Origin of the sequence: Paraburkholderia aromaticivorans (genome assembly GCF_012689525.1) — a bacterium.
GTDB lineage: Bacteria > Pseudomonadota > Gammaproteobacteria > Burkholderiales > Burkholderiaceae > Paraburkholderia > Paraburkholderia aromaticivorans_A.
The window spans coordinates 512,585-743,270 of record NZ_CP051515.1; the positions used below are offsets into that span (position 1 = coordinate 512,585).

Below are 230,686 nucleotides of genomic sequence, written 5' to 3' on the forward strand. Positions count from 1 at the left end.
GCGCTGGGGCATTCCGTATGTAGAGGGGTATGGCCTCACCGAAACGATGGCGGCAACCCACATCAATCCGCCGCAGCACAGCAAGCAACAGTGCATGGGCGTGCCGATCTTCAGCACATATTCACTCGTTGTCGATCCAGAGACACTGAAACCTCTTGGCGAAGGAGAAACGGGTGAAATTCTCGTGAGCGGGCCTCAGGTGTTCAACGGGTATTGGAATTCTCCGGAAGCCACACGAGATGCCTTCGCTTCGATTGATGGAAAGCAGTATCTGCGGACAGGCGACCTCGGCTATATGGACCACGACGGCTACTTCTTCGTCGTCGACCGGCTGAAACGCATGATCAACGCATCCGGCTACAAAGTATGGCCGGCCGAAGTCGAGTCGATGCTATTCGAGCATCCCGCCGTCCAGGAGGCGTGTGTTATCGCGACTCACGATCCGCGTCGAGGCGAGTCGGTAAAAGCCGTCATCGTGCTTCGGAACGGTGTTCATGCGACGGAAGAAGACATTGTGTCGTGGGCGCGTGAGCACATGGCGTCGTATAAGGTGCCGCGCGTCGTTCAGTTTGCCGACAGTTTGCCCCGTACAGCGAGCGGGAAAATCCAGTGGAGACTGTTGCAAGAAGCTGAAAAGCCGCATCGGAACGATTGATCCGAAGACGGCGGGTCGACGGATCTGCCGTTTGTCGTTACGACAGGTAAGTAGGATCTAAATAGTTCGTAGTACAACATAAACATAAAACTGGAGATTCCCTATGAGAAAGGTTGGGAGATTGTTCGGCAGGTTGGTTCGGAGCAGCAGCTCGCGCACATTGAAAGTGCTCTGTGCGGCCAAAACAGGACTGTTCGTCAGCGCTCTATGCACTGCGACGCTGTACTCCGTCTCAGTGACCGCGCAGTCGTCGGTGACCCTCTATGGACTTGTGGACGCCGGGATTCGCTACACGACGCATGCGAATCCGGCCGGCGATTCCCAGGTTCAACTCGCAGGCGGCGAGAGCGAGAGCCACTTCGGACTTAAGGGCGCGGAGGACATTGGAGGCGGCACGAAGATCCTGTTCCAGATCGAGGATCGTTTTTTTCTGAACTCGGGGGCCACTGACCCAGCCTATCCGTTCTTCAATACCGCTCTTGTCGGCCTGCAATCGGCCAGCTTCGGAAAGTTGACGATGGGGCGTCAGCTCAATCCCCTTTCTGACGCAGTTCTGAGTGCCTTCGTGACTAATCCATGGCTGCCGACCTTCTACCAGTTTCGGCCGGAAGTCATGATGGCTCAGGGCGTATGGACAAGCAACATGGTCAAATACACGGCGCGATGGCAATACCTGACGGCGGAGGTGTCGTATGCGTTTGGTGGCAATGCCGGCGCGTTCGGCGCGGGTAGCCAGATTGGGGCATCGGTCCTTTATTTGCCCGGTGCGCCGCTGCGCCTGGGCGCCGCGTACCTGGACTCACGCGATGCGGTGAACGGCGCCGCACACTTGAAATCCTGGACCGCCGGCGGGTCATATACGTTCGACAGTACGACGTTCATTGCCGGCTGGGCCGTGAACCGGCAGGACGCCGGCTTTGTCGGCAACTTTCCTAACGGCCCATTCAGCTCGCCCGAGTTGACCGCGATTAAATTCAATACATTCAGTTCGCGGCAAATGTTTTTCGGCGGGGTGACGCAGGCAGTAGGCGATGCGACCCATCTTTCCGCCAATGTGTGGCGGACGATCCAGACCGGGAAAAAACAGTCAGCCGATGGAAACGCAACGCAATTCCAGCTGCTTGCGGACCACAACTGGTCCAAACGCACGGATACGTATCTGGAGGTGGACTACTCGCTGTACCGGGGCGGACTGGTTGGAGCCCAGTTCCAGGGAGTCAACGCCCTGAGTTCTGCGTTCGGTACGACCCAACTGGGCGTCATGGCTGGCGTGCGGCATCTATTCTAGGCTGCCGCCCGCACCACACGCGGCTTGAAAGAGCGCTGCCGGGAGCGATCGCTCCCTTTTCAACCTTCGCTTTACGCTGCCGCTTCTTCCGCGACGCTGAGTCACCCCGCGCAGCCGCCCACCAGCGCGCGAGCGCCGCCAGTCTTCGAGTTCCGCCGGCACCCCATCGATCTCCCCCGTTCAGGGGATGGTCCCGCCTATCCGATCGCCCCGATCATGGCATCACTCGGGGACGCCACCGTATGCGCGACGCAACGACGCGCCGGAGCCGGCCCGCTATCCATTCATAGATGCGAGGAGACACAGATGCAGGACACCGTACACAGCGCGGCGCCATCCGCCTATGCTTATCCGTTGCTGATCAAGAACCTGCTGCACACGCCGTTCGCTCAGGCGCCGAATCAGGAAATCGTCTACCGCGATCAGCTGCGGATGACCTACAGCCAGTTGCAGGAACGGATCGCGCGGCTCGCCAACGGTCTCGACGGACTGGGCGTGCGCTACGGCAGCACGGTCGCGGTGATGGACTGGGACAGTCATCGCTATCTGGAGAGCTACTTCGCCGTGCCGATGATGGGCGCCGTGTTGCAGACCGTCAACGTGCGGCTGTCGCCGGCGGAGATCGTCTACACGATCAATCACGCGCGCGCCGAAGTGCTGTTCGTTCACGCCGATTTCCTGCCCGTCGTCGAAGCGATCAAAGATCAACTCGAAACGGTACGCACCTTCGTGCGGATCGAAGAGCCGGACAGCGAGGCGTGCGAGCACACCATTCCGTTCGCGACGGAATACGAAGCGATGCTGGCGGCGAGCGCCACGCACTACGACTTTCCCGACTTCGACGAAAACACCCGTGCCACCACGTTCTATACGACGGGCACGACCGGTCTGCCCAAGGGCGTGTACTTCTCGCATCGTCAACTGGTCCTGCACACCATCACGCTGATGGCGGCGCTCGCAAGCCCGGTGTCGGGGCAGCGCTTTCATCGCGGCGATGTCTATATGCCGCTGACGCCGATGTTCCATGTGCACGCATGGGGCATGCCGTACATCGCGACGGTGCTGGGCGTGAAGCAGGTCTATCCGGGCCGCTATGTGCCCGAGCGACTGGTAAAGCTGATGCGCGACGAGGGCGTCACGTTCTCGCATTGCGTCAGCACGATTCTGCACATGGTGCTGAACTGCCCGGAGTCGAAGTCCTCGGATTTCAGCAAATGGAAAGTCGTGATCGGCGGAAGCGCGCTGCCGCACGGCATCGCCCATGCCGCATTGGAACGCGGCATTGACGTGTTCACCGGCTATGGCATGTCCGAGACCGGCCCTGTCCTGAGTCTCGCGCAGCTTCCGCCGGGGTATGAACAACTCGACACCGAAGAGCAGGTGCGCCTGCGCTGCAAAACTGGCCTGGCGGTTCCGCTCGTCGATCTGCGGATCGTCGACGAATCGATGAAGGACGTCGTTCACGACGGCAGGGCCTATGGCGAGATTGTCGCGCGCGCCCCGTGGCTGACTCAGGGTTACTTCGGCAACCCTGAAGCGTCGGAACAACTTTGGGCGGGCGGCTACCTGCATACGCAGGACATCGCGAACATCGACACGACCGGCAATCTGCAGATCACCGACCGCATCAAGGACGTCATCAAGTCCGGCGGCGAGTGGGTCTCGTCGCTGGAGATCGAAAGCCTGATCTCGCTGCACCCCGGCGTCTCGGAAGTCGCCGTGATCGGCATCAAGGACGAGAAGTGGGGCGAAAGGCCCGTGGCGCTGGTGGTGCTCAAGGCAGACGCCGTCGTCACCGAGGACGACATCAAACAGCACGTTCTCAAATTCAGCCACACCGGGCAGATCTCGAAGTACGCGGTGCCTCAGGTCGTCAAATTCATCGACGCGCTGGAGAAGACGAGCGTCGGCAAGATGAACAAGAAGTGGCTGCGCGAGCAGTTCGCCTAACCGGTCACGAGGAGCAAGCACGATGAGCATCAAGGACTATCGCATCGCGACGATCGACGACTTCGTCGGCCGCGATCTGGGCGTGTCGGACTGGGTCACGGTCGATCAGGCGCGCATCGACGCTTTCGCGCAATGCACGGGCGACAAGCAGTGGATCCACGTGGACGTGGAACGCGCGAAGCGCGAAAGCCCGTTCGGCGGCACGATCGCCCACGGTTATCTGACGCTCTCGCTGCTGGCCGCGCTGGCCATCGAGATCGGTCTGATTCCCGAGGACGCGTCGGCCGGCCTCAACTACGGCCTGGACAAAGTGCGCTTCATGACACCGGTGAAGGCCGGCGCGCGGGTGCGCAACCGCGTGACCCTCGCGGCCGTGGAAGCGAAGGGCGGCGGCCGGATCATCGTGAAGACGATGAACGAACTGCAGATCGAGGGCGAGGACAAGCCGGCCTTGATCGCCGAGTCACTGGCGATGCTCGTCGCATGATCCCTGCCACTGTTGAAAAAACCAAGCGTCGTTCGAGGAGCAGCAAGATGGCGGAGACAACTGACAACGCGTCGCGAAACGATCAGACGGATGATCTCGCGGCATCGGCCGCCGAAGGCATGCTGGGCCCCAACCCGTTTGTCGGGCTGCGCCCGTGCGACATTCTGGCGACCGCGCAGCAGATCGGCACGCAGGCGCTGCGGCAACCCGCGCTGGTCCTCGAGCAGGAAGCGGCACTCGTGCGCGAACTGATCGCCGCGTTGTACGGCGGCGCCCGCGAGGGCGCGGAAGCGTCGCCGAAGGTCGACAGGCGTTTTGCCGACCCTGCCTGGCGCGACAACTCGCTCTACCGCATCACGCTGCAGAGCTACCTGGCATGGCGCGACGCGCTTGGCGGATTTGTCGAGCGCTCCGCGCTGGATCCGAAATCGAAGGAACGCGCGCAGTTCGTGATGTCGCTGTTCACGGAGGCGCTGTCGCCGACGAACACGCTGTTGGGCAATCCTGAAGCGTTGAAGAAGATCGTCGATTCGGGCGGCGCGAGCCTCATGGGCGGCATGAAGAACCTCATGACGGACCTGCTGCAGAACCAGGGCATGCCCGCGCAGGTCGACAAGGCAGCGTTCGAGGTGGGCAAGAATCTCGGCACGACGCCGGGCGCGGTGGTGTTTCGCAACGAGGTGCTCGAACTGATCCAGTATGCGCCGGCGACCGCGCAGGTCTACAGCCGCCCGCAATTGATCGTGCCGCCGCAGATCAACAAGTTTTATGTGTTCGACCTGTCCGAAGGCAAGAGCATCGTGGACTACCTCGTCAAGAGCGAGTTCCAGGTGTTCATGGTGAGCTGGCGTAATCCGACCGCGGCGCAGAGCCACTGGGATCTCGACACGTACGTCGGCGCGCTCCTCGAAGCGATCGCGGCGGTGCGCGACATCACCGGCAGCGACGATGTCAATCTGCACGGCGCGTGCTCCGGTGCAATGACGATCTCCGCGCTGCTCGGCCATCTCGCGGCTCGCGGCGAAACGGCTGTCAACGCCGCGACGCTGATGGTCGCCGTGCTGGACAACAAGGCCGACTCGCAGCTCGGTCTGTTCGCCACGCCCGAAGCCATCGCGGCGGCGAAACAGAACAGCCTGTCGAAGGGTGTGCTCGCCGGCGAGGAGATGGGGCGCGTGTTCGCGTGGATGCGGCCCAACGATCTGGTATGGAACTACTGGGTGAACAACTATCTGCTGGGCAAGACGCCGCCCGCGTTCGACATCCTCTACTGGAACAACGACGCGACCCGGCTGCCGGCGCGGATGCATGGGCAACTGCTCGACATCTTCGTGGGCAATCTGTTCAGCAAGCCGCGCGCGCTGTCGGTGCTGGGCACGCCGATCGACCTGTCCGGCGTCACGTGCGACAAGTACGTGGTGGCGGGCATGACGGATCACATCACGCCGTGGAAAGGCGTGTACAACACCGCGCGGACGTTCGGCGGCGACACGCGGTTCGTGCTGAGTTCGAGCGGGCATATCCAGAGTCTGATCAACCCGCCCGGCAATCCGAAGGCGAAGTACTTCGTCAACGCCGGCTTGCCGGCGAATGCCGACGCATGGCTGGCCGGCGCGCAGGCGGAGAAAGAGTCGTGGTGGGGCAATTGGGCAGGCTGGCTGCGCGAACGCTCCGGCGACCTGCGCGCGGCGCCGGCCGCGCCCGGCAACGAGCGGCACCCGGCGGCCGTCAAGGCGCCGGGCACCTACGTGATGGAAGCGTGAAGCACACCTTTTTGGCCGGCTAACGACTAACGGCCATCCCTTTTCTGATGCAATTTTTTTGGAGAGTTGATCATGGATTCAACCAACGCTAACAGCATTTTCACCGAGTACACGAAGCTCATCAGTCAGTTCAAGCTGCCGGGTATCGACACCGGCGCGCTTCTCGAATCGCGCCGCAAGGACATCGAGGCGCTCGCCGAGGCCAACACCACCGCACTCGCGGGCGTCCAGTCGCTGGCCAACAAGCAGGTGGACATCCTGAAAACGACGCTCACCGAACTGCAATCGCTGGTCGGTCGCTTGAGCGCGTCCGGCGGCCAGCCCACAAAAGCCGGCGAAGTGGTTCAACAGGCACTGCACAAGGCGCTGATCGACATGCAGGAACTCGCCGACACCGCGTACCGCGCGCAGTCGGACAGCGTTGCGGTGGTCACGAAGCGCGTCGCCGAGCACGTCGAAGAGTTGAAGACGCTGCTGCAACCCAAGAAGTAAGGCGGCCTCGCGATGCGGCACGCCGAACTCCCGATGTCGAACTTTATAAGAGGGCCGTTCGGATGATCGATATGCAATCCACTCCCGCGTCTGTCGCCGGCATGCAAATCCAGATGGTCGAAGTCAACGGCCAGGTGTTGCGTGTCGCGACGCGGCAGGGCAGCGACGCGTCGCCGCCGCTGCTCATTTTCAATGGCATCGGCGCCAACCTCGAATTGGTGGAGCCGTTCGTCGCTGCGCTCGAGGACGTGAGCGTCATCATTTTCGACGTTCCCGGCGTGGGCGGCTCGCCCGCGCCCGTCGTGCCGTATCGCTTCTCGACACTGTCCGTGCTGAGCGAGCGGCTGCTATCGCGGCTCGGCTACGACGGGCCCGTCGACGTGCTCGGCGTTTCGTGGGGCGGCGCGCTTGCGCAGCAGTTCGCGCGTCTCTATCCGGCGCGTTGCCGTCGGCTGATTCTCGCGGCGACCTCGCCGGGCGTCATCATGGTGCCGGCGAAACTGTCGGTGCTGTCGAAGCTGATCGGACCGCGCCGCTATACCGATCCGGCCTATCTTCAGGAAGTGGGCGCGGAAATCTACGGCGGTGCGTACCGGCGGGATCCGTCGTTGCTGCGGAACCACGCGCGGCACATTCAGGCGCCCCGCGGCCGCGGCTACCTCTACCAGTTGCTGGCCGCAGCGGGCTGGACCAGCTTGCCCTGGCTCGGCGCATTGCGCCAGACGACGCTCGTGATGCACGGCAACGACGATCCCATCGTCCCGCTGACCAACGCGAAGATTCTCGCCGCCCGCATCCCGCACGCGACGCTCTATGTGATCGACGACGGCCACCTGTTCCTCATCACGCGCGCCAAGGACGTCGCTCCCGTGATACGCCGGTTTCTGCGGCAGGAGGCGGGTTGAGTGCCGTCGCGAATGACGACGAAGGTGCGCGGCCTGCCACGGCCGTTGCGCCCGAGTACCTGAAAGCGCTGCGCCTGAAGCGGATGCGGCGAACCGCGACGGGTTTGCTCGCGGTGCTGATCGCGCTGCTGCTCCTGTCCGTCGTGTGGCAGGGCGAGTATCCGTGGCTGGCATGGCTGCGCGCGTTTGCGGAAGCGGGCACGGTCGGCGCGATCGCGGACTGGTATGCCGTCGTCGCGTTGTTCCGGCGTCCGTTCGGTCTGCCGGTTCCGCATACGGCCATCATTCCGCAGAACCAGCAGCGGATCGCCGAGAGTCTCGGCAACTTCGTCGAAGAGAATTTCCTGACGCCCGAGCTCATCATCGGCAGGCTGAGCGGCCACAACGCCGCGCGGGCGCTGGCGCAGTGGCTCGCCGTGCCGGACAACAGCCGGGCGATCGCCGATGTCGTCGCGGATTCGCTGCCGGGATTGCTGAACGGGATAGACGAAGCGGACGTCGAGCGCTTTTTCGAACGTCTGGTGATACCGCAATTGCGTGCGCTCGATGTGTCCCGTGCGGCCGGCAGCGTGCTGAAAGTGCTGACGGAAGGCGGCCGGCATCAGCCGCTGCTGGACCACGGGTTAGAGGCGCTGGAGAAGTGGCTGACGGCCAACGTGGACATGATCAAGGCCAGATTCAGCGCGGCCTCGCGATACACGCCCGTGCCGCTCGACGCGTATATCGTCAGAAAATTCGTCGAAGGCATCATCGCGCTGCTTCATGACGTGGCGGCAGATCCCGATCACGAGCTTCGTCATCAGTTCGACGACGCGGTGCAGGACCTGATCGTTCAGTTGCAGACCTCGGTGGTGCATCGCCGCGTCGGCAAATCATTGCTGCGCGACTGCATTCGCTACTTCAGGAATGGGGACTCGTATCGCGTGCTGCTCGACTACGTGTGCACCCGCGTGAGCGCCGATCTCGCGCACGAGCATTCGGCGCTGCGCGGCGCGCTGGCGGGCATGCTGGTGTCGCTCGCGAGAGGCGTGGGCAGCGAGCCCGCGATTCAGCACAAGCTGAACGCCTGGTGGCTCGCGCTGGCTCACGAACTGGTCGTGCGTTATCGGCGCGAACTGTCGGCGCTGATCACCGAGGTCGTGAAAAGCTGGAACGCGGATGAAGTGAGCGGGAAGATCGAAGCGGAAATCGGCCGCGATCTGCAATACATCCGGATCAACGGCACGTTCGTGGGCGGCACGGTCGGCGTGCTGCTCCATGCGGTCGCACTCGTGGTCGCGCGGTGAAACGCAAGGGCCACGAGTTCGTCAGATGCGTGAACAGCCTGCTAGCCCTGCTTCACGAGTCCCAGCGCCTGCGCGCGCGCGACGGCTTGTGCGCGCTTGTCGACCGAGAGCTTCATGAAGATGCTCTTCACATGAGACTTGACGGTTTCCGGTGCGATGCCGAGGGTGCGCGCGATTTCCTTGTTCGACTGCCCGTCGGCGATCAGGTCGACGATGTTGCGCTCGCGTGCGCTGAGCGATTCCCGTTCGGAGTCCCGCGTGGGTTTGCTGCCGGGCTGGTACAGCGCCCGCCAGCCGTCGAGCAGGCGATCCACGTAGCACAGCAGCGCCTTCGTCTGCACGGTCGCGCGCGTGTCGTCGCGCACGGCCTGCAGCAGCGCGCCGATTTCCGGAAACAGGTCGATGATCGACTGGTAGATGCCCGCGGCCGCGGCCTCCTTCAGCACGTCGCGAAAGATCTCGACGGCGCGGTCGCGTTCGTCGGCACCCAGACAGATCAGAGCGAGCACGCTTCGTAGACGTAGCGCGAGATAGTTCTCGTGCCGTGCGTCGACGACCGCCAACGCGGTGGTCACGATTTCAATGCCGTCTTGCGCCCGCTTCTGGGCCATCGCGAGATAGGCCGCCGCGAGCGAGCGGTAGGTGCCGATCTCCGGCGAGACGGCATGCGATCCAGCGGAGCCGGGCGCGGCGAGATGTTCCAGTTGTGCGACACATCCCGCGGCTTCCGTCATTCGGCCTTCCAGCAGGTAGAGCCGCGTGCGCTCGACGAGGCCGCCCGCGATCAGCCGGTGCCAGTGGCGCGCATGGCCGAGCGCCTCGCCCTGGTTGAGCAGCGCGTAGGCCTGCACGGTATTGGAACGCGCGGCCGCGATCCGGATGAGCATCCGGTAGGCGATCAGTGCGCTGTCGAGCAGGACCGCCAGATCGATCACCGGCATGAGATCGACGAGCAATGCTTCGGCTTCGTCGAGCCGGCCCTGCTCGTAGCGGATTTGCGCGATCATCGGTGCGCACAGCGCGGCGGCGACGGATTGCGGACCGGAGTGACGCTCGGCCAACTGCATCGCCTCGGTGAAATACCGCTCGGCCAAGCCGAAGTGCATCTGCTGCATCTCCGCATGGCCGAGCAGGCACAGCCGGTAGGTCGAAGCGAAGACGTTGCGCTGGTCCTCTTCGATCGAATAGGGGATCCACGGCGTCGCATAGAGCGCTTCGAGATTGCCCGCCTTCCAGTGCGCGAAACGCACGACGTTGGAGGCGACATTGGTGCTCCAGATATCGGTGGACGGCCGGTCGAGGCACGGCTGCGCGATCGCGAGCGCCGCCTGCGGATCGTCCTGAAGCGCGACCACGACCGAGCGGATCACCCGGCATTCCCAACGGATGCTGTCGGGGTCGGCACTCGCGTGCGCCTCGCGCTCGATCGCATCCAGCATGGCGAGCGCATCGTTCGATCGAATCGCGAGCGCCATGCCCCAGGCGATCGCCAGCGTGACCTCGACCTGGCTTCGCATCAGGTGCGCCGGAAAACGCCGTTGCCAGCCGAGCAGTGTCAGCAGGTCGCCTTTCTTGACGAGCGCCATCGCACAGTTGCCGATCAGGTTGATCGCATCGTCCGTGTCGCCTGCGGCGATCGCGTGCCTGACCGCGTCTGTCCAGAGTTCCTGCGACGCGTACCACCGGCACGCGCGGCGATGCAGATCCGCCAGTTCGTCGCCCGACTGCGCGCCCAGCCGTTGGCGCAGATACTCGCCCAGCAGGGGGTGATAGCGGAACCAGTGCCCTTCGAGATCCATCGGCTCCAGCAGCAACTGGCGCGCGGCGATTGCTTCCAGCATGCTCTGGCTGGCCTTGACGCCGGTTACCGCCTGGCAGAGCGGGGCAGTCAACCGGTCGAGTATCGCCGTGCGCAGCATGAAGGCGACCATGTCGTCGGGCAAGCGCGTGAGCATATCTTCGAGGTAGGCGGCGAACGGCCGTGAAGCGCCGGACGGCGCACTCGACTCCCAACCCGGCCTGGGTTCTTCGCGCGACAGCACCGACGCTGAAATGCGCAACGCCGCCGCCCAGCCCTCCGTGGTCGCGTGCAGCGACTTCACGCCGGACGTGCCTAGCCTGCCGGGGCATTCGCGTTCGACAAAGCACCGCGTCTCGTCGAAATTGAAACGCAGTGTTGAGGCGTCGACTTCCAGCAGTTCGTTTTGCGCTCTCAGCCTGGCGAGCGGCAGCGCGGAGTCCACACGGGTGCAAACAATCACGTGCACGTGCGACGGCGCGTTCGCGATGAAGAACGACATCGCGTCGTGAATCGCCGGAAGGTTGATCAGATGGTAATCGTCGAGGAACAGACACACCTCGTCTTCGACTTCGACGAGGTCGTTGATCAGCGTCGAGACGATGGCCTGCGCCGGAATCAGAGAGGTGGCCGCCGTCAGGCCGATCGCTGACGCGCCGACATTGTTGCAGGCATGCTGCAACGCCTGCGCGAGATGGTGGAGGAAGCGCGCGGGTTCGTCGTCCTCGTCACCGAGCGACAGCCACGCGACGCGCGCGCCGCGTGCGCGGAGCCGGTTGAGCCACGTAATCGCGAGCGAGGTCTTGCCGAAGCCGGCCGGCGCTTTGATCACGGTGAGCCGTTTGTTCTCCGCCTGAACCGCCAGATCGAACAGGCGCGGACGATCGATCAACCCGGGCGACAGGCGCGGCGGAAGAACCTTCGTAGCGAGCAGGAGGGGCAGCTTCTCGGAGAGCATCGGTTCCTCGGTCAGACGCATGAACTGCTTCGGGCATTTGGGTTCTCCCTGGGTGCCCTCCCCCGTCCATGCGATCGCGCTCCCCTGTACGGGGGATATTGCGCAGCGCTTCGCGGGTACACCATGGTTTCCATAGAGGACATCGAAGTGCAACCGGACCACCTCGCAGCGCGCCGATTGGTTATGGCGTGACGGGTCAGTCGAGCACACCCGGGACCGGTACGTCACCGAGGAAATGATACGCCCAACCACCTCCAAGGAGGAGACATGTCGACCGAATCGAACCACGTTGCAACGCACAAACTCGGCCCGTTAGGGGCTGAGCCCGAGCTGTCCGAGATGGGCCAGATGGTCCAGCAGACCGTGCATCGTTACGCGGAAGAGGTCATGCGCCCCGTCGGCGTCAAGCTCGATCGCATGACACCGGAGGAGGCTATCGCGCCAGGGTCGCCTTACTGGGACGCTCGCAAAAAGTTTGTCGAGCTGGGGTTCGGCGTCGACGGACTCTTTGAGCTCGAGCCCGCCGAACGGGCCAAAACCATGTGCATCCTGTTCGAGGAACTCGGCTGGGGTGATTCCGGACTCGCCGTTTCGTACGGTGCCGGGTTGCTCCCGGCGCTGATGAGCACGCTGACAGGCAACGCGTTTTGCCGGGCGCTGGCACCGGATTCGAAACTCGGCTGCTGGGCCATCACGGAACCCGATCATGGCTCCGACATGCTGGACGCAAGCGGCATGATCCTGCACCCGCAGGGAACCTACGGCCGGCCCAACTGCATTGCCACGCTGCGCGGCGACGACGTGATCATCAATGGGCAGAAGTCGGCATGGGTGTCGAACGGCATTGTCGCGGATGTCTGCATTCTCTACTGCGCGGCGGACAGCGGCGCGGGTGTGGAGACGAAGCGCGGGGCCGTGATCGTCGTGCCGATGGACGCCCCAGGCGTGTCGCGTGGCAAGCCGCTCGACAAGATCGGACAGCGCGCCCTCAACCAGGGCGAAATCTTCTTTGAAAACGTCAAGCTTTCCAGAGATCACATCCTCGCCGGCCCGGATCAATACCTCGACGCCGTCTACGCCGTTCACACGCTTGCCAACGCGATCATGGGCACCGTGTTCACCGGCGCGGCACGCGCTGCCTTCGAACATGCTCTCGCCTATGCGCATGAACGCAAGCAGGGCGGCTTGCCGATCATCCGTCATCAGTCGGTGGCGTCGCGGTTGTTCCATATGTTCAGGAAGGTGGAAGCGGCCCGTGCCCTGGCTCACCGTGTCGTGCACTACAACTTCACGTCGCCGCACCCGTCGCTGCACGCAGCGATGACCGCCAAGATCACGGCGACCCAGACTGCCTTCGAAGTCGCCAACGACGCACTCCAGATCTTTTGCGGCAACGGACTCACGCGCGAGTATCCGATCGAAAAAATCTGGCGTGATGCGCGGGCATCGCTGATCGAGGACGGCTGCAACGAAGTCCTCGCGATCAAGGGCGGCTACTACCTGATTGACCCCGAGCTGTTTTGAATCTCGCGCCCGGCGCAAAGCACAGCGATAGCAACTTCAAGGAGACGGCGACATGGCAACGACATACGAAGTGGTGCTCTACGGAGCGAGTGGTTACACAGGCAAGCTCACGGCGTGGAAGCTCGCCGAACGCGGGATTCCTTTCATTGCCGCGGGGCGCAACAAGGAGCGGCTGCAAGAGGAGATGTCCAAGGTGCCGGAACTTGCCGGACATGACTATCAGTGCGTCGCCGTCGAACACGAAACAAACGCGCTGACGGAACTCTTTAGAGGCAAGAAGGCGGTCATCAACATCGTCGGGCCGTTCATGCAGCTCGGCCGCCCGGTGGTCGAGGCCAGTCTTGCGGCGGGTTGCCACTATGTCGACACGACGGGCGAAACCGACTGGATGTCCATGTTGAAGCGCACGTACGGCGAGGCGTTTGCCGCAAAAGATCTGGCGCTGTGTCCCGGCAATTCGTACATGTGGACCGAAGGCAATCTGGCGGCCGAGATCGCGCTGGAAACCCCGGGCATCGACACGCTCGATGTGATCTACCTCGGCGATTCGGAAGTCAGCGTCGCATCGACGATGTCGTTTCTGCGGATGTGCACGCAGCCGCAGTTCTTCCTGCGGAATAAAGAGCTCGTGCAATGGCCATGGGCGACGCCGTATCAGGTTCATGTGCCCGGTGAACATGTGCTGCTGAACGCGCTGCCGTGGGGCGGCGGCGGTGAACCGATCTGGTACGAGGGCGATCCGCGTGTGCGCAATTGTCAGACGCTGGTGTCGTTCAGAAACCAGGAGCGTTTCAATGCAGTCGTCGGCTTGCTGAAAAAGTTCGAGGAGGAATGCCGGCACCTCGATCCAGCCAAACAGGAAGAAGTCACCAACGAATGGGGCAAGGCCGTCACGCAAACCGAGCCCGCCCGCGAGAATCCCGACGTCAACCGTTGCACGCTGTCCTGTCAGGGACGAGGCAACGTAAATTCCGTCAGCGTGATTCTTCGCGGCAATTCACCCTACGCGCAAACCGGCGTGCTGGGCGCGGAAGCAGTGCGCCGGTTTTTGCGAGGGCAGTTGCATGCGGTCGGCTTCGTTTCGCCGGCGCAGGCGTTTGGCGCGCGCAATCTCCTCGCGGCACAGGCCGAAGAAGGCTACCTGCATTACGAAGTAAAGAGCGTTTGAACAGGTGTGGATCGGAACGCGCCGCGTTGCATCGTCGCGCAGCCAATGAGCGAGGGAGAAGTGAACATGAGCAAGGAAGTGTACGTCGTGGGCATCGGGATGACGCCCTTTGGCAAACATCTGGACACCAGCGTGAAACAGATGACGTGCAAGGCCGTGGAGGACGCGCTCGCCGATGCCGGTTGCGACAAAGGGCAACTGCAGGGCGCGTTTTTCGGCAACTCGACGCAGGGACACATGGACGGCCAGCACATGATTCGCGGCGAGCTTGCCTTGCGCGCGATGGGCGTGCACGGCTTGCCCGTGATCAACGTCGAGAACGCCTGCGCGAGCGCCAGTACTGCGTTTCATCTGGCGGTGAACTACGTGAAGGCGGGCGCTGCGGACATCGTGCTCGCCGTGGGCGCGGAAAAGATGTTTTCAACGGACAAGGCGCGCACGTTCAGCGCGTTCGACGGTGCATGGGACGTGCACGATACCGAGAACGGCAGGCGCAGGCTGCTCGAGATGGGAAAAGGGATTGAGCCGCCCGAAGGAAGCGTATCGGAGAAGCCCTATAGCGTGTTCATGGATATCTACGCGTCGATGGGGCGCATGCACATGCGCGAATTCGGCACGACTCAACGGCAGATTGCCGCGGTGTCCGCCAAGAACCACGGGCACTCGGTACACAATCCGCTCGCCCAGTACCGGCAGGCCTACTCCGTGGAAGAAGTACTCAACGCGCCGCCGATCACCTATCCGCTGACGCTGCCGATGTGCTCGCCGATCAGCGACGGTGCGGCTGCGGCGATCGTGTGCAGCGAGGCCGGTCTTGAACGGCTCAAAGGTGGACGCACACGGGCCATTCGCGTGCTGGCTTCCGTGCTTCAGACCGGTAGCGACCGGCCGGCCGCTGCGCTCGACCAGCATCTGGTCCGGCTTGGCTCCACCAAGGCCTATGAACAGGCTGGCGTGGCGCCGCGGGACGTTTCGGTAGCCGAAGTACACGACGCGACTGCGATCGGCGAAATCATCCAGTCTGAAGTACTCGGGCTGTGCGAGCCGGGTCTGGGCGGCGTGGCGGCGGAGCGCGGAGACACCACGATTGGCGGGCGAATTCCGATCAATCCATCCGGCGGCCTGGAATCAAAAGGGCATCCAATCGGCGCGACAGGATTGGGCCAGATCTATGAACTCGTTACCCAGCTACGCGGTGAGGCGGGACAGCGCCAGGTCGAGGGCGCGCGTATCGCACTGGCCGAGAACGGCGGTGGTTTGTGCGGCGTGGAAGAAGCCGTGGCCAGTATCACGATTCTGGGACGTTAGCGTTGCGACCGTGACGGCCGGCAGAGATCCGGCACGCACACGATATCGAACATCATCAGGAGACACCGTGCCATGACCACCCGACCCGACACCATCCTGGCCGCGCTGATCGCCAATCGCGTCGATACGATGCCGGATCGTGACGTACTCACGATCGAAGGGGCCGGTGCGCGGCCCGACGAGGTGCGTACCTACCGGCAGCTCTGGGAAAACGGCCAGCGTCTCGCTCAGGTTCTGATCGATCGCGGCCTGCGTCCCGGAGAGCACTTCGCATTGCTGATGGCTAACCATGCCGAGTTCATCGAAGCCATGGTGGCGGCGTCGATCTCGGGCACGGTATTCGTGCCGGTCGATCCGCGCACCAAAGGCGACAAGCTCGCCTACATGCTCGACCACGCACAGTGCAGAGGCATCATCGCCGCTGACTACGCGCTTGGCAATCTCGCCGCCGTGCGGGGAGCACTTCCGCAACTGTCGTGGGTGATCGGGCTCGAAACGAACGAAGGCGCGAGGCCGCTCTCCGACTTTCCCGATGTGCTGCCGTACCACGCGTCACGGCCGGAGCAGGTGCCCGACTTGCCCATTCTGACGCGTGACCCCGACAGTCCGATGCAACTGATCTTCACGTCCGGCACGACCGGCGATCCGAAGGGCATCGTCATGACGCATCTGCGCTACTGCGCAACCTCGTCAGCCGTGCCCGCGATGTTCGGTTACGCCGCTGACGAGCGTCCCTATTCAGGACTGTCGCTGACCCACGCCAACGCTCAGGTCATTACGCTGGGTGCGTCGCTCGCCACCGGAATGCGGGCCGTGCTGTCGCGCCGCTTCACGAAGTCGCGGTTGTGGGACATCACACGTAAGTATCGGTGCACCACTTTCACGCTGCTCGGCGGAATGACGACGGCGATCTACAGCGAACCGGCCACGCCAGGCGACTCGGACAACCCGGTGCGCTTCGTGGTTTCCGCGGGCATGCCCGCGGCGATCTGGACCGACTTCGAGCAGCGCTTTAACGTGCGGATCGTCGAGTTCTACGGCGCGGCGGAGGGCGGGCTCACGGTCAAGCACGTCGGGGTCGGGCCGGTCGGCAGTATTGGCAAGCCGGTGCCCACGCTCAAGCACCGCATCATCGGCGACGACGGCCGCGACTGCGCACGAGGCGTGCCCGGGGAATTGCTCTTCAGGCCGGCGGACGGATCGCCGTTCAAGGTCGAATACTTCGGTAATCCGGACGCGTCGGCGAAAAAAAGCAAGGACGGCTGGTTGCACATGGGCGACGTCGTGCGTGAAGACGAGAACGGCTGGCTCTTCTTCGAATACCGCCAAGGCGGCGGGATTCGCCACAACGGTGAATTCATCAATCCCGCGCCGATCGAGAAGGTGATTGCCGAGTCGGGCGTAATCGAGGACGTCTATGTCTATGGCGTAGCGGCGTCATCCGGTGCGCCAGGCGAGAAGGATGTGGTCGCGGCCGTCGTGCCGAAACGGGCGGCGGACTTCGACCCGCAGCAGGTGTTCCGCCTCTGCCGCGCGAAGCTCGAAGCGAGCTCGGTGATCGCCTTCCTGCAGGTCGTGCCCGAGATTCCCAAGACTGCATCGGAAAAGCCACTGGAGCGCCATCTCGTCGAAATGTTCGGGCAGCGGCGCGACAGCGTTTTCACCGAGATCCCATGACGGTTCCCGCCAGGGAGTCGAATACCGCGCACGCGTAGTCGAGATCGAATCGGCGGACCGTGCCCCATGCACCTGAATCGACCGGCTCGTGGCCGGACGGGCGGAGCGTTTTTGTCAAAACGGAGTAGTCAATGAAAGTACTTGTTCCCGTCAAGCGCGTCGTCGACGCCAATGTGAGGGTTCGTGTGAAGGCCGACGGCAGCGCCGTCGACATCGCCAACGTGAAGCTGTCGATGAACCCGTTCGACGAGATCGCCGTGGAAGAGGCCGTGCGTCTGAAAGAGGCCGGTGCGGCCACGGAGGTGGTCGTGGTGTCCTGTGGCGTGCAGGCGTGCCAGGAAACGCTGCGCACGGCGATGGCGATCGGCGCTGACCGCGCCATCCTGGTCGAGACCGAGGCTGAACTGCAGCCGCTCGCCGTCGCCAAGTTGCTGAAGGCGCTGGTCGATAAGGAGCAGCCGCAACTGGTGATGCTCGGCAAACAGGCCATCGACGACGACGCCAATCAGGTTGGCCAGATGCTAGCTGCGCTGCTTGGCTTGCCGCAGGCGACGTTCGCATCGAAGGTGGTAGTGGAAGCCGGGAAGGCGACGGTGACGCGCGAAATCGACGGCGGCCTGGAAACGATCGAGGTCGACCTGCCGGCTGTGATCACCGCCGATCTCCGGCTCAACACGCCGCGTTACGCAACGCTGCCCAACATCATGAAGGCGAAGAAAAAGCCGCTCGATGTCGTGACGCCCGATGCGCTTGGTGTCGACGTCGCGCCGAGGCTGACGACGCTCAAGCTGGCGGAGCCTACGAAACGCGAGGCGGGCATCCGCGTCGCCGACGCCGCCGAGCTGGTGGAAAAGCTGAAGAACGTTGCGCGCGTCATCTAGAGACAAGAGGAGACCAACATGTCCGTACTCGTTATTGCAGAACACGACAATCAAACGCTCAAGGCAGCGACCCTGAGCGCCATTACCGCTGCCGCCTGCCTAGGCGACGAAATTCATGTGCTCGTGGCCGGATCGCAATGCGCAAGCGTCGCGGAGCAGGCGGCCAGCATCGCAGGCGTGGCCCGCGTGCGCGTGGCCGACGCCGCGCACTATGAGCACGCGTTGGCGGAGAACCTGGCGGCGCTCGTCGTCGGGCTCGCTGCCGATTACAGCCATCTATTCGCGCCCGCCACCACGTCCGCGAAGAACGTGATGCCGCGCGTGGCAGCGCTGCTCGATGTCGCGCAGGTCTCGGAGATCGTGGCGGTGGAATCGGCGGATACGTTCGTGCGTCCCATCTACGCGGGGAACGTGCTCGCCACGGTGCGAAGCGCGGATCGCATCAAGGTCTTGACGGTTCGCACCACGGCCTTCGCCGCGGCGCCGGCCGAAGGGGGCGCCGCGGTGATCGAATCGCTCGCGCCGGCCGCGGAGGTTTCGACTTCCCGCTTCGTAAGCCAGCAACTGACCCGTTCCGAGCGTCCTGAACTCACCGCCGCGCAGCGCGTCATCTCGGGCGGCCGCGGCATGGGTTCCAGCGAGAGCTTCGCGCTCCTCGACGAGATAGCCGACCGGCTCGGCGCGGCGGTCGGCGCATCCCGCGCCGCGGTGGATGCCGGTTTCGTTCCCAATGATTATCAGGTGGGCCAGACCGGCAAGGTCATCGCTCCGCAGCTCTATATCGCGGTGGGCATATCGGGTGCGATCCAGCATCTGGCCGGGATGAAGGACTCGAAGGTGATCGTGGCGATCAACAAGGACGAAGAAGCACCCATCTTCCAGATTGCGGACTACGGCCTCGTCGGCGACCTCTTCAAGGTGTTGCCGGAGTTGTCGCAAGAGCTGGACAAGTTGCAACAGAACTGATTTCAGGAGCACATGATGACCACCTATATTGCGCCGCTGCGCGACATGCATTTCGTAATGAACGAGTTGGCCGGCCTCGACGCTTTATCGTCGCTACCGGGCTTTGAGGACGCGACGCCGGAACTCGCTGGCGCCGTGCTCGAAGAGGCAGCCAGGTTCGCCACCGAAGTGCTTGCGCCGCTCAACAAGACAGGCGACGAGCAGGGGGCGCGCCTGACCGGCGATGGCGTCATTGCGGCAGACGGCTTCGGAGCGGGCTACCTGCAATTCGTTGAAGGAGGCTGGAACGGCCTCAGTGGCGATCCTGACTACGGCGGCCAGGGTCTGCCCGAACTGCTGCATGCGGCCACCGTGGAGATGTGGAACTCCGCCAACATGTCCTTCGCCCTGTGCCCGCTGTTGACGGCCGGCGCCACCGAAGCATTGCGACAGCATGGCTCGCAGGAACTCAAGGCCCGCTACTTGCCGAACCTCATTGGCGGGCAATGGACCGGCACGATGAATCTGACCGAGTCGCAAGCCGGCTCGGACCTGGCGGCCGTTCGCGCGAAAGCCGTTCCTGAGGGAGATCACTATCGCCTGCATGGCCAGAAGATCTTCATCACGTGGGGCGATCATGACATGACCGGCAACGTCATCCATCTCGTGCTGGCGCGCACGCCCGATGCGCCCGAAGGCGTGCGCGGCATTTCGCTTTTTCTGGTGCCCAAGTTCCTCGTGAACGCCGACGGCTCGCTGGGGCAACGCAACGATGTGCACTGCGTGTCCCTCGAACATAAGCTCGGCATTCACGCGAGTCCCACTTGCGTGATGAGTTTCGGCGATCAGGGCGGCGCGATCGGCTATCTCGTCGGACAGGAAAACAAGGGCCTCGCGCATATGTTCACGATGATGAACGAGGCCCGCCAGAAGGTCGGCATTCAAGGTTTGGCGATGGCTGAGCGCGCGTATCAACAGGCGCGTGAATACGCGAGAGAGCGCGTTCAGGGCAAGCCGGCCGCGAGCAAGTCGAGCACTGCGGTGGCGATCATTCAACATCCGGACGTGCGGCGCATGTTGCTGACAATGAAGGCCCAGGTGGAAGCGATGCGCGGGTTCGCTTACGTGATGGCGGCTAACGCGGATTACGCGCACCGGCATCCGGACGCCGGCGATCGCAACCGCTATCAGACCCGCGTCGATCTTCTGATTCCGGTCCTGAAGGGCTGGTGCACTGAACTGGGTCAGGAGATCGCGTCCATCGGTGTACAGGTGCACGGCGGAATGGGCTACATCGAAGAGACCGGCGCGTGCCAGTACCTGCGCGACGCCCGCATTGCAACCATCTACGAGGGCACGACGGGTATCCAGGCAGCAGACCTGGCAGGCCGCAAGCTCGCCGCCGACAAGGGGGCCGCAATGGCTGAACTGATCGCGGAGATGCGCGAGCTCGCGCTTGAACTGGAACGCAGCACGGATACGCACCTTGTCCCGGTCGGCGCCGCGGTGACCACCGGCGTGCAGGCGTTGGAGGACGCCACCGGGTGGATGCTTCAAGCGCTGGCGAAAGACGTCGACGAAGCATTGGCCAGTTCATTCGACTATCTGATGCTCACGGGCTATGTGTGCGGTGGATGGCAGATGGCGCGCGCCGCGCTGGCCGCGTCGAGAAAATGCGCTGCGGGCGAAGATCCGGACTTCCACGAAGCAAAGATCGCGACGGTGCGGTTCTACGCGGACAAGATACTGCCCAAGGCGAACTCGCATCTGGAGATGATTCGCTCAGGCGCATCCAGCGCATCGGACATCGCGATCGAACAATTCTGATCCACGTTTTCAGACGAGTCGAAGAGATCACAAGACGATATTAGTTCGTCATGCAAAATATAAAATGGAGACAAAAGTGAACACAGTCAGGTATCTGCCCTTATTGGCAGGGGTAATGTGCGCCGGCGCACTGGCCCAGAGTGCGGGCAGTTTCATTGCGACAGGCGGCGGTACATGGATCGACTATGGCATGTCGTCGGCGACGCCATTGCAAAGCACTTCGGCGGCAGGTACTTTCACCTCATCGGGAACGACTGGCCAGATACACAATACCTGGACGATCGAGACGGCGTTCACCTATTTCATCACGGACAACATCGCGATCGATCTGGCGACCGGCGTGCCGCCGAAGCTCAAGCTCTACGCGCAGGGTGCGGTGGCGCCGTTCGGCCCCGGCGGTCCCTCCCTCGGACTGGGCAATCTGCAACCGCTCGCGACAACAAGAGCGTGGCCGCCGATTCTTTTCTTCAAGTACTACTTTGGCGCGGCGCAGGCGAAAGTGCGTCCCTTCATCGGTGTGGGCGTCAACTACACCTGGTATACGGCAGTCCAGCTCAATCCGACATTCAATGGTGCATTGCACTCGGTCGCCGGGCCAGGAGGGGACGTCAAGGCGTCGCTCAGTCCATCGTGGAATCCGGCATTCAATGCGGGCGTCTCCTATAACTTAAGCAAGAACTGGTACGCCACCGCGTCGATGACGTATATGCCGCTCAAGACGAATGCGACGATCACTGCCGTCGCGGCCAACGGGCAAGCCGTGCTGACCAACAGGACGCGCATCACGGCCAATCCGTGGATCGGCTTCGTGGGGATCGGATACCGGTTCTAGCTGAATGGGTCAGTGATCAATGATGCCCTTTCGGTGCGAGGGCGTACAACCAGGAGGGAAGCATGCTAGTCACTCGATATCTGGCGAACGACCTGTTCGCAGGAAAGACCGTTTTCGTTACAGGTGGCAGCAGCGGCATCAATCTCGGCGTGGCGAAGAATTTCGCCGCCTTGGGCGCCCAGGTGGCCATCTGCGGGCGCACCCAGGACAAGCTGGACACTGCTGCAACGGAACTGCGCGCACTCGGCGCCACGGTCTGCCCCATCGTTGCCGACGTCCGTGATTTCACCGCGCTGGAAGCGGCCTTCGCGAGGACCAGGGCGGAACTGGGTCCCATCGACGTGCTGGTTTGCGGCGCGGCCGGCAATTTCCTGGTCCCGGCGGAAAAACTCTCGCCCAACGGCTTCAAGACTGTCATCGACATCGATCTGCTTGGCGCTTTCAACGCCTCACGGGCGGCCTTCGACCAGTTGAAGGAGACGCAGGGCGCCATCATTTACATCTCCGCAGGCATGGCGTACATGCCGCACGCCTTCCAGGTGCACGTGGGCGCCGCCAAGGCGGGCATCGATATGTTGATGAGAAACCTGGCGCTGGAGTGGGGGCGTTATGGTATTCGCACGAACAGCATCGTCCCCGGACCCATCGAGGGGACCGAAGGCATGAAGCGGCTGTTGAGCGCAGAGCGACACGAAGAGTTCGTGAACACCATTCCGCTGCGGCGCATGGGCACGGTGGATGACATCGGCCAGAGTGCGGTCTTTCTCGCTTCGCCGCTGGCTTCCTATATTTCCGGCTGTGTGGTTGTTTGCGATGGTGGCCAGAATCTGGCCGGCTCGGCCCTCTTCAACCTAGGTGCCGAGCAGATGCTGCGCGCGCAGGTGAGATGAAAAGAGCGTGAACTTCGAAAGGCTGAGCGTTGGTTTTGTCGATGGCAATGCCGGCGCTCAGAAGGTGCGGGAAGCTCCCCGGCGGACGATCACGCCTTTTGGAAGGTCGATCTCCCGAACCTGCCTGGACGCGTCCCTGTCGACCTGGTAGCATGAGATGCTGCGCGCGCAGCGTCTGTCGAATCAGGGAGTGGTCATATGCGGAAGAGGAAGTTCGCAGGAAAGATGACGGGGGAATCGAGTCTGCCGGAACTGCTGAACCGGCTTGAGTTGGCATTGGCCGGAATGCCCGATCGCCCGTCTGTCTGCAAAGCACTGTCGGATCTCAACAAGCGCCTCGGCTCGGTCGGCGGGCACGCTCCCTCGCGAACCAGCCGATCCGCGCCTTCGCGGCGCCAGCGCCAAACGGCAGTTGAATCTTTGCCGCTGTTTTCTTGAGCGTCAAAGATCGACTCGAACAGCGCGCAACGGAGCGGTTGCCTTGCACCGAAAGCTGAAAAAATGCCAGTACATGCTAGGCAAGCAACAACAGAGTATCAGCGAGCGAGAGCACCGTCGTGCGCGAATCGAAGGCCGTTGAAAAAAGATGATCGTGCACGACCTGATCCGGGTCGTAGCAGCAATCCTTGACGGTGAATAACCGGAAGTCCGCATCGCTCGCGTACGCAACCGACGACAGCACGACGCCGGTCGACGCTATGCCCACCATGATTAGCGTATCGATTCCCTGCGCGGAGAGCCGCGCCTGCAGATCGGTACCAAAGAACACGCTAGCACGATGCGCGATGATGAGCGGTTCAGTGGCCTGCTGGCCGAGTTCCGGCGCAATCTTGTCGTCGACGAAAAGACCCAGTTGCTTGATTCCCTGCCCGTTTCTATTCAACGGACTGACTTCCGGATAGCCTGGACTAAAGTGGATCCTGGCGAAATAGACGCTGACACTTTTGGCCCGCGCGGCGTCGCACAGCTTGCGCGTATTCGCGAGCAAAGTGGGCGCGACCGATGGAAATAACCGCAAGATGTCAGTCTGATAATGCATGACCACTAGAGCGGTTTGCGCAGGGACAATCGCTGGAATCTGCATGTTCACACTTTGCGCTGCAGCGGCGCGTTCCATGCCTTGTTGATGATCTGCCGGATCGACGGGAGCGGATTCAATGCGTGGCGGCATAGGAGCTACGCGATAGAGAAAGGTGCTTGACTCTAGCACGACCACCATGACCCATCAGGTCACGGGGCGCACAAATGAATGCGTATTTGAGTCCCGACTCAGTTGCTCAATAGAAAATGCCCCCCGTTTTGAAGCGGCGCAAGTTTCCTCCGGACGCCGCCGAGGTCATTGCTCTCGATCTCAAGTTCGTCGCTTGACTGCGCAGATTTTGTGTTGGGTGACCGCACACAGAAGCTCAAGAAACGTTGCTCACGGCCGGACGTCGTCGCTCCTCACCCAACTGTAAAAGCCCTCGTGGTCGAGATCGACATTGTTTATTTTCAGGTAGTTAGGGTCGCTCGGAAGATGAGCGAACCAGGATTGGCACAACCCGTGCATTGATAACTGTGGGCACAACGACGAACGGTTTAATGTTACCGCCTCGGCATTAGCATGCATTGCACGGATGCCGAGAAACTTGTCGTTCGTTTGAGCCACTTTGTTAGCGCGCGGCAATGTCCTACACGTCGACCCACCAACGTTGAGCATCGCGCGCCGCAATGGACCTGATCCGGGTGCCTTTGAAATGTTCGACAAGTTTTGGGAGACGCCATGAAAGCGAGATCTATCGCCGTTCTGTTAGTCGCAAGCTCCGCATCGATGGCAGCGCCCGCCTTCGCGGGCGGTAACGACCAGACTTCCTCCTATCGAAGCGACGTCGCTGCGTCAGTAGCGCACCGCGGCCAAACCGCTCAAGCGAAGGCGGCGGCAGAGGGCCACGGCAGCGTGGTTGACGTGAACCACAGCGGCGTCGGCGGTGCTGAACCGGTCAAGTCGCAATCCGGTCGGCGTGCCCCGGGCGATAGCATCAACCCGATGTATCGCGGTGGTTGATGAGCTTGTTCGCGGAGCGCCGGTTCGCTGGTATTCCGCGACTGAAACGTTGCTTCTACGCAGATCGGGGCTCATGTCTTGACGGTGACGTTCCGCACATTGCGGTATCGAGCGGCCGACAAATCGGGACCACTACATGTACTACGGCATCGCATCCAGACACCTACAGATCCAGCGTCAGATTCGCGCCGGTCGCGCGCGAAACGCAGATACACATCAACTTTTCGGCATTGCGCTGTTCGCTCGACAGCACGTCGTCGCGATGATCCGGGCTACCGCTGGTCACCTTGACCGCGCACATGCCGCACTGACCCGTGCGGCATGATGCGGGCGCGTCGACGCCGGCGGCGTGAACGGCGTCCAGAACAGTTTGATCCGCCGCTACTTCAACGGTTTTCCCGCTCCTCGCGAGCGTCACCGTGAGTTGGTGATTCTCTGTCGCGCTAACAGCACTCGCAAAGCGTTCGAAACGGATGCGCTTTTCATCAACCGCGGCAGTGCGGCCGCCGTTGCGTACAGCATCGATCAGGCGCGCCGGTCCGCAGACATAAAAGTACGTGTCACGTGACGCCGTGCTGACCAATGCCGCAGGATCGATACGCGCACCTTCATCGGCCGGATAGACGACGAGGCGCGCTCCGAATTGTGCTTCGAGCTCTTCCAGGAAGGGAGCTTCGCTGCGCGACCTCACCGCGTAGTGCAACTCGAAAGGCTGGTCTCGCGCAGACAGCGCATGTGCCATCGCCTTGATCGGCGTGATGCCGATGCCGCCTGCGATCAAGATCGTGCGACGCGCGGGATCGTCGAGACGAAAGTGGTTTTCGGGCAATCCGCAATGAAGCGTCAGACCCAGCCGGAATGCGTCATGCACGCTGATCGAGCCGCCGCTGCCGGCGTCCTCGCGCAGCACCGCGATTTCGTAGACGTTGCGCCGTCCCGGGTCCGAAGCGATCGAATAACGGTGCGTGGCTACGGTGCCGTCGGCAAGCCGCACCGGCACTTCCAGGTGTGCACCCGCGCTAATTTCCGGCAACGCCGCGCCGGCGATATCGCGCAGTTCGTACGCGCGCACGCGCTCCGTCAATTGACGAACGCCGGTGATCCTCAGCGCGAGCGGGCCATCGCCGAGCTGGTCAGGCTGACGTTGCGCCGACGCCGCGGACGACACTTGCGCCAGTTGCTCTTTCACGCGGCGCAACTGCGCATGAACCGGCGCGACCATGCGGGTCATTTCCGCTTCAGTGAAGCGCGGCGTGATGTGTTGCGGACAGTTCCAGTCGAACCCTTCGATGCTAATCACAAAGACCCGGTCGATGCGGCCGTCGTAACCCGGCGTGCGCACGCGCTCGACAAGCCCGGGATCGTCCGCGAACTCGACGGTATGCGCGCGGCCTAGAAGCTTCAGGCGCCGCTGGTTCGCGTAGTCCATCACGATCATCGCAATACGGTCGTCTTTCTTCAGATTGCCGACGCTGATGTACTGGACGTTGCCGACGAAATCGGTAAAGCCCAACGTCCTGTCGTCGATGACTTTCAGAAAACCGGCCGGCCCGCCGCGATGCTGCACATAGGGCCAGCCGGTTTCGCTGACAGTGGCCTGATAGAAGTGGTCCGCGGCCTTGATGAAGTCGATCTCGCGTCGGCCCAGGCGATCGCCGCGGTCTGACGTTTGGTCCAGATGCGCATACTGTTCCCGGCTTCCCAACAGGGTCTGGATTTCGCGCACCTGCGCGGTGAAGGCGATATCGGAAAAAGCACGTCCCATGGTCAGTTCCTCGTCGTTGAGTCAGGCGATCACGTCATCGAGTCGACGGCGCTTCAGGCGGCGAGCTTCAGGCTGACCTTCGGGAAATCGATATCGACCTGGCTCGCCTTGCCCAGTACGTTGGTCAGGAAGTTCATGCCGACATGGGTGATGATTTCGACGATATCGGAGTCGCTGTAACCGGCGCTGCGCACCTCGGCGAGTTCGAGCGTGCTGATTTCGCCTTTGTTTTCCATCAGGCTGCGCGCGAATTTCACGGCAACCGCGGCTTGTTCATCTTCACTCGTGCCATTGCGGGCAGCCGTGACTTCTTCCGCGGACAAACCGGTTTTGCGGCCGATGGCGGTATGCGCGGAGACACAGTATTCGCAGCCGTTCTGTTGCGCGAGGGTCAGCGCAATCCGTTCGCGCGTCAATGCGTCCAGGGTGCCGGCGTTCGCGACGCCGTGCAGGCCGAGAAAGGCGCGCAGCGCGACCGGAGAGTTGGCGAAGATCTTGAGGAAGTTGGGAACGGTACCCAGTTGTGCATGGATCGCGTCCAGCAGGGCTTGCTGTTCTTCATTGGCGTTGGTGTTGTCGATGGTGGTAATGCGGCTCATGGTGTTTCTCCTGGATTGGATTAAGGGAATTCCGCTGGGCAACCGCCGTTTTGAGCGGACGAACTCAGTCTGGTTGATTCCCGCCATAATGAGAATCGCCGCTACCGGGAATGGATTGTTACCAGACGGGGAATAACGTGGATCGACTCGAAGCAATGACTCTCTTCGTCGCGGTGGTCGACGAGGGTGGGTTCGCCGCCGCGGCGCGCAAGATGAAGATTTCGCCGCCGGTGGTCACGCGTGCGGTGAATAATCTGGAGGCCATGATGGGCGTGCGCTTGCTGGCAAGGACCACGCGCATCGTCCGGCTGACCGAGGTCGGGGCGCGCTACGCGGACGATTGCCGGCGCGTGCTCGCCGATCTGGCGGAATCAGAAGAGGCCGCGGCCGGCACCCATCGCTCGGTGCGCGGGCGGCTGGTCATTACGGCGCCGTCGCTGTTCGGGCGGATCTTCATCACGCCGATCGTGACCGCCTATCTGCGCCGTTATCCCGACACGGAAGTGGAGTGCCGCTTTTTGGACCGGGTGGTCAACATGATGGACGAGGGGGTCGACGTCGCGATCCGGATCGGCCCGCTGCAGGACTCCAGCTATCAGGCGCTGCCCGTGGGGCAGGTACGGCGCGTCGTCTGCGCGTCGCCGGCTTATCTGCAGCAGCACGGCGCGCCGCACACGCCGGCGGATCTGACGCAGCACGTGTTGATTTCGGCGGTAGGCTTGACGCCGTCGCCGGACTGGCGGTTTGCCCATACCGAGGAACCGGTCGTCGTTCATGTGCGCCCGCGGCTGACGGTGTCGTCGAACGACGACGCGATCGTCGCGGCGCTCGATGGCTTCGGCATTACGCGGCTGTTGTCATACATGGTGGCGAAACATCTGGCGGCGGGTACGCTGACGGAAGTGTTGCGCGAGCATGAAACCGCCGTCCTGCCCATTCATGTCATGCAGCATGAAGGACGCCACGCACCAGGGAAGGTCCGTGCGTTTCTGGACATGGCGACGGAAGCACTGCGCGGCGACCCGGCTTTGACTTTGAAGAAGCGTGGCAGGGCGGGGCGCTAGCTGGCGGGTTGCCGTTGTGACGGCAGCCGCTCGCCGGCGTTGCGCGTTCTGCGGCTTCGCGGCGGGACAGGCTGTGAGGCAACGATGCGGTGGATCAGCGCTGGGTCTGCGGAACGGTGGCCGCGCGATTCCAGCAAACTGTTGCATCCACCGGTTGAAACCGCTCTCTTTGCCCATCTCAAACGCATCCTGAAACTGGACCGTTTGCGACTGCGAGGTCCAAACGGTGCTCATGATGAGTTCCTGGTGGTAGCGACTGCGCAAAACCTGCGAAGAATGGCCAGGCGGCCTATGCCAGAACCAGGCAGATGAACCAGGCAGATGCGTGACGAGCAACGGGGATCGTTGTCTCGTTCAAGTTCGCCGCTTCGCCGATTGCCACAACTCGAAAACGTGCTGCCAACTCTTGGGTTTCCAACCAAACAAGATTTTTTCAACACGATCCGGCGGACTACGGTCGTTCATCGCCAACGAGCCGCTGACGCTTTGGATCGACTTGCGCCGATTGCACGAGACGGTAAGCGGTAAGTTCCCTCCGTTCGACATCGCGCCGCCACGCAACACGCCACCCGCTGACGCAGCACGACAACGCTCGCCCCGACCGCTCGACCCACCGCTCCGCAGTAAAATAACTGCGTCAGGAGCGCGTAGAGTACCAAGCGTTATGAAAAACCGTACACGGTTCGCCACGGCGATATTGGCCCTGCTCGTCATCATCGCGTTGCTCTTTATCCCATTGCCGCAGCGGATCGGGTTCGACACGCGCATCGTTACGGTTGCATCGATTCAACGCCCCACCACAGTCGTGTTCGACTATGTCACGACCCCGGCACACTGGCCGGACTGGCATCCGTCATCGCTCGCGGTCAGCGGCTCGGTTGACCATTCGCTCGATCTGGGCGAGCAGGTGACGGAGGAATTCCGAGTAGCGGGCAGGCGCGGCCGCGTCGTGTGGACCGTCGCTGCACGGGAGCCGCCGGCCAGGTGGACGATAGAAGGAAAGATTGATGGCAGACCGGCGGGCACGGTCACTTATTCGCTGACGTCGACCGCGAGCGGAACTCGCTTCGAACGCGAATTCACTTATCGCGCGCCGTCGCTGTGGTTCGCGATATTCAACGGGGTTATGCTGCGCGCGCGGATTCAATCGGAATCCGATACGGCAGTTTCGCAACTTAAGAGCCTTCTGGAAGCGTCGCCGCTGCACTAGATCTGCGCAGCGTCTCAAATGTGCCGATGCAGGCCGCACGCCCGCAGCGCTTCCTCGATCTTTAGGTGGCTACTGTCGTTCGACGCGACGGCCACGTGCACCCATCGCCGGCACAAAATCATGCAAGCGCAAATTTGCACTCGTATACTGGTGCGTATATCAGTCAAGGAAACAGTATGCGGCGAGTGATCGTACGGCGGTCGTCAGTCCACGGGAAGGGTGTGTTCGCAATGCGGCCGCTCGCGGCGGGTGAGTGCGTGCTTGAATACCGGGGCGAACTGACGAGCTGGCGGGAAGCTGTACGCCGGCATCGGCGCGAAGGGGTCGCCGGGCACACGTTTCTTTTTGGCCTGTCGGACGGACGCGTAATCGACGGAAGCCGTGGTGGCAATAGTGCGCGATGGCTGAACCATGCCTGTGCGCCGAACTGCGAGACCATAGAGGATGATGGCCGCATCTTCATTCACACGATCCGGCCAATCGAGGCGGGTGAAGAGTTGTTCATTGAATACCTGTTGACGACTGACGTTCCCTCGGACGAGGACGTTCGAGCCCAGTACGCGTGCCGGTGCGCCGCGGCGGGCTGTCGTCAGTCGATGCTGGCGGCTGTCGCGTGAATCAGCCAATTGATGAGGTCGCAAGGGGCCGATCCGCCTCGACCAATATCCCGGGGACGTCGTCGCCGCCGTCACCCCGTATCGGCCCTCTCTTTGCACTGTTTCCTTTCCTGCGCCCCTATGCCGGCCGCTGGGCGCTCGCGTTCCTCGCGCTGGTGACCTCGGCGGGCGCCACGCTGGTGTTGCCGGTGGCGTTCAAATACCTGATCGATCGTGGCTTCGCCGCAGGCGACCGGGGGCACATCGATCGTTATTTCCTCGCGCTATTTGTCGTATCGCTGGTGCTGGCCGGCGCGACGGCGCTGCGCTTCTACCTCGTGTCATGGCTGGGTGAGCGGGTCACGGCCGACTTACGGCGTGCCGTCTACGATCACGTGCTGCAGATGAGTCCGCAGTTCTTCGAGACCACGCAGACTGGCGAGGTGCTGTCACGGCTGACCGCCGACACCACATTGATCCAGACGGTGGTGGGCACCAGCCTGTCGCTGGGTTTGCGCAACTTTTTCCTGTTGACCGGCGGCGTGGCGATGCTGGCGGTGACGAGCCCGGTGCTGTCCGGCTACATCATCGCGACGCTGGTCGTGGTGGTCGCGCCTATCGTGATCTTCGGCCGGCGCGTGCGGCGGCTCTCGCGCGCGAGCCAGGACAAGATCGCGAACACGAGCGCGCTGGCGGGCGAGGTGCTGAATGCCATGCCGACCGTGCAGTCGTACACGCAGGAGCCTTTTGAAATGCGGCGCTTTGGCGGCGCGGTGGAGGCGGCCTTCGAGACCGCGCTCACGCGCATTCGCGCGCGCGCCTGGTTGACCGCCGTGGTGATCGTGCTGGTGTTCACCGCCATCGTATTCGTGCTGTGGCTCGGGGCGCAGGCGGTGCTGGCCGGACGGATGACGGCGGGCCAATTGTCCCAGTTCATCCTCTACGCGGTGTTCACGGCCGGCGCCGTGGGCGCGGTCGCCGAGGTGTGGGGCGATCTGCAGCGCGCTGCCGGCGCCACCGAACGTTTGCTGCAATTGCTGGCGGCGCGCTCGCCGGTGGTGGAGGCCGAGACGACAGTCGCGCTGCCTGCGCGAGGCGAGGGCATCCGCTTCGACGATGTCAGCTTCTCGTATCCTTCACGCCCAGGCATCGCGGCGCTTTCCGCACTCTCGCTCGACGTCCGTCCGGGCGAACATGTCGCACTGGTCGGTCCGTCCGGCGCGGGCAAGACCACGCTGTTTCAGCTGCTGCTGCGCTTTTACGATCCGCAAGCCGGCCGCATTCTGATCAACGGCGTCCCGACGCGTGATGTGCCGCTCGTCGAATTGCGCAAGGAAATCGGCGTGGTGCTGCAGGAATCGGTGATCTTTTCAGGGAGCGTGCTCGACAATATCCGCTATGGCGCGCCGGAAGCCACGCTCGCGCAAGTACAGCGGGCGGCCGACATGGCCGCCGCGGCCGGCTTTATCGAAGAATTACCGCAGGGCTACGACACTTTTCTCGGCGAGCGCGGCGTGCGACTGTCCGGTGGACAGCGTCAGCGCATCGCGATCGCTCGCGCGATCCTGAAGAATCCGCCCATCCTGCTGCTGGACGAAGCGACCAGTGCGCTCGATGCCGCCAGCGAACGGCTGGTACAAAAGGCGCTGGACAATGCCGCGCAGAACCGCACCACACTGGTCATCGCGCACCGCCTCGCGACCGTCCAACAGGCCGACCGCATTGTCGTGCTGGAACAGGGGCGTATCGTCGCGCAGGGTCGTCACGCGGAACTCCTGCTGAGCTCCCCGCTCTATGCCCAGCTTGCGGCGTTGCAGTTCGGCGAGCCGTCGGGGCAGACGGCGCAGCGCGGCGCCGTGAGCGATCCTATCGGCTCGGCGTAAAGGACGCAAAACCGGCCGCACGGGCAGTCTGGATGAACGACCACGCTAGTGATCGAATGGCGCCATCCGGCGCAGCGCGAGACGAAAGTCGCGTGCGATCGACGAGAGCGCGGCATCGCGCCGGCGAATCAGACCGATGGTTCGCGCGACCGTCGGATCAACCAGAGGCCGGATCGCGATGCGCGCGTGCGCATCACGTGGCGCCGCGCAACGCGGAATGATGGAGATGCCGAGTCCCGCTTCGACGAGCCCCAATGAAGTGGTCAGATGTTCGATCTCGATCAGCCGGTCGGGACGCCAGTCGATATCCCTGAGCGCGGCGTCGAGCATACGCCGGTTGCCGCTCGACGTGCCCGAGACGATCAGCGGCCACGGCCGCAACTCAGGCCACGTCACATGTTCCCTCGCGGCGAGCGGATGATCCGCGGGACAGGCCAGCACGTACGGATCGACAAGCAGTTCGTCGATGGCAAGCTCCGGCGAATCGTTCACGAGAAACGCAATGCCGAATTCCGCCTCGCCGATCGCGACACGTTGCACGACCGTCGCGAGGTTGGCCTCGATGAGCCTGAGCCGTACTTCAGGATGCCGTTTGTGATAACTGCTGACGATCTTCGGCAGCATGAATTTGGCTACGGTCGGAATGCACGCGATGGTCAACTGACCGGTGCGGATACGCGTCGCTTCGCTCACCAGTTCGAGCGAAGCATCGAGCTCACGCAACACGCCCTGCGCGCGCGGCAGCAGCAATTCACCGGAACTGGTGAGCGCGACCGTGCGCGTGGTGCGTTCGAACAGCATGGCGTCGAGCGCTTCCTCGAGCCGTTTGATGCGCCGCGTCAAAGCGGACGCGGACAGGTTCAGTTCGATCGCCGCGTCGTTGAACGATGCATGCGACGCGACCGCGACGAAGGCTCGCAATGCGTCGAGATCGACACCCGGAAAACGGTTCATCTGCACCCCGCTGACTCTTGCATGTGACGCAATAATAATCACGTCGCGTGCAATTCACAAACGCGTCCGGGCTGCGGATACTGAGCACACGACATTTCCGTGCAACCCGTTCCGCGCGATTGCACCCAAAACGGCACCCGAAACGATGAACCAGCACAACGACGTAGGCGCAAACCCTTATACCGGCGGCGTGGCCGCATTCGTCGCGGGCTTGCGGTATGAGGCGATACCGGACGAGGTGCGCGCGCGCATCAAACTGCTGATTCTCGATTCGCTCGGCTGCGCCATTTTCGGCGCCGGGTTGCCGTGGAGCCGCATTCTTGCGGACACCTTGCAGCGCGTCGACAGCACGCCGGGTTGCCACGTGTGGGGCATGCCGTTGCGTTTATCCGCGCCGCACGCGGCGCTCGTCAACGGCACCTTGATCCAGAGTTTCGAACTCGACGACGTGCATCGCGTCGGCGTGCTGCACGTCGGGGCGGTAACCTTGCCGGCCGTGCTGGCCGTCGCCGAACTGCGGTCCGCCGATGCGCCGATGTCAGGCCGCGATTTCCTGCGTGCCTGCGTGGCCGGCTATGAGATCGGTCCGCGCGTGGGCATGTGCATGGGACCGGAGCACATCGCGCAAGGCTGGCATTCGGGCGCGACGGTCGGCGTATTCTCGGCCGCGGCGGGCGCGGCAGCCGCGCTGCGGCTCGATGTGGAGCGGACGGTGCACGCGCTCGGCATCGGCGGCACGCAGGCGGCGGGGCTGATGGCCGCGCAGTTCGGCGCGATGGTCAAACGCATGCACGCGGGGCGTGCCGCGCAAAGCGGCCTGTACGGCGCGTTGCTCGCGCAAAACGGCTTCACGGGTATCGTCGACGTGTTTGAAAACCCGTACGGCGGCTTTTGCAGCACCTTCTCACGTTCGTCGGACCGCTTCGATCTGACGCAACTCGTGGACGGCCTCGGTGAACGCTTCGAAACCATGCGCATCGCGCTGAAGTTTTACTCGTGCGTGGGCAGCAATCACACCACGCTCGATGCGATCCGCGCGATGCAGGCGCGTCATGCCTTCTGTCCGGACGATATCGAGCGGATCGTCGTGCACGGTTCGCGTGTGACGGTCGATCATGTGGGCTGGAAATACGTGCCGCAGGGGCTCACCTCCGCGCAGCTCAACCTGCCGTATTGCGTCGCAACGCTGCTGCTCGAAGGCGACGTTTTCGTCGACCAGTTCAGCGAGGACAAAGTCACGGACCCGCAGCGCATGGCGCTGGCGGATCGCGTGCAAGTGGTCGAGGATCCGTCGATCACGGCGCGCGGCTCGATGCTGCGGCATATGGTGCGCGTCGAGGTGCTGTTGCGTGACGGCACGCGGCTCGAAGAAACGGTCGAAGCGCAACGCGGCAGCGAACACGCGTTCGCGAGCGAAGCGGATATCGTCGGCAAGATGAGAAAGCTTGCCGCGCATCGGATCGACGCACGGCAGATCGCGCGCATCGTCGACTGGGTGATGCACGCCGAAGATCAGCCGGATGCCAGCGAACTCGCGCGCCTCCTCGCGAGCGCGGCCTGAGGAGCCATCGTGGCCGCCACTGCGCACACTCTCCCGTTGTCCGCCACGCCCGCCGCGCGGCGCGAACGGTTGCGGTCGATTATCGGCGGCAGTGCCGGCAACGTCATCGAGTGGTACGACTTTCTCGCGTATTCGATCTTCTCGATCTATTTCAGCAAGGCTTTTTTCCCGGGCGGCAATCAGACCGCGCAACTCCTGAACGCGGCGGCCGTCGCGGCGATCGGTTATGTCGTGCGGCCGCTCGGCAGTTGGGCCATCGGCGCGCTCGCCGACCGGCGTGGGCGGCGCGTGGCGTTGAGCGTGTCGGTCGCGATGATGAGCGTCGGCTCGCTGATCATCGCCTTGACGCCGACGTATGCGTCCATCGGCGTGGCCGCGCCCGCCGTGCTGGTCTGCGCGCGTCTGCTGCAAGGCTTCAGCATGGGCGGCGAAGCGGGCACGAGCGCGACCTATCTGAGCGAGATGGCGCCGACGGGCCGGCGCGGCTTCTTTGTCGGCTTCGTCCAGGTCACGGTGGTGATGGGGCAACTGGTGGCGCTCGCGTTGATGCTCGTGCTGCAACGGTTCGTGTTGACGCCCACGCAACTCGAACAGTGGGGATGGCGGATTCCCTTTGCGATCGGCGGCGCGCTGGCCGTCTTCGCGCTCTATCTGCGGCGCGGCATTGCGGAGACCGATGCATTCGAGCGAGAGGGTGGCGCCGGCGCGCGCACGCAGACAGAGCGCGGCAGCTTGCTGGTGCTGCTGATCCAGCACCGGCGTCAGACGCTGTGGACGATCGGCATCAGCATCGGCGGAACCGTTGCGTTCTACACGTTCACGATCTATCTGCAGAAGTTCATGGTCAACACGACCGGCTTCAGCCGCGATACGGCGACGCTGATCGCAACCGCCGCGCTCGTCATTTACATGGGTTTTCAGCCGCTTTTCGGCCTGTTGTCCGATCTGATCGGACGGCGTCCGGTCATGATGATCTTCGGCGTCGGCGGCACGTTCCTGACGGTGCCTCTGATGCATGCGCTCGGCACGACGCATAGCGCGCTCACCGCGTTCGCATTGAATCTCGCGGCGCTCGGCATTCTCAGCGGCTTTTCGTCGATTCATTGGCTGGTCAAGTCGGAGCTCTTTCCCGCGAAGGTGCGCGCGCTCGGCGTCGGCTTGCCGTTTGCGATCGTGTCGTCGGTAATGGGCGGCACCACCGAATATCTCGCGCTGCGCTTCAAGCACGCGGGCCACGAATCGTGGTTCTTCTATTACGTCAGCGCGTGCGCGGCGGTGTCGCTGCTCACGTATGTGCTGATGCCCGAGACGCGCCATCGGTCGGTAATCGACGAAGAAGCGCGCCAGTGATGTGATCACTCATGTGGTCGCCAAGGTGATCACGAAGGTCAACGGAGACGCTTTCATGCAGCCGGCTTCATCCGCTGGACGCACCGCTGCGCAGTTGTTGTCGGAGTACGCGCTCAGCGTGCGCTTCGAACAGCTGCCCGACGACATCGTGCGGCTCGCCAAAGACTGCCTGATCGATGCGATCGGCGCGGCATTGTACGGACACGAAGTGGAAGCGGGCAAGGCTGCGCTGCGCTATGTCAGCCATGCGGCCGCGGGCCCGTGTGCGATCCCCGGCACGAGCCGGCGCGTCGCGCCCGAAGCGGCGGCGTTCGCGGGCGGCGTGCTGGTTCACGCGGCGGAACTCGATAGCTTGCGGCAACCGGGCGCGGGCGTACATCCCGGCGCATCGCTGGTGCCGGTTGCGCTGGCCGCCGCGCAGGTCTATGGCGCGTCGGGACGCGAAGTGCTGGCGGCGCTCGTCGCCGGTATCGAGATGCTATTTCGCATCGGCACGGCGACGAAACATTCCGCCGAAGCCCGCGGCTTTCATGCGCCGGGTCTGACGGGACCGTTCGGCGCCGCGATCGTCGCAGGCAAGCTGGCCGGTGTCGATGCGGATACGCTGCGGCGCGCATTGGGCATCGCCGGCTCGTTGAGCGGCGGATTGCTCGAATTCGCGAAATCGGGCGACGGTGGTCTCGTCAAACGTGTCCACCTGGGGCGCGCGGCGCAGTCGGGCATCGTTGCCGTGCAACTGGCGCAGGCGGGGTTCGACGGGCCGTCGACGGTACTCGAAGGGCGCTACGGTTTTCTGCAGGCGTATTGCGAGGCCTCGGACGCGGCGCGTCTGACCGACGGTTTAGGCACGCGCTATGAAACGCCGACGCTATGCCTGAAGCGCTACGCGTGTCACATCGTGGCGCACACGCCGGTCTATGCCGCGCAGCAACTGCGCGCCGCGCACGATATCGACGCGCGCCGTATCGTCGCGATCCGGATCGAGGGCGCGCCGCGTCTTGCTGCGAATCACGATATCAAGCTGCCCGCCAATCAGGTGCTCGCGCAATACAGCGTGCCGGTTTGCGTGGCGGCGGCGCTGCTGCACGATGCCGACGATCCGTCGACCTTCGGTGAGCGCCTGTTGCAAGACGAAGCCATTCGCGAGCTCGCGCAGCGCGTGACGCTGGTCGCGACCGACGCAACGGGTCTTGCCACCGTCACACGCATCACGCTCGAAAACGGCACGACCTACGAACTGCCACAGAGGGATTTCCCGGGCTGTCCTTCGACGCCATTCACACCGGCCCAATTGCGCGCCAAGTTCATGCGGATGACGAAACAGCTGGGCACCGCGGCGCACACCTTGTTCGAGCGGCTGGACCGGGCGGAGCACGAAGCGGATCTGCACTGGCTCGACGCGATGCCTGCATCGTCGCCCGATTCATTGCACAGACCGTCGCCCGATCTATCGCTTGTACGAGGAGACCGCTGATGAGCATCGCGAAGTCGCTGGGTGAACGCATCGCGGCGTTCACTTCCGCCGACGTGCCCGGCGAAGCGTTGCGCTGGGCACGTATTGGCATCATCGATACGATCGGCGTGACGCTGGCCGGTTCGGCGGAACCCTGCGCACGGATTGCCCGGGCCGTGGCGGCGCCGTCAAACGGAGCCGCGCTCTTGGTCGGCACGCGGGAACGGATGAAACCCAGTGACGCCGCGCTCGTCAACGGCACGGCCGCGCATGCGCTCGACTTCGACGATTGCAGCAATACGCTGGGCGGCCATCCTTCCGCGCCGATCCTGCCGGCGCTCTTTGCGTTGGCCGAAGAAGTGCACGCGAGCGGCCTGCGGCTCGTCACCGCATACGTAGCGGGTTTTGAAGCGCAGGCGCGCATCGCGCATGCCGTCAATTTTCATCACTACGACAAGGGCTGGCATCCAACGGCGACGCTCGGCGTATTCGGCGCGTGCGCCGCGTCGGCGCACCTGCTAGAGCTGGATGCGGCGCACACGGCGACGGCGTTGTCGATTGCCGCGTCGTTCGCCTCCGGGATCAAGGCCAATTTCGGCACCATGACGAAGCCGTTGCATGTCGGTCATGCGTCGCGCAACGGCTTAATCGCGACGCTGCTGGCGCGCGAAGGATTCAGCGCCGGTGACGAAGCCTTCGAACATCGGCAAGGCTTCTTCAATGTGTACAACGGTGTGGGCTATTACGACGCCGAGGCGGCGCTGACGCATTGGGCTGACCCGCTCGACATTGTCGAACCCGGCATTGCGATCAAGCAGTATCCCTGTTGCGGCAGTACACACCCCGCGATCGACGCGATGCTGATGCTCGTCAGCGAATACGGACTGAAGCCGGACGATGTCGAATCAGTTGTCTCGTGGACGCATCCGCGACGCCTTCAACATACCAACCGCCCGCAGCCGGCCAGCGCGCTCGACGCGAAATTCAGCGTGCAGTATTGCGTGGCCCGCGCACTGGCGCAAGGACGCGTGGTGCTGTCCGATTTCGAAGGCGACGCGTACGCTGATCCGGCGATTCGCGCGCTCATGTCGAAGATCGTCGCGGAGCCGGATCCGTTGGCGGACCAGCAACCGGATCATTTCGGCGCGGAAGTCGTGGTTCAGTTGCGCGACGGGCGGCGCGTGTCGAAACGCGTCGCGCGCGCGGCGGGCCGAACGTCGGCCAATCCGCTGCCGGACGCGCGGATCGAAGCCAAGTTCCTCGACTGCGCGAATCACGCATTGACGCCCGATGCGAGCCGCGACGCGTTGGGTATGTTGTGGCGCATCGACAGCATGGAAGACATCAGCACGTTGACCGGTTTACTCGAAGCAGGTTTGCGGCGCTGACGCAGGCGTCGCGCTGCCTTGGACAGGGCTTCATCCGAACAAGCAAGACAATCGCGCGGCTATGACCGCCGAAGGAGACAGGCATGAACGACTCACTCGTCGCCGCGCGCGTCGACCGTTTGCCGAACTCGCGGATGCATCGCGAATGGATGTTCCTGTTCGCGATTCCTCTCTTCTTCGATAGCTGCGATATCAACACGTTCGCGTCGGCGGCGCCCGCGCTAATGCGGCATTGGCACATCGCGATCAATGAAATCGCGCTGATCACGTCCGCGAGTTTCATCGGCATGTTTTTCGGCGCGACGCTCGGCGGCTTGCTGTCGGATCGGATCGGGCGCAAACGCTCGCTGATGGTGTTCGTGCTGATCTCGTCGCTCGGTTCGCTGGCAACGGCGGTCGTGCCAAGTGTCCCGTATCTGTTCGCGGCGCGGGTCGTCACCGGTTTCGGCATTTCCGCGGGCATGGTGACGGTGATGACCTATATCGCCGAACTGTTCCCGGCGCGCTCGCGCGGCACCTGGCAGTCGTGGGCCATGGTCATCAACCTGTGCGCGATTCCGCTGACGAACTTCGTCGCGCGGCTGCTCGTGCCGTACGGACCGGACGGCTGGCGCTGGGTCTTTGTGTGGGGCGCGCTTGGCGTCGCGTTTCCACTGATCGCAAAGCGGCTTCCCGAGTCGCCACGCTGGAGCGCGCGAGCCGGGCGCTTCGACGAAGCGGAAGCCGCGCTCTCGGCGATGGAGGCAAGGAGCATCGCCGAAGGAAACGTGCTGACCACGCCCGAGGTCGTCGTGCGGCCGCCCGAAACACGCGAACCGTGGATGACGATGTTCAACAGCGTCTACCGCCGCCGCACGCTCACGCTCTGCGCGATCTGGCTGCTGCAGACGATCGGCTTCTACGGCTTCGAAGCATGGGTGCCGACCTTGCTGGTGCATCACGGCATCACGATTGCCCGCAGCCTCACGTATTTCACCCTGATCAACGTGGGCGCGCCGCTTGGCGCATTGCTCGCGGTCTATCCCGCCGACCGTTTCGAACGCAAACATCTGATCGCGCTCGTCGCGCTATTGATCGCGGGATTCGGCTTGCTGTACGGGTTGAGCTTCACGCCGGTGCTGATCGTGACGTTCGGGTTCGCGGTCGGCATGCTGACGCAGACCTTCGCAACGCTGCTCTATTCGTACACGCCCGAACAGTTTCCAACCGGCGTGCGCAATAGCGCAACCGGCCTCACGTATGGCGCGGGCCGGATCGCGAATGTCGCGAATGCCTTCGTGATCGCCGCGATATACACGAACTACGGCTATGTGACCGTGTTCATGTATATCGCGGGCGCGTGGTTCCTGACCGCATTGATCACGCTCGTCTTCGGCCCGCGGACTACCGGCCGCAGCCTCGAAACGCTGAACCCGGTCGTGGATGAAGTGGACGCGGCGTCGCTGACGCCGCTCGCCGAATATCCGCGACGCTAGACCACACTGGAACTGGAGAGCCAACTGATGACCCTCGACGAACTCAACGATATGGACGTGCTCGTAATCGGCGCGGGCAACGCCGCGGCCAATGCCGCGCTGGCCGCGCGCGAAGGCGGCGCGAAGCGCATCGCGCTGCTCGAAAGCGCACCGGAGGAAGCGCGCGGCGGCAACTCCGCATTCACGGGCGGCGCGTTCCGTTTCGTCTACGATTCCGTCGACGACCTGCTGAAGCTCGCGCCGGATATCGCGGAACTGGATCTGCCGAACATCGATTTCGGCACCTACACGCGCGAGCAGTATTTCGATGATATCGGGCGGCTAACCGAGTTCCGCGCCGACCCGGATCTGACCGACGTGCTGATCGGCAGCAGCTACGACGCCGCGCTGTGGCTCAAGCGGCATGGCGTGCGTTTTCAACCCGCGCTGGGGCGGCAGGCGTTTCGTGTCGAAGGCAAGTTCCGCTTCTGGGGAGGGCTGGCCTGCCACATTCTGGGCGGCGGCACGCATCTGGTCGAAACGCTGCATCATGCGCTGAATGATGCGGGAATCGGCGTGCTCTATCGCACGCAGGCAATGGGCCTGCTGCATGGCGACGGGCGCATCGAAGGCGTGCGCGCGATGCATGAGGGCCGCCAGGTCGACATTCGCGCGAAAGCGGTCGTGCTCGCATGCGGCGGCTTTGAGTCGAATGCGGAGATGCGTGCGCGCTATCTCGGGCCGAACTGGGACCTGGCGAAAGTGCGTGGCACACGCTACAACACGGGTTGGGGCCACAAGATGGCGATGGAAATCGGCGCTGCGGTAACGGGGCACTGGTCCGGTGCGCATGCGGTGCAATGGGATATGAACGCGCCCGAGTATGGCGATCTGACGATCGGCGATCGCTTCCAGAAGCATAACTACCCGTTCGGGATTCTGGTGAATGCGAAGGGCGAGCGTTTTCTCGACGAGGGACTCGACTTTCACAGCTTCACGTACGCGAAATATGGGCAGGAGGTCTTGCGCCAGCCAGGTCTTTTCGCTTGGCAGATCTTCGATCAGAAAGTCGTCGACTTGCTGCGTGACGAGTACCGGATCGCGCGCATCACCAAAGAGACGGCGAACACGCTCGAAGAACTGGCGCCGAAACTCACGGGCGTCGATCCGGAAGGTTTTCTGCGTACCGTGCGCGCGTATAACGAGGCGCCACGGCCCGATGTGTCGTTCAATCCGAACATCCACGACGGTCTGCGCACGCGCGGGCTCGCCGTCGACAAAACCAACTGGGCCAATCGGCTCGACACGCCGCCTTATGAAGCCTATGGCGTTACCACGGGCGTGACTTTCACGTTCGGTGGACTGAAGGTGTCGACTGAGGCCGAAGTGCTCGACACGTCGGGCACGCCGATTCGCGGGCTGTTCGCGGCGGGCGAGATTGTCGGCGGTCTCTACTATCACAACTACGGCAGCGGCACGGGGCTCGTCGCCGGCGTGGTGTTCGGGCGCCGCGCCGGGGAAGGGGCGGCGCGGCTGGTTGCACGCTGACTCGGACGCTAACGGAAACGCTCGGGGGACTCACTACGATGCTGCTTATCGATAACGACTGCGTCGCGCGCGTGCTGACGATGCGCGATTGCATCGACGTGCAGGAACGCGCGTTCGCCGGATTGCCGGATGGCGCGTCGATTGGGCGTCCGCGTATCGACACGTATGTGCCGACGCAGCGCGACGACAGCTATTACCGCTTCGGCTCGGTCGACGGCGCGACCGGCGGCATTCTGGCGGTGCGGCTGAAATCGGACGTGATGGTGTGGCCGCGTGACGCCGACGGCCGCGCCGGCAGCGAGCAGAAGTACTGCGTCGAGCCCGGCACGTATTGCGGATTGGTGATGCTGTTCAGTACAGAAAACGGCAAGCCGCTCGCGATGCTCAACGACGGCCACCTGCAACACATGCGCGTGGGCGGCGCGGCGGGGCTCGGCACGCGGCTGCTCGCACGCGAGGACTCGCATACCATCGGCATGATCGGCTCGGGCGGCATGGCGGAAACGTTTCTTGAGGCGCTGGCGGCGGTGCGCGACATTCGCCGCGTGCGTGTCTTCAGCCGTCGCGAGGCGAACCGTGTGCGTTTTGCGCGGGACATGGCGGCGAAACTGGGCATCGAAGTCGAAGCTGTCGGCGCGGCCGAAGAAGCGGTACGCGGCGCCGACATCGTCGCCACCTGCACCGACAGCATGACGCCCGTGATCGACGCCGATTGGCTGGAGCCCGGCATGCACGTGGTGGCGCTCACGCCGCGTGAATTCGACGCCAGGGTGGCAAGCCGCTTCGACGTGCGCATCGCGCAAGGCCATGAACGCTTGCCGATGGAAGAGGGCGAACGCTTTAGCCAACGTGTGTCGGGCAGCCCGAATGCGTTTATCGGTGGAAGCAGCGAGGAGCGGGCGCGTCTGCCCGTGTCGCGCGGGGAAAGGGTGGATACGGCGGGCTGGCCGGTCTATACCGACGTGATAACCGGCCGCGCGCCGGGCCGCACGAATGCCCGGCAGATCACCTTCTATTACACGGTGGGCAACTGGGGCGTGCAGTTTGCAGCGGTGGGCGGGCATGTGTATCGGGAAGCGTCGCGACTAGGCCTTGGCATTGCATTGCCGGATCACTATTTCCTGCAGTCCATTAGAAATTGAAAAGAGCGTGACTCGCTATCGTGACGCAGCAGTGCTGTGCGGTTTCGTCGATTGACGATTCGCCCTCTACACCAATCATCTCCAATTCCTCGCTGCGAGTCCAAGTCGCATTTTCTAGCGCTTTTATAAGTCGCGACTATCGGCTACGCGTACGCTGGCAGTTTTCCTACGTAGATTGTCCTTATTCGACGTATGACCTGGCATTGGGGACTTAGTATTTTGTTATCCAATCAGTAAATAATTCCAAACATGGCAGCCGAGCGGCGCTGCTATTCTTGAATCGACAAACGATGGTTGTGATTCGCAACGGCTTGCATCGCTTTTCATCACCCCCATGCGAGGATTGGAAAATGAATATGAAGAGGAAGTTGACGACAGCATTTGGCGCACCGGTCGCCGACAATCAGAACACTCAGACCGCGGGTCCGAATGGCCCGGCGCTGTTGCAAGATGTGTGGCTCCTCGAAAAGCTGGCGCACTTCGATCGTGAAGTCATTCCAGAGCGCCGGATGCACGCAAAGGGCTCAGGCGCATTCGGCACGTTCACTGTGACGCACGACATCACGAAATACACGCGGGCAAAGATTTTTTCGCAAATCGGAAAGAGCACGGAAATGTTCGCGCGCTTCTCGACGGTTGCCGGCGAACGCGGTGCGGCCGACGCTGAACGCGACATTCGCGGCTTTGCATTGAAGTTCTATACCGAAGAAGGCAACTGGGACATCGTCGGCAATAACACGCCGGTGTTCTTCTTTCGCGACCCGCTGAAGTTCCCGGACCTGAACCATGCGATCAAGCGTGATCCGCGCACGGGCATGCGTAGCGCACAGAATCAATGGGATTTCTGGACTCAGCTTCCTGAAGCGTTGCATCAGATTTCGATCATCATGAGCGATCGCGGCCTGCCGAGTTCTTTCCGTCACATGCACGGCTTTGGAAGCCACACGTATAGTTTTATCAGCGCGGCAAATGAACGTTTCTGGGTCAAGTTTCATTTCCGCACGCAGCAGGGTATCAAGAACTTGACGGACGCTGAGGCCGAGGCGTTGGTTGGCCGGGATCGCGAATCACATCAGCGCGATCTGTATGAGAGCATCGAGCGCAAAGATTTCCCGCGCTGGACACTGTTCGTGCAGATCATGCCCGAGAAGGAAGCGGGCACGTACCGCATCAATCCGTTCGACCTCACCAAGGTATGGCCGAAGTCTGATTATCCGTTGATCGAAGTCGGTGTGATGGAACTCAATCGTAACGCTGAGAACCATTTTGCGGATGTCGAGCAGGCTGCATTCGCGCCGTCGAACGTCGTACCGGGAGTCGGCTTCTCACCGGACCGGATGCTGCAAGGGCGACTCTTCTCTTATGGCGATACGCAGCGTTATCGTCTGGGCGTCAACTACGCACAGATTCCGGTGAATTCGCCGAGAGGGGCGAGCTATGTCAATAGCTATCACCGTGACGGTCAAGGACGTACAGACGGCAACCAGGGCGGCACGATCTCCTACGAACCGAACACGCGTGACGAGTGGGTCGAGCAGCCGGACTTCCGCGAGCCGCCGCTTAGCCTGGAAGGCGCTGCGGATCACTGGAATCATCGGGTCGACGACGATTACTACTCGCAAACGGGCGTTTTGTTCCGCAGTATGTCAGCCGCGCAACAGCAAGTGTTGTTCGAGAACACCGCGCGGGCACTGCAGAGCGTGTCGGATCCGGTCGTTCAGCTTCATATCGAACATTGCCGTCTTGCGGATCCGGCTTACGGTGCAGGTGTCTCTGAGGCGGTTGGAAAGCTTGCAAACGCGAACTCGAAACGCGGCAACATAAGCTAGTCGAGTTGAATCAATGATTCAACGCGCTATCGCGGGGCGGCAAAAGCTTTCATGGATTGCCGACTCCGCGAACAGGCGTCACGCCGTGACGCGAACTGTGCGCTGCCGGCGTCCAGATCGTTATCAACGAAAACGGCCGGCTATATGCACAGGAATATTCTCTGGCGTCACGACAACGACGGAAGAGGATGGCGATACGGCTGACGCTGGCAACAGCTTCTGGAAATGCATGATGTGTTGGCACGCCGAGCGCATGTCTTGACGTAAATCGTGATGCAGAATTGCCTGTACCTTACCCTCGCGCAGAAGACGCACGTTGTCCCGATCCAGGTCGTGCCCGATAAAGCAAATCGGAGCTTGTTGTTGCGCTTCGAGCGCTCGAAGGATGGCGACATTTCCGCCTCCCATTGAGTAGACCGCGGAGACTTTGATCTGCGTCGCGAGAACCTTCTGGACGCGCGCTTCAGTTAGCGTGTCGAGACCATGGCCACCGCTGGCGTCGACTAACGTAAGTTGCGGATATCGGATCCTCAACGCTCGCCGAAAGCTTATTTCGCGTTCTTCTTCACCTCTGAACCGTTCGTCGCTCATCGTTATCAGGATTTTGCCTGGTCGTGGACTTAGCCATTGCGCAACAAGGTAGGCGGCGGTGGCGCCCGCGACCCGATTATCCAGCCCGGCATATGCAATGCGTCCGGACAGCGGGATATCGGTGAAGATGGTAATGACCGGGATGCCACGCCGCTGCAGCTCGCCGATTGCTTCAGCAATCTCGGGAACATCGCGAGCCTTCAGGAAAACCCCGTGACTTCCTCGACGTCCGATCGAGTGAAGAGCCTCGACTACCTCAGCCGTTGTCATCGTTTCGCGCATCAGAAAACGCAGACGAAAAACTACCGGGTGCATTCCCGGCAGTTCTGCTTCAAGTGCGTCCTTGATCTCATCGGCAAAGCGCGCGGGAGCTTCTACGACCACGTCGATCATGAGTTTTCTTCCGACGGTCGCCAACTGCAGTTCCTGCTTTTCGAGTTCCTTGATTGCCTGCTCGATGCGCTTGCGCGTATGTTCTCGCACGTGCGCGCGTCCATTGAGCACACGGTCGACTGTGGCTACCCCGACCCCGGCCTGTAGAGCGATCTCCTTGATGAGAAAGCGGTGAGCCACGACAGATCCCCTCGGATTTGATGTGTTTTTGATGGATTAATGATAACCCGTCGGCAATTCATGGGGCTATGCTGTGATGCACAGAGGGAGACAGACATGGGCCGCAGCCAGGATCGCATCGAAACGCCGGGGCAGAGTTGGTACCGCGAACGCGATTGCGCTTTAAACGAATTCGTCGCTTTGCTGGAGGGCGATGACAACGGCCCGACGCGCTATGCGGCGGAAGTCGCGCAGCGGATTCCCATTTACGACTGTCAGCAACTCGATGGCATGACGCGCGATACATCCGAGAGAGCGCAGTTGCAGGCGGAATGGGCTCGCGTCTTTCACGGTGGCGCTGGGGTACTCGTGCTTCGGCGAGCATTTGTCGATACCGGGCCTGTCGACGACGCAACGGCCGTCTTCGAATCCATTATTCGTAGTGAGCGCGAGCAAGGCGCGAGTGCGGCAGACCACTTCGCAAAGGCAGGCGCGAATGACCGGATCTGGAACGCCCAGGAGAAGCTCTGCCTGCGAGCGCCCGAAGTATTCGCGGAATACTTCTCAAATCCGATGCTGATGATTGTGTCGGAAGCGTGGCTCGGACCGTGTTACCAGATGACGTCACAGGTCAATGTAGTTCGCCCCGGCGGCGCTGCTCAACAGGCGCATCGCGATTACCACCTCGGCTTTCAGACGGTTGAAAAGGCCGAACGCTATCCTGCGCACGTCCATCGGATGTCCCCCTTCCTCACCCTGCAGGGCGCGGTGGCGCATAGCGACATGCCGGTTGAGAGCGGACCGACGAAGCTCCTGCCGTATTCGCAGCGATATGACGAGGGATATCTGGCGTGGCGCCGAGCCGAGTTTCGGGAGTATTTCGAGGACCATTTCGTCCAACTGCCGCTCTCCAAGGGCGATGCCGTGTTCTTCAATCCCGCGTTGTTCCATGCGGCCGGCGCAAATCACACCACGGACGTTCAGCGCATGGCGAATCTCTTGCAGGTCTCGTCGGCTTATGGCCGGGCAATGGAAGCGCTCGACCGCAGGAGAATGTGCGAGGCGGTGTATCCGGTACTGCGCGAGCGTCGCGCGTCGGGGCGGATAAGTGACACGGAAGCCACCGCGGCAATCGCATCCTGCGCTGAGGGATACCCGTTCCCAACCAACCTCGACCGCGACCCGCCGGTCGGCGGGTTGGCGCCGGAAAGCCAGCAGGAACTCATGCGCCGCGCACTCGACGAGGATTGGGATGCCGCGCGATTCACGCTCGCCTTGAACGAGCACGCTGCGCGACAGCGCTCCGCCGATCCGCAATCTGGCACGAGTTAACAATTTCTTTAGACTAAGTCGATGGTGCAAAAGACGGTCTGATCGCAGGATTGACAAAGCGATAGCCACGCGACGCCGCATCCTCGCGGGAACCGGATCGCCTTACGGCCGGTCATGCACTGACCGTTTCCGCACTTGTGGGAAGGAGAAATTGACATGAAAACGCTTCGAATCGTGGCGCTCTGCGCGATCGGCATGTTCCTTGGACAAGCGTGGGCGCAAGACAAACCAGTACCATCGGGAACCGCACCGTCTGTTCAGGATGTCGGTGGCGTCACCGACGCGTCGAGGGGTGAGACGGGAATGGCAATGAATCCGGCGCGGCAGGCCTATCCGGACCTCAACACTCTGCAATCCGGGGAGCAAAGCCGTATCGTCGCCAATACGTTCCGCCACCATTGACCGCCGCGCAACAGCTTTGCGCGACCGCGCGTCACGCACGATGAGTGCCCGCGAATACACTCATCGCGCGTAACGCGGCAGGCTACGGTTCCGACCAGGGCCCGTCCAGAGAGTGATAGGGCTATGTCCCGAGTTCAGTAGCCAATACGCTTTTCGACGTTCCGGAATCGCCCCATCGAGCGGTAGCGATGGAACCATGCATTGGTACGAAGTTCGCACAGGCGCGGCGAATGTTCGGCAAGCGCAAGGTCGAGCCAATGAAACATCTCGTCCGGCTGGTCGAGCCTCGCATAAATTTCCGCAAACAGAAACGGCGACGTATAGCGCCTTTGACGTCTCGCCGTCAGATCCCGCAAGTACCATTGAAGGACTTTTTGATAGCCGCCGGACTCCCAGATCGTGCGAATAGTCTCTGCGCGAGCGAATTCGCCGCACCGTGTTAGCGCATCAATGGTCGCGTCGACTGCCTCCTCGTATTGACCCTGCTCTTCATAGGCGGTCGCCAGCAGCTGATAGACGAGCGGGGAGCGATTGCCACGCCCGGCGTGCAGGCACTCCCGAATCACTTCGTCGTATTTGCCTGCCTGTACCAGCCCGAATACGCGTGATCCTTCGAACCCGAGCGGGTCGACCTTTTCGGCACGCTCGAACTGTGCTCGGCCTTCCGCTTCTCGCCCAAGAACCAGCAGGAGCCGTGCATACAGGCGGCTCGTTTCTGCGTGACTTGGGTTCAGCCGCAAAGCTTCGAGGAACTCCTCTTCTGCCCGGCGCCAGTCCCAGTCATAGAAATAGTGCACGCCGGCTAGCGCCTGGTGAGCCTCGGGAAGATTGGCGTCCAGTTCCAGTGCTTGCAGCGCCGCCTGCCGCGCTAGCGGGTGGCCTTCCGACGGTGCACAGACTCCGTGCGTCGCCGTGGCACCTAAAACGTTCGACATCCCCACATATCCGAGCGCGTAGGTCGGGTCCCGTTCGATCGCGCGCTCGAAGTAGCCGCGCGCGCGCACGAAGTCCTCGTCGCTCAGCGCGTGATGCGCGGCAAACCCCGCATCGAAGTGCACGCGGCGGGTCCAGTAGTAACGGCCGCGCAGATACGCATCGTGCGCCGCCGGATCGACCGGCAAACGTCTCGTCAGCATGTGCCGCTGCTGTTCCGCGAGCGCGGGCGATACCTCCCGGGCGAGCGCCGTGCTCACCTCTTTCTGGATTTCCAACGCGCCACTCGTCATCGGCTCATACGCGCGGCTCCAGATCTGCACCTGATCGAAGCAACGGATCAGTTGCGCCAGAATGCGAATCCTCACGCCGTCGCGCTTGAGCGCGCCTTCCAGGACATAGTCGATCGACAACTCGCGAGCGATCTCCGCGATACTCATGCTGACCCGTCGGCAGTGGGCGGCGGTTGTTCTCGAAATGACAAGGATGCGCTCCGGATCGAGCATGCCGATACTGGCGGAGGTTTCGTCGGCCAGCGCGTCGCAGAAGCTGTTCTGGCCGGAATCGCCGGTCTGGTTTTCGAACGGCAGAACCAGTATCCGCACGGCTTCCCGTGGGGCGGGCACCGATTCCTCAGGCATGGGCCGTACGTTGTTCAGACGATAGCCTTTGCCCTTCACTGTGATGATGTGCTGCGGATTGACCGGATCGTCGTGAAGCGCGACGCGGATTTTCCGGATTGCCGTATTGATGCAGTTGTCCGTTTCCCGATACGCGTTCGCGCCCCACAGTGCTCTCACGATATCCGCACGCGTGACGAGTTGCCCGTTGCGGGAGGCCATCAGGATCAGCAACTCCATCGGCAGACGCTCGAGGCTGACTTTTTCGCCCGCGCGGCGCAATTCGTAGCGCTGAATGTTCAGCTCGACATCCGCAATCCGGACGGATTCTGGCGTGTTCATCTGCGCTCCTGCCATCGCGTGTGCCTGTTCACAGCGACGACGCCGGCGGGTCGTCGCTCGCGCTTCATTCCGAACGAAGCCACGAATGCAAGCGCCGAGCACGACACAATGACGAGCGCGGGCGCGGGCATCCAGTGCAGGCCGGAAACGAGGAAATTCGCCGCAAGCGGCGCCAGTCCCAGCGGCGCGGACAGTCCGAGATTCATGGCCGTGGCAACGCCGCTGAAGCGGACGTCGATGGGGAACATTTCCGCAATCGCGCACGCGAAGGTTCCGTTGGCGAACGAGCTGACGACGCCGGCCATCAGAAACAGCGCAGGCAGGCTCGCATAATGACGGGCGGCCGCGATGAAGAAGAAGGGCGCGAAAAGCGCGGACAAGACGGTTCCCGACCTGAAAACGTAACGGCGCGGCAACAGGTCGCCAACGTGCGCCGTCACGAGAATGCAGGCCGCCACGACGATCAGGTACCACGTCTGGGCACTCGCGATCTGTTGCGTGTCGTATTGAAGCCTTTGCAGATAACTCGGCGTGAATCCGATAAAGATGCCACCCGACGCGCCCGCCAGCAGAGACGCGGCAGCGCCTGTCGCCAGGGGCGCGAAATGGTTGCGAAACAGGACGGCAAGAGGCTCGCGATGCCGGGCGCCGATGGCCTGCGCGTACTCGTCGGTCTCCGCAAGCGTCCGCCGCAAAGCAAAGCTCAACAGGCCGACCATGCCACCCAGCAGGAAGCCGATCCGCCATCCGAACGCGTTGACCTGCCCGGGTGTGAGCACCCATTGCATGGCAAGATTAATGCTCGTCGCCAGAAGCAACGCGAGGTTGACCGCGACGAACACGATGCCGCACAACAGCCCCGGCCTGCCGCGCGCGGTTTCGACGGCGTAGACGACTGCGCCTGGCAGTTCGCCGCCCAGGCAGAGGCCCTGGACGAGCCGCAGCACGAGAAGAAGAGCCGGGGCGGCCGCACCCCATGCCGCGTATGAAGGAAGTATTCCGATGAGAAGCGTCGAAACGGAGGCGATCATCGCCGACGACACGAAGACGAGGCGCCGGCCGTGCGTGTCGCCGAACCGCCCGAGGAGGATGCCGCCGACCGGTCTGGCAAGGTAGCCAATGGCCAGCACCGTGAACGACAACGTCTCCGCCGGCACGCCAGTTCCTGTTGGAAAGAACTCGCTGCCGATGCTTCGTGCAAAGAATCCGAAGATGACGAAATCGAATACTTCGAGCGCTCCTCCCGTGCTGGCGACCAGAATGGTCCAGCGTTGGTGCGCTGTCATCGACTCTTTTCGGATTAGGGGCGAATCGTCGAGCATGGAAATCCCTGATATCGCCAGGCATAACTACCGTTTTAAGCGGACGCCGCGCCGGAGGGGCGTGTTCAACCACCACCGTGTCAATCCGACTTCGATGACGGTGCATGATCGTTCTGGCTTAAATATGATGGACGACAATTCGCTTGCACGAAAGGTCTTTAGATTCGCCTTGTGGTGCTTGATCGACGGATCGACGTGCGCCTCACTCGGGACTCGGCGCGAGGTTCGCGATGGCGAGTGGTACGGGGAGCTGCTGGAGATTACGTTCCCCGGTCTCACGGCTGGAGGTTCTGGTTAGGCACCTCGCGTTCGACTGCTTACTTCATCCGTTGCCACACAACTTTCGATGCGCCATATCCGAAGCTCCCGGGCGTGACGTAGGTCAGCCGGTCGCCATCGAGCGTGAATGGGCGCCGTTGAACATCGCCGTCCCAGTTCGGAAAGGTACTTTTCTGAATGTGGAAAACGATCACTTGTCCGGCCGGATCGACGGTATAGGTGCCAAAATGCGCGAAGTTGCCTTGGACGATGCGTTCGTTCTCTTCGGCGGTACCCGATATCCGGTTACCCGATGCGAACTTCGGCAAGTCTGCGCGAACTCCCATCAGAACATAGCGGCCGTCGCTGCCGAAGATAAGTTGGCCGTACGGATGCGGACCGAGCACTTCGACTTCGCTGCCACTTCTCGAGACGGTCAATGAAACCAAAGACCACGAACCCACCACGCCAGGCGCCGCCTGAGCAAAAGTCTTTGAGCAGGCGAGACATAATGCAAGGGCCACCAGCGTGGCGGCGCGCAGCGTTTGGAAAATGGGCTTCATGGCGTTCTCCGACACACGTGAGGGCAGAACCATTCCCTTCGATTCTCGGCGTGCGATGCTGGGTTCGTCTTCGATCATCGGAAGACAAGCTAGTAGGATAGCTTTCCCGGCCGCGACTTCCAATGAACATTGGAATGAACGGTACGATGCTTCCGGAAGCGACCGCGGCGAACTCGTTGCTAACCGCGATACCGGTGTACTGGTATCGGGCGTTGAAGAGTTCTGGAAGTGGACCCCTTGAATGCCGTACATTCTTTCGATGCTGGGCGGCATGCGCGCGGGCTTCGTGGCCCGCGCGCGATTGGAACTAGCCCTGCAGAACCTTCAGCAGTTCCCTCGCAGCCGGTCCAGATGAGGCCGGGTTCTGGCCAGTGACCAACTGCCCGTCGACGACGGTGAGAACGGCCCAGTCGTCCACCTTTTCGAAGTGGCCACCCAGACGCTTGAGTTCGTCCTCGACGAGGAAGGGCATGACCGCGGTCAACTGTACGGCGTCTTCCTCACTATTGGTAAAGCTGGTGACGCGCTTTCCCTTCACGAGTGGCTCTCCTTTGTAGGTCGCCTTTCGCAGAACACAAGGGCCATGACAGACTGCGGCGACCGGCTTGCCGGCGTTGTAGAAATCCTCGATCAAGGCAATCGAGTGCTTGTCATTGGTCAGATCCCACATCGGGCCATGGCCACCCGCATAGAAGATCGTGTCGTAGTCATCCGCCTTGACGTCGGCGAGCTTGACGCTATTGGCCAACACCTTCTGGGTTTCTGGGTCCTTCTTGAAGCGCTGCATGGTGTCGGTCTGATTGTCTGGATCGTCGCTCTTGGGATCGATCGGTGGCTGGCCACCCTTGGGCGAGGTCACGGTAACCTCTGCACCGGCGTCCGTGAATGCGTAGTAGGGAGCGGTGAATTCTTCGAGCCAGAAGCCGGTCGGCTTGCCGGTATCTCCAAGCACGTTGTGCGAAGTCAAAACCAACAGGATTTTCATTGCAGTCTCCGTTCATTGAGGCAGTGTCTAAAAGCGGCTTCGCCGCAGGGAGTGCTTGAGGGGGCTCGCTCCAACGCATGCGATGAACGCTTGTATTTTGGTCCGGCTCCCGAGCCGCGCCATCACACGATGGTATCGCCTGACCATGCCATGGTATGCGCAGCGCTGCGCCGTTCGACCTGGCGGCACCGTGCTGCAATGCCGCCTACGCTGCTGTCTTCGTGCCGGCATCAATACAAAAGATTGTGTCGTCTCGTGTTGTGTTTTCACGTTGCGTTTTCACATATCGTGTTTTTACGGACCTGAAGTAGTGAACGGGGAACCGGTAGTCGACGTCTCTCAGGAGCCAGCCATGAGCACCATTTCAATGCGGAGCGAACCAGCGGTTGAGAGCCTGGACGCCGGCGCGTTCGACACTCGGTCATGTTCGGCAAGAACATAACCGCGGCCGCGCCCGGCTCAGCGCAGGCGCTTCACCTGGTCGTGTCCGACATCGTGGCCGTGCGCAACGAACTGTTCCGCCGTGGCATCGAGATCAGCGAGCCATTCCACGACACGGGCGGCGTGTTCCACCATGCCGACGCAAAATGCGTGGTTAGCGGCTTGAATCCGCAACGACAAAGTTATGCCTCGTACGCTTCGTTCAACGATCCGGACGGCAACGGTTGGCTATTGCAGGAGGTTACGGTGCGATTGTCCGGCGACATCGAAGTGGGCGACACCCGTTTCACCGATGATGTTATAAAGGCGATTCATGCTGCGACAGCGGGATAGCAATCGCGGCGGTAGCACGGAGAATGCAACGACGATTCGACCATGCGCCGACGCTGCGTATCGCGGTCAATACGCGCTCAGCAGATCATCGTGCGCATCTTCACATCACCTCAGGAGCGAACGTTATGACGACTTATATCGTCTTCACGAAGGAAAGCACGCAGGATCAGGGTGAACTCGACATCTATCAAAGCAAGGTGGGCGAGACCTTCAAGGGTCATCCCGTCACGATACTCGCTGCCTACGGACCTCAGCAGGTTCTTGAGGGCGATGCGCCAGAGGGCGTGGTGATCGTTCAGTTTCCGTCAACAGCAGCCGCGCGTGCGTGGTACGACAGCCCGGCGTATCAGGAGGTCGCACAGCACCGCTTCAAGGGCGCGCGTTACCGCGCGGTTCTCGTCGAAGGCGTGTGAGGAAAGGCGGCAACGATCGGGCGCGAGGGTGCTACGACGCAGACCGCGCTGCGTCGCGAATGTCGTCAGCGACGCTCTGTATTTTGATTGGATTCGATTTGCTGCCGCAGCCGTTCCTCGCCCTCCTGAAGCTCGGGCGTGAACGCCTCGCCAAAATCCGCGGCCTCGAAGAACGGGCGAATTTCGATTTCCGAGTCGCTTGCCATCGGGTTCGGGCAGCGGCGTACCCATTCGATCGCTTCGTCCATTGATTGCACTTGCCAGATCCAGTAGCCCGCGATCAGTTCCTTGGTTTCGGCAAACGGACCGTCGACGACGGTTCGGTCCTTGCCAGAAAATCTCACGCGCGCGCCGTTCGAGCTCGGTTTCAGTCCGTCGCCGCCGAGCATGATGCCGGCTTTGACCAGTTCCTCGTTATATCGACCCATCGCCTCGATAAGTTCCGTGCCGGGCATTTGACCGGCTTCGGATTCGGCGGTCGCCTTGACCATGACCATGACGCGCATTGGGATTCTCCTGTCCAAAGTTGAGGCTCAGATTATGTGGGAAGACATTCGGTGCCTTCAACATCACGACGAACGAATGCGCGCGAAATCGACAGGCAAATGTCTCGACGCACCGAAAAAGCGGTTGAATGTCCGGCGGGTCGGCTAGTCACAACCGACTTCTGTGCCGGAATGCTGAAGGTCCGTTGCCGGTAGAAAGCCGATTGGCGCCGAGGGTTTTCTGTTTCAGCGGAGATCGGGCGGTACGCCTCCTCAGCGCTCAACCACCTTGAACACCCGATTCTTGTCGAGCGTGGCTGGATCGAGCGCCTTCTCGCCGCCTTCCGCGGGCAGCGCGGGGCTGGCGTCTTCCAATGCGCGCCCGGTATAGCGGCCCCGGGGCCGAATGACCTTGCCCACCCGGAGCTGCTCGATGCAATGTGCGAGCAAACCCACGCTTCGGGCCGTCGCGAACAGCGCGAACGACGCATCGCGAGGCAACGCCAACTGCGCCGCCAATGCGGCAAGCGCAATGTCGATATTCGGCTTGAAGCCGGTCAGTTCAACCACCTTGTTGATGAACGACGTGAGTTCTTGAGGCGGATTGAGCACTTCAAGCAGTGCAGCCGCCCGCGCATCGCCGTCCGGATAGAGATGATGCCCGAACCCCGGAATGGGCGTGGCCGACTGCAAATGATGGACGACGACGTGCTCCGCCCCGAGTCTTCCAACGTCGTCGAACACGGCCCTCACGCGGCCTGACGTATCGCCATGCAGCGGGCCGGAGAGCGTTGCGAGCCCCGTGAGCAGGCATCCCGGCAGGGATGCGCCGGTGGAGGCGGTAATTCTGGCGGCAAACGCCGAACTCGTCGTCTCGTGGTCGGCCACGAGGACCATGGCGCGGCGGATGAGTTCGGCGCCGTCGCGGCCCTGGCCCCAACCGAGTGCGAGCCGTTCATGCGTCGGTTGTGCATTCGCATCGCGGCGCGCGCCAAACGCTTGCGCGATCAGGGCCACGAGCCGGCCAGCCTCGACATGCAGTGCGCTGTCAGTGCGTCCGAGCGTCGAATGCCCGCAGGCCGCCAGCGCCGCCAGCGATGTGAACGCACATTGCCGGCCTCGCTCGTCGCCCTGTAGCGGCAGGTCACCGGGTTCGAAGGCGACCGGCCCACGCGCATTCCAGAGAATGGCCGCCACGTCTTCGAGCGTCGCCGTGTCCGACAGCCGGATGCTATCCCGCCCCCGGTAATACGGCCGACCTTTTGAGAAGGTGGTGATGCCGCTGTAGATGCAGGGCTCCGCACCGAATATGGTCCCGGCGGCGAGCGCCTCGCGCTTGCGTCCAACCTGTTTTTTACGGCACAGGCCGGCCACGTCTTCCGCTCGATAAAGGCTCTTGCGCGGGTCATGCGGATCCGGCATGACGGCGATGTTGCCTCGACTGACGTACGCATAGATAGTCTGCGCTTGCACTCCGAGTTGTCGAGCCGCTTCAGTCAGAGTGATCCAGTTTCGCATGGGATGGCAGGCAAGGTGATGCAGCGGAACGGGCAGCAGAGCCGTTACGATGCGGATCGCGCCGTGCATGCAAGCGCATCCGATCGAGCGTCAATATTGACGTTTTTTCAGGTAAAAGTCATCTCGGCCGGTCGCCGCTCCAGGATCTCGACGAGAACGTCCCCCGGCGATCGCACGAAGCAGGCTCTGACGCCGGCGCGGACCTGCTTGATCGGCTCGACGATTTCCGCGTCGCAATGCAACAGATGTTCGAACGCGGCATCGAGATCGTCCACGACCACGCCGAAATGATCGATGCCCTGTCTACGCTCGCCGTCAGGACGGCCGACTTGCGCGCCCGCCAGCGCTGTAATGAAGAGGTTGATGCTGCCGATGCGCAAATCCACTCGCCCCGGACGACGCACGATCTCGGCGTTCAGACAGCGCGCAAACCATGCGGCGGTGGCTTCGGCGTCGGCCGAGCACAGTTGCAGATGATCCCACTTGAATTCAATCATACGATTTCACCGGATAGTCAGAGGCGTCACAGTTCGATGCGGGAAAGCTTCCCCAGCAGCACGGAGTAAGAGAGCGCGCCGAGCAGGCATATCGCGCCCATCAGGTTGAGAGCCCAGTAGAAGTGGCCGGTGTGGTGGGTGATATAGCCGATCATGAGCGGCGTCGTAACGGCCGCAATGTTGGCCGCGAGGCTGGTGATGCTGCTGGTCAGTCCCACGTACTGGCGAGGCGCGATTTCGGAAACGGCGGCCCACGACATCGACCCGACACCCTGCGCGAAGAACGCGATAGTCAGGATGGCGATCACTGACTCGTTCGACTCGACAAAATTGACGAGCACGATCGATGCTCCCAGCAGCGTGCCGATAATGAGCGGCGTCTTGCGCGCCGTGGAAATCGACACCCCGCGTCGGATGAAAAAGTCCGAGAGGGAGCCCGCAAGGAGAATGCCGGCCGTCGCGCCGATAAAAGGGAGTGCCTGGAAGATCCCGACCTTGATCATCGACATGTGACGCGCTTCGATCAGATAGGTCATGAACCACGTGGTGAAGAAGACAAGCAGCGTGTTGTTGCAGAACTTGCCGATGCAGATGGCGAGAATCTGCCGGTAACTGAGCAGTTTGAGCGCCATATGCCAATCGAACTTCTCGCGGGGCTTGCGCGCAGCCGTAGAGCCGTCGTTGATATAGTGCAGTTCGGCGGCATTCACCCCCGCGTGCTGATGCGGATCGCGATAAACCCGGTACCAGAGAAGACTGAACAGAATGCCGACGCCGCCCGTAACGTAGAAGACCATACGCCAGCCATACGCGGCGGAAATCCATAGCAACAAGCCGGTGAACAACGGCGTGCCGATGTATTGCCCCATCACATAGACGCTGGTCGCGAAGCCGCGCTCGCGGGCGGGAAACCACAACGTCACGGCGCGCGCGTTCGAAGGGAAAGCCGGCGCCTCCAGGGCGCCGATGGCGAGCCGCGAGCCGAGCAGCATGTGATAGCCGGTCGCGAGACCTTGCGTCAGCGTGGCGAACGACCAGCCGAGGAGCGACAGCGCATAAGCGACGCGCGAGCCGAGAATGTCGGTCAGCACGCCGCCGGGCACCAGCCCGATGGAGTAGGCCAGGCCGAATGCCGCAAACAACTCGCCCATCTGCATCTTGTCCAGCGCCAGGCCTTTCGACAGGCCCGGCGCGACGATGCCAAGCGCCGACCTGTCCACGTAGTTGAGGATGGTTGCCGCGAGCAACATCGAGAGCACGACGTATCGCACCCTGGAGCGCTTCGTGGTATCCGCGTAAGCCGGGTTTCGCGCCGACAATGTTTGTTCCTCTACGACTTTCATCGGTGTCTCCAGTACATTGGCCGGTTGTTCTTTTTATATTGGGCGTGAAGGCGATTTATCCGCGGCCGACGAACGGCATGGCGCTCGCCATGATGGTCATGTTGAGCACATTGGCTTCGAGCGGAAGACTGGCCATATGCACGACGGCATTCGCGACGTGCGACACATCCATTCTTGCTTCAGGCGCCATGCGTCCGTCCGCTTGCAGTACGCCGCGGTTCATGCGTTCCGTGAGCGATGTGGCCGCATTGCCGATATCGATCTGGCCGCAGGCGATGTTGAATGCACGTCCGTCCAGCGCGATCGATCGGGTGATGCCGGTGACGGCATGTTTTGTTGCCGTATAGGCAATGGTATGCGGCCTCGGCGAGTGAGCGGAGATCGATCCGTTGTTGATGATTCGTCCGCCTTGAGGAGACTGCGCTTTCATTAAGCGATAAGCGGCCCGAGCGCACAGAAAGACGCCGGTCAGATTGGTGGCCACGACATCGTTCCAGAAATCGGCATCGTAGTCTTCCAGCGGGACAGCCCCCGCGTTGCGGCCAGCGTTGTTGAAGAGCACGTCGAGCCGGCCGAATGTCTCGGCAATGTGCGAAAACGCGTGCTCGACCGATGCCGCGTCGGCAACGTCGGCCTGGAATACCTGCGCTTCTCCACCGGCCATGCCGATTGTCTCCTTCGTTTCCAGCAGTGGCTCCGCTCTGCGCCCGATCAGCGCAACGGCGAATCCCGCGTTGGCGAGCGCCACGGCGGCGGCGCGGCCGATGCCGGAGCCGGCGCCGGTCACAGCTGCAAATTTCTTCGATGCAGGCATTTCACTTCCTCTCGACAGTTCAGTTGAACACGGGAAGGAGAGTTGCATTCGCCTATCCGTCGAGCAATCTTGATTCATTGAATCAACATCTGAGCGCCTTGCCGATGGGGCGCGCACCAGGGTTTTCCTGATGCGCGCGTTGCCGGCGGTGCGCGGGTCCAGGCATGGCAGAAAACGAATCGCAACGTGCAAGGTGCGCCGGGACGAATAAAGGGGTGAATCGTTTTCGATAAGTTGATTCATCCAATCAACATTGACGGTCCCGTCTGCGGTTTCGTAGTCTCTCGACGTCTGTCCACCCAAGGAAAAACCATGCCGGAAAATAACCGCACCAGGCTGTTGATTGCGCGAAAGGTACCCACAGCCGTGGCGATTCGCGCAGAGGCCGAATTCCATGCCTTCGTGACCGAGTCCGACATGGACGCATGGTCCGTCGTCGACTTTTGCAGGAAGCACGAAACGCCGGCCGTACTGATCGGGAAGAAGTCCGGTTTGCAGGCGGAGCACATTGCCGCGCTGCCCTCGACAGTCAAGATCATTGCGAACGCGAGCGCGGGCTTCGATCACATGGACGTGGCGGCCGCCCGCGAGCGGGGAATCGTCGTCACGAACGCACCCGATGCGTTGACCGAATGCACGGCCGATTTTTCCCTGCTGCTCGTGCTGGCGGCCTGCCGCCGCGCGTCGGAATATGAACGAATCATGCGCAACGGCTGGGGCAAATCATTCGGGATGACCGAGATGCTGGGTACGCGAGTCAATGGCAAGACGCTCGGCATCGTCGGATTCGGGCGTATCGGCCGCGCGGTCGCGAAGCGTGCGCAGGGTTTCAGCATGCGCGTGATCTATACGGACATCAACCGTGCGGCTGCGTCGCTGGAAAATGGCGCGACGTTTTACAGCAGCCTCGACGAAATGTTGCCGCACTGCCAGGTGCTGACGCTGCACGTACCGGGCGGAGGCGTCCCGCTGATGACGAAAAAAGAATTTGGGCTCCTGCCGACGGGCGCGGTTTTTGTCAACGCGGCGCGTGGCGCACTGGTGGACGAAGACGCGCTGTATGAAGCGCTGACGTCGGGGCATCTGTTCGGCGCAGGTCTGGACGTGTACCGGAACGAGCCCAATGTCGATAAGCGGTTTGCAGGACTCGATAACGTGTTCCTGACGCCTCACATGGCCAGCGCCACGATCGAGACCCGCGACCAGATGGGTTTTACGGCGCTGGACAATGTTGCCGCTGTGCTGGATGAGCGGCCTGCCTTGAATCCGGTCTGACGTTCGCTTTCTCAGATCGGAGCTTGCAATGTGCGAGCGGCAGGCGAGTGTTTCAACCATGCGCCGCAATGACCGGCTTTCGAAATAAACCATAAGCATGGTTAGCAGCCAGCTCATGCTTTGTTAGATGCGCTTACGCCCATCGCAATAGAACGCGGTGGGCGTAAGCCCTAGAGCGACAGGCTAGCCGTCCGCCTGGCACGGCTTACCTGTTGGTGTTATTTAGTGTTCGCTCGGCCTGATGGCAGGGTCGCCTTCCACCACGTCATGGGTCGCTGCCCAGTACGGCTGGCGGTTGTAGTAGCTGTACGTCGACTCTCCCCACTTCGCGTCTGCCATCGTCGGCCAGTGGTCCTTGTCGAAACCCGGGTCGTCCTTGAGGCGCTGAGCGGCAATGTCGACGAAGAAGCATTTCTCGTCTGTATCGAGTGTCAATGCACTCCACGGGATGGCATGCAGGGTGGAACCCATTCCGAGGAACCCTCCCTCAGAAAGTACCGCGTAGGCGATACGTCCGTTCCTGACGTCCAGCATGATGTCCGAAATTTTCCCCACGTGTTCGCCATCAGAGGACATGACCTTGTTCCCGTCGAGCGTTGCCGCGGCCATGATGTGCGGCCCCGGTCCTTCGCCCATACCACCGCCCACGATTTCAGCTCCGCGTTGGGTGTCACCTTGCGGGTTGATTGAGCCCATGATTTACCTCCTTCAAAAAAGGTAATCCAGTAGTGCGCAAGCGGTGTTCCTGCGTTGTTTGCCGCAGGCCTGCGTCCCTTGCTTTCAGGATGATCTGAACCTGTCCCTCAAGGCACGGGTTCGAAACTGGCTTGTCGCTCGCACCGCGGCGGGCACGAAGGTCGGACGGCTCGGTGACTGAAATAGGCGACGAGCTTTGGGACGGGAGTTTCGAAAGCGAAAAGAAGGACGATGCCATTGCAGGCATCGTCCAGATGAGCGGCTTGATTGCAGGCGCTGCTCCCTCCGTCGCCGAAAAGTTGTGACTCGAATCTCGGTCGCCGGGTGATAACAACTGAAGCGCCGGAACAGTCGACCATGTTCGGCGGCGCTCAGAAAGATATGGGGTTTAAGTCTTTGAGTCGACCCAGATACGCCCCCAGACGGTGGCGTAGCTTATCGCCTGTTCGTGGTCGTAGAACAGGTCTAGCGAGGCGAACGCTTGCGGCGGCCGTCCTGGCTGTTCGATAACGAGGTCGGCGGAATGCAAGCCATCGCCGGTCGGCGTCGTACTTGCGCGGAGACCATACCCGCGATGAAAGCTGATTCGGGTGGCCGGTGTGTTCGGCAGGATTTGCATTTGATTTTTTTGGGGTGGCGACACCCCGCTCTCTCAGTGGCGCGATTGTCCCGTCAATATGTGAAGGTTCGATGACGAGCATTCGATTGCCGCTGGAAGCAATTTGTACGACAAAACGCCGGTCGATGTGCGGCCGAGCCGCTACGTAGGGCAGCCGAGCTTCGTGGCTAGGTCGTTCATATCCGCAGCTACGAAATCCCAACTCTGTTCGGCATGCAGGTCGCTTTGTTGGCCGGGTCCGTGTTCGACGGGGCGCACGACGAACGCCGTCTTCAAGCCACATCGACGTGCCGCTGCGAGGTCGCCGTTATGGGCTGCAACCATGCAAACCTCCGCGGGGTCCAGACCGAGGATTTCGACGGTGTCGACGTAGGCTTGTGGCGACGGCTTGTATGCCCGAACGACTTCCGCTCCGAGAATTGCGTCCCACGGAAGCGCGGCCCGTTTCGCCATATCCATCATCAGCCGGATGTTTCCGTTCGAGAGCGGGGCAATCATGAAGCGGCGCTTGAGTCTCAGCAGTCCCTCGACGGAATCAGGCCAAGGGTCGAGGCGGTGCCAGGCGTGATTCAGTTCATCGAGTTCTTCCGTGGAGATTGAACCGCCGTCGACGCCATAGTCGGCCATGACCTTGACGAGGTTTTCCCTGTGCAAGACGTCAAGCCGGACAAACGGCCGCCGCCCGCTCCGTATCTCCTCCATTGCGGGTGCATATTGGCGTCGCCACGCGTCTGCGAACTCAAATGAGTCGATCGGGACAGCATGGCGGCTGAGAAACTGACCCACATCGCGAGCGACACCGCTTCTCCAATCGACAACCGTCCCGAAGACGTCGAACAGGAGAGCCTTGATTTCCGAGCTATTCGGCATGTGATGGACCTTTTAAGTGGTGCGGAGAAACAAGTCTAACCGGACATGTCCCTGAACCCGACGCGCATAGGCATCCCGTTTTCTGGAGTAAGCTGACTGTATTAAAGGCGCGGCATGCCGCGCCGTGTTAGACCGTGGAGCACGTTATGAAAACGCTGGATGCAACGTCGCGCACGGGCCGCGCCGTTGCGTTGGTGGTCCTGTCCGCCGCTTTGTCCGGTTGCTACTACTACGTGCCCTATGGCTATGTTCCGTACGGCGGTGTGCCGGCGGCGGCCGCGCCGCAGCAATATGCTTTCTCGACGCCCGACACTGCCGCAACCGGTGCAGTTGTGTCAGATTCGACTATGTCGACGAACACCTATATCGCACCAGCCGTGCCCGTCTTCGTTGCACCTGCGTATTATCCGGTCGCGTATCCGTACTACGGCTGGCCCGCGTGGTGGGGACCCTCGGTGTCACTGAGTTTCGGCTATTGGGGCGGGTGCTGTTATGGAGGTGGCCGATACGGCTACTGGGGTCGCCACGGCTACTGGGGGCACGGATATCCAGGCGGTTGGGGCGGTCATGGCGGCTGGGGTGGCCACGGATACCCAGGGCGCGGTATGGGCGGCGGCCACTACTGGGGCGGTGGCGGAGGCTACGGGCGTTCGCATTGAACGCCAGGAGCGATGCACGTTGTCAGCTCAAAACGCCCGAACTGTCGCCAGGCGCGTGCCGGCGAACGGGTCTCGACTCCAGTCAATCGCAGGACGTTGACGGCTAGCCGATGTCGACGGTTTGTCGACCGCAAAGTGCGCCAGTGATTGCCCAGCGCTCGTGGCTTGCTTTAGCCACTGCGGCATATCGCCTTTGCCATCCCAGGTGTCGCCAAAAGCACTGCGGTATCGCGCCGACTTTTGACGCGCCCTGTCTTCGGCAATTGCCGCCTTGAGGTCACCCACCTTGATCCCAACCTTGGTCATCTTGCGGCGCAGGTATGCAATCATGCTTAGGCGTTTTTGCTCGTCCATGTCGGTTTCCCCTTCGAAGTTCCAGCCTCGTAGCGGTCTCGTGTCGTCTTGCCTTGCCGACGCGTCCCGCCACAGACAAGTCGGATGTGGCAAGTATCGTGTCGAGGAAAGCTGGCGTCGATGTGCAATTTCTGAAAACACTGTTGCAGGCAGAGTGGCAAAACTTTCGCGACCCTTGTGACAGATCACATCTCAACTCGCCGCGAAAAAACCGCTTCCGCGTTGTGTGGAGGCACCGGGTTTAAACATTCGCTTTCGTTTCGACTTTCTGCGCCCTATAACGTATTTGCAGGGGCGACTATTACGTGTCGATGGGTCCATGAAATCCATTGACATTGCCTGTTCGCACGCCATCTCGCGTCCATTGACCTTCGCTTGGCGCACTGCGCTTCGCTTCTTTCCAATTGCCTGAAACTTTGGCCTCGGGCGATTGGCCCGCGGATTCGAAGACGGCTTCGCATCCGCACATCCTGTATGGATTTCAATCGCGCGACACGCGAATAACGAATCACACGGATGGAAAACTTAACCTAGCTTAAGGAGCCGACATGAAATTACGATTGATGGTTGCTTCTGCTTTCGGATTGTTTGTCATGGTCGGGTTTGCGTATGCGCAAAGCACGCCCGATGCTGCACAACCCGCCCCACAGCAGAGCGCCGCGACTCAGGCTGATTCTTCGCCCAGTACGGGGATGGAGGCCTACGGCGGCACGCCTGATACCCGAATGCAAAGCGGCGCGAGACATGCCAGGCCGTGCAGGGTGGACCCGCAATGCAACGTTTTTTTCGGGGGCAGCTAAAACCAACTGACGGCGCGCGAGTCGACAGCCGACGGTCCTGTTTGCTCGCGTCAAGAAGGGGGCCGGCACCCCTGGTCGGGGGCCGGGTCCCCTTTCATCCTTTGCGGTCCGCGCGCGTCCTGGTATGGGAGGTCTTTGGATAGGCGAAGCGTCCGCCGGCTTCAGGAGCGAGCGGAAAGGGCTTTGCAACCCGAGTTTGGGTGCTCGGGGATCTTCATCTGAAGGTATTAGCCACCAGCTGCACGCGTCAGGACGTCGACCGTGGTTTGGGCCAAGGCCAACCTTTCTTCTCTTCGCGCGCATCCACTTCCGCGGCCGGCACGACCTTAACCGGTGCCTCGACCGGCCCCACCTCATTGGCGACATCGTGCGACGGTTCAGCCAGAGCGTCCTTTCCATGATTCGAAAGTCCGACGCCGAACCATTTCACTTTCTTCTGGACGTAGCCGATATACGCATTCCAGCCGTCGGGGTTACCGTCAAAAAGGTTCTGCTGAACGGTTGACGCGAGTCCGTCCCGGTTGAGCTCCGCCTCAAGCAACTCACTTGGCCACAAGAAAAATGAGCGGGCGACGCGTGTATTGAATTCGGCCACCGTCATTGTTGGCGCCAAGGCCCTAAGGAACGCGAAGTCCTGCAATGAAGCATGTTTCTGCGCAAGATGCGCCACCGAGGCGCCCGGTTCGTTCGCGTCGTTTAAACAGCTCAAAGCGGCGAGAATGTCGCCCAGGTGAAGCAGCAGTTCTCGTCGATCAAATCGATCGTCCATCGCAGAGTGTCCGGTCATTTCGTCCTTGCTTGAAGTGCGCTGTCTCGCGGTCCTGTTCTGAAGCAACCCTACACAGCGTTAGTCGCTTCTCAATGCATCCGGTTCAGCAAAAAGAAATGCGAACCGAGGTTCGCATTGGTAGACGCAAAAAGTCTAAGTAAGACGAGGAGTCTTACTGAACGGCGGACACGCTCGACACGAATTGCTTGGCAGCCTTGTTGGCCGATTCATAGGTCGCATTCGCGGCCGAGAGAACCGAGTTCCACGCGGCAACAGCGGATTCGCTTCCTGCCGGTGTGTTCTTCTGAAGGCTCTCGATGAAACCTTGTGCGTCCCGTTGGAACTGCTGGCCCTGCGCTGTCGCTACGGCGGAGATTTCGCTCTGAACGCCGGACACGATTTCATGAACCTGGCGGCCGTACGCGACTACCTTTTCCGCCACAGGCTGGGACAGGCTTGCTTGCAGCGCGAACAGCGCGCCCGGGTTGCCGGCTGAGAGGGCTTTGGCGACGATTTCCTGGTTTTCGGCGAGAACCGCTTTGCCAACCTGCAAATTCAACGCGACCAGCTTTTCGAAACCTTCAAATGCCTTGTTCGTCAGGCCAAAAAGCGTTTCCAGGCTGGACTGCTGGGCGGCAACCAATTGTTGGGGAATAAGAGTGCTCATCACTGCTCCGTAAGGGTAAGGCGGCAAGAGTGCGAGGGGCTCTGAGTGAAAACAAAACCGCGCGCCAAGTGGGTCAACGTAAATTGCTGCGCTGCAACAAAAACCCATTGTACGGGGGAATATTGGGATGTCAATCAGTTTCGCCGTGTGGTGATGGATTCTTTGCAACTGCAAGGCCGGCGCTGCCGTGTCAACGTAGCAGGGACAGGAAGCGACTATCGCTGGGATTCTTGCTCACTCAGCGTTTTCACGTTCTCGACTAGCGTCATTCTGAAAATCTCGACGAGCGGGCGCAAATATCCTGTGCCATGCGGCCCGTAGCGGCGTGCGGTAGGTGAACCAGGGCACCTCTCGCAACACGACGCCCGCCGGGGCCTGATGACGAAGGCTCCGTTGAATCATCGCGGCCCCAAGACCGGCCGCCACCAGCCTTAATGCCGTCAAAGGCTCCGTTGCCTTCATTGAGATCGCCGGCGTAAAGCCGGCTCGCGCGCAGGCCGCGACAAAGGTGTCGTGGTTGAGCACATTCTAGTTATGCTGCACGCTGGCTAAACTACGGTTTCCAGGCAGTGGTGTGACAGGCGCTGAATGAGCTAAGCCGCACTAACGCGGCGACCCGGAGGATCCTCTGGCCATGAAAGGAAAGGAGAGAACTCATGCCGAGCCTTGAGCAAGTACGACCAGTTATGCTTATCGACTCTGTCTGGCGCATGGTGCTTCGCCTCGGATTCCAGTTCGCTCGCGCCTGGTGGTATGTTCGACGGCCTCGCCATGAGGGCGCGCTAGTAGCAATCTACGTCGGGCGGGCGCTGTTGCTGGTGAAATCATCGTACCGGGCCGAGTGGAATTTTCCCGGTGGTAGTGTCCGGCCCGGTGAGGCGCCTGATGCAGCAGCGCGGCGCGAAATGGAGGAGGAGATTGGTCTGTCGTCTGGCACATTAGTCCCCGCGGGCAGCGCCTGCGGCATTTGGGACGGGCGAAGAGACCGGGTGCACTTCTTTGAACTGCACCTTGATTGCATACCCGAGCTGCGGCTTGATAATCGTGAGATTGTCGCCACGCATCTGGCATCGCCGGAGGAACTGCACGGCATCGCGCTGACAAAGGCGGTCGCTGCGTATCTCGGCAGAGATGTCTGCTGTTAGGTGGCCCTGTTCCTTTCGGGACATCTCGACGGCTCTTGGTGGCGGGCAAGCAGCCGACCGGTCACCGCCCGCCTGATCTTGTCCTCGGCCGCTTGCTCCGTGACATGCGCATCGAGGACCAACAGCGTCAATGGCGTGCACGGCTCCGCCTCGCAGCGCGGCCCCTGCCGGCGCATATGGTCGCCCCCATGGTGAATCTACGTGTCCGGTCCCGGTGGCACGCTGCCGAAGACTACCCGTAACGCGACACGCAGCCGACGCAGCCCAGTCGTGCATGACTACTTTGCGTGGGTTGTGTGATCTTCGAACGCGGCGACGATGCCGGCAATCATTGCCGTGATGCGCGCGGTATGCCGAAGGTCTTGATGCGTGACGAGCCAGACTTCGTAGACCGCCCCACGCGCGGGTTCCGGCCATATCTGCACGAGGCCGTCGTGTTCAGCCAGATGTATCGGAAGCTCGCCGATACCGATGCCGGCCTTAACCGCGGTACGCAGCATGAGACTGGAATTGAAGGTCGATACGATGCGTCCCGCGTGTATCGGTTCGCCAGCAAGAGTCGCTGATCGATTACCGGTCCAGCTTCCCTGATAGACGACAAGATCATGGCCCGCGAATGCTGCGCCAGCGGCGGGCTTGCCATGTTGCTCGAGATAAGCATTCGACGCAAAGAGCGCCATGGGCCAGCGAGCCAGGCGCCGCGCGACAAGGTCGGGATTGTCCGGCCTGACGGACCGGACCGCGATATCCGCTTCACGCTTTGCCAGACTCAGCATGCGCGTCGACGTGTCCAGCAGGACGCGCACGTGGGGATGCGCAGCATGCAGGCGTTCGATAGCGGGAAGCAGGAATTCGAGCGCAATCGAGTCGGTGCTGGTGATTCTTACGTCCCCCGCAAGCCGTGTATCCGCGCCCTGAATTCGTCTGACGAGTTCGTGGGCGGAGTGTTCCATTTTCTCCGCTGATCTCAGCGCGACCTCGCCTGCGGCGGTCAACGCGTAACCCTCAGAGGTGCGCAGGAAAAGCGTTGCACGCAGGGCGTGCTCCAGTGCCGCAATCCGTCTGCCGACCGTCGCCTGATCGAGATTGAGCGTTCTGGCCGCGCCACGGAGCGTTTTTTCGCGCTCCACCGCTAGAAACACTCGCGCGTCGTCCCAGTTCACTGTGCGGCCCTCCTGATGCAAATTTGCATCTCACGGCGTGAATATTGCTGCATATATTCATCAGTGTCGATGCCTATACTGAATGCAAGAGTTCCTCGTGCAATGATCCGCCCGGATCAATCGAGCCTCATCTATTGAAGGAGTGGTATCCATGTCTACTTCGACTTATCGTGTGCCGACGTCCATGACGGCGATTGAGATCAAACAGCCCGGCGGTCCTGAGGTCCTGGTGCCGGCTACGCGTCCGGTGCCGATGCCGGCCGCCGATCAGCTTCTGATCCGCATCCACGCGGCTGCCGTGAATGGCCCAGACGTTTTCCAGCGCAAAGGGCTGTATGATCCGCCCCCCGGCGCGTCGGACATTCCAGGGCTGGAAGTGGCGGGTCAAGTGGTTGCCGTGGGCTCCGATGTGTCCCAATTCCGCGTCGGCGAACTGGTGTGTGCATTGATTCCCGGCGGTGGCTACGCAGAATATGCCGTCGCGCACGCCTGCAACACGATGCATATCCCCAAAGGTCTGACGTTGGTGGAAGCGGGCGCCATGCCCGAAACGTTCATGACGGTATGGCTGAACCTGTTCCAGCGCGGCAAGCTGATTGCCGGTGAATCGGTGTTGATCCATGGCGGCGCGTCGGGTATCGGTACTACGGCGACCATGCTGGCGAAGGCATTCGGCGCTGCGAAAATCATCACGACAGTTGGCTCCCAGGCGCATCGGGAGGCCAGCCAGGCGCTAGGCGCAGACCTCGCGATAAATTACCGCGAGGAAGATTTCGTCGCCGAAACGAAGCGGTTTACCGATGGAAGAGGCGCCGACGTGATCCTCGACATCATTGCCGGCGACTACGTGGCTAGAAACTATGATGCCGCAGCCATGGACGGACGGATCCTCCAGGTCGGCGTGATCAAGGGGCCGGCGAAGGATCTCAACGTCGTGCCGATGTTGACGAAACGTCTGACGCATATGGGCTCGACACTGCGATCACGCACATCGGCGGACAAGGCGACCATCATCAATGAACTCGAGCGGCAGGTCTGGCCGCACATCGAGAGCGGCAAGATCAAGCCGGTTGTCTATAAGACCTTTGCGCTGGCCGACGCTCGCGGCGCTCACGAGTTGATCGATTCCGGCACACACTTTGGAAAGATTGTCCTTACGACAGGTGCGGATCTCATTGGCTGAAGTTCGGCTTGCAGCCGAAGTGGAGCTTGCAAGCCTCTTGCCGGTTTCGTGATGGACGTCGGGAAAGGCGTTACTTCTGAAGGTCGTGGACGGTCTCAAGATTAGCTCGACGATCGGCCGAAGTCGGTTCGAAATCGGACGGGCGCGGAGCGCGCCTGAATGACTCGGACGGATCGAACTGAGCCGTTCAAAGCTACTTTGCCTGTTCCCTTTGACGGAGATAGTTCAGGAAGACGAAGTGACAGATGAAAAGCCTGTCACAAGGGATAAAGCATAAGCGGATTTTGTGTTCCACCTTATGCTTTATTCATCACCTCACACACCGAAACCCCGCATACACATGCTGATAATGCGGCTGAAACCAATTCCGAAAAGCCGGCCGCAGCATGCACTGCGCGGTGCGTGCCGAACCGCCTTTGATCACGTAGTGCTGGCCATCGAAAAAGTTGGCTGAATAGCCCAGATAAAACGGAAAAGCTTCGAAGCCGGGCAGCGCATCGAACACCGTCGAGGTCCACTCCCAGCCGTTGCCGAATTGACCTTCCACGCCGAACGCGCTGACGTTGTCCGGATACTCATCGACCGGCTGCGGATCCCAGCTGCGAAAATCGAAATTGCCCGACGCGGCGTGCGGCGCACCGTGTGCCGCACGTTGCCATTGCGCCTCAGTGGGTAACGCTTTGCCTGACCAGCGTGCGTAGGCGCTGGCTTCGGCGTGGCTCACATACGCGGGCCAGTCGGGCGGCAGCGGGACTTCGTCGAACATGGTGCGCAGCGTCCATGCGCTATCCTGGCTGCCTGCATCGTGCCGCGACCAGCACGCGGGATGCTCGATGTGCTCGGCTTCCTTCCACGCCCAATCCTTCGCCGACCACCACTTCGGTTCGCGATAGCCGCCTGCCTCGATGAACTCGCGGAATGCGCCGTTCGTCACCATATGGCGGTCGATTTCGAAGGCGGGCACCTCGACCTGCATTTCGCCGAACTCGTTGTCCCAACCGAAGCGACCGCCGTCGCGCGGCATGCCGAGCACGGTCGTGCCGGCCGGTATGCCGACCATCGACGACAACGCGTCCCGCGGTTCCGCACGCGTCACAACAGGCTCGCGCAATTCGGTGGCCTTCTGCGCAAGCGGTAACTGATGGAGCATGTACGCCAGCGTTTCAGCATGCATCAACCGATGCTCGATGGCGACGTTCAGCAATTGCTCGGAGGCGTCGGCTTGCGCACCGTTGCGGCCGAGTTGCGCGGTGTGCGTCGCCGCATCGAGCTCACGGTCGATCTGCTCGCGCGCACGCGAGCCGTAGCTGTGAACGACGTCGAGCGACGGCCAGTCACTGGGTTGATCGGTCGGAAAACCGCCGTCGACAGGATCGATGCCGAAGGCAAAAAGCTGGTCGAGTTGCGGATCGAACGCCGGCAGATCGCACAGGCGTTGATCGAACAGATTACGATCGAAAGCTTCCAGATGGCCGATGTAAAACACGATCCGGTGGCGTTCGCGGATCGGCCGTTCATACAGAAACTCAGGTTTGACGATGGAAAACAGTGCGTCAGTCACTTGACGCGCTTCGATCAGCCGCTGCACGAGCGGGTGATGCGGGGCGGGGTCGCGATTCATTTCGCCGGGTCTCCTTGCGGGGGACGGACTAAAGACTGTACCCGCTCGCAGGAGCCATGCCAAGACGAAAGCGCGTGAAAAAGAGCGTGCGCGGGGGACGCGGCGGCGTGGGCCGTGCTCCCGCCAACGGGCTAGACTTGCCGCAGGCCGTCCAGATCGACGATCCGGATGTGCTTGCCCTGTGTGTCGATCAGGCCGCGCTTTTGAAATCTTGACAGGGTGCGGCTCACGGTTTCGAGCGTCATGCCGAGGTAACTGCCCATGTCCTCGCGTGTCATGCGCAGATTAAATTCCGCCGACGAATAACCCCGCCGCGCGTTGCGCTCGGAGACGTCGAGCAGAAATGCCGCGACCCGTTCGTCCGCCGAGAGCGAACCGAGCACCATCATCTGCGCGGCTTCACGGACGATCTGCTCACCCAGCAGTTTGTGCATGCGTTCCTGCATCGAACTGATTTCGCGGCACAGCGACTTGAGCGCGGTATAGGGGACGATGCAAACCGTGCTGTCTTCGAGGGCGAACGCGCTGCAGGCGTGCACGTCGTCGCTGATGCCGTCGAGGCCGAGCGCTTCACCCGCGAGCCGCAACCCGGTGACCTGTTCGCGGCCATCGCGGTGCGCCATGACGGTTTTCATCGAACCGGAGCGTACGGCGTAGATATTGTCGAAGCGGTCGCCGCTGCGATACAGCGCTTCGCCGCGTTGAACGGTGCGCGCGGAACAGATGAGCGTTTCGAGTTTCGTGAGTTCGTCGGGCGACAAACCTTGGGGCATGCAGAGCTGCCGCATCGCGCAACTCGAACAGCGAGCGGCGGAGCGCGCGCTTGCCCGTGACGGCGCCGCGCGGCGGCTGCCGCGCATCGGCGACGAACTTGTGGCAGAGGCTGCGGAATCGGCAGTGCCGGCGAAGTGCGTAACAGCAATAGGAGTGAGCATGTTCTGCAGCCAGTGGTGAGGGTATTGGCAGATTGTCCCATCGGCCACGTTGCCCGCTTCGCGTCAAAATGACGCGTTCGGGCAGTCGGGCGTGTTGAGCAATGTCACACCGGCGTTGATGAATTTGTTTATGGACTGCTGTGGAGTGTGAGCAGGCAAACCCGGCTCACACGTTGGCAGAAGAAGATTGCTTTTTGCAGATTGGGCGCACGCGGCCGATACGACAGGCAATCGCATTGCGCACCAGTGCGGCGCTCATCAGTCCGCGTCGCCGGACTTGCCCGCGGCGGACGGAATCAGCAGCACGGGCAAGCTCGCCTGCCGCACGCAGCGCTCGGCGACGCTGCCGAGAATCAGGCGCTGAAAACCGCGTCGCCCGTGCGTGCCCATGATCAGCAGGTCGGCGTTGAAGTCGGCCGCGGCCTTGAGCACGACGACCGAAACATCGTCGAGCGTCGAAGCGTCGCCCACCACGAGTTCGCCCTTCACGCCTTGCTCGGTCATGGCTTTGGCGAATTCGGCGCCGAGTTCCTTGCCCTCTTCGACGAGACGATTGCGCAAGACGGACGGGTCGTAGCCGGGCGCTTCGAAATACATTGGCGTGTTCTCGACGACATAGAACGGCTGCAAGACCGCGCCGCTGGATTTGGCGAGCGCGAGCGCTGCTTCGAATGCACGGCGGGAGGTGTTGCTGCCGTCTACCGCGACAAGAATGCGTGTGTACATATCGACTCCGCGTCTGAAGGATCCGGATGCCGCAGCTGTTTCCAACCGGCTGGGCGCAATGACGATGATTGCTGATGCGAGCCTAAATGATCGCTGAAAAACATGCGTTCGACCTGGATGTAAATCAAACTCTTGTCAAATTTTGCGATCGCGCCGTCTGGTTCGGCAAGCGCCGGTGGGCAAGCGTCGACGGGCCTTCTCTCCTATTCGCAATGCATATCCGCGACCAGGATGGGGTCAAGTTTGCCTTACAATTACAACCTACTCAGACAAGCTGCTTCAGCCCGCTGATGAACGAGCGCAAAACGACGGGCTTGCCCGACAAGATCTACGGCGACATTCTCAACCGCATTGTCGAAGGCGAGTACAAGGAGGGTGAGCGTTTGCCGACCGAGCATGCGCTGGCCGAGCGTTTCGCGACGTCCAGGCCGACGGTCCGGGAAGCTTTGGCGCGCTTGCGGGCGGACGGCATCATCATGACCCGGCACGGATCGGGCACGACGGTCGCGCGCCGGCCGGACCCGGACGTGCGCCGCTTCGCGCCGCTCGAAACGCTGTCCGACATCCGTCGCTGCTATGAATTTCGCATCGTGACAGAAGCGGGCGCCGCAGAGCAGGCGGCGCTCAAAGCCGACGCCGACGACATCGCCGCCATCCAGCAAGCATGGGACCAGTTGGAACGGATCATCGAGACGCAGGGCATCGGCGCGAAAGACGACTTTATGTTTCACCTGGCGGTGGCGCGTGCGTCGAAGAACCCGTTTTTCATCACGGTCATGTCGTTCATCGAGGAGCAGATCCTGTTTAGCATGAACCTGTCGCGCAATCTTTCGCTGGTGAAGACGGTGGCGCGACAGCGGCTCGTGCAGGCCGAGCATAGGGCTGTGCTCGACGCGATCCGCCGCAAGGATGCGCCGGGCGCTGCGAGCGCCATGCGAGCGCATCTCGAGAACGCGCTCGAGCGAATGTTCGGCTCCTGATCTGCCGCCAGTTGTCGCCGCGCGCCAAGGCTGCGGCGCGCCGCCGAGCCACTGAGCCACTGAGCCACTGAGCCACTGGGCCAAGGCAATCCCAGGGCGGCATGGCGCGGCGTCGAACCGCCGCTCTCGCGACAGCGAACCGGCCGCGAAGTAACAGCCAGGCAGCAACCAGGCAGCAACTAACGGGCAGCCAGGCGACAGCTAGGCCGCGGCGGCCATCGGTCCGAACAGCGCAGTACGAGTCTTCGGACTCACCGCGATATCCAGCGCCACCGCCCGCTCCACGCCGATCTGCAATGGCGACCCGAGCCGGCTGATGTCGATGCCGGTCTTGCGCAGCAGCCGCTCGATCGGCGTGGTAGTCACCGTGACATACCGCGTGATGCCCATCTGATCGGCAAACGTCACGAGTTCGTGAATGGCCTGCATGGTCAGGTCAGCAAAGCCGAACGACTGCTCCTCGCCGCCGGTTTCGATTGCGAACCGGCTCAATTCCCAGATGTGCCGCCCAACCGGCGCCGCCGCGCCATGCAGCAACTGCGGGAAGGTGTCCTTCAGCATGTTGGGGCCTTCGGTCGGCATCAGGCGCCAACAGCCGCGCACTTGCCCGTCGTCGGCCTGGATCAGCATGTAGTGCGGCCCGAGCGCGTCGTAGCCGTCGATCTCCATGCCCGCGATGGTCGGGATATCCCACCCGAGCCGCCCATGAAATACCCGCGCCCGCAGGCGGTACATCTCGTTAATGTCTGCGTTGTCGAATTCCTGACGCATTCCAATCCGGATTGCTGTTTGCATGACGTTCTCCTGAACGTGTTGGGGTACCCAATACGCAAGAAAACTTATGCATTTTGAATGTTTCTGCCACCTACCTACCTGGATAGGTGTGCATGCTTATCGGGTAACGCAAAATTCGAGACAAGAACCGCACTCAACCGACAGGACCGAAAAATGGAACTCCTCGAAAATCATTGGCAACCGCAAACCGGCCTTCAAACCCGCCCGGCGGAGTCTTCCACGGCGGTGGACCGCGTTCTGATCATTGCGTACCGCAAGAAGAAAAAAGAAAGCCAACGCCGTTTCTGGGCCCGCTTCGGTGTGACGCAGTCGCGCGGCAGCCGGTTCGAATCGGGTGCTGAAATCCCGGCGCCGGTCTCGATCCTGCTGGGTCTGTACTTCACCAAAACCGTGTCCGACGCCGATCTGGGCCGCGCCGAGCGCGTGCTCTACAGCCGCGACGCCGCCGCCTTGCTCAACCCGGGTCAATAAGCCCGAGCTGGGCTGCGATCACGGCCGCCGCACGCCGCGAATTCACGCCGAATTTCGTCCTGATGTTCTTCATGTGGAAGTTCACCACGGCTTCCGAACAGTTCAGGATGTGGGAGATTTCCCAAGTGGATTTGCCGCGTGCGGTCCATTTCAGGCATTCGCGTTCACGCGGCGTCAGTTTGGGCATTAAGGTCTGAGCGTGTGTATTCAAATGCCGTTGGCTGGTATCGATTACGAGGTCGCGCAATAACACCAGGTTCGGCAATGCCACGTTGATATGGCGCCAGAATTCGTCGTTGGGGTTGTTGTCATTGACGAAGCACATCATGCCGGCTTCCTGGTTCGGTCCATGAATCGGCAATGTCACGCCGGCGCGCAAGCCGTGCGCGCGGGCTTCCTCGTACATGGAGAGCTGCGGCGCGGTCGTGAAGATGTCCGGCGACCAGATCAGCGGCGTGGCGCGCGTCGCGCAATGCGCGACGGTCGGATCGATGTGAACCAGTCCCTGCTCGTCATAAGTACGGCGCCAGGTGGGCGCGTACGTGCTGCGCACATAGGCGTCTTCGAGGCGAATGGTCGGGCGCGGCAGCATGGCGATCAAAAGCCTGTCGAAGCCCCACGTCTCGGCGAGGCCCGCGATTGCACCGAACCATTCCGCTTCGTCGGCGGCGTTCAGTAGCGGTGCCATCTGCTCGATAAAATGTAGCGACAATTTTTACTCTCTCAGGCTCGCAAACATCCCGTTGCGGTAAATTGCGGTACGGCATTCCGTCCGGTGGTTTTTGTCTTCACAATCTATCACCAAAATTTATTTCGCAAAGCGAGAATTGATTTTCTAACAAAATGCTCGCGGCGGCGGTTTTGTGAGAATGCGAATGAATCGCTTTTTTGTAGCTGATTTTCTGACCGAATTAACATTCACCGATCGTAAGTGTGGGTAATTTTCTCGTAGTAGCCGTTTTGATGCCATTCATTGGCAACATTATTGTGAAAGCATTCTAATTAGCGACCGCTGCCAAAATTTCAGTCAAAATCGCACTGATTGCCGATATTGCCTGTTCGCAGACGGCACGGCTGCCGCGAGATAAACGTCATGCCAAAGCTCTATTGTCATATAAAAGCAACGCCGCGTAGTTTGTGACGTTCGCGATCCACGCGAAGAATTCGCGACGCCGAGTTCGTCACCAAGTTGTTTGACAACATTCCGAGCCCAGTGCTACCGTGAACGCTCCGCTCTGTCCCGCTCACGGTGTGAGACATCATGAACGAATCCCCGGTCCGCGACGGCGAGTTGGCCGCTTCGGTCATGGCGGTGCCGCCGCTCGCCCGCCGCGCCGACTATACGCTCGACGCCGCGCAAAATCGCGCGCTGATCCGCCATATCGAGGCCGGCGGCGTGCGCACGGTGCTGTATGGCGGCAACGCGAACCTGTATCACATTGCCGTCAGCGAATATCGGGAGTTGCTCGACCTGCTGGCCGACGCTGCGGGTGAGGGCACGCGCGTGATTCCGGCAATCGGCCCGGACTACGGAAAAATGGTGGATCAGGCGCGCATCCTCGCGCAAACCCGCTACCGGACGGCCATGGTGTTGCCGCTCGGCGGCTTCACGACGTCCGAAGGCGTCGAGGCGGGCCTCACGCGCATCGCCGATACGGCGGGCATGCCTCTCACGCTGTACGTCAAAAGCGAGAATTACGTCGACGTCGACGCACTGGCACGCCTGATCGATCGCGGCGCGCTGATCGCCGTGAAATACGCGATCGTGCGCGCGAATCCGGCGGACGACCCTTACCTGCGCCGCCTACTGCAACACGTACCGGCGGCCAAGGTGGTGTCGGGCATGGGCGAGCGGCCGGCGCTCGTGCATCTGCGCGAATTCGGTCTCGCCGCATGGACTACCGGCTCAGGATGTATCGCGCCGCGCATGGTCGCCGCCCTGCTGCAAGCAGTCAAAACCGGCGATCGCGAGACGGCGCAACGTCTTTACGACGCCTTCCTGCCGCTCGAAACCCTGCGCGACGACATCTCGTTGATCCGCGTGCTCCACGACGCCGTGACGTTGTCGAAGATCGCCGACATGGGGCCGATTTTGCCGTTGCTCAGTTCGACGCCGCCCGAGCATCATGCGAAGATCGAGCACGCCGCGCGGGCGCTGCTCGCGTTGGAGCATGAATTCGCGCAAGCCAACCCCTACCTCGAGCCTTGAACCGCCAGCATGACCGACAACAGCCGACGCTATCCCGATCCCTCCATCCGCGTGCTCGATCCGCGCTTCAAACCGTTGATCCTGGCTTCCGCGTCCGTCGAGTGCCTGTATCAGGGCGCGCGCTGGTCCGAGGGCCCGGTCTGGTTCGGCGACGGCCGCTATCTGCTATGGAGCGACATTCCGAACGACCGCATCCTGCGTTGGGATGAACCGAGCGGCACGGTGTCGACGTTTCGCCAGTCGTCGAACAATGCCAACGGCCATACGCGCGACCGTCAGGGCCGCCTCGTCAGTTGCGAGCATCTGACGCGCCGCGTCACGCGCACCGAATACGACGGCTCGATCACGGTGCTCGCCGACCGCTATCGCGGCAAGCGCTTCAATTCGCCGAACGACGTGGTCGTGAAATCGGACGGCTCGATCTGGTTCAGCGATCCGACCTTCGGCATCGACAGCTTCTATGAGGGCGAGCGCCAGGAGTCGGAATTGCCGGCGTGCGTGTACCGCATCGACGGCCAATCCGGCGAAGTCACCGTCGTCGCCGACGACGTGCTCGGACCGAACGGTCTGGCGTTCTCGCCGGACGAGTCGGTGCTGTATATCGTCGAATCGCGCGGCGAGCCGCGCCGCAAGATCCGTGCATTCGACGTCGGCGGCAACGGCGGCGCGCTGTCGAACAACCGCGTGCTGATCGACGCCGGCCCGGGCACGCCGGACGGCTTTCGCGTCGACGTCCACGGCAATCTGTGGTGCGGCTGGGGCATGGGCACCGACGAACTCGACGGTGTGCGCGTCTTCACGTCGCAAGGCGAGCCGCTCGGCCACATTGCGTTGCCGGAGCGCTGCGCGAACGTATGCTTCGGCGGGCGGCATCGCAACCGGCTGTTCATGGCGGCAAGCCACGGGCTCTATTCGCTCTATGTGAATACGCAAGGCGTGCAAGGCGGCTAGTTGCCTGACAAGTCGTCATCAGAGTTCATGCGTGGCTTCGGGTTTGCCCTCGGATGCAGCGGGCAAGCCGTTGAACGGCAAGGATTCATCACGAAAACTGTGGTTTTTGCGGGCCCGTTGCCGCCACGAGTATTTGCTTGACATCAGCTGTTCCGCTTCGCTATGTTCCATTGGTAGAAAGACACCGCCCGCAGCGCATCCGACCGGCGGATTCCCATACCAAGAAGCGAGGAGACGCAATGACTGTTTCAGACAGGTTGGCGCTCAGGCTGGTGTCCGTATGTCTCGCGGCGAGCGCCGCTTTCGCATCCGCCGCGCACGCGGCCGATCCGGTCACACTCAATATCGTCGACGTGGCCGGCGACCTTCAACTCACGCAAAAGGGCTTCGAGGCTTTCAAGGCGAAGTACCCGAATCTCGTCGCCAATCTCACCTTCACGAATGCGCCCGCGCCGCAGTTGCCCGGCAAAATCAAGGCGATGCAGGCTGCGGGCCGCTCCGATATCGATCTCGTGCTGACCGGCACCGACGCGCTCGCCGCGGGCATTGAACAGGGTCTATGGATGAAGCTGCTGCCCGAGAACGCGGCGGCGTTCCCCGGCGTGCTCGACAAATACGCGCCGGGTCCGCGCAAGATGCAGGATCTCGCGCAGGGCTACGGGCTCGAAGTGGCGTATATGCCGGCCGGTCCGCTGCTCGAATACAACCCTGCCAAAGTCAGCGACCCGCCGAAGACGCCCGACCAATTGCTGCAATGGTGCAAGGCGCATCCGGACAAGCTGATCTACGCACGGCCCGCGAATTCCGGTCCGGGCCGCACGTTCCTGATGGGCTTGCCGTACGTGCTCGGCGACAAGGATCCGCAGGATCCGATTCACGGCTGGGACAAGACGTGGGCCTTTCTCAAGCAACTGAACGATTGCATTCCTTACTATCCGGGCGGCACGTCCGCGGTGATGAAGGAGCTCGGCGAGGGCACGCGCGACATGACGGTGACCGTCACGGGCTGGGACATCAATCCGCGCGCGCTCGGCATCGTGCCGGCGGAATTCCGCGTGCAGGCGTTCGACAACATGACGTGGGTGAACGACGCGCACTACATGGTGATTCCAAAAGGCGTGCCGAAGGAAAAGCTCGACGTGCTTTACAAGCTGATGAACTTCATGCTCGAGCCGGCGCAGCAGGCCATGACCTATGACGACGGTTATTTCTATCCCGGTCCGGCGATCAAGGGCGTGAGCGTCGAGCAGGCGCCCGCGCACAGCCAGGACGTGCTGAAGAAATACGGCCGGCCGGAGTACGCGAAGCTGCTCGCCGAGCGTCCGCACGTATTGCCGCTGAATGCCGCGGCGATGGTCGCGGCTTTCAAGAAATGGGACACCGAGGTCGGCGCGCAGAAGACCAAGTAGCCTCTGCACCCGCCGTGCACGCACGCATGCCGTCTCGATCCCCACGTGATCTATGACGGCGCACGCCTCGCGCGTATCAGGAAACCGCCATGAAGCATCACTTTGAGCAGTTGCGGCTCGACTCGGTGAGCCGCAGTTTCACGAATGCTGAAGGCCACGCGATCGCGGCACTGCGGGGACTCGATCTGACCATCCAGCGTGGTGAGTTCATCGCATTGCTGGGGCCGTCCGGTTGCGGCAAATCGACGGCGCTCAATTGCATCGCCGGATTGCAGCCGTTGACGAGCGGCGGCATCTGGCTCGACGACAAACGCATCGACGTGCTGCCGCCAGAGAAGCGTGGCTTCGGCATGGTGTTTCAGAACTACGCGCTGTTTCCGCATATGAGCGTGCTCGACAACGTCGGCTTCGGTTTGAAAATGCGGGGCATCGGTAAGAGCGAAGCCGTGCGCCGGGTGCGCGAAGCGTTGCAGCTCGTGCAACTCGTCGGGCATGAGCGCAAACTGCCCGGACAACTGTCCGGCGGCCAGCAGCAGCGCGTGGCGATTGCGCGCGCGATCGTGATCGAGCCGCCGCTGATTCTGATGGACGAACCGCTGTCGAATCTCGACACCAAGCTGCGGATCGAAATGCGCGCGGAGATTCGCCGCATTCACAGCCAGCTCGAACGCGCGACGCTCTACGTGACGCACGATCAGGACGAAGCGCTTTCCATGGCCGATCGCATCGTCGTGATGAGGGAGGGCGTGGTGCAGCAGGTCGCTACGCCGAAAGAGGTCTATACGCGGCCGCAGAATCTGCATGTCGCGCGCTTCATGGGCTATCGCAACGTGGCCGAGTTCGAACTCGAAGGCACGCAAGGCGAAGGCGTGATGGTGAGCGCAAACGGTGTGCGTCTGCTCGGCACGCCGATGGCCGGCTTCAACAGCAAACGCGTGAGCGTCGCGCTGCGTCCCGAGGATATGGAGCGCGCCGTGCCCGGTGCCGAGAATGCCTTCGATGCGTTGGTGACGACCGTCGAATACGGTGGCCGCGATTCGCTGCTGCGCGTGAAGACAGCGTTCGGCGATATCTGGGCGCGCGTCGGCGGAGAATTCGAAGAAGGTGAGCGCGTCAGCCTGCGCGTGCCGCCGTCGCGCACGCTCGTCTACGACGCAGAGGCGGCATGAATACGCCCACGCTGTCGCCGCCGCTCGTGCCGCGCGACGCCAAGGCGTGGCTCGTCGCGCCGGCGTTGATTTTCATCGTCGCGTTGTTCATCTATCCGTTCGCGTACGGTCTGGTGCTGTCGTTCCGGCCGATGAACGGCGGCGGCCTCTGGGCCAACTATCTGGCGTTCTTCACCGACACGTCGATGTGGCCGACGATTTTCGTCACGCTCAAGCTCGCTGTGCCCGCCACGTTGATCAACGTGGGCGTCTCGGTGCCGGTGGCATTTGCGTTGCGCCGCTACTCGCGCTATCAGAAGCTCGTCACGACGCTGCTAGTGATTCCCGTGACCCTCGGCACCGTGTTGATCGCCGACGGCATGCTCACTTACTTCGGGCCGAACGGCTGGTTTCCGCAAGCGCTGCAGGGCCTGCATCTCTATACGCGCGAAGTGCGCCTCACGCATAACTTCTGGGGCGTGCTGATTTCGCTGATCGTGTCGGGTTTTCCGTTTGCGTTTCTGTTGACGCTGTCGTATGTGACGGGCATTGATCCGACGCTCGCGGCCGCGGCGGCGACGCTCGGCGCGAGTCCGTGGCAGCAGTTTCGCCGCATCTATCTGCCGCTGCTGGTGCCGGGGCTGACGATGGCAGCGTGTCTGTCGTTCGTGCAGGCGTTTTCGGTGTTTCCGTCGGCGGTGCTGCTCGGCGCGCCTGCCGGCCCGACGCGCGTGATGTCGATTGCCGCGGCCGAAGCAGCATTCGAAAGCTACGACTATTCGCTGGCGTCCGCGATCGCGATGGTGATGGGCTTCGTGCAGTTGCTGGTGGTCGCCGCGCTGCTCGGCGCGCGCCGCTTCTTCTACAGCGGTCCGGCAACCGGAGGCAAAGGCTGATGACGACCGATCCTCGCGCGGCGCAGCCTTCATGGTCCGCGTCCACATCGAACGATCACGACGACGGCGCGCGCGAGCCGGACAAGCGCGTGAGACAACGTGCCGGCTTGCCAGGCAGAATCTGGCGCGTGCTGGTGTGGGGCGCGATGGTGTTCTTCCTCGTCAACGTGGTGCTGCTGATCGCGACCGTCGCGGTCAATTCGATAGCGACGCGCTGGTTCGGCACCTTGTTGCCGCAAGGCTTCACGCTGCATTGGTATGCACAGGCGTGGAGCGACTTCCAGTTGGCGAGCGTGTTGTGGGTGACCGTCGAAGTGGTCGGCGCAGTCGTGCTGCTGTCGGTCCTGCTCGGCGTGCCGGCGGCATATGCGCTGGCGCGCGTGCAATTTCCCGGCAAACGCATCGCGATGCTGATCTTCCTGTTGCCGCTGATGGTGCCGCCCGTCACCTACGGCATTCCCATGGCGACGGTCATGTACAAGGTCGGTCTGGCCGGCACGCTGAGCGGCGTGATCCTCGCCAACCTCGTGCCGGCGTTGCCGTTCGTGATTCTCGTGATGACACCGTTCATCGAACAGATCGATCCCAATCTCGAAGCGGCGGCGCGCATTTTCGGCGCCAACACGTTCCGCTATTTCCGCTACGTGCTGCTGCCGCTGCTCGTGCCCGGCATGCTGGCGGCGGGCTTGCTGGTGCTCGTGCGCACCATCGGCATGTTCGAGCTGACTTTTTTCACCGCGGGCCCCGCGACGCAAACGCTCGTGGTCGCCCTGTACTACGCTGTATTTTCGACGGGCGTGCGCGCGCCGCAATCGATCGATGCGATGGCGATGATCTACATGGCGATCACGCTGATCTGGGTGCTGATCGCACTGCAATTCGTGAGCCCGACGCAGATCGTGTCGCGCGTGAAGGAACAGAAGCGCTGAACACGCCCTAAGGAAGTCCCCTTGGACAACGGCGAAAGACATCGTGGAGCAGACGTTGACGAAGAGAAAGAAACCCGAAGAACTGCGCAGCCACCGCTGGTACGGCGTGAACGATCTGCGCTCGTTCGGCCACCGTTCGCGCACCGCGCAAATGGGCTACGACCGCGAGGAATACGCCGGCAAACCGGTCATCGCGATTCTCAACACGTGGAGCGAGATCAACGCTTGCCACACGCACTTCAAGCAGCGTGTCGAGGAAGTAAAGCGCGGCATCTGGCAGGCCGGCGGCTTTCCGGTCGAACTGCCGGTGCAGACGCTCTCCGAGCCGTTCCAGAAGCCCACCACGATGCTGTATCGCAACTTCCTCGCCATGGAAGCCGAAGAAACGCTGCGCTCCTATCCCGCCGACGGCGTCGTGCTGATGGGCGGTTGCGACAAGACCACGCCCGCGTTGCTGATGGGCGCGATCTCGATGGACTTGCCGGCGATCTTTCTGCCCGCCGGCCCGATGCTGCGCGGAAACTGGAACGGCGTGACGCTCGGCTCCGGTTCCGACGTCTGGAAGTACTGGGCCGAATTGCGCGCGGGCACGATCACGCAAGACGACTGGCAAGGCATCGAAGGCGGCATTGCGCGCTCGCCGGGGCACTGCATGACCATGGGCACCGCGTCGACCATGACGAGTGCGGCCGAAGCGCTCGGCTTCACGCTGCCCGGTTTCGCGTCGATTCCCGCAGCGGATTCCCGTCATGCGCAGATGGCGGCGAAAACCGGCATGCGCATCGTCGAGATGGTGTGGGAGGACCTCAAGCCCTCGGACCTGCTCACTGCCGGTTCCGTCGACAACGCCGTGACCACCTGCCTCGCGCTGTCCGGTTCGACCAACGCGATCGTGCACATGATCGCGCTTGCGCGCCGCGCCGGCATCGAGCTAACGCTCGATCGCTACGACGACATCTCGCGCCACACGCCGGTGCTGGCGAACGTTCGTCCGACCGGCGCGTATCTGATGGAGGACTTTTTCTATGCGGGTGGTTTGCGGGCCTTGCTCGCCGAACTGGGCGAGCTGATCGACCGTTCGCAGAAAACCGTCAACGGCCGCACGCTCGGTGAGAATCTCGAAGGCGCGGAGATTTTCAACGACGACGTGATCCGCCGGCGTGACAAGCCGCTGCTGCCCAATAGCGGGCTCGCAGTGCTACGCGGCAATATCGCGCCCGATGGTGCCGTGATCAAACCCGGCGCCGCCGAGCCGCATCTGCTCGTGCATACCGGTCGCGCCGTCGTGTTCAAGGACTACAACGAGATGGCCGCGCGCATCGACGACGAGGCGCTCGACATCGACGAGAACAGTGTGATCGTGCTTCAGCATGCCGGGCCGGTCGGTGCTCCAGGGATGCCTGAATGGGGGCAATTGCCCATCCCGCGGAAATTGCTGCAGAAAGGCGTGCGCGATATGGTGCGCATATCGGATGCGCGGATGAGCGGGACGAGTTACGGCGCGTGCGTGCTGCATGTCGCGCCGGAGTCGTTCATCGGCGGGCCGTTTGCGCTGGTCGAGAGTGGCGACATGATTGAGCTCGACGTGCCGCGACGCATACTCAACCTGCTGGTGACGGATGATGAACTCGCGCGCCGCAAGGCTGCGTGGGTCAAGCCGGCGCCGCGTTTCACGCGCGGTTACGGCGCGATGCATCAGGTACACGTGATGCAGGCGAATCAAGGCTGCGACTTCGACTTTCTGCAACGCGGCGGCGCGCATGCGGCCCCGGATGCGGACGCCACGGGCGAGCCGGAGATTCACTGAGTCAATGAGGGCCGTCGAGAGCGTGACGCGGCCGCCGGAGAGCGGCGACAACACGGGGAGAGGACGCGATGCGGCTCAACCGCATCGCGTGAATCCTTCACTTCAATAGCCGACGCGATACACGCGGCCAGTCTGCGCGCCTTCCACGCTGCGCAGATAAGCCATAGCCGCGCGCTGCGCCGTCACCGGCTCGAAGCCGCGGAAGTAGGGCGCATAAGCGTCCATCGCTTCAGTGAGCACGGTCGGGCTCACCACGTTGATGCGAATGCCGCGCGGCAATTCGATCGCCGCGCCGCGCACAAAACCTTCGAGTGCCAGATTGACGGTGGTCGCACTCGCGCCTTGCAGAATCGGTTCCTCAGCGAGGATGCCGCTCGTCAGCGTGAACGAGCCGCCGTCGTTCACGTATTGCTGAGCCGCGAGCACCACGTTGATCTGACCCATCAGTTTGTCGCGCAGGCCGACCCAGAACTGCTCGATGCTCATGTCGGGCAGCGGACCGAAATGCACCTTGCCGGTCGCAGTGACGACGCCGTCCACTCTGCCGATCTCGCGAAAGAGCCGCTCGACACTCGCCGGGTCGGTGCTGTCGACGTGATATTGCCCGCGCGTCGCGCCCACTTCGATCACTTCATGGCGCGCCTTCAGTTCTGCGCTCACCGCCTGGCCCAGCGTGCCGGTGGCGCCGATCACGACGATCTTTTTCATCTACTGCTCCGTTGAGGGTTGACGTGCAGTCGATTCTGCCGATGTTTGTCAGAGGGAAATAGCCTTTTCGACGTGCAGGTCCTGCAACCCTGAGTTTCTAATCGAAGTAAAAGCGCGCACCGCGAATCAAACGGTGCGCGCTTCGCAATACACGGATTAATTAGGGCCCGCGCCTGAATTCAAACGCGGACGAAAATGCGAACACAGCGCAAATGTTTATTTCACCCGATGTAATTCGATCAGCCTGGTAGGGCGCAGATGATTAAGGGCGTAATGAATGCGGCCGCGGTCCTGACGGCTGCCGACCGGACGCGGATCGTCGTACAGATGATCCGCCGAATACGCGCCCTGCGGCGCGATCATGCCTTTGTCGATCACCGTATAGCCCGGCTCGAGCGCCAGCAGCAGATGATTGCCGCCAACCCGGCTGTCGAAGCCGGCCATGCCGTCGTGCGCCTCGGGCACGCTGTTCGTGAGGGTCGCATTGCTGGTGGTGATTTCGTCGGGCGAGATCGGGCTGTAGCCCGCTATGCGCGCGGCTTCGAGATTCTTGCCATCGGTGTCGACGGTACTGTCGTGGGTGCGGTCGTTGTGCAGTTCCGTCGAACTCGGCCCGCTGGTGGCGACCGGTTGGTTCGCGTCTGCTGGCTTGTTGATATCGCTGTTCATCATGCGTTCTCCTTTGAAGAGGACATGGTGTGACGTGCAGCAAAACCCGTTCCGCCTCGCACAAACCCTGATTTACCTGCTTTCACTGCGCTTTGTCCGCCGTTGCATGCGTAGTGGCATGCGCAGTTGCAAGTGAGGTATTCGGCTGGCGATTGCGTCCGCGATTCTTTTCTATTTTTTTAATGGACGCGTATTTTCTACAGAGTATGATCTTACTCCGACGAGCGAAGCGCGGTTAAATTGGAAGACATTCGGTCCGGCTATTTCGTGATGGCCGGTAGCACCGTCTGCGCGCCACTCAAAACATTTTACGGGGCCGTCAGGGCGGGTGACACATGCACTTCGATGCTGCATTCACACATCGCGGCTATTTGTTAAATTGCGCGCCCGCGCGCGCGGTCGATGGCACTTGGCAACCTTACGTAGTCATCTCCCGCTCGAGCGACGGCGAACTGGTCGCCAACCGTTTTTTCCCCACCGACTTGCGCTTTCGTGACGAAGCGGCCGCCATTGCCCATGCGCGTGATTGGGCGGTGCGCTGGATCGACGCGAGCAGCGTGACCATCTGAGCGCCTCCGGCGTGTCATGCCGCGTAGGCTCCGCCGTCGAGCGGTGCTGCGCGAGCCGCGGCAAAACGCGGTAATCTCTCGGCATAATCACTTCGAACTGTGCTCCCGCATGGCGCTGTCCTTTTATGCCTAACGTGCCTACCCAGAACTGGGGCCTCGAACAGATCGTCGCCGACTTGCGCGCGTCACGTGAACAATTGCATCGCACGCGGCATCCGCTCGGCATTCGCGAGTTGCCGTCGCGTGATGCGGTGATCAACATCGTCGCCGGCCTGCGCGCGGCGCTGTTTCCCACGCACTACGGCGCGCCCGATCTGACTGACGAAACCGTCGACTACTACGTTGGTCATACGCTTGAAAGCACGCTACGGCTGCTCGCGGAACAGATTCGCCGTGCCCTGCGCTTTTTGCCCGAATTCGGCGAAACACCGGATGTCGATTTGCAGGCGCGCGCATTCGGCGTCGCGCGTGAATTCGGCACGCAATTGCCGGGCATCCGCGCGTTGCTGGTCAGCGACATTCAGGCGGCTTTCACCGGCGATCCGGCTGCGCAGCACATCACCGAAATTCTGCTTTGCTATCCAGGCGTGTGGGCGATGACGCATCATCGGCTCGCGCATGCGCTGCATCTGCTGGGTGTGCCGTTGCTGGCGCGTTTCATCAACGAGATCGCGCATTCGGCAACCGGCATCGACATTCACCCGGGCGCGACGATCGGGCCGAGCTTCTTTATCGACCACGGCACGGGTGTCGTGATCGGAGAGACGGCGATCATCGGCGAACGCGTGCGCGTGTATCAGGCCGTGACGCTCGGTGCGAAGAGTTTCGCCGCGGATCTCGACGGCACGCTGGTCAAAGGCAACGCGCGTCATCCGATCGTCGAGGACGATGTCGTGATCTATGCCGGCGCGACAATTCTCGGGCGCGTGACGATCGGGCGCGGCTCGGTGATCGGCGGCAATGTATGGCTCACGCACAGCGTGCCGCCGGGCAGCAGCGTGTCGCAAGGCAAGATCCGCGAAGGCGAGCGTACCGATGAGGGGCAGCAGTGAGACGCGGCCTGGCTTGCCGATCGTCGCGCGTGGGGATGCCAAGCCGAGCGTGCCGACGAGGGGCGGCAGTGATGCGCACTCTGGCTCGTGCGGGGTCGCGCGTCCCGATGCGCGAAACGCTCTCTTACCACTGAGCGATGACCGTGCCGCGCGGCCGCGTCCACATGCCTCGCTGCGCGATTGGCGGCGTCGAAGCGACGGTGGCTGAAACGGCGCATACGTTTCCGCGTCATTCGCACGATCGCTTCGGCGTCGGCGTGATCGTCAGCGGCGGGCATCGGTCGGCGAGCGGACGCGGGCTCGTCGAAGCGCGGGCCAACGACGCGATCATGGTCAATCCCGGCGAAGTCCACGACGGCAGTCCGCTCGACGAGCGCGGACGCGCGTGGCGCATGTTGTATTTCGAACCGTCGATGCTCGTCACCGCCGCCACTGAACTGACCGGCGCGGCGGCGCGCGAGATCGAACTCACGCAGCCGGTGGCGCACGATCCTTTGCTGAAGCGTTTGTTCGAACGGCTGTTCGCCGTCGCGGTGGAGGCGCCATCAGTAGCGGACAATCTGGCGCGCGAGGAGGCGTTGCTCGAACTGCTCGGGCACGTCGTCCGCGTTCATGCGACGCGGCCAACCCACTCATGGTCGACTGATGCGTTGGGGCCGATTGCGCGAGCGAAAGCACGCATCGACGACGACCCTTCTTCTCCACTCACGCTGGCCGATCTCGCCGCCGACGCCGGCATGAGCCGTTTCCAGTTGTTGCGTGGTTTCGCGCATGAGATGGGACTGCCGCCGCATGCGTACAGAATGCAGCGTCGCGTGGTGCTCGCCAGACAGTGGATCGCGCGGGGCGCGACGCTTGCCGATGCGGCTGCCGCAGCAGGCTTTGCCGATCAGAGTCATATGACGCGCGCGTTCGTGCGCCTGCTCGGTGTGACACCCGCGAACTACGCGGCCGCACTGCGGTGATGTTTATCCGATCCGCAAATGCTGGAGCAAAGCCGCGCCATGCACGCCATGCAACCAGACGTGCTGCCCGATAAACCACGCCGCCGCCCACGAAGCCGCCACGACGATCAGGTCGCAGTTCCCGCTATTCCAGAGATTCAACGAGTGCCGGCCGGCAATCCATGGCACGCCTAATGGATTCGGCCAATCGGCGAACAGATGCATCAGGCCGCCGCAGGCAAATCCGAACGCCGGCGCGGCATAGACCGAATGCCCGAGCCAGTGATACGACACCGCGAGCAACGCGAGCCATCCCACGCCCCAATGCGTCAGCGTGCGATGTGTGATCCACAGACGCCGCGCGCGCGACCACCACGCGACTTCGAGCCAGTCCGGCGCCGTGCTGCCAATCACACCGGTGATGAAACTCAACAACACGCCGACATGAAATGAACCGCCGCCTATTCGCGCGACGATCGCCGCCGCGATGACGCCGGCCGCAAAACCGGTAGCGTGATGTGCTTTGCTGGATGCCATCGAAACTCGCGGCAGAGCGCCGCTTCAGGAACAAAGGGCGGCTATGTTCGCAGATGCGCGGATAAAAAAATAGCCGGCACGCGAGTTAAAAAAATCGCGCGTCGGCGTAGCCTTCAAATCGCAAGCGTGTGACCGAAGCTCAGGTCGCGCAGCGTGCAATATCGAAGCGCATTTCCGGTTCCGGCGGATCGTCCGGCGCGTTCGCGGGATGCATCACCTTGATGACGGAGCCGGCGTTCGACGGCGTCAGCGTCACGAAATACGAGTTGTTCGAATCCGAGCCGACGGCGATTTCCGTCGTGCCGCCGACGCGCGACATACGAACGCGTGACAAACGGCTTTCGAGGCAATCGGCGATATAGGCAGGGGCGCGTTGCGAAGACACGTACATCATCGGCAGGGACGCGTCGCGGGCGGGGCCGCTGGAAGAACCGCAGCCGGCGAGGGCAGCGAGCGCGGCAGCAGCGGGGGCAAGCAGGAGAAGTCTTTTCATGGTCCGATCGTCGGCGTCCCCGGTCGTACGCGGGAACTTGGGGCGCGGGCGAAGCGCAACGCGATGCAGCGCAACGTCATGCTTCGCGACGAAGCCGCCGTTCAACCGCAACGACATCGCAACGTTGCGACGTTGCGGCAAGGAAGGCAGCCGGACTCAGTATACTCACCGGGTGCACGCGTCGTCACTATCCGCGGCAGTCGGCATTGTGTCCAAACGTAAAGGCCATAAAAAACTCGCGACGCGATCGTGTCACGCGCGGTTGTCCGCGAAGCGAATCGAGCCATTCGCTCCGCACGTATCAACTGAACATACTTAAAAGCGATGACGCAAGCCGACTGCGGCTGCCACCTGATTGCCGGTCGACGACGGCGCGAGGGTGTTGATCGCCGCGACGTTCGAACCGAAGTTGCCGAGTTCGCCCGAGGCATGCTGATACACGCCTTCCACGTACACGTCGGTGCGTTTGCTCAGCGAGTAGTCGCCTTGCAGCGACACCGTGTGCCATTTCGGATCGCCCGATCCGTTCGAGCCGAACATCTTGCCGCAGGTGAACGTGTACGACGCCGCGAGGCTCAGTGCCGGCGTCAGCGCATAGCGGCCGTTCACCTCGTAGTTGTCCAGGTGCAGGTTGGTGCCGGCGACGCCAGGCAACGTCGTGCCGCCAACGTCCACGCCGGTGATGCCGTCCAGCTGCGTGTGCGTGTAGACGAAACCGACCGTTGCCGGGCCGTACGTGTAATTGATGCCCGCGCCGTAGGTGCGTTGCAGATTGGCCGCGACCGCTGCAGTGCCGTCGCCTTGCGACACTGCGCCGCTCAGGTTCGAACTGCCCGACTTGTTCAATTGCAGATAAGCGGCGGCAACGCTCAACGGACCGTTGTCATACGAAGCGCCGACGCTCCATGCGCGGTTGTTCGAGAAATCACCGGCCGAGTTGCTGAAACCGTACAGGCCGCCGAACTTCAGGCCCGCGTAGTTCGCGCTCGTGTACTTGATGGCGTTCTTGATCGAGAACGAGTTGTCGAGGTTGTCGTTATCGAGCGGGTGAGACGCCAGGTTGTTGCCGTAGCCCGCGCCTGTTTCGGACAGCGGCGCCAGGTAGTCGACCACCGAGGCGTATTGACGGCCGAGCGTCAGGGCACCGTACTGATCGCTCTTCAGACCGACGAAAGCCTGGCGGTTGAACATCGTGTTGCTTTCCGTGTCCTGCCCGTTATTCAGGTTGAAGCCGTTCTCCAACGTGAAGATCGCATGCAGGCCGCCGCCGAGGTCTTCACTGCCGCGCAGGCCGAAGTAGGTGTTCGACACCGAGCCGCTGCGAAGTGTATTCCTGCTATTCGTATCTTTAATCGCAGACGGCATAACAATGAATTTTCAAATCCGGAATGGCGAATGGGGATTGTGTAAGTGCGGGTAAATAAAGAAAAATCTGTTCCACTATGAATTCATGGATGTCGTGTCAACACCGTGTTGGTGCTCGACCGCGACGACTCGTCGCAAGCCATAATCTGTAGGGGAGAGCGTCTATTTCGAGATGTTTCATCGATTTATTCTGTTTCCCGCAATGCACTCTTTCAATTCACTGGATCTATCTCACGGGATTACGGTTTTGCAATTTGAATTGCCCCTTGACCAAGGGTGTCTTTTTCATCTTTATACGCGGCCTTCGGGTCGCGTATTTTATGTGTTTTTTATAATCGGTTTATAAGTTCCCCCCAATGCGGAAATAGATTGCTTCGATTGCCGATGCGCTTGCCGCGGCTTGTCCGTTCGTCAGAGGGCCGCATCCGCCGTGTGCGGGGCAGGTAGAATTGCGCGCTTGAGATGTGTTTCCGCCCCGCGAACGTGAGTGAACCTGCAATGACCGATACACCCCTTCCATCGTCCGACACCGCTGAAGATCTCACGACGGAAGGCGCGTCCGAACTGGGCGAGACCGTGCACGAGCCACGTCTGTGGCGCGATGACGGCTGGACCGCGCGCGTCATCAAGAATGAAGACGACGAAGGCTGGGCCGTCGCAATGATCAAGGACGGCGAAGCGGAACCCGCGCTCGTCGGTCCGTGGACAATGGGCCGCAACAAGAAGGATCCGAAGCCGCTGGACACGTCGGCGTTCAACACACTGGTGAAGACGGCGTCTGAAGTGCTGCGGCGCCATGAGCAGCAACTGCGCGCGCAACTGCATAAGGAAGTGCGGGTGGCGAGCGCGGACGGCAACGACGAACTCGACATCACGCTCGACATCGTGCCAGACGAAGATGAACCGTACGCGTTGCTGACCGCGCTCGACACATTCGGCGAGCAGCTCGCGCAAGTGCAGGTCGCGCCCAATTTCAAGCTCAGCAAGGCGAGCGCCGCGGCGTGGGTCGAGAACGAGTTTCGCCGTCCGGGTTAGAAGCCGGTGCCGCTCCGGCCTGCGACAGGCTCCGGGGCTGGCCGGCGGTGTCGCTCAAAGGCTTAAACAAAATATTACTAAAGCCTGTCAATATACTTTCATATTCACTTCTTAGAATCCTCGCGTCATAGCGGCGCGAGCGTGAACCATGTGGTTTTTGGGGCTGAGTGCGTGCCGGCTGTGCATTCACCCACGCTACCCAAACACTGGATCACGACAACATGGCACAGCCGCTCGACCTTTCCCGCCGCAAGGCTCTGAAACTCCTCGTGGGCGCGCCAATGCTGCCGCTCGGCGGTCTTGCCACGGCTTCGATGCTGACCGCTTGCGGCGGCAGCGACGAGCTGGCGACGCCGGTCAAACCGGTCGCCAACTTCGTCTCCGCGGCGTTCGCCAGCATGGCCGCGCCGACGCTGGCTGACCCCGCCGCCATGGCGAAGACCACGGTCGGCTCGACTTTGACGGTGCAACTGAGCGACGGCAGCAGCCGCGCGTTCAAGCTGGCGTATCAGCCGTTCTTCGTCACCGGCGACAGCGTGCCGAACGTGAAGGGCGGGACGATTCTTGCCGGCGGCTATTTCGACATCGACAATCAGCCGATCGTCGATAAATCGGTGGCGGGCAAGGAGCGCCAGTTCTACTCGGATTGCCCGGACGGCAGCTCGTTGATCCGCCTCGATAATCCGACGGTGAAGGGCCTCAAGGGCAACGCGGTGTTCGCCGTCGTGCAGTTCGAATACGCCACCCGCGATCAAAGTCTGGTCTCGATGTACGGCCGACTGCCGTCGCCGATCGCCGTGCTCACGCTCGACCAGGACCCGGCCACCGGCAAGCTCACGCTGGCAGGCTACTCGAACGTCGATACATCGAAGGCCCATGGTTTGTGGATCACCTGCGGCGCGAGCCTGTCGCCATGGAACACGCATCTGTCGAGCGAAGAGTACGAGCCGGACGCCACCACGATCGCCAGCAACAGCCAGTTCAAAGGCTTCAGCCGCAGCCTGTATGGCGATGAAACCACCGCGAACCCGTATCACTACGGCCATCTGCCGGAAGTGACGGTCAATCCGGACGGCACCGGCACGATCAGGAAGCACTATTGCCTCGGCCGCATCTCGCACGAATTGATTCAGGTGATGCCGGACAAGCGCACCGTCCTGATGGGCGACGACGCGACCAACGGCGGCCTGTTCATGTTCATCGCGGATCGCGAAGCCGATCTGTCGGCGGGCACGCTGTATGTCGCGAAGTGGACGCAGGTGTCCGCGAGCGGCGCGGGCGCGGCGACGCTGTCGTGGATCAACCTGGGCCACGCGACCAGCGACGAAATCGAGGCGCTCGCGAACCAGCTGCGCGCCAGCGACATCATGGACGTCGTGACCAAGGATCCGCTCGATCCGGCCTACACGAAGATCAACTACAACGGCACGTTCAACTGGGTGCGCGTCAAGCCCGGCATGACGCGGGCGGCAACGTTCCTCGAGACGCATCGCTATGCGGCGTTGGCCGGCGGCAGTATGGGCTTCACGAAACTCGAAGGCACGACGGTCAATATCAAGGACAAGGTGCTGTATTCGGCGATGTCGCGTATCGACAAGTCGATGGTGCGCGGCAATGCCGCATCCACCGACGTGGCCGTCGACAAGACGATCAACGCCGGCGCGGTCTATGCGCTGAACATGAAGGGCGGCCAGCGCGACCGCGGCGGCGCCGCGATCAACAGCGAATGGGTGCCGGCGGACATGGCCGCGCCCGCGGCGCTGGTCGGCGAGGATCTGTTAGCGGCCGACGCGCTCGGCAACACGGCGAATCCCGAGCGCATTGCGAACCCGGACAACCTCAAGTTCTCGGAGAAACTGCGCACGCTCTTTATCGGCGAGGACAGCGGCATGCACGTGAACAACTTCCTGTGGGCGTACAACGTCGACACGAAGACGCTCGCGCGCGTGCTGTCGTGCCCGGCGGGTGCCGAATCGACCGGCCTGCACGCGGTCGATGAAATCAATGGGTGGACATACGTGATGAGCAACTTTCAGCACGTCGGCGATTGGGAAAGTCCGTTGCACGACAAGATCAAATCGACGCTCGATCCGCTCGTGCGGGCGAACTATAAGGACCGGTTCGGGGCGACGGTGGGGTATCTGACGGCGGATCCGGCGGGGATCAAGTTGTAAGGCGGGGGGCGGGTGGTCGTTCCCACAAAGCCCTGCGGCCACCCGCCGCCTCAACTCCGCTTGCAAAAAATCGCCGTAATCAGCGGCGCTACGCGGTGCACGATCGCCGTGCTGCCGGTGCCGGCAATCGCGTTCCGCACTTTGGCCTCGCTGCCGAACACCACGACGCCGTAGGCCGAACTTGCGACCGGCTCGCCGTTGCCCACGTGGAACATGGGATCGTCTTTTTCGTAGCCGACCACCGCGAACACACGAAAGCCGTAGGCGGTCAGATCCGCGCCGGACGTCGGCGAGAAGGCGTTGATCGAGTTGCTCTCCACACGCGTGGGCTTCGGGTCGATCATCTGTTGCTCCGCGAGGTCGGCAATGAACTGATGGCCGCTTTCATTGCAGGCGAGCGGCGCGTCGAGCGCGGTGGCGTAACTGGCGAGCGGCAGCGCGGCGGCCGCCAGAGCAAGGAGTACAGACGAAAGAAAGCGTTTCATAAGCGTGGACGGCCACCTGAATCGATGTAGTGCGTTCGCAACGGGCGGTGGCGCGATCTTGAGACCCGAAAAGACGTTGCGCATCGAAGTAATGCCCTTGACAAGCGCAACTGGTTTGCACTTTATCGCGATTCGGCAAATCTTGCTTTGCAGCCAGCACAGATCGGCAACCAACGACGCCTGAAGAAACGTGCGGGAAGAAAGCAATCTTTTGCGATCCCGTATATATTTCCGGGTTATGAATTCGCGACCCCAAACTCCAATTAACGTTCCGCCGCCCCGAACATGGGACGCGCGGCTCGCCCGCCGGCTCGTGACTCCGCTCGTCGGTACGTGGGTCACACCAAACCATCTGACCACGCTGCGCCTGCTGATCGGGCTGGCAGGCGCGCTCTGCCTCGCTCACGGCGAATTCGCGTGGGCCAATGCCGGCGCCTTCCTGATCGTGCTGTCGAACTTTGTCGACCACACGGACGGCGAACTCGCGCGCATCGGCGGAAAGTCGAGCCGGATCGGTCATTTTTACGACCTCGCGTGCGACGCGCTCGTGACCGTCACGTTATTCGTCGGCATGGGTGTGGGAGCGGGCGCCACGCACATCGCCGGATTGAGGATCGCGCCGGGTGTGCTCGGCGCCGTGGCCGGCGTGGCGATCGCGCTGATTTTCTTCCTGCGCATGCGCATCGAGGAAATGGCCGGCAAGGCGGGCACGAAGCAGGCCTCCGTCGCCGGTTTCGAAACTGAAGACGTCTTGTATCTGCTGCCGATCGTCACGCTGACGAGCGTCGCACTGCCCTTCGTGGTGGTCGCGTCGATCGGCGCGCCGCTTTTCGCTGTTTGGGTGGTGGTCGACTACTGGCGCGTTGCGCGCCGTGCCGCTAGTCCGGCGCCCGTTGCCGCCGGCGCGTCCGAAGCCCGTCAAATGTGGGCCAGCGAATGAGTACGCAGGCCGAAAACGATGTGATCGCGCCCGTTCCCGTCGAACGTTCGCCGGCTGCGTCGCCCGCACCGAATGCCGACCACGCGGTTGCGAGCCGCACGCGCGCGTTTGACAACCCGCGTCTGCGCAAGGATTTCGCCGAGCAGGGCGCGTTTCTCTATCTGGAAGACTTTCTCGCGCCCGAAGTTACGACGCAGCTCGTCCATAGCGCGCGTTCGCTGCTCGACGAAGTGAACCGCAACTATCTGCCGGGTCACAAGCAGGGCGGCAGCGTCAGTCGTCATACGATCGACCGTCTCGCGCCGTTCATCGCCGAACTGTACCGCTCGAAGGAGTTGATCGGCTGGCTGGAGCAACTGAGCGGCGACAAATTACAGCTTTCGCCCGCCGACGATCCGCATGCGTACGCGTTGTACTACTACACGCGGCCGGGCGACCACATCGGCTGGCACTACGATACTTCGTACTATGACGGCCGCCGTTACACGCTGCTGCTCGGCGTGATCGACGAATCGTCTTGCCGGCTCGACTACGAACTTCATACGCGCAATCCGGAGATTCCGGATCAGCCGGGCTCGGTGCAGATTCCGCCGGGCGGCCTGGTGTTTTTCGACGGCGACAAGCTGCGCCATCGCATCACGCCCGCCAGCGCGAACGAAATGCGCGTGTCGCTCACTTTCGAATACGTGACCGATCCGAACATGCGGCCGTGGCGTCGTTTCATTTCGAACATGAAGGACGCGATTGCGTACTTCGGCTTCCGCCAGGTCTTTCGCCAGATGACCCAACGCGGGAAGGGCCGCACATGAGCCGCGCGGCCCTGATTCTGCTGTCGATCGGGACGGCGCTGTTTGTCGGCCTGCTCGCTTGGCAGGGTTTCGGTACGGTCGCCTCGACGCTGCTCACGGCAGGCTGGGGACTCGCGCTCGTTGCGGCGTTCCACCTCGTGCCCCTGATTCTCGATGCCGGTGCGATCTCCGTGTTGTTCCAACCCCGTCGTGACGGCGTGCATCACGATCTGTCGTTGCGCGACGCGCTGTTCGCGCGCTGGATCGGCGAGTCGGTGAATAGTCTGTTGCCGGCCGGCCAGATCGGCGGCCCGGTTGTCATGGTGCGGCAACTGTCCCAGCGTGGCATGCGCATGCGTGATGCGGCCGCTGCAATCACGGTAAGCACGACCGCGCAGGCGCTCGCGCAGATCATCTTCGCGCTGGGCGGACTTTTGCTGTTCGGCGCTTACGCTGCGCACGGCGCGCTGCACGATCTGCAGACCGCCACGCTGATCGCGACCGGCGTCTTGGGCGCGATGATCGTCGGGTTCTACTATGCGCAGCGGCGCGGTCTTTTCGGCCGTTTGCTCGGCGTGGTCTCGAAGGTTTTCGGCAAGCGCGACTGGTCTTCGCTGATGACGCGCGCCGAAGCCGTCGACGCCGCCGTGCAGGCCATGTACCGCGAACGCGGCCGCGTGGCGGCAAGCTTCGCGATGAGCCTGTTGGGCTGGATCGTCGGCACGGTGGAGGTGTGGCTCGCGCTGCGCTTTCTCGGACATCCGGTCGACTGGGTCGACGCGTTGTTGCTCGAAAGCCTGGGCCAAGCCATCCGCGGCGCGGCGTTCATGATTCCCGGTTCGCTCGGCGTGCAGGAAGGCGGCTATCTGCTGCTCGCGCCGCTGGTCGGTTTGCCGCCGGACGCGGCCTTGGCGTTGTCGCTCGCCAAGCGCGCCCGCGAAATCCTGCTAGGCTTGCCGGGTCTGCTGGTTTTGCACTTCAGCGAACGAAGCTGGCAACGGCGCCGCGCGACAGGGCGCGTGCCGGTTGTCGATTAAACTCCGCATTTTTTTAAAGGACCGCGCATGCGTGCCATCATCCTCGCTGCGGGCCTCGGCCTGCGTCTCCAGCAACCGCCGGAAGCTCAGTTCCCGAAGTGTCTGTTGCAATTCGACGGCATGAGCCTGCTCGAACGGCATCTGCAAATGCTCGAAACCGCTGGCGTGACTGAAGTCGTGCTGGCGCTCGGCTTTCAGCCGGAATCGGTGCAGGAGGAACTGGAGCGCATCAACTGGCCGCATCAGGTGGAAACCGTGCTGAACACGCGTTACGACTTGGGCAGCGTGCTGACGGTGCACACGGTCGCTGAGGCGCTGACGCGCGGCGGCGACGTGCTGCTGATGGACGCCGACGTGCTTTACGACGAGCGCATTCTGGCCGCATTGGTGGCGGGCGAGACGGTCAACCGCCTGTTGATCGACCGTGATTTCGAAGCCGGCGACGAACCCGTCAAGCTGTGTCTGAAAGACGGCGTGCCGGTCGAGTTGCGCAAGCAACTCGCCGTCAATCTCGAGTACGACACCATCGGCGAATCGGTTGGGTTCTTCCGCTTCCGTCAGGAGACCGCGCAACGCTTTGCGCAGATCGTGGCCGGCTATGTGGACAGCGGCCGGGCCAACATGCCGCACGAAGAAGCGGTGCGCGATCTGCTGCTGGAGCGCAGCCAGGTGTTCGATACCGCCGACGTGACCGGCGCGCCCTGGATCGAGATCGACTTCCCGAACGACGTGGCTCGCGCGAGCGCCGAGATTCTGCCGCAGTTGCAGCCGCTGGTCAGCGCATCGCGTTAAGCCTGCCTCGTTGCTGATGTAAAGGTTGAGCCGGCTGAATGCCGGCTCAACCTTTTTGCCTTTGTCGCTCGTACACTCGCCGCGCCCGCTGCTTCGATGCGCGTTCAATCATCGCGCATGCACATGTGCGAAAAGACCTCGCGCAACAACATCTGTTGCCGATGCGATGCCATAATCGACGCTTTACACCGACGGCCTTGCAACCCGTCGCCATGCCAATGCCTCTCGCTTTAGGCACTTTCATTGTTCCGCTGATCGTCGCGTGTGCGATGTTCATGGAAAACGTGGACGGCACGGTCATCGTGACGTCGCTGCCGGTTCTGGCGCGCGATCTCGGCCAGGATCCCATCACCCTCAAGCTCGCCGTGACGGCGTACGTCATCGGCCTCGGCGTCTTCATTCCAATCTGCGGCTGGGTTGCTGACCGCTTCGGTTCGCGCACGGTGTTTCGCACGGCCATCGGCGTCTTCATGGCCGGCTCGCTGATGTGCGCGGCTTCCACATCACTCGGCACGTTCGTGGTTGCGCGCTTCGTGCAAGGCCTCGGCGGCGCGATGATGGTGCCGGTGGGCCGCATCATCATTTTCCGTTCGGTGCCGAAGTCCGACTTCATCCGCGCGGTCAACTATTTGACGGTGCCGGCTTTGCTCGGACCGGTGGTCGGGCCGCCGCTGGGTGGTTTCATCACCACTTATCTGCATTGGCGTCTGATCTTTTTCATCAACATTCCAATTGGCCTGCTGGGCATCTGGCTCGCGAACAAACACATCGCCAACGTGCGCGAAGCGCATCCGGGCCGGCTCGACTGGACCGGCTTCTTTTTGTCCGCGAGTGGGGCGTCGCTGTTCATGCTGGGGCTTTCGCTGGTGGGCGGCGAGTTGGTGTCGAACACGGTATCGATCAGCATGTGCGTGGTCGGCGTGGTGTTGCTGACGCTGTATGTGCTGTACGCGAGCCGCGTCGAATTGCCTGTGCTCGATCTGCGACTGCTGCGCATTCCGAGTTTTCACGCGAGCGTAGTGGGCGGCTCGCTGTTTCGCATCGGCCTCGGGGCCGTGCCGTTTCTGTTGCCGCTTGCCTTGCAGGAAGGCCTGGGCATGACGGCGTTCAAGTCGGGGTCGATCACCTGCGCGTCCGCGTTCGGCTCGATCTTCATGAAGGCGGCCGCGTCGCGCATTCTGGAGCGCTTTGGTTTCCGCACCGTGCTGATGTTCAACGCGTGTTGCGCGGGCCTTGCCATCGCGGTCTACGGTCTGTTCTTTCCCGGCACGCCGCATTGGCTGATCTGGTGCGTGGTGCTATTCGGCGGCTTCTTTCCGTCGCTGCAGTTCACGTCGTTGAACACCTTGGCATACGCTGACATTCCGAGCCGCGACGTGGGCCGCGCGACGAGCGTCGCGAGCGTGATCCAGCAGATTTCGTTGGGTCTCGGCGTGACGATCGCGGGTATCGTGTTGCAGATTTCGCATAACGTGCAAGGTCATTCGACCATCGTGTTTTCCGATTTCTGGCCGGCTTTTCTAGTGGTCGGGCTGTTCTCGTTCATGTCGATCCCCATCACCGCTCGACTGCCGCACGGCGCCGGCGACGAGATTGCGCGCGGCAGTCGCGGCCGCGCGTAAGCACAACGCGTGGTGGCGTCGTGCGCGCGGCATACGGCTTGCTGAACGCTTCTGTCTCGGGTTTTTTGACAGACGCTTTTGCGTGTCGTCGGACTGGTCTTTTTTTGTGTGCCGCAACATGGACCCTACGATATACAGCGGCTTCGCAAGCGAACGGTTCACCTGTTATAAATCCAAGGCATCTGTAATCATCGGATGAAAGTCGTCTTGGGGGTAGGTAATGAAGTTGTTCCGCAACGTCAAATCGTCGGCCAGCGGATTTGCGCTGGTCGCACTCGTCACTGTTTCCACCGGCTTTCTCGAAGCCACGCCGGCGATCGCAAAGCCGCCCGCGAAAGCTCAGCCGGCTGTCCTCACGGCCTCCGCGATCGCAGTCGCGGACAAGTTCAGCGCCGACGCCGCCGAGCAGATCTTCAAGGAAGGCGGCAACGCCGTCGACGCAGCCGTAGCGATCGCCTTCACGCTTGCCGTGACGTATCCGGAAGCGGGCAACATCGGCGGCGGCGGTTTCATGACGCTCTATGTCGACGGCAAGCCGTACTTTCTCGACTATCGCGAGCGCGCTCCGCTGGCGGCAACCAGGAACATGTATCTCGACGACAAGGGCGAGGTCATCAAAGGCATGAGCCTGTTCGGCTACCGTGCAGTGGGCGTGCCGGGCACCGTCGACGGCATGTGGCAGGCGCAGCGCCGCTTCGGCAAACTCAAGTGGAAGCAGGTGCTCGCACCGGCCATCCACTACGCGCGCGACGGTTTCGAGGTCAGCCAGCAATTGCAGGAGCGCCGTGACGACGCCGCGAAAGACTTTGCCGGCAAGACCAACTTCGATACCTACTTCGGCAATCTGAAGCAGGGCGTCAACTTCAAGCAACCGGATCTGGCCGCTGTCTTGCAGCGCATTTCGGATCAAGGCGCCAAAGACTTCTATCAGGGCAAGACGGCCGATCTGATCGCGTCGTCCATGCGCGGTCACGGTCTCATCACCAAGGCCGATCTGCAGCAGTACAAAGCAGTGTGGCGCGAGCCGATCCAGGCCAACTGGAACGGCTATCGCGTCTACACGGCGCCGCCTCCGAGCTCGGGCGGTATCGGTCTCGTGCAACTGCTGAAAATGAAGGCCGACATTGCGCCCGACTTCAAGGACGTCACGCTCAATTCCGCGCAATACGTGCATCTGATCGCGGAAATCGAAAAGCGCGTGTTCGCCGACCGCGCGCAGTACCTCGGCGATCCCGACTTCTACAAGGTGCCGGTCGCTCAATTAACTGACGACGCGTACGTCGCCGAGCGCGCCGCCGAAGTGAATCCGAATGCGCCTTCGGACACGAAGAGCATTCAGGCCGGCCTCGGCACGTCGATGCCGGAGAAAGCGGAAACCACGCATTTCTCGGTGATCGACAAATGGGGTAACGCCGTGTCGAACACGTACACCATCAACGGCTATTTCGGGTCGGGCGTGGTGGCGGACCGCACGGGCATCGTGCTGAACGACGAGATGGACGACTTCTCCGCGAAGCCGGGCGTCGCGAATATGTTCGGCGTGGTGGGCAGCGACGCGAACGCGATCGAACCGAAGAAGCGCCCGCTTTCCTCGATGAGTCCGACGATCCTGACGAAGGACGGCAAGGTCTCGCTCGTGATCGGCACGCCGGGCGGCTCGCGCATTTTCACGTCGATCTTCCAGGTGATCAACAACGTCTACGACTACAACATGCCGTTGCAGCAGGCTGTCGCCGCGATGCGCTTCCATCATCAACTGTTGCCGCCGGACACGATCTTCTGGGAGCCGTACAAGCCGATCGACGGCGAACTCGCCAAGCAGATCGAAGCCAAGGGCTACAAGCTGGAAGGGCAGGATTTCAGCGGCGATATCCAGGCGATCAAGGTCAACGGCGATACGCCGGAAGCCGCAGCCGATCCGCGCGGCCGTGGTGTGACGCGCGTGATCCACTAAGCGTTTTTGCAGGGAATTGGGCGGTGCATCTTGAGATGGGATGTACCGCGTGCTGATAGAAAGGCCTCGCGTTCCGGTTAGAACGCGAGGCTTTTTTGTGCTCGTGGAGCACGCAGGCTTCCATTTCTTTAGCTATTAGCTAGCCTGCTCGACCGGTGTCAACGTCAATTCGAGCCGCTGCGCGCCGCGCAACACCGTCACGTTGACCGGCCTGTCGATCCGCGATGCGTCGAGCGTGCGCTGCAAACTGTCCACGTCCTGCACGGCCTGCGTATCGATCGCGATGATCGTATCGTCGGTGCGCAAACCGCCGAGCGCGGCCGGGCTGCCTTTGACGATCTCCATGACGTGCACGCCGCTTTCCGAACTCAAGCCAAAATAGCGCTGCACACGGCGCGACAGCGGCCTGATGGTGCCCGCCACGCCGATATAAGCGCGCCGCACGCGGCCATGCGCGAAGATCTGCATGATCACCCACTTGGCGGTGTCGATTGCGGTGGCAAAGCAGATGGCCTGCGCGCCGGGAATGATCGCGGTATTCACGCCGATCACCTGGCCCGCCGAATTGATCAGCGGGCCGCCCGAATTGCCGGGATTGAGCGCGGCGTCGGTCTGGATCACGTCGTAGATCATGCGCCCCGAATTCGAACGCAGCGAGCGGCCGAGCGCCGACACCACGCCCGTCGTAACGGTTTGCGCGAGGCCGAGCGGATTGCCGACCGCAATCGCAATCTGCCCCACGCGCAGCTTTGACGACTCGCCGAGTTCGACATGCGGCAGTGGCTCCGGCGAGCCGATCCGCAAGACGGCCAGATCGCTGCCGGGATCGTCGCCGACCAGATCGGCGTCGAATTTCGCGCCGTCGGCGAGCGTCACGGTGATGTGCGTGGCGTCGTGCACGACGTGGCTATTGGTGAGCAGATAACCGTCGGGCGTGAACAGAAAACCTGAGCCGGTGCCACCGCGCGAGCCGTGGCCACGGCCGGACGGCTCGGCGGGCAGGCGGCGTTCGACGGCAATGAAGGCGACTGCTTGCTGAACGCGTTCCAGCGCGCCGATCACGGTGCGGGAATAGGCGTCGAGCAGGGCGTCGTCGGAAAAAGGATTGAGTGTCTCGGGCCCGAGGGCGTCGGATGCGGCGCGCGACAGGTCATCGACGAAGCGTGGGCGGCTTCCCATGGCGATGCTCCGGATAAACGGAATGGGAGATGCGGGGCGTCGCGAAGGTTTTCAAGTGGCCGCGAGGCGTGCCGCGGCGGCGCGCCCTGTGAGACACTTTCCGAAGCCCGCCAGCCCGCCAGCCCGCCAGCCAGCGCGAGCGCCACAGCCACCGGCACGGCATGCACCGTGCTGGGCAAATGACACGTCCGCCATGCCAAGGAGAGAGCCGCCATGAACTCAGCCGCCACACCAGCCTCGTCGAACGGGCCGACGGAACCGCAATTCGAATCGATCAGCGCCATCACGCTTGCCACCCGCGATATGCCGCGCGCCGTGCTCTTCTATGAAGCGCTCGGCTTTCCGATGAAATTCGGCGGTCCGCAGGAGGCTTTTACATCGTTTGCGTTCGGCGGTTCGTATCTGAACCTGATCGTCGATACGCGCGCGCCGGTCGCCTGGTGGGGCCGCGTGATCATCTATGTCTCCGACGTCGACGCGCTCTATCGCAAAGCGCTGGCGGCGGGGCTAAAACCGTCGCTGGAACCGTCCGATGCGCCGTGGGGCGAGCGCTATTTCCACATCACCGATCCGGACGGCCACGAACTCAGCTTCGCGAAACCGTTGCGCTAGCGCCGGGCGGCCGGGCAAAACTCGCTATCATGGGCGTCGACAAGGCGCGCGACCGCAGTGGTAACACGGCTGACACCTGACGCTTCGATAATCGAACGCGTCCGCGTCGCGTTTGCCGCCGCGCGCCTAACTATTTCCGTTGCCAGGAGAGCCGCAATGAAAGAGCAGGATCCGAGACCCGAAGCCGAATCGATGGCAGAGCGGCAGCGCCGTTTCGAAGAGGACCTGATCGACGCCTACGACGAGGAACTCGAGATGGAGGTCGACGACCGCATCATCGACGGCGCGGAGGGCTTCACGCCCGAGCATCGCGAGGCGCGCAAGATGTACTTCCGCGAACTGTTCCGGCTGCAAGGCGAACTCGTCAAACTGCAGGACTGGATCGTGCAAACCGGCCATCGCCTCGTGGTGATTTTCGAGGGGCGCGATGCGGCCGGCAAGGGCGGCGCGATCAAACGCATCACGCAACGGCTCAATCCGCGGGTGTGCCGCGTGGCGGCGCTGCCGGCGCCGAATAACCGCGAACGCACGCAATGGTATTTCCAGCGCTACGTGTCGCATCTGCCGGCCGGCGGCGAAATGGTGCTGTTCGATCGCAGTTGGTACAACCGCGCGGGCGTCGAACGTGTGATGAATTTTTGCAGCGACGAAGAGTACGAAGAGTTCTTCCGTTCGGTGCCGGAATTCGAAAAGATGCTGGCGCGCAGCGGCGTGCAGATTCTTAAGTACTGGTTTTCGATCACCGACGAAGAACAGGAGATCCGCTTTCAGAACCGCATTCACGACCCGCTGAAGCAGTGGAAGCTCAGTCCCATGGACCTTGAAAGCCGCCGCCGCTGGGAGGCCTATACGCAGGCCAAGGAAGTGATGCTGCAGCGCTCGCACATTCCCGAAGCGCCGTGGTGGGTCGTGCAGGCGGTCGACAAGAAGCGCGCGCGCCTGAACTGCATTCAGCATCTGCTGAGCCAGGTGCCGTATCACGAGATCGAGCATCCGCAGATCGAATTGCCCGCGCGTGTCTATCACGACGAATACAGCCGCCAGCCGGTGCCGGCGCCGATGATCGTGCCCGAGGTGTACTGATCGGCGAGAGAGTACGGGGCGATGAAATGAAAAAGCGCGGCACGAGCCGCGCTTTTTTTATGCCTTTTTCAGGCGGCGACCGGTTGAGGAACCGGCTGCCGCGTGGGCTTAAAACACTGCCCGGAACAGCCAGTACAAGCCGGCTGCCAGCGCGATCGAAACGGGCAACGTCAGCACCCAGGCAAGGATCAGGCTGCGCACCGTGCCCCATTGCAGGCCGGAACCGTTGGCCGCCATCGTGCCCGCCACGCCCGAGGACAGCACGTGCGTCGTCGAGACCGGCAGGCCGTACATGTCGGCGGCGCCGATCGTGAGCATCGCCACCAATTCAGCCGATGCACCCTGTCCGTATGTCAGATGCTGCTTGCCGATCTTCTCGCCGACCGTCACGACGATGCGCTTCCATCCCACCATCGTGCCGAGACCGAGCGCGATCGCCACCGCGACCTTGACCCACGTGGGAATGAACTTGGTGGCGTGATCGGTTTGCGTCTTGAAGTTGCCGATCGTTTGGGCGTCCTCCGGCGAGAATGCCGGTTGCTTGTTTTTGGCCATCAGGCGGATCGCTTCGGATGCCACGTACATGTTGTTGCGCACGTTATCGACGATGCCTTGCGGCACCGCGGCCATCGAGCCCGACGTGCCGACCTGGCCGGCAATGATGTCGGTCAGTTGCTGCAACGCCGGCAAGGTGACGGACGTCAACTGGCGCGTGCGCACGTACGCCTCGACATCGGCGCGCGGATTGGCCGAGGGCGTGGCGCCCTGGGTGTATTTGGCGAGCGTCGTCGAGGTTTGATGCGCGACGGCGAGGAAGGTTTGCGTTTCTGACGGCGTCACCGCCTTGTTCAGCGCATAGGCCGTCGGCACCGTGCCGATCAGGATCAGCATGATGAGGCCCATGCCTTTCTGCCCGTCGTTCGAGCCGTGCGCGAACGAGACGCCCGTGCAGGTCAGGATCAGCAGGCAGCGGATCCAGAACGGCGGCGGCTCCTTGCCCTTCGGTTCGGCATACAGCGCGGGAATGCGCACCACGGCTTTCAGGATCAGCAGCAGCAGACCCGCTGCGAGAAAGCCGACCAGCGGCGAAAGCAGCAGCGATTTGCCGACGCCGAGTGCCTGATTCCAGTCCACGCCGCTCGTGCCGTTGGCGCCGTGCATCAACTGGTTCATCAGGCCGACGCCGATGATCGAGCCGATCAACGTGTGCGAGCTCGACGACGGCAGCCCGAACCACCACGTGCCGAGATTCCAGATGATCGCGGCGATCAGCAAGGCGAAGACCATCGCGAAACCGGCGCTGCTGCCGACCTGCAAGATCAATTCGACGGGTAGCAGTTGCAGCACGCCGAAAGCGACCGCGCCGCTCGACGTCAACACGCCGAGAAAATTCCAGCTGCCGGACCACACCACGGCAAAGTTCGGTGCGAGCGAATGCGTGTAGATCACGGTCGCGACTGCATTGGCCGTGTCGTGAAAGCCGTTGACGAATTCAAAACCCAACGCGATCAACAGTGCAATGCCGAGCAGCAGGTAAGGCAGAACCGAGCTTTCGCGAACGGGTTGCAGATCGTCCATTAAGTGCACAGCGCAATACACCGCGCCCACCAGAATCACTGCGAGGAAGATGAGGAGGCTGACGTTGCGCCCCTTTCCGGTGGCAGTGCCTGGCTGTGGATACGAAAGTTCCGGCATGACGTGAGCCCCAAAAGTTTGTCGCGAGTTTCCGATCCTGCGGGGCGTGTGTGTCGTAATGATGACAGTGGCGTGACACTCCGATGGGCCGTCGTGGCGCACGAGGACGCGCGCCGCCACTGGCGGCGCGTCGCTTCGGAGTACGGCTTACAGGTTGTCGGATATGGATGCTCAGATGTCCGAAAAGGACTGACGCACGCGATCCGTCACGAGGCGGAGATCACTTCGCCGCTTGCGCTGCCGCCCAGGCTGCGCTTGTAGGCTTGCGCGACCACGGCGGCCGGTACGCCTTGCGACGGATCGCGGCCCATCGACTCGAGCGTCTCGGCGACCCAGCCCGGGCTGACCACGTTCACGCGGGCTTTGCCGCGCAATTCGAGTGCCGCCGAGCGCACGAACGCTTCCACGCCGGCATTCACGACGCTGACGGCCGCGCTGCCTTCCATCGGCTGCTGCGCGAGTGTGCCGCTCGTCAGCGTGAAGCACGCGCCTTGCGACACGTGAGCCGCGCCGCAGCGCACGAGATTGACCTGGCCCATCAATTTGTTGGCGAGACTGAACGAGAAATCTTCGTCGGAGAGCGAGGCGAGCGGGGCGAACTTCGCTGCGCCAGCGGTGCAGATAACGGCGTCGAGCGTGCCGGCTTGCTGATACATCGATTCGATGCTGGGTTTGTCCGACAGGTCCACGTGAAGATCGGAACCGTTGCGGCTCGCGGTGACGATGTCGTGTTCGGCGGCGAGCAGCTTCACCACCTCGCCGCCGATCAGACCCGTTGCACCGACAATCAGTATTCGCATACAACCTCCTGAGAGTTGTTTGTGTTTTGCAGCGATGCGGTTTGCGGCGCTGGTGCGCGGCTGAGCGGCTGAGCGGCGTCGCGTCTGTTAAAGATAGTCGCTCTGTGGACGCGATGTCGCCGAGTAGGGAAAAAGAGGACCACGCTCGCTGCAAAGCTTGCGTTGGGTCATACGCGCGGGCCGTCAAACCGATGCAATCGTCACGTCAATTTCCGTCGGGCGCTTTTTTTGCTAGTCTGTCCATAGGGTGTTCTCAAAGGACTTCAATGAAGCGCGATAGCCTGAAAGGCGAAAAACGACCGGCTGACATTGAGCCCGCGGTGAAAGCACACTCCGCGCAAGAGGCCTTCGCGTCGTATGCGGCGCCCCTCGTCGATCACGCGATCGAATACGCCAACGCGGTGCGCGAAGACGCATCGCCCGAAGCGCTGCACAAATTGCGTGTCTCGCTACGGCGTTTGCGCTCGTTGTGGTGGGCCTTCGAGCCGTTGCTGGAAAAAGGCGAGAACACACGGCAACGTGCGCTATATAAGTATCTGGCCACGGCCGCCGGCAAAACGCGCGACTGGGACATTCTGATTGAATTGCTGATACGCGACGATAACGGCGCACGCAGCGGCACCGGCGACATGGCGCCTAAACTCCAGGACGCTCGCGGCGCGGCGTTGACCACGAGTCGCGAAACGCTCTCGAACGCCGACGTCAAGCATCTGCTGCGAGAAGCCTTGTCCAGCGCGTCCAAAGAACTGAACACCGCACATGAACGCATGCCGCTGCGGAAATTCGCTGAGCAACGTGTGGCCGCTTCGGAGCGTTCGTTAAAGAAGCGGATGAAACGCGCGCGTCGCGCGAAGCGCTCCAACTACGTTGCCTTTCACAATGTGAGGAAGGCGGGAAAGAAGCTGCGCTATCTGCTGGAGTTTTTCGAACCCGTCCTGAGCGGCGGCCGCAAACGCACCCTCAAACGTTTGAAGCAGATCCAGAAACGTTTCGGTACGCTGAACGATGTGGTCGCGAGTGAGATGTTGCTGCGCGACAATGCGGCCTTGCTTACCGGCGCCGGCGACCCCGAAGCGGCGCTTCACTGGCTCGGCAAGGAGCGCAAACGGCGGATGCGTTCGGCGGCCGGACTGCTGCGCAAACTATGATACGGTGCGCATCTTTGTGGCGCAGCCGCGAACGAAACGTCACGAATAACATCCGGATAACGACATTGGCCGTGCGTCCGCGCAGGCATGGCTCATGCGGACCGTCTGCGAAGGAGGTGATGCGCACGTGGCACATCAAACGCTTTCGCTGCGTCGGCGCTGGCGCAAAAGGTTGCGCGCCTATGGCACCGGCGTATCGCGATACATAGGTAATCACCCGTCTTTTGCGGGGCTCGCCGGCACGCTGGTGGCCGTGTCCATGGCGGGCTTGACGCTACTGACGCTCAGCACCGGCCACGCCGACGCGCTCGATCACGCGCGCGAGACCTCGCAAAACCTCGTCGCGATTATTTCCAGCGACCTCGAACGCAACGTCGAAATCTACGATCTGTCACTGCAGGCCATGGTGGACGGTGCGCGCAACCAGGCCGCCTGGACGCTGCCCGCCGGCGTGCAGCGCTCGGTGCTGTTCGACCGGGCGACCACCGCGGCCTATTTGGGCGGCGCCTATGTGATCGGCCGGGACGGGCAGGTGATCGCCTCGCAGAGCGGCGACGTCAATGCCGCAGTTCGCCTTGCCGACCGCGACTATTTTCTGGCCCATCAACGCAGCCCCGCCATGGGCCTGTATTTCTCGCATCCGTTCCGCTCGCGGTTGCGCGACGGCAAACTCTCCATCGGTCTCACACGGCGCATCGACCAGCCCGACGGCACGTTTGGCGGCGTCGCGCTGTTGGCCATTCGCATTGAATATTTTCAGCACCTGCTCGACCGGATCGACACCGGCCGGCTGGGCTCCGTGTTCGTCGTGATGGACGACGGCACCTTGCTCGCTCGCAAGCCGTTTTCGCCGCGCGATATCGGCTCGAGCATCGCGAAGTCGCCGACGTTCCAGGTAATGGCCGCGCATAGCGCTGGCACGTATGCGGCGATTTCGGCCGTGGACGGCGTGCGGCGTATGGATACCTACGCGCGCGTGCCCGGCACGCCGCTGATCGCAGTGGTCGCACCCGCCGTGGACGAAGTGCTAGCGCCGTGGTGGCGTCGCAGCCGGATTGTCGGTGCGCTGACGCTGACGTTCGGCGTGGCCTTCGTGATGGTTTCGTGGCTGCTGTCGTTCGCGTTGCGCGACAAACTGCGAGCGCAAGCGGCGCTGGTTCGTCTGGCTGCGACGGATCCGCTCACCGGTCTCAGCAACCGTCGCGTGCTCGATAACCGGCTCGACGAAGAGTGGCGGCGCGCGCGGCGCACCGGGCAACCGCTCTCGGCGCTGTTCATCGACATCGATCACTTCAAGCAATTCAACGACACGTACGGCCATGCGAGCGGCGATGAGGCTTTGAGCGCGGTGGCCGAATGCATCGCGGCGACAGTGCGGCGCGCGGTCGACGTGGTGGCGCGGTACGGCGGCGAGGAGTTCGCCGTGATCTTGCCGGACACGCCGGCCGAGGGCGCGCTCAATGTGGCGGAGAAGATTCGTCGCAAAGTGCAGAGCCAGGACGTGATCCGCAGCGACGGCGCGATCGTCGCGGTCACGGTGAGCGTCGGTTGCGCGACCTGTGTGCCGGCCGAGGGCGCCAACGCACTCGATCTGCTGGCCGCAGCCGACCGGCAGCTTTACGCTGCCAAGGCGGCCGGCCGCAATCGCGTCAGTTCGGCCATGTGGGCCGAGCGCCCAATGACCCAGCATTCGCCGACGTAAGCGGTGCCCAGGCTGAACCGCGACCAGCGCGGCTCAGGTGCCTTGCGTGCTGCGCGGGGCGAAGCCGCGCAACGTGATCGCCCCGCGCGCTTCGCCGCGCGATGCCGGCGCGCGATTGCCCGTGGTCGGCTCGTCGGTTGATGCAAGCAATTCGACGGGAAAGCCGCGCCGCTGCCAGGCGTCGAGGCCGCCCCGCAGTGCGCGAATCCGCGTGTAGCCGTTGTGACGCATGCGTTGCGTGATCTCGACGGCGGTCGCGCTGTCCGGGCAAATGCAGTAGATCACCATGTCGTACGCCCGCAGTGCCCCGTCGATCTGCTCCGGCGAGTGCGGATCGAGCGCGAGCGCGCCGGGAATGCGGCATGGCGCTTCAAGCGAGGGCGCTTGCGGACGGGCATCGAGCACCATGGGCGGCGGCGCGAGGCGGTGCCAGCCGCCGGCGGCGGCCCGTGCCGCCGCGGCGTCCCTGAAACGGCGGCGTTCGCGGCGTCGTTGCTGCAGGCGGAAGACCAGATAGAGGAGAGCGGTGGCTAGCAGAACGTCGATGACAGTGCCGCCGCGGGCTTTGACGAAGTCGAGCAGCATATGCAGTTGCCGTTCCGCGGCGGCGCCGCCGAGTAGCCAGAAGGCGGCCCACGCGAGGGCGCCGGCAAAATCCCAGGCCGCGTAGATGCGGGCGTCGACGGCGGTCGTACCCATCAGCGGCGGGGTGATGAGCGCGAGTCCGGGGACGAACTTCGAGATCGACACGAGCGGCACGCCAAAGCGCTCGAACAGCGCGCGCGCCTTATCCACTTTGGAATCGACGGCGGGCGAGAGCCGGCCTAGGGCGGCGATCAGCTTGCGGCCGTACAGGCGGCCGGCTGTGAACCATGCGCCGTCGCCCATCAGCGCACCGAGCACGGCGGCGCCGAAGACAGGCCAGAAGGACAGCGTGCCGGCGGCGATCGCAGAGCCCGCGAACAGCAGCACGGGCACCGCGGGGATCGGCACGCCGAGGCGCGTCAACAGGACGTTGAGGAACACGACCGCGCCGCCCCAGGTCGACACCGCCGAAGACGGAAATTCTACCAATTGAGGAGCTCCTGTTTTTTGCGGTTGAACCGGCGTGCTTCGAGGGCTTTTTCAGGCGGTTGCAAAGCGTGTACCCGAGCGGCCTGCTGGCCGGCTTTCATTCGAGCGGCGTTCCGTTCGCTCAGGATACTCGATGGATTTGGCGCCGGGCCAGCATTGACGGCGTCATCGTGATCGGGCTGACCTGGTTCATTGACTCGCTTATTGATTTGCTCTGTCTCTGCAATTTCGTTCAAGACCGCCGCTCGCCATGCCTTTACTCTGCGTGCTCGATCCAACCAACAGGACAGCACCATGAACTCGCGGTATGCCGGATATCTGTTTTGCGCGCTGGCGATGGTCGGCGTCGGCAGCACGGTGGTGGTCAGCAAATCGATCGCGGCGGGGCTGCCGCCGTTCAGCGCGACCGCGTTGCGCTTCGCGATTGCCTTTCCGCTGTTCGTGCTGGCGATGCGCTGGCGAGGCGTGCGCTGGCCGCGTCTGGACCGGCGCGATACGGTGCTCGTGATCGCCCAGGCGGGCGCCGGCAGCGTCGGCTACACCGTGTTGCTGATCAGCGGGATGAAACTCGCCTCGGCTGCCGATGCTGGCGTGATTGCCGGCACCTTGCCCGCCGTATCGGCCGGTGTCGCCATGCTGACGCTCGGCGAGCGCCCCGCGCCCGCGTTGATCGGTGCGATCTTGCTGGCGACCGCGGGCGTGCTCGTGTGCACCGTGCATCCCGGCGAGTTCACCGCGCCGCATGCGGCGAGTTCGCTGGCGGGCAACGCGCTCGTGTTCCTCGCGATCGTCTGCGAGGCGTTGTTCATTCTGCTTAATCGCAAGCTGCGCACGGCGGTGGCGCCGCTGCCGCTGTCGGCGTTGATGTGCGGCATCGGCTTCGCGGTGGCGATCGTGCCGGCCTGCTTCGAAAAACCATGGGCCTTGCCGGTCGATGCGAGCGCGCTCGGCGGCGTGCTGTATTACGCGCTGGTGCCGACCGTGGTGGGTTTCGTGCTCTGGTATGCGGGGGCCGCGCGCATCAGCGGCGCGGAAGCGGGGTTGATGACCGCACTCGTGCCGGTGAGCGCAGTGGCGTTGGCCGCGATGGTGTTGGGCGAGCCCGTCAGCGCGGCGCAACTGGCCGGTGTCGCGTGCGTGCTGAGCGCGGTCTTGCTGGCCACTTTCGGTCAGGTGCGCATGAGGCGGAGCGCGGCATGAGGCAGGCATGCCACGCTTGTGCTCAGCCTAGGTATTGGCGACCGCCACCACCCCCGGATTGCCGACGATCGACAGAAACTCGCGACGTGTCGACGGATCCGAGCGGAACGTGCCGAGCATGCGCGAGGTGACCATCGTCACGCCGGCCTTGTGCACGCCGCGCGTCGACATGCATTGATGCGCCGCTTCGAGAATCACGCCGACGCCTGCCGGTTGCAGCACTTCGTTCAAGGTGTCGGCGATCTGCACCGTCATCTTTTCCTGGATCTGCAAGCGTTTGGCGAATGCGTCGACGAGACGCGCCAGCTTGGAGATGCCGACCACGCGATGCGCCGGCAGATACGCCACGTGCGCGCGTCCGATGATCGGCACCATGTGATGTTCGCAGTAGCTTTCGAAGCGGATGTCTTTCAGCACGATCATTTCGTCGTAGCCGTCCACTTCGGAGAAGGTGCGGGCAAGGATCTCGCGCGGGTCGACCTGATAGCCCGCGTAAAACTCCTCGTATGAGCGCACCACGCGCGCCGGCGTATCGATCAGGCCTTCACGCGTCGGATCGTCGCCGGCCCAACGCAGCAGCACGCGAACCGCTGCTTCAGCTTCCTCGCGGCTCGGGCGCTCCGTTGCGGCTATGGGTTTGGTTTTCTTCGCCTTGCTACTGGTCATCCGTCGCTCCTCCGGGATCGCGCGTCGACGCTGTACGGAGCGCGCGGGTTCAATGAGTGCGGTCATTGTTCCATGTTTTGCAACGTGTCGTGCTGATGTCCCTTTTCGCTGTCAGGGCGCAGTCGTCAGGGCGTGCCGATCGGCCGCCGCTCATTTAGGCCATTCGTCCATCGCGTCATTGAACAACTCTGCAACGACGCGACGCAGCCAGCTCGCACGCGGATCGTTATGAAACTTGCGATGCCAATGCTGCCGCAGATCGAAATGCGGCAACGGCAGCGGCGGCTCGACCAGCGTGATCGACGCATGCTCCGACACGTACGCGAAGCCGATCGCGTGCGGTACGGTCGCCAGTAGATCGGTGCGCGCGAGGATGAACGGCAGGCTCATGAAGTGAGGCGTTTCGAGCACGGCGCGGCGCTTGATGCGTTTCTTCTCCAGGTATTGCTCGAGCACTTCCTGGCTGCGTCCTTCCGCGCGCACGACGGCATGACCCGACGCCACATACTGCGCCAGCGTGAGCGGCGCCTTCGCCAGTGGATGGCCCGTGCGCATCAGGCAGATGAAGCGATGCGTGAAGAGCCGTTGCTGGAAGAAGTTATTGCCCGCCAGATCAGGGAAATAGCCGATGGCAAGATCGACGTCGCCCGATTCGAGCCCACGTTCCACCTGCGACGGCGAGACCGTCACCGAGCGCAGATTCGCAAATGGCGCGCGTTCGGCGAACAGTTGCAGGAGCCGCGGCAGAAACACGATCTCGCCGACGTCGGACAGCGCGATCGAGAACGTATGAGTGCTGGTGGCCGGGTCGAATTCCTGCACGTCGAGCATGCCTTTCTCGATGCGCAAGAGCGCGTCGCGCGCGGCGGGCAGGATGGCGAGCGCGCGCGGCGTCGGTTCCATGCCTTTCGACGTGCGCACGAACAGCGGATCGTCGAAGTATTCCCGCAATTTTCCCAGCGCGGTGCTCACGCGTGGCTGGCTGACGCCGAGCTGCTCGGCCGCGCGGCTGACATTGCGCGTGTCTTCCATCGCGACGAGGTAGGGGATCAGGTTCAGATCCAGGTTTGTTTCAGACATGCTCGATGACCTGCGGCGCGGATGGCGTATTTGATATGTAGATAGAGATTAGCCCAACAATCTCACGGTTGGATAGTGCGATTCTGCTCTTTGGCCGGCCAACCGGAACAACAAACCGGCATGGCATGCAGCGAGAACCTATGATTAAGGGGAATTCCCTGCCTTGACAACGTGCACGAAGGACTACCATAATCGCCTCAGCGTTCGCTAAACGAATCCATGTTCATACAACGAACAAATTTGAAGCGAGCAAACCAACGGCGCCAGCCCGCATCGCACTTGGCGAGCCGCCGCCAGCATTGGCCCGGAGACCGTCCCGCCCACGCCCTGTCCGCACGGCAGCAAGTCTGGCGGCACGTAGCGCCCTCAAAGGAAATTCGACATGATCAACAAGATTTTCGAGTCACTTCAATCGGCGGTCGCCGATGTCAACGACGGCGCGACCGTCATGATCGGCGGCTTCGGCACGGCCGGCATGCCGTCGGAGCTGATCGACGCGCTGATCGAACAGGGCGCGCGCGAACTCACCATCGTCAACAACAATGCCGGTAACGGCGACATCGGACTGGCTGCGTTGCTCAAGGCCAAGCGCGTGCGCAAGATCATCTGCTCGTTTCCGCGCCAAAGCGATTCGTATGTGTTCGACGCGTTGTATCGCGCCGGAGAACTCGAACTCGAACTGGTGCCGCAGGGCAATCTGGCGGAGCGCATTCGCGCGGCCGGCGCGGGGATCGGCGGCTTCTTCACGCCGACCGGCTACGGCACCAAGCTCGCCGAAGGCAAGGAAACCCGTCTGATCGACGGCCGGCACTATGTGCTGGAGGCGCCGCTGCATGCGGACTTCGCGCTGATCAAGGCGTACAAGGGCGATCGCTGGGGCAATCTCACCTACCGCAAGACGGCTCGCAATTTTGGACCGATCATGGCCAGTGCGGCGAAAACCGCGATTGTGCAGGTGTCGCAAGTCGTGCCGCTCGGCGAGCTCGATCCGGAAAACATCGTGACGCCCGGCATTTTCGTGCAACGCGTGATCGAAGTGCCGCAAGCGGCCCACGCCCCGTTGCCCAATCCTCACGACGCTGCCGCCTGATTCGGAGACCGACATGAAAAAACTGACCCGCGATGAAATGGCCAAGCGCGTTGCCCAGGACATCCCTGAAGGCGCTTACGTGAACCTCGGCATCGGCGTGCCGACGCTGGTGGCCAACCACCTCGCCGCCGACAAGGAAATCTTCCTGCATAGCGAAAACGGCCTGCTCGGCATGGGCCCGGCGCCCGCCAAAGGCGAGGAAGACGACGAACTGATCAACGCCGGCAAGCAGCACGTCACGTTGCTGACAGGTGGCGCGTACTTCCACCACGCGGATTCGTTCGCGATGATGCGCGGAGGCCATCTGGATTTCTGCGTGCTCGGCGCCTTCCAGGTGTCGGCCAAGGGTGATCTGGCAAACTGGCACACCGGTGCGCCCGACGCGATTCCGGCAGTCGGCGGTGCGATGGATCTGGCAATCGGCGCGAAGCAGGTCTATGTGATGATGGAGCACCTCACCAAGCAGGGCGAGAGCAAGATCGCCGCTGAATGTTCGTACCCGGTGACGGGCGTGGGTTGCGTCGACCGCATCTATACGGACCTGGCAATGATCGATGTGACCGATCAGGGCCTCGTGGTGCGCGAGATTTTCTCGGACATCGATTTCGATGCATTGCACAAGCTGACCGGTGTGCCGCTGGTCGACGGCACGCAGGCCGCGCGCGCGGCTTAACCCGCTCGCAACACGACGCGACGACGCTGGCCCGAGAGCCGGCGTTGCGCAGCGCAAACTTCACTTCCGATACCCTCGATCATCGACGTCACCATGCTCGACTCCAGCGCCCGTCTGACCGGACTTCTCTGCGGCACGCAGCCGATGAACGACATCTGGGCGCCGCGCGCCACGCTGCAACGGATGCTCGATGTGGAAGCGGCGCTCGCGCGCGCTTCGGCCGCGCATAGTGTGATTCCGCAGACGGCGGTGGCCGCGATCGAAGCCGCGTGCCAGGCCGATCAACTCGACGCCGACGCGCTCGCGCGCGACGCCGCGCTCGGCGGCAACCTCGCGATTCCGCTCGTCAAGCAACTCACCGCGCGCGTCAAGGCGGCCGACGCCGAAGCATCGAAATACGTGCATTGGGGCGCCACGAGTCAGGACATCATCGACACGGCGACGGTGCTGCAATTGCGCGACACCTTCGATCTGCTCGACAGCAGCCTGCAATCCACCTGCGACGCCGTGGCGAAACTCGCGGCCACCCACCGCGCCACGCCGATGATCGGCCGCACCTGGTTGCAACAGGCGCTGCCCATCACGCTCGGCCTGAAATTCGCACAATGGCTCGACGCGCTGCTGCGTCATCGCGAACGGCTCGATGCGTTGCGCGCTCGCGTGCTGGTGCTGCAATTCGGCGGCGCGGCGGGCACGCTCGCGAGCCTGCGCGATGCCGCGCCGCAAGTCACACAGTCGCTTGGACAGGATCTCGGCCTCGCCGTGCCGACGCTGCCGTGGCATACGCAACGCGATCGCATTGCCGAAACGGCGTCGCTGTTCGGCATGCTGATCGGCACGCTCGGCAAGATCGCGCGCGACATCTCGCTGCAAATGCAAACCGAAATCGACGAACTCGCCGAACCGGCCGCGGCCGGCAGGGGCGGCTCGTCGACGATGCCGCACAAGCGCAATCCGGTCGGCTGCGCGGCGGTGCTGACGGCCGCCACGCGTGCGCCGGGGCTGGTCGCCACGGTGTTCGCCGGCATGGTGCAGGAGCACGAACGCGCGCTCGGCGGCTGGCAAGCCGAGTGGGATGCGCTGCCGGACCTGGCGCGCCTTGCGGGCGGCGCGCTTGCCAACATCGAACAGATCGCCGCGGGACTGAACGTGAACGTGCCGCGCCTCGCCGCCAATCTCGACGTCACGCACGGCCTGATTCTCGGCGAAGCGGTGATGCTCGCGCTCGGCGACAGCATCGGCCGGCTCGACGCGCATCATCTGGTGGAGCGCGCGTCGAAAGCCGCGATCCGCGACGGCCAAACGCTGTTCGACGTGCTCGCCGCGGACCCGGCCGTCACCGCACATCTTCCGCTCGAGCGCCTGAAGCAACTGCTCGATCCGGCTCAATACGTCGGCCAGGCGCACGCTTATGTGGACGCCGCGCTGGCACTTCACACCACGCGCTCGCAGCGCGACCATTCCAGGGAGTAACCGGCATGCCTTACGCCGCAGTCAACGGCACCGAGCTTCACTATCGAATCGACGGCGACCGTCACGGCAACGCGCCGTGGATCGTGTTGTCGAATTCGCTCGGTACGGATTTGTCCATGTGGGCGCCGCAAGTCGCGGCGCTATCGAAACACTTTCGCGTGCTGCGCTACGACACGCGCGGCCATGGCCACTCGGAAGCACCGAAGGGCCCTTACACGATCGAACAGCTGACCGGCGACGTGCTCGGCCTGATGGATACCCTGAAGATCACCCGCGCGCATTTCTGCGGCATTTCGATGGGCGGTCTGACGGGCGTTGCACTGGCCGCGCGTCACGGCAACCGTTTCGAGCGCGTCGTGCTGTGCAATACGGCCGCACGCATCGGTTCACCGGAAGTGTGGGTGCCGCGCGCCGCGAAAGCGCGCACCGAAGGCATGCTCGCGCTCGCCGATGCCGTGCTGCCGCGTTGGTTCACCGCCGACTACATTGAACGCGAGCCGGTGGTGCTGGCCCTGATTCGCGACGTGTTCGTGCATACCGACAAAGAAGGCTACGCGTCGAATTGCGACGCCATCGACGCCGCCGACCTGCGCCCCGAAGCGCCCGGCATCAAGGTGCCGGCGCTGGTGATCAGCGGCACGCACGATCTGGCCGCGACGCCGGCGCAAGGCCGCGAACTGGCGCAGTCGATTGCGGGCGCGCGCTATGTGGAACTGGACGCCTCGCACATTTCCAACATCGAGAAAGCCGACGCTTTCACGAAGACTGTGATCGATTTCCTGACGGAGCAGAAATGAACGACGAAGATCGCTATGAAGCCGGACTCGATGTGCGCCGCGCGGTGCTGGGCAGTGCGCACGTCGACCGGTCGCTTGCGAACCGTACTGAGTTGACGGAAGAGTTTCAGAATTTCATCACCCGTTATGCGTGGGGCGAAATCTGGACGCGTGATGGCTTGCCGCGCCACACGCGCAGCTTGCTGACCATCGCGATGATGGTCGCGCTCAATCGCAGCGAAGAACTCGCACTGCATCTGCGCGCCGCGAAGAACAACGGCGTGACGCGCGAGCAGATCAAGGAAGTGCTGTTGCAAACCGCGATCTATTGCGGCGTGCCGGCGGCGAATTCGGCGTTCCACCTCGCCGACAAATTGTTCCGCGAAGACGACGCAGCGGCAGCGCAGCCTTAAGCAATGCAATAGACATGACGTACCAGGCAGCGTGCGCATGCACGCTGCTTCTGAACATCGACGATGTTTGATTTCATCCGGCCTGCAACGGGCTGTGATACGGATACCAGGTATCCGACGGCGTTCGACCTGGACGCTGCGCACTGCGGGATTTGGTCGCAATCCGCTCCTCTTGATTTTTGCAGAAAATTCCTACCCTGAATGTGAATTTTTCCTGCAAACATTTCTGACTTTCTTGTTTGCACCTCATCATTTTCCAAGAATTTAGCCGACCCAATTCGTTGACAATACGAATGCTGGTGAGCGCTTGGTTATTAATCTTTTGCACATTTTAGATGTGAAGAGATGTGAAATTTAACCACTTTAAGATAGTGATATTCGTTCGCGCGAGTTTGGCTGGTCCGTAGGACTTTTTAAGAGCAATGGGGCAGGCCCCGACGGAATCCCGGCAGGTTCATTTGACGCCGCATGATTTGCCTCTTCGTTGACCGTTAAACCAGCCGGCGCTGTTCAAGGCGATCTGCCAATATGAGCTTTACCTATAAACACGATGGTCGCGAGGAATCTCATCCCCGTGCTCATTTTCGTGATCTCTTTTTACTTCCCTGGCAGCAACGGCAGCTTATCGTCGCGCTAACCAGGCGGGATATTTTGAGCCGATATCGCGGGTCAGTAATGGGACTGGCCTGGTCCATCGTTCAGCCGTTGATCATGCTCGCCATGTACACGGTTGTTTTCGGCACACTGTTGAAATCGCGCTGGCCAGGAACCGACAATAGTTTTCAGTTCGCTGTGATTCTGTTCGCGGGCCTCATTCTTTTTAATTTCTTCGCCGAGTGCCTGAATAGAGCGCCGACTATTATCACGACGCATGGCAACTACGTGACGAAGGTCGTCTTTCCGCTCGAAATCCTGCCGTGGATTGCAGTCGCCTCGGCGGCATTTCACTTCCTCACGAGTTTTGCCGTCTGGGTTGTGTTCGCACTGTGTGTATACGGAAAGCTTCAATGGACGATCGTCTTTTTGCCGGCGCTCTTCATTCCACTCGCTTTCGTCGGCGTGGGTGTGGGTTGGCTGTTCGCCGCCACCGGCGTCTACGTGCGTGACCTGACGTATGTCACCACGCTGCTTTCATCCCTGCTGATGTTCCTGTCGCCGGTTTTTTACGCGGTCAATACTTTGACGCCCGCTTTCAGGGCGCTCATTCTGGCCAATCCGCTGACTTTCATCATCGAGCAGGCACGGGCGGTCATGATCGCCGGCGCGCTGCCTGACTTCGTCGGCATAGCGATCTATCTGCTATGTAGCATCGGTTTCGCGTGGCTCTGTCTGGCCTGGTTCCAGAAGACACGCGAAGGATTCGCGGACGTTCTGTAAATGCCGATGCTCATGAAAATGAATCAAGTTGGCAAGCCTGAAACCACGATTCAGGTGACAGATGCCTCGAAGCGCTTCGACATATACGAAACGCCGCTCGACCGTCTCAAGCATATCGTCTTCCCCAAGCGCACCGGGTATGCCAGAGAATTCTGGGCGCTTCGGGACGTATCGCTCTCGGTCACCCGCGGCGAAACGGTCGGCATCATCGGGCGCAATGGCTCCGGCAAGTCCACGCTTTTGCAAATAATTTGCGGAACACTGCGCCCCACCCAGGGCGATATCGCGATCAACGGTCGCGTGGCGGCGCTGCTCGAATTGGGAGCCGGGTTCAACCTGGAGTTTTCCGGTCGGGAAAACGTCTATCTGAACGCCGCCATGCTGGGGATGACGGCTGACCAAATCGAACGGAAATTCGCCAGCATCGAGCAGTTCGCGGAAATTGGCGATTTCATCGATCAGCCGGTCAAAACTTATTCGAGCGGCATGTATGTGCGCCTCGCGTTTGCCGTGGCCATTCACGTCGAGCCTGCGGTCTTGATCATCGACGAAGCCCTTGCCGTGGGCGACGCGCGCTTCCAGGCCAAATGCTTCAACAAGATCAAGGAACTCAAGGAATCGGGCGTCACGATTCTTTTCGTGTCGCATGACGTCGGCTCGGTGCGAACCTTGTGTGAGCGCGCCGTCTGGCTCGATGGTGGGCGGGTTCGGATGGAGGGCAGCGCGTTCGCCGTTACCGCGCAATACACGCAGTTCATGTCCGAAGGACTCGGCGAAAACGAAGCGATCGGAATGTCCAGTCAGTCGGCAGACAGCGCGGCCGGTCTTGATGAAGAAGCGAAGCAAAACGATCAGATCGCGGAAAGCGCAAGGCGGCTCGCCTCAACTGCCAGTGACGAACCGATCAACCATTGGGGGACGCATATCGGATCGATCGTGTCGGCCCAGGTCCTGGACTCGGACTGCCAGCGCCAGAGCGTGTTCACGGCATTCGAGCCGATGATCGTCCGTTTGGCGATCCAGCTCCCTGAAGGCATCGATCACCGAGGGCTGAGCGTGGCTTTCTCCATCAAGGATACAAAAGGCACGGATCTGATCGTCCGAACCACCCACGACGAGAAAGGCATTGACTTCGATTTCGACGGCAGGAAGTTCGAAATCGAGTTTCGCCTGAGAAACCAGCTCAACACCGGCCGATATCTGCTTGTGGCGGCCCTCGAAGACCGGTCTGCGGCAGTGCCGCAGTACTACGAGTACATCGAGGGCGCCTGCTATTTCTCTTCCTATGTTGAAAGCGATAGATACGGGCTGTTCCTGCCGGACATCACAGAAGAACTACGCATGGAAGAGATGCCTCTACACAGGCAATGACGGCATCGCAAAGAGCAATTGGAATAACGGCGACTCGAGAGGTTGGCCATGGACGGACAAGAAGCAATGCCAAACGTAACGCGGAGACAAACCCTCGCATCGGTCACGAAGCTGAGCGCTTCGATCTCCGACGCGGATGCTCTCATCACGCAACAGAATCAGATTGCAGAGGAGCAGCGTCTCGCGCGCAGAGATCGGTACACGCTTGCGAAGCGGTTGTCGGACGCGCTGTCGGAAATCCATAGCCTCAAGCATTCGCTGAACGAGGCGTCGAGCGAGCTCATGCTGGAGGTTCGAGAGCGCGAGCGGGTACAGGGCAACCTTAGCGAAGTCTTCGAAAGCAGTTCGTGGAAGTTGACCGCGCCAATGCGACGGATTGCGAGCGCAGTTTACGCGTTGGCGGCGCGCCGCAAAACACAAACGCCAGGTGTTGCCGGTGTTCCCATGCATGACGTCCTGCCCGTAGCCAGCGGAGGCTACGAAGCCCATACGCGTGCCCAGGCGGCATACTTTGGAAATTACGCAAAAGACCCCTCGAAACAAAGACGGCACCAGATCAGCCGCCTGCTCACGGCCCATCCGGACCGCCGAGGTGTGGTGTTATGCCCGGTTGCCTACGATCTTTCGCTCAAGCAGCGTCCCGACCACATCATGGCCGAGTTCGCAAAGGCGGGTTATCTTTGCGTGATGCTGGAGTTCGGCGGCCTATATCCCGTTATCCAGCCCAAGTCTAAAAACCTGTACGTTTCCAACATGGTCGAGGATTTTCTCGGCTATTTCCAGGACGAGCCGGTCACGCTTTATCTTCACTGGCCGGGCTTCAAGTACGTCGCCGAAATCTGTCGTGCCGCATTGACGATCTACGATGTTCTGGATGACCTGACCATCTTCGCGAACTATTCCGACGTCATGCGTTGCGATCATGAGGTTTTGCTGCAGATAGCGAATGTCTGCCTGTTCTCGTCGAATCGGCTGTACGAGGCGAACCGCGCGAAGGTCACGAATGCGCTGCTGCTGGAAAATGGGGTTTATCCCGAAGACTTCATTCACGGCGAGCGCGAGCGATGCGACTTGCCGGCGAAGTTGTACGAGATGGTGGCGAACCGGCGGGTTGTCGGCTACCACGGCGCAATTTCCGAACTGCTCGATTTCGATCTGCTCGACGAAATCGTGCGACTTCGCCATGTCGTGTTGCTGTTCGTCGGTCCTGTCGTCGCTTTCGAGCCGCAATACAGCGTTGAGGTTCAGGAGCGCATGGCGCGTCTGAAGACTTTCGACAATTTCATTCACCTCGGCCCGAAACCGTATGCCGAACTGAAGCACTATCTCGCCTGGATCGATGTCGGTATCGTGCCGTTCATTGTCAGCGAGAAAACCGACCCCGTGTCGCCGTTGAAGCTGTTCGAGTATCTGGCCGCGGGGAAGCCGGTGATCGGCACGCCGACCCGGACCATCAGGGAATACGAACACGCCATCATCGTTGCCTCGGGAATCGACTTCGTCGATGCGGTGGCCAGCGGTCAGTGGTCGACCGCGTACACCGAGGCGTCCGCTGAGGTTGCGCGCGCGCACGCGTGGCCGGTGCTTCACGCGCCGTTGCTCAGACAGGTCAACGCAAGCAACGTGGCGAGGCTGACGGCCACTTCCACGCGACGCACAGTGAAAGTGGACATCATCAACGTCAACTTCTACGACTGGAACGGCGAGACCGTCTATAAAGGCGGGGCGGAACGCTACGTCTACGACCTCGCCGTCGTGCTGCGTCGCATGGGGTGCGAGGTTCGCCTGCTGCAGAACGCCCGGGAGCCGTTCGAGCGCGATTTTCGAGGCGTCAAGGTCGTCGGGATCAAGGCCGCGGACGACTTTGATTTCGACATGATGTCGAGCAAATACGCTGAGTTCTGCGCGGACGTCGATCTCATTATCGCGTCACCGACTGAACTTGCCGCGTCGCTTGGAAAAAAGAGGCGCGTCATCTCGATCAACCACGGCATCCATTGGGACGGAGCGTCCAATAACCTGGCGACGTTTGACAGGGGACGTTATGAATCGCTATTCCGCGCACTGCGCAACAGCGACCAATGTGTCTGTGTCGATACGAACTTCATCAACTGGGTGCGAACCTATGACTGGGCGCTCGCCAATACGCTGACGTACGTCCCGAACTACGTCGATCTCGAGTCTTTCAGGAGCAATCCGAAGAACTTCGAAGCGGAGGAGTTATGCGTTCTCCTGCCGCGCCGGCTTTATGAAGCGCGAGGTCTCTATCTGACCATCAACGCGTTCGATCTTTTGTTTTCGCGGCGCTCGGATATCCGCCTGGTCTTGTGCGGTCAGGCGATCGACCACGATGCGGAGGCGGTGAAAGCGTTCATGGCGCGTCATCCGCACAGGGTGACGTGGATCGAATACGACATGGAGGACATGTACAAAGCCTATGTCGACAGCCATATCGTGCTGGTGCCGACCATGTATTCGGAAGGAACCTCCCTGTCCTGCATTGAGGCTCTGGCGACCAATAACGCAGTCATAGCGACCAACGTCGGCGGACTGCCGAATCTGATCGTCGACGGATACAACGGCAAGCTGATCCGTGCGGACTATATCGAGCTTGCTGCCGCTATCGAGGAACTGGCCGACGATCGCACCAAGCTCGCCAGACTCGCAGCGCACGGACTCGAGTCCTCGGCCGCGTTTGCGAAGAAGGAATGGGAAAACCGCTGGCGCGAGGTAATCGAAAGCACGCTCACCGTCGACTAGGCATCTTTGATTCCTATCGCGAACGCTCACGCATGACGGTGTTCGTGCATTGCATTCGATGGAATGGACAGACCGATAAGCCTTCTTATGACAGACATCAACTCAAAGCAATACTGGGACCACCGTTTCTCGACTGACTGGGTCTCTGCCGGCGGACACGGGCAAACGCGATTTTTCGCGACGATTGCGGCCAAGCTGATGCCGGACTGGTTCAAGGACCTGGTGTTGCGCGAGCAATGGAGTATCTGCGACTGGGGTTGTGCGGAGGGGCAGGGGGTGGACGAGTTGAGCAAATGGCTCGGCGTGAACTCCATCACCGGAGTCGATATTTCGGAGGTAGCGATCGAGAAGGCCCAGGGCTCTTTTCCGCATAGGCGTTTCAAAGCGCAGTCTCTCGACGACCTGGACGACTACGACGTCATTTTTTCGTCGAATACGCTGGAACATTTCGACAGCCCGTTTGACGTCGCGGCGCGCCTCGCGGAGCATACAAAGTGCTTTCTGGTTCTGCTTCTGCCGTTTCAGGAATATGACCGGATTCCCGAGCATTTCTTCACGTTCGACCTCGACAACATTCCCGTCTGCCCGGTGCCCGGTTTTGCTGCGGTCGCCTGCCGCGTCGTCGACGCGGCGAAAATCAATATCAACCACTGGAACGGGAAGCAGATCTTGCTCGTCTACGCGCGGCTCTCGGCGCTCGGAGACACCCGGCCCGATCTGCGCAATTTCTTTATTGGCGACGATACCTACGAGGCGTTCGCGCAAGAGCGCTGTCAAAGCATTACCCAACAGCACGCCTCAGAGAGGCAGCAGTTTGCGTCGCAGCTTGCTCAGACTCATAGCGGGCAAGCTGCGACGAACGCGCGTCTCGAATCGACAGAAAAGACGCTGCAGGATGTATGCGCAGAACTCGATGCGGAGAAAGAAAAGCTGACGCGCTCGCAAGCGACACTCGCCGAGCGGGATCAAGCACTCGTCGAATTGACACGGGCAATCAGCGAGCGGGACCAGACAATCGACGAAGCGAAGCAGGAATGTGGCGCGCTGTCTGCGGAGATTGCTTCGCTTCATGCATGCATCGAAAGGTTGAAAATTGAAGGCGAACATTGCGCGAGGCTGCTGACCGAAGTCCGAGCACATGCGGACGGAGTCGAGAGGCAAATGAACACGATGCTGCGCTCGAAGGCGTGGCGGCTCAGAAGTGCGATCCGCCGGCTCGTCGGTAGAGCCTGACCGCGCTAAGGCCCGCCATCGACCACGGCTGCCTACCCTTTATCAAGTCCACTATCGGAAAACGCTGTGAAAAAACGTAAGATCATCGTCACTATCGGAACGCGTCCTGAAGCGGTGAAAATGGCACCGCTCGTCAAGCAGTTGCAGCGTGAAGAATGGGCGGACTGCCGCGTCCTGGCAACGGCGCAGCATCGCGGCATGCTCGATCAGGTGTTGCGTCTGTTCGAGATTAAAGCCGATATCGACCTCGATATCATGCAACCCAATCAGTCTCTACCCATGCTGACTTCGCGGCTCATGGTTCGGCTCGATGATGTGCTTGCCGCCGAACAGCCCGATGTGCTGCTCGCGCAGGGCGACACGACCACCGTACTGACGGCGGCGCTTGCATCCTTTTACCGGCGCGTGCCGGTCGGACATGTGGAAGCTGGACTGAGAACGGGCGATCTTTCAAATCCGTTTCCGGAAGAAATGAATCGTGTGGTTGCAAGCCGGCTTGCGCGCTGGCATTTTGCACCGACGGAGACGGCGAAACGGAATCTCCTCACGGAAGGCATTGATGCAGCGAGCGTGTTCGTCACCGGCAACACGGTCATTGACGCGTTGCTGGACGTGGCCGGGCGGTGCGATGATGCTGCGCCTTTCAAGGGCGATAGCCGGCTGATTCTGGTGACGTCGCACCGTCGCGAGAATTTTGGCGAGGCGTTTCAGAACATCCTGCGAGCAATCAAAACGATCGCCGATGAGAACCCCGACGTTCATGTCCTCTATCCCGTTCACCCCAATCCGAACGTGCGTGAGACGGCATACGCCCATCTCGACAACCATCCCCGGATCACGCTCTGCGAACCGCTGGACTATTTGCCGTTCGTTGCGGCGATGAAGCGGGCCTATCTGATCCTGACCGACTCCGGTGGCGTGCAGGAAGAGGCGCCGGCGCTAGGCAAACCGGTGCTCGTCCTGCGGCGCGAGACAGAACGCCCGGAGGCGGTCGCGCACGAGGTCGTCAAACTCGTGGGCACCGAATATGCTGACATTGTCTCGAACACGCAACGGCTGCTCGACGACCCGGCCGAATACAAGCGTATGGCGCGAGGCGTGTCGCCTTACGGTGATGGCCTCGCGTCCGGACGAATCGTAAGCGTATTGAGAGATCACTTTCAGGTGTAACGCTATCTTGCGGCGGAGCGTTACGCCTCGCTATTCTGGCTTGCCTCGTTCAACGCAACCGTGAGCGCCGTCGCATCCGGCGCCACCGGCAAACTCGACCGCACCGCGCGCAACACCGTGTCCTTCATAACCTCGCGCCAATGGTCGAGCGACGCCTTGTCCATCAACGGCTCGCCGAGGAACGCGCCCAGCGTGTACTGATTGGCGTTATAGAAATAGCCGAGCGACGCGATCATCAGATACACGTCGCGCGCTTCGACGTCGGCACGAAAGACGTGTTGTGCCTGACCCGCGTCCAGTAACTTTTGCACCACCGAAATCGCGTAGCCCGAAATCTCCTTCAGCTTCAGCGATTTCTTAGCGTGCTTACCCTGGTGCAGATTCTCGCTGGAGAGCAGCGTGACGAACTCGGGATGATCGAGGTAATACTGCCAAACGAATTCGACCATCTGTTCGAGTCCGTGCACGGGATCGTCCAGATCGAGATCGAGCTTGCTTTCCGCCTCGTTGAATTGCGTATAGATCGTTTCGAGAACTTCGACGAACAACTGTTCCTTGCTGCCGAAGTAGTAGTAGATCATGCGGTCGTGCGAGCGCGCGGCCTTCGAAATACTTTCCACGCGTCCGCTCGCATAGCCCTGCTTGGCAAAGACCTTGATGGCCGCTTTCAGAATCTTGGCGCGGGTGTCCTGCGCCTGTTTCGCACGGATGCCGGTAGCGCCCGGCTTGCGGGCGGCGGTGGGACTCATGGCGGTCTCGATTCTCTTGTTAGCGTCAGATTGAACGGCATGCGCCGCAGTCGGCCGAGCACAGGCGCGCCTTCATCATACAACCCGCACGGACTGCAGCGGCATGCGCTGCGCGATCATTCGCTTCGGCGTAGATTGAAGCGTGACTTGCACGGTGATGTGGCATTGCACCAATCGCGCGCACTCCGGTAAATACGTTGCGCAGACTAAATTGATCGAGTAGATTTCTAACGAGTTTGGTGTAGCGGATACTACACGAACGGTGAGTGACCGCGACATGGAAATCGGCGGATCACGCGAAAGTACCTGCAAACAGGCACTATTCGTCAGCCGGAGCGGGACCGATTGTAATGTCGTCGTATGGGAACCCCACCATGACAGAACATACGAAGGTCGATTTCGGTGCGGACAGCGTCGACGGCGAAACCGCCTCGACGCCGGGACCGACCGTGCTCGAGAAGGCGGCGCCGCGCAGCGAGCGGATGGCGTCGAACAAGATCGAATGCAATGCGTGCCCGGTTCTATGCCAGATATCCGAAGGGCGCACTGGCGCCTGCGATCGTTATGCGAACGCGGATGGGCGGCTGATTCGTGTCGATCCGGTGGTGTTCCTCTCTCGCGCGTCTTCAACGGCCGAAGCGAACTCCGTGATCGAATTTGGTGCGTCTTCTGAAGTACAGGACTCCGCTGCGGAACAGGCGTTGTTCGTGACCGGCGTCGGCGCATCCTCCACCTATCCCGACTACAAGCCCGCGCCATTTATCGTCGCCTCGAAGCTCGACGACGTCGACATGATCACGGTCGTCACGGAAGGTATTTTCAGCTACTGCAGTTTCAAGGTGAAGATCGACACCGACCGCTTCCTCGGGCCGGAGCAATCGAACGTGCGCTGCCACGGCGAGATCGTCGGCCATGTGACGACGGCGGAATACGGCTCGCAGATGCTGAGCCTCGGCGGCGTGCATCATCTCACCGGCGGCAGCAAGAAGGAAGGCCGCGTGACGTGCGACATGATGCTCGCGCTCGGCAACAAGGAAGCGGTGGAGTTGAGCATCGACGGCGGCGCGAGTCTCGTGATTCGCGCGGGCGCGGCGCCGATCGTCGACGGCGTCGAGGAGCGGCGCATGCGCGTGGGCTGCGGGTCGGCAACCATCGGTATCTTTGCGAAGCAATGGTTCGGTCACGCCGACGAAGTGGTGGTCGTCGACGATCACATCACCGGCGTACTCACCGAACATCAGGCCGGGCGTTGTCTCGGCATGACGCGCTCAGGTGTGAAGATTCGCGGACGCAAGTCGACGCCGGGCCGCTATTTCCAGGTGGCGAATCCGGGCACTGGTTGGGGCGGCACCGACATTCAGGACCCGCTCGCGATTGTCGAGGGCTTCGACCCCGCCGTCGCCCAACCCGGCATGCGCCTCTTGATGGTGTCGACCACCGGCGAACACGCGCAGTGGTACGAACTTGATCAGGACCTCGTGCCGCGCATCGCGGCGATGCCGGATGCGGTGCGCCGCACGGTCGAGCGGATCGGCGAGAACTGCGAGCCGTCGCTCGCCACCGTGCTGTTTCTCGGCGGCGCGGGCGGCAGTCTGCGAGCGGGCGCCACGGAGAACCCCGTCCTGCTCACACGCGCGATCAAACAGAAGCTGGTCAACGTGACTTGCGGCGGCGCGCCGGCTTATGTGTGGCCGGGCGGCGGGATCACCGTGATGGTCGATGTCTCACGCATGCCCGACCATTCGTTCGGCACGGTGCCGACGCCCGCGATCGTCGCGCCGATCGAATTCACCATGACGTACGACGCGTATCGCGATCTCGGCGGTCATCTCGACGCGGTGCGTTCATTGGAGAGCGTGCTGGCGAATGGGCCGGAACATACGGAAGGCGCGCCGCTCGCGCGCCGTACGCTGGCGCGCAATCCCGACAACCCGTGGCCGCCCGCCATGCCGCCGATGCTTGGCTGACCGGGCGGACCCCCCCAACACAAGTGACGCGAAAACGACCGCAACGGACACGATGAACCCCACCCGCACCCGACTCGATGCGACCCGCTGGCACTGGCAGCATGGGCCGATCGATCTGATCATCAGCGCGGACGGCACACCCCAAGCGGTGCAGGCCGCGTATGAGGCGTGCTGGGCGCGCTTTGTCGAGGTGCTGTCGGAACTGGTGGGTGAACTGAAGCAGCTCAAGCAACCTGTTCCACCGCAAGCCGCGCTGAACGATACGGAATTGCAAGGCCCGATTGCCCGCCGTATGTGGTCGGCCTGCCTTCCTCATCGCGCGCGCTATATCACGCCGATGGCTGCGGTCGCGGGCAGCGTCGCCGATGAACTGATCACGGCGTTCGCGCGCGAGGGCGTCTCACGCGCCTTCATCAACAATGGCGGCGATATCGCGCTGTATCTGACCGAAGGGCAGCAATACCGCGTCGGCGTATTCGCGGACCTGGCGTCGTTCTCAGGCGGGCGGCTGTCGCGCGATCACGCGCTCGATGCCAATCTGACGCTCGACGCGGGCTTGGCCGTTCGCGGCATCGCGACGAGCGGCTGGCGTGGCCGCAGTTTCAGCCTCGGTATCGCCGACAGCGTCACCGTGCTCGCGCGCAACGCTGCCGCCGCCGACGCCGCCGCAACCGTACTCGCCAACGCCGTCAATCTGGATCATGAGGGCATTCTGCGACGACCGGCTTCGTCGTTAAAAGACGATAGCGACCTGGGCGACATGCTCGTCACTGTCGACGTGCCGTCTTTACCGCAGCCACTGATCGATTTCGCGCTGGCACGTGGTGTCGAAGCCGCGCAGCGTTTGCTCGACCAAGGCTTGATCGAAGGCGCCGCGCTTTTCCTGCAAGGGCGGGTGCGCGTCGCCGGCATTCATGACACAAGCGGTCTTCTCTCGCAGAGCGCGCAAACCAAAACGGAGGCTCCGTGTTCGAAATACGCCGCGTGCTGACGCACGTCGAAGATATCTTCCACGAGTTCGGCCCCGCGCCCGCGCAGCCGCTCAGACGCGGCGCGATTGCCGTCGTCGTGACGAACCCGTTCGCCGGCCGTTACGAAGAAAAAATTGAGCACGCGATGGAAGCGCTCAAGCCCATTGGCTTCGATATGGCGCAAAGGCTGCTGGCGGCGATGGCGGTGCCGCATGCGTCGATCGAAAGTTACGGCAAGGGCGCAATTGTCGGCGCGCGCGGCGAACTGGAGCATGGCGCGCTGTGGCATGTTCCCGGCGGTTATGCGATGCGCGAGTTGCTGGAGAAGAACGGCGTGCCCACCAATGCGATCGTGCCGTCGACGAAGAAAGTCGGCGCGCCGTCCACCGCGCTCGACGTGCCGCTCACGCACGTCAACGCGAGCTACGTGCGCAGCCATTTCGATGCGATCGAAGTGCGCGTGCCCGGCGCGCCCGCCGCGGACGAACTGGTGTATATCCTCGTGATGAGCACGGGGCAGCGCGTGCATGCGCGCGTCGGCGGCCTCGCGAAAGAGGCGATCGTGGGCAAGGACGGATTGCGCTGAGCGGCGCCTGAATAACGCGTCGCGCTGAAGCATTGGAACGAAGCAGAACAGGCATCGAAACTCGGAGAGCGAAATGGCAATCAAGCTTCGCAAGCTGGTCGTGCAAGTGGATGAAACACGCATTGAAATGGGCCAGGCGGTCGAGCCGCCGTCGCGCCGCGCGGTTGCAATTGCGGTGATCGATAATCCCTACGCCGGCCGTTACGAGGCCAAACTGGACGCGCTGATCGAAGCCGGCGAAGAGTTGGGCGCGTTGCTCGGCAACAAGTGTGTGGAAGCGCTGGGCATCGCGCCGGGCGAGGCGCAAAGCTATGGCAAGGCCGCCATCGTCGGCGAGGCGGGCGAACTGGAACATGCCGCGGCGATCCTGCATCCCAAGCTCGGCGCGCCGCTGCGGGTCGCGGTCGAAAGGGGCGCGGCACTGGTGCCGTCGGCGAAAAAGATGGGCACGCTCGGCACCGCGATCGACGTGCCGCTCGGCCACAAAGACGCCGCCTTCGTGCGCAGCCATTTTGATGCGATCGAAGCGCGTGTATCGGACGCGCCGCGTGCCAACGAAATCGTCGTGGCCGTCGCGGTGACGGCGTCGGGGCGGCCGCTGCCGCGCATCGGCGGCTTGCAGGTGAGCGAGATCAAAGGCGAAGACGGTTTGCGTTAAGGAGTTTGCATTCGGCGATTTCGCCGGCGCCCCAACGGACTTTCTTCGGGGCGTATTGTATTGTCCTGCCGTTGACGCGTGCGCGCATGGTGCCGCACGCGCTGCAATGTCTGCCGATCGCGTCGAATGCGCCAAAGCCGCGCTTTCGCCGTTCGGCAAGCTGCCAAGGGTCGCGATGCTTTCGAATTTGCTGGTACAGCTGGTCAACGGACTTGCCGACGCGTCGACGCTGTTTCTCGTCGCCGCCGGGTTGTCGCTGATCTTCGGCGTGACGCGCATCGTCAACTTTGCGCACGGCTCGTTCTATATGTTCGGCATCTATGTCGCGTATAGCATCGCGAGCCGCTTCGGACATACGGCGGGCGGCTTCTGGTTGTCGGTGCTGGCGGCGGCGCTGGTCGTCGCGGTGCTGGGCGCGCTGGTCGAGATGGTGGTACTGCGGCGCATCTATCAGGCGCCCGAGCTGTTTCACCTGCTCGCCACGTTTGCGCTGGTGCTGATCTTTCGCGATGCCGCGCTGTGGCTGTGGGGCCCGGAAGACCTGTTCGGACCACGCGCGCCGCATCTGGCGGGCGCGGTCGATTTCCTCGGCCATCCGCTGCCGACCTACGATATAGCGTTGATCGTGATCGGGCCGGTGGTGTTGCTGCTGCTGTGGTACGCGCTGACTCGCACGCGCTGGGGCACGCTCGTGCGCGCCGCGACGCAGGATCGCGAGATGCTCGGCGCGCTCGGTATCAATCAGGCGTGGCTGTTTACGGGCGTGTTTTTCGTCGGCGCGTTTCTCGCCGGACTGGGTGGCGCGCTGCAAGGGCCGCGCATGTCGGCGAATCTGTCGCTGGATCTGGAGACGATCGGCAACGCGTTCGTCGTGGTGGTGGTCGGTGGCATGGGGTCGATTCCGGGTGCGTTCATCGCCGCGCTGATCATCGCGGAGATCAAGGCGCTGTGCATCGGCATCGGCCATGTGACGATCTTCGGCGTCGGGCTGTCGCTAAGCCGCTTTACGCTGGTGGCTGAATTCGTCGTGATGGCCGTCGTGCTGGTGGTGCGTCCGTGGGGTTTGCTCGGCCGCGCGAGTGCCGCGGTGCGCGGCATGGCGGCGCCGGAAACGCCTTTGCGTCCGGCGGGCAAGCGTCTCAAGTGGCTGGCCGCCATTGCGTTGCTGGTGCTCGTGCTTGCGCCGTTGGCGGCCAACGCGTTTCCGTACATGCCCGTGCTGCTGGTCGAGATCCTGATCGCCGTGCTGTTCGCCACGAGCCTGCATTTCATCATGGGACCGGGCGGCATGCATTCGTTCGGCCACGCCGCATACTTCGGCTTGGGCGCATACGGCGCCGCGCTGTTCCTCAAGGTGCTGAATGTGCCGATGGAAGCCGCCTTGCTGCTCGCTCCCCTATTGGCCGTGGCCGGCGCGCTGGTGTTCGGTTGGTTCTGCGTGCGCCTCTCCGGCGTCTATCTCGCGATGCTGACGCTCGCGTTCGCTCAGATCGTCTGGTCCGTCGTGTTCCAGTGGGACGACGTGACGGGCGGCAGCAACGGCATTCTCGGTTTGTGGCCGTCGAACTGGCTGTCCTCGCCGGTGGCCTTTTATTACGTGACGCTCGTCTGCGCCGTGGTCGGCGTATGGCTGTTGCGCAAGATGCTGTTCTCGCCGCTGGGTTACGCGATGCGCGCGTCGCGTGACTCCGTGCTGCGCGCCGAAGCGATTGGCATCGACGTGAAGCGCGTGCAATGGGCCGCGTTCGTGATCGCATCGCTGTTCTGCGGCCTCGCCGGATCGCTCTATGCGTTTTCCAAGGGCACGATTTCGCCGGAAGTGATCAGCGTGAGCCGTTCGGTGGACGGCCTCGTGATGGTGCTGCTCGGTGGCTTGCAGACGCTCACCGGGCCGATCGTGGGCGCGGCCGTGTTCACGTGGCTGCAAGACACCGTCGCGCGCCAAACCGACTATTGGCAGGCGCTGCTGGGCTTCGCGATCCTGCTGCTGGTGATCGCGTTTCCGCAGGGAATCGTCGGCTTCATTCGCGAGCGTTTCGGCGACGACAGCGCCGATCAGGCGGAAAAGAGCACCGTCTCACCTTCCCAGCGTGCGGCAATGAAGGAGGGCCTATGAGCTTGCTGCGCGTCGCCGGTCTCTCCAAATCGTTCGGCGGACTCAAGGCGGTCGACGATGTCTCCTTCGATCTAGAAGCCGGCCAATTGCTGGCCTTGCTCGGACCGAACGGCGCGGGCAAGTCGACCTGTTTCAACATGGTCAACGGGCAGTTGCCGCCTTCGTCCGGATCGATCCGTCTCGACGGTCACGAGCTGGTCGGCATGCGTCCGCGCGACATCTGGCGCCTGGGCGTGGGCCGTACGTTTCAGATCGCCGCGACTTTCAATTCCATGACTGTGATCGAGAACGTGCAGATGGCGTTAGTCTCACGCGAACGCAAAACCTTCGGTCTATGGAAACCCGCAGGCTCGCGTTACGCCGATGAGGCCCTCGCGCTGCTCGAACAAGTGGGCATGGCCGCCGACGCGAATCGCGCTTGCGGCGTGCTCGCTTATGGCGACGTGAAGCGCGTCGAACTTGCCATCGCGCTCGCCAACCGCCCGAAGCTGCTGCTGATGGACGAACCCACCGCAGGCATGGCGCCGAAGGAACGCAATGAATTGATGGCGCTGACCAAGCGTCTGGTCACCGAACACAAGATCGGCGTGCTGTTTACCGAGCACAGCATGGACGTCGTATTCGCCTACGCCGATCGCCTGATCGTGCTCGCGCGTGGCAAGCTGATCGCCGAGGGCGACGCCGACACGATCCGCAACGACCCACGCGTCCAGGAAGTGTATTTCGGCACCGGCAAGACCTTCCAGCCGCACGCGCCGCTGCACGACGCAGCGGGTGGCCGTCAGGGACAAGGAGCGCTGCAATGAGCGAGCCGATGCTGAAAGTCTCCGGCCTCAACGCGTTCTACGGCCGCGCGCATATTCTGTTCGACGTCGGCCTCGAAGTCGGGCGCGGCGAAGTCGTCGCGCTGATGGGCCGCAACGGCGCCGGCAAATCGACCACGATGAAAGCGGTGATGGGTTTGCTGCCGCGCCGTCAGGGCGAAGTGAATTTTCGTGGGCAGAACATCGCGGCGTTGCCGCCGTACAAGATCGCGCGCATGGGCATGGGTTTCGTGCCGGAAGATCGGCGCGTCTTCGCGGATCTGACCGTGATGGAAAACCTCGCCACCGGCCGCCAGCCGCCGCGCGACGGCGCACCGCAATGGACGCCGGAAAAACTGTTCCGCCTGTTTCCCAATCTCGGCGAAATGCCGCAACGTCCGGGCGGCCAGATGAGCGGCGGCGAGCAGCAGATGCTCACCGTGTCGCGCACCCTGATGGGCAATCCGTATCTGGTGCTGCTCGACGAGCCATCTGAAGGCGTGGCGCCCGTGATCGTCGAACAGATGGCGAACATGATTCTCGAACTCAAGCGCGAAGGGCTGTCGATTCTGTTGTCAGAACAGAACCTGCACTTCGCCGAACTGGTCAGCGACCGCGCGTATGTGCTCGAAAAAGGGCAGATCCGTTTTAGCGGCACGATCGGCGAACTCGCACAGAACGAAACAGTGAGGCGCGCTTATCTGAGCGTGTGATTCCATCGGCGTGCGCGGCGTGGAGTTGCACGCTCGCGGCGCCGGGTAGTCGTTCCAAACTCGCGTTGCGAAAGGAGAGGCAGATGGCAGCAGAGACGTTGACAGGCTTGTCGGGCAAGGTCGCGGTAACGAACATCGGGCTGCTGTTATCCGGCGACATCGATCAGCCGATTCTCGACGCGGATACGCTCGTGATCGACGACGGCGTGATCGTCGCGGTCGGCCGGGAAAAGGACTGCGATCTCGAAGGCGCGCGCACGACGATCGATTGCAAAGGCACGACGGTCGCGCCCGGATTGATCGACTCGCATGTGCATCCCGTGTTCGGCGACTGGACGCCGCGCCAGAATCAGATGGGCTGGATCGAATCGAATCTGAACGGCGGCGTCACCACGATGATTTCCGCCGGCGAAGTGCATCTGCCCGGCCGCCCGAAAGACGTGGTCGGCGTGAAGGCGCTTGCGATCACCGCGCAGCGTTCGTTTGAAGGGATGCGCGGCGCGGGTGTCGGCGGTGGCGTCAAGGTGATGGCGGGCGCGCCGGTGATCGAAAAAGGCATGGTCGAAGAAGACTTCAAGGAGCTCTCGGAAGCGGGCGTGAAGTTGCTCGGCGAAGTCGGCCTCGGCAGCGTGAAGGGCGGCGAGGAGGCCGCGCAGATGGTCGCGTGGGCGCGCAAGTACGGCATTCAGAGCACGATCCATACAGGCGGTCCGTCGATTCCCGGCTCGGGTCTGATCGATCGCGACGTGGTGCTCGCAGCCGATGCGGACGTGATCGGCCACATCAATGGCGGCCATACGTCGCTCTCTTACCGGCATGTTTGCGATTTGTGCGAGCAGTCGAGCCGCGCGCTGGAAATCGTCCACAACGGCAACGAACGGATCGCCTTGCTGACCGCGCGTCATGCGATCGAATTGAAATGTCCGCACCGGATCATTCTCGGCACCGATAGTCCCGCGGGTTCCGGCGTGCAGCCGCTCGGCATCTTGCGGATGATCGCGCTGATTTCGAGCCTCGCCGACGTGCCCGCTGAAATCGCCTTCTGCTTCGCGACCGGCAACACCGCGCGGCAACGCAATCTGCGTCAAGGGCTGATCGAAGTGGGCCGTCCCGCCGACCTCGTGTTCATGGACCGCGCGCAGCATACGGCGGCCGATACGCTGCTCGAAAGCGTGCAGCTCGGCGATATTCCGGGCGTGGGCATGGTGATGATCGACGGTTTGATCCGTTGCCGGCGCAGTCGCAACACGCCACCGGCTACTGAAGTACCGGTGGTCCTGTGAACGCCTCCCGCACGACTGGCACGGCAGGAACGGCGCGAATATGAACCGCCCGGCGCCTCTTCTGCTGAACGTGAACGGCGCGACGCATCTCGTCAGCGCCGACGCTGACACGCCGTTGCTCTATCTGCTGCGTAACGACCTCGCGCTGAACGGTCCGAAATTCGGCTGCGGACTGGGCGAATGCGGCGCGTGCACGGTCCTGCTCGACGGCATGCCGACGCGCGCGTGCGTCACGACCGCGAAGGTCGCGTTGGGCCGAGAGATCACCACGCTCGAAGGACTGGGCACGCGCGCCGCGCTGCATCCGGTGCAGCAGGCGTTCATCGAAGAACAGGCCGCGCAATGCGGCTATTGCCTGAACGGCATGATCATGACGGCCAAGGCGCTGCTCGATCGCGATCCGCATCCGAGTGTCGAGACGATCCGGCGCGAGCTGTCGCGCAATCTGTGCCGCTGCGGCACGCATGTCGAGATCGTGCGCGCGGTGCAGCGCGCCGCCGAATTGCTTGCCGCGCAACCGGCTGCGCAATCCGCGGTGCACGAAGGAGTGCGCGCATGACCGGGCCGGATTGCAGCGTCGATCGCCGCGCCGCGCCGCCGTCGCGACAGCAGCTCTACGATGCGCAGAGCGTGCTGATCGTCACGCGGCCGCCGCAAGCGCCGGTGAAGCCGGCAATCGGTCAGCCGGGCTCGCGTTCATCGTTCGTGCCGACCGAGGCGGACATGTTCCTCGTGGTGCGCGACGATGGCAGCGTGGTCGCGTTCAACGGTCACGTCGATCTCGGCACGGGCATCGGCACGGCGCTCGCGCAGATCGTCGCGGAAGAACTGGATGTGCCGTTGACGCGCGTGTCGATCGTGCTCGGCCACACGCGCGAAGCGCCGAATCAGGGGCCGACGATTGCGAGCGCGACGATCCAGATTTCAGCCGTGCCCTTGCGGCACGCGGCGGCGCAGGCGCGGCAATTTCTGCTGGCGGAAGCGGCGGCGCGCTTCAATGTGGGCGTCGAGCAACTCGATGTCCGTGATGGCGTTGTTTATCAACGTGACGGCAGCGCGGCTGCGAAAGGCATTGGCTACGGCGAGCTGATTAGCGGAAAACGCGTCGAATTGCAGCTCGCCACCGATGCGCCGCTGAAGTCGCCGGACGCGTACAAGATCGTTGGCAAGAGCACACCGCGCGTTGACATTCCCGCGAAGGCCACCGGTGAGTTGAGTTTCGTCCACGACCTGCGCGTGCCGGGCATGTTGCATGGACGCGTGGTGAGACCGCCGTACGCCGGTGTCGCGCAGGGCGACTTCATGGGCAACAGTCTGCTGCAGGTGGACGAAGATACGATCAGCGATTTGCCCGGTATCGTCAAGGTGGTGGTGATTCGCGATTTCGTCGGCATCGTGGCGGAGCGCGAGGAAGTCGCGCAGCAGGCCGTGAAGCGGCTTCGTGTGCAATGGAAAGCGGTCGACAGTTTGCCGTCGCTCGAAACCAGCGAGGAAGTGGAAGCGGCGTTGCGCGCGAATCCTGCCAGACGACGCGATCTGGTGATCGACGGCGATGTCGATGCGGCGCTGGTGCAAGACTCTGCTCGCACGCTGGAACGCACCTACGTGTGGCCGTTCCAGATGCATGCATCGATCGGACCGTCTTGCGCGGTAGCCGATTATCGCGAGGGCTCGTTGAAGGTCTGGTCGGGCACGCAGAACCCGCATTCGCTGCGCGCCGATCTCGCTTTGCTGATGGGCATGGACGAAGCGCACATCGAGATCGTGCGGATGGAAGCGGCGGGCTGCTACGGCCGCAATTGCGCGGACGATGTCGCCGCCGACGCCGCGCTGCTCTCGCGTGCCACCGGCTGTCCGGTACGCGTGCAACTCTCGCGCGAAGACGAGCATGCGTGGGAACCGAAAGGCGCCGCGCAATTGATGGACGTGCGCGGCGCGCTGAATGCCGAAGGCGAACTGGCCGCGTACGACTTTGCGACGCGCTATCCGTCGAACGACGCACCGACGCTGGCGCTGCTCCTGACCGGCACGATCTCCGCGCAGCCACAAGTGTTCGAAATGGGCGACCGCACGGCGGTGCCGCCGTACGACTATCGCAGCATGCGCATCGTTTGCGACGACACGCCGCCGATCGTGCGGGCGTCGTGGTTGCGCGGCGTGTCCGCGTTGCCGAATACGTTCGCGCACGAGTCGTTTATCGACGAACTCGCGGTGGAAGCGGGCGTCGATCCTGTCGAGTTTCGCCTGAAGCATCTGACCGATCCGCGCGCGATCGAACTGGTGAAAGCGGTGGCGGAAAAGGCCGGCTGGGAACCACGCAACGCCGAGCGCAAGGATGAGGAAGGCGACATCGCACGCGGACGCGGCATCGCTTACGCCCGCTACGTCCACAGCAAATTTCCCGGTTTCGGCGCGGCATGGTCCGCATGGGTGGCCGACGTCGAAGTCAACCGCAAAAGCGGCGAACTCGCGGTGACGCGCGTGGTGGTCGGCCAGGACACCGGCACGATGGTGAACCCCGACGGCGTGCGTCATCAGATCCACGGCAACGTGATCCAGACGACCAGCCGTGCGCTGAAAGAGCGCGTGACGTTCGGCGAGAACGCGGTGACGAGCCAGGAGTGGGGCGCATATCCGATCCTGACCTTCCGTGAAGTACCCGTGATCGACGTGGTGATGATGCCGCGCCACGGCGAGCCGCCGATGGGGGCGGGCGAATCCGCGTCGCTGCCCGGCGCGGCGGCGATTGCCAATGCGCTCTTTGATGCCACGGGCGTGCGTTTTCGCCGGCCGCCGTTCACGCCGGAAACGATCCGCGCCGCGCTCGCCGATGCCCAGGCCGAAGACAAGGCGGCGCGAAAGAAGAAGCGCTGGCGGCTGGGTTTTCTAGGCACTTTCGCGGCAGGCGCAGTGGGCTGGCTCGGCGCGTTGTCGCTCGCGCCGCACGCTATCGCGCCGATCACGCCGCCGCTCGCGAGCGCGTTCGCGCCCGATCTCGTGGCGCGCGGCAAACTGCTGGCGTCGCTCGGCAATTGCGCGGTTTGCCATACCGCGCACAACGGCGTGCCGAAAGCCGGCGGCAAACCGCTCGACACGCCCTTCGGCACCGTTTACAGCACCAACATCACGCCGGACGGCCAGACCGGCATCGGCAACTGGTCGCTCGAAGCCTTCGTGCGGGCGATGCGGCAAGGCATCAGCCGCGATGGCCATCGTCTCTATCCGGCCTTCCCGTACACCTCGTTCCAGAACACTTCCGACGATGATCTGAAGGCGCTCTACGCCTACCTGATGGCGCAAACGCCGGTTCGCTCGCGTCCGCCGGAAACGAAGCTGGCGTATCCGTTCAGCGTGCGTCCGCTGATGTCTGCCTGGAACGCTTTGTTTCTCGGCCGCACAACGTTCACCGCCAGCGCGACGCAAAGCGCGCAATGGAATCGCGGGGCGTATCTGGTGAACGGACTCGGCCATTGCAGCGCGTGCCACACGCCGCGCAACGCATTCGGCGCCGAGAAAACCGGCGCGGCATTCATGGGCGGCGGCATGGCGGACGGCTGGGAAGCGCCCGCGTTGTCGACGCTCTCGAACGCGCCCGTGCCCTGGAGCAAGGACGAACTCTTCAGCTACTTGCGCAACGGTCACGCGCCGCTGCACGGTGTCGCGGCCGGACCGATGGCGCCGGTCGTCGGCGATCTGGCGGCGCTGCCCGACAGCGATATTCGCGCGATGGCTACGTATCTCGCGTCGCTCAATCCGTTGGAACCGAACGCCGATCCGGCTGCGGTGGCGCGTCAGTACGAACAGGCCAGTGCGATCTCGGGCGCGCCTGCGGGCCTCGGCGCGCGGCTCTTCGACGGCGCATGCGCCGCCTGTCACCACACGGGCAGCGGGCCGCAACTGTTCGGCGCGCATCCGTCGCTGGCGCTTAACACGAATCTGCACAGCGCGACGCCCGATAACCTGATTCGCGTGATTCTCGACGGCATCGGCTCGCCTGCGCGGCCCGAACTCGGTACGATGCCGGCTTACCGCGACAGTTTCAACGACGCCCAGGTCGCCCAACTCGCGTCGTACCTGCGTCAGCAATTCGCCGGTGGCAAGCCGGCATGGCAGGACGTCACGGCGAGCGTCGCGAGGGTTCGCGCGACGCCGCGGGCCGACTGAATCGCGAGCCGCTTGAACGCTCGATAACAATGACCGCATTCCCGCAATCCTTTTGATAACGGAGAAACGCATGACCACGCGCGCAGGATGGATCTCTCGCCTTATGGTGCCGACGGTGCTCTCGCTCGCCGCCTTGAGCGCGAGCGCACAGCAGACCATCAAGATCGGCGAGATCAACAGCTACAAGGCGCAGCCCGCCTTTCTCGGGCCTTACAAGAATGGCTGGAATCTCGCGCTCGACCAGGTGAACGCCGCGGGCGGCGTGCTCGGCAAACAGCTCGAAGTGGTGTCGCGCGACGACAACGGCAATCCGGGCGACACGATTCGCGTCGCGCAGGAGTTGATCGCGCGCGAGCAGGTGCAATTGCTGTTCGGTGGCTTTCTGTCGAACACCGGCCTGGCGCTGACCGACTTCGCGAAGCAGAAGAAGATTTTCTTCCTCGCCGCCGAGCCGCTGACCGACAAGATCGTCTGGGCCGACGGCAACAAATACACCTACCGTCTGCGGCCTTCCACGTATATGCAGGTGGCGATGCTGGTGCCGGAAGCGGCCAAGCTGAAGAAGAAGCGCTGGGCGCTGGTCTATCCGAACTACGAGTACGGGCAATCGGCGGTGGCGACCTTCAAGAAGCTGCTGACGGCGGCACAGCCCGACGTGCAGTTCGTCGCCGAACAGGCCACGCCGCTCGGTAACGTCGATGCGGGCGCGGTGACGCAGGCGATCGCCGACGCCAAGCCGGATGCGATCTTCAACGTGCTGTTCGGCGCCGATCTTGGCAAGTTCGTGCGTGAGGGCAATACGCGCGGGCTCTTCAAGGATCGCAGCGTGGTGTCGTTGCTGACGGGCGAGCCGGATTATCTCGACCCGTTGGGCGCTGAAGCGCCGACCGGCTGGATCGTCACCGGCTACCCGTGGTATTCGATCGATACGGCGGCCAACAAGAAGTTTGTCGATGCGTATCAGGCCAAGTATCACGACTATCCGCGGCTCGGCTCGGTGGTGGGTTATTCGGCGTTGATGTCGATTGCCGCCGGGATCAAGAAGGCGGGGTCGGTCGATCCGGACAAACTCGCCGCCGCGTTCAAGGGTCTTGGCGTGGACACGCCGTTCGGGCCGATCACCTATCGGGCTCAGGACAATCAGTCGACCATGGGCGCGTATGTCGGCGTGACGGGTTTGAAGGACGGCAAGGGCGTGATGACGTCGTACCGGTATATCGATGGCGCGAGCGTTCAGCCGTCGGATGCCGAGGTCAAGAAGCTGCGGGCTGCGGAGTAAGGTTTTAATGCCTGCGGCGCGCGGCGTCGCAGGCACGTAGAGAGAAGCACACGCGGTCGCCGCGCTGCAACCTACGGCAACGCGCGGCGGCAAGCGGAGGACTACTCCTCCGCGTCGTGCTCGATCACGAATCGTTTCAGATAAGCCAGCACGGCGGCTTCGACCGCGCGATGATCCGCGGTGCTTTTTGAGCCCGCATTCTCCTCGTCGCCGAACAGGGTGGACGGCGCGTTGTGCACATCCACTTCCTGGCCTTCGCGAAAGACGCGAATCTCATGAACGTCTTCGGCGTACTCGGCGATCCAGTGCACGCCTTCGATATGCGCGCCGGCCCGTACGGTGGGTATCTTCATGGACGTCTCCCGTCGGGCCGGACCACACGCCGACCCTTACCAGCACCATACGCCGTCCAGATGAGCGGCGCGAGTCTTGTTGGTCGTTTCCTGAGGGTCCCACCGGGATTCGCCGGGTTTCTCGCATTTTTGTCGAAACCTGCCGCGCGGAATTGTCATTCCTTACGTGGTGCCGCGAGGGCGGACACTGCCTTTATACGGCATTTTTTAACGCAATTCGCCGGTGCAAAACCGCGAGGCACAACCGTTGCTGCATGACACAGGCCACAGCCAACTAGAGAACCGTCATGCCTGAAAAGAAAACGATCGAGCGTGCTAAGGCCGACAAACGCGCCGGCAAAGCATCGAGCACCCAAGCAGGTGAATTCGTCAAGGAACAGGTCGACAAGGTGCGGGCCGGCAAGCACGGCGTCAGGTCGGCCAAGCAGGCGATTGCGATCGGCCTCTCGGAAGCGCGCCGCGCGGGCGTCGCCGTGAAGTCGCCGAAAAAAGGCACGGCAAGCGAGGCCACCCGCAAGAAAGCCGCGACCGATGACGCCGCGGGCCAGCACAAGGGCACCACGAAAAAGAGCACGGAGTCGACTGCGAAGCGCTCACGCGCCGCTACCAATGCGTTAAAGCGTGAGGGCAGCGCGGGCGCGTCGCGCGAGGCGCTGTCGAAGCAGACCAAGACGGCTGCGGCCAAACGCCCGGCGGCCAGCCGTTCCGCGGCGGCAAAGAAGGCTGCCGCGACGAAGGGTGCTGCAGGCCGCTCTGCTGCAGCGAAGAAGGCCGCTCATACGCGGGCTTCGCGCACGCATCACTAAGCCGCGCTGAGCTAAGCCGACGGCTTGCAGCCCGCCGCCCGCCGCACCCGGCGACGGCCGGGCTGCGTTGCGCGATGCCGCCACCTCGGCGTGCGTTGTTTGAGCGTGTGAGGCACATAGCGCGTTCGAAAAAAAAAGGCGGCGCAAATAAACGCGCCGCCTTCTTCCTGCTGCTTATCGCGAGCTGGTTACTGCACCGTAGCCAGCACGTCGCCGACGGTCTTGAACAGGTGCGCGATCTGCTCTTCGTTGATGATGAGCGGCGGCGAGAACGCGAGGATATCGCCCGTAAAGCGCACCAGCACGCCCGCTTCGAAGCACTTGACGAACGCCTCGTAAGCGCGCGCGCCCGGTGCGCCGTCACGCGATTCGAGTTCCACGCCGGCGATCATGCCGAGGTTGCGCACGTCCTTTACATGTTTCGCGCTGCGCAGCGAATGAGCAGCGGCTTCGAACGTCGGTGCGAGCGTCGCGGCGCGTTCGAACAGACCTTCGCGCTTATACAGGTCGAGTGTGGCGATCGCGGCTGCCGTCGCGGCCGGGTGGGCCGAATACGTGTAGCCGTGGAACAGCTCGATCGCGCCCTGCGCGCCGCTGTTCACGATGCTGTCGTGGACGGTGCGGCTGGCGGCCACCGCGCCCATCGGGATCGCAGCATTGTTGATGGCCTTCGCCATCGTGATCAGGTCCGGCGTCACGCCGAAGTATTCGCTCGCCGTAGCCTTGCCGACGCGGCCGAACGCGGTGATCACTTCGTCGAAAATCAGCAGGATGCCGTGCTTCGTGCAGATCTCGCGCAGTTTCTGCAGATAGCCTTGCGGCGGAATCAGCACGCCCGTCGAGCCGGCCACCGGTTCGACGATCACGGCGGCGATGGTCGACGCGTCGTGCAGCGTGACGATGCGTTCGAGTTCCTCGGCGAGATGCGCGCCCCAGGCCGGCTGGCCTTTCGAGAACGCGTTGTGTTCGAGGTTATGCGTGTGCGGCAGATGATCGACCGCCGGCAGCAGCGCGCCCGAGAAGATCTTGCGGTTCGGTGCGATGCCGCCGACCGAGATGCCGCCAAAGCCCACGCCGTGATAGCCGCGCTCGCGGCCGATCAGACGCGTACGCTGGCCTTCGCCGCGCGAACGGTGGTACGCGAGCGCGATTTTCAGGGCGGTATCGACCGATTCCGAACCCGAGTTCGTAAAGAAGATGCGGTCGAGACCCTCCGGCATCAGTTCCGCGACTTTCGTGGCCGCTTCGAAAGCGAGCGGGTGGCCCATCTGGAAGGTCGGCGCGAAGTCGAGCGTCGAGAGTTGCTGGGTGATCGCCGCGACGATTTCTTCGCGGCCATGGCCGGCGTTGACGCACCATAGACCCGCGCAACCGTCGAGCACTTCACGCCCGTCTGTGCTGCGGTAATACATGCCCTTGGCCGATTCCAGCAGGCGCGGCGCGGCCTTGAACTGGCGATTGGCGGTGAAGGGCATCCAGAACGACGACAGGTCGTCGATGACGGGGCGCGAAGTCATGGTATCTCCTCGAATCGAAGTAGTCCCCCAGAAGGACTTCCTTCGGGGCATGGCGAAACTGTAGCGTTCGCGGTTTAATGGCGGCATAAACAGTTGACGCAGTGTGGCGCTAACTGTGTTGGTGGATCTGCACCAACTGTGTCGATGCGTGCCTTAGCAGGTCGGCAAGCTCGCCGGCGCCACATTTCGCACGTATTCACACGTTCAGCCGCCCTGTGCGGCGTGCTTTTTCGTCCTCACCATGATCGAACTACAACTCGAGCGCGACCGGCGCGCCGCTCCCACGCTCGTCGAGCAGGTGGTGCAAGGCTTCGCGCGCGCCATCGAGGGGCAATCGCTGCGCGCGGGCGCGCTGCTGCCGTCGGTGCGGCAATTGGCGCAAAGCCACGACCTGAGCACCTTCACGGTCACGGAGGCCTACAACCGGCTGGTGTCGATGGGCCTCGTGGTCGCGCGGCGCGGTTCCGGCTATCGCGTGACGGCGCGCTCGCAGTCCGCGCGGGTCGCCGCGACCGACTGGCAGCCGCCGAGTCTCACCGCGACCTGGCTTCTGTCCGACGTGTTCGCCGACCATTCGGTGCCGATCAAGGCGGGCGGCGGCTGGCTGCCGAACGAGTGGATCAACGAGACCGGTTTGCAACATGCGTTGCGGGCCATGAGCCGGGTGCCGGCGGCGCGCCTCGGCGATTACGGGCATCCGTACGGATTCGCGCCGTTGCGCGAGCGGATCGCCGAGCAACTCGACCGGCGCGGGCTGCCGGTGGAGGTGTCCAACGTCCTGCTCACGCAAGGCGCGACGCAAGGGCTGGATCTGATCGTGCGCACGTTGCTGCGCGCGGGCGACGCCGTGATCGTCGAAGATCCCGGTTATTGCAATCTGCTGCAGATTCTCAAGCTGGCCGGCCTCGTGGTGCACGGCGTGCCGCGCACGCCGGCGGGCATCGATACGGACGTGCTCGAAGCGCTGGTCGCCGAGCACAAGCCGAAGGCGATCTTCGTCAACACGACGCTGCAGAATCCGACCGGCGCGACCTTCGGCATGTCGGCGGCGTTTCGTTTGCTGCAGATCGCCGAGCGTCAGCGCATGTGGGTGATCGAGGACGACGTGAGCCGCGAACTCGCACCGTCCGGCGCGCCGTTGTTCGCGGCGATGGAAGGCTTGCAGCGCGTGCTGTACGTCGGCGGTTTTTCGAAGACGGTGACGCCGGGGCTGCGCTGCGGCTATGTGGTCGCCGAGCGCGCAGTGCTGCGCGAACTGGCGCGCACGAAGATGGCGGTAGGTTTGACGTCGTCGGAGGCGATCGAGCGGATCGTCGACAAGGTGTTGCTGGAAGGGCGCTATGCGCGTCATGTGGAAGCCGTCAACGAGCGCCTCAAGCTCGCGCACGCGACCGTCGAAGAGCGGCTCGATTCGCTGGGTCTAGAACTGTTTCACCGGCCGCGCGCCGGGCTGTTCCTGTGGGCGCGCTTGCCGATCGAAGCGGAGCGGGCCGGCGAAGTAGCGACGGCCGCGCTCACCCACGGTATCTGGCTCGCGCCGGGCTCCTACTTCCGTCCCGACGATGCCCCGAGCGCCTGGTTCCGCTTCAACGCACCGTATTCGACGGACGACGCGTTGTGGAGCTTCATCGAGCGAGTGGGGCAGCAATGATCTTGCATGGGACCAGAGTAAGCGCTAAAGCGCCAACTCTGGTCGACAGGGCTCGCTGTAGCCGCGCTCAAGCGCTCAGGCATTCACGCGCCCTGGCCGAGCAGCTTCAGCGCGATCGGATACATCGACAGCACTAGCAGCAGCGCCATGGCCACATTGAAAATGCGCAGCCGCTTCGGGTCCGACAACACCTGCCGCATGGCGGTGCCGAAACCCGCCCACAGGCAGATGCACGGAAAGCCGATCACGTAGAAAATCACCGCCATGGCGATGGCGTTCATGCTGTAGCTCTCGCTAAGGTGGATCGTCGTGGCGGCGGTCAGCACCATCATCCATGCCTTCGGATTGACCCACTGGAAGGCGATCGCTTCGTAGAACTTCATGGGTCGGCGCTCGCCTTTCTTCATCTTCAACTCGCCCGAGGTGCCGATCTTCCACGCGAGGTACAGCAGATAAGCGACGCTCGCGACCTCGAGCACTGTGTACAGCACGGGGAAATGCACGAAGGCTTCGCCCAGACCAATTCCGACCGACAACATCAACAGCACGACACCCGCGCTGATGCCGGACAGATGCGGCAGCGTGCGGCGGAACCCGAAGTTGACCCCTGAGGCCAGCAGCATCGTATTGTTCGGACCGGGCGTGATGGTAGTGACGAGCGCGAACAGGATGCCGGCAGGCAGCGCGCTGAGGCTGAGATAAGACATGGCAAGCTCCGATGTCGGGCGAAAGAACATGGGAGCATTCTAGCGAGCGTTGCCAGTACAGTACCGGTACGGTTTGTGGGATGGTGTCCGGTACGGGCGGCAGAGAGGATTGTGGGAGTGAATAGAGTGAACCGTGAAACGCCATCAAGATCCGCCATTCCAAATATCTCATCAACCTGGTCGAGGTGCGGCACGAGGTCGCTGACAGAAGTTGTCCTCACTTTTCGCCGCATAGAAGGAGAGAACCACCGATGTCACCCGGTGAACCAGGAGCCTGAATCAAGAGCGGCTCTGACAACGTAACGAAGCGCCGAAGGCGTGGGGTGTATCAATCGCAAGAGGCGCACCCTGCTGGCAGCCACACGGAGTACGACTAAGCGAGCTTCGACATTGATAACAGATTCACGGCCGACCAGGTTCGGATTATCAAACACGTTGTCAGGAATGGACGTATGGGTTTGCGGATCAACGAAGCCACCCTGACATAGTGAGAAAATGTTATCGAGTAATGTGAAAATATCGTTTGTGGCTGGTTCTTCGAGCCGACATAGTTCGGTAGCGGAAGTTTTGGATACATTCAAGCGGCAAAGATTTCTTCGGTGCGACGTTCTGACTCATTCCTCGCGACTTCGCGGGAGATGATTCAATAGCATGACAACGTAAATCTTCTTTTATGTGCCGCACAATCGACTTTGAAGCGAGTGTCCGATCAGGAAATGCTTCCGCTAGATCCATGAAGCGCTGTCCTAATGAAACATGACGGAAGCGATCTAAAACGAGGGAGACACATGTCACACATCAATGAGTTACAGCACACCCTAAAAAAACGTCATATAACAATGATTGCGTTGGGTGGCGTCATCGGCGCGGGCCTGTTCGTGGGCTCGGGAGCCATCATTTCCACGGCTGGACCCGCTGCGATCCTGTCGTATCTGATTGCAGGGATCATCGTGACACTGGTGATGTTCATGCTCGGAGAAATGGCCGCCCGGAATCCGGACGCCGGTTCGTTCTCCGTCTATGCCAGCACCTATCTCGGGCAGTGGGCAGGCTATACCGTCGGCTGGCTATACTGGTTCAAGTGGATGATCACAATCGCGATCGAAGCGCTTCTGCTCGGCTCGATCATTCACGACTTTTTGCCCTTTATTCCCATCTGGGTTGGGGCGTTCGCCATGACCGTCATTGTCATCTCGAGCAATGTCTATTCGGTCAGGTCATTTGCCGAGTTCGAATACTGGCTGTCATTCGCGAAAGTAGCCACCATCATCATCTTTCTCGCTCTCGGCATATCCATCCTGCTCGGATTTCAGAACAACGTGCATCCCACCGTTCTGTCAGACCTGACCGCGAGCGGAGGGTTCATGCCCAACGGCATGTCGCCCGTTCTGGCGGGCGTGATCGTCGTAATTTTCTCGCTAGGCGGCAGCGAAATTGCTGCCGTTGCTTCCGGCGAATCGGAAGATCCACGCAAGAATGTGATCAAGGCCATTCGCAGCGTAGTTGTACGGGTACTGGTCTTCTACGTTGGTTCAGTCCTTATCTTGATTCTGTGCGTGCCATGGACGGACAAGGCGGCGTTGAAGTCTCCGTACGTCTCGTTGTTCAGCATGGCAGGTTTTCCGCTCGCAGCCATCGCGATCAAGATCGTGTTGTTCATCTCGTTCATGTCCGTTATGAATTCCGGCATGTATTCAGCCTCCCGTATGCTGTTCTCACTCAGCCGCCGTGGATATGCTCCGGCGCTCTTCAGCAAGACGACGTCGCGCGGTGTTCCGCTGAGTGCACTGGCGCTTAGCCTAATCGTTTGCTCAGCCGTGCTGGTCGTGCATTTTCTGAGCGGTGGGGATCTCTTTCTGACGCTGGCGAAGAGTTCGGGAAGTTTTATCATTGTCGTATGGCTTTTCATCGCCTTTGCCCATCTGAGCATGCGACGCGGTCTCGGCGACGTAAGGCGTGGTGAGCGGCAGTTCCAGGCATGGTTCTATCCGTATTCGAACTGGCTGGCGATCGCCGCGCTGGTCACTGTCTTGTTGTCCCAGGCAACCAATCCAGCCTCGCGGTTTCAATTCGGCTTCACGATCCTAGTCTTCGTTGTCGTGATTGCTTCGTACCTTGTGCTGCGCAACAGACCGCTGTTTGGGATGAGCCGCGTCACTGCCGCTGGCGACCCGCGCCGATTGAATCTTGACTAGGGATGAAGAGCGGATTTCCGGTGGAACGGCGCTGATGGCGAACGAATGGTTCATCGCCCATACGGGCAATGCGCTTATGCCGGCGTATTACATGATGGGCGTATGTGTGATTGGCGCCATCGCGCAGATCTTCCTCACGGCTTGACCAGCATAGCGCCTGCGCTGTGCTGCCGACGCCAAGAAGTACCGACGGGACAGAAGGCTTTCTCTACTGACGCGTCGTCGGCGGTAAGTCTGCCGAATTGGCAGGTGTGCCAGGCGCTTTGCCATCGAGGCGTTCCACCTCCACCTCGGTGCCTCTAAGCGTCTCGTTAATGGTCTCTGTACGTTCCGAAGCCTGCTTGCCAACCGTGACTTCTTCGACCACATGAGCCGTCTTGCCCACGACGGCGTGCTCGGCCGTTTCGAGCACTTCGACCGAGCCGGCCTTGAGGTCGTCCGCCGTCGCGATCCGGTCCACGGGATGCCGCTCAATCGCGGCATGTTCCTCGCGCAAGCTGACTGCTTCGCTCACGGGAGTTTCGGTCGCGCGCGAATAGACACGCACACCACCCGTCTGTACTTCGCGCTTGCCGACATCCAGCGACTCGCGCACCACCGCAAACGACTGCCGCTCAGCCGCGGTCTCGTCAGCGGAGTACTGCGCCGTGCTCGGATCGTAGCCCTGATAGCCCGCGTTTTGCCACTGGGTCACGCGTTCGTCGATATCGACCGCCCCAGCTTCGTACAGGGCCGACCGAACTGCAGAAACGTTCGCTTCATCGACTACGGTCACGGTGAGAACAGCGCCTCCGCGGCGCACCGCTTCCTGGTAGTGGCCGATTTCCGCCGGCGGTTCGTCACCGCCAAACAGGTTGCTGAAAAAGCGGCCGATTTTGCTAGAGGAACCTTCGGTAGTGGCCGCCGGCGGTTGCTCGACATGGGTATCGGCCGCGAGTGCATCATCCGCCTGGCCGTTAGCGTGAATTTCCATGTCGCTTCTCGGGATTCCCGCCTGCGTGACCCGCACGATGCCCTGTTCGGCCTGCGCGAATGAGTCGAATACACCTACAAGAACTTGTGACATTGTCATACTCCAAGATTGTGAGTGGCTAGACTTCAGCCAGAAGGAACTGCTTGCTCTCAAAACGCCGACTGCTCACCATCTTCGGAGGACGGCGCCGCGGGTTGCGCGATCCAGTCTCCTGTTGTTCCGGTTCGCCGTTCCACCACGACTTCCTGCCGCTGCACCTCGGCACGGTGCACGCTCGTTTCTTCTGTTTCTTCAAGAACGATGCGAATCTCTTCTTTCAGCATCAGTTTTAATTCGGTAACCGGAACATATTCGAACACCGGCACGATCAGCGTTTGGCCGTCCTGAAACGGCTCGAACACCGCGTCTACAAACCGGTTGGCCGGAACGCGCTCGACCGAGACGAGTTTGCGTTTGAGTACAACCGGGATCTCTTGCAGGTCCTTATGGACGATCGTGCGAACCCTCACGGTCGCGGTTTCCTGCTCCGAGACGCCGACGTGCAGCCGCTGCTCGATGGCCGTGACGCTTTGAGTCTCAGGGCTTTGGGAGTGACGCGAGTCGGGAATTTCGTTGCTGTCGGTCATGGCGACTCCATCCGGTCAGAACGACCGCTCAGGCAATCGGGCGGCCGGGCATGACGCGAGTCGCGTTGCGGGGCACGAGAGCGTCATCGCCCGATGTACCGCCCGCTTCTTCGAATGGCGGTTGATGGCGAAACCCGGCCTGACCCGAGACGATCGAGATGATCGCGCCGACAACAAGTGCGGCAAACGAAAACCACGAGGCGCGCGCCATGTTCCGCGCGGCGGTGTCAGCTGCCTGACGTGTGTCGGCGTCGGCTTGCGGACTTGACGCCTCGGCGGTGGCGGAGGCAATTGCGCCTTGAACGCGTTGCGTCAACGAGCCCACCATGGTGCCGCTAGCGGCTGAGGGATTGGCCGCTGCGCCGACCATCGCGCCGGTCGATGCAACGCTTCCAGCCGCGCTCACTGCACTTCCGACCAACGACGTCGCTCCGTAGACAACCATCAGAATCATGACCGCCCACGCTAGCAGGCCGTGTAGCCACCCGAGCACAGGCGCACAGCGTCCCGCGAAATAAGAACCGATGAAGACGGCGACGACTGTCATGACGATCAGATAAGCGCCAGAGCCAAATCCGAATCCTTGCAGAGGATTGGGCCGTGAAAGAGGCGCAAGAGCCGACGTACCGATCGCTGCGCCAAGCACGCTGAGAATGAGGTAGGTAATCAACGAGAGGATGACGCCTGCGATCACCGAGCCCCATGAAAGACGGGGTAGTCCGATCTGGGTAGTGAGGAGTTTCATGGTTAGCCTATGGCGTAGAGGATCGAAGGGAATAAACACAGTTCCGCCTGTGCTCATGACTTTTGACTCGCGCAACGGCTGTTCCCGACGCGTCCTCGATAGGGTTAGCTGCGAATTGCGTGGCAACGCTGACGCCGAAGAAGGCCTTGCAGTCGAATCAACTGGGAACCTCGCCCAGCGAAGCGGAATCTACTTTGACCTCCTTCGTTCAAGAGGCATCTCAGTGTCGATAGTTACGACACGCCTGCCGGATTCGACCAGCGAATCAAGGCAAATCACGATCGATCGCCGAACGGGCACAGCGCGTGCTGAACATTTTTCGGCAGCGAATGCCATGTACGGCAATGCCGCCGTCCATTTTCGCCAGAACGATTTTGCTCTGAGAACCGGGCGCCCATCTTCGGGTGTGGTGTGACTCTTCAAGTCGGCGCCGCTGTCCGGTCTAACCTGCGGCTGCGAAGGCCTCTTCAGATGCCGGGCAACGGTTGCGCATGAAGCGCAATTACGGCGACGGAGGATCGAATCGTGCCGGTCACTGGAGAAGTGCCATGTTTATCCATAACAAACGTTTGCAATACACGGTTCGCGTCGCGGCGCCCAATCCGGGCCTTGCCAACCTTCTGCTCGAACAGTTTGGCGGTCCCCAAGGCGAACTCGGTGCGGCTTGTCGCTATTTCACGCAGGCGATCGGCGAAGATGACCCGGGTCGCAAGGATCTGCTTTTCGATATCGCGACGGAAGAAATGAGTCACCTTGAAATTGTCGGGTCGATCGTTGCGATGCTCAACAAGAGCGCGAAGGGTCAACTTGCCGAAGCGGTGGAAGCGGAGGCCGAACTGTACCGCTCGATGACTGGCGGCGGGAACGATTCGCATACAACCGCACTGTTGTACGGCGGCGGACCGGCATTGACGAACTCGGCCGGTGTGCCGTGGTGTGCATCCTACGTGGATACAATTGGCGAGCCCACGGCCGATCTGCGGTCGAACATAGCGGCAGAAGCACGCGCCAAGATCGTGTACGAACGGCTGATCAATATCACTGACGATCCGGGCATCAAGGAAACGCTCGGGTTCCTCATGACGCGGGAGATTGCGCACCAGAAATCGTTCGAGAAAGCGCTGCATTCGATCCAGCCGAACTTCCCGCAGGGCAAACTCCCCGGCGTCCCCGAATTCACGAGCGTGTATTACAACATGTCGCAAGGCGACGACGCACCGCGCGGACCGTGGAACGAAGGGCCGGAGTGGCAGTTCGTCGACTCGCCGGAGCCTGCGGTTGACGGCGGTGACGGTACCGCGACGGTCAACGTGTCCAAGAAGGACGTGAAGGTGCTTCAGGCAATGGCGTCGCGCACTGCCTCCGACGCAGCTTCCGATCCGACCACGGGTGCCGATCTCGGTGCGGGGCAGGCGAATTAGAGGTCTCCATTGTGGGGCGACGACGTTACCGCAGCCGCCTCTGTCGGTTGCGGCCGTCGCGAGTCTGCACGCGTGGCGGCCGGCTCCGAATCGAGGTTCCGAAAAAGAAAGGGAGGGCACATGCTTGCCGTCGTCATTCCAGCTCACAATGAAGCTGAACTCATCGGTCCGTGCGTCCGTTCAATAATCCATGCGTCCCGCCATTCTGATCTCGACGATGAAGAAGTCCGGATCTTTGTCGTGATGGACAGTTGCACTGACGCGACGGGGTTAATTGCAGCGTCGCTTGGCGCCCAGCTTTTATCGGTCGAGATGCGCAACGTCGGCGTGGCACGCGCGACGGGTGCACAGACGGCACTGGCGCAAGGCGCGAGGTGGCTTGCGTTCAGTGACGCTGATACAACTGTCGCGGAAGACTGGCTCGCACAGCAGATCAAATGTCGCACCGATGCCGTGTGTGGGGTCATTAGCATTGAGAACTGGGCGGGGCACAACGCTGCAGTCCGGCAGGATTTCACCACGACTTATGTGGACCGGGACGGACACCGTCATATTCATGGCGCAAATCTGGGCGTGTCTGCCGCAGCGTACGTCGCTGTCGGTGGGTTCAGGCCATTTGCGTCAAATGAGGATGTAGCCCTTGTGGAAGCGCTGATTGCTGCAAACGCATCTGTGGCGTGGAGCGCCGCGACGCGGGTTGTTACCAGCGCCCGTCTCGACTCCCGCGCGCCTCAGGGCTTCGGCGCGACGCTGCGGGCCGTCAGTCTGCGACTTGGCAGGCCGGATGAACCCGCGAATGACGCGCTATCGCAGTCATGCGAAAGGGATCCGGAAGTGCAGGGTAGATGAGTTTGGCGAAATACTTCAGAAGAGCGGCAGGACGTCAGCAGGACCATGTGCGGTGTAAGACCGGGCATCGAGCGCCGAGCTCGCGACTGGGTGTATCCGGCCAATATCCACAAGATTCTCCTGGGCGACAGGAAACATACATAGTCGACGAGCATTTGTGATTGTCCGCTTCTCAATGAACTTGAGCCGATATCGTCCGGCGCTCCGGAAACCTCGCGAAGCGCCACCTCCGAAGGTTGATACCTCCTATCTATTAGACAAAGTTCCTATTGTCTTGCGAGAAAAACGGGAGCAGATTGCCCGTGACCGACTGCACATCTTTGCGCGCTGCGAAAAACTCCGGCAATGCCCGGCGGATTCGATTGGTGGTGGGCTAAAGAGGGAGCAACCTACCGTGAACCAGCGCGATCGGGCTGCACGGTAGTGGCGGACCCGCGATTTCCGTGGGGATTTATCGTGGCTCAACCGGAGCGAGCAATGAAAGCAATCAGGACATTCAAACTGATGGGTGGCGCATTGATTGTCATGGTATCCATCAATACGTGGTCGCAGACCAGCGAATCCGCTGCAACGTCGACTCAATCTGGCATGGCGGCGGCAGGCGAGGGAAGTGCGAAAGCCACCAGACAGGCGAATCGCGCGCTCAGCAAGAAAGTGCTTCACGCGCTCTCGAAGGGCGGTGTCAGCACGTCCAGAATGAACGTCGTTGCGAAAGGCGGTGCAGTGTCGCTTGCTGGATCCGTCACTGATGCGACCCAGATCGACAAAGCGGGAGAACTGGCGAAGGGTGTACCCGGCGTTACGTCGGTGAAGAATTCTCTGACACTGAAAGAAGTGGGTCAGTGATCGTTCCTGATCAGGTCGGCCGGCGGGGTCAATTTCGCCATAGCAAAGGCGGGGACCGCCGTGCCCACCCATGCCGGGTCGATGGCTAAGCTCACACTGGACGGCACGAAGGTTGGCAAGCTCGATATCCGACGTCTTGTCGGACACGCGCCTGGGGCCGGCCGGATCAGAGGATGCCGGTCTCCGGGCCGCGAAGCTGCCAGTCAACCCGGCTTCTGCATCTTTTCGATAGCTCTGTTCTTCGCTGCCCGTGCTTCGATGATCAATCGGTACGCGGCATAGTACTTGTAGATGTTGCGCACATAGGTCGTGGTTTCGATGCCGATCTTTTCTGCCACCACGATTTCTACATTGTTGAACCACTTGTCTGGATCCAGACCGCGTGCCGCTGCCTCCTTGCGCATCTTCGAGATATTGCCCGGTCCGGCGTTGTAACTCGCAAACGCAAAGAGCGCCCTGTCGCTGTCGCTGAAGTGTGCGTCTGGGAAATAGCGGGTCATCAGATGGTCCATATATTTTGCTCCCGCGTGAATATTGGCCTCGCTGACTGAAATGCTGCCGACGTTCATCTGCTTGCCTGTGGCAGGCATGATCTGCATGATGCCGATCGCACCGACATGGCTGCGAGCGCCCTGGTTGAGCTGCGATTCCTGGTAGCCCTGTGCGGCCAGCATCAGCGGATCGAAGCTGTATTGTTTGCCGTACTTTTCGAATAAGGCCAGAGTCTGCTCGAAGCGCTTGCGTTCCGCGGAGTCGGTGTTGTTCGAGATCTGCCTGATCTGCTTCATGTACTGGGATAGCCGATACGCCGCCACGCCCTGCTTCTTCACGTAGTTCACGTAGAAGTCCGTGATTGCAGCCTGCAGCTGCGGGCTTCCTTTGCGAATCGCCCAACCGACATAACTCTCGCCGCGAACGACAAGATCCTCACGTACCTTGATGTGCGGCAGTACCTGAGCCCACATTTTCGCCTTCCAGTCGTCGACTACGACGATACCGAGCAGGCCCGCGTTGAGCATCTCCAGTTTGTCTTCGTCTTCAAGGGCGTCCGGCAGTAGCGTGATCTGCATGAGCGGCTTGCCGGCCGCCTTGAAGCGGTTGTTCAGCGTCGTCAGGCTCTCGTAGTAGCTTGTCGACTTGCGCACATAGACCTGCTTGCCGGCGAGGTCGTCGAGCGTGTTGATCGGCGGCGCCTTCGGGCCCGTCACAATCAGCTCGCGCACCGGCTTCATATCGCGCGGCGCAACGAAATCGACGAGCTTCTTGCGTTCGTCGGTCGCCGTCAGGTTGCCGGCGGATATGTCACCCAGTCCGGCGGAAAGGTTGACGAGAAGCTTGTCGCGCGTCGTCGGAATCAGATAGATCGTGACGGGTCTGTTGCCGAGTTGATTGGCGTAGCGTTTGTTGATGTAGCGCTCAAAGTCGCGCGCCAGCTCCGCCGATAACCCGCGTTCGCGGCCCTTATCGACGAAATAGAGCGTCCGGCTATAGGGAACCAGAAAGCGGATCATGCGCCGCTCGAGCATCGCGTCAAAATCGCCGGTCCAAGGCTTGATCGCGATGTCCAGGTTGCGCACCCCGGCGGCCGTCGTCGACGATGGTGACGCTGGAACGGTCGAAGAGGCGGCCTGAGAAGGGGGTTGAAGCGCGGCCGCCTGCGTGGTGGTGGCCACCAGTATCGAGATGATTGCTGCAATAGTCTGACGGTTGGCATTCATGGCGACATGGCTCCCCGCAAGTGCCGCATGACTGTTGACCGCCACGGTCGGCGCGGTTTCTTTTTCAGGCTCGCGCCCAGGTAGTTGATCTAGCTTTTTGTCTGTTGCCGGGTCCGCGTCAGGAAGAGTCATACCGGTAGTTCGCGGATTACTCAAAACACGTGAACGGCTATCGACGTCAGCATCGACATGCATCTGCAGCGCGACATGGTGAACCGGCGCGCGTTATGCCCGTTACTACAGAACGGCTCCGCCGAAATTAATGCTAGTAGGTGTCCGGATGAAAGGCTATAGGACTTTAGTACCATGCCGCGCCAGCAACTCTTCAGGGCCGGAGGGTTGCGAGAAACCCGCTTGTATGTTGAACAAAAAGAGCGAACTATTGGCAGGGTACGGGCAGAAATCCCGAAGATTGCGCCCGGCACATTAGAGATATAACGTTCACGGCCGTTACAAATCTGATCCAGATGTCTGGCTTTGCCAGCCCGCAGGAGAGCGCCTCATGAGCAAGGATGCAGAGCAGAACCGGCTCCACGAAGCGCAAGCGAATCTCGCGGCCTGGAAAAAGTGGGGGCCATACCTCAGTGAGCGGCAATGGGGGACGGTGCGCGAGGACTACAGCGACAACGGCGACGCCTGGAACTACTTCACCCATGACCAGGCCCGCTCACGCGCCTACCGATGGGGCGAGGACGGCTTGGGCGGTATCAGCGACGACCACCAGGTGTTGTGCTTCGCGCTGGCTCTGTGGAACGAGCGCGATCCGATCCTGAAGGAGCGCGCCTTCGGCCTGGCCAACGGCGAGGGCAACCATGGCGAGGACGTGAAGGAGTACTACTTCTATCTCGATTCCACCCCGACGCACTCGTACATGAAATATCTGTACAAGTATCCACAGGCTGCCTATCCGTACAACGACCTCGTCGAAACCAATCGCAGCCGCGGCAAGCATGAGGCCGAGTACGAGTTGCTCGACACCGGCGTATTCGACGACAACCGGTATTTCGACGTCTTTGTCGAGTACGCAAAGGCGGCGCCCGATGACGTGCTGGTGCGAATCAGCGTCTTCAACCGCGGGCCGGACGCCGCGCCGCTGCACCTGTTGCCGACCCTGTGGTTCCGAAACACGTGGTCGCAGCCGCAGGGTGGTTCGAAGCCGATCCTCGAACCCGTCACATCTCCATGGCAAGCGACGGTCCGTGCCCGTCACAGCGACCCCTTGTTTCAGGAATCTTTGGGCGAGTATTACCTCTACGCCGAAGCCGACGTGCCGCTGCTCTTAACCGAGAATGAGACCAACAACGGCCGCCTGTTCGGCACGGACAACGCGTCGCCCTACGCGAAGGACGGCATCCACGACTTCATCGTGCATGGCGATGTTGCAGCGGTGAATCCCGCGCAGCAGGGAACCAAGGCGGCGTTCCATTATCAGCTCGGTGTCGGCGGTGGTGCGTCGCAGGTCGTCCGGTTGCGTCTCACGACCCAGGCGCCTGGTGGGTCATCCGCGCTCTTCGATGATTTCGACGCGGTATTCGCGGCCCGGCTGGATGAGGCCGATGTCTTCTACGCGTCGATGACACCGCTCGCGGTTCGCAATGACCCCGACCGTGCGAACGTCATGCGGCAGGCGCTGGCCGGCATGCTGTGGACCAAGCAGTACTTCTACTACGACCTCGGTCTCTGGCTCGACGAGCACGGCGCGGGTACCCGGCTGCCGCAACTGGAACGTCGGCCGGTGCGCAACAGCGACTGGGCGCACATGTTCAACGACGACATCATCTCGATGCCGGACAAATGGGAGTATCCCTGGTACGCAGCGTGGGACCTGGCGTTTCACATGATTCCGCTGGGCATGGTGGACCCCGACTTCGCCAAGCAGCAGCTCGACCTGATGCTGCGCAATGACTACCTGCATCCGAACGGGCAACTCCCCGCCTATGAGTGGAATTTCAGCGATGTCAATCCGCCCGTGCATGCGTGGGCGACCATGCAGCTTTACGTGCTCGACAAGGAGCGCCGGGGTGGCAGCGGTGATGTCGAGTTCCTCAAATACGCCTTCTCCAAACTGCTGGTCAACTTTACTTGGTGGGTTAACCGCAAGGACCGCACTGGTGCCAACGTTTTCGAGGGCGGCTTCCTCGGACTCGACAATATCGGCGTGTTCGACCGCTCTTCGCCATTGCCCACAGGCGGCTACCTGGATCAGGCCGATGGGACGGCATGGATGGTATTTTTCAGCCAGCAGATGCTGCGCATCGCCGTTGAACTTGCGCTACACGAGCCGCTTTACGAGGAGTTCGTCGAGAAATTCTTTCAGCACACGCTATTCATCGCCGGCGCGCTGGATCGCGTCGGCGAGCGTAACGACGAAATGTGGGACGAGGAGGATGGGTTTTTCTATGATGTGCTGCGTCTCCCGGACGGCAGCGCCACGCGCCTCAAAGTGCGCTCGATCGTAGGGCTGCTGCCGCTGGCGGCGGTGGCAGTGTTTGAAGAAGACATCCTCGAGAAATTGCCAAAATTCCGCGAGCGTGCAGCGCTGTTCCTGGAGCGCTACCCGGAGCTAGCCGCTAACGTGCATCTGCCCCAACTGCCCGGCGTAGCCAATCGCCGCATGCTGGCAATAGTGGGCGAGCAGAAGCTGCGCCGCATTCTGGCTCGCATGCTGGACGAAGACGAATTCTTCAGCCCCTTTGGCATTCGCGCGCTGTCGCGCTTTCACCTCGAGCACCCTTACGTCTTTCACCACGCAGGGCAGGAGCATCGCGTGGCCTACGTGCCGGGCGATTCCGATACTGGCATGTTCGGCGGCAATTCCAACTGGCGCGGACCGGTGTGGATGCCGATCAACTTCCTGCTCTACACGTCGCTGATACGTCTTTACGCCTACTTCGGCGAGGACTTCAGAGTCGAGTGCCCGACCGGGTCGGGGCAGATGATGACCCTGCTCGAAGTGGCGAAGGAATTAGGCGAACGCTTGTGCCGGATCTTCCTGCGCGACGGCGACGGCCGCCGGCCCGCGTACGGCGCGGCGCACAAGTTCCACGACGATCCGCATTGGCGCGACCTGGTGTTGTTCTACGAGTACTTTCACGGCGACACAGGCGCCGGGATCGGCGCCAGTCACCAGACCGGCTGGACCGGCTGCGTCGCGCGCATCGTTCAGGGGAATGCCCTGCTGTCGAAGGACTTGCTGCTGGCGCGGGGGGCAGAGGTCGTGATCCTGCGCGCGCTGAGAGCCGCGCACACGGCCACGGAGTCTGGAGAACCGCAGAATCCTCCCAATCCCGAAGCGGCCACTTAGCTCGGTCAGCGGACTTCGGACTTATATGAAGACTCCGCGCCCGGCTGAGCTTCGGCCATTGCCAACACTCAGACAGTCGCGTCCCGAAGCCGATACAGATTGCTTTCCCGACATTCGATGGGAGGCGCTAGCGTCTGCCGAAACTTGAAGGAGTCGGCAGATCTAGTGTCGCTGGTGTCCAGACATTCGAAATGTCTCCGCGAGTCTGCGCTTACCTGCGCCACGCAAAGCAAAGCCGCGGATGCCGGCAATCTCCGTATCGAGCCTTCGCAGCGTAGCCTCCGCCAGTGGTACTGCGTGTGCGTCGGGCCAACACGCTCAGCAGCCTGATTTTCGATTTGTTCTCGCTGCGCAAGACTGTTTGTACGGTGCGGGTATTCGAAACTTGAGTCAATGCGCCTACATTCGGCTCTATCGGACCGTGGAGCATATGAAGATGAATGGTGCGGATACCAGTGATGTAGCAAGGCGCCCACGAGCCGCGGAGTTTCGCCGAACGCGAAACAGATAGTGGGTGCAGTCTATATAAACGTTATCTACTGGAGAAATAAAAAGTGAAATTCTCGGTTAAAGATGAAATTCGCTCGGACGATATTTTGGCTATTGAACATGCGATGAGGAGCGTCGACGCCGACGCGAAGGTCAACGTTGACATTGACACGAAGACGGTCAGCGTTGATTCGTGGCTGATGCCTGAAGAGTTTCTTGTCGCTTTCGTCGATGAAGACTATGACGCGACCATTGTTGAAGCGTAGACAGACCTTTGCCTGGATCGGCCGGGGAGGCGTGCGAACCACCTCGGCCATCAATCCTCGTCAACGTGAGAAGCATCGGATCAACGTGATCTGCTGCTCGTGTGGCGAGCGCAGCGAGGCGCACCGTTCGTATGCGATACGTTGAGTCCAACGCGTCCTCATCCGTCGGCGGCCTTTGCGGCGAAAACTGTTTGACCTTCTGAATACACGAGATTCTGGAAATTTTGACGTGATGGCCAGAAGAAACTCTCTCCCATCGATCCACGCAAAAAAGCATCTCGTGACTCGCGGCAGGTAGGGCATCGTCGCAACGATGCATGCGCAATGCAGTTAAGGTTGCGCCGTACTGCGCCGTCGCGATGATTTGCCGGATGTCTTCTCGCCGGTACCGGCCGCTTCGACCACTGGCAGATCACGTGCCGTTTCCCTCAGCAGCGTGCGCAACCATGAGATCGCCGTATCGCGTTCCTGATATTTGTGCCGACCATCGGCGACTTGCGTACCGGCGACGTGCTCATCGAAGGGCAAGACATCGTTGCCGTCGAGTCCCGGATCGACGCCCCCGATGCCGAGCGTATCGACGCGAGCGGCATGATCGTGTTGCCCGGCTTTGTCGATGCGCATCGCCATACATGGCAAACCTGCGTGCGTCATCGCTATGCGGATATCGATCCGCAGATCTACTTCGCCGAGATGCTGGGCGCCAAGGGCGCCGCATTCCGGCCGGAGGATGTCTACGTCGGCACGCTGCTCGGCGCCGTGTCGGCGCTGGACGGCGGCATCACCACCATGCTCGACTGGTCGCACGTGCAGAACAGTCCGGAACATTCGGACGCGGCGATCATGGGCCTGCGCGACGCCAACATTCGCGGCGTCTTCGCCCATGGCTGGCCGCTGGTCGACGGCGCTTCGTGGATGTTCGACAGCCAGCGCGGCCACCCCGATGACATTCGCCGCTTACGCGAACGGTTCTTCTCGTCCGACGATCAACTGCTCACGCTGACGATGGCGGCGCGCGGCCCCGAAATGGCCCGGCGCGATGTATGGCTTGCGGATCTGCGGCTCGCCCGCGAACTCGACATACGCTCGACTATCCACATGGGCGCCTATGCGCGCAACGCATCCGTGAGGGCGATCGCGCAGATGCACGACGCTGGCGTATTGAATGACGACCTCACGTTCGTGCATTGCTGTTTCTGCGGCGCGGACGAGATCGTAATGATGGCCGACGCGGGCGTCAGCGCTTCGCTCGGCGTCCACTGTGAACTGAACGCGCAAGGCATCGGCGACATTCCGCTGGATCGGCTGCTCGCGGTGGGCATCCGGCCCAGCCTGAGCGGTGACACCGAAACGAAATGCTCAGGCGACATGTTCACGCAGATGCGGCATGCGTTCGCCTATTACCGTTCGTGGATGGGCGGCAACCACTCGAAGGTGGCGAATGCACCGGCCACGCTGTCGATGCGCGATGTGCTCGCGTTCGCCACGCTCGCCGGCGCGCGGGCGAACGGTCTGGATCACAAAGTCGGTTCGCTCACGCCGGGCAAGCAGGCGGACATCATCATGATTCGCGGCGACGACCTCAATCTCACACCGGTTTCCGACGCGGTGGGCGCCGTCGTGCTGGCGGCGCATCCGGGCAACGTGGACACCGTGCTCGTCGCGGGGCATGAGGTGAAGCGACATGGCCGCATGCTGGATGTCGATCTCGATGCGCTGCGGCAGCGCGCGTTTGCTTCGCAACAATACATTCTCGGACTGCAATGAGAGACGCCGCCGACTCGCACTCATCCTTGCGCCCGCTCGATCCCGAACTGGCCGCCATCGTGTCGGCCATGCGCGCCGCTCACGCGCCGCCGCCGTTTTCCGGCACGCCTGAGCAGGCCCGCGAGTGGATGCGGAGCGCCGTCATGAGCGCGCGCGAGCGTGTTTCCTTGCCTGTCGTCAGCTTTCTGATCGCCTGCTTCGCTGGTCACACCGCTTACCATTTATGCCTGAGGCCGATCACCGCTGAGACTTGCGACTTGGTGGTGGACGGCGAAAGCGAGTAGATCTGCGCGTACTGCGCATCACCCGCCGCTTTCTGATAGATGCCGACGAGGAAGAGATCGGTGCGCTTGCTGAGCAGGTAGTCCACGCCTGTATTCACCTGATGCCATTTTGGACTATTGTCCTGCGGATGGTATTGCCCTGTGGTGAAGATATACGCGGCGCCGAGCATGAGTTGCGGCGTCACGTAGTCGGTCAACGAAACCTCGAAATTCTGCAGGGTCAGCCGCGACGTGTCGAGATAGTCGAATCGCGCGTTGGTATAAAGCAGCGACAAACTCGCTGTCCCGAACGCGTAAGCGCCGCCCGCTCCAAACATTCTTTGCTTGCTGACGCCCGCGTTGGTTGCCGGATTGGTGATGAACGGTGACGTGAAGCCATAGTCGTTGACCACCGCGCCGTTGGTGTTATTGGCGTCGTTCGGTGAATTGACCTGAAGGAACGCCAGACCGAGCGACAGCGGACCGTTGCGATATTGCGCTCCGGCGCTATAAGCGTTGTTATCGGAGAACCCGCCCGCCTTGTTCGAGAAACCGTAGAGCCCTTCGAACTGAAGCCCTTTATAGTCGACGCTCTTGTATTGGACCGCGTTGTTGATCCGGAATGTGTCGAACACGTTGTCACTGTCGCCAATGTGCGCACCGTACGCGGCGAACTGACAAGCCGACGAGAAGACACAGAGTGTCACTGCCTCGTCGTATTGACGGCCTAACGTCACCGTCCCGAGCGTATCCGACGACAAGCCGACAAAAGCCTGCCGGCCAAACTCGCGGCCGCCTTGCGACAATGCGCCGGTCGCCACACTATAGCCACCCTCCAGCGTGAAGATGGCTTTCAAGCCCCCGCCCAGATCCTCTACACCCTTCATCCCCCAGCGAGGCGTCTGCATCGGGCCGCTCGCGAATTGCCATGTTGCGTGGCCTTGTTTGTCGGCCCCCTTCTGGTTATTCGCATAGACGATGCCCGTCGAGATCAGGCCATACAAGGTTACGCTGCTTTGGGCGGATGCCGTCTGGCAGGACAGTGCCAAGGCGGCGAGAGCAAAGATGCGTCGATTCATGATTTCCTTTGAACGTTTGTTTTGGGAAAGTGAAAGCGGATTTTTGAATCTGAACAGTGATTAGGATGGCGAATCAAAAGTCATGCGCGACGAAGGTTTTGAATCGTGGATAGCCGCCTTAACTGTCTTGGGTTAAATGGTCACGCAGCGCAGCGTTCCCGCACCGGGATTGCTTTTCATTACAACCACCTTTCGTCGCTCGTCCTGTGCGCTCAAGCGAATCTGGTGCGATTGCTGGCGATTCTTGCGGAACAAAATTCGTGACAGCTAGCACTGAATTTGATTACCAGTGATCGAATTTTTAGCGCGCCAAGGCCGAAGTGGTGCACGAATCGCGCACGCGTGTGGGAGTTTGGTCAGAAAGCGTGCGCGGACGGAGTGCTCTAATTTCGGCATCACTCATCTTCAAAATTGATGCTTGCGGGGACACTTTTGACTCTTAATAATCGTTTTACCGGCAGCACTGAGCGTTAAAGGACCGGCCCCTTGTATCCAGAAGGACCAACGGAGGAGATGATGTCAGTAATCGAAAATGCCGGACGTCGGCGTTTGCTGCGGATGACACTCGCGGCGGGCGGCATGGCTGCAACGGGCGCACTGCTTTCGGTGCGCGCCTTTGCAGGCGACAGGACAACCGTCAACATGCAACTGGGCTGGATTCCCGGCGGCAACCAGGTCGGCGAAGTGACGGCGAAGCGGCTCGGCTATTACGAGCAGGAAGGCATCGATTTTCACATCCAGCCGGGTGGCCCGAATATCGACGGTGTCGCGATTGTCGCCTCGGGCCGATCCGACGCCGGCGAGATTTCGTCGAGTCCGTCGATCATGCTTGCGGTCTCGGAAGGCTTGCCGATCAAGTGCATCGCGGTTGGCCTGCAGCAGCATCCTTACAGTTTCTTTTCGCTCAAGAAAAACCCCGTACGCACGCCGCACGACATGATCGGCAAGCGTATCGGTATTCAGTCGACGGGCATGGTGCTGCTCAAGGCACTGCTCGCGAAGAACAAGATTCCGGAAAGCCAGGTCAACATCGTGCCGATCGGCGCCGACATGATGCCGCTTCTGAGTGGTCAGGTCGATGCGGTAACCGGCTGGCAAACCAACACCACGGCACTCAAGCCGCTCGGTGCGGATCGCGTCGACCTGCGCCTGTGGGACACCGGCGTGCGCCTCTACGCGCTGCCGTACTACGCGAACACCACGACGCTCAAGGAGCATCCCGACACCGTTGCGCGCTTCCTGCGTGCAACCGCGCGTGGCTGGGTCTACGCGAACGCGCATCGCGATCAGGCCGTCGATCTGCTCATCAAGGAATATCCGAACCTGAACCATGCCGATGAGCGTGTCGCGATCGATTCGCTGATGGGCTATGCGTTCGATCAGACCACGCAGACTCAGGGCTGGGGCACGATGGACGCCAAGGTCTGGGAAGAGCAGATCACGATGTACGGTCAACTGGGCCAGTTCCGCGGAAGTCAGCCAAAGGTCGGCGACGTGATGACGATGGACGTTCTTAACGCTACCCGCTCCTCTCGCCTCAAGGTGTAATCCATGCATGCTGCCACTATGAATCCGCCGCGCGCGGAAGAGCCCGGCTCGTCCGTCGCCGCGCGGCAAGACACTTCTCTGTCTATCAGTTGCCGCAATGTCAACGTGCGCTTCTTCACCGACCGGCGCAGCGTCACTGCGATCGAGGGCTTGAGCCTCGACGTCGCGACCGGCGAATTCCTCACGCTGCTCGGTCCCTCGGGTTGCGGGAAGTCGACGTTCCTGCGCGTCGTCGCGGACCTGATCAAGCCGAGCCGTGGCGAGATCAGCGTGCTCGGCGCCGCGCCGCGTGTCGCTCGGGAGAATCGGGACATCGGCTTCGTGTTTCAGGATGCGGCGTTGCTGCCATGGCGCACGGCCATCCAGAACGTGCAGTTGCCACTTGAAGTCGCGGGCGGTAAGGCGCGTGCGGGCCGGGCAACGCCGCGTGAACTGCTTGAACTCGTCGGCCTCAAGGGCCGCGAGGACGCTTTCCCGCACGAGATGTCAGGTGGGATGCGCCAGCGTGTCGCCATTGCGCGTGCTCTCGTCAGTGATCCAAAGGTCTTGCTGATGGATGAGCCGTTCGGCGCGCTCGATGAAATCACGCGCGACCGCCTGAACGAAGAATTGCGCCGCGTCTGGAAAGAGATGGGCCTCACGACACTCTTCGTCACCCACAGCATTTATGAAGCGGCGTTTCTCGGCCAGCGCGTGCTGATGCTGGCCGCCAACCCCGGACGTGTGAAGGAGATCGTCCCGGTCGGGCTGCCGGAAGATCGAACGCTCGACATCCGCGAGACCCGTGAATTCGTCGAACTCGCTGCCTATCTGCGGCGCGTACTGGAGACCTGCTGATGACCACGTCCGAAATGCAATTGAACCTGTCGTCGCAAGCGGCGGACCCTGAAGCGCAGGCCTGGCTCGCGCGTCGCCGTCAGCGCCTGTGGCGGGCGCGCCTGCTGCCGGTACTCGGCGTCGCGGGTCTGCTGTTCGCGTGGTGGGCGGTCGTGGCGGGCTTTCACGTGAAGCCGTTTATCGCGCCGTCGCCGCTGCTGGTTCTGGAGACGCTTTTCAGCAAGAGCGATGTGCTGCTGCAAAACCTGGTGCCGACCGCGATCGAGGCATGCGGCGGGTTTCTGCTCGGCAATCTTGCGGCGATTTTGATTGCCACCGTCTTCGTCCACAACAAGACGCTACAGGACATCTTCTATCCCGTCGCGGTGATGATCAATTCGATTCCGGTGGTCGCGAAGGCGCCGATTCTCGTCCTCATCATGGGCAACGGTCTGGAGCCGAAGATCACGATCGCGGCAATCGTCTGTTTCTTTCCGACGCTCGTGAACATGGTTCGTGGGCTGCAAGCGGTGAACCCGCAGGCAATGGAACTGATGCAGATCCTGTCGGCGAGCAAGCGCGAAATCTTCTTCAAGCTGCGCCTCTACGCTTCGCTGCCGTATCTCTTCTCCGCATTGCGCATTGCCGCGTCGATGTCGGTGATTGGCGCGGTGGTCGGTGAATGGATCGGCGCCACGCAAGGTATCGGCGCAATGATCATTCAGGCCACCTACAGCTTCGATTCAGCGCTGCTGTACACGGCCATCATCATGAGCGCGGTACTGTCCGGCCTGTTTTTCCTGGCCATCGCGATTGTCGAGCGCCTGGTGGTCAGATGGCAGCCCGAAAGCACGCATTGAAACGAACACGAAACAGCCGAATTCTCAGAGGGGACATATGAACATGATCAGCGATTGGACTCAGGAAAGTGCGCGCGATGTGCGCATCGCGGCCAAGGCAAACGTCGTGGTAGTCGGCGGCGGCCCCGCGGGCCTGTCGGCAGCGATTGGAGCGGCGCGCAACGGCGCCGAGGTGATTCTGCTGGAGCGTTACAACCACCTGGGCGGCCTCGCATCCGGCGGCATGGTGCTGGTACTCGACGACATGTGGGACAACCACTTGCAGGAAATCTCGGTGCGCGGCGTCTGCATGACGTTCATCGAACGGATGGCGGCGCGCAAGCTGGCGATGTTCCCGCGCTCGGACGAATGGGGTGAGGATCCCGCCGCGTATCGCAAGTGGGGGCGCTGGGGCACTTTCGACTTTCACAGCCAGAAGACACCGCACCCGGTATGTTTCGCCGCGGCGTTCGATCCGGATGCGATGAAACGTGTCGCGCTGGAGATGGTGGAATCGCTCGGCATCAAGCTGCGTTTGCATTCATGGTTCTCGCGCACGCTGGTCGAAGACGGCCAGGTGAAGGGCGTGATCTGCGAGACCAAGAGCGGCCGTGAAGCGATCCTCGCCGACGTGGTGATCGACGCGACCGGCGACCTGGACGTCGCGGCGTCGGCGGGTGTACCGCATGTCGGCGGCACCTATATCACGACGACGGTATTTCGACTCGGCGGCGTCGATACGGAAGCGGCCGAGCGTTTCGAAGCCGAGGAGCCCGAGGCGTTTGCGGCGCTGGATCGTCAGATCAAGCGCATTCTCGGCGGCTCGTGGGGCTACTGGTGGCTGAAGACACCGTTGCCCGGCGTGGTGTGGTGCAACTGCCCGCACATGGCCGGTCTCGATGGTCTCAAGCCTGAGGACCTGACACGCGCGGAAGTGCAGGGGCGTCAGCACATTCACGCAGTGGTCGATTTCGTGCGCGAGAAGCTGCCGGGTTTCGAGCAGTGTTACGTGATCGATGTCGCGCCGCAAACCGGCGTGCGTCAGACGCGCCTGCTCGAAGGCGAGTATGTGATGACGAAGGACGACCTCGCGCAGCGTACCCGTTTCGACGACAGCATCGCGCGTGGCCGCGACTACTACATGCCGTATCGCGTGCTGCTGCCGAAGCAGATCGACAACCTGCTGGTGGCCGGCCGTCACTACTCGGCGACCTCGCAGGCGCAGAAGATGTCTCGCGAAATCCCGCCTTGCATGGCGATGGGCGAAGCCGCCGGTGTGGCTGCGGCTCTTGCTCTCGAAGCGGGCGTGCGGGTGCGCGACGTCGACGTGCATGCGTTGCAGAAGACCTTGCGTTCGCAAGGCGCCGATCCGGGCGACCAGACCGGCCGCAACGCCGATATTCCGCCGCTTGCCGTGCACATCAATCAGCGGGAGGCCGCATGAGCGTCGCCAACAACACTGCAAAGACGCCTGACCTGCCACTGTCCGGCGTGCGAGTCGTCGATCTTACGCAGGTCATGATGGGCCCAGTCTGCACGCAGATGCTCGCCGACTATGGCGCCGACGTGATCAAGGTCGAGAGAAAGGGTGCGGGCGATCTCAGCCGCTCGACGTTCGAGCCGGTGGCCGGCGCGGACAATCCGATCTTCTGCAGTTTGAATCGCAACAAGCGCAGCGTGGCACTCGACCTGCGCGACGCGCGGCAACTGGCGGATTTGAAGGCGCTGATCGCGGACGCGGATGTGGTCGTCAGCAATTTCCGGGCGGGCGTGATGGACCGGATGGGCGTCGGCTATGAAGACTGCCGCCAGTTGAATCCGCGGATCATCTACGCGGTGGGTACGGGCTTCGGCGAAACCGGACCCTATGCGCACAAGGGTGGCCAGGATGTGCTGGCCCAGGCGATGAGCGGTGTGATGGCGCGCCGCGCGGATGAATCGCTGCCGATTTCCGTGTACCCGACGGCGCTCGCCGACTATTCGGCGGGCATGCATATGGTGCAGGGCATCCTGCTCGCGCTGCTGCATCGTGACCGCACGGGCGAGGGGCAGAAGGTCAACGTGTCGCTGTACAACTCGATGCTCGCGATGCAGATGCAGGAAGCCGCCATGATCATGATGGCCGACTCGGAAGTGAACTGGGCTGCAATGCCGCTGTCGGGCGTCTTCGATACCCAGGACGGTGCCCTGGTGCTCGTGGGTGCGTTCAAGGCGAATCCGCTGCGCGACATCTGCACCGCGCTGCAGATCGAAGACCTCTCTCTCGACGCGCGCTTTTGCAACCTCAACCAGCAGTTCGTTCACAAGAGCGAATTGCAGCGGATCTTCCGGGAGCGCTTCGCGAGCAACACGCGCGACTTCTGGCTCGCCCGGCTCGAAGAGCAGGACTTGTTGTGTGCGCCGGTGCGTGATCTGCGTGAAGCACTGGTCGATCCTCAGACCCTGCATAACCAGCTGATTCTGGAAGGAGAGGGCGAGGGCCAGCCGGTGCGTTTCATCGGCAGCCCGATCGAGCTTTCGCTCGCACCGGTGGGCTTGCGACGTGGGCCGCCGCGCCTCGGCCAGCATACCGACGAGGTCCTGCAGCAATTGCGCGGCAAGGTCGCCACGGAGGCCGTATGAGCGTACGTCTTGTGATCGATCAGCACGTTGCCACGGTGACGCTGGCGCGGCCGGAAGCGCTCAACGCCGTGGACCTCGCCACCGAAGCCGAACTGCAACACGTGTGGACCGAACTCGAACATAGCCGTGACGTGCGCGTCGTGGTCCTGACCGGCGAGGGCGAGCGCGCGTTCTGCGTCGGCGCGGACCTGAAGAATCCGTCGGTGAGCGGTCTCGAATACTGGGGGGCGCCACGCCCCGGCGGCTTCGGCGGCATTGCGTTGCGTGAGACGCTGAACGTGCCGGTGATCGCGCGGGTCAACGGTTATGCGTTGGGCGGTGGCTTCGAAATGGTGCTGGGCTGCGATCTGGTCGTCGCCTGTGAGGAGGCGAGCTTCGGGCTGCCCGAGGCGCTCGTCGGGCGCATGCCGCTCGACGGCGGCATGACCCTGCTGCAACGCCAGATCCCCTACCGCCAGGCGATGGCGATGCTGATGACCGGCCGCCGGATTTCGGCACGCGAGGGGCTCGACATGGGCCTCGTCAATGAAGTCGTGCCGCGTGCCGAACTGGATGCCGCCGTCGACCGCTGGGTTCAGGCGCTGCTCGCGTGCGCGCCGCTGTCGCTGCAGGCCATCAAGCAGGTGGTCAAGCGCACGTCCACGCTCTCGCCGGCCGACGCTCAGGCGTTGCGACTGCCCGCCTTGGTGGCCGCGCTACAATCCGACGACGCGAATGAAGGTGTGCGCGCGTTTCAGGAGAAGCGCAAACCGGTCTGGAGTGGACACTGATGGCCTATGTCATCACTTCGCCGTGCATCGACGTCAAAGACGGCGCGTGTGTGCAATGCTGTCCGGTCGACTGTATCTACGAGGGCGGGCGCACGCTCTACATCCACCCTGAGGAATGCATCAACTGCGGGGTGTGTGTGTCCGTGTGTCCGACCGAGGCGATCTTTCACGACGAAGAACTGCCGCACTCGGAGGCCGCCTTCGCCGCCGTGAACCGGGATTTCTTCGGGCCGGACGCCAGTGCACTCGGTTCCCCGGGTGGCGCGTGCGACGTAGGCAAGGTAGCCTGCGATCATCCCGTGGTCGCCGCCTGGACGGTGCGGCCGATGAACTGAGAAAACACGATGCACGCGAATGTCCTGAAATATTTTGTCGAAGTGGCTCGGTGCAGTTCGATCCGCAAGGCCGCGCAGAATCTCTATGTCGCGTCGAGCGCGGTCAACCGGCAGATCCTCAAGCTCGAGGCGGAGATGGGGACCGAACTGTTCGACCGGCTGCCGAACGGCATCCGGCTGAACGCGGCCGGCGAGCGCATGCTGCAGCACATTCGCGCGACGCTGAACGACTTCCACCTGATGCGCAGCGAACTCGACGACCTCAAAGGCGAACGCAAGGGACATGTGTCGGTGGCGGCCATGGATTCGCTTTTCGTCGACTTCCTGCCGGCGACCGTCGAGGAGTTTTCGGACGCCTATCCGGCTGTGACCTATTCGATCGCCGCGGTGCCTCCGCATGACGTGCCGACGCGACTCGTTAGTGGTGAATACGACGTCGGCATTTCGTACATTACGAAGCTGCCCGCCGGACTCGATGTCGTGAGCGAAGTATCGTTACCGCCGGGTGTGGTGATGGCATCGTCGCATCCGCTGGCGAAGATGGAGCGCATCAGTTTCGACGAGTGCCGCAATCACGCGTTTCTGCGGCTCGAAGGACGATCGCCGATCCAGGGCGTTGTCACGACCGACTTTCCCGAGTACTGGGAGTCGCTGCAGCCGAGCGTCACCTGTAACTCGACGACTTTGCTCAAGCGGCTGATTGCATCCGGGCGAGGCATTTCGTTTTTCTCGAAGCTGGCATTTCTCGACGAGCTGGCGCGTGGTGACGTGGTATGGCGGCCGCTCGACGACGTGAACGTCAACGAGCTCACCGTCGGCGTCATCACACCCAATCAGCGCGCGCTGCCTCATGTGACGCTGGAGTTCGTCGAACGTATTGTGCGGCGCCTGAAACACGTCGACCTGGCGCTGCGCGACGCCTGATCTGAGCGTTGCCGCTGAGCGCGCTTTGCCGCGGGTAGTGCGCGATCGCATCCGGCAGCGCTTGCATGCCTGGGCCTCTAGTTAGTTTGTCATCCTAAGTGGACTGTCCGTATTGCGGCAGTCCCGTCTCGACTGCCCGATCCTCCTCTGGATCGCGGTAAATCGTCTTCCAATCATCAGGAACACAACATGGTCACTTCAGGCTATACCGATACCCGACTTCTGATCAACGGCGAGTGGTGCGACGCCGCCAGCGGCAAGACTCTCGACGTCATCAATCCTGCTACCGGCAAGGCCATCGGCAAGGTGGCGCACGCCGGCATCGCCGATCTGGACCGCGCGCTGGCCGCCGCGCAGCGCGGCTTCGACGCCTGGCGCAAGGTGCCGGCCAACGAGCGCGCCGCGACCATGCGCAAGGCCGCCGCGCTGGTGCGCGAGCGCGCCTCGGACATCGCCCGCCTGATGACGCTGGAACAGGGCAAACCGTTTGCCGAAGCCCGCGTCGAAATGCTGGCGTCGGCGGACATCATCGAATGGTTCGCCGACGAAGGCCGCCGTGTCTACGGCCGCATCGTGCCGTCGCGCAACCTCGCGGCGCAGCAACTGGTGCTCAAGGAACCGATCGGCCCGGTCGCCGCCTTCACGCCGTGGAACTTCCCGGTCAACCAGGTCGTGCGCAAGCTGAGCGCCGCGCTCGCGTGCGGCTGCTCGTTCCTCGTCAAGGCACCGGAAGAAACCCCGGCGTCGCCGGCCGCACTGCTGCAGGCTTTCGTCGAAGCCGGCGTGCCGGCGGGCACGGTCGGCCTGGTGTTCGGCGACCCGGCTGAGATTTCCAGCTACCTGATTCCGCATCCGGTGATCCGCAAGGTCACGTTCACCGGCTCGACGCCGGTCGGCAAGCAACTGGCGGCACTGGCTGGCACGCACATGAAGCGCGCGACGATGGAACTGGGCGGTCATGCGCCGGTGATCGTGGCCGAAGACGCCGACGTGGCGCTCGCCGTGAAGGCTGCCGGCGGCGCGAAGTTCCGCAATGCCGGCCAGGTCTGCATCTCGCCGACGCGTTTCCTGGTGCACAACAGCCTCCGCGAAGAATTCGCCGCGGCGCTGGTCAAGCACGCCGAAAGTCTGAAGCTGGGTGACGGCCTCGCCGAAGGCACCACGCTCGGCCCGCTCGCCAACGCCCGCCGTCTCACGGCGATGAGCAAGGTGCTCGACGACGCGCGCAAGACCGGCGCCAAGGTCGAAACCGGCGGCGAACGCGTGGGCTCGGAAGGCAACTTCTTCGCGCCGACGGTGCTGACCAACGTGTCGCTCGAATCGGATGTGTTCAACAACGAGCCGTTCGGCCCGATCGCCGCGATCCGCGGCTTCGACAAGCTCGAGGAAGCGATCGCCGAAGCGAACCGTCTGCCGTTCGGTCTCGCGGGCTACGCGTTCACGAAGTCGTTCACGAACGTGCATCTGCTGTCGCAGCAACTGGAAGTCGGCATGCTGTGGATCAACCAGCCGGCCACACCGTCGCCGGAAATGCCGTTCGGCGGCGTGAAGGATTCGGGCTACGGTTCGGAAGGCGGTCCGGAAGCGATGGAAGCTTATGTGGTGACCAAGGCCGTGTCGGTCACAGCGGCATAGCGGTGACCGGTCGGCGCTCGGTTTGATACGAGGCGCGCCGAGGAGGGGGCGTGCGCAGATTCGCGACGCCTATCCTGGGCGCGAGTTGGTCGCGCTGGAACTGGAGATGCCCGAGGCAAGCCGGGCCGTCGGCTATACCGTGCGTACCGACTGGCTCGGCACGGCTGTGCAGCAGGCATTTGTCGAGGTTCCGCGCGGAGAATGCGCGGCCGAATCCAACTACGAGCCGTGACCGCCGGCCGCGGCGCGAAACGGCGGTTCGCGGGTAAACCCGATTAGGGAATTTGCATAAAATTAAAATATTGACGTTAAATTAACGAACGACTACCTTTCTCTCTAATGCGACGGAATACCCGGGGCGCAGCAATCGCGACGAGAGAGTTGCCATGTCACACACCCTGTTTCGACGTTTTCGAGGATTGGTCAGCTGCGCCCTGACGGCGACGGCATTGGTCATGTCGGCGCCCGCCTTTTCGGCCGGCGACACGCTGAGAGTCGCAACGGAGGGCACGTATCCGCCGTGGAGCTTCAAGGACGCCTCCGGCCAGCTTCAGGGCTTCGACGTGGATATTGCGAATGCCCTTTGCGCACAGATGAAGATGAAATGCCAGATCGTTGCGCAAGCGTGGGACGGCATCATTCCTGGTCTTCAGGCCAATCGATATGACGCCATCGTCGCGTCGATGTCGACGACGCCTGCGCGACGCAAACAGGTTCTGTTCACCAACAAGTACAAGGACACGACCTCCAGTTTTATCGCTGCAAAAGACAGCGGGATCAAGGACGTCTCGGCCGCGGCACTGAAGGGAAAGCGCATCGGCGTCCAACGCGGCTCCTCCCAGCACCAGTGGCTCGTCGCCAACGGTTACGACAAGGCGGCCTCACTCGTGCTGTATGACGACACCCGTCAGCCGGAACTGGACCTCGTCGCGGGCCGTGTCGACCTCATCATCGGTAATAAGGCGACGTTCTATTCCGACTTCTTCAAACGGCCCGACTCGAAGGACTTCGCTTTCATCGGACCTGAATTCAAAGGCGGGGTGCTCGGGGACGGAAACGCCATTGCAGTTCGCCTCGACGACGCCGAGCTCTGCAATCGTATTAACGCAGCGTTGGCCGTAATCATGGCGAACGGCACCTATGACCAGATCAGAAAGAAGTACTTCCCTTTCTCTCTGATGTAATGCGGGAGCCAGCATGGTCAACTTCACTCTGAACGGTTATGGCGGACTCATTCTGCTTGGGGCCCTGACGACGCTGCTGGTCGCACTCGCGGCCACGGCGATCGGCTCGGTAATCGGGATTCTCATGGCAGCCGCGAAGCTGTCTCCGGTGCGGATTCTCAGGCAGTTCGCCGGGGCATACACGACCACCATACGAGGTGTTCCGGACCTGCTGGTCATTTTTCTCGTGTACTACGGCGGCAGCGCAACCCTTTCTCATGTCCTGGGCCGGTCCATCGAAATCAATGCGTTCGGTGCAGGCGCCGTGTCGCTGGGACTGGTGTTCGGGGCCTATGCGACGGAAATCTTCCGGGGCGCAATTCTGGAAGTTCCGCGCGGCCAGTTTGAAGCCTCTGCAGCGCTGGGATTGACGGGCGCCGGGAGCTTTGTCTACGTCATTGCGCCGCAAGCGTGGCGCCTCGCCGTCCCTGCTTTCGGGAATCAGTTGACCGTATTGCTAAAAGAAACTGCGCTGGTCTCGCTGGTCGGCCTGGAAGATTTGATGCGACGTACAGGCTTTGCCGTCGAGGCGACAAATCGCCCGTTTTTCTTCTACCTGGTTGCCGGCGTGCTGTACTTTGTTCTCAGCTTCGCAATGACAAACGTTTTCAGCACGGTTCGTCGCAAGACGTCGACCGCATTGGCGAGGTGACGCATGTTTGACTTCTCGTTGCTCATTTCGAGCTTTCCGCGTCTGCTGGCTGCCTTGCCCGTCACGCTGGAGCTGTTTGCCGCCATCGTGGTGGTGGGGCTCATTGTGGGCGTGCCCACGGCGCTCGTGGGATTGAGCTCGTCCAGGGTTCTGAGCGGTAGCGTCAAGTTTTATATCGGCGCATTCCGCGGTACACCGGCTCTCGTGCAATTGTTCTTTCTTTACTACGGATTTGGCCAGTTCTCCTTTATTCGACATTCCGTAGTCTGGCCGCTCTTGCGTGACCCATTCACCTGCGCGGTCATTGCCTTGGGGTTGAATTCGGGCGCGTACACGGCGCGCATTCTGATGGGGGCGCTGTCTGCCGTGCCCAAAGGCATCGTCGAAGCTGCCGAGGCGCTAGGGTTGAGTCGAGCTTCCGTACTCACTCGCATCAAAGCGCCCATTGCCATTCGTATTGCAATCCCCGCGTATGCGAACGAAACGATTCTGAACCTGAAGGCGACGTCGCTGGCGTCGACGGTGACCATCATGGAATTGACGGGGACGTCGAAGCTGCTGGTAAGTGAAACCTATGCACCCTATGAGATTTTCGTCGGCGCTGGATTGATCTATCTCGCGATGACGTTTTTCCTCTCGCACGCGTTTCGGATTCTCGAGTTGAACATTGCGCGCAGAACAGGGAAGGACGTCGACATAGTCAATTCCCGGAAGCCCAGGCAAGCGGCGATGCAGAAGTCTTCAGATTCTGGAGACGCTCACGCAACCTAGTCCTCGTATAGCGCATCTTTAAAGGTGGATTCATGCTCCCGAGTCCCCTACGCAAGGTTAATGGAGAAACACAAATTGCTTCGGTTTCTGACACTTGGACCCACTGGTAGCAATCACGAGTTCGTGACTGCCCGATACATTCAACATCACGGTCTGGAAGAACGGGCGTCGATGGCTCTCGTGTTGAGCTTTGAAGAAGCAGCACGCATGGTGATCGACGGCGAGGGCGACTATATCGTCCAGGTTGCAGTCCATCCTTCGACGGCTGACATCGTTGCGAAATACCGCAAACAGCTTTTCGTCATCGATGCATTCGTCTCTGCCAGCCAGGACATGGCGGTGGTAACTCGCGTCGACGTCGACACACCGCGCACGCTCGCACTTCAGCCAGCCACGCGGGACTATGTCAACACAGATGGACTCACGCTCATTCCGGAGACATCGACGGCATCGGTTGCGAATGGGCTTCTCTCGGGCAAATACGAGAGCGGTCTGACGTACTCGTCCCTTGCTACCGGGAACCCCACCCGCTTCAGAATCGACGAGCAGATCGGTACGGTCGACGACCCCTGGATTGTCTATGGCCGTGAGCGGCTGTCCGACGGCCAGGTTGTCGCCTGGAAAGAGAGCCCGGCGGCTCAAGCATTCCATGCCCAGACACTCACGCGGCTCGACACCTGAGCCGCACGAAAATGCACAGGACCTTCGCTATGAATACGATCCCGAACAGCGAATTCGCGATATCTATCAACGGACTCTCAAAGAGTTTCGGCGAGTTCAATGTACTTAATTCTATTTCGCTGAATGTCCGAAGAGGCGAAAAGATTGTTCTGTGCGGACCGTCCGGCTCCGGAAAATCGACACTGATTCGCTGCGTCAACCGACTGGAGAGGCACGATTCGGGCGATGTTCACGTCGACGGAATCGAACTCACCGACGATGTGAAACACGTACGCAGGGTACGTGCTGATGTCGGCATGGTGTTTCAGCATTTCAATCTGTTCCCGCACATGACGGTGCTGGAAAACTGCACGTTGGCTCCCATGCGTGTTCGTGGTCTGAAGCGGAAAGAGGCCGAAGCACGCGCCCTTGAAATGCTCGAACGCGTTCGCGTGGCGAGTCATGCGGGGAAATATCCCTCTCAGCTTTCCGGCGGCCAACAGCAGCGGGTGGCTATTGCAAGAGCGCTTTGCATGTCGCCCACTATCATGCTGCTCGACGAACCGACGTCGGCGCTCGACCCGGAGATGGTCAGGGAGGTGCTCGACACGCTGACGCTGCTTGCGCAAGACGGCATGACCATGCTTTGCGTCACACACGAAATGGGATTTGCAAGGGCGGTGGCCGACCGCATTCTGTTCATGGACCAGGGAGAAATCGTGGAAGACAACGAACCTGGTTGCTTCTTTGACGCGCCGAAGACTGAGCGAGCGAGGCGATTTCTCAGTCAGATGATTCACAAGTGAATACGTAACGTCGAACACACGCGCGAATTTTAAGGAGTAAAGCATGGCCGCAATCCGATTTGGCACCCTCGGTCCATCCGGAACGAACCACGAGTATGTGACTCGTCGTTACATTGAATTCCACGGACTTGAGGCGCAAGTCAAACTCTTTGATAACTTTGACGATGCGCTAGCTGCGTTTGACGCCGACGAAATCGACTATCTGATTCAATGCGCGGTTCATCCCGATACCCCGCGGGTGATGGGCAGTAACTTCCGTGAGCGGTTCGTTGTCGACACCTTCATCTCGCCGAGTCAGACATTGGCGATTCTCACGCGTAAGGACGTGGGCAAGCCGGAAACCATCTCGCTTGTTTCCCCCGCAACCGATGACTACGCGGATCTCGGCGCGTATTCCAAGCTGATTCCCGCAGTCTCGATTCCGGTGGCCTTCGAACGACTGATGAAGGGAGAATGTGATTCCGCTCTGGTCTATCGATACTATTTCGATTCGCAACCGGAGACGCTGCGAGTGGATGCCACTATCGGTTCGCCCGATGACGCCTGGATTGTGTACGGCCGGGAGCGTGTTGGAGCGGGAGAGATTGTCGCCAGTCGAGAGAGCGCGGTGGCAAAGCAATTCGCGGAACTGCAGCGGTCGCAACGATAAACCGACACGTGCGAGAGGGTATGTCCTCGATCTTCTAGCTGTATTCCCGAATGTTGAAAAACACCGCGAGAAACTTGACCGGTACGCTCTCGATTTCTTCCGGACCATGCGCCGCATTCGGGTCGAACAGCAGACTGTCGCCGGGTTTCAGGTCGTAGAGCCGATTGGCGTATCGATATTTCATCTTGCCTTCGAGTACGTGAAGGAACTGAATACCCGTTGTCTGATGGGTAGACCACGGCTGGGATTCTTCGTCGAGAGTAACGACATACGGTTCCACGGAAAGATTCCCCGACAATACGTGGCCAACGAGCCGATAGATGTGGCCATACGATGAACCTTCCCTGTCCACCGTCACGCCTTGTCCCGCAGGGACGAACGAGCAGTCGTGGCGTTCACTCTGGTCGACGAAAAAGCGCGATACGGGTTTGCCCAACGCATTGGCGAGCCGCGTAAGCGTTTCTATCGACGGAGTAGCCGTGCCTTTTTCGATTCTCGAGAGCATCGAATGGGAAATGCCGGCCATTTTCGCGAGGGTGCCCGACGCGATTCCTGCTGAGGTTCGGAAGGCGTGAATCTGTGCAGCCAGAGCACGGGACACTTTCTCCACTGCGGGGTCCGTCTGCTTCTCTGTTACCTCGATGTCCGGAGATTCTTCAGCGGGTGGCTGACTCTGATTTTTTGGCATGGTGCCTTCAGTAAACGAGCAGTTCGAAGATGACGACGTGTTGCCATTATATGAGGCATTGCCGCGGATGAGTGCCACGTCAACGGCTTTTTGGCGGCGCCGCGCGAGATAGTAAAGGAGCTTGCCTTGATGCGTATTCGCCCTGTTGCACCGACGGATGCACGTTCCGTTGCGCACCTTGTGGAGGAGCTTCTAGTGGAGCTTCACAATGGCGAACTCGAACCCGCGGACCGAGTGTCTGTCGCTGAAGCCGTTCTGACCCAAACGAGTCGCAGCTTCGGATATCTGGCGCTCGATGGCGATAGTCCGGTGGGCGTGCTGCTCATGACAGAAGGAATGGCAATATACGCGGGCGGTGCCTTCGGACAGATTACCGAGCTCTACGTCCGGCCGGAATGGCGGTCTGGTGGATTAGCCGCGGCGCTGGTGCGCGAAGCCGCGAAGTTCGGCAAGGAACGCGGATGGAAACGACTCGACGTGGGCGCTCCTGGCCAACCGCGTTGGGCGCGGACGTTGGCGTTCTATTTGTCCGCGAGTTTCATCGAGGTTGGACCACGGTTGCGTCTTGACTTGTAATGCTGTCCGTCGGGCCAATTGGCAGCACCCGAACACGAACTTCGCCGAGGTTAAAGATGAGCAAGATTGAGCGCCTGCGATTGCCCGAGAACGAACCAACGTTCGGCGGCAACAAGATTTTCGACCTTTTCCAGTATTCGCCCGCCGTGTCGGCGAACGGTCTGGTCTTCATTGCGGGGCAGGTCGGGTTGCGAGCGGACGGCACCATTCCCGTGTCGCCTGAAGAGCAAATTGAGTTGGCGTTCAAGCGCGCCGAAGTCATTCTTCAGAATCTCGGTCTCGACTTCACCGACCTCGTCGAACTGGTTTCGTATCACGTGGATACAGCGTCACAACTTGGTGATTTCCGGGCCGTGAAGGAGCGTTACATCCGCTCCGACTTCCCTGCGTGGACGATTCTCGGTGTGGCATCGCTGGCGCGTCCCGAGTTGTTAATCGAGATCAAGATGGTCGCGGCGTTGAGGAAATAACGCCGAAAGCGCGACACCTACTGTCGGACTGTGCCGTCGTGCCGCTCCGCGCGGCCGCCAAAACGGATCTGGCCCGGCCCGGCAATCGCGATCGTGCCGAACAGAATCAGCAGCATCCACGCGAACTGGCCTTCCGCCAGCGACCAGTCGCGATGGACGAAGGCCAGCGCGACCACCGTGACGATGAGGATCGGCAACGCGGCGAGTCGTGTCGCGATCCCGAGGATCATCAGCGGCGGACAGATGACTTCCGCGAAAATCGCGAAGGCCATCGACACGGTTCGGCCCAGGTGAAACGGATCTTCGATCGCCGCTGCCTGGCTCGCGTAGTGCATGGCTTTCGGCAAGCCGTGAACCACGAGGACGAGCAGGCTCGCGGTCACTCGTAAATACAACAGTCCAAGATCTGCGGTCGTTGCCCTTGATTTCACGCGCGCTTCCTTCCTCTCACCTGGATTGAACGATCATAGGCTTGCACGGCGTAAACGTCCTTCCAGATTCCTTAAGTGTTCTTAAGCGTGAGGTAGAAAGTGTTCGTCCTGGCCGCTAACCGGCCTATTTGGACTCGCTAACTCGTACTCGTCAAAGCGACGATAAAGTCAAGAAATACCCTTGTCTTGGCCGGCGTGTGGTGCCGCGACGGATGGTACGCATAGAGCGGGAAGCGCTCATCCGGCCAGTCCGGGAACAGGTTGACGAGCCGTCCCTCCCGGATCAGGTGCTCGCCTCCGAGCAGAAGCATCTGCGCGACGCCGGAGCCGGCCAGACACGCGTTGAGGAGTGCGCTCGGATCGTTCACTGTAAGCCGTCCATTCGTCTCGACAAGCAGCTTCTTGCGCTTGCGATGAAACTCCCACGGATACGGTTTGCCGGTATCCGGGTTCCGGAATTCAAGACACCTGTGCACCCCGCGACCCAGCTCCTGAGGCTCCGCCGGCCACCCCCGGCGAGCGAGGTACGAGGGCGATGCGACGGTGACAACCGCGGTATCAAGGAGCTTTCGCGCAATCAGACTGGATGAGCGAGGTTCGCCAAATCGCAAGGCCAGATCGAAGCCGTCCATCACGAGGTCGCCGAGCTGATCTCTCGCAATGAACTCGAGCTCGAGTTCAGGATGCGCATCCATGAATTCGTCGAGCTTCGGGCCCAGAATGATTCGCGAAAAAACCGGGTCGAGATTGATTCGCAGCTTTCCGCGCACTGTCGCGGCGCCTCCTGCCGCGGCTGCGGCCGCTTCCTCCATCCCCCTCAAGTGCGGCATGACCTGCTCATAGAACCGCCGGCCCTCTTCAGTAAGGGAAACGGCGCGAGTCGTTCGATTGAAGAGCCGTGTTTTCAGCCGCCTTTCGAGTCGAGCGATGGCCCGGCTAACTCCGGGCGGCGACATACCCATCAATTCGGAAGCGGCCGCGAACGTCCCCGCATCGACGACGGCGGCAAATACGCTGATACCGCTAGAGAGATTCTCGCTGGACGATCTCATGGGCGCTGCATCCTGGTCATTGGCTGCCTCTGCACAGTGCGTCAAAAACCGCACTATGACGCATTAGTAACCACCAGTCACTTCACAAGTGTCATTCGTGTCATTTTGTTTCTCATCGCGTTTGCCCACAATGCATCCCAACAGTGCATTTCAACGTTATCTATCTACGCAAGGAGAAACTGCAATGTATGCAATCACAGGGATAACAGGAAAGGTCGGCGGTGCGGTGGCGCGCACGTTGCTCGCCGCGGGCCAGCCGGTACGCGCGGTTGTACGCGATGCCGCTCGGGCACGTTCGTGGGCTGAGCGCGGGTGTGAAGTGGTGACAGCCGACATGGACGACGCGGCGTCCCTCACCGCCGCTTTCGAGGGCACGCAAGGCGTCTTCATTCTGCCGCCGTCGGAGTTCGATCCGTCGCCGGGCTTTCCCGAGGCACGTGTTGTCATTGACGCCGTGCGCGGAGCGCTTCAGTCGGCGGCACCCGGCAAGGTGGTCTGCCTGTCGACGATCGGCGCGCAGGCCACCGAATCCAATCTGCTCACGCAACGTACGCTGATGGAGCAGGCGCTTCGCGATCTACCGATGCCCGTGACATTTTTGCGTCCCGGCTGGTTCATGGAAAACGCCGCATGGGACGTTGCGCCGGCCCGGGACAACGGGATGATCGCCAGCTTTCTGCAACCGCTCGACAAGGCTGTGCCGATGGTCGCGACCGCGGACGTGGGTCGCGTTGCCGCGCAGCTGCTTCAACAAACCTGGCGCGGCGTGCGTGTCGTCGAGCTGGAAGGGCAGCGTGTGAGCCCGAACGATCTGGCCGAGGCATTTGCCCAGGTGCTCGGTCGTCCGGTTCGTGCGGAGGTAGTGCCGCGCGAAACATGGGGCGCACTGTTCCAGTCCCAAGGTACGAAGGAACCGTTGCCGCGTATACGCATGCTCGACGGGTTCAATGAAGGCTGGATCTGCTTCGAAGGCGAGGAAGCCGACATCGTCAAGGGCGAAGTGGAACTGGAAACCGTTCTGCGAGATCTCGTCTCGCAGGCGGGCTAACGCGGGCGCAGTCGGCGACGCATACAGGATGACGCGTCGCCGGGTGCTTTGCGCTCATCGTTCATCAAGGGATTCAAATCAAGGGATTCACTATGGAATACAGCACACTCGGCAGGTCAGGGCTGCGCATTTCGCGTCTTTGTCTTGGCGCCATGACTTTTGGTGCCGGTACCGGAATCTGGGGCGAAATTGCCGGCCTGGACCGTGCCCAGGCCACACGGCTTGTCGCGATGGCCGTCGAACGCGGTATCAACCTGATCGATACGGCTGACGCCTATTCGCAAGGGCAATCGGAAGCGGTCGTCGGTCAGGCGCTGGCTGACCTCGGACTTGACGAATCACGCATGCTGGTCGCGACCAAAGTCCGGTTGCGCACCGGAATCGGCCACAACGATGTCGGGCTCGGCCGCTCGCACATCATGCGGTCGGTGGAAACGAGTCTTCGGCGTATCGGCCGGGATCATATCGACCTGTTTCAGTTGCACGACCGCGATGAACTCGTTCCGCTGGAAGAAACGCTTCGTGCTCTCGACGACCTCGTGAGGCAGGGCAAGGTGCGGCACATCGGCGTCTGCAACTTCAGCGCGGGCGACCTGGAGCGTGCCCAGGGCGTGACCAACCGCACGCACTGGGCCCGCGTTGTCAGCAATCAGGTTCACTATGCGCTGACGAGCCGCGACGTCGAGCATGAGATCGCGCCCGTGGCAAAGGCGAACGATGTCGCGCTTCTGGTGTGGAGTCCACTCGCGGGCGGCTACCTGAGCGGTAAGTACACGCAGGGGAGCAGCGGCGAAACCGGGCGCCGCACCAGGCTGAATTTTCCGCCGATCGATCCAGCAAAGGCGGATCCTGTCGTGCGCATCGTGTGCGACATCGCTACGGAATTGAACGCGTCGCCCGCTCAGGTGGCATTGGCGTGGCTTCTGGCGCGCCGAGAAGTCTGTTCCGTGATTGTTGGCGCGCGCACGCCCGAGCAACTGACCGCTAACCTCGACGCTCAGCAACTCGCGTTGAACGCAGCGCAGATCGAACGTCTGAATCAGGTTTCGCAGCCGCACCTGCCCTATCCTTACTGGATGCAGCAGTTTCACGACAGGGACCGGCTCGTGGTTTGATTGACTGGCGAGAAAACGCGAGCAAGCCGCGCGCAAGTCAGCATCGCATGGCCGGAAACGCCCGTAGCACGGGCCTGAGCGGCCGATAGCGCGAGTGGGGCGATGCGAGTATGGAATGTGAGCTTTTACTCGTAACATCCTCCGTACGGAACGCGACGAGCGATCCGATTCAACGGAGATCGACATGACCGATATCACCACCAGCATGAAGCTCAATCACCTGAGCTTCCCTTCATCCGATGTGAGCGCCACCGCCGCCTTCTTCGAGGACCATCTAGGCTGTACGGTTGCCGCGCGAGGGACGAGCTGGTTTCTGAAACGCCCCGGTTTCGACATCGTGATCGATGACGCCGCCGACCATCCGGTCGAGTGGCCACACAACTTTCATATCGGTTTCGAGCTGACGTCCCTCGACGAGGTTCGCGCGCTTTACGAACAGATGGCCGCCGCCGGTGTCGCGATGAAAACCGGCGTGTTCAAGCATGAGCGTGGCTCGCGGTTTTTCTGCGAGGTACCCGGCGGCGTTCTCGTCGAAATCAATACGCGTTCGGATGCCGACGAGAAATATCGCGGCACCTTCGACCTCTGATGTTTTCGACTGCCGCACCGCCGATCCGAACCGCGCTGAACCGCGCCGGATCAGAAGCTGACGAACGCCTGCACGAGCCGGTTAAATGCGCCGGCGTTCGACACATTCATGCCGTGCGACGCGCCGGCGATGGTTTGCCGCTCCGCATAGTCGATCCACTCCGCGAGCTTTTCGACGTTGTTGCGGAACATGCGCGGGCTGCGCTGGCCGTCGATCAGCAGCGTCCTGCACTTCACGCCGCGCGCGGTTTCGTGGGAATAGGCGGGCAACGGATCGCGGAGCTGCTTGGGCAGCGTGCCCGCGTTGTCGATCGCCATGGTGCGAAACGCAATCGGACTCTTGCGCCACGATCCGGGTACGCTCACCGAATCGACGAAAAGCTCCAGGCCCGCGTCGATCTGCTGGCTCTCGATGAGTTCAGCGACGCGCGCGCGCAGCACATTGGTCGTGGCCGGCAGCGACGCGTCCGGCATTCCGTCGATCTGCAGCGGACCGCCCGGGTCGGCGAGGGTCAGCGTTTTCACGAGCCGCGGATAGTCGCGCGCGACATGAAACGCCACGCAGCCGCCGCGCGAATGGCCGACCAGATGCACGGGCCCCAGGTCGATCGCCTCGAGGAACTCGGCCAGTTCGCCGACGTGCGTCTGCCAGCCGAACTCGCCCTGAATGCACGCCTCGCTCGCCGGCCAATAATGGCTCAGGCTCACCGAGATGCAGCGGAAATGCTGCGACAGCGCCGCCGTCTGCGCATTCCAGTAGCGATAGTCACACAGCGAGCCGTGCACGAACACGAGCGGCTCGCCTTCTCCGCACTCGACGTACGGCACGCAGATGCCCGATGCGATGGTCGCAAACGACAGTTCGGGTACGGCAAGCACTGAGAGGTCGGTACGGGCGTTCATGGACTGGCTCCTTTGCGGCCACTATGCCCCATGTCGCAACTTTAGAAAATCGCGTAATATTGATCGAATCTATCTACTTTTCTGATACCAGACCCCTTGAAAGCCCTCGACCTGGACGTGATGACCATGATCGTCGCCGTCGCCGACACCGGCAACATCAGCCGGGCGGCGGAACTCGTGCATCGTTCGCAATCGGCGGTGAGCATGCAGATCAAGACGCTCGAGACCGCGCTGGGCAAGCCGCTGTTCGTGCGCAAGCCGAGAAATGTGGTGCCGACGCAGGACGGCGAAGTCCTGCTGACATACGCTCGCCGCATGCTCGCCTTGCGCGACGAGGCATGGGCGGCGGTGGTTCGGCCAGACGTGACCGGGCGCGTGAGCATCGGCGTGCCGGACGATTACGCGTCGTCGCTGCTGCCGCCGATCCTCAAGAAGTTTTCCGCGACCTATCCGAAGGTGGAGATTCGGGTCGTCGGTTTGCCGAGCGTCGCGCTCGCGCCGATGGTGAAGGACGGCTCCGTCGATCTGGTGTGCGCGACGCGAGTCAAGGGTTTGTCGGGCGAGTTCATCCGTCATGAACCGATGGAATGGGCTGCCGCGCCGAGTGCCGATGAAATATGGCGCGAACGGCCGTTGCCGATTGCCGTGTTCCTGCCGGGCAGCGTCGCGCGCGAGAACGCGATTCGCAGCCTGGAGCGCGCGAAGATTCCGTATCGCACCTCGTATGAAAGTCCGAGTCTGCTGGGCCTGCTGTCGATGGCCGAAGCGGGCTTGGCAATTGTCCCGCTCGCGCGTTGCGCGGTGCCGGCGCACTTCACGCTGCTTGGGCGCGCACACGGATTGCCCGAAATCACCGCACTGGAAATGGTGCTGGCGCGCAGCACGGCTTCGAATCGTCCGCCGTGCGATTTTCTGGCGGAGAAGATTGTCTCCGAATTGAGGCGCTAGCTTTGCCGGCGTGCGTCTCGGTTGGCCGAGATCATGGGCCGATTTCCGCAGCTTTGAGCGCCGCCCGCGCATGCAACTCGTCTTCGTGATCGAACATGCCAATCAGAACGATCTGCGATTGCGCGGAAGTGCAAGCCGACGACGCGCTGATGACGACGCGGTTGCCGACTACATGCAATTCATGCAACGCGCCCTCGCTGTCCAGCCGGACAAAACCTTTCGCACGCAACAGCTTTGCCGAAAAACTCCGCAACGCTTCCTTGAGTTGCTTGCGGCTCAGGCACGCATCGGTGACAAATGAAAAGCTGCACAAATCGCGCGGGGTGGGAGAGGCGGAGAGCGACAGCGCGCCGGCATCGCGCGCGGGCAGCACATGCCGATCGAAGATCAAACCGAGCGGCACGGCCGCGTGCGTCGCTTGCACGATGACGCGGCTATTCGCAAACGCTTCAACGCGCGCTACGACAGCCTCGCGCTCAGGTTCGCTGAGCAGATCCATCTTGTTCAACACGATGGCCGTTGCGCCCGCGATCTGCCGCTGCGCGATATCGCCGACATAAGGATCGGCCAGCGTCTCTTCGACGCGCTCCGCATCCACCAGCACGACGATGCCATCGAGACGAAACGCGCGATCGAGCAAGCCGATCTGCGCGATGCGCACCGGGTCGGACACGCCGCTCGCTTCGATGATCAGCAGATCGGGCGCGTCAGGGCGCGAACTAATGGCAAGCAACGCCTCGACCAGCCGGCCGCCGATCGAACAGCAGACGCAGCCGTTTTCCAGACTGATCACGTCGTCGGTGCGCTGGCGAATCAGTGACGCGTCGATATTGATCGAGCCGAAGTCGTTGACGAGTACGGTGATGCGCCGCGATCCGGCGTTGCTCAGAACATGGTTGAGCAGCGTCGTCTTTCCAGCGCCGAGATAGCCGCCAATGACGACGAGCGGAATCGCGTTCATCCCGCCGGTGCCTGGAAGATGCGGCCGCCGAGCACTGTGCCCCACACTTCGAGATCCTTGAGACGTTGCGGCGCGACTTCGGCCGGGTCTTCGGCGAGCACCGCGAAGTCCGCGAATTTGCCGACTTCGATACTGCCCACCAGATGGTCCATTTTGATTGTATAGGCGGCGCCGAGCGTGATCGCGCGCAGCGCGTCCGCAACTGGCACGCGTTCGTTCGCACCGAGCACGCGCCCCGACGAGGTCTCGCGCTGCGACGCGCACCACGCGGTGAAAAGTGGGTTCAGCGGCGTAATAGGCGCATCAGAATGAAACGCGAACGGAATGCCCAGGCGGCGCGCGGATTCCGCCGCGTCCATGCGATTCGCGCGGTCCGCACCCATGGTTTGCGTGTAGTGCGCGTCGCCCCAGTAGTAGATGTGGTTCGAAAAGAAATTGATGCACAGGCCGAGGCTCGCCGCCCGCGCGAGCTGGCTCGCATCCGCCATCTGACAATGTTGGAGCGTATGCCGATGATCGCGTCGCGGATGAAGCGTGAGAAGCCGCTCGAAGGCATCGAGCACGAGTTCGGTCGCCTCGTCGCCGTTGGTGTGCACGTGCAGTTGCAGGCCGGCTTCGTGAAACGGCGTGAATACTTCAACGAACTGGCTCGGCGGAATCAGCCACAAACCATTGGGCTTGCCGTTCAGATAGCCGGGCCATTTCAGGCGCGCGGTGAAACCCTGAATCGAACCGTCGACGATAAACTTGACGGGCCCGAAGTGCAGCTTCGGCGTCGCGGTTTCCATCGCCGAGAGCACCCGTTGAGCGCCGCCTTCGGGACTGCGTTGCGGCGCGAAGGCGGGCACGATGCGCACGGGAAAATCGGCATTCCCGGTGATTTCGCGCAGATTGCGATTGCCCAATTCGGAGAAGTCGTTGACCAGATCGGTGGCGGTCGTCACGCCGGCGAGCTGCGCGACGCGGCCGAAATTCCAGATGGCTTTCGCGCTTTCGCTCGCGGCGATCGAGAGGCCGGCGCCGATCACGCGGTAGACCGGGAACATCGCGGCGAACTCCTGCAACTCGCCGGTCGGCTGTCCGCTCTCGTCCTTGTCGATGCCGTCGATATCCGTTTCGTCGTCGATCCCGGCGCGGGACAGCATCGCCGAATTGACGTTCATCAGGTGCACGCTCGCGTGCAGGATCACGATGGGCCGCTCGGCCGACACCGTGTCCAGTTCGCGCACGGTCAGACGACTGGTGCCGAAGAAGATCGGATCGAAACCCCATGCGAGCAGCGGAGCGTCGGCCGACGTCATCTCCGCTTGAGCCGCCTTCAGACGTTCGATTACGGCGTCCAGCGTTGTCAGGCCTGGCCAGCGCCGGCCGTCGGGGCCGCGGCGGTCGTAGTAGCCGACATACACGGCGTCCCACATCGCGCCTTCCATCAGATGGCAATGACCCTCGACAAATCCGGGCATCAGCACTTTATCGCTGAACGTATCGACGATTTCGGCATCGCCCCATTGCTTCACGTCGTCAGCGCCGCCTACCGAGAGGATCTTGCCGTCGCGAATCGCGACATGCGTCGCATACGGTTGCATGGGATTCATCGTTACGATTTTCTTCGCAACGAAGACCTGGGTCGGGTGCTTCTCTTCTCGTTGAGTCATAGGGCTGTAATTGAAGTTCGTTCAGCTCGATATCAACCGAGCGCGTGCGCACGGCTCGGTTTCGCGGTGAGGTTCACCGCGGTGAGTACCAGCAGGTTCACGCCGAGGCAAACCAGTCCCAGATTGAAGCCGCCGAGGTCGATCTGCAACATGTACAGGATGATCGCCAGGACCTGCCCGGTCAACATGCCGGACGCGATGGCGGACGGCCGCACGCGCAATCCGAACAGAATGACCATCACGCCGGGGAAGAACTGCGTGACGCCGTAATACGTGGTGTTGATTAGCGTGAGCATCAGATTCGGCGTGAGCAGCGTCATCACGATCGACACCAGCAGGTACAGCACGATCACCACTTTCGCGCTCGTCTTCTGGCGAGCCTCCGGCATGCCCGGCAAGAGATTGCGTGTGACGATCGGGCCGATCGCGAGACAGATGCCGGCCAGCACGAGCAAGCCGGACAGCGACGCGCCAGCGGCGACGAGTCCGAGCAGCCAACTCGGCAACAGGCGGATTGCGGCCGCGAAGAACGCTTCGTTGGGCGACGCGAGGTGCAGGTTCTGACTTATCGCATAGTACGACGCGACCACGAGAAACGGATACATCAGCATGTACAGCGGCATCGCGACCTGCGTGCGGCGGATCGTGTTCGCGCTTTTCGCGGTAAAGAAGTTCTGCACCGCGAACGGCATGACGTAGAAGCCGAGCGACTGGAACAGCATGGTGCTCATCGAGAAGGTCAACTGGTGCGAATTCATCCGGTTGCTCACATGCTGGCTGGCGGCATGAAAGACCTCGGTCACGCCGACTTGCATCGACACGGCAACGCCCGTGACGACGATCGCGACGACCATCAGGATATCCTTCAGCACGGCGATATACGCCGACGCGCGCACGCCTGCAATGGCGATATAGGTGAACGCGAGCAACGCTGCAAACAGGATCAGATACAGCGGTTTGAAATTCCAGCCGAGACCGTTCAATGCGGCGACGAGTCCGGTGAACTGCAACTGCCCCCACGGCAGCAGAAAGACGATCGCGGAGCCCGCGACGATCAGTTCGAGCGAGCGGCTCTGAAAATGTCCCTTGAACAGATCGGGCAGCGTGATTGCGTTATAGCGCTTGCCGGCTTGCCAGATCTTCGGGCCGATGAAATAGCCGACGGGATAGGCCAGCAGAATGTAGCCGAGAAACCAGACGCCGTACGTCGGTCCTTTGGCATAGATACCGCCCGGAAAGCCGACCATCGTGCCGATGCTGTAGATCTCGCCGGCCGCGAGGAAGAACACGAGGTAAGCGCCGAACTGCCGTGACGCCACGAAGAAGTCATGCACGCTTTGCGGGCCCCGGCCCTTGTTCGAACGGATCGCGAGGTAAAGCGAGAAAGCGAGGAAGCCGAGAAAGACTGCGGTGGCCATCCGGACACTCCTTTAGCAGTTTTGCGGGTGGGACTCGTCGTGGCGGCAGTCGAACACACGCCAGCAGATCATCAGGCAGCCGGAGGTGAGGATGAACCACGCGAAGATCCAGGCGTAGATGAACGGCACGCCTAATACGAAGCGGTCGACGGACGCCACCCACGGCAGCAGGCCGACCACGCCCAGATAGGGAATGCCGAGTCCGATAAACATTTTGAGCACGTTAGCTCCTCGCAGTGTGTGGCCAGTACCCTCAGTGTTGCCGAACAAAAAAATAGAGCCATAGAGCCAGTTGACGGGAGTCGATGAGTCCAATCCAGCCCATGCCGTGGAGAGGGCGAAACCCGCGTCCCCATTCGCTGCACCAGGCGAAAGCACCGCACTGGACCTACCCGTCAGAAAACCCCCTGCCTACAATTTCCTCACGGATCGCCAGCCACCGGCGGCGTCTCATGCCTTATCGAAACGAACGCGAAAGCGAAAGTCATCCAGGAGGAGAAAGCAATGGCTCAAACACAGACCCCACTGCAGCACGTCACGGCCGAGACACTGGCCGCGTTTTCCGATGCGTTCAATCGTCATGACGCGGACGCGTTGATGACCTTCATGACCGACGATTGCGTGTTCGATGCAGCGGGCGGTCCGGAGGTCTTCGGCACGCGCTTCGTGGGCCGCGATGCGACCCGCGCGGCGTTCGAAGCGGTCTTCAAGACCTTTCCCGACGCGCATTGGGGCAAGGGCCGCCACTACGTGAGCGGCGAGCGCGGCGTGTCCGAGTGGGTGTTCACGGGAACGCACGCGGAAGGCTGGCGTATCGAGGCGGAAGGTTGCGACCTGTTCGAGTTCCGCGACGGCCTCATCGCGGTCAAGCGGGCCTTCCGCAAGGAACGTCCGAAGCAGAACCTCGCACGCTGATCGGGAGCTTCACATGGAGCACAGTGAAATCGAACGGGTCGCGCAAGGCATGCCGTCCGGCCGCGAAGGCGATACGCGCTACGATCCGGCGTACGACCCGCTGGTGTCGCCGGGACCGGGCTGGGGCAAGCAATACGCGCCGACCTACTGGGTCGCCACCGCGGGCACGCCGCCCGAAGACGACGGCCCGATCACGGCGGACGTCGACGTGGATGTGGCGATCATCGGCGGCGGCTATACGGGGCTCGCCACGGCGCTCTGTCTCGCACGGGAGCACGGCATCAAGGCGGTGGTGCTGGAAGCCAACAAGACGAGTTGGGGCTGCAGCAGCCGCAACGGCGGGCAAGGTCAGAACGCCTCTGGCCGGCTATCGCGTTCTCAATGGATCGAGCGTTGGGGTAAAGACGTCGCGTTGAAAATGCACGACGAGATTCAGGAAGGTTTCGATAACTTCAAGTCGCTGGTCGCCGAGATCGATTGCGATCCGCAACCCGGTGGCCACTTTTTGATCGCACACCGTCCGCGCATCATGCAGAAGCTCGCCGCCGAGGCCAAGGTCTGGAAGGACGTGTTCGGCTATCCGTCCGAACTGATCGACAAGCAGACCTTCCAGCGCGAGTACGTCAACGATCACGAAGCGGCCGGCGCGCTGCACGAGCCGGAGGGTATCGGCATTCATGCGTTGAAGCTCGCCTTCGGATATCTGCGGCTGGCTCGCGAAGCGGGCGCCAAGGTGCATCCGGCGAGCCCGGTGCTCGGCTGGGAAACGATCAACGGCGTGCATCATTTGCGCACGCCTGGCGGCATCGTGCGCGCGCGCGCGGTCGGCATCGCGACGGGCGCTTACACGGCGCAAACACTGCACGACTCGCTGCGCAGCCGCATCATGCCGATCCTGTCGAATTCGATGGTCACGCGTCCGCTCACGAAGCAGGAAATCGACGCGTGCAACTTTCGCACGACCCAGGTGCTGACCGATACACGCACGCTGCGCTTCTACTATCGCTTTCTGCCGGACAATCGCCTGCAGATCGGCAGCCGTTCCGCGATCACCGGCGCCGACGCGCCCAATTCGCGCCACTACGATCTGCTGTTGGAAGGCATGCTCCGGAAGTTTCCGGCTTTGCGCGGCGTCGCGATCGATTATTCATGGTGGGGTTGGGTGGACGTCAGCCACGACATGATGCCGCGCGTGTATCAGCCGGATCCGATGCAGACGGTGTACTACGCGCTCGGTTATGGCGGCAACGGCGTGTCGTATTCACAGCAGGCCGGGCGGCGGCTCGCCGAACGCATCGCGGGAAAGGGCGCGAAACAGACGCTGCCGATCTTCACGTCGCCCTTGCCCGGGCACCCGTTTGCGCCGTTCCGTCGCATCGGCCAGCGGATGCTGTATCAACTGTATTTCCGCCGCGACGAAAAGCCCTGATGCCGTGCGGCGCTGAACTCGCAACTTGCCGCGCGCACTGCGCAAACGGCGCACACTTGCACCATGCGCGAGAACTGCGCGGTGCTTCATAAAAAATCATAGGGCGAGACGCATGGGCGTCCTCGCCCCATCCAGTCTTGAAGACGCCGGGACTCGGGCGGTTGCGAAAGCAGACCGCCCGAGCCCGCGATCGGATAACGGAATTGGAGGTGACATGCAGCGATCAACAGACACAACGGAATTGAAGGCGGGCCTCAAACAGCGCCACATGACGATGATCGCGCTCGGCGGCGTGATCGGCGCGGGGCTCTTCGTCGGCAGCGGAGTGGTCGTGCAACAGGCCGGCCCGGCGGCGGTGCTGTCGTTTCTGATCACCGGCGTGCTGGTCGTGCTGGTCATGCGGATGCTCGGCGAAATGGCCTGCGCGATGCCGGCCGTCGGTTCGTTCTATGAATATGCGCGGCTGGCGTTTGGCGGTAAGCGCGCTTCCGGCAACCTCGCGGGCTTTTTGACCGGCTGGATGTACTGGTATTTCTGGGTGATCGTCGTCGCGGTGGAGGCCGTGGCCGGGGCGAAGCTCGTGCAGTTCTGGTTGCCCGACGTCCCCGCGTGGGCGATCAGTCTCGTGTTGCTGGTCACGCTCACGGCGACCAACCTGGTCTCGGTCGGCAGTTACGGTGAATTCGAGTTCTGGTTCGCGTCGATCAAGGTCGCGGCGATCATGGTGTTCCTGTTTCTCGGCGGCATGTATGTGCTGGGACTGTGGCCCGCGGCAAAGCATGTCACCTCCGTGCTGCCGACGCTGCTCTCGCACGGCGGCTTGATGCCGAAGGGAATCGGACCTGTGTTGAGCGGCGCGGTTGCGGCCACGGGCTTTTACTTCGGCGCGGAGATCGTCACCATCGCGGCGGCTGAAGCGAAGGAACCCGCCAAGGCCGTCGCCAAGGCGACCAACTCGGTGATCACGCGCGTGCTGGTTTTTTATGTCGGCTCGATCCTGCTCGTCGTCGCGCTGGTGCCGTGGAATTCTCCGCACATGGCCACGCCGTATGTCAGCGCGCTCGATGCCATGGGTATTCCGGCCGCCGCCAACGTGATGAATGCCGTCGTGCTCACCGCCGTGCTGTCGGCGCTCAACTCGGGGCTCTACGCCGCGTCGCGGATGATCTTCGCGCTGACGCGCCACGGCGACGCGCCCGCCGCGCTCGCCAAGGTCAACCGTCGCGGCGTGCCGGTTCGCGCGATTCTGATCGGCACCGTGTTCGGCTACGCGTCGGTGGTGATGTCGTATGTGTCGCCGGATACCGTGTTCGCCTTCCTGGTGAATTCGTACGGCACGGTGGCGATTTTCGTCTACGTGCTGATCGCGATATCGCAACTGAAACTGCGCGCCCGCATTGAGCGGGATGCGCCGCAGACGCTGCGCGTCAGGATGTGGTGCTACCCATACCTCACGTGGGTCGCGATCATTGGCATGGTCGGCATTCTGGTGGCGATGGCGTTTATTCCCGAACAACGTCAGCCGTTGTGGTTCGGCGTCGCGAGCCTCGGTGTGCTGCTACTTGCCTATTTGCTGCGGATTCGCAAAACCGACGCTACTTCTAGCGAACCGGACACGCTCGAATACCGGCACCACCATCGCTGAAACATGAACCACGCAGTGCATTGATTATAAAAAACGAGATGATTTGTATCGAAAAAAGAAAGTGCGTATGATGAACCGGCGAAGCCGCGCTGCTGGCATCTTGAGCGTCGGCCGCCGCTGTGACGAAGTGCGGAGGAGACCGTAGTGACCGATATCGTGACAGGCAAACCGGACCGGATGGTCCCGGTGCGCACATTGTTTGGCATCGACTCAGACTTGATGGTGCCGGCCTTCAGCGAACGAGACGACCACGTTCCGGAAATCGACGAGGTGTATCGCTTCAATCCTGAAGTGACGCTGGCGATTCTCGCCGGCTTCATGCGCGAGCGCCGCGTGATGGTGCAGGGCCTGCACGGCACGGGCAAATCCACTCACATCGAACAGGTCGCGGCGCGCCTGAACTGGCCCTGCGTGCGCGTGAATCTCGACGGGCATATCAGCCGTCTGGATCTGGTGGGCAAAGACGCCATCATCGTGCGCGACGATGTGCAGGTCACCGAATTCCAGGAAGGCATCGTGCCGTGGGCGCTGCAACGGCCCATGGCGTTGATCTTCGACGAATACGACGCGGGCCGTCCCGACGTGATGTTCGTGATCCAGCGCATTCTGGAGCGCGACGGCAAATTCACGCTGCTCGATCAGAATCGTGTGATTCATCCGCATCCGTATTTCCGGTTGTTCGCCACGACCAATACGGTCGGCCTCGGTAATCTGAACGGGTTGTATCACGGCACGCAGTTGTTGAATCACGCGCAACTGGACCGTTGGAACGTGGTCGCCACGCTCAACTATCTGCCGCGTGCCGAGGAGGCCGGCATCGTGCTGGCGCGCGTGCCCGAACTCGCCGACGAGACCGGCCGCGCGCTGATCGAGTCGATGATTAGCGTCGCGGAATTGACGCGCAAAGGTTTTGCCACTGGCGATCTCTCCACGCTGATGTCGCCGCGCACAGTGATCGACTGGGCGGAAAACTGCCAGATCTTCCGCGATCCGGCGATGGCGTTTCGCCTGACCTTCGTCAACAAGTGCGACGAGGCCGAACGGCCCATCGTGGCCGAGTATTTTCAGCGCTGCTTCGATAGGGAACTGGAAAGCACGGCGGAGCGCGAGATGCGCTCGACGGTGGCCCAATGACGCCTGCCGAGCGGCAAGCGACACGCCGCGCCGAACAGCGTCAGAACCTGTGCGCGGCGGCGGTGCGCGCATTGACCGGCGACGCCGCGCTGCACTACCGCGCCGGGCGTCTGTACCGTGGCTTGCGGGCGCTGCCGCTGCATGCGCCGCATCTGCGCACGGACCCGCAGGTCGACGATCTGAGGTCCCTGCGCGGCGCCGCGGATGGCGCGGCACTACGCCTGACGCATTCCGATGCGCAACTCCACGCGAGCCTGTGTCCCGCCGAACCGGCCGAGCCGGTCGAGCGACTCCTGTTCGAACTGTTCGAGCAGCTACGTTGCGAAGCGCTTGCGCCGGCCAGCATGCCGGGACTCGCACAGAATCTGCGCCATCGCTTCGAAACATGGTCGCGTGCTTTCTATCGCACGGGACTGACCGACGGCCACCTCGGCATCCTGCTTTACACGGTGGCGCAGATCGTCTGGTCGCGTCTGTCGGGCTGGCCCGTGCTGGAAGAGACCGAAGGTCTGATCGAAGCCACGCGCGCCGCGATCACACCGACGTTGGGCGTGCCGCTCGCGGCGCTGCGGCGGCATCGAACGGAGCAGGGCGAGTTCGCGATTCATGCGCTCGAACTGGCTCGTCTCGTCAGCCAGATGATGCGTGACGCCCGTGCACAGTCCGTCGAAGAAGAAGACGCGCAGGCACCGGAAGACGACGAAGCCGTGCGCGCCATGTTCGCGCTCTGGTTCGATACCGACGACGGCGAGCAGGTCGACATGGGCCTCGCGGCCACCGGCGACAGCCGCGTTCTCAGAGACGCCGAGCATCGCTACCTGGCTTACACCACGCGCTACGACCGCGAGTTCATGCCGGGCTCGCGTATCCGCGGCGAGTTGCTGGCGGAATACCGCGACCAGCTCGACAAGCGCATTGCCGCGCAGCGCATCAACGTGCCGCGACTCGCGTATGCGCTCAAGGCCGCGCTCGCCGTGCCGCAACGCGACGGCTGGTCGTTCGGTGAAGAGCACGGCCGTATCGACGGCCGGCGTCTCGCGCAACTGGTCAGCTCGCCGGCCGAGCGGCGTTTGTTTCTGCTTGAACGGCACAAGCCGCTCGCCGATTGCGTGGTGAGCTTTCTGATCGATTGCTCGGGGTCTATGCGCACCTATATCGAGCCGGTGGCCCTGCTGGTGGACGTGCTCACTCGCGCGCTCGATCAGGCCGGTGTCGCCAGCGAGGTGCTGGGTTTCTCGACCGGCGCCTGGAACGGCGGCCGCGCGCGGCAAGACTGGCTGGCCGGCGGCCGGCCGTCTCATCCGGGGCGGCTCAACGAGGTCGCTCATCTCGTCTTCAAGGATGCGGCGACAAGCTGGCGGCGCGCTCGCGCCGATATCGCCGCGTTGTTCAAGGCCGATCTGTTTCGCGAAGGCGTGGACGGCGAAGCGGTCGACTGGGCCTGCACACGGCTGCGTGCGCGTGCCGAGGCGCGGCGGATTCTCGTCGTAATCTCGGATGGCAGTCCGATGGATAGCGCCACCGCTCAGGTCAACGACACTTACTACCTCGACAATCATCTGAAGCAAGTAGTCGCACGCAACGAAGCCGCGCGCGACGTCGAGTTGCTGGGTCTTGGCGTCGGACTCGATCTCAGTCCGTATTACCGCCGTTGCCTTGCGATCGATCTGTCCACGCCGCCGGACATGTCGCTGTTCGCCGAACTCGTCGGCTGGATCGGCGCGCGGCGGTAGAGCGCGCGTGACCTCGCTGTCTTAACGGATCAACTGCCGCAACGCATGCAGGATCAGCGAGCCGCCGATCACCACCAGAATCGCGTACGCGATGCGGCGCGTCATCACACCCGACAGCGGCGGCGGATACTGCCGCGCCACGAGCGTCATCAGCGCGACGACTGGGACCGCGAACGCGGCCTGTATCCAGAGATCGGCGTCGAGTTGGCCTTGGTACGCGCTGAACAGCGTGCGAGTGGTCGAGGTGACCGTAAAGATCAGAATCAACGCGTAGCGGATCTGCATGAGCGAGAGCGGCTGGCGGTAGAACTGAAAAATCAACGGCGGCCCGGATACGCCGAACATCCCGCTTAGCAGACCGCCGAACAGGCCGCTCACAAAGAAACTGCGATCGCCCGACCGACAAGCGAGCGGGGCCGGCCGCAGCGCCGCGCTTAAGCCCCCATACAGCACCACGGCGCCCAGCAGCAGTTGCAACACACTGGACGCCGCATTGCTCAACAGATCCAGCACCAGCACGCCCGCCACCACCGACGGCAGAATGCCCAGCGTGGCGGCGCCCACCGCGCGCCAGTCGATGTGATGAAGTTTGCCGGGCAAGGCGGTCGCGCTGTTGGCGAGCGTCACGACGCTGAGCAAAGCGGCGAGACTCGTCACCGGCGCGAGGTCCAGGCCGCTGGCCGCGCCGATGACGATCATGCTCAGGCCGAAGCCGGTAATGGTTTGAAAATAGCTCGCGACGCCCATCAGCGCGAGCAGAGGCAGCAACTTCTGAACGATCATGAATGAGACGGTGTGAGGAGGGCGTCGGGATGCGTGAGCGCGGCTTGCGCCTGGACCGCGGTGACGGCGGTGACGTAGTAGATGTCGTCCGCGCTGCAACCGCGCGACAGGTCGTTGGCGGGCTTGCGTAGGCCTTGCAGCAAGGGGCCGATCGCCTTCGCGCCGCCGATCCGCTCGGCCAGCTTGTAGCCGATATTGCCGGCCTCCAGACTCGGAAACACCAGCACGTTGGCGTGGCCTTCCACCTGCGAATGCTTGACCTTGCGCAGCGCGATCTCGGAGACGATGGCCGCGTCGAGTTGCACGTCGCCGTCGATCGCGAGATGCGGGCGGCGTTCCTGCACGATATGAGTCGCGTTGACCACCTTGTCGACTGCCGCATGGTGCGCGCTACCGCTCGTCGAAAACGACAGCATCGCCACGCGCGGCTCGTCCATCAGCAGGCTTTTTGCGCTGTCCGCCGCGGCCATCGCGATCTCGGCGAGTTGGCCGGCATCGGGTTCTACCACGAGTGCGCAGTCGGAAAAGATCAGGCCGCCCTTGAGCGTGTGGAACGGCTCGCAGAGCATCATTAGAAAGAAGCTCGATACGAGCTTGAATGACGGTGCAATGCCGATGATCTGGATGGCGGTGCGCACCACGTCGGCGGTGGTGTTGACCGCGCCGGACACGGAACCGTCGGCGTGGCCGAGGCGCACCATCAGGTTCGCGAAGCACAACGGGTTGAGGATTTCTTTCTGCGCTTGTTCAAGCGTCATGCCTTTCTTGCTGCGCAATGCGAACAGTTCGTCGGCATATAACGGTGCGAGCGCCGACGCGGCGGGGTCCACCAGTTCCATACCGGTGAGATCGACGTCGAAGCGGGCGGCGGCCTCGCGGATGCGCGTGGCGTCGCCCGCCAGCAGAATACGGGCAATGCCTTCGCGGCTCGCGCGCTGCGCCGCCTGCAACACGCGCGGATCCTCGGCCTCGCTCAGCACGATGCGCATCGGCGAACTGCGCGCTTGTTCAATGATGCGGTTGATGGCTTTCATAGGAGTGGCCGATTGAAGAGGCAGCGAGACGTGCAACGAAGAAGCCGGAGACAGAGCGTCTGAAAGGACGCGCCTGTTTCCGGCCTGTGCGCGCCGCAGGCTCCGTCTGTCTAAGCACGGAGGCCGCGTGCGCCCAAAACGCTCAGACGTAGTCCTTGTACTTGTCGAGCATGCGCACCGGCTTGGCGAGCGCGTCGCGGCGGAACGGATCGCCCAGTTCACGCGTACACATGATCTCGATGATGGTGGTCTTGCCGTGATTCATTTGCGCGTCGATCGCGCGCTTGAGCGCCGGGCCCACATCTTCGAGACGATCCACCACGATGCCTTCGGCGCCCATCGCGCGGGCAATCGCCGCGAAGCTCTGGTTGTCGAGTTCACCGGCGACGAAGCGGCGGTTGTAGAAGTCCACCTGGTTTTTCTTCTCCGCGCCCCACTGGCGGTTATGGAACACCACCGCCGTCACCGGAATGTTGTGGCGCACGCACGTCATGGTTTCCATCAGGCTCATGCCCCATGCGCCATCGCCCGCATACGACACGGCCGGACGGTGCGGCGCGGCAACCTTCGCGCCGATGATGGTCGGAAACGCGTAGCCGCAATTGCCCCAGCTCATCGCCGCAAAGAAGCTGCGCGGTTTGTTGAAGCGCAGATAGCTGTTGGCCACCGAGTTGATGTTGCCGATATCGGTCGAGACCATCACGTCTTCAGGCATGGCCTTTTCCAACTCGCGCAGCACCTGCCGCGGATGCAGATAAGTGCCGCCGCCGGGCGTGCGCTCCTGCTTCTGCTCTTCGATCATGTCGAGGCTGTAGGCGTCGCGTTCGTGGGTCCAGTCGTCGAGCTCTTTCTCCCACGCGGCTTTCTCCGACGCGGTCTGAGCGCCGCGCTCTTCGCGCGTGGCGTCGCAGGCAATCTTGCGTCCCGCAAGGCGCTCGGTCAGCGCGACGGCGGCGGCTTTCGCGTCGCCGCAGATGCCCACCGAGATCTTCTTCACCAGGCCGAGCATCTTGTGATCGGCATCGATCTGGATGATCTTCGCGTTGGCCGGCCAGTAGTCCATGCCGTGCTGCGGCAGCGTGCCGAACGGTCCGAGGCGCGAGCCGAGCGCGATCACGACGTCGGCGCGCGACAGCAGTTTCATCGCCGCCTTCGAGCCCTGATAGCCGAGCGGGCCGCACCACAGCGGATGGTTGGCGGGGAAAGAATCGTTGTGCAGATAGCTGTTGACCACCGGCGCGTTCAGACGCTCGGCGAGCGCCTTGCACTCTTCGATCGCATCGGCCATCACCACGCCGCCGCCGGAAATGATCACCGGGAATTTGGCTTGCGCCAGCAGTTCAGCCGCTTCGTTCAGGCGTTGCTCACCGCCCGCGCCGCGATCGAGACGCTGCGGCTGGGGAATTTCTACCTTGACCTGACCATAGAAGTAATCGCGCGGGATGTTGAGTTGGGTCGGTCCCATTTCCGCCATCGCGCGGTCGAAGCAGCGGCCCGTGAATTCCGCCATGCGGGCCGGATGGGTGACGTGGCCTTGATACTTGGTGAACTCCTGGAACATGGGCAGTTGTTTGGCTTCCTGGAAGCCGCCCAGACCGATGCCCATGGTGCCGGCCTCCGGCGTGACGATCACGACCGGGCTGTGCGCCCAGTAGGCCGCCGCAATGGCGGTGACGCAGTTGCTGATGCCCGGGCCGTTCTGGCCGATCACCACGCCGTGACGTCCCGAGACGCGCGAATAACCGTCGGCCATGTGGCCGGCGCCTTGCTCGTGCACCACCGGAATCAGGCGGATGCCGGCGGGCGCGAAGATGTCCATGGCGTCCATGAAGGCGGAGCCCATGATGCCGAACATATCGGTCACGCCGTTGGCCGCCAGGGTTTCGACAAACGCTTCCGACGGCGTCATGGCCTGCGGGCCACTGGCACGGTTGTCGGCGGTAGCGTCACGCGGGGAAGGATTCTGCTCGCTCATGGGGTGTCTCCAGCTCTTTGAGATAAGTGGAACAAAAAATACCGAAAAATGCTTGGTGTCTGAAATGTAGGCCAGCAGTTTCAGCGCGTCAACCAAAATTCAAATAAATGGAACGTTTTGTATCAAAAAAATGTATTGCTTCATGGGGGCGGTTTGCGCCGTGGCAGCGACGGCCGCTGCTCCGGCCTCACTGCCACGGCAGCGAGTACGTTTTCACGTTGGTAAAGCTCTTGATCGCTTCCTGAACGCCTTCCTTGTAGCCGAGCCCCGAATCCTTGATGCCGCCGAACGGCGTCAGTTCGAGCCGGTAGCCCGGCACCTCGCGCACGTTCACGCTGCCGACCTCCAGCTCCGCGATAAACCGCGTGATGTAGTCGAGCCGATTCGTGCAGACGGAAGAAGACAGGCCGTAGTCGGTGGAGTTGGAGATACGGATCGCTTCGTCGATGTCGCGAAAACGGATGACCGGCGAAACCGGCCCGAAGGTTTCGTATCGAACAAGCGGCATATCCGGCGTGACGTGATCGACCACGGTCGGCGAATAGAGCGCGCCGCGACGCACGTTGCCGATCAGCAGTTTCGCGCCGCGGCTCACGGCGTCGTTGACTTGAGCTTCGAAGAACTTCGCGGCGTCTTCGTCGATCACGGTGCCCATGTCGGTGGCGGGATCGGCCGGGTCGCCGTAGCGTATTGCGCGGGTCTTTTCCACCAGCAATTCGACGAAGCGGTCCGCTACCGCTTCATGCACGAGCATCCGCTTGACGGCGGTGCAGCGCTGCCCGGAGTTTTTGTACGAACCGGAAACGGCCAGCGTGCTCGCTTCGTCGAGGTCCGCGTCTTCCATCACGATGATCGGATCGTTGCCGCCCAGTTCGAGCACCGCGCGCCGATAACCCATTTTGTTCGCGATGCTTTTGCCGATCGCGACCCCGCCCGTGAACGTAATCAGGTCGACGTGCCGGTTCGTGATGAGTTCGTCGGCGATGTCTTTCGGGTCGCCCGTCACCACCTGAAGCATCTGTTGCGGCAGGCCGGCGCTGTAGAGAATGTCGGCGAGCAGGCAGGTGGACAGCGGCACCTTTTCTGACGGCTTGACGACGATCCGGTTATTGGTCGCGATGGACGGCACGATCTTGTGCGCCACCTGGTTCATCGGATGATTGAACGGCGTGATCGCACAGATCACGCCGAGCAGCGGCTCGCGCTGCGTATAGACGCGGCGCTGTTTGCCGTGCGGCGTCAGATCGCAGGAGAAGATCTGGCCGTCGTCCTTCAGCGCTTCATTGGCGCCGAAGATCAGTACATCGCTGACGCGGCCCGCTTCGTATAACGAATCCTTTTTGCAGAGGCCGGACTCAGCGGTGATCAGATCGGCGATTTCGCCGGTCCGTTCGCGCACGATATCCGCCGCGCGGCGCAGGATCTGCGCGCGCTCATAGCGTGTGAGTTTGGCGCGATAGGCGTGCGCATACTCGAAAGCGTGGCGCACGTCGTCCACGGTGGCTTTCGGAACGGTGCCGACCCGTTCGCACGTGTAAGGGTTGAATACCTCTATGACTTCGGCGCGCGTGACCCTTTCGCCGCCGATGCGCATGGCCTCGTGCCGACCCTCAATAGATAGCTTCGGTTTAACGATGGCGTTCACGCGGCCCCCTGACTGGATTGACGATCGTGGAAGGTAAATGTCTTACCGTTGAGGTTGATATTGCCGGTGGGCACGGCAACGGGGTAGAGCCAGCTTGGGGGAGTCGCTGAGTCCAGCATCGTGTCTACGTGAGGCAAAACAAGAAAGGGCCCGAAGAAGGGCCCTTGTCAGCGAAGTACGGCGACGCCTTGTCAGACTTTGCCTTTCCAGGGCACCAACACCCGCTCGATATAACGCATCAGCAAATCAAAGCAGAGCGCAAAGAACCCGATCACGATGATCCCCATGATCACCACATCGCTCGCCAGAAATTCCGCCGCGTTGAGCACCATGAAGCCGAGGCCGCTGGACGAAGCGACCATTTCAGCGGCCACCAGCGTGGTCCAGCCCACGCCGATGCCGATCCGCATGCCGGTAAAGATCTCCGGCATCGCCGACTTCAGGATCACGTACAGCACCACCTGCGTACGCGAAGCGCCCATCGAATACGCGGCGTGAATCTGTTCGATCGACACCGACCGCACGCCCGCGCGCGCCGCAATCGCGAGCGGCGCGAAGATCGCCAGATAGATCAGCAGCACCTTCGAGAATTCGCCGATGCCGAACCAGATGATGATGAGCGGCAAATAGGCGAGCGGCGGCAACGGCCGGTAGAACTCGATCGGCGGATCGAATGCGCCGCGCGCGAAGCGCGACACGCCCATCATCACGCCGACGGGAATCGCCGTCAGACAGGCAAGCGCGAACGCACCAAACACCCGCAGCAAGCTGATGCCGGTGTGCTGGGCGAGCGTCGAATTGGCAAAGCCTTCCGTTGCGACATAGATGAACTTCGCGTAGACGGCCTGCGGCGACGGCAGGAACAGCGGCTTGATCCAGTGCAGATTGGTCGCCGCGAACCAGAGTGCGATGAACGCGGCGACGGTGATCAGGCTGGTGACGACACTGCTGCCTTGCCCCGGCACGCCGAACGTGTCGCCGGGCCGGGCGGGTTTCTTCGCGAGCATACGAGGACCGCGCCCCGGTCTGCGGGGTGGTCGGATCGGCGTGTTCGTCTCCATGGGTGCGGCCTCGCCGTGCAACACGGCATGAGCGGATTTTGAACTAAACATGAGCGACTCCCGCCTCGGCGCCGTGCAACTTCTCGTCGCCGTAAATGATGTTGAGGACACGCTCGCGCATCGCGATGAAATCGGGACTCGATTTGATCGCCCGTGCGTCGCGCGTTTCGAGAAAGCGGCGATTGAAGTCCAGTTCGTAGGTATGCGTGATGCGGCCGGGACGCGGCGACATCACGATCAGCCGGCTCGCAAGGAACAGCGCCTCTTCGACGCTGTGCGTGATGAAGAAAAACATCTTGTTGGTCTTCTTCCACACGTCGAGCAGAAGCTCCTGAATGGTCTCGCGAGTGAGCGCGTCGAGCGCGGCCATCGGCTCGTCCATCAACAGCATCGCCGGATCGCAGGTGAGCGCGCGGGCAATGCCGACGCGCTGCTGCATGCCGCCCGAGAGCTGATAGATCATGTGCTTGTGGAAGTCCTGCAGGCCGACCAGCGCGAGGTTGCGCACAGCAATGTCCCGCCGTTGCGCGCGCGGCACGCCTTGTAGCTTGAGGCCGAATTCCGCGTTGTCGATCACGTTGAGCCACGGCAACAGCGCATGCTTCTGGAACACCACGCCGCGATCCGCGCCCGGCCCCGCAATAGGTTCGCCGCCGAGCAGCAACTCGCCGCGGCTCGGCGCGATGAAGCCGGCCATCAGCGATAACAGCGTGGTCTTGCCGCAGCCGGACGCGCCCAGCGCGACTACGAAGTCACCCGAGCGGATCGTCAGGTTGATATCGTCGAGCGCCTGCACGGTCTGCCCGGGACGCTGCCCCGGAAACACCACGCTCACGTTTCTGACAGTCATGTTTTCCATGTTGCCTCCCGATCCCAAGGATCACGGTTACGTCATTTGAGTTTCGCGGCGGCTTCGGCATAAGCCGGCGTCACGAATTTCGAGTAGTCGGGCAAGACGGCGCTGATCTGCTTCTGGCTCTTCAGGAACTCCGAGGTGTCCTTCAGCGCGAGCGCGGCGCGGCTCGTCGTGCCGCCGCCCAGCCATTGCGCGGACGCCTGCTCATCGAGCGTGGGGAAGGCGTAGAGCGACAGCGACGCCGGCACGTCCGCCGGCGAGCCGCCGATCATCTTCGCGATGGCGGCGGCTTGCGGCGACGTCGCGTTCCATTGCGACGGATTGCTGCGGTATTGCTGGTCGGCGTCGGCGATCGCCTTGACGAGTTTGGCCATGAAGTCCTTGTGTTCCTCGCCCCATTTGCGATCGACCGCAATGCCGTCGAAGGTCGGTTTGCCGAGTTTCGAGAGGTCGCCCGACGTGATCAGCACCTTGCCGCTTTTCTTCAGCTCGGCGAGCGCGGGATCCCACACGTAGGCGGCGTCGATGTCGCCGCGCGACCAGGCCGCGACGATCTGATTGGGCTGCATGTTGAGGATCTTCAGGTCAGACGGATTGATGCCCCAGTGCTGCAGCGCGAACATCGTGTGATAGTGGGTCGTCGAAACGAACGGCACGCCGATGGTCTTGCCCTTCAGGTCCGCCGGCTTCGCGATGCCGGAGCCGTTGCGCACCACCATCGCTTCGGCCTGGTTGATGTTGTCGAGAATCCAGAAGAGCTGCAGATCGAGGCCCTGGCTCACGGCGGCGGCGAGCGGGCTCGAACCGATCACGCCGACCTTGACGTCGCCGGATGCCAACGCGGTCGCCACTTTGGCGCCGGACTCGAACTGCCGCCAGTTGATCTTGTAGCCGGTGGCCTTTTCGATCGACCCGTTCGCGATGCCGACCACCCACGGATCGACGATCTGCTGATAGGCGATCGTGATTTCCTTGTCTTCCGCGTGGCCGGGCGTCGCTACGAAACACGCCGTGGCAGCGAAAACCAGCGACAGAACGCAGCGCGCCGTCCATTGGAACCACGGCCGTAATGTCGAGTTTTTATGGCGTTTCATAATAGGTCTCACAATAGGTTCGGACAGCGGGTTTGAACTGCGGCTGTTTATGGAGCACGGAAGTCGTGTGGCCACGACGGGTGCTTGTCCCAATCGCACTGGACGGGGTGAGTCGAGTATCGTCAGTAAAAAATGGAGCAAGTTAGTGCCAGACGGCGCCGATCGTTGAGTCCACATCGGCGCGCCGAACTGCTCTGGCCGGCCCGCGCCATCGCCGCTCATGCGGCAGAGGGCCGTCACGTGCAGCGTTGGCGTGACTGGCGCGGCTCTTTCACTTTCAGGAGGAAGCATGTCTAGCCGTACAGCGACGGCCCTTTGGACGCAGCGTTTTCAGCGTCCGAGCGACTCGAACATGAGCCTGCAAGGGCAGATCCGCCAGATGCTGGTGGCCGCGATTCTGGACGGCCAACTGCCGCCGCAGACCGCGTTGCCGTCCAGCCGGGAACTGGCCGATCAACTGAGCGTCGCGAGAAATACGGTCGTGCTGGCGTACCAGCAACTCGTGGAGGAGGGCTATCTGATTTCACGCGAGCGCAGCGGCCACTTCGTCAATCCGGCGATGCTGGAGGGACGCCACGGCTTCAAGCCGGCGCAGACGCTGCCCGCCCACGAGCTCGACACAGCCCCCGCGCGCCCCGATTGGGCCCAGCGTGTGCAACGGCGGCCGTCCGCGCAGCGCAACATCGTCAAGCCGGGCAACTGGCAGGACTACGAATATCCATTTATCTACGGACAGTTCGACCAGTCGCTTTTTCCGATCAACGACTGGCGCGAATGCTGTATGAAGGCGCTGTCGGTGATGGAGATTCGCAACTGGGCACCGGATCTGATCGGCCGCGACGACGACACGCTGATCCAGCAGATCCGCACGCGCGTGCTGCCGCGGCGCGGCGTGTTTGCGATGCCGGACGAGATCGTCATCACGATCGGCTGTCAGCAGGCGTTATATCTGATCGCCGATCTGCTCGCGCGCGAGCGCACCACGGTGGGCTTCGAAAATCCCGGCTATCCGGACGCGCGCAATATCTTCGAGAACCGCAATGCGCAACTGGTGCCGCTGCCGGTCGACGAGGGCGGCGTGCGCCCCGTCGAAGACGCGCATCTGTTCGCCCAATGCGACTACGTGTACGTGACGCCGAGCCATCAATGCCCGACCACGGCGACCATGCCGATCGAACGCCGGCATGCATTACTGGAACTCGCGCAGAAGCACGACTTCGTGCTGATCGAAGACGACTACGAAAGCGAAAACAACTTCTCGGGCCTGCCGCATCCGGCGCTCAAGAGTCTCGACAAGGCCGACCGCGTGATCTACATCGGCAGTCTGTCGAAGACGTTCGCGCCCGGCTTGCGGCTCGGCTATATCGTGGGTCCGCGCGAACTGGTGCAGGAATTGCGCGCGTTGCGCCGGCTCATGGTGCGGCATCCGGCGGCGTACATTCAGCGTGCGTTCGCGACGTTTCTCTCGCTCGGCCATCACGACGCGCTGCTGCGCCGGCTGGCCCACGCGTATCGTGAGCGCGCGCTGGCGTTGATGGCGGCGCTCGATACGCACATGCCCGAAGCGCGTCACATCCCGATTACAGGCGGGGCTTCGTGCTGGGTGGAAGGCCCGCCCTGGCTCGACGCCGTGCGTCTTGCTGACGACGCCGAACAGCAAGGCATTCTGATCGAACTGGGCGGCGTGTTCTTCATGGACGGGTTGGAGCAGAAGAACTGCTTTCGCATGGGCTTCTCGGCGATCAAGCTCGACAAGATCGACGCCGGCGTGCGCCTGCTGGCCGAACTCGTGCGCAAGCAGAAGCCCGCGCTTTAACCGCGCCTGTCGTCAAACACGCGCGTGAAGAGCGCTAGGCGTCAGAAGGTTGCCGCGAGTTCCTTGGCGGCTTCCTGAAGACGCGGCACGAATTCGAGCGCGCGCGACAGCGGCGCGCGCGAAACCGGCGCATGCACGGCAATCGCTGCAATACAGGCGCCGTTGGCATCGACAACGGGCGCCGCTACGCACACGATCCCAGCCAGAAACTCCTCGTTATCGATCGCAATGCGCTTGTGCGCGGTCCGGTCGAGTTCCGCCTCGAGCAGTTCCGGATCGGTGATGGTGTTCTGCGTGAAGCGTTCGAGCTTCAGCGCGCGCACCAGCGCCGAGCGCTGTTCGCGCGGCAGCATGGACAGCAGCAGCTTGCCGCTCGCGCTGCAATATGCGGGGACGTGCGAACCGGGTTTGAGATCGAGGCGTAACGGCCACGGCGCTTCCATGCGGTCGAGGTACAGCACCTCGGTTTCGTGCAGCATGGTCAGATTGCAGGTCTCGCCGAGATCGGCCACCAGACGCGCGAGGATCGCATGACGCAGGCGCCGCGCGCCGGAATGCATCACCACGCCCAACGCGAGCTGTGCGAGCCGCGGCCCGATCACATACGCGTTCTTCTGGCCGGGCTCGCGAATCACAAGTCCGCCTGCCTCCAACGAAGCCAGCATGCGATGCAGCGACGCCTTGGGCAGCGCGACGTCCTGCGCGATATCGGCAAGCGACACCGGGCCGTCCGAGTTGACGAGGTGTTCGAGCAACGCAAACGCGCGCAGCGTCGGAGTATCCGCTTTGGTCATGCCTGCTGTTCCGGAAAATGGATCGGCGTCATTGTACAACTCCGCTTTGGGCCGCCCGGCCTTGGCGCCGCCGGCTGGAGACTCCGCCGTGTCTAACGGATCGCTCATGGGAAAGGCCTCAACGCTCATGGTACGGATGCTCCGTGGAAGGGCCGGCGGATAACAGCGGAGCGAGCTTCTGCGCCGCGTCCTTGAGTTTCGGCACGGCCTTCAGCAGGTCGTTCAGGCTTGCTCGCGCGGTCGGCGCATGAATCGCCAGCGCGGCCAGCACGTGCCCGTCGCCGGCATCGCGCACCGGCACCGCAACTGCCACCATGCCGCGCACCAGCTCCTCGTTGTCGATGCCGATCCCGCGCACGGCGAGCCGGTCGAGTTCCGCTTCGAGCAGATTCAGCTCCGTCAGCGTGGCTTGTGTTCTGCGCTCCAGCGTCAGCCGTGCGAGCACGGGACGGCGCTCGGCCGGTGGCATCTGCGAGAGGAACAGCTTGCCGCTCGCCGTGCAGTGCAAGGGCACGCGCGTGCCGGGCTGCAGATGCAGGCGCAGCGGTTCAGTGGTCTCCACGCGCTCCAGATAGAGGACGGTGTCGTGGTCCAGCGCGGTGAGGTTGCAGGTTTCGCCGAGCGCATCCACCAGCGAGCGCAGCAGCGAACGGCAGGCTCGCCCGAACGTGTTGTTGGATAGCGTGGTGAGCGCGAGTTGCGCCGCTTTCGGACCCAGCGTGATGCCACGGTCCGTGCCGCGCGAATCGGGCAGATGCGTCACGTAGCCCTGCGCTTCGAGCGATTCGATCAGCCGCATCAGCGTGGCTTTGGGAATGTGCAGGCGCAGCGACAGTTGCGAAAGCGAAAACGGCTGTCCCGCGGCCGCGAGCTGTTCGAGCACGGCCAATGCGCGCAGAGCCCGTGAATCCTCGGCGAGAGGTTCACCGCGTGGGGACGAGCAGAGTGCTTGCATACGCTTCCTGGCTGTCGATCAGTAGCTGTCCAGCGTCCGCGTACGTTGCGCGGGCCGGCCGGTCATTTCTAAAAGTGAAACAAAAAACGCTGTTTCTGTTTCAGATGAGCCGATAGTAGCGGGAATTTCTTGAAGAGGAAACGGGATGACCATAAATTTCAACGAAACATACCGTTTTTTATAAAACATGCAGGAGACAGGTCACATGGCAGACCGATTCGACTTCGTCGTCGTCGGCGCGGGATCCGCGGGTTGTGTGCTAGCCAACCGGCTTTCCGAAGGCGGCCGCTACTCGGTATGTCTACTCGAAGCCGGCCCCGCCGATCGCTTCATGTGGATTCATATCCCCATCGGCTATGGCAAGACGATGTTTCACCCGGTCTACAACTGGGGCTTCTATACCGATCCCGATCCGAACATGCACAACCGCCGGCTCTATTGGCCGCGCGGCCGCACGCTGGGCGGCAGCAGTTCGATCAACGGTCTGATCTATGTACGCGGACAGAAGGACGATTACGACCACTGGGGCCGCCTTGGCAATCGCGGCTGGAGCTGGCAGGACTGCCTGCCGTATTTCAAAAGGCTGGAACACAACGAGCTGGGCGAAGGTCCGACGCGCGGTGTCGACGGGCCGCTGTGGGCCTCGACGATCAAGCAGCGTCACGAACTGGTCGACGCGTTTATTGCGGCCTCGAATTCGTTAGGCGTGGCAAGCATCGACGACTTCAATACGGGCGATCAGGAGGGCGTCGGCTACTATCAGTTGACCACTCGCCGCGGGTTTCGCTGCTCGACGGCCGTTGCTTATCTGAAGCCCGCACGGCAGCGCCAGAACCTGCATGTGGAAACCGACGCGATGGCGTCGAAGATTCTCTTCGAAGGTACCCGTGCCTGTGGCGTGCAGTACCGGCAGCACGGTGCGTTGCGGGAAGTACGCGCCAATCGCGAAGTGATCCTGACCGCCGGCGCGCTGCAGTCGCCGCAATTGCTGCAACTATCCGGCGTGGGACCAGCCGCGCTGCTGGGCGAGTTCGGCATTCCCGTGGTCGCCAATCGCGCGGGCGTCGGCGAGAACTTGCAGGACCATCTGCAAATCCGTCTGATCTATGAAGTGGCGAAACCAATCACGACCAACGATCAACTGCGTTCGTGGACGGGGCGCGCGAAGATGGGCCTGCAATGGGCGCTGATGCGCAGCGGTCCGCTCGCGGTCGGCATCAACCAGGGCGGCATGTTCTGTCGGGCGTTGCCTGAAGAATCGGCGACACCGGATATCCAGTTCCATTTCTCGACGTTGTCGGCGGACTCCGCCGGCGGCAATGTGCACGATTTTCCCGGCTGTACTTACTCGATCTGTCAGTTGCGCCCCGAATCGCGCGGCGCGGTGCGCATTCGCAGCGCCGATCCGCGTGAGGCGCCGTCCATTCAGCCGAATTATCTGGACACCGATCTGGACCGGCGCACGACTATCGCCGGCGTGCGTTTCGCGCGCCGAGTCGCGGCGGCCGAGCCGATGGCAGGGCTGATGAAACGCGAGGTGCGGCCCGGCGCGGATGCGCAGACCGACGACGAACTGCTGGATTTCTGCCGGGAGTACGGACAGACAATTTTCCATCCATCTGGTACAGCAAAGATGGGAGCGGCGGGCGATCCGCTCGCGGTGGTCGATGAACGTTTGCGCGTGTACGGCACGCAGGGGCTGCGCGTGGTCGATTGCTCGATCATGCCGACGCTCGTCTCGGGCAATACGAATGTGCCAATCGTGATGGTGGCTGAAAAAGCGTCCGACATGATTCTGCACGACGCAAGCGGCGTCGATCGAGGCGTGGCGACGACGCCCGCGGCAAAAGTGGCCGCTTAAAGTAGCAACTGAAGTAGCAGGTGCAAAACGACGGCGGGCGATGTCCGCCGCAATACGCAGCCGTGGGCCATTAGTCAATGACCGGCCCGAGGTCTGCACATAAACCGCCCCGGAGGAGACAACTGGGGTTATCGGCCAGGCACGCGTGTCGATACGCGCGGCATGGCCGTCTATTGAGGAGCTGCTGCTATGGCAATCGATCCCCGCGCTATCCGTCGCGTTGCGTTCGCCAGCGTGATCGGCGCAACCGTCGAATGGTATGACTTTTTTCTTTACGGAGTGGTCGCCGGCATCGTATTCAACAAGCTCTATTTCCCCGCCAGCGATCCGCTCGTGTCGACGCTGCTCGCCTATTCGACTTTTGCGGTGGGTTTCGTGACGCGGCCGCTCGGCGGCGTGATATTCGGTCATTTCGGGGATCGTATGGGCCGTAAGTCCGCGTTGATTCTGACGCTCATCATCATGGGGATATCGACGGCGGGCGTCGCGTTCGTTCCCACTTACGCGCAGATCGGCATCTGGGCGCCGATTCTGTTGTTGTCGCTGCGCGTGCTGCAAGGCATCGGGCTCGGCGGCGAATGGGGCGGCGCGGTGCTGATGGCCTATGAATACGCGCCACCCGAAAAGCGTGGCTTGTACGCGAGCCTGCCGCAGATCGGTTTGTCGATCGGACTCTGTCTCGCATCGGGGATGGTCGCCGCGCTCTCCCGCTTATTGCCCGAAACGGCCTTCCTGTCGTGGGGCTGGCGGATCGCGTTCGGCGCATCGCTCGGTCTCGTTCTGATCGGCCTGTATATTCGAGCCAAAGTGATGGAAACGCCCGAATTCCTCGCGCTCAAACGCAATCGGCGCGAAGCGAAGATTCCGTTCGTCGACATGATCACGCGCTATCGCGGCGCCGTGGTGCTCGGCATGGGCGCGCGCTATATCGACGGCGTGTTCTTCAATATCTTCGCCGTGTTCTCGATCGGCTACCTTACGCAGCATGTCTCGATGAGCCGCACCGACGCCTTGCTCGGCGTGATGATTGCGGCCGCCGTGATGTGTTTTTTCATCCCGCTGTTCGGCGGCATGTCCGATAAGCTCGGCCGCGCGCGGGTGTATTTCTGGGGCTCGCTGATTTGCGGCGTGTCGGTGTTTCCGGCTTTCTGGCTCATCGAAATGCAGCCGGCCAACACGCTGTTGATCTGGGCGGCCATCGTGGTGCCCTTCGGCATTTTCTACGCCATGGTGTACGGCCCTGAGGCGGCATTGTTTGCCGAACTGTTCGATGCCGAAGTGCGTTATACGGGTATCTCGTTCGTGTATCAGTTCTCGGGTATCTTCGCGAGCGGGCTCACGCCGATCATCGCGACGATCCTGATGCGGCTGAACGGCGGTAAGCCATGGACCGTGTGCGCGTATGTGCTGTTCTCGGCTTTGATATCGGCGCTGTCGGTGCGCGCGATCGAGAGGAAGCGGGCGGGTGCGTTCGATGCGGTGGTGCACGCGCGGTCGTGACTCTGCAACGTGCTTGGGATCGCAGAAGCGCGGCGCGTGTCGCACAGCGCGCCGCCGCGAAAACCGCACTGACACGTACGCTGCTACGCTACCGTGGCTTCACGCCGTGTCATTCCCGAAACGTCTTCGCGGTCTCTTCCGCCGCGTGGCGCAAATCAGGCACAAAGGCGAGCAGATCGTCGAGCGTGACCCGTCCCACCGGCGCCTGCACGGCAATGGCCGCGCAGGCGCGATTGCGATCCAGCATCACCGGCACGGCAATCGCGATCAGCCCTTGCAGATGTTCCTGGTTGTTGATTGCGAGCAACCGCCGTCGCGTGGTGGTCAATTCCTTGCGCAATGCATCGCGATCGGTGATCGTCCGTTCCGAATAACCGCGCAGCGGCAGCGTCTCGATCACGCGTTCGCGTCTGTCCTTCGGCAGAAAACTCAGCAGAAGCTTGCCGCTCGCCGAGCAGTGCAGCGGCACATGTGAACCGGGCTGCAAATGCATGCGCAGCGGCCATTCGGTTTCGACGCGGTCCACGTAGACGATATCGTTGCCGGAGAGCATGGTCAGATTGCAGGTCTCGCCGATTTTCGCCACCAGTTGTTCGAGCAGCACGTGACGCGCGGCAGCCGGTCCCGCATGCATCAACACATTGACCGCGAGCATGCGCACGCGTGGCGAACATTCGTAAAGACGATCGCCCGCGCCGCGCGTGACGAGCCACGCATCCATCAATTGCACGAGGATGCGGTGGACGGTCTGCTTGGGCAGGCCGAGCGCATTCACGAGTTCCGTCATTGAAAGCGGGCTGCCCGCTTCGGCAAGCGTTTCGAGCACGCGAAACGCGCGCACTGCAGCTGCATTCGACTGGTTTGACGTCGACATCCCACTCCCTCGAAAGCGTATTCACAGCGTTGATTTTGCATCGACTTCATTGCTTTTCGGGACTATGGAAAGTACCGAATTTTGCGTTTTCCGATGCTGGCGAACGCACTGCAATGGATAGCTCGAAAAACGGGACTTCGCTTGAGGCCCGGCTGGCTAGATTGATAGCACTGCAATCAATCTATTCACGCGGAGCGAACCCATATGAACGTCAGGGCCACAGGAGCCGAAATCGCGGGCCACCATGCAAACGGCGAAGCCGAGCGCATCGTTGCCACGCTCGTTGCGAAGGCGCGCGCGGCGCAGCGCGCTTTCGAGCATGCAGGACAACAGGCGCTCGATACTGCCGCCGACGCCGCCGCGTGGGCCATCATGGAGCCCGAGCGCAACCGGCAACTGGCGGAACGCGCCGTGCACGATACGGGCCTCGGCGACGCCGACGACAAGTTCCGCAAGAACTATCGCAAAACGCTCGGCCTGCTGCGCGACCTGCACGGGCAAAAGACCAGCGGCGTGATCGCGGAGGACAGGGCAAACGGCCTCGTCGAGATCGCGCGCGCTGTCGGCGTGGTGGCGGCGATCACGCCGTCGACCAATCCGGCGGCGACACCGGCCAACAAGATCATCAACGCGCTCAAATGCGGCAATGCAGTAATCGTCGCGCCGTCCCCCAAAGGTTACTCGTCTTGCGCGTTGTTGATCGAGTTCATTCACGCGCAATTCGCCAAGGCGGGCATCGATCCAGACCTCGTGCAGATGTTGCCCGCGCCGATCAGCAAGGCGGCGACCGCTGCGCTGATGCGGCAGTGCGATCTGGTCGTCGCCACCGGCTCGCAGGCGAACGTGCGCATGGCGTATGCGAGCGGAACGCCCGCGTTCGGCGTGGGCGCGGGCAATGTCGCTTCGATCGTCACGGCGTCCGCCGATCTGCATGATGCGGCGCGCAAGATCCTGCGCTCGAAAACCTTCGACAACGCGACGAGCTGCTCGTCCGAAAACAGCGTCGTGATCGAAGACGCCGTCTATCAGCCGATGCTGGCCGAACTCGCCGCGTGCGGCGGCGTACTCCTCGATGCCGGACAGAAGGCCCGCTTGCAGGCGGTGATGTGGATCAACGGCAAGCTGTCCGAACAGTGCACCGCCAAATCAGCCGAGGTGATCGCGCGCGTGGCGGGTTTGGAGGAGGTGGCCGCGCGTCATCCCGCCTTCCTGATGGTGGAAGAGAGCGGCGCGGGCAGCGACTATCCGTTCTCCGGCGAGAAACTCGCGCCGGTCCTCGCCGTGTATCGCGCCGCCGACTTCGATGGCGCAGCCGACGTGGTGCGCGGCATCTACGCATACATGGGCGCGGGCCATTCGGTCGGACTGCATTCGACCGATGCCGCGCAAGCGGTCCACCTCGGCGTGACATTGCCCGTCGCGCGCGTGATCGTGAATCAGGCGCATTGCCTCGCCACCGGCGGCAACTTCGATAACGGCTTGCCGTTCTCGCTGTCGATGGGCTGTGGCACGTGGGGCCGCAACAACTTCTCGGGCAATCTGGGCTTTCGCCACTATCTGAACACCACGCGGGTCGCCTATCCGATCGAGGAACGCGTGCCGGAAACGGACGAACTACTCGGCGATTTCTTCGCGAGGTACGGCCGATGAACACGCCCGCTACCCTTCGCGCGCTGATCGACGAGCGCGCCGCGCAGCATCCGGACAAGCCCTTCCTGCTCGCCGCGCTCGACGACGATGAAACACCGGTCCCTGATCGGCGCGCGACCGTCCTGACGTTTCGCGAATTGCGCGACGACTGCCGCGTGCTGGAGGCACGCTTCAGGGACGCCGGTCTGCAGCCGGGCGACGTCATTTCGGTGTTCATGGGCAACGGCATTCAGACGGCCCGTCTACTGCTCGCGGCCATGTACAGCGGGCTTGTCGCCAATCCGCTCAATCTCTTGTGCCAGCCCTCACAGGTGCGCTATATCGTCGATCATTCCGATACGCGGATGATCTTCGCCGCGAGTGACACGCAGGCTGTGATCGGCACAGCCGTGGCCGAATTGCGCGCGGCTGGGCTGACGCGTGAGATCGCGCTGATCCAAACCGAACCGGACGACGCCGAACCGCCTTCGCTCGTAAAGCGCGAGCCGGCTATGGCCGAAGCCGCAGCCCATGGCGCGAGCGCTGCTGCCGCGCCAGCGTTCGCGACGCGCAGCACGCCTCGGCACACAGTAGACGCCGCAACGTCACATGAGCCCACAGCAGACGATGTCGCGTTGCTGATGTACACCTCAGGCACCACAGGCACGCCCAAAGGCGTCCTGCTGACGCATCGCAACCTGGTGGCGAACGCACGCAACATCAGCGCCGAACACCGGCTGACGTCGGACGATCGCGTGCTCGCGTCGTTGCCGCTTTATCACATCAACGGTCTGGTCGTGACGCTGCTCGCGCCGCTGTTTCATGGCGGATCGGCGGTCATGACGTCGCGCTTCTCCGCCCGCACGTTCTGGCGCGACGTCGCGCTGCATGCCTGCACGTGGATCAACGTGGTGCCGACGATCGTCGCCTATCTGCTCAACGCCGACGAAGCGTGCACTTACGATCTGTCGGCGCTGAAGTTTTGCCGCAGCGCGTCGGCCGCATTGCCCGTCGATCATCATCGCGCGTTCGAGGCGCGGTTCGGGATCGGCGTGATCGAAACCATGGGCATGACGGAAACCGCCGCGCCAATCTTCAGTAATCCGTATGAAATGGACCGGCGGCGGGTCGGCAGCATCGGCCTGCCTTCGGGTGGCGAAGCGAGAGTGATCGATCGAGAAGGGCGCGAATGCGCCGCCAACGAATGCGGCGAGCTGGTGTTGCGCGGCGAGCAGGTGATGGGCGGCTATTACAAGCGGCCCGAAGAAACGGCCGCTGCCTTTACGCCGGACGGCTGGCTGCGCACCGGCGACCTCGGTTATCGCGACGCGGACGGCTACTTCTACATCAACGGCCGCGCCAAGGAACTGATCATCAAGGGCGGCGAAAACATTGCGCCGCGCGAAATCGACGAGGCGTTGTTGCGTCATCCCGGTGTGCTGGATGCTGCGGCTGTCGGCGTGCCCGATCCGGCATACGGCCAGGAGATCGTCGCCTTCGTGGTGCCGCGCACGAGCGACGGACGCAGCGCGCCCGACCCGGCGGATCTGCGCGAGCACTGCGTGCGCGAACTCGGGCGCTACAAGACGCCGAAAGAGTTTCGCTTCGTCGATGAACTGCCGCGCGGACCTTCCGGGAAAGTGCAGCGGCTCAAGCTGGTGCCCAGCTGACGCGGCGCCGCCCGCGAGCGGGCAGGGCGCGGGCGGAGACACATCGGCAGTCGCAGTGCGGTAAGTCGGACGGCCGCTCGCGGCCATCGTCGAGACGCATTAGAGATCGATACATACAATAGAAAGGAGACAGCATGGAAACGCGTATCCGGCGTGTCAAGACACGCCATATCATCCTGGCGGTCATGTGCCTGATGTACTTCATTTCGTACATCGATCGCGTGAACATTGCGGTGGCCGGTCCGTTGATTCGTCACGAAATGGGACTCACGACCGTTCAGCTCGGCCTGGTGTTCTCGGCCTTCGCTTATCCGTATGCGGCCATGCAGGTCATCGGCGGCTGGCTCGCCGACAAGTACGGGCCGAAACTGGTGCTCACCGTGCTGTCGCTGATCTGGGGCGTGGCCACGCTCGCCACCGGTTTCGCGGGCAGCGTCACCATGCTGGTTGTGATGCGCTTCGCGCTCGGCATCGGCGAAGGCGGCGCGTTTCCTACCGCGACGCGCGCCTTCACCTACTGGATGCCGGTGGCCGAGCGCGGTTTCGCGCAAGGCATCACGCACAGCTTCGCGCGTCTGGGCGGCGCGATCACGCCGCCGCTCGTGCTGGCCGTGGTGGCGACCGGCGGCTGGCGCGACGCGTTCATTCTGCTCGGCATCGCGAGCCTCGCGTGGACCGTGCTCTACCTGTTCGTATTCACGAATTCGCCGGAACAGAACCGGCGCATCACGCCCGAGGAAACCGCGGAAATCGGCTACCGCGCCGGCGATTGCGATCGCGCCAAACATGCGGCTACGCCGTGGCGCAAACTCGTGCGCCGCATGTGGCTCGTCACGTTTGTCGACTTCTGCTATGGCTGGCTGTTGTGGGTCTATCTGACCTGGCTGCCGTCCTATCTGCGCGAGTCGCGTGGATTCGATCTCAAGCAACTGGCGCTCTTCACCGCACTGCCGCTGCTGGCTGGCGTGGTCGGCGACACGCTCGGCGGCGTCGTCTCGGACAAGCTCTACAAGATCACGGGCCGCTTGCGCTTCGCGCGCTGCGCGGTGCTGGTGGTGGGCATGGGAGGCTCGCTGGTGTTTCTGCTGCCGATGGTGTCCGCCACCGATCCGCTCACGGCCGTGTGGTTCCTGTCGGCTTCGTTCTTCTTCCTCGAAATTACGAACCCGGTGTTGTGGACGTTGCCGCTCGACATCGCCGGCAAGTATGCGGGCACCGCCGGCGGCATGATGAACACGGGCTTCGGCGTGGCGGGGATGATATCGCCGGTGGTGTTTGGCTATCTGATCGAGAAGACCGGCAGCTACAACGTGCCGTTCAATATCTCCGCGGGCCTGCTCGCGGTCGGTATCCTGGCCGCACTCTTCATCGACACCAGCAAGACCGTCGAGGCCGATGAGGAGCGCGAGCGCGCCGAGGGCGTGGAGTTGGGCGGCATGCCGTCTTTCCTGCACGCAGGCGCGGGTGTGAGGCTGGAGCGCCATCACTTGCGCCGGCCGTTGCGTTGGCGCAAGTGAGACGAGTGGCGTGAGTGACGAGAGTGGCGCAAGTTACGGAGGTCTCGCAATTCACGCAATTCACGCAATTCACGCAATTCACGCAATTCACGCAATTCACGCAAGGCGGGCGCATGGGCAGCGCCCGCCGCTTTCATTTGGCGGCTGGCTTGAGTGCGCGTAAGCGCCAGATCAGGCTTGACGTGTCGAACCGATTGCCGCCGAGCGCCTGCACGTCCGCATAGAATTGATCGACGAGCGCCGTCACCGGCAAGGACGCGCCATTGCGCTTCGCTTCGTCCAGGCAGAAGCCGAGGTCCTTGCGCATCCAGTCGACAGCAAAGCCGTAATCGAACTTGCCGTCGATCATGGTTTTGCCGCGATTGTCCATCTGCCAACTCGCCGCCGCGCCTTTGCCGATCACTTCCAGCACTAGCGGCATGTCGAGACCCGCAAGCTGGCCGAAGTTGATCGCCTCAGACAGTCCCTGCACCATGCCGGCGATGGCGATCTGGTTGACCATCTTCGCCAGTTGGCCGGCGCCCACGGCCCCGATCAGCGTGACGGCCGCCGCGTAGTGCGCGAGGACTGGTGACGCCTGCTCGAAGACGGCGGGCTCGCCGCCGCACATGATCGTCAACTTGCCGTTCTGCGCGCCGGACTGGCCGCCCGACACGGGCGCGTCGATGAAATGCAGATCTTTCTGACCAGCGATTTCCGCGAGTTCGCGCGCGACGTTCGCCGACGCTGTCGTGTGATCGACGAATGCGGTATTGGACGCCATGCCCGCAAACGCGCCGTCATCGCCGAGCGTAATGCTGCGCAAATCGTCGTCGTTGCCGACGCAGGCGAGAATCAGGTCGGCACCGTTTGCCGCCTCACGCGGCGTGTTCGCGGCCCGGCCGCCATACTCCGACACCCACTGCTGCGCTTTCGACGCGGTCCGGTTGTACACGGTCACGTCGAGACCCGCTTTCGCGAGATGGCCGGCCATGGGATAGCCCATCACACCGAGGCCGAGAAAGGCGACGCGGCGAACGGCGGCGGTGGAGGGCTGCGCGGTGGGATGATTCATTGGGGCTCCGTGGTATGGGCTGGGTTTGGGTGGGGCAATCATTATGACAAGGCCCGGCATTTTTCGCCGCGACGCCCCGTTGTGCCACCGACCTCATCCGCGCTACCGCCGAAGACGACAGAAATCTCATTCTTCCGCCATGTTGGCATGGCGGCAGGGCCGCAGCATCGGTCGCACCTCGTCAATACGTCGCCTCACCATGCTCACCCGCAACCTTGCAGCCGTACTTGCGATCGCTGCGATGAATCCGGCCTTCGCGCAATCCGTTGAGCGCTGCCCACGCTCCTAACGAAATTTTGGCCTGTCACCTACCTTGGCTATGGCTGCGATGGCAGGCAGGAATTTGGCGCCCCGGCTGAATCATTTCATGCACCGCATAGGCGAACGTCCGTCAGTTCACGCGGCCCTGGCTGCGGAGGCGGAGCCAGAAGGCCGATAAGCGGTTGGAGCTAACGCTGCTACCGATGCTCGCGCTACAGCACAGACTCGTACAGTTCGAGCGCGGGCTCTGAGTAACCCGGCACGCAGTGTCGGGGCGGAGCGCGAGCTCGGTGCGCCCAACCGTTAGGTATGCAACTTAATCCCCTCATTCTTGATCGAAACTAGGCATCCTGAAGATGAAATCCCAGCTCTGACCTCAGAACAACGCGACGCGTGGCTAGGAGACCGTCCGCAGCATGGCGAACAGCACGTCGCAGCGTCGTCTGGCAAGAGCGATGAGCGCCTGATTGGGTTGTGTTGCGACAAAATGGACGGGGAAAATCTTTTATGGTAAGGATTCCTGCACCACCAGAGAATAAAGTTGAGCAGCATCTGTTCGCGTGACGTCGTCGTTCTTCAACTGTCGTTTCCGGATCATGTGGATTGTCTCAATCGTCCGTTCAGAAAGCGTAGTAAGGCCCCGGGCCCGCCGATGTTTCGCGCGAGGCGATCGCTGTATAGACGCGTCGTCCGAAGAAGAACGGCAAGCCCCAGCCGAAGCCGCTGCTAGTCACGCCGGCCAGATTGTTGAAGGCGTTGTTCGACGACGTGAACAGCGCGTTCGAATTGCCGATTGCAAACGAGACCGTGTTCGACGTGCCGTCCGTGCCGGTGATCGCGGCGTTCGCGGCCTGAATCGACGTCGGGCAGTACCAGGGGCCGCACTGCGGGAACTGAGTCGTGCGGAAGAACAGCCCGTTCGAACCGCTGTCGACATAGCTCCGCGAATAAGTCTGCCCGCCGCTCGTGGTGACGACGTAGCCCGTCACGGAATTCGCCTTGAGGACGCGGGCGCCGTTCAGCATGTTGTTGGCCTGGGTGCCGATGCCGAAGATCATCGAACCCGATACGCTGGCCGCGCCGGCGTCCGCGATGGCCGGCAGGTCGATCACCACGCCGTTGTCGTCCAGCGCAAAGCGGCTGACCGGATTGGTCACCTGCTGCGCAAGGGCTTGCTTGCTGGCGAGGCAGACGCCGCTAGCGTTGCAACTGTAATACCAGCGTGGCAGCGCGGCACTGACGCAGCCGCTGCCGCAGTCGGCCGCGAACAGGCCCACGCCGAGAATACCGTTCGAGCGCAAGCCGGCCACCGTCTGCATGGCGCGGCCGGATCCCGCGCAGTCGGCGGGCACGGTGGGCACCGCCGGGTCGGCGATCGTCTGGATCGGGATCGACGCGGCCAACTGGCCGGCCATGCGGACGTCCGCGCTGCGCACCGCGCCCCAGGTGTAGCCGCCGCCGAATACCGCGCATTCGCCGGCGATCCCGCTGTCTGACGCGACTGACGCGACTGACGCGAGCGTGAAGCCCGCCGGTAGCGCGGACGCGAGAATCCTAAGCCCGTGCGAACCGGTGTCGACCTGGACATTGTCGATCGTCGCGCAATGGCTGGTGCCGGGCTGGCAGACGGTGACGCTGGTCGTCAGCATGTTGCGCGTCAGATGCGGCGCGGCGGTCACGGTGATCGGCTGAACTTCGGCGTGTTCGACTGCGGCACGGAGGCGCCTGGGCTCGCGCCCGAGGCCGCCCATAAGCGATTGCCGGTGAGCGTCTTGAGACGGTACATGCATACTGCCGGGGATATTGCCGCCGGCGGCACGTGCCATTACTTTGCCGTGAGGCTGTCATGCCGGTCCATTGGAGGTGCCATTTCGCCGCCATGCGAAGAAATTGCGTGTAGCTGCTTGTTGCGGGCAATCGTGCTGGCGTCTGCCGGGTATCGTGTCCTGGTGGTTGGAATCACGCCATCGTGTTGTGCTTGAACCAATTCCTGTTTCACCTCCGCGCGAGATTTGCCTTGTGCCTGCGCAACTTGTGAGGCCACACCGATCGTAGAAATGGCAGCGGCGCAGAGAATGAAGAGTCTTGCGGTATTCATATTGAAATCTCCTTTGTGACGACCGCCGTTCGGCGATTCGCGAGACTAGTATGAATCTCAGGCGGTGTGCCATCGCGATCGAAACATGAGAAAAATGTCAGAACAGGCGGCATCGGCGAGGCGTCAATCGTGGCCGCCTGCATGATGTTTTTGTCACATTGGGACGAGATGTCTTTTATAAATAAGTAAGCCTTATTGATTGAACAGGACGGCATTCCAGACATTGGGCCCAGCGGTGTCCATGAGCTCGCCACTGTTATAGGGCGAGGTTCAAACCAAGGGTAACGCGGGACGGCTGATGGCGCCGTGATGGCCGATCGTGGCAGCCCATTTCAAGTCGTGGTGCGTGCGCGAGTCGATCTGGAATGAAGCGATGAAGAAGACGAAATCGCTTATCACGGCCATCGCTTGCCGGCTTTCGTCATCAGCTGCGCGGTTCGCTCGTATTTCCGGTTCGACCGGAGCCTCCGCGAGATCGAGCAGTTGCTGCTCGAACGAGGCATCTTTTACTGTTGCTCATCACCAGGCATCGGTTTGATTTGGATCGCCACTTTATCCGATCCGATAGGCCTATTTGCTCGAGAACCGGCTCCCGAAAGGACGGCATATTTTGGCATCGTCGATCGGGTGCCGCGTCATGCCCGGGCCAGTTCCTGCTCGCGAAAGTACATGACGAAAAACCTTGTCCTTGCAGGCATTCTCGGTGCATTTGCCATGAGCACACACGCGCAGTCCAGCATGACCCTCTACGGCCCCCTTGACGCCGGCATGATCTACGCGAACAACGCCGGCGGGAATAGTGTGTGGCAGTTGGGCAGCGGTGCGCTTTCGTACAACTATTTCGGTTTGCACGGCGTCGAAGATCTCGGCGGCGGGCTGAAGGCGATTTTCAAGCTGGAAAGCGGTTTCGCTATCAACAGCGGCCGCATTCGCAATGGCGATTTCCTCAACCGTCAGGCCTGGGTCGGCCTGTCGCGCATGGAGCGCCGGCGCGACGTACGGAAACGGTCCGTTCAACGTCGCAGCGGGCTACTTGCAGACGAACCACTCGGGCAGCCTTGGTGCAGCGAATAGCGCGGCCTCGGCCGACGGGAATATCTCGGCACGTCTGCAGCGCACCTATGGTGTCGGCGCGAACTACGCGTACGGCCCGGCGCGAGCTGGCTTCGTGTGGTCGCACTCGCAGATCGACGGCCTCGCAAGTCTTGCGAGCGGGGGTGGTGCCCTGCCGGGGCTCAACGGTCTGAACCTGCACCTGGACAACTACGAAATCAACGGCGCCTACAATATGACGCCTGCTCTCGCGTTGGTCGGCTCGTACACATTCACCGACGGTACGGTGACGGGCACAGGTAACGGCGATAACTCGCCGACGTGGCACACGTTCCTTGTTGGCGCTGACTACTCGCTCGGCAGGCGTACCGACGTGTACGTGGCGGGCGTCTACCAGCACGCTTCGGGATCGCTCGGTTACAACGCGAACGGTATCCCCATCGCCAACGTGGCAGCGATCAACATGCTTTCGCCGTCGACCACGGACAATCAGTTTGCCGCAACGGTCGGCTTGCGCCACAGATTCTAATTGCACTCCACCCGGGCAGGCGATGGAGCGCTCCACTTCTCCCTGTCCCTTCGAAGCACACATCTCGCGCATCAAACGCTGCATCGGCGAGCGCCTGCTGACGCACAAGCCATTGGCAACGCAAGCAACAAAGTGTGACGCGCGTATGACTGTGCGGCCCTCCTGACAAAAACATCATGTTGCAATCATGCTGACGCTCCCTCCGCGAGCCAAACTGGAGTCAAGTTAATAACGACACCGGGTTGAAAGGAGGTTCAGATGGAGTTTCGAAAAGTACTTGTTATTGGCCTGTTTAGCGTTTTTTTATCCCCGCTGGCACTCGCAGACGCAGGGCAGGCGTCTCCAAGGTATGTCCCCGTCGAAGGTTATGGCGGCGCACCGGAAACAACTATGTCGTCGGGTGCGGCACCGGCGGTCAAACCGGCGCGTCAGGGGAAAACACGCGCCGAAGTTCGCCAGGAGCTCATTCAGGCATATAGGGACGGTCTCATAGCGACGACGGAAGCCGACTATCCGCCGAGCAGACGGACTATCGAGCGCAATAAGGCACTGTTTGCCGAATCCGAACGCTACTTCAAGTAATCGGCAGGCGCTCGTGTTCCTCTCATCGTTGTCTCTCGCACCAACCCGCGCGCATGCGCGACATTATTCGACAGTCACGGAATCGCATATGAATTCGATCATCACACTCGCCCTGGCTTCGGCCGTACTTGTTACTTCCGCTGCTCAGGCTCAGGGCTTGACACGTGCCGAGGTGAGGCAGCAACTCATCGAGGCGCTGGCCAATGGCTTGCACTACGTTACTGAGTCGTCCTATCCGGAAGTTCATCCGAGTTTCGCCCACATGGTGAAGGCCAACGCCGCGACACAACCGGCGCAGAGCGGCGAAGGCGGCGTGCCGGCGGGATCGCATGAATCGGGCGGCGCGCCGCACGGACTCCCGATGCCTGACGGCAATCCGCACTGCGTTGGGCCAGTCAGTTTCTGCAGCACCTATTCAGGTTCGTAATGGTCGCCCTTGAGCACGGCACCGTCGCTGGCGTGGCAGGCGAACCTGCCATGTCCATCCGAGGCAATGCGACGGAGTTCGTCAGCTCTTCGCGTCAGCCGCTTGCGCAGGCGTGCGTCAGAATGTCAGCACAAACGCCGTGCGCACACCGAAATCGCCCGTCGCACCGAATTCGCCATCGTGCTCGTCCATGAGCGAGTGGGCCATCGCGGGCCCGAGGCCCGCACCAATGCCGAATCATGGCGCGGTCGGATCGACCCGATAGCAGCACTCGCAAACATGTCCCCGGTATTCAGCCGCAATCGCCGGTCCAGTATCAACGACACCTGCTGCCGGTAAAGCGTGTCGTTCGCGCTGTCGCGCACCTGGTCAAGCATAAGGCTGCTCCGTCAGCGTTTTTTTCTTTGCAAATACGCGCCCGCCTTAGATTCAACTTCGACAATCAAATCTTTTCACTTCGATCCCTTTCGTCAGGTTCATTACCTGGCACGCACACATGACGGATTTATCATTTGGATGTCATGCACGTGTACTTTTTCGTCATTAAATTAGGTAACCGAAGCATTAACCCGCGTCATGTTGTGGACGAATGCGTCGTCATTGCGCACCCGACGCATCGAGTCAATGCATTGACCCGCTGCCCGGGCCACCACACAACGTGGAGACGATGGCCGGTCGACCTGCGCTGCTTCGAGTGCCTGTCTCCCGAAAACCCCGTCGATCTTCATACCTTGTACGAAACGTCTGGATTACACAACCATCATGAATCTACGCGAACAGTTTGTATCGTTTCCCCGCGATATGTTTGCCGGCACGGTCGTCTTTCTCGTCGCACTTCCGTTGTGTCTCGGCATCGCCAATGCATCCGGCGTCGATCCGTTTGCCGGCCTGCTTTCCGGAATCATCGGCGGCCTTGTCGTCGCCTTGCTGAGCGGCTCGCATCTGAGCGTCAGCGGTCCCGCGGCCGGGCTCGTGGTGATCGTCGTCGATGGGATGACGAGGCTCGGCAGCTTTCCCTCGTTTCTGATGGCGGTTCTGCTCGCGGGCGCCATGCAGTTCGGATTCGGCCTGCTCAAAGCGGGTCGCTTTGCCGCCTACGTGCCGTCTTCCGTCATCAAGGGCATGTTGGCGGCGATCGGCCTGTTGCTCATCATCAAACAGGCGCCGCTCGCGGCGGGCCTGGCCAACGGTAGCGCGAGCGGCACGACCGGCACGATCGTCACGCCGTTCGGCGCGATGTCCGTGGCTGCATGCGCGATTGCGATCGTATCGCTGGCGATCCTCGCCAGTTGGGAAACCAGGGCCGCGCGACGCTTCGCCCTCGTGCGCCATGTGCCCGCGCCGCTTGCGGTCGTGTTGTTCGGCATTTCGGTCACGCTGTTGCTCGACTTTGCCGCTCCCGGGTTCGCGCCGCCGCTCGAGCATCGTGTGTCGCTGCCGTCGTTGGCCTCGTTTGCCGCATTGGACCAAGCGTTCAACTGGCCTGAATTGACGCACTTACTGAACCCCGAGGTTTGGCGCCTGGCAATGACGATCGCGATCGTCGCGAGTCTGGAAACGCTGCTCAGTCTCGAAGCCGTCGAGCAAATCGATCCGAAGAAACGCCCTGTGCAGCCGGACCGCGAACTCAAGGCACAGGGCATCGGCAACATGGTGGCGGGTGCGATCGGCGGCCTGCCGATCACGTCCGTGATCGTCCGCAGTTCCGCCAACGTCGAAGCGGGTGCGCAAAGCCGCTGGTCGGCCGTCGTGCACGGCGTGTTGTTGCTCGTGAGCGTCTTCGCGCTGACAGCGGTGATCAATCTGATTCCGCTCGCGAGTCTCGCCACCATTCTGATCTTCACGGGGCTGAAGCTCGCCAAACCGTCGATGTTCGCGGATGCCGCCAGACAAGGCCTTGCGCGTTTCGCACCATTCGTCGTGACGATCTCCGCCGTGCTGCTGACCGACCTGTTGATGGGCATCGTGCTGGGGATCGTGTGCAGCATCGCGTTCGCCATTCATGCGCACATGCAGCGCCCAATCACGCTGGCGCAGCATGACGACCACTTCCTGCTGATATTCCGCAAGGACGTGTCGTTTCTCGCGAAGGTCAGCCTCAAGGAACATCTGAAGGCGATCCCTGATGGCGCCACAGTGCTACTCGACGGCAGCCGCGCGGATTTCATCGACCCCGACGTGCGAGAAATGATCGATGAATTTCTGGGGAATGTTCCTGCGCGAGGGATTCATGTCGAGTGCCGGCAGTTGGGGCCTATTGTCGAGGAACGCGTCGGATTGCGAGGTATCGGGGCGTTCTTGCGCAGGCAGTGAATTGCGTATGGCGTTCCCGCGAAGTGGTGAATCGTTGGAAACGCAGCGTCGTCGTTGTTGATGACATCGTGAAACAGCTGCAACCTTTCGAGGCTTCCTCCACGAATAAAATATCCGCTTTGCGTTCGGATGCGTCACCACGTACAAGGGCGGTTATACCCGAAAGCGTTGTATTTTCGGGCAAGAAGAGAAGCTGCGGCTCGACGCCGACTGCCTGGAGCATCGCCGCACTCATCGCGTTTCTTGCGGCGCCTTGCGCGCACGCCAGCCGCGTCGCCCTGTCCAACGACACCACCGACCCAGGTTGTGCGGCGATCTACGATACATACTCCGCAGCAGGCTACTCGGGACCGGAGTGTCAGATTCAGTCGGGCAACGCGGGTACAGCGGCGTCGGTTGGATTGATTGACGGGCTCAATCTTGTGTCGAACAAGACCGGTCTTTTCGTAACCGGTGGCCTCGAAGTGTTTGGCACGGGCGTGATCGCGGGGCTTCCGGCCGCATATGTTCACGGCGGATTGAGCCTGTTCAGCAATGGCACGACATCGGGTACCGCCAACAAGCTGATCGGTCTCACTCCCGCTGCTGTGACCGCCAACAGCACGGATGCCGTCAACGGCGCGCAACTCTACGCGGCCAATCGCTATTTCAAGACCGACGGCCTCAATGACGGCACCGACGATGCTGTTGCTAACGCGGCGGGCGATGTCGCAATCGGTCGCAATGCCCAAGCGTTGTACAACAACACCGTCGCCATCGGCGATGGCGCCAGGGCGGACTACAACGACAACATGGCCGTGGGCGCGGGCGCCTCGGGTCGTGGTGGTGTTTCGATGGCGGTGGGTACACGTGCTTCGACCGTTTCTACGTCGGGTGCGAACTATCAGATCGCCTTGGGGGGGACGCCGGACGGCTCGACCGATCCGATCTTCGCGGCACACAGCGACCGGGACACAGAAGCGGCAGAAGCAAGCGGGACGCATCCACGGCGGCAGGTGCGAATGCCCAGGCGAGCGCTCACCGGGCAACGGCACTGGGCGCGAGTGCAACGACCACCACGGCCAACTCGGTGGCGCTGGGGGCGGGCTCTGTCGCCGATCGCGACAACACAGTCTCGGTCGGCTCTGCGGGAGGTGAACGGCAAATCACCCATGTAGCGGTCGGCACCCACACGACGGACGCGGTCAATCTGGGTCAACTGGACGCTTCGATCAACCAAGCCAGGCAGTACACCGATCAACGGGTGACGGCGCTCGGCAACACGTTGGGCGCGATATCAAGCTACGGCGATTGGCGCGACGGCGCGCATCACGCCGAAGATCAAGGTACGCCTGGGCGCGGGTTTCAGTTCGGCGGCCACATCATTCGGCGCAGGTGCGGCCTACCAGTGGTAAGGCTCCGAGCAGTGGACTGGGTTTGGATCGGGGCAATCACCATGACAAGGCCGGACATTGTTAGCCGTGACGCCCCGTTGTGCCGCCGACCCCATCGGCGCTGGCCGCCGAACATGACAGAAATCTCATTTTTCCACCATGTTGGCATGGCGGCAGGACCGTAGCATCGGTCGCACCTCGTCAACACGTCACCTCACCATGCTTACCCGCAACCTGGCTGCCGTACTTGCGATCGCTGCGGTGAATCCGGCCTTCGCGCAATCCGCTGCGCCGCTGGCGCAAGACAATCGACCCTCACCATCGACCGCACAAGCTGAGCCGCCCGAAGGCGCCGCCTTGTCGCTCGATGAGGCGCTCGGCATCGCCGCCGAGAACAACCCGCTGCTGCGCGGTGCGCGCGCCGATGCCGATGCGTCGCGTGGCACGTTCATGCAGGCAGGCGCCCGCCCCAATCCGCAGATCTCGCTGCTGCAGGAAGGGTTCGGCCGCATGGAGCGCACGTCGACGGCGCTCGTCAATCAGACCGTCGAACTCGGCGGCAAGCGTCAGGCGCGCCTCGACGTCGCCTCTTATGGGCGCGAAGTGGCGCTCGCGTCGCTCGATGCGCGCGGCGCGGCCCTGCGGTCGGACGTCATCGCCGCGTTTTACGGATTGCTCGCGGCGCAGCGCCAGTTGCAGGTGGCGCGTGAGTCGGCCGACATCGCGACGAGATCGGCGGAGCTGGCGGACAAACGCGCGCGGGCGGGCAAGGTGTCGCCGGTCGAGGCGACCAAAGCGCGGGTCGCCGCGACCGGCGTTCAGATCGAACAGGCCAACGCGGCCTCGCGGCTGACCATTGCCGCGGAAAAGCTCTCGAACGTGACGGGCAGTCCGCTCGTGCGTGGACGCCCTGTGGCAGGTGACATCGACAACGTGCCGGCGATCGAACTGCTTGCCGAACTGTTGCCCCAACTGTCCGACGCACCGCTCGCGCGCGCCGCGCAGGCCGAGACGCTGCGGAGCAACGCCGCGATTGCCGTCGAGCGCGCGAAACGTATCCCCGATATCACGTTCAGCGCGGGCATGAAGCGGGTCGTGACCGGCGGGGTGCCCGGCAACCAGGCGGTGGTCGGTGTTTCCATTCCGCTTCCGCTGTTCGACACCAACAAGGGTGCGCTGCTCGAATCGGTTCACAAAGCCGAGAAGGCGAGCGCCGACTTCGAGAGTGAAAAGGCGCGCCTGCAACTCGACTTGATTCAGGCGTACGCCAACTACGAGCGGTCGAGCCTGGAAGCGCGGCGTCTGAAAACCGATGTCCTGCCGGCCGCGCGCGAGGCGCTCGACGCGATGTCGCGCGGCTACGAGCTCGGCAAATTCAGCTTCCTCGACGTCCTGGATGCGCAGCGCACGCTGTTTCAGGGCCAGTCGCAGTACGTGCAGGCATTGACCGATGCGCACCTGGCTTACGCCGAGATCGGCCGGCTTGTCGGTGTTCCGCTGCCCGGCAGCGCGCCCCGTCTACCTTGAAGGACTTCTCATGCTAAGCAGAAAACTCATTGTCGCCACCGCGGTGACCCTCAGCGGCGTGAGCGTCGCGCTCGCCGTGTTCGCGTTGACGGGGGTGTCGTCGAAAACCGCGGGCGCTTCGGGCGTTGTCGAAACATCGGCAAGCGCGCCGGCTATGACCGGCCAGCATGGCGGCACGGTTTTCCGACACGGCGCGCTGGCCGTCGAAGTCGTCCTGTCCGAGAAGCCGGGGGACGCGCGCCTCGTCGTCTATCCTTTTGTCGAAGGCAAACCCGCGGACAAGGACCTGGCCGTGTCGGGTTCGATCAAGCGCTACGACGGTTCGATACAGCCATTGCGATTCGCGTCGGCAGGTCAAAAGCTGACGTCCGCCGAACCGATCGCGAAGCCCCACGTCTTCGACGCGTCCATCGACCTCAAGTGGCGTGGGCAATCCGCATCGTTCGTGTTTTCGCGGGCCGATGGGGCAATCGCGCTCAGCGCGGCGCAAATCGAGGCGGCGCAGATTCGTCTCGACCGCGCCGGTCCCGCGCAGATTCTCACGACGTTCCAGCTTCCCGGTGAGATCAGATTCAATGAGGATCGGACAGCTCACGTCGTGCCGCGCGTGGCGGGCATCGTCGAGCGAGTCAATGTCTCGATCGGCGAGAAAGTCGCGCAAGGGCAAGTGCTGGCGGTCATCGCCAGCACCGATCTTGCGGATCGCCGAAGTGAACTGCTGAGCGCGGAGCGCCGGCTCGCCGCCGCGCGAACCTCGTACCAACGCGAAAAGACGCTGTGGCAGGAGCGTATCTCGGCCGAGCAGGATTATCTCCAGGCGCAGGTCGTGTTGCGCGAAGCCGAGATCGCCACGCAAAATGCCCGCGCGAAGCTCGCCGCGCTAAATGCGCCGCCATCGGCCGGCGCCTTGAACCGTTACGAACTGCGCGCCCCGTTTGCCGGAACGCTGGTCGAGAAGCACGCGACGCCCGGCGAGGCGATCGCGGCGGATGCCAAGGTATTCGTGCTCTCCGACCTCTCGTCCGTGTGGGCCGAAATGGCGGTGCCCGCGCAGCGCCTGAACGATGTGCGTGTCGGCCGCGAAGCGACGGTCAGCGCAACCGCGTTCGACTCGAAGTCGAGCGGTCCGATCGCCTACGTCGGCGCGTTGCTCGGCGAGCAGACCCGCACCGCGCCGGCGCGTGTGGTGTTGCCGAATCCAGACGGCGCGTGGCGGCCGGGCATGTTCGTCAATGTCTCGGTGGATGCCGGCAAACAAAGCGTGCCGCTCGCGGTGGCGAGCGACGCGCTGCAGGAGATCGACGGCGCGCCCGCGATCTTCGTGCAGTCGCCCAGGGGTTTTGTCGCTCAGGCCGTCGAGACGGGACGCCGTGACGACAAGGTCGTCGAAGTGGTGAAAGGACTTGGGCCAGGTCAACAGTATGCCGCCGCGAACAGCTTCGTCCTCAAGGCCGAACTCGGGAAAGGCAGTGCCGAGGAAGATTGACGCCCCGTCGCCATGAAGCTGCCGTGACCTGCCTTTAGCAGACCGCTTTCCCGAGCCCCGGTTTCCAAGGATCCTTCGCATGTTTGAAAGACTGATTCGCTTCGCCATCGCGCACCGCTGGCTGGTCATGCTTGCCATTGCCGCCATCGCGGGATGGGGGGTGTACAGCTATCAGAAGCTGCCCATCGACGCCGTGCCCGACATCACCAACGTTCAGGTGCAGATCAACACCTCGGCGCCGGGCTATTCGCCGCTCGAAGCCGAGCAACGCATCACGTATCCGGTGGAGACCGCGATGGCCGGTCTCCCCAATCTGGCGCAGACGCGTTCCATCTCCCGCTACGGCCTGTCTCAGGTCACGGTGATCTTCAAGGACGGTACCGACATCTACTTCGCGCGTCAGCTCGTCAACGAGCGGATTCAGGAAGCCAGGGACAAGCTGCCGCCCGGTGCGACGCCGGCGATGGGCCCGACCTCGACGGGCCTCGGCGAGATTTACCTGTGGACGGTGGAAGCCGACGCGTCGGCCGTCAAGCCGGACGGCACCCGCTATACGCCCGTGGATCTGCGCGAGCTTCAGGACTGGGTCGTCAAGCCTCAACTGCGCAACGTGCCGGGTGTCACCGAGGTGAATTCCATCGGCGGCTATGTCAAGGAGTTCCGGGTCGCGCCGAATCCCGCCAAGCTCATGTCCCACGGCTTGACGCTCGCGGACGTGGTGCGCGCGATCGACCGTAGCAATGCCAACGTCGGCGCGGGCTACATTGAAAAACGCGGCGAGCAATATCTCGTGCGGGTGCCCGGTCAGGCTCGCTCGGTCGACGACATCGCCAATGTCGTGCTGACCAACGTGGGCGGCGTGCCGGTTCGCATCAAGGACGTCGGACAGGTGGATATCGGCCGTGAATTGCGCACGGGCGCCGCGACGTCGAACGGCGAAGAGGTCGTGCTCGGCACCGTGTTCATGCTGATCGGAGAGAACAGCCGCACCGTCGCCAAGGCGGTCTCCGTCAAGATGGAGGACGTCAACCGCAGCTTGCCGCCAGGCGTGCGCGCGATTCCCGCGTACGACCGCACCGTGTTGGTTGAAAAGGCCGTGCAGACGGTCAAGAAGAACCTGCTCGAAGGCGCGGTGCTCGTGATCGTCGTGCTGTTCCTCTTTCTCGGCAACCTGCGCGCGGCGCTGATCACGGCGCTCGTCATTCCGCTGTCGATGCTGATGACCTTCACCGGCATGGTCAATGCGAAAGTGAGCGCGAACCTCATGAGTCTGGGCGCGCTCGACTTCGGGATCATCGTCGACGGCGCGGTCGTGATTGTCGAAAACTGCGTCAGGCGCCTGGCTCACGCGCAGACGCTCGCCGGCCGGCCGCTGAGCCGCGAGGAGCGTTTCGCCGAAGTCTTCGGCGCGTCGCAGGAGGCGCGGCGCGCGCTGATATTCGGTCAACTGATCATCATGGTGGTCTATCTGCCGATCTTCGCGCTCACCGGCGTCGAGGCAAAGATGTTTCACCCGATGGCCGTGACGGTCGTGATGGCGCTGGCTGCCGCGATGCTGTTGACGGTCACCTTCATCCCCGCCGCGGTGGCGCTGTTTATCGGCAAGCGCGTCGAAGAAAAGGAAAACCGTTTGATGGGTTGGGCGAGGCGAGCCTATGAACCGCTGCTCACCGTTTTCATGACGCGCCCGAAACGCGTGTTCGCCGGCGCGGCCCTGATCGTCACGCTGAGTATCGGCCTGGCGGCGCGCCTGGGCAGCGAGTTCGTCCCGAGTCTGAACGAGGGCGACCTGGCCGTCGCCGCATTGCGCATTCCGGGTACGAGTCTGTCCCAATCGGTCAGCATGCAAAAGTCCATTGAGAAAACATTGAAGCAACGGTTCCCGGAAATCGAGCGCGTTTTTGCCCGTACGGGGACGGCGGAAATCGCGGCGGATCCGATGCCGCCCAACCTGTCCGACGGCTACATCATGCTCAAGCCGACGGACCAATGGCCGGACCCGAACAAGTCGCGCGACACTCTCGTTGCGGAAATCGAAGCCGTTCTTGCGGAATTGCCGGGA

General features: G+C 62.1%; 204 protein-coding genes and 5 pseudogenes (2 of these 209 cut by a window edge). 138 read left to right on the forward strand and 71 right to left on the reverse strand.

Going from position 1 to position 230,686, the window contains the following annotated elements:
* The 8 genes from HF916_RS14155 to HF916_RS14190 form a co-directional block, all read left to right on the forward strand.
* Nucleotides 1-655 carry the 3' end of a long-chain fatty acid--CoA ligase gene (locus tag HF916_RS14155; RefSeq protein ID WP_346777728.1) on the forward strand. The gene continues 1,181 nt to the left of window position 1, outside the view, so 655 of the gene's 1,836 nt are visible here — the last part of the coding sequence; its start codon lies off the left edge, out of view; it ends in the stop codon at nt 653-655.
* A 103-nt stretch (nt 656-758) separates the two neighbouring features.
* Nucleotides 759-1,943: a porin gene (locus HF916_RS14160; RefSeq protein ID WP_168789565.1), complete on the forward strand. Its 1,185-nt coding sequence runs from the start codon at nt 759-761 to the stop codon at nt 1,941-1,943.
* A gap of 306 nt (nt 1,944-2,249) precedes the next feature.
* Nucleotides 2,250-3,893 carry a fatty acid--CoA ligase gene (locus HF916_RS14165; RefSeq protein ID WP_168789566.1) on the forward strand — a complete coding sequence of 548 codons (1,644 nt, stop codon included), beginning with the start codon at nt 2,250-2,252 and terminating at the stop codon, nt 3,891-3,893.
* A 22-nt stretch (nt 3,894-3,915) separates the two neighbouring features.
* Entirely contained in the window at nt 3,916-4,380 is a 465-nt protein-coding gene (locus tag HF916_RS14170) for a MaoC family dehydratase (protein WP_168789567.1), read from the forward strand.
* Nucleotides 4,381-4,427: 47 nt separating this feature from the next.
* On the forward strand, nt 4,428-6,143 hold the full coding sequence (locus tag HF916_RS14175; RefSeq protein ID WP_168789568.1) for an alpha/beta fold hydrolase: 1,716 nt from the start codon (nt 4,428-4,430) through the stop codon (nt 6,141-6,143).
* A gap of 72 nt (nt 6,144-6,215) precedes the next feature.
* A complete protein-coding gene (locus HF916_RS14180; protein WP_168789569.1) occupies nt 6,216-6,635 on the forward strand; it encodes a phasin family protein in 420 nt (139 codons plus the stop codon).
* A gap of 71 nt (nt 6,636-6,706) precedes the next feature.
* Complete coding sequence (gene phaZ, locus HF916_RS14185; protein ID WP_168789570.1) at nt 6,707-7,540, forward strand: poly(3-hydroxyalkanoate) depolymerase; 834 nt, start codon at nt 6,707-6,709, stop codon at nt 7,538-7,540.
* On the forward strand, nt 7,537-8,826 hold the full coding sequence (locus HF916_RS14190) for a DUF445 domain-containing protein (RefSeq protein WP_240975542.1): 1,290 nt from the start codon (nt 7,537-7,539) through the stop codon (nt 8,824-8,826). Before phaZ ends, HF916_RS14190 begins: the two co-directional genes overlap by 4 nt.
* 41 nt (nt 8,827-8,867) lie before the next feature.
* Here the strand turns inward: HF916_RS14190 and HF916_RS14195 are convergent, their stop codons facing one another.
* Nucleotides 8,868-11,603, reverse strand: coding sequence for a LuxR C-terminal-related transcriptional regulator (locus HF916_RS14195; RefSeq protein ID WP_168789571.1), 2,736 nt, complete (start codon nt 11,601-11,603; stop codon nt 8,868-8,870).
* A gap of 246 nt (nt 11,604-11,849) precedes the next feature.
* On the opposite strand from HF916_RS14195, the gene HF916_RS14200 reads away from it, so the two are divergent.
* The 9 genes from HF916_RS14200 (at nt 11,850) to HF916_RS14240 (ending at nt 22,634) form a co-directional block, all read left to right on the forward strand.
* Nucleotides 11,850-13,106, forward strand: a complete 1,257-nt coding sequence (locus tag HF916_RS14200) for an acyl-CoA dehydrogenase family protein (RefSeq protein WP_168789572.1) — start codon at nt 11,850-11,852, stop codon at nt 13,104-13,106.
* 52 nt (nt 13,107-13,158) lie between these two features.
* Nucleotides 13,159-14,274 carry a saccharopine dehydrogenase family protein gene (locus HF916_RS14205; RefSeq protein WP_168789573.1) on the forward strand — a complete coding sequence of 372 codons (1,116 nt, stop codon included), beginning with the start codon at nt 13,159-13,161 and terminating at the stop codon, nt 14,272-14,274.
* 66 nt (nt 14,275-14,340) lie between these two features.
* Nucleotides 14,341-15,582 carry a thiolase family protein gene (locus HF916_RS14210; RefSeq protein ID WP_168789574.1) on the forward strand — a complete coding sequence of 414 codons (1,242 nt, stop codon included), beginning with the start codon at nt 14,341-14,343 and terminating at the stop codon, nt 15,580-15,582.
* 72 nt (nt 15,583-15,654) lie between these two features.
* Nucleotides 15,655-17,259, forward strand: a complete 1,605-nt coding sequence (locus tag HF916_RS14215; RefSeq protein ID WP_168789575.1) for an AMP-binding protein — start codon at nt 15,655-15,657, stop codon at nt 17,257-17,259.
* A 131-nt stretch (nt 17,260-17,390) separates the two neighbouring features.
* Nucleotides 17,391-18,140 (forward strand): electron transfer flavoprotein subunit beta/FixA family protein, encoded by a 750-nt coding sequence (locus HF916_RS14220; protein ID WP_168789576.1) that lies wholly within the window; start codon nt 17,391-17,393, stop codon nt 18,138-18,140.
* Nucleotides 18,141-18,158: 18 nt separating this feature from the next.
* Nucleotides 18,159-19,106 carry an electron transfer flavoprotein subunit alpha/FixB family protein gene (locus tag HF916_RS14225; protein WP_168789577.1) on the forward strand — a complete coding sequence of 316 codons (948 nt, stop codon included), beginning with the start codon at nt 18,159-18,161 and terminating at the stop codon, nt 19,104-19,106.
* Nucleotides 19,107-19,121: 15 nt separating this feature from the next.
* Nucleotides 19,122-20,912, forward strand: coding sequence for an acyl-CoA dehydrogenase C-terminal domain-containing protein (locus HF916_RS14230; protein ID WP_168789578.1), 1,791 nt, complete (start codon nt 19,122-19,124; stop codon nt 20,910-20,912).
* Between the two features lie 76 nt (nt 20,913-20,988).
* Entirely contained in the window at nt 20,989-21,744 is a 756-nt protein-coding gene (locus HF916_RS14235) for an OmpW/AlkL family protein (RefSeq protein WP_240975543.1), read from the forward strand.
* A gap of 62 nt (nt 21,745-21,806) precedes the next feature.
* Nucleotides 21,807-22,634: an SDR family oxidoreductase gene (locus tag HF916_RS14240; RefSeq protein WP_168789580.1), complete on the forward strand. Its 828-nt coding sequence runs from the start codon at nt 21,807-21,809 to the stop codon at nt 22,632-22,634.
* 514 nt (nt 22,635-23,148) lie between these two features.
* Here HF916_RS14240 and HF916_RS14245 read toward each other — a convergent pair.
* The 3 genes from HF916_RS14245 to HF916_RS14260 form a co-directional block, all read right to left on the reverse strand.
* A complete protein-coding gene (locus HF916_RS14245) occupies nt 23,149-23,751 on the reverse strand; it encodes an isochorismatase family cysteine hydrolase (protein ID WP_168789581.1) in 603 nt (200 codons plus the stop codon).
* A 1,090-nt stretch (nt 23,752-24,841) separates the two neighbouring features.
* Entirely contained in the window at nt 24,842-26,443 is a 1,602-nt protein-coding gene (locus HF916_RS14255) for a 2Fe-2S iron-sulfur cluster-binding protein (RefSeq protein ID WP_168789583.1), read from the reverse strand.
* Between the two features lie 53 nt (nt 26,444-26,496).
* Nucleotides 26,497-27,129, reverse strand: coding sequence for a carboxymuconolactone decarboxylase family protein (locus HF916_RS14260; RefSeq protein WP_240975544.1), 633 nt, complete (start codon nt 27,127-27,129; stop codon nt 26,497-26,499).
* A 68-nt stretch (nt 27,130-27,197) separates the two neighbouring features.
* On the opposite strand from HF916_RS14260, the gene HF916_RS14265 reads away from it, so the two are divergent.
* From HF916_RS14265 to HF916_RS14285, 5 genes and pseudogenes are all read left to right on the forward strand, one after another.
* Nucleotides 27,198-28,106 carry a LysR family transcriptional regulator gene (locus tag HF916_RS14265; protein ID WP_346777729.1) on the forward strand — a complete coding sequence of 303 codons (909 nt, stop codon included), beginning with the start codon at nt 27,198-27,200 and terminating at the stop codon, nt 28,104-28,106.
* Nucleotides 28,107-28,271: 165 nt separating this feature from the next.
* A pseudogene (locus HF916_RS14270) lies at nt 28,272-28,418 on the forward strand (IS5/IS1182 family transposase); the annotation flags it as partial.
* A gap of 352 nt (nt 28,419-28,770) precedes the next feature.
* Entirely contained in the window at nt 28,771-29,316 is a 546-nt protein-coding gene (locus tag HF916_RS14275) for an SRPBCC family protein (protein WP_168792001.1), read from the forward strand.
* A 176-nt stretch (nt 29,317-29,492) separates the two neighbouring features.
* Nucleotides 29,493-29,933: an SET domain-containing protein gene (locus HF916_RS14280; protein WP_168789585.1), complete on the forward strand. Its 441-nt coding sequence runs from the start codon at nt 29,493-29,495 to the stop codon at nt 29,931-29,933.
* A 47-nt stretch (nt 29,934-29,980) separates the two neighbouring features.
* Nucleotides 29,981-31,795 carry an ABC transporter transmembrane domain-containing protein gene (locus HF916_RS14285; protein WP_168792002.1) on the forward strand — a complete coding sequence of 605 codons (1,815 nt, stop codon included), beginning with the start codon at nt 29,981-29,983 and terminating at the stop codon, nt 31,793-31,795.
* A 45-nt stretch (nt 31,796-31,840) separates the two neighbouring features.
* On the opposite strand, the gene HF916_RS14290 is transcribed toward HF916_RS14285, so the two are convergent.
* On the reverse strand, nt 31,841-32,749 hold the full coding sequence (locus HF916_RS14290; RefSeq protein WP_168789586.1) for a LysR family transcriptional regulator: 909 nt from the start codon (nt 32,747-32,749) through the stop codon (nt 31,841-31,843).
* 145 nt (nt 32,750-32,894) lie between these two features.
* Between HF916_RS14290 and HF916_RS14295 the strand changes: the two genes are divergently transcribed.
* The 8 genes from HF916_RS14295 (at nt 32,895) to HF916_RS14330 (ending at nt 44,474) form a co-directional block, all read left to right on the forward strand.
* Nucleotides 32,895-34,310, forward strand: a complete 1,416-nt coding sequence (locus HF916_RS14295; RefSeq protein WP_168789587.1) for an MmgE/PrpD family protein — start codon at nt 32,895-32,897, stop codon at nt 34,308-34,310.
* 9 nt (nt 34,311-34,319) lie between these two features.
* The gene (locus HF916_RS14300) at nt 34,320-35,660 is read left to right on the forward strand and encodes an MFS transporter (protein WP_168789588.1); all 1,341 of its coding nucleotides are present in this window, start codon (nt 34,320-34,322) and stop codon (nt 35,658-35,660) included.
* Between the two features lie 55 nt (nt 35,661-35,715).
* Nucleotides 35,716-37,134, forward strand: coding sequence for an MmgE/PrpD family protein (locus tag HF916_RS14305; protein WP_168789589.1), 1,419 nt, complete (start codon nt 35,716-35,718; stop codon nt 37,132-37,134).
* Nucleotides 37,134-38,501, forward strand: coding sequence for an MmgE/PrpD family protein (locus tag HF916_RS14310; protein ID WP_168789590.1), 1,368 nt, complete (start codon nt 37,134-37,136; stop codon nt 38,499-38,501). Before HF916_RS14305 ends, HF916_RS14310 begins: the two co-directional genes overlap by 1 nt.
* Before the next feature lie 83 nt (nt 38,502-38,584).
* A complete protein-coding gene (locus HF916_RS14315) occupies nt 38,585-39,976 on the forward strand; it encodes an MFS transporter (RefSeq protein ID WP_168789591.1) in 1,392 nt (463 codons plus the stop codon).
* Nucleotides 39,977-40,003: 27 nt separating this feature from the next.
* Nucleotides 40,004-41,503 (forward strand): FAD-dependent tricarballylate dehydrogenase TcuA, encoded by a 1,500-nt coding sequence (gene tcuA, locus HF916_RS14320; protein ID WP_168789592.1) that lies wholly within the window; start codon nt 40,004-40,006, stop codon nt 41,501-41,503.
* A 38-nt stretch (nt 41,504-41,541) separates the two neighbouring features.
* On the forward strand, nt 41,542-42,645 hold the full coding sequence (locus tag HF916_RS14325) for an ornithine cyclodeaminase family protein (protein WP_168789593.1): 1,104 nt from the start codon (nt 41,542-41,544) through the stop codon (nt 42,643-42,645).
* Nucleotides 42,646-42,995: 350 nt separating this feature from the next.
* A complete protein-coding gene (locus HF916_RS14330; RefSeq protein ID WP_168789594.1) occupies nt 42,996-44,474 on the forward strand; it encodes a catalase in 1,479 nt (492 codons plus the stop codon).
* Nucleotides 44,475-44,597: 123 nt separating this feature from the next.
* On the opposite strand, the gene HF916_RS14335 is transcribed toward HF916_RS14330, so the two are convergent.
* Nucleotides 44,598-45,638 (reverse strand): LacI family DNA-binding transcriptional regulator, encoded by a 1,041-nt coding sequence (locus tag HF916_RS14335; protein ID WP_168789595.1) that lies wholly within the window; start codon nt 45,636-45,638, stop codon nt 44,598-44,600.
* 96 nt (nt 45,639-45,734) lie between these two features.
* Between HF916_RS14335 and HF916_RS14340 the strand changes: the two genes are divergently transcribed.
* Both HF916_RS14340 and HF916_RS14345 read left to right on the forward strand, forming a co-directional pair.
* Nucleotides 45,735-46,949 (forward strand): phytanoyl-CoA dioxygenase family protein, encoded by a 1,215-nt coding sequence (locus tag HF916_RS14340; protein ID WP_168789596.1) that lies wholly within the window; start codon nt 45,735-45,737, stop codon nt 46,947-46,949.
* A 156-nt stretch (nt 46,950-47,105) separates the two neighbouring features.
* Nucleotides 47,106-47,351: a hypothetical protein gene (locus tag HF916_RS14345; RefSeq protein WP_168789597.1), complete on the forward strand. Its 246-nt coding sequence runs from the start codon at nt 47,106-47,108 to the stop codon at nt 47,349-47,351.
* Between the two features lie 134 nt (nt 47,352-47,485).
* On the opposite strand, the gene HF916_RS14350 is transcribed toward HF916_RS14345, so the two are convergent.
* From HF916_RS14350 to HF916_RS14365, 4 genes are all read right to left on the reverse strand, one after another.
* Nucleotides 47,486-49,246: a winged helix-turn-helix domain-containing protein gene (locus HF916_RS14350; RefSeq protein WP_168789598.1), complete on the reverse strand. Its 1,761-nt coding sequence runs from the start codon at nt 49,244-49,246 to the stop codon at nt 47,486-47,488.
* Nucleotides 49,243-50,532: an MFS transporter gene (locus tag HF916_RS14355; protein ID WP_240975545.1), complete on the reverse strand. Its 1,290-nt coding sequence runs from the start codon at nt 50,530-50,532 to the stop codon at nt 49,243-49,245. Before HF916_RS14355 ends, HF916_RS14350 begins: the two co-directional genes overlap by 4 nt.
* A 353-nt stretch (nt 50,533-50,885) precedes the next feature.
* The gene (locus HF916_RS14360) at nt 50,886-51,467 is read right to left on the reverse strand and encodes a lipocalin-like domain-containing protein (protein ID WP_240975547.1); all 582 of its coding nucleotides are present in this window, start codon (nt 51,465-51,467) and stop codon (nt 50,886-50,888) included.
* Between the two features lie 229 nt (nt 51,468-51,696).
* Complete coding sequence (locus HF916_RS14365; protein ID WP_168789600.1) at nt 51,697-52,374, reverse strand: type 1 glutamine amidotransferase domain-containing protein; 678 nt, start codon at nt 52,372-52,374, stop codon at nt 51,697-51,699.
* 423 nt (nt 52,375-52,797) lie between these two features.
* Here HF916_RS14365 and HF916_RS14370 point away from each other — a divergent pair, with 423 nt between their 5' ends.
* Nucleotides 52,798-53,148: a hypothetical protein gene (locus HF916_RS14370; RefSeq protein WP_240975548.1), complete on the forward strand. Its 351-nt coding sequence runs from the start codon at nt 52,798-52,800 to the stop codon at nt 53,146-53,148.
* Between the two features lie 125 nt (nt 53,149-53,273).
* Nucleotides 53,274-53,561: a DUF1330 domain-containing protein gene (locus HF916_RS14375; RefSeq protein WP_168789601.1), complete on the forward strand. Its 288-nt coding sequence runs from the start codon at nt 53,274-53,276 to the stop codon at nt 53,559-53,561.
* Between the two features lie 65 nt (nt 53,562-53,626).
* Here HF916_RS14375 and HF916_RS14380 read toward each other — a convergent pair whose 3' ends face one another.
* The 5 genes from HF916_RS14380 to HF916_RS14400 all read right to left on the reverse strand — a co-directional run bounded on the left by HF916_RS14380 (nt 53,627) and on the right by HF916_RS14400 (nt 58,218).
* Nucleotides 53,627-54,067 (reverse strand): YciI family protein, encoded by a 441-nt coding sequence (locus HF916_RS14380; protein WP_168789602.1) that lies wholly within the window; start codon nt 54,065-54,067, stop codon nt 53,627-53,629.
* Between the two features lie 252 nt (nt 54,068-54,319).
* Nucleotides 54,320-55,564, reverse strand: a complete 1,245-nt coding sequence (locus HF916_RS14385; RefSeq protein WP_168792004.1) for a citrate synthase — start codon at nt 55,562-55,564, stop codon at nt 54,320-54,322.
* A 107-nt stretch (nt 55,565-55,671) separates the two neighbouring features.
* Nucleotides 55,672-56,061, reverse strand: coding sequence for a VOC family protein (locus HF916_RS14390; protein WP_168789603.1), 390 nt, complete (start codon nt 56,059-56,061; stop codon nt 55,672-55,674).
* A 26-nt stretch (nt 56,062-56,087) separates the two neighbouring features.
* Nucleotides 56,088-57,404 carry an MFS transporter gene (locus HF916_RS14395; protein WP_168789604.1) on the reverse strand — a complete coding sequence of 439 codons (1,317 nt, stop codon included), beginning with the start codon at nt 57,402-57,404 and terminating at the stop codon, nt 56,088-56,090.
* 55 nt (nt 57,405-57,459) lie between these two features.
* Nucleotides 57,460-58,218, reverse strand: a complete 759-nt coding sequence (locus HF916_RS14400) for an SDR family oxidoreductase (RefSeq protein WP_168792005.1) — start codon at nt 58,216-58,218, stop codon at nt 57,460-57,462.
* 312 nt (nt 58,219-58,530) lie between these two features.
* Between HF916_RS14400 and HF916_RS14405 the strand changes: the two genes are divergently transcribed.
* The gene (locus tag HF916_RS14405; RefSeq protein WP_168789605.1) at nt 58,531-59,493 is read left to right on the forward strand and encodes a 2-hydroxyacid dehydrogenase; all 963 of its coding nucleotides are present in this window, start codon (nt 58,531-58,533) and stop codon (nt 59,491-59,493) included.
* Nucleotides 59,494-59,715: 222 nt separating this feature from the next.
* On the opposite strand, the gene HF916_RS14410 is transcribed toward HF916_RS14405, so the two are convergent.
* Nucleotides 59,716-60,189, reverse strand: coding sequence for a PRC-barrel domain-containing protein (locus HF916_RS14410; RefSeq protein WP_168789606.1), 474 nt, complete (start codon nt 60,187-60,189; stop codon nt 59,716-59,718).
* Between the two features lie 173 nt (nt 60,190-60,362).
* Here HF916_RS14410 and HF916_RS51485 point away from each other — a divergent pair, with 173 nt between their 5' ends.
* Nucleotides 60,363-60,494 (forward strand): hypothetical protein, encoded by a 132-nt coding sequence (locus tag HF916_RS51485; RefSeq protein WP_277352284.1) that lies wholly within the window; start codon nt 60,363-60,365, stop codon nt 60,492-60,494.
* A gap of 83 nt (nt 60,495-60,577) precedes the next feature.
* Here HF916_RS51485 and HF916_RS14415 read toward each other — a convergent pair whose 3' ends face one another.
* Both HF916_RS14415 and HF916_RS14420 read right to left on the reverse strand, forming a co-directional pair.
* Nucleotides 60,578-60,808, reverse strand: a complete 231-nt coding sequence (locus HF916_RS14415) for a hypothetical protein (protein ID WP_168789607.1) — start codon at nt 60,806-60,808, stop codon at nt 60,578-60,580.
* Between the two features lie 141 nt (nt 60,809-60,949).
* Nucleotides 60,950-61,678 (reverse strand): haloacid dehalogenase type II, encoded by a 729-nt coding sequence (locus HF916_RS14420; RefSeq protein ID WP_168789608.1) that lies wholly within the window; start codon nt 61,676-61,678, stop codon nt 60,950-60,952.
* A 146-nt stretch (nt 61,679-61,824) separates the two neighbouring features.
* Between HF916_RS14420 and HF916_RS14425 the strand changes: the two genes are divergently transcribed.
* Nucleotides 61,825-62,337: a hypothetical protein gene (locus HF916_RS14425; RefSeq protein WP_168789609.1), complete on the forward strand. Its 513-nt coding sequence runs from the start codon at nt 61,825-61,827 to the stop codon at nt 62,335-62,337.
* Nucleotides 62,338-62,364: 27 nt separating this feature from the next.
* Here HF916_RS14425 and HF916_RS14430 read toward each other — a convergent pair whose 3' ends face one another.
* The 4 genes and pseudogenes from HF916_RS14430 to HF916_RS14445 all read right to left on the reverse strand — a co-directional run.
* The gene (locus HF916_RS14430; RefSeq protein WP_168789610.1) at nt 62,365-62,691 is read right to left on the reverse strand and encodes an H-NS family nucleoid-associated regulatory protein; all 327 of its coding nucleotides are present in this window, start codon (nt 62,689-62,691) and stop codon (nt 62,365-62,367) included.
* Nucleotides 62,692-63,738: 1,047 nt separating this feature from the next.
* Nucleotides 63,739-64,260, reverse strand: a complete 522-nt coding sequence (locus HF916_RS14435) for a hypothetical protein (RefSeq protein WP_168789611.1) — start codon at nt 64,258-64,260, stop codon at nt 63,739-63,741.
* A gap of 172 nt (nt 64,261-64,432) precedes the next feature.
* A complete protein-coding gene (locus HF916_RS14440) occupies nt 64,433-64,954 on the reverse strand; it encodes a phasin family protein (protein WP_240975549.1) in 522 nt (173 codons plus the stop codon).
* A 188-nt stretch (nt 64,955-65,142) separates the two neighbouring features.
* Nucleotides 65,143-65,449, reverse strand: a pseudogene (locus HF916_RS14445) (LysR substrate-binding domain-containing protein); the annotation flags it as partial.
* Nucleotides 65,450-65,583: 134 nt separating this feature from the next.
* Here HF916_RS14445 and HF916_RS14450 point away from each other — a divergent pair.
* Nucleotides 65,584-66,072, forward strand: a complete 489-nt coding sequence (locus tag HF916_RS14450; RefSeq protein ID WP_168789612.1) for an NUDIX domain-containing protein — start codon at nt 65,584-65,586, stop codon at nt 66,070-66,072.
* Between the two features lie 278 nt (nt 66,073-66,350).
* Here the strand turns inward: HF916_RS14450 and HF916_RS14455 are convergent, their stop codons facing one another.
* A complete protein-coding gene (locus HF916_RS14455) occupies nt 66,351-67,235 on the reverse strand; it encodes a LysR family transcriptional regulator (RefSeq protein WP_168789613.1) in 885 nt (294 codons plus the stop codon).
* Between the two features lie 151 nt (nt 67,236-67,386).
* Between HF916_RS14455 and HF916_RS14460 the strand changes: the two genes are divergently transcribed.
* On the forward strand, nt 67,387-68,418 hold the full coding sequence (locus HF916_RS14460; protein WP_168789614.1) for an NAD(P)H-quinone oxidoreductase: 1,032 nt from the start codon (nt 67,387-67,389) through the stop codon (nt 68,416-68,418).
* A 310-nt stretch (nt 68,419-68,728) separates the two neighbouring features.
* Here HF916_RS14460 and HF916_RS14465 read toward each other — a convergent pair whose 3' ends face one another.
* The 3 genes from HF916_RS14465 to HF916_RS14475 form a co-directional block, all read right to left on the reverse strand.
* Nucleotides 68,729-70,039, reverse strand: a complete 1,311-nt coding sequence (locus tag HF916_RS14465; RefSeq protein WP_168789615.1) for an SUMF1/EgtB/PvdO family nonheme iron enzyme — start codon at nt 70,037-70,039, stop codon at nt 68,729-68,731.
* A gap of 131 nt (nt 70,040-70,170) precedes the next feature.
* Nucleotides 70,171-70,974 carry a fumarate/nitrate reduction transcriptional regulator Fnr gene (fnr, locus tag HF916_RS14470; RefSeq protein ID WP_431311423.1) on the reverse strand — a complete coding sequence of 268 codons (804 nt, stop codon included), beginning with the start codon at nt 70,972-70,974 and terminating at the stop codon, nt 70,171-70,173.
* A gap of 258 nt (nt 70,975-71,232) precedes the next feature.
* Nucleotides 71,233-71,700, reverse strand: coding sequence for a universal stress protein (locus HF916_RS14475; protein WP_168789617.1), 468 nt, complete (start codon nt 71,698-71,700; stop codon nt 71,233-71,235).
* Nucleotides 71,701-71,990: 290 nt separating this feature from the next.
* Between HF916_RS14475 and HF916_RS14480 the strand changes: the two genes are divergently transcribed.
* Entirely contained in the window at nt 71,991-72,680 is a 690-nt protein-coding gene (locus tag HF916_RS14480; protein ID WP_168792007.1) for a FadR/GntR family transcriptional regulator, read from the forward strand.
* A gap of 201 nt (nt 72,681-72,881) precedes the next feature.
* On the opposite strand, the gene HF916_RS14485 is transcribed toward HF916_RS14480, so the two are convergent.
* On the reverse strand, nt 72,882-73,475 hold the full coding sequence (locus HF916_RS14485) for an acyl-homoserine-lactone synthase (protein WP_168789618.1): 594 nt from the start codon (nt 73,473-73,475) through the stop codon (nt 72,882-72,884).
* 153 nt (nt 73,476-73,628) lie between these two features.
* Here HF916_RS14485 and HF916_RS14490 point away from each other — a divergent pair, with 153 nt between their 5' ends.
* Complete coding sequence (locus HF916_RS14490; RefSeq protein WP_168789619.1) at nt 73,629-73,946, forward strand: XRE family transcriptional regulator; 318 nt, start codon at nt 73,629-73,631, stop codon at nt 73,944-73,946.
* On the opposite strand, the gene HF916_RS14495 is transcribed toward HF916_RS14490, so the two are convergent.
* Nucleotides 73,930-74,634, reverse strand: coding sequence for a helix-turn-helix transcriptional regulator (locus HF916_RS14495; protein ID WP_168792008.1), 705 nt, complete (start codon nt 74,632-74,634; stop codon nt 73,930-73,932). The genes HF916_RS14490 and HF916_RS14495 overlap by 17 nt on opposite strands.
* Nucleotides 74,635-75,207: 573 nt before the next feature.
* On the opposite strand from HF916_RS14495, the gene HF916_RS14500 reads away from it, so the two are divergent.
* From HF916_RS14500 to araD, 7 genes are all read left to right on the forward strand, one after another.
* On the forward strand, nt 75,208-76,155 hold the full coding sequence (locus HF916_RS14500) for a dihydrodipicolinate synthase family protein (RefSeq protein WP_168789620.1): 948 nt from the start codon (nt 75,208-75,210) through the stop codon (nt 76,153-76,155).
* Nucleotides 76,156-76,164: 9 nt separating this feature from the next.
* Complete coding sequence (locus tag HF916_RS14505) at nt 76,165-77,106, forward strand: SMP-30/gluconolactonase/LRE family protein (protein ID WP_168789621.1); 942 nt, start codon at nt 76,165-76,167, stop codon at nt 77,104-77,106.
* A gap of 239 nt (nt 77,107-77,345) precedes the next feature.
* Nucleotides 77,346-78,515: an ABC transporter substrate-binding protein gene (locus HF916_RS14510; RefSeq protein WP_168789622.1), complete on the forward strand. Its 1,170-nt coding sequence runs from the start codon at nt 77,346-77,348 to the stop codon at nt 78,513-78,515.
* Between the two features lie 89 nt (nt 78,516-78,604).
* Entirely contained in the window at nt 78,605-79,684 is a 1,080-nt protein-coding gene (locus HF916_RS14515) for an ABC transporter ATP-binding protein (RefSeq protein WP_168789623.1), read from the forward strand.
* Nucleotides 79,681-80,559, forward strand: a complete 879-nt coding sequence (locus tag HF916_RS14520; protein WP_168789624.1) for an ABC transporter permease — start codon at nt 79,681-79,683, stop codon at nt 80,557-80,559. The genes HF916_RS14515 and HF916_RS14520 overlap by 4 nt, the downstream gene beginning before the upstream one ends.
* Nucleotides 80,559-81,488: an ABC transporter permease gene (locus HF916_RS14525; protein ID WP_168789625.1), complete on the forward strand. Its 930-nt coding sequence runs from the start codon at nt 80,559-80,561 to the stop codon at nt 81,486-81,488. Before HF916_RS14520 ends, HF916_RS14525 begins: the two co-directional genes overlap by 1 nt.
* 55 nt (nt 81,489-81,543) lie before the next feature.
* Nucleotides 81,544-83,295: an L-arabinonate dehydratase gene (araD, locus tag HF916_RS14530; RefSeq protein WP_168789626.1), complete on the forward strand. Its 1,752-nt coding sequence runs from the start codon at nt 81,544-81,546 to the stop codon at nt 83,293-83,295.
* Between the two features lie 102 nt (nt 83,296-83,397).
* Here the strand turns inward: araD and HF916_RS14535 are convergent, their stop codons facing one another.
* Nucleotides 83,398-84,003, reverse strand: a complete 606-nt coding sequence (locus tag HF916_RS14535; RefSeq protein WP_168789627.1) for a short chain dehydrogenase — start codon at nt 84,001-84,003, stop codon at nt 83,398-83,400.
* 216 nt (nt 84,004-84,219) lie between these two features.
* The gene (locus HF916_RS14540; RefSeq protein WP_168792009.1) at nt 84,220-84,672 is read right to left on the reverse strand and encodes a DUF3005 domain-containing protein; all 453 of its coding nucleotides are present in this window, start codon (nt 84,670-84,672) and stop codon (nt 84,220-84,222) included.
* Nucleotides 84,673-85,007: 335 nt separating this feature from the next.
* On the opposite strand from HF916_RS14540, the gene HF916_RS14545 reads away from it, so the two are divergent.
* From HF916_RS14545 to HF916_RS14555, 3 genes are all read left to right on the forward strand, one after another.
* Entirely contained in the window at nt 85,008-85,241 is a 234-nt protein-coding gene (locus HF916_RS14545) for a hypothetical protein (protein WP_132378249.1), read from the forward strand.
* Between the two features lie 125 nt (nt 85,242-85,366).
* Entirely contained in the window at nt 85,367-86,293 is a 927-nt protein-coding gene (epsC, locus tag HF916_RS14550) for a serine O-acetyltransferase EpsC (protein WP_168789628.1), read from the forward strand.
* Between the two features lie 164 nt (nt 86,294-86,457).
* Nucleotides 86,458-87,258 carry an AraC family transcriptional regulator gene (locus HF916_RS14555; RefSeq protein WP_240975550.1) on the forward strand — a complete coding sequence of 267 codons (801 nt, stop codon included), beginning with the start codon at nt 86,458-86,460 and terminating at the stop codon, nt 87,256-87,258.
* 3 nt (nt 87,259-87,261) lie between these two features.
* On the opposite strand, the gene HF916_RS14560 is transcribed toward HF916_RS14555, so the two are convergent.
* From HF916_RS14560 to HF916_RS14570, 3 genes and pseudogenes are all read right to left on the reverse strand, one after another.
* The gene (locus tag HF916_RS14560) at nt 87,262-87,774 is read right to left on the reverse strand and encodes a metal-dependent hydrolase (protein WP_168789630.1); all 513 of its coding nucleotides are present in this window, start codon (nt 87,772-87,774) and stop codon (nt 87,262-87,264) included.
* Nucleotides 87,775-87,913: 139 nt separating this feature from the next.
* Nucleotides 87,914-88,384, reverse strand: coding sequence for a hypothetical protein (locus tag HF916_RS14565; protein WP_168789631.1), 471 nt, complete (start codon nt 88,382-88,384; stop codon nt 87,914-87,916).
* Nucleotides 88,385-88,582: 198 nt separating this feature from the next.
* Nucleotides 88,583-89,587: pseudogene (locus HF916_RS14570) on the reverse strand (porin); the annotation flags it as partial.
* Nucleotides 89,588-90,130: 543 nt separating this feature from the next.
* Here HF916_RS14570 and HF916_RS14575 point away from each other — a divergent pair.
* A complete protein-coding gene (locus HF916_RS14575) occupies nt 90,131-90,667 on the forward strand; it encodes a hypothetical protein (RefSeq protein WP_168789632.1) in 537 nt (178 codons plus the stop codon).
* Between the two features lie 221 nt (nt 90,668-90,888).
* Nucleotides 90,889-92,841, forward strand: a complete 1,953-nt coding sequence (locus tag HF916_RS14580; RefSeq protein ID WP_168789633.1) for a PhoX family protein — start codon at nt 90,889-90,891, stop codon at nt 92,839-92,841.
* A 50-nt stretch (nt 92,842-92,891) separates the two neighbouring features.
* Here HF916_RS14580 and HF916_RS14585 read toward each other — a convergent pair whose 3' ends face one another.
* Nucleotides 92,892-93,326 carry a hypothetical protein gene (locus HF916_RS14585; RefSeq protein ID WP_168789634.1) on the reverse strand — a complete coding sequence of 145 codons (435 nt, stop codon included), beginning with the start codon at nt 93,324-93,326 and terminating at the stop codon, nt 92,892-92,894.
* Nucleotides 93,327-93,564: 238 nt separating this feature from the next.
* Here HF916_RS14585 and HF916_RS14590 point away from each other — a divergent pair, with 238 nt between their 5' ends.
* The 6 genes from HF916_RS14590 (at nt 93,565) to ggt (ending at nt 100,459) form a co-directional block, all read left to right on the forward strand.
* Nucleotides 93,565-94,266 (forward strand): CDP-alcohol phosphatidyltransferase family protein, encoded by a 702-nt coding sequence (locus HF916_RS14590; protein ID WP_168789635.1) that lies wholly within the window; start codon nt 93,565-93,567, stop codon nt 94,264-94,266.
* A complete protein-coding gene (locus tag HF916_RS14595; protein WP_168789636.1) occupies nt 94,263-95,075 on the forward strand; it encodes a HalD/BesD family halogenase in 813 nt (270 codons plus the stop codon). The genes HF916_RS14590 and HF916_RS14595 overlap by 4 nt, the downstream gene beginning before the upstream one ends.
* Nucleotides 95,072-96,091: a lysylphosphatidylglycerol synthase domain-containing protein gene (locus HF916_RS14600; RefSeq protein ID WP_168789637.1), complete on the forward strand. Its 1,020-nt coding sequence runs from the start codon at nt 95,072-95,074 to the stop codon at nt 96,089-96,091. The genes HF916_RS14595 and HF916_RS14600 overlap by 4 nt, the downstream gene beginning before the upstream one ends.
* A gap of 27 nt (nt 96,092-96,118) precedes the next feature.
* Nucleotides 96,119-96,883: an NTP transferase domain-containing protein gene (locus HF916_RS14605; protein ID WP_168789638.1), complete on the forward strand. Its 765-nt coding sequence runs from the start codon at nt 96,119-96,121 to the stop codon at nt 96,881-96,883.
* Nucleotides 96,884-97,101: 218 nt separating this feature from the next.
* Nucleotides 97,102-98,505, forward strand: a complete 1,404-nt coding sequence (locus HF916_RS14610; protein WP_168792010.1) for an MFS transporter — start codon at nt 97,102-97,104, stop codon at nt 98,503-98,505.
* A gap of 220 nt (nt 98,506-98,725) precedes the next feature.
* On the forward strand, nt 98,726-100,459 hold the full coding sequence (ggt, locus tag HF916_RS14615; RefSeq protein ID WP_168789639.1) for a gamma-glutamyltransferase: 1,734 nt from the start codon (nt 98,726-98,728) through the stop codon (nt 100,457-100,459).
* A gap of 135 nt (nt 100,460-100,594) precedes the next feature.
* Here ggt and HF916_RS14620 read toward each other — a convergent pair whose 3' ends face one another.
* The gene (locus HF916_RS14620; RefSeq protein WP_168789640.1) at nt 100,595-101,638 is read right to left on the reverse strand and encodes a S1C family serine protease; all 1,044 of its coding nucleotides are present in this window, start codon (nt 101,636-101,638) and stop codon (nt 100,595-100,597) included.
* A gap of 213 nt (nt 101,639-101,851) precedes the next feature.
* Between HF916_RS14620 and HF916_RS14625 the strand changes: the two genes are divergently transcribed.
* Nucleotides 101,852-102,250 carry a VOC family protein gene (locus tag HF916_RS14625; RefSeq protein WP_168789641.1) on the forward strand — a complete coding sequence of 133 codons (399 nt, stop codon included), beginning with the start codon at nt 101,852-101,854 and terminating at the stop codon, nt 102,248-102,250.
* A gap of 156 nt (nt 102,251-102,406) precedes the next feature.
* Nucleotides 102,407-103,333 (forward strand): polyphosphate kinase 2, encoded by a 927-nt coding sequence (gene ppk2, locus HF916_RS14630; RefSeq protein WP_168789642.1) that lies wholly within the window; start codon nt 102,407-102,409, stop codon nt 103,331-103,333.
* A gap of 108 nt (nt 103,334-103,441) precedes the next feature.
* On the opposite strand, the gene HF916_RS14635 is transcribed toward ppk2, so the two are convergent.
* Together HF916_RS14635 and HF916_RS14640 are read right to left on the reverse strand one after the other, a co-directional pair.
* Nucleotides 103,442-105,028, reverse strand: a complete 1,587-nt coding sequence (locus HF916_RS14635) for an inorganic phosphate transporter (RefSeq protein ID WP_168789643.1) — start codon at nt 105,026-105,028, stop codon at nt 103,442-103,444.
* 206 nt (nt 105,029-105,234) lie between these two features.
* The gene (locus HF916_RS14640; RefSeq protein ID WP_168789644.1) at nt 105,235-105,828 is read right to left on the reverse strand and encodes a short chain dehydrogenase; all 594 of its coding nucleotides are present in this window, start codon (nt 105,826-105,828) and stop codon (nt 105,235-105,237) included.
* A 266-nt stretch (nt 105,829-106,094) separates the two neighbouring features.
* Between HF916_RS14640 and HF916_RS14645 the strand changes: the two genes are divergently transcribed.
* Together HF916_RS14645 and HF916_RS14650 are read left to right on the forward strand one after the other, a co-directional pair.
* A complete protein-coding gene (locus HF916_RS14645) occupies nt 106,095-106,976 on the forward strand; it encodes a CHAD domain-containing protein (protein ID WP_206001886.1) in 882 nt (293 codons plus the stop codon).
* A 127-nt stretch (nt 106,977-107,103) separates the two neighbouring features.
* On the forward strand, nt 107,104-108,678 hold the full coding sequence (locus HF916_RS14650; protein ID WP_168789645.1) for a sensor domain-containing diguanylate cyclase: 1,575 nt from the start codon (nt 107,104-107,106) through the stop codon (nt 108,676-108,678).
* A gap of 33 nt (nt 108,679-108,711) precedes the next feature.
* On the opposite strand, the gene HF916_RS14655 is transcribed toward HF916_RS14650, so the two are convergent.
* Both HF916_RS14655 and HF916_RS14660 read right to left on the reverse strand, forming a co-directional pair.
* A complete protein-coding gene (locus HF916_RS14655) occupies nt 108,712-109,752 on the reverse strand; it encodes a VTT domain-containing protein (RefSeq protein ID WP_168789646.1) in 1,041 nt (346 codons plus the stop codon).
* Entirely contained in the window at nt 109,746-109,988 is a 243-nt protein-coding gene (locus tag HF916_RS14660) for a hypothetical protein (RefSeq protein ID WP_168789647.1), read from the reverse strand. The genes HF916_RS14655 and HF916_RS14660 overlap by 7 nt, the downstream gene beginning before the upstream one ends.
* A gap of 58 nt (nt 109,989-110,046) precedes the next feature.
* Here HF916_RS14660 and HF916_RS14665 point away from each other — a divergent pair, with 58 nt between their 5' ends.
* Nucleotides 110,047-110,952, forward strand: a complete 906-nt coding sequence (locus tag HF916_RS14665) for a DMT family transporter (RefSeq protein ID WP_168789648.1) — start codon at nt 110,047-110,049, stop codon at nt 110,950-110,952.
* A 27-nt stretch (nt 110,953-110,979) separates the two neighbouring features.
* Here HF916_RS14665 and folE read toward each other — a convergent pair whose 3' ends face one another.
* Nucleotides 110,980-111,618, reverse strand: coding sequence for a GTP cyclohydrolase I FolE (folE, locus tag HF916_RS14670; protein WP_168789649.1), 639 nt, complete (start codon nt 111,616-111,618; stop codon nt 110,980-110,982).
* A 150-nt stretch (nt 111,619-111,768) separates the two neighbouring features.
* Complete coding sequence (locus HF916_RS14675) at nt 111,769-112,698, reverse strand: LysR family transcriptional regulator (RefSeq protein ID WP_168789650.1); 930 nt, start codon at nt 112,696-112,698, stop codon at nt 111,769-111,771.
* A gap of 382 nt (nt 112,699-113,080) precedes the next feature.
* Between HF916_RS14675 and HF916_RS14680 the strand changes: the two genes are divergently transcribed.
* The 10 genes from HF916_RS14680 (at nt 113,081) to wecB (ending at nt 125,034) form a co-directional block, all read left to right on the forward strand.
* Nucleotides 113,081-113,788 (forward strand): 3-oxoacid CoA-transferase subunit A, encoded by a 708-nt coding sequence (locus HF916_RS14680; RefSeq protein WP_168789651.1) that lies wholly within the window; start codon nt 113,081-113,083, stop codon nt 113,786-113,788.
* A 13-nt stretch (nt 113,789-113,801) separates the two neighbouring features.
* Complete coding sequence (locus tag HF916_RS14685; protein ID WP_168789652.1) at nt 113,802-114,461, forward strand: 3-oxoacid CoA-transferase subunit B; 660 nt, start codon at nt 113,802-113,804, stop codon at nt 114,459-114,461.
* A gap of 93 nt (nt 114,462-114,554) precedes the next feature.
* Nucleotides 114,555-115,934: a 3-carboxy-cis,cis-muconate cycloisomerase gene (locus HF916_RS14690; protein ID WP_168789653.1), complete on the forward strand. Its 1,380-nt coding sequence runs from the start codon at nt 114,555-114,557 to the stop codon at nt 115,932-115,934.
* Between the two features lie 5 nt (nt 115,935-115,939).
* Nucleotides 115,940-116,731 carry a 3-oxoadipate enol-lactonase gene (gene pcaD, locus HF916_RS14695; RefSeq protein ID WP_168789654.1) on the forward strand — a complete coding sequence of 264 codons (792 nt, stop codon included), beginning with the start codon at nt 115,940-115,942 and terminating at the stop codon, nt 116,729-116,731.
* On the forward strand, nt 116,728-117,123 hold the full coding sequence (gene pcaC, locus HF916_RS14700; RefSeq protein ID WP_132378192.1) for a 4-carboxymuconolactone decarboxylase: 396 nt from the start codon (nt 116,728-116,730) through the stop codon (nt 117,121-117,123). Before pcaD ends, pcaC begins: the two co-directional genes overlap by 4 nt.
* A 528-nt stretch (nt 117,124-117,651) precedes the next feature.
* A complete protein-coding gene (locus HF916_RS14705) occupies nt 117,652-118,500 on the forward strand; it encodes an ABC transporter permease (RefSeq protein WP_168789655.1) in 849 nt (282 codons plus the stop codon).
* Nucleotides 118,501-118,512: 12 nt separating this feature from the next.
* Nucleotides 118,513-119,871 (forward strand): ABC transporter ATP-binding protein, encoded by a 1,359-nt coding sequence (locus tag HF916_RS14710; protein ID WP_240975551.1) that lies wholly within the window; start codon nt 118,513-118,515, stop codon nt 119,869-119,871.
* A 66-nt stretch (nt 119,872-119,937) separates the two neighbouring features.
* Nucleotides 119,938-122,631: a glycosyltransferase gene (locus HF916_RS14715; protein ID WP_240975553.1), complete on the forward strand. Its 2,694-nt coding sequence runs from the start codon at nt 119,938-119,940 to the stop codon at nt 122,629-122,631.
* An 87-nt stretch (nt 122,632-122,718) separates the two neighbouring features.
* The gene (locus HF916_RS14720; RefSeq protein WP_168789658.1) at nt 122,719-123,864 is read left to right on the forward strand and encodes a methyltransferase domain-containing protein; all 1,146 of its coding nucleotides are present in this window, start codon (nt 122,719-122,721) and stop codon (nt 123,862-123,864) included.
* 66 nt (nt 123,865-123,930) lie between these two features.
* Nucleotides 123,931-125,034, forward strand: a complete 1,104-nt coding sequence (wecB, locus tag HF916_RS14725) for a non-hydrolyzing UDP-N-acetylglucosamine 2-epimerase (RefSeq protein WP_168789659.1) — start codon at nt 123,931-123,933, stop codon at nt 125,032-125,034.
* Between the two features lie 20 nt (nt 125,035-125,054).
* Here the strand turns inward: wecB and HF916_RS14730 are convergent, their stop codons facing one another.
* Nucleotides 125,055-125,783 (reverse strand): TetR family transcriptional regulator, encoded by a 729-nt coding sequence (locus tag HF916_RS14730; protein ID WP_168789660.1) that lies wholly within the window; start codon nt 125,781-125,783, stop codon nt 125,055-125,057.
* 374 nt (nt 125,784-126,157) lie between these two features.
* Between HF916_RS14730 and HF916_RS14735 the strand changes: the two genes are divergently transcribed.
* The 11 genes from HF916_RS14735 (at nt 126,158) to HF916_RS14785 (ending at nt 140,323) form a co-directional block, all read left to right on the forward strand.
* Entirely contained in the window at nt 126,158-127,750 is a 1,593-nt protein-coding gene (locus HF916_RS14735; RefSeq protein ID WP_168789661.1) for a 6-hydroxynicotinate reductase, read from the forward strand.
* A 52-nt stretch (nt 127,751-127,802) separates the two neighbouring features.
* The gene (locus HF916_RS14740; RefSeq protein WP_168789662.1) at nt 127,803-128,741 is read left to right on the forward strand and encodes a UPF0280 family protein; all 939 of its coding nucleotides are present in this window, start codon (nt 127,803-127,805) and stop codon (nt 128,739-128,741) included.
* Nucleotides 128,717-129,307, forward strand: a complete 591-nt coding sequence (locus HF916_RS14745) for an amino acid synthesis family protein (protein WP_168789663.1) — start codon at nt 128,717-128,719, stop codon at nt 129,305-129,307. The genes HF916_RS14740 and HF916_RS14745 overlap by 25 nt, the downstream gene beginning before the upstream one ends.
* 73 nt (nt 129,308-129,380) lie before the next feature.
* On the forward strand, nt 129,381-129,965 hold the full coding sequence (locus tag HF916_RS14750; RefSeq protein WP_168789664.1) for an amino acid synthesis family protein: 585 nt from the start codon (nt 129,381-129,383) through the stop codon (nt 129,963-129,965).
* A gap of 175 nt (nt 129,966-130,140) precedes the next feature.
* Nucleotides 130,141-132,081: an ABC transporter permease gene (locus HF916_RS14755; protein ID WP_168792012.1), complete on the forward strand. Its 1,941-nt coding sequence runs from the start codon at nt 130,141-130,143 to the stop codon at nt 132,079-132,081.
* A complete protein-coding gene (locus HF916_RS14760) occupies nt 132,078-132,887 on the forward strand; it encodes an ABC transporter ATP-binding protein (protein WP_168789665.1) in 810 nt (269 codons plus the stop codon). Before HF916_RS14755 ends, HF916_RS14760 begins: the two co-directional genes overlap by 4 nt.
* Nucleotides 132,884-133,597, forward strand: coding sequence for an ABC transporter ATP-binding protein (locus tag HF916_RS14765; RefSeq protein WP_134459975.1), 714 nt, complete (start codon nt 132,884-132,886; stop codon nt 133,595-133,597). Before HF916_RS14760 ends, HF916_RS14765 begins: the two co-directional genes overlap by 4 nt.
* An 83-nt stretch (nt 133,598-133,680) precedes the next feature.
* A complete protein-coding gene (locus HF916_RS14770; RefSeq protein WP_168789666.1) occupies nt 133,681-134,880 on the forward strand; it encodes an amidohydrolase family protein in 1,200 nt (399 codons plus the stop codon).
* A gap of 40 nt (nt 134,881-134,920) precedes the next feature.
* Complete coding sequence (locus tag HF916_RS14775) at nt 134,921-135,439, forward strand: (2Fe-2S)-binding protein (protein WP_168789667.1); 519 nt, start codon at nt 134,921-134,923, stop codon at nt 135,437-135,439.
* A complete protein-coding gene (locus HF916_RS14780) occupies nt 135,436-139,044 on the forward strand; it encodes a molybdopterin cofactor-binding domain-containing protein (RefSeq protein ID WP_168789668.1) in 3,609 nt (1,202 codons plus the stop codon). Before HF916_RS14775 ends, HF916_RS14780 begins: the two co-directional genes overlap by 4 nt.
* Before the next feature lie 70 nt (nt 139,045-139,114).
* Nucleotides 139,115-140,323: an ABC transporter substrate-binding protein gene (locus HF916_RS14785; protein ID WP_168789669.1), complete on the forward strand. Its 1,209-nt coding sequence runs from the start codon at nt 139,115-139,117 to the stop codon at nt 140,321-140,323.
* Nucleotides 140,324-140,424: 101 nt separating this feature from the next.
* Here the strand turns inward: HF916_RS14785 and HF916_RS14790 are convergent, their stop codons facing one another.
* Nucleotides 140,425-140,676 (reverse strand): hypothetical protein, encoded by a 252-nt coding sequence (locus HF916_RS14790; protein WP_007178046.1) that lies wholly within the window; start codon nt 140,674-140,676, stop codon nt 140,425-140,427.
* A 287-nt stretch (nt 140,677-140,963) separates the two neighbouring features.
* Here HF916_RS14790 and HF916_RS14795 point away from each other — a divergent pair, with 287 nt between their 5' ends.
* Nucleotides 140,964-141,482: a DUF6496 domain-containing protein gene (locus HF916_RS14795; protein ID WP_168789670.1), complete on the forward strand. Its 519-nt coding sequence runs from the start codon at nt 140,964-140,966 to the stop codon at nt 141,480-141,482.
* A gap of 188 nt (nt 141,483-141,670) precedes the next feature.
* On the opposite strand, the gene HF916_RS14800 is transcribed toward HF916_RS14795, so the two are convergent.
* Nucleotides 141,671-142,999, reverse strand: a complete 1,329-nt coding sequence (locus tag HF916_RS14800; RefSeq protein ID WP_168789671.1) for an aspartate aminotransferase family protein — start codon at nt 142,997-142,999, stop codon at nt 141,671-141,673.
* Nucleotides 143,000-143,240: 241 nt separating this feature from the next.
* Between HF916_RS14800 and HF916_RS14805 the strand changes: the two genes are divergently transcribed.
* Nucleotides 143,241-144,650 carry a PLP-dependent aminotransferase family protein gene (locus tag HF916_RS14805; protein WP_168789672.1) on the forward strand — a complete coding sequence of 470 codons (1,410 nt, stop codon included), beginning with the start codon at nt 143,241-143,243 and terminating at the stop codon, nt 144,648-144,650.
* An 83-nt stretch (nt 144,651-144,733) separates the two neighbouring features.
* Here the strand turns inward: HF916_RS14805 and HF916_RS14810 are convergent, their stop codons facing one another.
* The gene (locus HF916_RS14810) at nt 144,734-145,357 is read right to left on the reverse strand and encodes a LysE family translocator (RefSeq protein WP_168789673.1); all 624 of its coding nucleotides are present in this window, start codon (nt 145,355-145,357) and stop codon (nt 144,734-144,736) included.
* A gap of 788 nt (nt 145,358-146,145) precedes the next feature.
* Here HF916_RS14810 and HF916_RS14815 point away from each other — a divergent pair.
* Both HF916_RS14815 and HF916_RS14820 read left to right on the forward strand, forming a co-directional pair.
* Nucleotides 146,146-147,552: an amino acid permease gene (locus HF916_RS14815; protein ID WP_168789674.1), complete on the forward strand. Its 1,407-nt coding sequence runs from the start codon at nt 146,146-146,148 to the stop codon at nt 147,550-147,552.
* Entirely contained in the window at nt 147,545-147,697 is a 153-nt protein-coding gene (locus HF916_RS14820; RefSeq protein ID WP_206001954.1) for a hypothetical protein, read from the forward strand. The genes HF916_RS14815 and HF916_RS14820 overlap by 8 nt, the downstream gene beginning before the upstream one ends.
* A 63-nt stretch (nt 147,698-147,760) precedes the next feature.
* On the opposite strand, the gene HF916_RS14825 is transcribed toward HF916_RS14820, so the two are convergent.
* The 3 genes from HF916_RS14825 to HF916_RS14835 form a co-directional block, all read right to left on the reverse strand.
* Nucleotides 147,761-148,561, reverse strand: a complete 801-nt coding sequence (locus tag HF916_RS14825) for a YsnF/AvaK domain-containing protein (protein ID WP_240975554.1) — start codon at nt 148,559-148,561, stop codon at nt 147,761-147,763.
* Between the two features lie 113 nt (nt 148,562-148,674).
* Nucleotides 148,675-149,151 (reverse strand): YsnF/AvaK domain-containing protein, encoded by a 477-nt coding sequence (locus HF916_RS14830; RefSeq protein WP_168789676.1) that lies wholly within the window; start codon nt 149,149-149,151, stop codon nt 148,675-148,677.
* A 28-nt stretch (nt 149,152-149,179) separates the two neighbouring features.
* Complete coding sequence (locus HF916_RS14835; RefSeq protein ID WP_168789677.1) at nt 149,180-149,896, reverse strand: hypothetical protein; 717 nt, start codon at nt 149,894-149,896, stop codon at nt 149,180-149,182.
* A gap of 548 nt (nt 149,897-150,444) precedes the next feature.
* Between HF916_RS14835 and HF916_RS14840 the strand changes: the two genes are divergently transcribed.
* The 3 genes from HF916_RS14840 (at nt 150,445) to HF916_RS14850 (ending at nt 153,012) form a co-directional block, all read left to right on the forward strand.
* Nucleotides 150,445-151,317 (forward strand): manganese catalase family protein, encoded by an 873-nt coding sequence (locus tag HF916_RS14840; protein WP_168789678.1) that lies wholly within the window; start codon nt 150,445-150,447, stop codon nt 151,315-151,317.
* A 120-nt stretch (nt 151,318-151,437) separates the two neighbouring features.
* Nucleotides 151,438-152,166, forward strand: a complete 729-nt coding sequence (locus HF916_RS14845; RefSeq protein ID WP_168789679.1) for a glycosyltransferase — start codon at nt 151,438-151,440, stop codon at nt 152,164-152,166.
* 477 nt (nt 152,167-152,643) lie between these two features.
* On the forward strand, nt 152,644-153,012 hold the full coding sequence (locus tag HF916_RS14850) for a BON domain-containing protein (protein WP_168789680.1): 369 nt from the start codon (nt 152,644-152,646) through the stop codon (nt 153,010-153,012).
* A gap of 203 nt (nt 153,013-153,215) precedes the next feature.
* Here HF916_RS14850 and HF916_RS14855 read toward each other — a convergent pair whose 3' ends face one another.
* Nucleotides 153,216-154,730 carry a transglycosylase SLT domain-containing protein gene (locus HF916_RS14855; RefSeq protein WP_168792013.1) on the reverse strand — a complete coding sequence of 505 codons (1,515 nt, stop codon included), beginning with the start codon at nt 154,728-154,730 and terminating at the stop codon, nt 153,216-153,218.
* Between the two features lie 502 nt (nt 154,731-155,232).
* Here HF916_RS14855 and HF916_RS14860 point away from each other — a divergent pair.
* From HF916_RS14860 to HF916_RS14870, 3 genes are all read left to right on the forward strand, one after another.
* Nucleotides 155,233-158,034, forward strand: a complete 2,802-nt coding sequence (locus HF916_RS14860) for an MGH1-like glycoside hydrolase domain-containing protein (protein ID WP_206001887.1) — start codon at nt 155,233-155,235, stop codon at nt 158,032-158,034.
* Between the two features lie 554 nt (nt 158,035-158,588).
* A complete protein-coding gene (locus tag HF916_RS14865; protein WP_168789681.1) occupies nt 158,589-158,789 on the forward strand; it encodes a copper chaperone in 201 nt (66 codons plus the stop codon).
* Between the two features lie 477 nt (nt 158,790-159,266).
* Nucleotides 159,267-160,556: an amidohydrolase family protein gene (locus HF916_RS14870; protein ID WP_240975555.1), complete on the forward strand. Its 1,290-nt coding sequence runs from the start codon at nt 159,267-159,269 to the stop codon at nt 160,554-160,556.
* Between the two features lie 214 nt (nt 160,557-160,770).
* On the opposite strand, the gene HF916_RS14875 is transcribed toward HF916_RS14870, so the two are convergent.
* A complete protein-coding gene (locus HF916_RS14875; RefSeq protein WP_168789682.1) occupies nt 160,771-161,898 on the reverse strand; it encodes a porin in 1,128 nt (375 codons plus the stop codon).
* A 516-nt stretch (nt 161,899-162,414) separates the two neighbouring features.
* Here HF916_RS14875 and HF916_RS14880 point away from each other — a divergent pair.
* From HF916_RS14880 to HF916_RS14955, 16 genes are all read left to right on the forward strand, one after another.
* Nucleotides 162,415-163,446, forward strand: a complete 1,032-nt coding sequence (locus HF916_RS14880; protein WP_168789683.1) for an ABC transporter substrate-binding protein — start codon at nt 162,415-162,417, stop codon at nt 163,444-163,446.
* Nucleotides 163,447-163,449: 3 nt separating this feature from the next.
* Nucleotides 163,450-164,283 (forward strand): ABC transporter ATP-binding protein, encoded by an 834-nt coding sequence (locus tag HF916_RS14885; RefSeq protein WP_168789684.1) that lies wholly within the window; start codon nt 163,450-163,452, stop codon nt 164,281-164,283.
* Entirely contained in the window at nt 164,283-165,122 is an 840-nt protein-coding gene (locus HF916_RS14890; protein WP_168789685.1) for an ABC transporter permease, read from the forward strand. Before HF916_RS14885 ends, HF916_RS14890 begins: the two co-directional genes overlap by 1 nt.
* Nucleotides 165,123-165,159: 37 nt before the next feature.
* The gene (locus HF916_RS14895; protein ID WP_168789686.1) at nt 165,160-166,545 is read left to right on the forward strand and encodes an FAD-dependent oxidoreductase; all 1,386 of its coding nucleotides are present in this window, start codon (nt 165,160-165,162) and stop codon (nt 166,543-166,545) included.
* Nucleotides 166,542-167,723: a CaiB/BaiF CoA transferase family protein gene (locus HF916_RS14900; protein ID WP_168789687.1), complete on the forward strand. Its 1,182-nt coding sequence runs from the start codon at nt 166,542-166,544 to the stop codon at nt 167,721-167,723. Before HF916_RS14895 ends, HF916_RS14900 begins: the two co-directional genes overlap by 4 nt.
* Nucleotides 167,720-168,493 (forward strand): enoyl-CoA hydratase-related protein, encoded by a 774-nt coding sequence (locus HF916_RS14905; RefSeq protein WP_168789688.1) that lies wholly within the window; start codon nt 167,720-167,722, stop codon nt 168,491-168,493. Before HF916_RS14900 ends, HF916_RS14905 begins: the two co-directional genes overlap by 4 nt.
* On the forward strand, nt 168,493-168,828 hold the full coding sequence (gene fdxA, locus HF916_RS14910; protein WP_168789689.1) for a ferredoxin: 336 nt from the start codon (nt 168,493-168,495) through the stop codon (nt 168,826-168,828). Before HF916_RS14905 ends, fdxA begins: the two co-directional genes overlap by 1 nt.
* 9 nt (nt 168,829-168,837) lie before the next feature.
* Nucleotides 168,838-169,752, forward strand: a complete 915-nt coding sequence (locus tag HF916_RS14915; RefSeq protein ID WP_168789690.1) for a LysR family transcriptional regulator — start codon at nt 168,838-168,840, stop codon at nt 169,750-169,752.
* Nucleotides 169,753-169,941: 189 nt separating this feature from the next.
* Nucleotides 169,942-171,387 (forward strand): NAD-dependent succinate-semialdehyde dehydrogenase, encoded by a 1,446-nt coding sequence (locus HF916_RS14920; protein ID WP_168789691.1) that lies wholly within the window; start codon nt 169,942-169,944, stop codon nt 171,385-171,387.
* A gap of 106 nt (nt 171,388-171,493) precedes the next feature.
* Entirely contained in the window at nt 171,494-171,619 is a 126-nt protein-coding gene (locus tag HF916_RS51490; RefSeq protein ID WP_277352285.1) for a hypothetical protein, read from the forward strand.
* 154 nt (nt 171,620-171,773) lie between these two features.
* Nucleotides 171,774-172,571 (forward strand): transporter substrate-binding domain-containing protein, encoded by a 798-nt coding sequence (locus HF916_RS14930; protein WP_168789692.1) that lies wholly within the window; start codon nt 171,774-171,776, stop codon nt 172,569-172,571.
* Between the two features lie 13 nt (nt 172,572-172,584).
* Nucleotides 172,585-173,262 (forward strand): ABC transporter permease, encoded by a 678-nt coding sequence (locus tag HF916_RS14935; protein ID WP_168789693.1) that lies wholly within the window; start codon nt 172,585-172,587, stop codon nt 173,260-173,262.
* A gap of 54 nt (nt 173,263-173,316) precedes the next feature.
* Nucleotides 173,317-174,033, forward strand: a complete 717-nt coding sequence (locus HF916_RS14940; RefSeq protein ID WP_240975556.1) for an ABC transporter permease — start codon at nt 173,317-173,319, stop codon at nt 174,031-174,033.
* 171 nt (nt 174,034-174,204) lie between these two features.
* Nucleotides 174,205-174,714 carry a hypothetical protein gene (locus tag HF916_RS14945; protein ID WP_168789695.1) on the forward strand — a complete coding sequence of 170 codons (510 nt, stop codon included), beginning with the start codon at nt 174,205-174,207 and terminating at the stop codon, nt 174,712-174,714.
* A 29-nt stretch (nt 174,715-174,743) separates the two neighbouring features.
* A complete protein-coding gene (locus tag HF916_RS14950; RefSeq protein ID WP_168789696.1) occupies nt 174,744-175,499 on the forward strand; it encodes an amino acid ABC transporter ATP-binding protein in 756 nt (251 codons plus the stop codon).
* Between the two features lie 43 nt (nt 175,500-175,542).
* On the forward strand, nt 175,543-176,148 hold the full coding sequence (locus HF916_RS14955; RefSeq protein WP_168789697.1) for a hypothetical protein: 606 nt from the start codon (nt 175,543-175,545) through the stop codon (nt 176,146-176,148).
* 34 nt (nt 176,149-176,182) lie between these two features.
* On the opposite strand, the gene HF916_RS14960 is transcribed toward HF916_RS14955, so the two are convergent.
* Nucleotides 176,183-176,914, reverse strand: a complete 732-nt coding sequence (locus HF916_RS14960) for a helix-turn-helix domain-containing protein (RefSeq protein ID WP_346777730.1) — start codon at nt 176,912-176,914, stop codon at nt 176,183-176,185.
* A 51-nt stretch (nt 176,915-176,965) separates the two neighbouring features.
* Between HF916_RS14960 and HF916_RS14965 the strand changes: the two genes are divergently transcribed.
* Both HF916_RS14965 and HF916_RS14970 read left to right on the forward strand, forming a co-directional pair.
* Complete coding sequence (locus tag HF916_RS14965; RefSeq protein WP_168789698.1) at nt 176,966-177,412, forward strand: GNAT family N-acetyltransferase; 447 nt, start codon at nt 176,966-176,968, stop codon at nt 177,410-177,412.
* Between the two features lie 56 nt (nt 177,413-177,468).
* Nucleotides 177,469-177,882: a RidA family protein gene (locus HF916_RS14970; RefSeq protein ID WP_168789699.1), complete on the forward strand. Its 414-nt coding sequence runs from the start codon at nt 177,469-177,471 to the stop codon at nt 177,880-177,882.
* A 17-nt stretch (nt 177,883-177,899) separates the two neighbouring features.
* On the opposite strand, the gene HF916_RS14975 is transcribed toward HF916_RS14970, so the two are convergent.
* Both HF916_RS14975 and HF916_RS14980 read right to left on the reverse strand, forming a co-directional pair.
* A complete protein-coding gene (locus HF916_RS14975; protein WP_168789700.1) occupies nt 177,900-178,313 on the reverse strand; it encodes a DoxX family protein in 414 nt (137 codons plus the stop codon).
* A 137-nt stretch (nt 178,314-178,450) separates the two neighbouring features.
* Nucleotides 178,451-179,365 carry a LysR family transcriptional regulator gene (locus tag HF916_RS14980; protein WP_168792016.1) on the reverse strand — a complete coding sequence of 305 codons (915 nt, stop codon included), beginning with the start codon at nt 179,363-179,365 and terminating at the stop codon, nt 178,451-178,453.
* Between the two features lie 184 nt (nt 179,366-179,549).
* Between HF916_RS14980 and HF916_RS14985 the strand changes: the two genes are divergently transcribed.
* The 3 genes from HF916_RS14985 to HF916_RS14995 all read left to right on the forward strand — a co-directional run bounded on the left by HF916_RS14985 (nt 179,550) and on the right by HF916_RS14995 (nt 182,117).
* On the forward strand, nt 179,550-180,413 hold the full coding sequence (locus HF916_RS14985; RefSeq protein ID WP_168789701.1) for an NmrA family NAD(P)-binding protein: 864 nt from the start codon (nt 179,550-179,552) through the stop codon (nt 180,411-180,413).
* A gap of 92 nt (nt 180,414-180,505) precedes the next feature.
* Nucleotides 180,506-181,528, forward strand: coding sequence for an aldo/keto reductase (locus HF916_RS14990; protein ID WP_168789702.1), 1,023 nt, complete (start codon nt 180,506-180,508; stop codon nt 181,526-181,528).
* Nucleotides 181,529-181,712: 184 nt separating this feature from the next.
* Complete coding sequence (locus tag HF916_RS14995) at nt 181,713-182,117, forward strand: VOC family protein (protein WP_206001888.1); 405 nt, start codon at nt 181,713-181,715, stop codon at nt 182,115-182,117.
* Nucleotides 182,118-182,167: 50 nt separating this feature from the next.
* Here HF916_RS14995 and HF916_RS15000 read toward each other — a convergent pair whose 3' ends face one another.
* Nucleotides 182,168-183,019 (reverse strand): alpha/beta fold hydrolase, encoded by an 852-nt coding sequence (locus tag HF916_RS15000; protein WP_168789703.1) that lies wholly within the window; start codon nt 183,017-183,019, stop codon nt 182,168-182,170.
* A 126-nt stretch (nt 183,020-183,145) separates the two neighbouring features.
* On the opposite strand from HF916_RS15000, the gene HF916_RS15005 reads away from it, so the two are divergent.
* Nucleotides 183,146-183,967, forward strand: coding sequence for a LysR substrate-binding domain-containing protein (locus HF916_RS15005; protein ID WP_206001928.1), 822 nt, complete (start codon nt 183,146-183,148; stop codon nt 183,965-183,967).
* A gap of 31 nt (nt 183,968-183,998) precedes the next feature.
* On the opposite strand, the gene HF916_RS15010 is transcribed toward HF916_RS15005, so the two are convergent.
* The 4 genes from HF916_RS15010 to HF916_RS15025 are packed head-to-tail and all read right to left on the reverse strand — an operon-like array spanning nt 183,999 to nt 188,223.
* The gene (locus HF916_RS15010; RefSeq protein WP_168789704.1) at nt 183,999-184,928 is read right to left on the reverse strand and encodes a CobW family GTP-binding protein; all 930 of its coding nucleotides are present in this window, start codon (nt 184,926-184,928) and stop codon (nt 183,999-184,001) included.
* A complete protein-coding gene (locus HF916_RS15015) occupies nt 184,925-186,583 on the reverse strand; it encodes an amidohydrolase (RefSeq protein ID WP_168789705.1) in 1,659 nt (552 codons plus the stop codon). The genes HF916_RS15010 and HF916_RS15015 overlap by 4 nt, the downstream gene beginning before the upstream one ends.
* A gap of 32 nt (nt 186,584-186,615) precedes the next feature.
* Nucleotides 186,616-188,001 carry a sodium:solute symporter family protein gene (locus HF916_RS15020; protein WP_168789706.1) on the reverse strand — a complete coding sequence of 462 codons (1,386 nt, stop codon included), beginning with the start codon at nt 187,999-188,001 and terminating at the stop codon, nt 186,616-186,618.
* A 12-nt stretch (nt 188,002-188,013) separates the two neighbouring features.
* Nucleotides 188,014-188,223 (reverse strand): DUF3311 domain-containing protein, encoded by a 210-nt coding sequence (locus tag HF916_RS15025; RefSeq protein ID WP_168789707.1) that lies wholly within the window; start codon nt 188,221-188,223, stop codon nt 188,014-188,016.
* A gap of 282 nt (nt 188,224-188,505) precedes the next feature.
* Here HF916_RS15025 and HF916_RS15030 point away from each other — a divergent pair, with 282 nt between their 5' ends.
* The 5 genes from HF916_RS15030 to HF916_RS15050 all read left to right on the forward strand — a co-directional run bounded on the left by HF916_RS15030 (nt 188,506) and on the right by HF916_RS15050 (nt 194,857).
* Nucleotides 188,506-188,916 (forward strand): nuclear transport factor 2 family protein, encoded by a 411-nt coding sequence (locus tag HF916_RS15030; protein ID WP_132377992.1) that lies wholly within the window; start codon nt 188,506-188,508, stop codon nt 188,914-188,916.
* A 13-nt stretch (nt 188,917-188,929) separates the two neighbouring features.
* Nucleotides 188,930-190,345, forward strand: coding sequence for an NAD(P)/FAD-dependent oxidoreductase (locus tag HF916_RS15035; protein WP_206001889.1), 1,416 nt, complete (start codon nt 188,930-188,932; stop codon nt 190,343-190,345).
* Between the two features lie 214 nt (nt 190,346-190,559).
* On the forward strand, nt 190,560-191,990 hold the full coding sequence (locus HF916_RS15040) for an amino acid permease (protein ID WP_168789708.1): 1,431 nt from the start codon (nt 190,560-190,562) through the stop codon (nt 191,988-191,990).
* Between the two features lie 177 nt (nt 191,991-192,167).
* The gene (locus tag HF916_RS15045; RefSeq protein ID WP_240975648.1) at nt 192,168-193,124 is read left to right on the forward strand and encodes an AAA family ATPase; all 957 of its coding nucleotides are present in this window, start codon (nt 192,168-192,170) and stop codon (nt 193,122-193,124) included.
* Nucleotides 193,121-194,857 (forward strand): cobaltochelatase CobT-related protein, encoded by a 1,737-nt coding sequence (locus HF916_RS15050; RefSeq protein WP_168789710.1) that lies wholly within the window; start codon nt 193,121-193,123, stop codon nt 194,855-194,857. The genes HF916_RS15045 and HF916_RS15050 overlap by 4 nt, the downstream gene beginning before the upstream one ends.
* A gap of 21 nt (nt 194,858-194,878) precedes the next feature.
* On the opposite strand, the gene HF916_RS15055 is transcribed toward HF916_RS15050, so the two are convergent.
* The 7 genes from HF916_RS15055 to tauA form a co-directional block, all read right to left on the reverse strand.
* Nucleotides 194,879-195,640 (reverse strand): sulfite exporter TauE/SafE family protein, encoded by a 762-nt coding sequence (locus HF916_RS15055; RefSeq protein WP_168789711.1) that lies wholly within the window; start codon nt 195,638-195,640, stop codon nt 194,879-194,881.
* Nucleotides 195,637-196,674: a phosphate acetyltransferase gene (gene pta / locus HF916_RS15060; protein WP_168789712.1), complete on the reverse strand. Its 1,038-nt coding sequence runs from the start codon at nt 196,672-196,674 to the stop codon at nt 195,637-195,639. Before pta ends, HF916_RS15055 begins: the two co-directional genes overlap by 4 nt.
* A gap of 142 nt (nt 196,675-196,816) precedes the next feature.
* The gene (gene xsc, locus HF916_RS15065) at nt 196,817-198,649 is read right to left on the reverse strand and encodes a sulfoacetaldehyde acetyltransferase (RefSeq protein WP_206001890.1); all 1,833 of its coding nucleotides are present in this window, start codon (nt 198,647-198,649) and stop codon (nt 196,817-196,819) included.
* 187 nt (nt 198,650-198,836) lie between these two features.
* The gene (gene phnY / locus HF916_RS15070) at nt 198,837-200,243 is read right to left on the reverse strand and encodes a phosphonoacetaldehyde dehydrogenase (protein ID WP_168792021.1); all 1,407 of its coding nucleotides are present in this window, start codon (nt 200,241-200,243) and stop codon (nt 198,837-198,839) included.
* A 242-nt stretch (nt 200,244-200,485) separates the two neighbouring features.
* Nucleotides 200,486-201,406 carry an ABC transporter permease subunit gene (locus tag HF916_RS15075; RefSeq protein WP_168789713.1) on the reverse strand — a complete coding sequence of 307 codons (921 nt, stop codon included), beginning with the start codon at nt 201,404-201,406 and terminating at the stop codon, nt 200,486-200,488.
* A complete protein-coding gene (locus HF916_RS15080) occupies nt 201,399-202,214 on the reverse strand; it encodes a taurine ABC transporter ATP-binding protein (protein WP_168789714.1) in 816 nt (271 codons plus the stop codon). Before HF916_RS15080 ends, HF916_RS15075 begins: the two co-directional genes overlap by 8 nt.
* A 32-nt stretch (nt 202,215-202,246) precedes the next feature.
* A complete protein-coding gene (gene tauA / locus HF916_RS15085) occupies nt 202,247-203,305 on the reverse strand; it encodes a taurine ABC transporter substrate-binding protein (protein ID WP_168789715.1) in 1,059 nt (352 codons plus the stop codon).
* Nucleotides 203,306-203,594: 289 nt separating this feature from the next.
* On the opposite strand from tauA, the gene HF916_RS15090 reads away from it, so the two are divergent.
* Nucleotides 203,595-205,121, forward strand: coding sequence for a PLP-dependent aminotransferase family protein (locus tag HF916_RS15090; RefSeq protein WP_168789716.1), 1,527 nt, complete (start codon nt 203,595-203,597; stop codon nt 205,119-205,121).
* 41 nt (nt 205,122-205,162) lie between these two features.
* On the opposite strand, the gene HF916_RS15095 is transcribed toward HF916_RS15090, so the two are convergent.
* Nucleotides 205,163-205,915: an IclR family transcriptional regulator gene (locus tag HF916_RS15095; RefSeq protein WP_168792022.1), complete on the reverse strand. Its 753-nt coding sequence runs from the start codon at nt 205,913-205,915 to the stop codon at nt 205,163-205,165.
* Nucleotides 205,916-206,033: 118 nt separating this feature from the next.
* On the reverse strand, nt 206,034-206,870 hold the full coding sequence (locus HF916_RS15100) for an IclR family transcriptional regulator (protein ID WP_168789717.1): 837 nt from the start codon (nt 206,868-206,870) through the stop codon (nt 206,034-206,036).
* A gap of 205 nt (nt 206,871-207,075) precedes the next feature.
* Between HF916_RS15100 and HF916_RS15105 the strand changes: the two genes are divergently transcribed.
* Both HF916_RS15105 and HF916_RS15110 read left to right on the forward strand, forming a co-directional pair.
* Nucleotides 207,076-208,731, forward strand: a complete 1,656-nt coding sequence (locus HF916_RS15105; RefSeq protein WP_168789718.1) for a GMC family oxidoreductase — start codon at nt 207,076-207,078, stop codon at nt 208,729-208,731.
* Nucleotides 208,732-208,920: 189 nt separating this feature from the next.
* Nucleotides 208,921-210,231 (forward strand): MFS transporter, encoded by a 1,311-nt coding sequence (locus HF916_RS15110; RefSeq protein WP_168789719.1) that lies wholly within the window; start codon nt 208,921-208,923, stop codon nt 210,229-210,231.
* Between the two features lie 109 nt (nt 210,232-210,340).
* Here HF916_RS15110 and HF916_RS15115 read toward each other — a convergent pair whose 3' ends face one another.
* Nucleotides 210,341-211,105 carry an IclR family transcriptional regulator gene (locus HF916_RS15115; RefSeq protein WP_168789720.1) on the reverse strand — a complete coding sequence of 255 codons (765 nt, stop codon included), beginning with the start codon at nt 211,103-211,105 and terminating at the stop codon, nt 210,341-210,343.
* Nucleotides 211,106-211,309: 204 nt separating this feature from the next.
* On the opposite strand from HF916_RS15115, the gene sauS reads away from it, so the two are divergent.
* The 3 genes from sauS (at nt 211,310) to HF916_RS15130 (ending at nt 215,921) form a co-directional block, all read left to right on the forward strand.
* Nucleotides 211,310-212,755, forward strand: a complete 1,446-nt coding sequence (gene sauS, locus HF916_RS15120) for an acylating sulfoacetaldehyde dehydrogenase (RefSeq protein WP_168789721.1) — start codon at nt 211,310-211,312, stop codon at nt 212,753-212,755.
* A complete protein-coding gene (locus HF916_RS15125) occupies nt 212,752-214,404 on the forward strand; it encodes an AMP-binding protein (RefSeq protein WP_168789722.1) in 1,653 nt (550 codons plus the stop codon). Before sauS ends, HF916_RS15125 begins: the two co-directional genes overlap by 4 nt.
* Before the next feature lie 134 nt (nt 214,405-214,538).
* Nucleotides 214,539-215,921, forward strand: a complete 1,383-nt coding sequence (locus HF916_RS15130; protein WP_168789723.1) for an MFS transporter — start codon at nt 214,539-214,541, stop codon at nt 215,919-215,921.
* Between the two features lie 133 nt (nt 215,922-216,054).
* On the opposite strand, the gene HF916_RS15135 is transcribed toward HF916_RS15130, so the two are convergent.
* The 3 genes and pseudogenes from HF916_RS15135 to HF916_RS15145 form a co-directional block, all read right to left on the reverse strand.
* Nucleotides 216,055-216,975, reverse strand: coding sequence for an NAD(P)-dependent oxidoreductase (locus HF916_RS15135; RefSeq protein WP_168789724.1), 921 nt, complete (start codon nt 216,973-216,975; stop codon nt 216,055-216,057).
* Between the two features lie 881 nt (nt 216,976-217,856).
* Nucleotides 217,857-219,022: pseudogene (locus HF916_RS15140) on the reverse strand (DUF3443 domain-containing protein).
* Nucleotides 219,023-219,061: 39 nt separating this feature from the next.
* Entirely contained in the window at nt 219,062-219,334 is a 273-nt protein-coding gene (locus tag HF916_RS15145) for a DUF4148 domain-containing protein (protein ID WP_168789725.1), read from the reverse strand.
* A gap of 738 nt (nt 219,335-220,072) precedes the next feature.
* Between HF916_RS15145 and HF916_RS52045 the strand changes: the two are divergent.
* The 10 genes and pseudogenes from HF916_RS52045 to HF916_RS15190 form a co-directional block, all read left to right on the forward strand.
* A pseudogene (locus HF916_RS52045) lies at nt 220,073-220,184 on the forward strand (hypothetical protein); the annotation flags it as partial.
* An 84-nt stretch (nt 220,185-220,268) separates the two neighbouring features.
* Complete coding sequence (locus HF916_RS15155) at nt 220,269-220,916, forward strand: porin (protein ID WP_431311424.1); 648 nt, start codon at nt 220,269-220,271, stop codon at nt 220,914-220,916.
* Between the two features lie 258 nt (nt 220,917-221,174).
* Entirely contained in the window at nt 221,175-221,498 is a 324-nt protein-coding gene (locus HF916_RS15160) for a DUF4148 domain-containing protein (protein WP_168789726.1), read from the forward strand.
* An 88-nt stretch (nt 221,499-221,586) separates the two neighbouring features.
* Nucleotides 221,587-221,925 carry a DUF4148 domain-containing protein gene (locus HF916_RS15165; RefSeq protein ID WP_168789727.1) on the forward strand — a complete coding sequence of 113 codons (339 nt, stop codon included), beginning with the start codon at nt 221,587-221,589 and terminating at the stop codon, nt 221,923-221,925.
* Between the two features lie 762 nt (nt 221,926-222,687).
* Nucleotides 222,688-224,238 carry a SulP family inorganic anion transporter gene (locus tag HF916_RS15170; protein WP_168789728.1) on the forward strand — a complete coding sequence of 517 codons (1,551 nt, stop codon included), beginning with the start codon at nt 222,688-222,690 and terminating at the stop codon, nt 224,236-224,238.
* A gap of 26 nt (nt 224,239-224,264) precedes the next feature.
* On the forward strand, nt 224,265-225,395 hold the full coding sequence (locus HF916_RS52050; RefSeq protein ID WP_277352286.1) for a hypothetical protein: 1,131 nt from the start codon (nt 224,265-224,267) through the stop codon (nt 225,393-225,395).
* Between the two features lie 162 nt (nt 225,396-225,557).
* A complete protein-coding gene (locus HF916_RS50920; RefSeq protein ID WP_240975649.1) occupies nt 225,558-225,632 on the forward strand; it encodes a hypothetical protein in 75 nt (24 codons plus the stop codon).
* A 198-nt stretch (nt 225,633-225,830) separates the two neighbouring features.
* A complete protein-coding gene (locus HF916_RS15180; protein ID WP_168789729.1) occupies nt 225,831-227,138 on the forward strand; it encodes a TolC family protein in 1,308 nt (435 codons plus the stop codon).
* 10 nt (nt 227,139-227,148) lie between these two features.
* Nucleotides 227,149-228,624 carry an efflux RND transporter periplasmic adaptor subunit gene (locus tag HF916_RS15185; RefSeq protein WP_168789730.1) on the forward strand — a complete coding sequence of 492 codons (1,476 nt, stop codon included), beginning with the start codon at nt 227,149-227,151 and terminating at the stop codon, nt 228,622-228,624.
* A gap of 79 nt (nt 228,625-228,703) precedes the next feature.
* Nucleotides 228,704-230,686, forward strand: the 5' portion of a protein-coding gene (locus HF916_RS15190) for an efflux RND transporter permease subunit (RefSeq protein ID WP_168789731.1). The gene runs 1,239 nt beyond the window's last position; 1,983 of the gene's 3,222 nt are visible here — the first part of the coding sequence; it begins with the start codon at nt 228,704-228,706; the stop codon falls past the right edge of the window.

What these genes read in the sequence shown, in the direction of transcription:
- HF916_RS14935 (WP_168789693.1), top strand. Translation starts at nt 172,585, where the DNA reads ATGGTCAACTTCACTCTGAACGGTTATGGCGGACTCATTCTGCTTGGG.
- HF916_RS14385 (WP_168792004.1), bottom strand. Translation starts at nt 55,564, where the DNA reads ATGCGAAACTGGATCACTCTGACTGAAGCGGCTCGACAACTCGGAGTG.
- HF916_RS14395 (WP_168789604.1), bottom strand. Translation starts at nt 57,404, where the DNA reads ATGAAAGTCGTAGAGGAACAAACATTGTCGGCGCGAAACCCGGCTTAC.
- HF916_RS14210 (WP_168789574.1), top strand. Translation starts at nt 14,341, where the DNA reads ATGAGCAAGGAAGTGTACGTCGTGGGCATCGGGATGACGCCCTTTGGC.
- HF916_RS15115 (WP_168789720.1), bottom strand. Translation starts at nt 211,105, where the DNA reads ATGTCGACGTCAAACCAGTCGAATGCAGCTGCAGTGCGCGCGTTTCGC.
- HF916_RS14845 (WP_168789679.1), top strand. Translation starts at nt 151,438, where the DNA reads ATGCTTGCCGTCGTCATTCCAGCTCACAATGAAGCTGAACTCATCGGT.
- HF916_RS14170 (WP_168789567.1), top strand. Translation starts at nt 3,916, where the DNA reads ATGAGCATCAAGGACTATCGCATCGCGACGATCGACGACTTCGTCGGC.
- HF916_RS14850 (WP_168789680.1), top strand. Translation starts at nt 152,644, where the DNA reads ATGAAAGCAATCAGGACATTCAAACTGATGGGTGGCGCATTGATTGTC.
- HF916_RS14885 (WP_168789684.1), top strand. Translation starts at nt 163,450, where the DNA reads ATGCATGCTGCCACTATGAATCCGCCGCGCGCGGAAGAGCCCGGCTCG.
- HF916_RS15105 (WP_168789718.1), top strand. Translation starts at nt 207,076, where the DNA reads ATGGCAGACCGATTCGACTTCGTCGTCGTCGGCGCGGGATCCGCGGGT.
- HF916_RS14860 (WP_206001887.1), top strand. Translation starts at nt 155,233, where the DNA reads ATGAGCAAGGATGCAGAGCAGAACCGGCTCCACGAAGCGCAAGCGAAT.
- HF916_RS14835 (WP_168789677.1), bottom strand. Translation starts at nt 149,896, where the DNA reads ATGAAACTCCTCACTACCCAGATCGGACTACCCCGTCTTTCATGGGGC.
- HF916_RS14345 (WP_168789597.1), top strand. Translation starts at nt 47,106, where the DNA reads ATGAAAACGCTTCGAATCGTGGCGCTCTGCGCGATCGGCATGTTCCTT.
- HF916_RS14260 (WP_240975544.1), bottom strand. Translation starts at nt 27,129, where the DNA reads ATGGCGGGAATCAACCAGACTGAGTTCGTCCGCTCAAAACGGCGGTTG.
- HF916_RS14950 (WP_168789696.1), top strand. Translation starts at nt 174,744, where the DNA reads ATGAATACGATCCCGAACAGCGAATTCGCGATATCTATCAACGGACTC.
- HF916_RS14215 (WP_168789575.1), top strand. Translation starts at nt 15,655, where the DNA reads ATGACCACCCGACCCGACACCATCCTGGCCGCGCTGATCGCCAATCGC.
- HF916_RS14405 (WP_168789605.1), top strand. Translation starts at nt 58,531, where the DNA reads ATGCCGGAAAATAACCGCACCAGGCTGTTGATTGCGCGAAAGGTACCC.
- HF916_RS14890 (WP_168789685.1), top strand. Translation starts at nt 164,283, where the DNA reads ATGACCACGTCCGAAATGCAATTGAACCTGTCGTCGCAAGCGGCGGAC.
- HF916_RS14255 (WP_168789583.1), bottom strand. Translation starts at nt 26,443, where the DNA reads ATGGGACGTGCTTTTTCCGATATCGCCTTCACCGCGCAGGTGCGCGAA.
- HF916_RS15185 (WP_168789730.1), top strand. Translation starts at nt 227,149, where the DNA reads ATGCTAAGCAGAAAACTCATTGTCGCCACCGCGGTGACCCTCAGCGGC.
- HF916_RS15010 (WP_168789704.1), bottom strand. Translation starts at nt 184,928, where the DNA reads ATGAACGCGATTCCGCTCGTCGTCATTGGCGGCTATCTCGGCGCTGGA.
- pcaC (WP_132378192.1), top strand. Translation starts at nt 116,728, where the DNA reads ATGAACGACGAAGATCGCTATGAAGCCGGACTCGATGTGCGCCGCGCG.
- HF916_RS14490 (WP_168789619.1), top strand. Translation starts at nt 73,629, where the DNA reads ATGGAACTCCTCGAAAATCATTGGCAACCGCAAACCGGCCTTCAAACC.
- HF916_RS15045 (WP_240975648.1), top strand. Translation starts at nt 192,168, where the DNA reads ATGGTCCCGGTGCGCACATTGTTTGGCATCGACTCAGACTTGATGGTG.
- HF916_RS15125 (WP_168789722.1), top strand. Translation starts at nt 212,752, where the DNA reads ATGAACACGCCCGCTACCCTTCGCGCGCTGATCGACGAGCGCGCCGCG.
- HF916_RS14205 (WP_168789573.1), top strand. Translation starts at nt 13,159, where the DNA reads ATGGCAACGACATACGAAGTGGTGCTCTACGGAGCGAGTGGTTACACA.
- HF916_RS14415 (WP_168789607.1), bottom strand. Translation starts at nt 60,808, where the DNA reads ATGCAAATCCTGCCGAACACACCGGCCACCCGAATCAGCTTTCATCGC.
- HF916_RS15135 (WP_168789724.1), bottom strand. Translation starts at nt 216,975, where the DNA reads ATGAATCATCCCACCGCGCAGCCCTCCACCGCCGCCGTTCGCCGCGTC.
- HF916_RS15090 (WP_168789716.1), top strand. Translation starts at nt 203,595, where the DNA reads ATGTCTAGCCGTACAGCGACGGCCCTTTGGACGCAGCGTTTTCAGCGT.
- HF916_RS14370 (WP_240975548.1), top strand. Translation starts at nt 52,798, where the DNA reads ATGTTCGGCAAGAACATAACCGCGGCCGCGCCCGGCTCAGCGCAGGCG.
- ggt (WP_168789639.1), top strand. Translation starts at nt 98,726, where the DNA reads ATGAAGTTGTTCCGCAACGTCAAATCGTCGGCCAGCGGATTTGCGCTG.
- HF916_RS15160 (WP_168789726.1), top strand. Translation starts at nt 221,175, where the DNA reads ATGGAGTTTCGAAAAGTACTTGTTATTGGCCTGTTTAGCGTTTTTTTA.
- HF916_RS14985 (WP_168789701.1), top strand. Translation starts at nt 179,550, where the DNA reads ATGTATGCAATCACAGGGATAACAGGAAAGGTCGGCGGTGCGGTGGCG.
- HF916_RS14805 (WP_168789672.1), top strand. Translation starts at nt 143,241, where the DNA reads ATGATCGAACTACAACTCGAGCGCGACCGGCGCGCCGCTCCCACGCTC.
- HF916_RS14305 (WP_168789589.1), top strand. Translation starts at nt 35,716, where the DNA reads ATGCAGCCGGCTTCATCCGCTGGACGCACCGCTGCGCAGTTGTTGTCG.
- pcaD (WP_168789654.1), top strand. Translation starts at nt 115,940, where the DNA reads ATGCCTTACGCCGCAGTCAACGGCACCGAGCTTCACTATCGAATCGAC.
- HF916_RS14765 (WP_134459975.1), top strand. Translation starts at nt 132,884, where the DNA reads ATGAGCGAGCCGATGCTGAAAGTCTCCGGCCTCAACGCGTTCTACGGC.
- HF916_RS14790 (WP_007178046.1), bottom strand. Translation starts at nt 140,676, where the DNA reads ATGAAGATACCCACCGTACGGGCCGGCGCGCATATCGAAGGCGTGCAC.
- HF916_RS14760 (WP_168789665.1), top strand. Translation starts at nt 132,078, where the DNA reads ATGAGCTTGCTGCGCGTCGCCGGTCTCTCCAAATCGTTCGGCGGACTC.
- xsc (WP_206001890.1), bottom strand. Translation starts at nt 198,649, where the DNA reads ATGAGCGAGCAGAATCCTTCCCCGCGTGACGCTACCGCCGACAACCGT.
- HF916_RS14515 (WP_168789623.1), top strand. Translation starts at nt 78,605, where the DNA reads ATGAAGCATCACTTTGAGCAGTTGCGGCTCGACTCGGTGAGCCGCAGT.
- HF916_RS14380 (WP_168789602.1), bottom strand. Translation starts at nt 54,067, where the DNA reads ATGCGCGTCATGGTCATGGTCAAGGCGACCGCCGAATCCGAAGCCGGT.
- pta (WP_168789712.1), bottom strand. Translation starts at nt 196,674, where the DNA reads ATGAAAGCCATCAACCGCATCATTGAACAAGCGCGCAGTTCGCCGATG.
- HF916_RS14780 (WP_168789668.1), top strand. Translation starts at nt 135,436, where the DNA reads ATGACCGGGCCGGATTGCAGCGTCGATCGCCGCGCCGCGCCGCCGTCG.
- HF916_RS14545 (WP_132378249.1), top strand. Translation starts at nt 85,008, where the DNA reads ATGCACTTCGATGCTGCATTCACACATCGCGGCTATTTGTTAAATTGC.
- HF916_RS14955 (WP_168789697.1), top strand. Translation starts at nt 175,543, where the DNA reads ATGGCCGCAATCCGATTTGGCACCCTCGGTCCATCCGGAACGAACCAC.
- HF916_RS14340 (WP_168789596.1), top strand. Translation starts at nt 45,735, where the DNA reads ATGGGCCGCAGCCAGGATCGCATCGAAACGCCGGGGCAGAGTTGGTAC.
- HF916_RS14755 (WP_168792012.1), top strand. Translation starts at nt 130,141, where the DNA reads ATGCTTTCGAATTTGCTGGTACAGCTGGTCAACGGACTTGCCGACGCG.
- HF916_RS14295 (WP_168789587.1), top strand. Translation starts at nt 32,895, where the DNA reads ATGAACCAGCACAACGACGTAGGCGCAAACCCTTATACCGGCGGCGTG.
- HF916_RS14785 (WP_168789669.1), top strand. Translation starts at nt 139,115, where the DNA reads ATGACCACGCGCGCAGGATGGATCTCTCGCCTTATGGTGCCGACGGTG.
- tauA (WP_168789715.1), bottom strand. Translation starts at nt 203,305, where the DNA reads ATGAAACGCCATAAAAACTCGACATTACGGCCGTGGTTCCAATGGACG.
- HF916_RS14485 (WP_168789618.1), bottom strand. Translation starts at nt 73,475, where the DNA reads ATGCAAACAGCAATCCGGATTGGAATGCGTCAGGAATTCGACAACGCA.
- HF916_RS14430 (WP_168789610.1), bottom strand. Translation starts at nt 62,691, where the DNA reads ATGGACGAGCAAAAACGCCTAAGCATGATTGCATACCTGCGCCGCAAG.
- HF916_RS14735 (WP_168789661.1), top strand. Translation starts at nt 126,158, where the DNA reads ATGACAGAACATACGAAGGTCGATTTCGGTGCGGACAGCGTCGACGGC.
- HF916_RS14685 (WP_168789652.1), top strand. Translation starts at nt 113,802, where the DNA reads ATGAAAAAACTGACCCGCGATGAAATGGCCAAGCGCGTTGCCCAGGAC.
- HF916_RS14580 (WP_168789633.1), top strand. Translation starts at nt 90,889, where the DNA reads ATGGCACAGCCGCTCGACCTTTCCCGCCGCAAGGCTCTGAAACTCCTC.
- HF916_RS14520 (WP_168789624.1), top strand. Translation starts at nt 79,681, where the DNA reads ATGAATACGCCCACGCTGTCGCCGCCGCTCGTGCCGCGCGACGCCAAG.
- HF916_RS14410 (WP_168789606.1), bottom strand. Translation starts at nt 60,189, where the DNA reads ATGGGCTCAATCAACCCGCAAGGTGACACCCAACGCGGAGCTGAAATC.
- HF916_RS14900 (WP_168789687.1), top strand. Translation starts at nt 166,542, where the DNA reads ATGAGCGTCGCCAACAACACTGCAAAGACGCCTGACCTGCCACTGTCC.
- HF916_RS15035 (WP_206001889.1), top strand. Translation starts at nt 188,930, where the DNA reads ATGGAGCACAGTGAAATCGAACGGGTCGCGCAAGGCATGCCGTCCGGC.
- HF916_RS14195 (WP_168789571.1), bottom strand. Translation starts at nt 11,603, where the DNA reads ATGCGTCTGACCGAGGAACCGATGCTCTCCGAGAAGCTGCCCCTCCTG.
- HF916_RS14795 (WP_168789670.1), top strand. Translation starts at nt 140,964, where the DNA reads ATGCCTGAAAAGAAAACGATCGAGCGTGCTAAGGCCGACAAACGCGCC.
- HF916_RS14310 (WP_168789590.1), top strand. Translation starts at nt 37,134, where the DNA reads ATGAGCATCGCGAAGTCGCTGGGTGAACGCATCGCGGCGTTCACTTCC.
- HF916_RS15030 (WP_132377992.1), top strand. Translation starts at nt 188,506, where the DNA reads ATGGCTCAAACACAGACCCCACTGCAGCACGTCACGGCCGAGACACTG.
- HF916_RS14505 (WP_168789621.1), top strand. Translation starts at nt 76,165, where the DNA reads ATGACCGACAACAGCCGACGCTATCCCGATCCCTCCATCCGCGTGCTC.
- ppk2 (WP_168789642.1), top strand. Translation starts at nt 102,407, where the DNA reads ATGAAAGAGCAGGATCCGAGACCCGAAGCCGAATCGATGGCAGAGCGG.
- HF916_RS14265 (WP_346777729.1), top strand. Translation starts at nt 27,198, where the DNA reads ATGACTCTCTTCGTCGCGGTGGTCGACGAGGGTGGGTTCGCCGCCGCG.
- HF916_RS14315 (WP_168789591.1), top strand. Translation starts at nt 38,585, where the DNA reads ATGAACGACTCACTCGTCGCCGCGCGCGTCGACCGTTTGCCGAACTCG.
- HF916_RS15015 (WP_168789705.1), bottom strand. Translation starts at nt 186,583, where the DNA reads ATGACTCAACGAGAAGAGAAGCACCCGACCCAGGTCTTCGTTGCGAAG.
- phaZ (WP_168789570.1), top strand. Translation starts at nt 6,707, where the DNA reads ATGCAATCCACTCCCGCGTCTGTCGCCGGCATGCAAATCCAGATGGTC.
- HF916_RS14525 (WP_168789625.1), top strand. Translation starts at nt 80,559, where the DNA reads ATGACGACCGATCCTCGCGCGGCGCAGCCTTCATGGTCCGCGTCCACA.
- fnr (WP_431311423.1), bottom strand. Translation starts at nt 70,974, where the DNA reads ATGCTCACTCCTATTGCTGTTACGCACTTCGCCGGCACTGCCGATTCC.
- HF916_RS15005 (WP_206001928.1), top strand. Translation starts at nt 183,146, where the DNA reads ATGATCGTCGCCGTCGCCGACACCGGCAACATCAGCCGGGCGGCGGAA.
- HF916_RS14425 (WP_168789609.1), top strand. Translation starts at nt 61,825, where the DNA reads ATGAAAACGCTGGATGCAACGTCGCGCACGGGCCGCGCCGTTGCGTTG.
- HF916_RS14465 (WP_168789615.1), bottom strand. Translation starts at nt 70,039, where the DNA reads ATGAATCGCGACCCCGCCCCGCATCACCCGCTCGTGCAGCGGCTGATC.
- HF916_RS14420 (WP_168789608.1), bottom strand. Translation starts at nt 61,678, where the DNA reads ATGCCGAATAGCTCGGAAATCAAGGCTCTCCTGTTCGACGTCTTCGGG.
- HF916_RS14360 (WP_240975547.1), bottom strand. Translation starts at nt 51,467, where the DNA reads ATGATCGAAGACGAACCCAGCATCGCACGCCGAGAATCGAAGGGAATG.
- HF916_RS14510 (WP_168789622.1), top strand. Translation starts at nt 77,346, where the DNA reads ATGACTGTTTCAGACAGGTTGGCGCTCAGGCTGGTGTCCGTATGTCTC.
- HF916_RS14450 (WP_168789612.1), top strand. Translation starts at nt 65,584, where the DNA reads ATGCCGAGCCTTGAGCAAGTACGACCAGTTATGCTTATCGACTCTGTC.
- HF916_RS14575 (WP_168789632.1), top strand. Translation starts at nt 90,131, where the DNA reads ATGACCGATACACCCCTTCCATCGTCCGACACCGCTGAAGATCTCACG.
- HF916_RS14740 (WP_168789662.1), top strand. Translation starts at nt 127,803, where the DNA reads ATGAACCCCACCCGCACCCGACTCGATGCGACCCGCTGGCACTGGCAG.
- HF916_RS15075 (WP_168789713.1), bottom strand. Translation starts at nt 201,406, where the DNA reads ATGTTTAGTTCAAAATCCGCTCATGCCGTGTTGCACGGCGAGGCCGCA.
- HF916_RS14810 (WP_168789673.1), bottom strand. Translation starts at nt 145,357, where the DNA reads ATGTCTTATCTCAGCCTCAGCGCGCTGCCTGCCGGCATCCTGTTCGCG.
- HF916_RS15170 (WP_168789728.1), top strand. Translation starts at nt 222,688, where the DNA reads ATGAATCTACGCGAACAGTTTGTATCGTTTCCCCGCGATATGTTTGCC.
- HF916_RS14275 (WP_168792001.1), top strand. Translation starts at nt 28,771, where the DNA reads ATGAAAAACCGTACACGGTTCGCCACGGCGATATTGGCCCTGCTCGTC.
- HF916_RS14920 (WP_168789691.1), top strand. Translation starts at nt 169,942, where the DNA reads ATGGTCACTTCAGGCTATACCGATACCCGACTTCTGATCAACGGCGAG.
- HF916_RS15165 (WP_168789727.1), top strand. Translation starts at nt 221,587, where the DNA reads ATGAATTCGATCATCACACTCGCCCTGGCTTCGGCCGTACTTGTTACT.
- HF916_RS14830 (WP_168789676.1), bottom strand. Translation starts at nt 149,151, where the DNA reads ATGACCGACAGCAACGAAATTCCCGACTCGCGTCACTCCCAAAGCCCT.
- HF916_RS14375 (WP_168789601.1), top strand. Translation starts at nt 53,274, where the DNA reads ATGACGACTTATATCGTCTTCACGAAGGAAAGCACGCAGGATCAGGGT.
- HF916_RS14980 (WP_168792016.1), bottom strand. Translation starts at nt 179,365, where the DNA reads ATGAGATCGTCCAGCGAGAATCTCTCTAGCGGTATCAGCGTATTTGCC.
- HF916_RS14290 (WP_168789586.1), bottom strand. Translation starts at nt 32,749, where the DNA reads ATGAACCGTTTTCCGGGTGTCGATCTCGACGCATTGCGAGCCTTCGTC.
- sauS (WP_168789721.1), top strand. Translation starts at nt 211,310, where the DNA reads ATGAACGTCAGGGCCACAGGAGCCGAAATCGCGGGCCACCATGCAAAC.
- HF916_RS14400 (WP_168792005.1), bottom strand. Translation starts at nt 58,218, where the DNA reads ATGCCTGCATCGAAGAAATTTGCAGCTGTGACCGGCGCCGGCTCCGGC.
- HF916_RS14160 (WP_168789565.1), top strand. Translation starts at nt 759, where the DNA reads ATGAGAAAGGTTGGGAGATTGTTCGGCAGGTTGGTTCGGAGCAGCAGC.
- HF916_RS14815 (WP_168789674.1), top strand. Translation starts at nt 146,146, where the DNA reads ATGTCACACATCAATGAGTTACAGCACACCCTAAAAAAACGTCATATA.
- HF916_RS14610 (WP_168792010.1), top strand. Translation starts at nt 97,102, where the DNA reads ATGCCTCTCGCTTTAGGCACTTTCATTGTTCCGCTGATCGTCGCGTGT.
- HF916_RS14680 (WP_168789651.1), top strand. Translation starts at nt 113,081, where the DNA reads ATGATCAACAAGATTTTCGAGTCACTTCAATCGGCGGTCGCCGATGTC.
- HF916_RS14540 (WP_168792009.1), bottom strand. Translation starts at nt 84,672, where the DNA reads ATGAACAGCGATATCAACAAGCCAGCAGACGCGAACCAACCGGTCGCC.
- HF916_RS14495 (WP_168792008.1), bottom strand. Translation starts at nt 74,634, where the DNA reads ATGGCACCGCTACTGAACGCCGCCGACGAAGCGGAATGGTTCGGTGCA.
- HF916_RS14500 (WP_168789620.1), top strand. Translation starts at nt 75,208, where the DNA reads ATGAACGAATCCCCGGTCCGCGACGGCGAGTTGGCCGCTTCGGTCATG.
- HF916_RS15055 (WP_168789711.1), bottom strand. Translation starts at nt 195,640, where the DNA reads ATGATCGTTCAGAAGTTGCTGCCTCTGCTCGCGCTGATGGGCGTCGCG.
- HF916_RS14535 (WP_168789627.1), bottom strand. Translation starts at nt 84,003, where the DNA reads ATGAAAAAGATCGTCGTGATCGGCGCCACCGGCACGCTGGGCCAGGCG.
- HF916_RS14435 (WP_168789611.1), bottom strand. Translation starts at nt 64,260, where the DNA reads ATGGACGATCGATTTGATCGACGAGAACTGCTGCTTCACCTGGGCGAC.
- HF916_RS14200 (WP_168789572.1), top strand. Translation starts at nt 11,850, where the DNA reads ATGTCGACCGAATCGAACCACGTTGCAACGCACAAACTCGGCCCGTTA.
- HF916_RS14965 (WP_168789698.1), top strand. Translation starts at nt 176,966, where the DNA reads ATGCGTATTCGCCCTGTTGCACCGACGGATGCACGTTCCGTTGCGCAC.
- HF916_RS14475 (WP_168789617.1), bottom strand. Translation starts at nt 71,700, where the DNA reads ATGTACACACGCATTCTTGTCGCGGTAGACGGCAGCAACACCTCCCGC.
- HF916_RS14645 (WP_206001886.1), top strand. Translation starts at nt 106,095, where the DNA reads ATGAAGCGCGATAGCCTGAAAGGCGAAAAACGACCGGCTGACATTGAG.
- HF916_RS14750 (WP_168789664.1), top strand. Translation starts at nt 129,381, where the DNA reads ATGGCAATCAAGCTTCGCAAGCTGGTCGTGCAAGTGGATGAAACACGC.
- HF916_RS14350 (WP_168789598.1), bottom strand. Translation starts at nt 49,246, where the DNA reads ATGAACACGCCAGAATCCGTCCGGATTGCGGATGTCGAGCTGAACATT.
- HF916_RS14220 (WP_168789576.1), top strand. Translation starts at nt 17,391, where the DNA reads ATGAAAGTACTTGTTCCCGTCAAGCGCGTCGTCGACGCCAATGTGAGG.
- HF916_RS14710 (WP_240975551.1), top strand. Translation starts at nt 118,513, where the DNA reads ATGAAAATGAATCAAGTTGGCAAGCCTGAAACCACGATTCAGGTGACA.
- HF916_RS14665 (WP_168789648.1), top strand. Translation starts at nt 110,047, where the DNA reads ATGAACTCGCGGTATGCCGGATATCTGTTTTGCGCGCTGGCGATGGTC.
- HF916_RS14590 (WP_168789635.1), top strand. Translation starts at nt 93,565, where the DNA reads ATGAATTCGCGACCCCAAACTCCAATTAACGTTCCGCCGCCCCGAACA.
- HF916_RS14620 (WP_168789640.1), bottom strand. Translation starts at nt 101,638, where the DNA reads ATGGGAAGCCGCCCACGCTTCGTCGATGACCTGTCGCGCGCCGCATCC.
- HF916_RS14995 (WP_206001888.1), top strand. Translation starts at nt 181,713, where the DNA reads ATGACCGATATCACCACCAGCATGAAGCTCAATCACCTGAGCTTCCCT.
- HF916_RS14605 (WP_168789638.1), top strand. Translation starts at nt 96,119, where the DNA reads ATGCGTGCCATCATCCTCGCTGCGGGCCTCGGCCTGCGTCTCCAGCAA.
- HF916_RS14675 (WP_168789650.1), bottom strand. Translation starts at nt 112,698, where the DNA reads ATGTCTGAAACAAACCTGGATCTGAACCTGATCCCCTACCTCGTCGCG.
- HF916_RS15080 (WP_168789714.1), bottom strand. Translation starts at nt 202,214, where the DNA reads ATGGAAAACATGACTGTCAGAAACGTGAGCGTGGTGTTTCCGGGGCAG.
- HF916_RS15040 (WP_168789708.1), top strand. Translation starts at nt 190,560, where the DNA reads ATGCAGCGATCAACAGACACAACGGAATTGAAGGCGGGCCTCAAACAG.
- HF916_RS15095 (WP_168792022.1), bottom strand. Translation starts at nt 205,915, where the DNA reads ATGACCAAAGCGGATACTCCGACGCTGCGCGCGTTTGCGTTGCTCGAA.
- HF916_RS14325 (WP_168789593.1), top strand. Translation starts at nt 41,542, where the DNA reads ATGCTGCTTATCGATAACGACTGCGTCGCGCGCGTGCTGACGATGCGC.
- tcuA (WP_168789592.1), top strand. Translation starts at nt 40,004, where the DNA reads ATGACCCTCGACGAACTCAACGATATGGACGTGCTCGTAATCGGCGCG.
- HF916_RS14390 (WP_168789603.1), bottom strand. Translation starts at nt 56,061, where the DNA reads ATGATTGAATTCAAGTGGGATCATCTGCAACTGTGCTCGGCCGACGCC.
- HF916_RS14635 (WP_168789643.1), bottom strand. Translation starts at nt 105,028, where the DNA reads ATGCCGGAACTTTCGTATCCACAGCCAGGCACTGCCACCGGAAAGGGG.
- HF916_RS14840 (WP_168789678.1), top strand. Translation starts at nt 150,445, where the DNA reads ATGTTTATCCATAACAAACGTTTGCAATACACGGTTCGCGTCGCGGCG.
- HF916_RS15130 (WP_168789723.1), top strand. Translation starts at nt 214,539, where the DNA reads ATGGAAACGCGTATCCGGCGTGTCAAGACACGCCATATCATCCTGGCG.
- HF916_RS14730 (WP_168789660.1), bottom strand. Translation starts at nt 125,783, where the DNA reads ATGAGTCCCACCGCCGCCCGCAAGCCGGGCGCTACCGGCATCCGTGCG.
- HF916_RS14555 (WP_240975550.1), top strand. Translation starts at nt 86,458, where the DNA reads ATGCCTCGCTGCGCGATTGGCGGCGTCGAAGCGACGGTGGCTGAAACG.
- HF916_RS14595 (WP_168789636.1), top strand. Translation starts at nt 94,263, where the DNA reads ATGAGTACGCAGGCCGAAAACGATGTGATCGCGCCCGTTCCCGTCGAA.
- HF916_RS15020 (WP_168789706.1), bottom strand. Translation starts at nt 188,001, where the DNA reads ATGGCCACCGCAGTCTTTCTCGGCTTCCTCGCTTTCTCGCTTTACCTC.
- HF916_RS14945 (WP_168789695.1), top strand. Translation starts at nt 174,205, where the DNA reads ATGGCTCTCGTGTTGAGCTTTGAAGAAGCAGCACGCATGGTGATCGAC.
- HF916_RS14895 (WP_168789686.1), top strand. Translation starts at nt 165,160, where the DNA reads ATGAACATGATCAGCGATTGGACTCAGGAAAGTGCGCGCGATGTGCGC.
- HF916_RS15110 (WP_168789719.1), top strand. Translation starts at nt 208,921, where the DNA reads ATGGCAATCGATCCCCGCGCTATCCGTCGCGTTGCGTTCGCCAGCGTG.
- HF916_RS14915 (WP_168789690.1), top strand. Translation starts at nt 168,838, where the DNA reads ATGCACGCGAATGTCCTGAAATATTTTGTCGAAGTGGCTCGGTGCAGT.
- HF916_RS14280 (WP_168789585.1), top strand. Translation starts at nt 29,493, where the DNA reads ATGCGGCGAGTGATCGTACGGCGGTCGTCAGTCCACGGGAAGGGTGTG.
- HF916_RS14330 (WP_168789594.1), top strand. Translation starts at nt 42,996, where the DNA reads ATGAATATGAAGAGGAAGTTGACGACAGCATTTGGCGCACCGGTCGCC.
- HF916_RS14875 (WP_168789682.1), bottom strand. Translation starts at nt 161,898, where the DNA reads ATGAATCGACGCATCTTTGCTCTCGCCGCCTTGGCACTGTCCTGCCAG.
- HF916_RS14585 (WP_168789634.1), bottom strand. Translation starts at nt 93,326, where the DNA reads ATGAAACGCTTTCTTTCGTCTGTACTCCTTGCTCTGGCGGCCGCCGCG.
- HF916_RS14690 (WP_168789653.1), top strand. Translation starts at nt 114,555, where the DNA reads ATGCTCGACTCCAGCGCCCGTCTGACCGGACTTCTCTGCGGCACGCAG.
- HF916_RS14905 (WP_168789688.1), top strand. Translation starts at nt 167,720, where the DNA reads ATGAGCGTACGTCTTGTGATCGATCAGCACGTTGCCACGGTGACGCTG.
- HF916_RS14180 (WP_168789569.1), top strand. Translation starts at nt 6,216, where the DNA reads ATGGATTCAACCAACGCTAACAGCATTTTCACCGAGTACACGAAGCTC.
- HF916_RS15180 (WP_168789729.1), top strand. Translation starts at nt 225,831, where the DNA reads ATGCTTACCCGCAACCTGGCTGCCGTACTTGCGATCGCTGCGGTGAAT.
- HF916_RS14365 (WP_168789600.1), bottom strand. Translation starts at nt 52,374, where the DNA reads ATGAAAATCCTGTTGGTTTTGACTTCGCACAACGTGCTTGGAGATACC.
- HF916_RS14715 (WP_240975553.1), top strand. Translation starts at nt 119,938, where the DNA reads ATGCCAAACGTAACGCGGAGACAAACCCTCGCATCGGTCACGAAGCTG.
- folE (WP_168789649.1), bottom strand. Translation starts at nt 111,618, where the DNA reads ATGACCAGTAGCAAGGCGAAGAAAACCAAACCCATAGCCGCAACGGAG.
- HF916_RS14970 (WP_168789699.1), top strand. Translation starts at nt 177,469, where the DNA reads ATGAGCAAGATTGAGCGCCTGCGATTGCCCGAGAACGAACCAACGTTC.
- HF916_RS14560 (WP_168789630.1), bottom strand. Translation starts at nt 87,774, where the DNA reads ATGGCATCCAGCAAAGCACATCACGCTACCGGTTTTGCGGCCGGCGTC.
- HF916_RS14770 (WP_168789666.1), top strand. Translation starts at nt 133,681, where the DNA reads ATGGCAGCAGAGACGTTGACAGGCTTGTCGGGCAAGGTCGCGGTAACG.
- HF916_RS15050 (WP_168789710.1), top strand. Translation starts at nt 193,121, where the DNA reads ATGACGCCTGCCGAGCGGCAAGCGACACGCCGCGCCGAACAGCGTCAG.
- HF916_RS14880 (WP_168789683.1), top strand. Translation starts at nt 162,415, where the DNA reads ATGTCAGTAATCGAAAATGCCGGACGTCGGCGTTTGCTGCGGATGACA.
- HF916_RS14930 (WP_168789692.1), top strand. Translation starts at nt 171,774, where the DNA reads ATGTCACACACCCTGTTTCGACGTTTTCGAGGATTGGTCAGCTGCGCC.
- HF916_RS14775 (WP_168789667.1), top strand. Translation starts at nt 134,921, where the DNA reads ATGAACCGCCCGGCGCCTCTTCTGCTGAACGTGAACGGCGCGACGCAT.
- HF916_RS14640 (WP_168789644.1), bottom strand. Translation starts at nt 105,828, where the DNA reads ATGCGAATACTGATTGTCGGTGCAACGGGTCTGATCGGCGGCGAGGTG.
- HF916_RS15100 (WP_168789717.1), bottom strand. Translation starts at nt 206,870, where the DNA reads ATGCAAGCACTCTGCTCGTCCCCACGCGGTGAACCTCTCGCCGAGGAT.
- epsC (WP_168789628.1), top strand. Translation starts at nt 85,367, where the DNA reads ATGCCTAACGTGCCTACCCAGAACTGGGGCCTCGAACAGATCGTCGCC.
- HF916_RS14460 (WP_168789614.1), top strand. Translation starts at nt 67,387, where the DNA reads ATGTCTACTTCGACTTATCGTGTGCCGACGTCCATGACGGCGATTGAG.
- HF916_RS14600 (WP_168789637.1), top strand. Translation starts at nt 95,072, where the DNA reads ATGAGCCGCGCGGCCCTGATTCTGCTGTCGATCGGGACGGCGCTGTTT.
- HF916_RS14230 (WP_168789578.1), top strand. Translation starts at nt 19,122, where the DNA reads ATGACCACCTATATTGCGCCGCTGCGCGACATGCATTTCGTAATGAAC.
- HF916_RS14990 (WP_168789702.1), top strand. Translation starts at nt 180,506, where the DNA reads ATGGAATACAGCACACTCGGCAGGTCAGGGCTGCGCATTTCGCGTCTT.
- HF916_RS15000 (WP_168789703.1), bottom strand. Translation starts at nt 183,019, where the DNA reads ATGAACGCCCGTACCGACCTCTCAGTGCTTGCCGTACCCGAACTGTCG.
- HF916_RS14625 (WP_168789641.1), top strand. Translation starts at nt 101,852, where the DNA reads ATGAACTCAGCCGCCACACCAGCCTCGTCGAACGGGCCGACGGAACCG.
- HF916_RS14480 (WP_168792007.1), top strand. Translation starts at nt 71,991, where the DNA reads ATGAACGAGCGCAAAACGACGGGCTTGCCCGACAAGATCTACGGCGAC.
- HF916_RS14165 (WP_168789566.1), top strand. Translation starts at nt 2,250, where the DNA reads ATGCAGGACACCGTACACAGCGCGGCGCCATCCGCCTATGCTTATCCG.
- HF916_RS14175 (WP_168789568.1), top strand. Translation starts at nt 4,428, where the DNA reads ATGGCGGAGACAACTGACAACGCGTCGCGAAACGATCAGACGGATGAT.
- HF916_RS14225 (WP_168789577.1), top strand. Translation starts at nt 18,159, where the DNA reads ATGTCCGTACTCGTTATTGCAGAACACGACAATCAAACGCTCAAGGCA.
- HF916_RS51490 (WP_277352285.1), top strand. Translation starts at nt 171,494, where the DNA reads ATGCCCGAGGCAAGCCGGGCCGTCGGCTATACCGTGCGTACCGACTGG.
- phnY (WP_168792021.1), bottom strand. Translation starts at nt 200,243, where the DNA reads ATGCGCATCGGCGGCGAAAGGGTCACGCGCGCCGAAGTCATAGAGGTA.
- fdxA (WP_168789689.1), top strand. Translation starts at nt 168,493, where the DNA reads ATGGCCTATGTCATCACTTCGCCGTGCATCGACGTCAAAGACGGCGCG.
- HF916_RS14245 (WP_168789581.1), bottom strand. Translation starts at nt 23,751, where the DNA reads ATGGAACGCGCCGCTGCAGCGCAAAGTGTGAACATGCAGATTCCAGCG.
- HF916_RS14240 (WP_168789580.1), top strand. Translation starts at nt 21,807, where the DNA reads ATGCTAGTCACTCGATATCTGGCGAACGACCTGTTCGCAGGAAAGACC.
- HF916_RS14855 (WP_168792013.1), bottom strand. Translation starts at nt 154,730, where the DNA reads ATGAATGCCAACCGTCAGACTATTGCAGCAATCATCTCGATACTGGTG.
- HF916_RS15155 (WP_431311424.1), top strand. Translation starts at nt 220,269, where the DNA reads ATGGCGATTTCCTCAACCGTCAGGCCTGGGTCGGCCTGTCGCGCATGG.
- HF916_RS15145 (WP_168789725.1), bottom strand. Translation starts at nt 219,334, where the DNA reads ATGAATACCGCAAGACTCTTCATTCTCTGCGCCGCTGCCATTTCTACG.
- HF916_RS14800 (WP_168789671.1), bottom strand. Translation starts at nt 142,999, where the DNA reads ATGACTTCGCGCCCCGTCATCGACGACCTGTCGTCGTTCTGGATGCCC.
- HF916_RS14720 (WP_168789658.1), top strand. Translation starts at nt 122,719, where the DNA reads ATGACAGACATCAACTCAAAGCAATACTGGGACCACCGTTTCTCGACT.
- HF916_RS14705 (WP_168789655.1), top strand. Translation starts at nt 117,652, where the DNA reads ATGAGCTTTACCTATAAACACGATGGTCGCGAGGAATCTCATCCCCGT.
- HF916_RS14355 (WP_240975545.1), bottom strand. Translation starts at nt 50,532, where the DNA reads ATGACAGCGCACCAACGCTGGACCATTCTGGTCGCCAGCACGGGAGGA.
- HF916_RS14565 (WP_168789631.1), bottom strand. Translation starts at nt 88,384, where the DNA reads ATGTCGTTGCGGTTGAACGGCGGCTTCGTCGCGAAGCATGACGTTGCG.